The 230,213-nt window shown below is 72.6% G+C and carries 191 protein-coding genes, 3 pseudogenes and 1 riboswitch (1 of these 195 running past the window's edge); of the genes and pseudogenes, 85 read left to right on the top strand and 109 right to left on the bottom strand.

Features of this window, described 5'->3' with window-relative positions:
- Positions 1-833, top strand: partial view of a hypothetical protein gene (locus AB4K12_RS00970; RefSeq protein ID WP_368432290.1) — the 3' portion only. 67 nt of this gene lie to the left of the window's left edge; only the last 833 of its 900 coding nucleotides appear in the window; its start codon lies off the left edge, out of view; its stop codon occupies positions 831-833.
- 39 nt (positions 834-872) lie between these two features.
- Here the strand turns inward: AB4K12_RS00970 and AB4K12_RS00965 are convergent, their stop codons facing one another.
- The 4 genes from AB4K12_RS00965 to AB4K12_RS00950 form a co-directional block, all read right to left on the bottom strand.
- Positions 873-1,310, bottom strand: a complete 438-nt coding sequence (locus AB4K12_RS00965) for a hypothetical protein (RefSeq protein ID WP_368432289.1) — start codon at positions 1,308-1,310, stop codon at positions 873-875.
- 145 nt (positions 1,311-1,455) lie between these two features.
- Entirely contained in the window at positions 1,456-1,653 is a 198-nt protein-coding gene (locus AB4K12_RS00960; RefSeq protein ID WP_086571128.1) for a DUF5302 domain-containing protein, read from the bottom strand.
- Between the two features lie 335 nt (positions 1,654-1,988).
- Entirely contained in the window at positions 1,989-2,558 is a 570-nt protein-coding gene (locus tag AB4K12_RS00955) for a hypothetical protein (protein WP_368432288.1), read from the bottom strand.
- Positions 2,559-2,615: 57 nt separating this feature from the next.
- Positions 2,616-4,043 carry a HEAT repeat domain-containing protein gene (locus tag AB4K12_RS00950; protein ID WP_368432287.1) on the bottom strand — a complete coding sequence of 476 codons (1,428 nt, stop codon included), beginning with the start codon at positions 4,041-4,043 and terminating at the stop codon, positions 2,616-2,618.
- A 334-nt stretch (positions 4,044-4,377) separates the two neighbouring features.
- Here AB4K12_RS00950 and AB4K12_RS00945 point away from each other — a divergent pair, with 334 nt between their 5' ends.
- Positions 4,378-5,877 carry a PP2C family protein-serine/threonine phosphatase gene (locus AB4K12_RS00945; protein WP_368432286.1) on the top strand — a complete coding sequence of 500 codons (1,500 nt, stop codon included), beginning with the start codon at positions 4,378-4,380 and terminating at the stop codon, positions 5,875-5,877.
- 54 nt (positions 5,878-5,931) lie between these two features.
- Here the strand turns inward: AB4K12_RS00945 and AB4K12_RS00940 are convergent, their stop codons facing one another.
- The gene (locus AB4K12_RS00940; RefSeq protein WP_362253578.1) at positions 5,932-7,431 is read right to left on the bottom strand and encodes a hypothetical protein; all 1,500 of its coding nucleotides are present in this window, start codon (positions 7,429-7,431) and stop codon (positions 5,932-5,934) included.
- Between the two features lie 235 nt (positions 7,432-7,666).
- Here AB4K12_RS00940 and AB4K12_RS00935 point away from each other — a divergent pair, with 235 nt between their 5' ends.
- Both AB4K12_RS00935 and AB4K12_RS00930 read left to right on the top strand, forming a co-directional pair.
- Entirely contained in the window at positions 7,667-8,773 is a 1,107-nt protein-coding gene (locus AB4K12_RS00935) for an aminoglycoside phosphotransferase family protein (protein WP_207247357.1), read from the top strand.
- A gap of 355 nt (positions 8,774-9,128) precedes the next feature.
- Positions 9,129-11,060 carry an N-acetylmuramoyl-L-alanine amidase gene (locus tag AB4K12_RS00930; RefSeq protein ID WP_368433116.1) on the top strand — a complete coding sequence of 644 codons (1,932 nt, stop codon included), beginning with the start codon at positions 9,129-9,131 and terminating at the stop codon, positions 11,058-11,060.
- 73 nt (positions 11,061-11,133) lie between these two features.
- Here AB4K12_RS00930 and AB4K12_RS00925 read toward each other — a convergent pair whose 3' ends face one another.
- The 6 genes from AB4K12_RS00925 to AB4K12_RS00900 all read right to left on the bottom strand — a co-directional run bounded on the left by AB4K12_RS00925 (position 11,134) and on the right by AB4K12_RS00900 (position 15,961).
- A complete protein-coding gene (locus AB4K12_RS00925; RefSeq protein WP_368432285.1) occupies positions 11,134-11,634 on the bottom strand; it encodes a hypothetical protein in 501 nt (166 codons plus the stop codon).
- Positions 11,635-11,749: 115 nt separating this feature from the next.
- Positions 11,750-11,989: a DUF397 domain-containing protein gene (locus AB4K12_RS00920; protein ID WP_362253568.1), complete on the bottom strand. Its 240-nt coding sequence runs from the start codon at positions 11,987-11,989 to the stop codon at positions 11,750-11,752.
- A 77-nt stretch (positions 11,990-12,066) separates the two neighbouring features.
- Entirely contained in the window at positions 12,067-13,233 is a 1,167-nt protein-coding gene (locus AB4K12_RS00915) for a thiolase domain-containing protein (protein ID WP_368432284.1), read from the bottom strand.
- The gene (locus tag AB4K12_RS00910) at positions 13,230-14,186 is read right to left on the bottom strand and encodes a lipid-transfer protein (RefSeq protein ID WP_368432283.1); all 957 of its coding nucleotides are present in this window, start codon (positions 14,184-14,186) and stop codon (positions 13,230-13,232) included. The genes AB4K12_RS00915 and AB4K12_RS00910 overlap by 4 nt, the downstream gene beginning before the upstream one ends.
- Positions 14,183-15,127 carry a Zn-ribbon domain-containing OB-fold protein gene (locus tag AB4K12_RS00905; RefSeq protein WP_368432282.1) on the bottom strand — a complete coding sequence of 315 codons (945 nt, stop codon included), beginning with the start codon at positions 15,125-15,127 and terminating at the stop codon, positions 14,183-14,185. Before AB4K12_RS00905 ends, AB4K12_RS00910 begins: the two co-directional genes overlap by 4 nt.
- 15 nt (positions 15,128-15,142) lie before the next feature.
- Positions 15,143-15,961 carry a crotonase/enoyl-CoA hydratase family protein gene (locus tag AB4K12_RS00900; protein ID WP_086567681.1) on the bottom strand — a complete coding sequence of 273 codons (819 nt, stop codon included), beginning with the start codon at positions 15,959-15,961 and terminating at the stop codon, positions 15,143-15,145.
- 135 nt (positions 15,962-16,096) lie between these two features.
- On the opposite strand from AB4K12_RS00900, the gene AB4K12_RS00895 reads away from it, so the two are divergent.
- From AB4K12_RS00895 to AB4K12_RS00880, 4 genes are all read left to right on the top strand, one after another.
- A complete protein-coding gene (locus AB4K12_RS00895; RefSeq protein WP_368432281.1) occupies positions 16,097-17,749 on the top strand; it encodes an acyl-CoA synthetase in 1,653 nt (550 codons plus the stop codon).
- A 148-nt stretch (positions 17,750-17,897) separates the two neighbouring features.
- Positions 17,898-20,183, top strand: coding sequence for a tetratricopeptide repeat protein (locus AB4K12_RS00890; protein WP_368432280.1), 2,286 nt, complete (start codon positions 17,898-17,900; stop codon positions 20,181-20,183).
- A gap of 65 nt (positions 20,184-20,248) precedes the next feature.
- Positions 20,249-21,373: an NAD(P)H-dependent flavin oxidoreductase gene (locus AB4K12_RS00885; protein WP_368432279.1), complete on the top strand. Its 1,125-nt coding sequence runs from the start codon at positions 20,249-20,251 to the stop codon at positions 21,371-21,373.
- 10 nt (positions 21,374-21,383) lie between these two features.
- The gene (locus AB4K12_RS00880) at positions 21,384-22,934 is read left to right on the top strand and encodes an acyl-CoA synthetase (RefSeq protein ID WP_368432278.1); all 1,551 of its coding nucleotides are present in this window, start codon (positions 21,384-21,386) and stop codon (positions 22,932-22,934) included.
- A 79-nt stretch (positions 22,935-23,013) separates the two neighbouring features.
- Here AB4K12_RS00880 and AB4K12_RS00875 read toward each other — a convergent pair whose 3' ends face one another.
- The 5 genes from AB4K12_RS00875 to AB4K12_RS00855 all read right to left on the bottom strand — a co-directional run bounded on the left by AB4K12_RS00875 (position 23,014) and on the right by AB4K12_RS00855 (position 30,397).
- The gene (locus AB4K12_RS00875; protein ID WP_368432277.1) at positions 23,014-25,449 is read right to left on the bottom strand and encodes a penicillin acylase family protein; all 2,436 of its coding nucleotides are present in this window, start codon (positions 25,447-25,449) and stop codon (positions 23,014-23,016) included.
- Between the two features lie 67 nt (positions 25,450-25,516).
- Positions 25,517-26,773, bottom strand: a complete 1,257-nt coding sequence (gene paaK, locus AB4K12_RS00870) for a phenylacetate--CoA ligase PaaK (protein ID WP_368432276.1) — start codon at positions 26,771-26,773, stop codon at positions 25,517-25,519.
- A gap of 60 nt (positions 26,774-26,833) precedes the next feature.
- Positions 26,834-28,024: an acyl-CoA dehydrogenase family protein gene (locus AB4K12_RS00865; RefSeq protein ID WP_368432275.1), complete on the bottom strand. Its 1,191-nt coding sequence runs from the start codon at positions 28,022-28,024 to the stop codon at positions 26,834-26,836.
- A gap of 190 nt (positions 28,025-28,214) precedes the next feature.
- Positions 28,215-28,994, bottom strand: coding sequence for a phosphatase PAP2 family protein (locus AB4K12_RS00860; protein ID WP_368432274.1), 780 nt, complete (start codon positions 28,992-28,994; stop codon positions 28,215-28,217).
- A gap of 416 nt (positions 28,995-29,410) precedes the next feature.
- Positions 29,411-30,397: a CapA family protein gene (locus AB4K12_RS00855; protein WP_368432273.1), complete on the bottom strand. Its 987-nt coding sequence runs from the start codon at positions 30,395-30,397 to the stop codon at positions 29,411-29,413.
- 187 nt (positions 30,398-30,584) lie between these two features.
- Here AB4K12_RS00855 and AB4K12_RS00850 point away from each other — a divergent pair, with 187 nt between their 5' ends.
- From AB4K12_RS00850 to AB4K12_RS00810, 9 genes and pseudogenes are all read left to right on the top strand, one after another.
- On the top strand, positions 30,585-31,571 hold the full coding sequence (locus AB4K12_RS00850; RefSeq protein ID WP_368432272.1) for a cyclase family protein: 987 nt from the start codon (positions 30,585-30,587) through the stop codon (positions 31,569-31,571).
- A 202-nt stretch (positions 31,572-31,773) separates the two neighbouring features.
- Positions 31,774-34,698, top strand: coding sequence for a SpoIIE family protein phosphatase (locus tag AB4K12_RS00845; RefSeq protein WP_368433115.1), 2,925 nt, complete (start codon positions 31,774-31,776; stop codon positions 34,696-34,698).
- Positions 34,699-34,779: 81 nt separating this feature from the next.
- Positions 34,780-36,315, top strand: a complete 1,536-nt coding sequence (locus AB4K12_RS00840) for a sugar ABC transporter ATP-binding protein (protein WP_368432271.1) — start codon at positions 34,780-34,782, stop codon at positions 36,313-36,315.
- Positions 36,316-36,347: 32 nt separating this feature from the next.
- Positions 36,348-37,316, top strand: a pseudogene (locus AB4K12_RS00835) (ABC transporter permease); the annotation flags it as partial.
- A gap of 38 nt (positions 37,317-37,354) precedes the next feature.
- Complete coding sequence (locus AB4K12_RS00830; protein WP_368432270.1) at positions 37,355-38,512, top strand: substrate-binding domain-containing protein; 1,158 nt, start codon at positions 37,355-37,357, stop codon at positions 38,510-38,512.
- Positions 38,513-38,693: 181 nt separating this feature from the next.
- Positions 38,694-39,227: a (2Fe-2S)-binding protein gene (locus AB4K12_RS00825; RefSeq protein ID WP_368432269.1), complete on the top strand. Its 534-nt coding sequence runs from the start codon at positions 38,694-38,696 to the stop codon at positions 39,225-39,227.
- Positions 39,220-40,203 carry a xanthine dehydrogenase family protein subunit M gene (locus AB4K12_RS00820; protein ID WP_368432268.1) on the top strand — a complete coding sequence of 328 codons (984 nt, stop codon included), beginning with the start codon at positions 39,220-39,222 and terminating at the stop codon, positions 40,201-40,203. The genes AB4K12_RS00825 and AB4K12_RS00820 overlap by 8 nt, the downstream gene beginning before the upstream one ends.
- A gap of 5 nt (positions 40,204-40,208) precedes the next feature.
- Positions 40,209-42,395, top strand: a complete 2,187-nt coding sequence (locus AB4K12_RS00815; RefSeq protein ID WP_368432267.1) for a xanthine dehydrogenase family protein molybdopterin-binding subunit — start codon at positions 40,209-40,211, stop codon at positions 42,393-42,395.
- Between the two features lie 37 nt (positions 42,396-42,432).
- Positions 42,433-43,578, top strand: coding sequence for an XdhC family protein (locus AB4K12_RS00810; protein ID WP_368432266.1), 1,146 nt, complete (start codon positions 42,433-42,435; stop codon positions 43,576-43,578).
- Positions 43,579-43,620: 42 nt separating this feature from the next.
- Here the strand turns inward: AB4K12_RS00810 and AB4K12_RS00805 are convergent, their stop codons facing one another.
- A complete protein-coding gene (locus AB4K12_RS00805) occupies positions 43,621-45,363 on the bottom strand; it encodes a pyruvate dehydrogenase (RefSeq protein ID WP_368432265.1) in 1,743 nt (580 codons plus the stop codon).
- Between the two features lie 195 nt (positions 45,364-45,558).
- On the opposite strand from AB4K12_RS00805, the gene AB4K12_RS00800 reads away from it, so the two are divergent.
- Entirely contained in the window at positions 45,559-45,819 is a 261-nt protein-coding gene (locus AB4K12_RS00800; RefSeq protein WP_368432264.1) for a UBP-type zinc finger domain-containing protein, read from the top strand.
- Positions 45,820-45,888: 69 nt separating this feature from the next.
- Here AB4K12_RS00800 and AB4K12_RS00795 read toward each other — a convergent pair whose 3' ends face one another.
- The 5 genes from AB4K12_RS00795 to AB4K12_RS00775 form a co-directional block, all read right to left on the bottom strand.
- Positions 45,889-46,746: a geranyl diphosphate 2-C-methyltransferase gene (locus tag AB4K12_RS00795; RefSeq protein ID WP_368432263.1), complete on the bottom strand. Its 858-nt coding sequence runs from the start codon at positions 46,744-46,746 to the stop codon at positions 45,889-45,891.
- 64 nt (positions 46,747-46,810) lie between these two features.
- Positions 46,811-48,046, bottom strand: a complete 1,236-nt coding sequence (locus tag AB4K12_RS00790) for a family 2 encapsulin nanocompartment cargo protein terpene cyclase (protein ID WP_368432262.1) — start codon at positions 48,044-48,046, stop codon at positions 46,811-46,813.
- 34 nt (positions 48,047-48,080) lie between these two features.
- Entirely contained in the window at positions 48,081-49,508 is a 1,428-nt protein-coding gene (locus AB4K12_RS00785; protein ID WP_368432261.1) for a family 2B encapsulin nanocompartment shell protein, read from the bottom strand.
- Positions 49,509-49,893: 385 nt separating this feature from the next.
- Positions 49,894-50,835 (bottom strand): AraC family transcriptional regulator, encoded by a 942-nt coding sequence (locus tag AB4K12_RS00780; protein WP_368432260.1) that lies wholly within the window; start codon positions 50,833-50,835, stop codon positions 49,894-49,896.
- Positions 50,836-50,869: 34 nt separating this feature from the next.
- The gene (locus AB4K12_RS00775; RefSeq protein WP_368432259.1) at positions 50,870-51,796 is read right to left on the bottom strand and encodes an NADP-dependent oxidoreductase; all 927 of its coding nucleotides are present in this window, start codon (positions 51,794-51,796) and stop codon (positions 50,870-50,872) included.
- Positions 51,797-52,008: 212 nt separating this feature from the next.
- Between AB4K12_RS00775 and AB4K12_RS00770 the strand changes: the two genes are divergently transcribed.
- The gene (locus AB4K12_RS00770) at positions 52,009-52,398 is read left to right on the top strand and encodes a DUF488 domain-containing protein (RefSeq protein WP_368432258.1); all 390 of its coding nucleotides are present in this window, start codon (positions 52,009-52,011) and stop codon (positions 52,396-52,398) included.
- A gap of 105 nt (positions 52,399-52,503) precedes the next feature.
- A complete protein-coding gene (locus AB4K12_RS00765; protein ID WP_368432257.1) occupies positions 52,504-53,949 on the top strand; it encodes a glyceraldehyde-3-phosphate dehydrogenase in 1,446 nt (481 codons plus the stop codon).
- Between the two features lie 104 nt (positions 53,950-54,053).
- Here the strand turns inward: AB4K12_RS00765 and AB4K12_RS00760 are convergent, their stop codons facing one another.
- From AB4K12_RS00760 to AB4K12_RS00745, 4 genes are read right to left on the bottom strand one after another with little or no spacing between them, the layout of a single operon-like run.
- The gene (locus tag AB4K12_RS00760) at positions 54,054-55,100 is read right to left on the bottom strand and encodes an ROK family protein (RefSeq protein ID WP_368432256.1); all 1,047 of its coding nucleotides are present in this window, start codon (positions 55,098-55,100) and stop codon (positions 54,054-54,056) included.
- 11 nt (positions 55,101-55,111) lie between these two features.
- Positions 55,112-56,158 (bottom strand): ROK family protein, encoded by a 1,047-nt coding sequence (locus AB4K12_RS00755; protein ID WP_368432255.1) that lies wholly within the window; start codon positions 56,156-56,158, stop codon positions 55,112-55,114.
- A gap of 44 nt (positions 56,159-56,202) precedes the next feature.
- Positions 56,203-56,937, bottom strand: coding sequence for a hypothetical protein (locus tag AB4K12_RS00750; RefSeq protein WP_368432254.1), 735 nt, complete (start codon positions 56,935-56,937; stop codon positions 56,203-56,205).
- On the bottom strand, positions 56,921-57,463 hold the full coding sequence (locus AB4K12_RS00745; RefSeq protein ID WP_368432253.1) for an RNA polymerase sigma factor: 543 nt from the start codon (positions 57,461-57,463) through the stop codon (positions 56,921-56,923). The genes AB4K12_RS00750 and AB4K12_RS00745 overlap by 17 nt, the downstream gene beginning before the upstream one ends.
- Positions 57,464-57,620: 157 nt before the next feature.
- Here AB4K12_RS00745 and AB4K12_RS00740 point away from each other — a divergent pair, with 157 nt between their 5' ends.
- The gene (locus AB4K12_RS00740; RefSeq protein WP_368432252.1) at positions 57,621-57,875 is read left to right on the top strand and encodes a hypothetical protein; all 255 of its coding nucleotides are present in this window, start codon (positions 57,621-57,623) and stop codon (positions 57,873-57,875) included.
- On the opposite strand, the gene AB4K12_RS00735 is transcribed toward AB4K12_RS00740, so the two are convergent.
- Positions 57,777-58,964: a phosphotransferase family protein gene (locus AB4K12_RS00735; protein WP_368432251.1), complete on the bottom strand. Its 1,188-nt coding sequence runs from the start codon at positions 58,962-58,964 to the stop codon at positions 57,777-57,779. The genes AB4K12_RS00740 and AB4K12_RS00735 overlap by 99 nt on opposite strands.
- Before the next feature lie 170 nt (positions 58,965-59,134).
- On the opposite strand from AB4K12_RS00735, the gene AB4K12_RS00730 reads away from it, so the two are divergent.
- The gene (locus tag AB4K12_RS00730) at positions 59,135-60,016 is read left to right on the top strand and encodes a YwqG family protein (RefSeq protein WP_368432250.1); all 882 of its coding nucleotides are present in this window, start codon (positions 59,135-59,137) and stop codon (positions 60,014-60,016) included.
- Between the two features lie 64 nt (positions 60,017-60,080).
- Here AB4K12_RS00730 and AB4K12_RS00725 read toward each other — a convergent pair whose 3' ends face one another.
- The 7 genes from AB4K12_RS00725 to AB4K12_RS00695 form a co-directional block, all read right to left on the bottom strand.
- Positions 60,081-61,346 (bottom strand): serine hydrolase domain-containing protein, encoded by a 1,266-nt coding sequence (locus tag AB4K12_RS00725; RefSeq protein ID WP_368432249.1) that lies wholly within the window; start codon positions 61,344-61,346, stop codon positions 60,081-60,083.
- A gap of 143 nt (positions 61,347-61,489) precedes the next feature.
- On the bottom strand, positions 61,490-62,080 hold the full coding sequence (locus AB4K12_RS00720) for an ATP/GTP-binding protein (protein ID WP_368432248.1): 591 nt from the start codon (positions 62,078-62,080) through the stop codon (positions 61,490-61,492).
- Positions 62,067-62,435 (bottom strand): DUF742 domain-containing protein, encoded by a 369-nt coding sequence (locus tag AB4K12_RS00715; RefSeq protein ID WP_368432247.1) that lies wholly within the window; start codon positions 62,433-62,435, stop codon positions 62,067-62,069. Before AB4K12_RS00715 ends, AB4K12_RS00720 begins: the two co-directional genes overlap by 14 nt.
- Complete coding sequence (locus tag AB4K12_RS00710) at positions 62,435-62,839, bottom strand: roadblock/LC7 domain-containing protein (protein ID WP_086572254.1); 405 nt, start codon at positions 62,837-62,839, stop codon at positions 62,435-62,437. Before AB4K12_RS00710 ends, AB4K12_RS00715 begins: the two co-directional genes overlap by 1 nt.
- Complete coding sequence (locus tag AB4K12_RS00705; protein WP_368432246.1) at positions 62,836-65,172, bottom strand: nitrate- and nitrite sensing domain-containing protein; 2,337 nt, start codon at positions 65,170-65,172, stop codon at positions 62,836-62,838. Before AB4K12_RS00705 ends, AB4K12_RS00710 begins: the two co-directional genes overlap by 4 nt.
- Positions 65,173-65,450: 278 nt before the next feature.
- Positions 65,451-65,960 (bottom strand): O-acetyl-ADP-ribose deacetylase, encoded by a 510-nt coding sequence (locus tag AB4K12_RS00700; protein ID WP_368432245.1) that lies wholly within the window; start codon positions 65,958-65,960, stop codon positions 65,451-65,453.
- Between the two features lie 68 nt (positions 65,961-66,028).
- Positions 66,029-67,042, bottom strand: a complete 1,014-nt coding sequence (locus AB4K12_RS00695) for a GlxA family transcriptional regulator (RefSeq protein WP_368432244.1) — start codon at positions 67,040-67,042, stop codon at positions 66,029-66,031.
- Between the two features lie 95 nt (positions 67,043-67,137).
- Between AB4K12_RS00695 and AB4K12_RS00690 the strand changes: the two genes are divergently transcribed.
- Together AB4K12_RS00690 and AB4K12_RS00685 are read left to right on the top strand one after the other, a co-directional pair.
- Positions 67,138-67,734: a cysteine hydrolase family protein gene (locus tag AB4K12_RS00690; protein WP_368432243.1), complete on the top strand. Its 597-nt coding sequence runs from the start codon at positions 67,138-67,140 to the stop codon at positions 67,732-67,734.
- A gap of 213 nt (positions 67,735-67,947) precedes the next feature.
- Complete coding sequence (locus AB4K12_RS00685) at positions 67,948-75,303, top strand: LamG-like jellyroll fold domain-containing protein (protein ID WP_368432242.1); 7,356 nt, start codon at positions 67,948-67,950, stop codon at positions 75,301-75,303.
- A 19-nt stretch (positions 75,304-75,322) separates the two neighbouring features.
- Here AB4K12_RS00685 and AB4K12_RS00680 read toward each other — a convergent pair whose 3' ends face one another.
- From AB4K12_RS00680 to AB4K12_RS00640, 9 genes are all read right to left on the bottom strand, one after another.
- Positions 75,323-78,166, bottom strand: a complete 2,844-nt coding sequence (locus AB4K12_RS00680; RefSeq protein ID WP_368432241.1) for an NHLP bacteriocin export ABC transporter permease/ATPase subunit — start codon at positions 78,164-78,166, stop codon at positions 75,323-75,325.
- A gap of 1 nt (position 78,167) precedes the next feature.
- A complete protein-coding gene (locus tag AB4K12_RS00675; protein WP_368432240.1) occupies positions 78,168-80,393 on the bottom strand; it encodes an NHLP family bacteriocin export ABC transporter peptidase/permease/ATPase subunit in 2,226 nt (741 codons plus the stop codon).
- Entirely contained in the window at positions 80,390-81,196 is an 807-nt protein-coding gene (locus AB4K12_RS00670; protein ID WP_368432239.1) for an HlyD family efflux transporter periplasmic adaptor subunit, read from the bottom strand. The genes AB4K12_RS00675 and AB4K12_RS00670 overlap by 4 nt, the downstream gene beginning before the upstream one ends.
- Before the next feature lie 130 nt (positions 81,197-81,326).
- A complete protein-coding gene (locus AB4K12_RS00665; RefSeq protein WP_362258898.1) occupies positions 81,327-81,545 on the bottom strand; it encodes a hypothetical protein in 219 nt (72 codons plus the stop codon).
- Positions 81,546-81,994: 449 nt separating this feature from the next.
- The gene (locus AB4K12_RS00660; protein WP_368432238.1) at positions 81,995-82,453 is read right to left on the bottom strand and encodes a hypothetical protein; all 459 of its coding nucleotides are present in this window, start codon (positions 82,451-82,453) and stop codon (positions 81,995-81,997) included.
- 183 nt (positions 82,454-82,636) lie between these two features.
- On the bottom strand, positions 82,637-83,491 hold the full coding sequence (locus AB4K12_RS00655) for a hypothetical protein (protein ID WP_368432237.1): 855 nt from the start codon (positions 83,489-83,491) through the stop codon (positions 82,637-82,639).
- Between the two features lie 16 nt (positions 83,492-83,507).
- Positions 83,508-84,362 (bottom strand): papain-like cysteine protease family protein, encoded by an 855-nt coding sequence (locus tag AB4K12_RS00650; protein WP_368432236.1) that lies wholly within the window; start codon positions 84,360-84,362, stop codon positions 83,508-83,510.
- Positions 84,363-84,384: 22 nt separating this feature from the next.
- Positions 84,385-84,975 carry a hypothetical protein gene (locus AB4K12_RS00645; RefSeq protein ID WP_368432235.1) on the bottom strand — a complete coding sequence of 197 codons (591 nt, stop codon included), beginning with the start codon at positions 84,973-84,975 and terminating at the stop codon, positions 84,385-84,387.
- Between the two features lie 74 nt (positions 84,976-85,049).
- On the bottom strand, positions 85,050-87,050 hold the full coding sequence (locus AB4K12_RS00640) for an RICIN domain-containing protein (RefSeq protein WP_368432234.1): 2,001 nt from the start codon (positions 87,048-87,050) through the stop codon (positions 85,050-85,052).
- Positions 87,051-87,800: 750 nt separating this feature from the next.
- Between AB4K12_RS00640 and AB4K12_RS00635 the strand changes: the two genes are divergently transcribed.
- From AB4K12_RS00635 to AB4K12_RS00625, 3 genes are all read left to right on the top strand, one after another.
- The gene (locus tag AB4K12_RS00635; protein WP_368432233.1) at positions 87,801-88,898 is read left to right on the top strand and encodes a mechanosensitive ion channel family protein; all 1,098 of its coding nucleotides are present in this window, start codon (positions 87,801-87,803) and stop codon (positions 88,896-88,898) included.
- 242 nt (positions 88,899-89,140) lie between these two features.
- Positions 89,141-89,374, top strand: coding sequence for a DUF397 domain-containing protein (locus AB4K12_RS00630; RefSeq protein WP_368432232.1), 234 nt, complete (start codon positions 89,141-89,143; stop codon positions 89,372-89,374).
- A 92-nt stretch (positions 89,375-89,466) separates the two neighbouring features.
- Positions 89,467-90,384 (top strand): helix-turn-helix domain-containing protein, encoded by a 918-nt coding sequence (locus AB4K12_RS00625; RefSeq protein ID WP_368432231.1) that lies wholly within the window; start codon positions 89,467-89,469, stop codon positions 90,382-90,384.
- A gap of 27 nt (positions 90,385-90,411) precedes the next feature.
- Here the strand turns inward: AB4K12_RS00625 and AB4K12_RS00620 are convergent, their stop codons facing one another.
- From AB4K12_RS00620 to AB4K12_RS00610, 3 genes are all read right to left on the bottom strand, one after another.
- Positions 90,412-91,245, bottom strand: coding sequence for an SAM-dependent methyltransferase (locus AB4K12_RS00620; protein ID WP_368432230.1), 834 nt, complete (start codon positions 91,243-91,245; stop codon positions 90,412-90,414).
- A 319-nt stretch (positions 91,246-91,564) separates the two neighbouring features.
- Positions 91,565-92,506, bottom strand: coding sequence for a helix-turn-helix domain-containing protein (locus tag AB4K12_RS00615; RefSeq protein ID WP_368432229.1), 942 nt, complete (start codon positions 92,504-92,506; stop codon positions 91,565-91,567).
- Positions 92,507-92,692: 186 nt separating this feature from the next.
- The gene (locus AB4K12_RS00610; protein WP_368432228.1) at positions 92,693-92,896 is read right to left on the bottom strand and encodes a hypothetical protein; all 204 of its coding nucleotides are present in this window, start codon (positions 92,894-92,896) and stop codon (positions 92,693-92,695) included.
- A 741-nt stretch (positions 92,897-93,637) separates the two neighbouring features.
- Here AB4K12_RS00610 and AB4K12_RS00605 point away from each other — a divergent pair.
- Entirely contained in the window at positions 93,638-94,198 is a 561-nt protein-coding gene (locus AB4K12_RS00605; protein WP_368432227.1) for a GNAT family N-acetyltransferase, read from the top strand.
- A 30-nt stretch (positions 94,199-94,228) separates the two neighbouring features.
- Here AB4K12_RS00605 and AB4K12_RS00600 read toward each other — a convergent pair whose 3' ends face one another.
- Positions 94,229-94,651 (bottom strand): carboxymuconolactone decarboxylase family protein, encoded by a 423-nt coding sequence (locus AB4K12_RS00600; RefSeq protein WP_179198963.1) that lies wholly within the window; start codon positions 94,649-94,651, stop codon positions 94,229-94,231.
- A gap of 236 nt (positions 94,652-94,887) precedes the next feature.
- Positions 94,888-95,058, bottom strand: a complete 171-nt coding sequence (locus AB4K12_RS00595) for a hydrophobic protein (RefSeq protein ID WP_368432226.1) — start codon at positions 95,056-95,058, stop codon at positions 94,888-94,890.
- A gap of 156 nt (positions 95,059-95,214) precedes the next feature.
- Here AB4K12_RS00595 and AB4K12_RS00590 point away from each other — a divergent pair, with 156 nt between their 5' ends.
- Positions 95,215-95,388: a CsbD family protein gene (locus AB4K12_RS00590; RefSeq protein WP_368433114.1), complete on the top strand. Its 174-nt coding sequence runs from the start codon at positions 95,215-95,217 to the stop codon at positions 95,386-95,388.
- Between the two features lie 289 nt (positions 95,389-95,677).
- Positions 95,678-96,025, top strand: a complete 348-nt coding sequence (locus tag AB4K12_RS00585) for a thioredoxin family protein (protein ID WP_368432225.1) — start codon at positions 95,678-95,680, stop codon at positions 96,023-96,025.
- 6 nt (positions 96,026-96,031) lie between these two features.
- On the opposite strand, the gene AB4K12_RS00580 is transcribed toward AB4K12_RS00585, so the two are convergent.
- The gene (locus AB4K12_RS00580; RefSeq protein ID WP_368432224.1) at positions 96,032-96,559 is read right to left on the bottom strand and encodes an AAA family ATPase; all 528 of its coding nucleotides are present in this window, start codon (positions 96,557-96,559) and stop codon (positions 96,032-96,034) included.
- Between the two features lie 241 nt (positions 96,560-96,800).
- On the opposite strand from AB4K12_RS00580, the gene AB4K12_RS00575 reads away from it, so the two are divergent.
- The 6 genes from AB4K12_RS00575 (at position 96,801) to dhaK (ending at position 102,696) form a co-directional block, all read left to right on the top strand.
- Positions 96,801-96,908 (top strand): keywimysin-related RiPP, encoded by a 108-nt coding sequence (locus tag AB4K12_RS00575; protein WP_150508705.1) that lies wholly within the window; start codon positions 96,801-96,803, stop codon positions 96,906-96,908.
- 141 nt (positions 96,909-97,049) lie between these two features.
- Positions 97,050-98,915: a lasso peptide isopeptide bond-forming cyclase gene (locus tag AB4K12_RS00570; RefSeq protein WP_368432223.1), complete on the top strand. Its 1,866-nt coding sequence runs from the start codon at positions 97,050-97,052 to the stop codon at positions 98,913-98,915.
- Positions 98,916-98,919: 4 nt separating this feature from the next.
- Positions 98,920-99,177 (top strand): lasso peptide biosynthesis PqqD family chaperone, encoded by a 258-nt coding sequence (locus tag AB4K12_RS00565; RefSeq protein WP_368432222.1) that lies wholly within the window; start codon positions 98,920-98,922, stop codon positions 99,175-99,177.
- Between the two features lie 63 nt (positions 99,178-99,240).
- The gene (locus AB4K12_RS00560; protein WP_368432221.1) at positions 99,241-99,657 is read left to right on the top strand and encodes a lasso peptide biosynthesis B2 protein; all 417 of its coding nucleotides are present in this window, start codon (positions 99,241-99,243) and stop codon (positions 99,655-99,657) included.
- Positions 99,658-99,687: 30 nt separating this feature from the next.
- Positions 99,688-101,562, top strand: coding sequence for an ABC transporter ATP-binding protein (locus AB4K12_RS00555; protein WP_368432220.1), 1,875 nt, complete (start codon positions 99,688-99,690; stop codon positions 101,560-101,562).
- A gap of 141 nt (positions 101,563-101,703) precedes the next feature.
- Positions 101,704-102,696 carry a dihydroxyacetone kinase subunit DhaK gene (gene dhaK, locus AB4K12_RS00550; RefSeq protein WP_368432219.1) on the top strand — a complete coding sequence of 331 codons (993 nt, stop codon included), beginning with the start codon at positions 101,704-101,706 and terminating at the stop codon, positions 102,694-102,696.
- A gap of 25 nt (positions 102,697-102,721) precedes the next feature.
- On the opposite strand, the gene AB4K12_RS00545 is transcribed toward dhaK, so the two are convergent.
- From AB4K12_RS00545 to AB4K12_RS00525, 5 genes are all read right to left on the bottom strand, one after another.
- Complete coding sequence (locus AB4K12_RS00545) at positions 102,722-104,131, bottom strand: NADP-dependent succinic semialdehyde dehydrogenase (RefSeq protein ID WP_368432218.1); 1,410 nt, start codon at positions 104,129-104,131, stop codon at positions 102,722-102,724.
- A 151-nt stretch (positions 104,132-104,282) separates the two neighbouring features.
- On the bottom strand, positions 104,283-105,788 hold the full coding sequence (locus AB4K12_RS00540; RefSeq protein WP_368432217.1) for an MFS transporter: 1,506 nt from the start codon (positions 105,786-105,788) through the stop codon (positions 104,283-104,285).
- A gap of 577 nt (positions 105,789-106,365) precedes the next feature.
- Positions 106,366-106,848: an NUDIX domain-containing protein gene (locus tag AB4K12_RS00535; protein ID WP_368432216.1), complete on the bottom strand. Its 483-nt coding sequence runs from the start codon at positions 106,846-106,848 to the stop codon at positions 106,366-106,368.
- Between the two features lie 117 nt (positions 106,849-106,965).
- Complete coding sequence (locus AB4K12_RS00530; RefSeq protein WP_368432215.1) at positions 106,966-107,559, bottom strand: hypothetical protein; 594 nt, start codon at positions 107,557-107,559, stop codon at positions 106,966-106,968.
- A gap of 67 nt (positions 107,560-107,626) precedes the next feature.
- A complete protein-coding gene (locus tag AB4K12_RS00525) occupies positions 107,627-108,415 on the bottom strand; it encodes a glutamate racemase (RefSeq protein WP_368432214.1) in 789 nt (262 codons plus the stop codon).
- Positions 108,416-108,482: 67 nt separating this feature from the next.
- On the opposite strand from AB4K12_RS00525, the gene AB4K12_RS00520 reads away from it, so the two are divergent.
- Positions 108,483-109,652: a glycosyltransferase gene (locus AB4K12_RS00520; protein WP_368433113.1), complete on the top strand. Its 1,170-nt coding sequence runs from the start codon at positions 108,483-108,485 to the stop codon at positions 109,650-109,652.
- 55 nt (positions 109,653-109,707) lie between these two features.
- Here AB4K12_RS00520 and AB4K12_RS00515 read toward each other — a convergent pair whose 3' ends face one another.
- Positions 109,708-110,973 carry a TerD family protein gene (locus AB4K12_RS00515; protein ID WP_368432213.1) on the bottom strand — a complete coding sequence of 422 codons (1,266 nt, stop codon included), beginning with the start codon at positions 110,971-110,973 and terminating at the stop codon, positions 109,708-109,710.
- A gap of 163 nt (positions 110,974-111,136) precedes the next feature.
- Here AB4K12_RS00515 and AB4K12_RS00510 point away from each other — a divergent pair, with 163 nt between their 5' ends.
- The 5 genes from AB4K12_RS00510 (at position 111,137) to AB4K12_RS00490 (ending at position 116,838) form a co-directional block, all read left to right on the top strand.
- Positions 111,137-111,634: a DUF6643 family protein gene (locus AB4K12_RS00510; protein ID WP_368432212.1), complete on the top strand. Its 498-nt coding sequence runs from the start codon at positions 111,137-111,139 to the stop codon at positions 111,632-111,634.
- A gap of 85 nt (positions 111,635-111,719) precedes the next feature.
- Entirely contained in the window at positions 111,720-112,559 is an 840-nt protein-coding gene (locus tag AB4K12_RS00505; RefSeq protein ID WP_368432211.1) for an MOSC domain-containing protein, read from the top strand.
- Between the two features lie 149 nt (positions 112,560-112,708).
- The gene (locus AB4K12_RS00500) at positions 112,709-113,317 is read left to right on the top strand and encodes a hypothetical protein (RefSeq protein WP_368432210.1); all 609 of its coding nucleotides are present in this window, start codon (positions 112,709-112,711) and stop codon (positions 113,315-113,317) included.
- A gap of 108 nt (positions 113,318-113,425) precedes the next feature.
- Positions 113,426-115,828, top strand: a complete 2,403-nt coding sequence (locus tag AB4K12_RS00495) for a right-handed parallel beta-helix repeat-containing protein (protein WP_368432209.1) — start codon at positions 113,426-113,428, stop codon at positions 115,826-115,828.
- Positions 115,829-115,965: 137 nt separating this feature from the next.
- On the top strand, positions 115,966-116,838 hold the full coding sequence (locus AB4K12_RS00490; protein ID WP_368432208.1) for a DeoR/GlpR family DNA-binding transcription regulator: 873 nt from the start codon (positions 115,966-115,968) through the stop codon (positions 116,836-116,838).
- 91 nt (positions 116,839-116,929) lie between these two features.
- Here the strand turns inward: AB4K12_RS00490 and AB4K12_RS00485 are convergent, their stop codons facing one another.
- Positions 116,930-118,066, bottom strand: coding sequence for a PLP-dependent cysteine synthase family protein (locus AB4K12_RS00485; RefSeq protein ID WP_368432207.1), 1,137 nt, complete (start codon positions 118,064-118,066; stop codon positions 116,930-116,932).
- Positions 118,067-118,206: 140 nt separating this feature from the next.
- Between AB4K12_RS00485 and AB4K12_RS00480 the strand changes: the two genes are divergently transcribed.
- Positions 118,207-118,554 (top strand): hypothetical protein, encoded by a 348-nt coding sequence (locus AB4K12_RS00480; RefSeq protein WP_086570296.1) that lies wholly within the window; start codon positions 118,207-118,209, stop codon positions 118,552-118,554.
- A 207-nt stretch (positions 118,555-118,761) separates the two neighbouring features.
- Entirely contained in the window at positions 118,762-119,322 is a 561-nt protein-coding gene (locus AB4K12_RS00475) for an ATP-binding protein (protein WP_368432206.1), read from the top strand.
- Between the two features lie 106 nt (positions 119,323-119,428).
- Here the strand turns inward: AB4K12_RS00475 and AB4K12_RS00470 are convergent, their stop codons facing one another.
- Positions 119,429-120,652, bottom strand: a complete 1,224-nt coding sequence (locus AB4K12_RS00470; protein WP_368432205.1) for an ROK family protein — start codon at positions 120,650-120,652, stop codon at positions 119,429-119,431.
- Between the two features lie 41 nt (positions 120,653-120,693).
- Between AB4K12_RS00470 and AB4K12_RS00465 the strand changes: the two genes are divergently transcribed.
- Entirely contained in the window at positions 120,694-121,908 is a 1,215-nt protein-coding gene (locus AB4K12_RS00465) for an MFS transporter (protein ID WP_368432204.1), read from the top strand.
- Positions 121,909-121,921: 13 nt separating this feature from the next.
- Positions 121,922-122,851 (top strand): DUF2797 domain-containing protein, encoded by a 930-nt coding sequence (locus AB4K12_RS00460; RefSeq protein ID WP_368432203.1) that lies wholly within the window; start codon positions 121,922-121,924, stop codon positions 122,849-122,851.
- 219 nt (positions 122,852-123,070) lie between these two features.
- Here the strand turns inward: AB4K12_RS00460 and AB4K12_RS00455 are convergent, their stop codons facing one another.
- Positions 123,071-124,300, bottom strand: a complete 1,230-nt coding sequence (locus tag AB4K12_RS00455) for a geranylgeranyl reductase family protein (protein WP_368432202.1) — start codon at positions 124,298-124,300, stop codon at positions 123,071-123,073.
- Between the two features lie 193 nt (positions 124,301-124,493).
- On the opposite strand from AB4K12_RS00455, the gene AB4K12_RS00450 reads away from it, so the two are divergent.
- Positions 124,494-125,882, top strand: a complete 1,389-nt coding sequence (locus AB4K12_RS00450; RefSeq protein WP_368432201.1) for a dipeptidase — start codon at positions 124,494-124,496, stop codon at positions 125,880-125,882.
- 190 nt (positions 125,883-126,072) lie between these two features.
- On the opposite strand, the gene AB4K12_RS00445 is transcribed toward AB4K12_RS00450, so the two are convergent.
- A complete protein-coding gene (locus AB4K12_RS00445) occupies positions 126,073-127,113 on the bottom strand; it encodes an NUDIX domain-containing protein (RefSeq protein WP_368432200.1) in 1,041 nt (346 codons plus the stop codon).
- A gap of 204 nt (positions 127,114-127,317) precedes the next feature.
- Positions 127,318-128,283, bottom strand: a complete 966-nt coding sequence (locus tag AB4K12_RS00440) for an ROK family protein (protein WP_368432199.1) — start codon at positions 128,281-128,283, stop codon at positions 127,318-127,320.
- A gap of 293 nt (positions 128,284-128,576) precedes the next feature.
- Between AB4K12_RS00440 and AB4K12_RS00435 the strand changes: the two genes are divergently transcribed.
- Entirely contained in the window at positions 128,577-129,566 is a 990-nt protein-coding gene (locus AB4K12_RS00435; RefSeq protein ID WP_368433112.1) for a LacI family DNA-binding transcriptional regulator, read from the top strand.
- Here the strand turns inward: AB4K12_RS00435 and AB4K12_RS00430 are convergent.
- Positions 129,546-130,847 (bottom strand): aldolase, encoded by a 1,302-nt coding sequence (locus tag AB4K12_RS00430; protein WP_368432198.1) that lies wholly within the window; start codon positions 130,845-130,847, stop codon positions 129,546-129,548. The two genes, AB4K12_RS00435 and AB4K12_RS00430, sit on opposite strands and share 21 nt — an antisense overlap.
- 109 nt (positions 130,848-130,956) lie before the next feature.
- The gene (locus tag AB4K12_RS00425; protein WP_368432197.1) at positions 130,957-131,673 is read right to left on the bottom strand and encodes a TetR/AcrR family transcriptional regulator; all 717 of its coding nucleotides are present in this window, start codon (positions 131,671-131,673) and stop codon (positions 130,957-130,959) included.
- Positions 131,674-131,767: 94 nt separating this feature from the next.
- Here AB4K12_RS00425 and AB4K12_RS00420 point away from each other — a divergent pair, with 94 nt between their 5' ends.
- The 4 genes from AB4K12_RS00420 to AB4K12_RS00405 all read left to right on the top strand — a co-directional run bounded on the left by AB4K12_RS00420 (position 131,768) and on the right by AB4K12_RS00405 (position 144,856).
- Positions 131,768-132,454 (top strand): NAD(P)-dependent oxidoreductase, encoded by a 687-nt coding sequence (locus tag AB4K12_RS00420; RefSeq protein WP_368432196.1) that lies wholly within the window; start codon positions 131,768-131,770, stop codon positions 132,452-132,454.
- Positions 132,455-132,593: 139 nt separating this feature from the next.
- On the top strand, positions 132,594-133,103 hold the full coding sequence (locus AB4K12_RS00415) for a BMP family ABC transporter substrate-binding protein (RefSeq protein ID WP_368432195.1): 510 nt from the start codon (positions 132,594-132,596) through the stop codon (positions 133,101-133,103).
- A 257-nt stretch (positions 133,104-133,360) separates the two neighbouring features.
- Complete coding sequence (locus AB4K12_RS00410; RefSeq protein ID WP_368432194.1) at positions 133,361-144,280, top strand: LamG-like jellyroll fold domain-containing protein; 10,920 nt, start codon at positions 133,361-133,363, stop codon at positions 144,278-144,280.
- 18 nt (positions 144,281-144,298) lie between these two features.
- A complete protein-coding gene (locus AB4K12_RS00405) occupies positions 144,299-144,856 on the top strand; it encodes an Imm1 family immunity protein (RefSeq protein ID WP_368432193.1) in 558 nt (185 codons plus the stop codon).
- 170 nt (positions 144,857-145,026) lie between these two features.
- On the opposite strand, the pseudogene AB4K12_RS00400 reads toward AB4K12_RS00405, so the two are convergent.
- A pseudogene (locus tag AB4K12_RS00400) lies at positions 145,027-145,593 on the bottom strand (site-specific integrase); the annotation flags it as partial.
- A 70-nt stretch (positions 145,594-145,663) separates the two neighbouring features.
- Between AB4K12_RS00400 and AB4K12_RS00395 the strand changes: the two are divergent.
- The 3 genes from AB4K12_RS00395 to AB4K12_RS00385 all read left to right on the top strand — a co-directional run bounded on the left by AB4K12_RS00395 (position 145,664) and on the right by AB4K12_RS00385 (position 148,357).
- Positions 145,664-146,071: a hypothetical protein gene (locus tag AB4K12_RS00395; protein WP_368433159.1), complete on the top strand. Its 408-nt coding sequence runs from the start codon at positions 145,664-145,666 to the stop codon at positions 146,069-146,071.
- A gap of 896 nt (positions 146,072-146,967) precedes the next feature.
- The gene (locus tag AB4K12_RS00390) at positions 146,968-147,693 is read left to right on the top strand and encodes a hypothetical protein (protein ID WP_368432192.1); all 726 of its coding nucleotides are present in this window, start codon (positions 146,968-146,970) and stop codon (positions 147,691-147,693) included.
- Between the two features lie 268 nt (positions 147,694-147,961).
- Complete coding sequence (locus AB4K12_RS00385; RefSeq protein WP_368432191.1) at positions 147,962-148,357, top strand: hypothetical protein; 396 nt, start codon at positions 147,962-147,964, stop codon at positions 148,355-148,357.
- Between the two features lie 813 nt (positions 148,358-149,170).
- Here AB4K12_RS00385 and AB4K12_RS00380 read toward each other — a convergent pair.
- From AB4K12_RS00380 to AB4K12_RS00370, 3 genes are all read right to left on the bottom strand, one after another.
- Positions 149,171-150,133, bottom strand: a complete 963-nt coding sequence (locus AB4K12_RS00380; protein WP_368432190.1) for an electron transfer flavoprotein subunit alpha/FixB family protein — start codon at positions 150,131-150,133, stop codon at positions 149,171-149,173.
- Positions 150,134-150,189: 56 nt separating this feature from the next.
- A complete protein-coding gene (locus AB4K12_RS00375; protein WP_086570012.1) occupies positions 150,190-150,975 on the bottom strand; it encodes an electron transfer flavoprotein subunit beta/FixA family protein in 786 nt (261 codons plus the stop codon).
- 189 nt (positions 150,976-151,164) lie between these two features.
- On the bottom strand, positions 151,165-151,560 hold the full coding sequence (locus AB4K12_RS00370; protein WP_368432189.1) for a TlpA family protein disulfide reductase: 396 nt from the start codon (positions 151,558-151,560) through the stop codon (positions 151,165-151,167).
- A gap of 301 nt (positions 151,561-151,861) precedes the next feature.
- Between AB4K12_RS00370 and AB4K12_RS00365 the strand changes: the two genes are divergently transcribed.
- Positions 151,862-152,590, top strand: coding sequence for a lysophospholipid acyltransferase family protein (locus tag AB4K12_RS00365; RefSeq protein WP_368432188.1), 729 nt, complete (start codon positions 151,862-151,864; stop codon positions 152,588-152,590).
- Between the two features lie 79 nt (positions 152,591-152,669).
- Here AB4K12_RS00365 and AB4K12_RS00360 read toward each other — a convergent pair whose 3' ends face one another.
- The 3 genes from AB4K12_RS00360 to AB4K12_RS00350 are packed head-to-tail and all read right to left on the bottom strand — an operon-like array spanning position 152,670 to position 155,934.
- Entirely contained in the window at positions 152,670-153,752 is a 1,083-nt protein-coding gene (locus AB4K12_RS00360) for a low specificity L-threonine aldolase (RefSeq protein ID WP_368432187.1), read from the bottom strand.
- Entirely contained in the window at positions 153,749-154,510 is a 762-nt protein-coding gene (locus AB4K12_RS00355) for an SDR family NAD(P)-dependent oxidoreductase (protein WP_086570089.1), read from the bottom strand. Before AB4K12_RS00355 ends, AB4K12_RS00360 begins: the two co-directional genes overlap by 4 nt.
- A 26-nt stretch (positions 154,511-154,536) precedes the next feature.
- Positions 154,537-155,934: a DUF6421 family protein gene (locus AB4K12_RS00350; protein ID WP_368432186.1), complete on the bottom strand. Its 1,398-nt coding sequence runs from the start codon at positions 155,932-155,934 to the stop codon at positions 154,537-154,539.
- Positions 155,935-156,286: 352 nt separating this feature from the next.
- On the opposite strand from AB4K12_RS00350, the gene AB4K12_RS00345 reads away from it, so the two are divergent.
- The 3 genes from AB4K12_RS00345 to AB4K12_RS00335 are packed head-to-tail and all read left to right on the top strand — an operon-like array spanning position 156,287 to position 158,849.
- A complete protein-coding gene (locus tag AB4K12_RS00345; RefSeq protein ID WP_368432185.1) occupies positions 156,287-157,171 on the top strand; it encodes an ABC transporter substrate-binding protein in 885 nt (294 codons plus the stop codon).
- Between the two features lie 14 nt (positions 157,172-157,185).
- Entirely contained in the window at positions 157,186-158,079 is an 894-nt protein-coding gene (locus AB4K12_RS00340) for an amino acid ABC transporter permease (RefSeq protein ID WP_368433111.1), read from the top strand.
- Positions 158,076-158,849 carry an amino acid ABC transporter ATP-binding protein gene (locus AB4K12_RS00335; RefSeq protein ID WP_242645900.1) on the top strand — a complete coding sequence of 258 codons (774 nt, stop codon included), beginning with the start codon at positions 158,076-158,078 and terminating at the stop codon, positions 158,847-158,849. The genes AB4K12_RS00340 and AB4K12_RS00335 overlap by 4 nt, the downstream gene beginning before the upstream one ends.
- A gap of 114 nt (positions 158,850-158,963) precedes the next feature.
- Here the strand turns inward: AB4K12_RS00335 and AB4K12_RS00330 are convergent, their stop codons facing one another.
- Positions 158,964-159,515, bottom strand: a complete 552-nt coding sequence (locus AB4K12_RS00330; RefSeq protein ID WP_368432184.1) for a GNAT family N-acetyltransferase — start codon at positions 159,513-159,515, stop codon at positions 158,964-158,966.
- A 78-nt stretch (positions 159,516-159,593) separates the two neighbouring features.
- Here AB4K12_RS00330 and AB4K12_RS00325 point away from each other — a divergent pair, with 78 nt between their 5' ends.
- The 6 genes from AB4K12_RS00325 to AB4K12_RS00300 all read left to right on the top strand — a co-directional run bounded on the left by AB4K12_RS00325 (position 159,594) and on the right by AB4K12_RS00300 (position 163,976).
- Positions 159,594-159,986 carry a VOC family protein gene (locus AB4K12_RS00325; RefSeq protein ID WP_207247317.1) on the top strand — a complete coding sequence of 131 codons (393 nt, stop codon included), beginning with the start codon at positions 159,594-159,596 and terminating at the stop codon, positions 159,984-159,986.
- A 264-nt stretch (positions 159,987-160,250) separates the two neighbouring features.
- Positions 160,251-160,847, top strand: coding sequence for a DUF5134 domain-containing protein (locus tag AB4K12_RS00320; RefSeq protein WP_368432183.1), 597 nt, complete (start codon positions 160,251-160,253; stop codon positions 160,845-160,847).
- 82 nt (positions 160,848-160,929) lie between these two features.
- Positions 160,930-161,874, top strand: coding sequence for a M56 family metallopeptidase (locus AB4K12_RS00315; protein WP_368432182.1), 945 nt, complete (start codon positions 160,930-160,932; stop codon positions 161,872-161,874).
- 106 nt (positions 161,875-161,980) lie between these two features.
- Entirely contained in the window at positions 161,981-162,280 is a 300-nt protein-coding gene (locus AB4K12_RS00310; protein WP_368432181.1) for a hypothetical protein, read from the top strand.
- Between the two features lie 35 nt (positions 162,281-162,315).
- Entirely contained in the window at positions 162,316-163,281 is a 966-nt protein-coding gene (locus AB4K12_RS00305) for a pirin family protein (RefSeq protein WP_368432180.1), read from the top strand.
- Positions 163,278-163,976: an HAD family hydrolase gene (locus tag AB4K12_RS00300; RefSeq protein WP_368432179.1), complete on the top strand. Its 699-nt coding sequence runs from the start codon at positions 163,278-163,280 to the stop codon at positions 163,974-163,976. The genes AB4K12_RS00305 and AB4K12_RS00300 overlap by 4 nt, the downstream gene beginning before the upstream one ends.
- Before the next feature lie 23 nt (positions 163,977-163,999).
- Here the strand turns inward: AB4K12_RS00300 and AB4K12_RS00295 are convergent, their stop codons facing one another.
- The 7 genes from AB4K12_RS00295 to AB4K12_RS00265 form a co-directional block, all read right to left on the bottom strand.
- The gene (locus tag AB4K12_RS00295) at positions 164,000-164,563 is read right to left on the bottom strand and encodes a glycoside hydrolase family 25 protein (protein WP_368432178.1); all 564 of its coding nucleotides are present in this window, start codon (positions 164,561-164,563) and stop codon (positions 164,000-164,002) included.
- Between the two features lie 134 nt (positions 164,564-164,697).
- Positions 164,698-165,531 (bottom strand): RimK family alpha-L-glutamate ligase, encoded by an 834-nt coding sequence (locus AB4K12_RS00290; protein WP_368432177.1) that lies wholly within the window; start codon positions 165,529-165,531, stop codon positions 164,698-164,700.
- Positions 165,528-166,403: a RimK family alpha-L-glutamate ligase gene (locus AB4K12_RS00285; RefSeq protein WP_368432176.1), complete on the bottom strand. Its 876-nt coding sequence runs from the start codon at positions 166,401-166,403 to the stop codon at positions 165,528-165,530. The genes AB4K12_RS00290 and AB4K12_RS00285 overlap by 4 nt, the downstream gene beginning before the upstream one ends.
- A gap of 111 nt (positions 166,404-166,514) precedes the next feature.
- Positions 166,515-167,504 (bottom strand): methylmalonyl Co-A mutase-associated GTPase MeaB, encoded by a 990-nt coding sequence (gene meaB, locus AB4K12_RS00280; protein WP_368432175.1) that lies wholly within the window; start codon positions 167,502-167,504, stop codon positions 166,515-166,517.
- A 13-nt stretch (positions 167,505-167,517) separates the two neighbouring features.
- Entirely contained in the window at positions 167,518-169,716 is a 2,199-nt protein-coding gene (scpA, locus tag AB4K12_RS00275) for a methylmalonyl-CoA mutase (RefSeq protein WP_368432174.1), read from the bottom strand.
- Positions 169,716-171,596, bottom strand: coding sequence for a methylmalonyl-CoA mutase small subunit (mutA, locus tag AB4K12_RS00270; protein ID WP_368432173.1), 1,881 nt, complete (start codon positions 171,594-171,596; stop codon positions 169,716-169,718). Before mutA ends, scpA begins: the two co-directional genes overlap by 1 nt.
- A 77-nt stretch (positions 171,597-171,673) precedes the next feature.
- On the bottom strand, positions 171,674-173,761 hold the full coding sequence (locus AB4K12_RS00265; RefSeq protein WP_368432172.1) for a SpoIIE family protein phosphatase: 2,088 nt from the start codon (positions 173,759-173,761) through the stop codon (positions 171,674-171,676).
- A 78-nt stretch (positions 173,762-173,839) separates the two neighbouring features.
- Here AB4K12_RS00265 and AB4K12_RS00260 point away from each other — a divergent pair, with 78 nt between their 5' ends.
- Positions 173,840-175,270: a lipase maturation factor family protein gene (locus AB4K12_RS00260; RefSeq protein ID WP_368432171.1), complete on the top strand. Its 1,431-nt coding sequence runs from the start codon at positions 173,840-173,842 to the stop codon at positions 175,268-175,270.
- Between the two features lie 73 nt (positions 175,271-175,343).
- Here AB4K12_RS00260 and AB4K12_RS00255 read toward each other — a convergent pair whose 3' ends face one another.
- Complete coding sequence (locus AB4K12_RS00255) at positions 175,344-176,789, bottom strand: FAD-dependent monooxygenase (RefSeq protein WP_368432170.1); 1,446 nt, start codon at positions 176,787-176,789, stop codon at positions 175,344-175,346.
- Positions 176,790-176,915: 126 nt separating this feature from the next.
- On the opposite strand from AB4K12_RS00255, the gene AB4K12_RS00250 reads away from it, so the two are divergent.
- Positions 176,916-177,920 (top strand): PHP domain-containing protein, encoded by a 1,005-nt coding sequence (locus AB4K12_RS00250; protein ID WP_368433110.1) that lies wholly within the window; start codon positions 176,916-176,918, stop codon positions 177,918-177,920.
- 32 nt (positions 177,921-177,952) lie between these two features.
- The gene (gene ligD, locus AB4K12_RS00245) at positions 177,953-178,876 is read left to right on the top strand and encodes a non-homologous end-joining DNA ligase (RefSeq protein ID WP_368432169.1); all 924 of its coding nucleotides are present in this window, start codon (positions 177,953-177,955) and stop codon (positions 178,874-178,876) included.
- A 37-nt stretch (positions 178,877-178,913) separates the two neighbouring features.
- Here the strand turns inward: ligD (AB4K12_RS00245) and ligD (AB4K12_RS00240) are convergent, their stop codons facing one another.
- Positions 178,914-179,834, bottom strand: coding sequence for a non-homologous end-joining DNA ligase (ligD, locus tag AB4K12_RS00240; protein WP_368432168.1), 921 nt, complete (start codon positions 179,832-179,834; stop codon positions 178,914-178,916).
- Positions 179,835-179,866: 32 nt separating this feature from the next.
- Here ligD (AB4K12_RS00240) and AB4K12_RS00235 point away from each other — a divergent pair, with 32 nt between their 5' ends.
- Positions 179,867-180,835 (top strand): Ku protein, encoded by a 969-nt coding sequence (locus AB4K12_RS00235; protein ID WP_368432167.1) that lies wholly within the window; start codon positions 179,867-179,869, stop codon positions 180,833-180,835.
- A gap of 37 nt (positions 180,836-180,872) precedes the next feature.
- Here the strand turns inward: AB4K12_RS00235 and AB4K12_RS00230 are convergent, their stop codons facing one another.
- Positions 180,873-183,578, bottom strand: coding sequence for an AAA family ATPase (locus AB4K12_RS00230; RefSeq protein WP_368432166.1), 2,706 nt, complete (start codon positions 183,576-183,578; stop codon positions 180,873-180,875).
- A 406-nt stretch (positions 183,579-183,984) separates the two neighbouring features.
- On the opposite strand from AB4K12_RS00230, the gene AB4K12_RS00225 reads away from it, so the two are divergent.
- The 5 genes from AB4K12_RS00225 to AB4K12_RS00205 are packed head-to-tail and all read left to right on the top strand — an operon-like array spanning position 183,985 to position 188,292.
- On the top strand, positions 183,985-185,472 hold the full coding sequence (locus AB4K12_RS00225) for a sensor histidine kinase (protein WP_368432165.1): 1,488 nt from the start codon (positions 183,985-183,987) through the stop codon (positions 185,470-185,472).
- A gap of 4 nt (positions 185,473-185,476) precedes the next feature.
- Positions 185,477-185,884 carry a roadblock/LC7 domain-containing protein gene (locus AB4K12_RS00220; protein ID WP_224323434.1) on the top strand — a complete coding sequence of 136 codons (408 nt, stop codon included), beginning with the start codon at positions 185,477-185,479 and terminating at the stop codon, positions 185,882-185,884.
- Positions 185,881-186,240 carry a DUF742 domain-containing protein gene (locus tag AB4K12_RS00215; RefSeq protein WP_086571088.1) on the top strand — a complete coding sequence of 120 codons (360 nt, stop codon included), beginning with the start codon at positions 185,881-185,883 and terminating at the stop codon, positions 186,238-186,240. The genes AB4K12_RS00220 and AB4K12_RS00215 overlap by 4 nt, the downstream gene beginning before the upstream one ends.
- Positions 186,221-186,844 (top strand): ATP/GTP-binding protein, encoded by a 624-nt coding sequence (locus tag AB4K12_RS00210; RefSeq protein WP_362258693.1) that lies wholly within the window; start codon positions 186,221-186,223, stop codon positions 186,842-186,844. The genes AB4K12_RS00215 and AB4K12_RS00210 overlap by 20 nt, the downstream gene beginning before the upstream one ends.
- Positions 186,841-188,292: a cytochrome P450 gene (locus AB4K12_RS00205; protein WP_368432164.1), complete on the top strand. Its 1,452-nt coding sequence runs from the start codon at positions 186,841-186,843 to the stop codon at positions 188,290-188,292. The genes AB4K12_RS00210 and AB4K12_RS00205 overlap by 4 nt, the downstream gene beginning before the upstream one ends.
- 281 nt (positions 188,293-188,573) lie before the next feature.
- On the opposite strand, the pseudogene AB4K12_RS00200 reads toward AB4K12_RS00205, so the two are convergent.
- A pseudogene (locus tag AB4K12_RS00200) lies at positions 188,574-189,395 on the bottom strand (terpene synthase family protein); the annotation flags it as partial.
- A gap of 1 nt (position 189,396) precedes the next feature.
- Positions 189,397-190,305, bottom strand: a complete 909-nt coding sequence (locus AB4K12_RS00195; RefSeq protein WP_368432163.1) for a cyclopropane-fatty-acyl-phospholipid synthase family protein — start codon at positions 190,303-190,305, stop codon at positions 189,397-189,399.
- Between the two features lie 530 nt (positions 190,306-190,835).
- On the opposite strand from AB4K12_RS00195, the gene lnt reads away from it, so the two are divergent.
- On the top strand, positions 190,836-192,389 hold the full coding sequence (lnt, locus tag AB4K12_RS00190; RefSeq protein WP_368432162.1) for an apolipoprotein N-acyltransferase: 1,554 nt from the start codon (positions 190,836-190,838) through the stop codon (positions 192,387-192,389).
- Here lnt and AB4K12_RS00185 read toward each other — a convergent pair.
- Positions 192,361-193,266, bottom strand: coding sequence for a Gfo/Idh/MocA family protein (locus AB4K12_RS00185; protein ID WP_368432161.1), 906 nt, complete (start codon positions 193,264-193,266; stop codon positions 192,361-192,363). The genes lnt and AB4K12_RS00185 overlap by 29 nt on opposite strands.
- Positions 193,263-194,483: an FAD-dependent monooxygenase gene (locus AB4K12_RS00180; protein WP_368432160.1), complete on the bottom strand. Its 1,221-nt coding sequence runs from the start codon at positions 194,481-194,483 to the stop codon at positions 193,263-193,265. The genes AB4K12_RS00185 and AB4K12_RS00180 overlap by 4 nt, the downstream gene beginning before the upstream one ends.
- Before the next feature lie 99 nt (positions 194,484-194,582).
- Between AB4K12_RS00180 and AB4K12_RS00175 the strand changes: the two genes are divergently transcribed.
- Both AB4K12_RS00175 and AB4K12_RS00170 read left to right on the top strand, forming a co-directional pair.
- The gene (locus AB4K12_RS00175; RefSeq protein ID WP_368432159.1) at positions 194,583-195,206 is read left to right on the top strand and encodes a TetR/AcrR family transcriptional regulator; all 624 of its coding nucleotides are present in this window, start codon (positions 194,583-194,585) and stop codon (positions 195,204-195,206) included.
- A gap of 103 nt (positions 195,207-195,309) precedes the next feature.
- On the top strand, positions 195,310-195,993 hold the full coding sequence (locus AB4K12_RS00170; RefSeq protein ID WP_368433109.1) for a hypothetical protein: 684 nt from the start codon (positions 195,310-195,312) through the stop codon (positions 195,991-195,993).
- A gap of 55 nt (positions 195,994-196,048) precedes the next feature.
- Here AB4K12_RS00170 and AB4K12_RS00165 read toward each other — a convergent pair whose 3' ends face one another.
- The 5 genes from AB4K12_RS00165 to AB4K12_RS00145 all read right to left on the bottom strand — a co-directional run bounded on the left by AB4K12_RS00165 (position 196,049) and on the right by AB4K12_RS00145 (position 199,733).
- The gene (locus tag AB4K12_RS00165) at positions 196,049-196,735 is read right to left on the bottom strand and encodes a uracil-DNA glycosylase (RefSeq protein WP_368432158.1); all 687 of its coding nucleotides are present in this window, start codon (positions 196,733-196,735) and stop codon (positions 196,049-196,051) included.
- A 108-nt stretch (positions 196,736-196,843) separates the two neighbouring features.
- The gene (locus AB4K12_RS00160; protein WP_368432157.1) at positions 196,844-197,605 is read right to left on the bottom strand and encodes an SDR family oxidoreductase; all 762 of its coding nucleotides are present in this window, start codon (positions 197,603-197,605) and stop codon (positions 196,844-196,846) included.
- Positions 197,606-197,622: 17 nt separating this feature from the next.
- Complete coding sequence (gene fabG / locus AB4K12_RS00155) at positions 197,623-198,384, bottom strand: 3-oxoacyl-ACP reductase FabG (RefSeq protein ID WP_368432156.1); 762 nt, start codon at positions 198,382-198,384, stop codon at positions 197,623-197,625.
- A gap of 135 nt (positions 198,385-198,519) precedes the next feature.
- Positions 198,520-198,912, bottom strand: a complete 393-nt coding sequence (locus AB4K12_RS00150; RefSeq protein WP_086574892.1) for a DUF3037 domain-containing protein — start codon at positions 198,910-198,912, stop codon at positions 198,520-198,522.
- Positions 198,909-199,733: a HipA family kinase gene (locus AB4K12_RS00145; RefSeq protein WP_368432155.1), complete on the bottom strand. Its 825-nt coding sequence runs from the start codon at positions 199,731-199,733 to the stop codon at positions 198,909-198,911. The genes AB4K12_RS00150 and AB4K12_RS00145 overlap by 4 nt, the downstream gene beginning before the upstream one ends.
- A gap of 96 nt (positions 199,734-199,829) precedes the next feature.
- On the opposite strand from AB4K12_RS00145, the gene AB4K12_RS00140 reads away from it, so the two are divergent.
- Positions 199,830-200,309, top strand: coding sequence for a Rieske (2Fe-2S) protein (locus AB4K12_RS00140; protein WP_368432154.1), 480 nt, complete (start codon positions 199,830-199,832; stop codon positions 200,307-200,309).
- 38 nt (positions 200,310-200,347) lie between these two features.
- Here AB4K12_RS00140 and AB4K12_RS00135 read toward each other — a convergent pair whose 3' ends face one another.
- On the bottom strand, positions 200,348-200,995 hold the full coding sequence (locus tag AB4K12_RS00135) for a cysteine hydrolase (RefSeq protein WP_368432153.1): 648 nt from the start codon (positions 200,993-200,995) through the stop codon (positions 200,348-200,350).
- Between the two features lie 105 nt (positions 200,996-201,100).
- Here AB4K12_RS00135 and AB4K12_RS00130 point away from each other — a divergent pair, with 105 nt between their 5' ends.
- Positions 201,101-201,568, top strand: a complete 468-nt coding sequence (locus AB4K12_RS00130) for a pyridoxamine 5'-phosphate oxidase family protein (protein ID WP_368432152.1) — start codon at positions 201,101-201,103, stop codon at positions 201,566-201,568.
- On the opposite strand, the gene AB4K12_RS00125 is transcribed toward AB4K12_RS00130, so the two are convergent.
- Complete coding sequence (locus AB4K12_RS00125; protein WP_368432151.1) at positions 201,565-202,485, bottom strand: LysR family transcriptional regulator; 921 nt, start codon at positions 202,483-202,485, stop codon at positions 201,565-201,567. The genes AB4K12_RS00130 and AB4K12_RS00125 overlap by 4 nt on opposite strands.
- A gap of 74 nt (positions 202,486-202,559) precedes the next feature.
- On the opposite strand from AB4K12_RS00125, the gene AB4K12_RS00120 reads away from it, so the two are divergent.
- Positions 202,560-203,594 carry a DMT family transporter gene (locus AB4K12_RS00120; protein ID WP_368432150.1) on the top strand — a complete coding sequence of 345 codons (1,035 nt, stop codon included), beginning with the start codon at positions 202,560-202,562 and terminating at the stop codon, positions 203,592-203,594.
- Between the two features lie 20 nt (positions 203,595-203,614).
- Here AB4K12_RS00120 and AB4K12_RS00115 read toward each other — a convergent pair whose 3' ends face one another.
- Positions 203,615-204,946: an aminotransferase class I/II-fold pyridoxal phosphate-dependent enzyme gene (locus tag AB4K12_RS00115; protein WP_368432149.1), complete on the bottom strand. Its 1,332-nt coding sequence runs from the start codon at positions 204,944-204,946 to the stop codon at positions 203,615-203,617.
- 35 nt (positions 204,947-204,981) lie between these two features.
- Here AB4K12_RS00115 and AB4K12_RS00110 point away from each other — a divergent pair, with 35 nt between their 5' ends.
- Entirely contained in the window at positions 204,982-205,665 is a 684-nt protein-coding gene (locus AB4K12_RS00110) for a pyridoxamine 5'-phosphate oxidase family protein (protein ID WP_368432148.1), read from the top strand.
- Here AB4K12_RS00110 and AB4K12_RS00105 read toward each other — a convergent pair.
- From AB4K12_RS00105 to AB4K12_RS00090, 4 genes are all read right to left on the bottom strand, one after another.
- Positions 205,638-206,636 (bottom strand): DMT family transporter, encoded by a 999-nt coding sequence (locus AB4K12_RS00105; protein WP_368433108.1) that lies wholly within the window; start codon positions 206,634-206,636, stop codon positions 205,638-205,640. The two genes, AB4K12_RS00110 and AB4K12_RS00105, sit on opposite strands and share 28 nt — an antisense overlap.
- A 271-nt stretch (positions 206,637-206,907) precedes the next feature.
- On the bottom strand, positions 206,908-207,930 hold the full coding sequence (locus tag AB4K12_RS00100; protein ID WP_368432147.1) for a DMT family transporter: 1,023 nt from the start codon (positions 207,928-207,930) through the stop codon (positions 206,908-206,910).
- Positions 207,931-207,985: 55 nt separating this feature from the next.
- Positions 207,986-208,516, bottom strand: coding sequence for a Clp protease N-terminal domain-containing protein (locus AB4K12_RS00095; RefSeq protein WP_368432146.1), 531 nt, complete (start codon positions 208,514-208,516; stop codon positions 207,986-207,988).
- A gap of 152 nt (positions 208,517-208,668) precedes the next feature.
- Complete coding sequence (locus tag AB4K12_RS00090; protein WP_368432145.1) at positions 208,669-210,948, bottom strand: glycoside hydrolase family 3 N-terminal domain-containing protein; 2,280 nt, start codon at positions 210,946-210,948, stop codon at positions 208,669-208,671.
- Between the two features lie 166 nt (positions 210,949-211,114).
- Here AB4K12_RS00090 and AB4K12_RS00085 point away from each other — a divergent pair, with 166 nt between their 5' ends.
- The gene (locus tag AB4K12_RS00085; protein ID WP_368432144.1) at positions 211,115-211,930 is read left to right on the top strand and encodes a PhzF family phenazine biosynthesis protein; all 816 of its coding nucleotides are present in this window, start codon (positions 211,115-211,117) and stop codon (positions 211,928-211,930) included.
- Positions 211,931-211,978: 48 nt separating this feature from the next.
- On the opposite strand, the gene AB4K12_RS00080 is transcribed toward AB4K12_RS00085, so the two are convergent.
- Both AB4K12_RS00080 and AB4K12_RS00075 read right to left on the bottom strand, forming a co-directional pair.
- The gene (locus tag AB4K12_RS00080; protein ID WP_368433107.1) at positions 211,979-212,854 is read right to left on the bottom strand and encodes a CPBP family intramembrane glutamic endopeptidase; all 876 of its coding nucleotides are present in this window, start codon (positions 212,852-212,854) and stop codon (positions 211,979-211,981) included.
- Between the two features lie 66 nt (positions 212,855-212,920).
- On the bottom strand, positions 212,921-214,420 hold the full coding sequence (locus tag AB4K12_RS00075; protein WP_086571116.1) for a glutamate-cysteine ligase family protein: 1,500 nt from the start codon (positions 214,418-214,420) through the stop codon (positions 212,921-212,923).
- Positions 214,421-214,908: 488 nt separating this feature from the next.
- On the opposite strand from AB4K12_RS00075, the gene AB4K12_RS00070 reads away from it, so the two are divergent.
- Both AB4K12_RS00070 and AB4K12_RS00065 read left to right on the top strand, forming a co-directional pair.
- The gene (locus AB4K12_RS00070) at positions 214,909-215,496 is read left to right on the top strand and encodes a hypothetical protein (protein ID WP_368432143.1); all 588 of its coding nucleotides are present in this window, start codon (positions 214,909-214,911) and stop codon (positions 215,494-215,496) included.
- Between the two features lie 311 nt (positions 215,497-215,807).
- Positions 215,808-216,014 carry a DUF5999 family protein gene (locus AB4K12_RS00065; RefSeq protein WP_179199082.1) on the top strand — a complete coding sequence of 69 codons (207 nt, stop codon included), beginning with the start codon at positions 215,808-215,810 and terminating at the stop codon, positions 216,012-216,014.
- Positions 216,015-216,175: 161 nt separating this feature from the next.
- Here AB4K12_RS00065 and gcvP read toward each other — a convergent pair whose 3' ends face one another.
- On the bottom strand, positions 216,176-219,061 hold the full coding sequence (gcvP, locus tag AB4K12_RS00060) for an aminomethyl-transferring glycine dehydrogenase (RefSeq protein ID WP_368432142.1): 2,886 nt from the start codon (positions 219,059-219,061) through the stop codon (positions 216,176-216,178).
- Positions 219,062-219,250: 189 nt separating this feature from the next.
- Positions 219,251-219,359: riboswitch (glycine riboswitch) on the bottom strand.
- 91 nt (positions 219,360-219,450) lie between these two features.
- Between gcvP and AB4K12_RS00055 the strand changes: the two genes are divergently transcribed.
- Entirely contained in the window at positions 219,451-219,867 is a 417-nt protein-coding gene (locus AB4K12_RS00055; RefSeq protein ID WP_368432141.1) for a PRC-barrel domain-containing protein, read from the top strand.
- Here the strand turns inward: AB4K12_RS00055 and AB4K12_RS00050 are convergent.
- The 10 genes from AB4K12_RS00050 to AB4K12_RS00005 all read right to left on the bottom strand — a co-directional run bounded on the left by AB4K12_RS00050 (position 219,777) and on the right by AB4K12_RS00005 (position 230,147).
- Positions 219,777-221,270, bottom strand: coding sequence for a DNA polymerase IV (locus AB4K12_RS00050; protein ID WP_368432140.1), 1,494 nt, complete (start codon positions 221,268-221,270; stop codon positions 219,777-219,779). The two genes, AB4K12_RS00055 and AB4K12_RS00050, sit on opposite strands and share 91 nt — an antisense overlap.
- A gap of 124 nt (positions 221,271-221,394) precedes the next feature.
- Positions 221,395-222,036 carry a MerR family transcriptional regulator gene (locus tag AB4K12_RS00045; RefSeq protein ID WP_086574148.1) on the bottom strand — a complete coding sequence of 214 codons (642 nt, stop codon included), beginning with the start codon at positions 222,034-222,036 and terminating at the stop codon, positions 221,395-221,397.
- 203 nt (positions 222,037-222,239) lie between these two features.
- Positions 222,240-222,713 carry a bifunctional nuclease family protein gene (locus AB4K12_RS00040; RefSeq protein WP_086574146.1) on the bottom strand — a complete coding sequence of 158 codons (474 nt, stop codon included), beginning with the start codon at positions 222,711-222,713 and terminating at the stop codon, positions 222,240-222,242.
- Between the two features lie 52 nt (positions 222,714-222,765).
- Complete coding sequence (locus AB4K12_RS00035) at positions 222,766-223,545, bottom strand: MerR family transcriptional regulator (protein ID WP_368432139.1); 780 nt, start codon at positions 223,543-223,545, stop codon at positions 222,766-222,768.
- Positions 223,546-223,588: 43 nt separating this feature from the next.
- Positions 223,589-224,419, bottom strand: coding sequence for an FHA domain-containing protein (locus AB4K12_RS00030; RefSeq protein WP_362258965.1), 831 nt, complete (start codon positions 224,417-224,419; stop codon positions 223,589-223,591).
- A gap of 148 nt (positions 224,420-224,567) precedes the next feature.
- Positions 224,568-225,557 carry a DUF881 domain-containing protein gene (locus AB4K12_RS00025; RefSeq protein WP_368433106.1) on the bottom strand — a complete coding sequence of 330 codons (990 nt, stop codon included), beginning with the start codon at positions 225,555-225,557 and terminating at the stop codon, positions 224,568-224,570.
- A gap of 84 nt (positions 225,558-225,641) precedes the next feature.
- Positions 225,642-225,974 (bottom strand): small basic family protein, encoded by a 333-nt coding sequence (locus AB4K12_RS00020; protein WP_071964751.1) that lies wholly within the window; start codon positions 225,972-225,974, stop codon positions 225,642-225,644.
- Positions 225,971-226,861, bottom strand: coding sequence for a DUF881 domain-containing protein (locus AB4K12_RS00015; protein ID WP_368432138.1), 891 nt, complete (start codon positions 226,859-226,861; stop codon positions 225,971-225,973). Before AB4K12_RS00015 ends, AB4K12_RS00020 begins: the two co-directional genes overlap by 4 nt.
- Positions 226,862-226,967: 106 nt before the next feature.
- Positions 226,968-229,463, bottom strand: coding sequence for a mannose-1-phosphate guanyltransferase (locus AB4K12_RS00010; protein WP_362258617.1), 2,496 nt, complete (start codon positions 229,461-229,463; stop codon positions 226,968-226,970).
- 93 nt (positions 229,464-229,556) lie between these two features.
- Positions 229,557-230,147 (bottom strand): CDP-alcohol phosphatidyltransferase family protein, encoded by a 591-nt coding sequence (locus tag AB4K12_RS00005; RefSeq protein ID WP_179199015.1) that lies wholly within the window; start codon positions 230,145-230,147, stop codon positions 229,557-229,559.
- Between the last annotated feature and the right edge of the window lie 66 nt (positions 230,148-230,213).

Below are 230,213 nucleotides of genomic sequence, written 5' to 3'. Positions count from 1 at the left end.
TCCCGTTCCGGGAACTGCCGCCCAAGCGCCACCAACTGGAGCTGCTCGGCGCGACCGCGGGGTGCGCGCTGTGCTGGCTCCTCGTCTCCCTGCTGGTGCGGGCCCGCCGCCGGGCGGCCCTGCGCAGGAAGGCCTGGCGCAGGAGGCACGAGCCGTGGCCCGAGCCGAGGCCCTCGCGCGCGCTGTGCTGGGTGCTGGGATTCGGCGTGGCGCTCACCAGCGCCGCCGCGCTCTGCCAGGGCGTGGGGCCGGACGGCGCGGACGGCAAGTGGCTCGCCAGAGCCGAACGGGCCGGCGCCACCACGCACGAGGTGCTGATCAAGCGGATCGTCGGCACTCCGCGGGCCACCGGCAGGGAGATCGACGGCACCGGCGAATTCGCCTCGGAGATCACCTTCACCATCCCCTTCGCCTCCGGCGACCAGCGGGTCACCATCGCGGGGGTGCACACCAGAGGCCGCCCCGAGGAAGGCCGTACCGTCCAGCTGCTCTACGCACCGGACCGCCCCGACCTGGGGGTGCGTCAGGCTCCGGACAACGACATCGGCTCCTTCGCCGGCCGCATCCTCGCGCTCCCGGCCATCTGGATCACCGGGTTCGCGGCCGGGCTCGCCACCGCCATCGCGCTGCACCGCCGGGAAGCGGGCGTGCGCTACGCGCGTCGATTCGAGCCCTGGGTCCATCTGCCCGCCGCGCTGATGCTCGCGTGCGGGGCCGGGCTCGTCGTCCCCCTGCTCATCGGGTTCCCCGAGACCGGTACGGGCTGGGCCCTGGCGGTCGCGGCCGCCGCCACGCCGTGGCTCGCCCTGACCTGGGTGGCGAAGACGAGCTGAGGCGGGCGGGGGCGGCCACGACGGCGGAGCCGGAGGGGATCAGGTCCGACGACGCTTGAAGGCCCGCCGGACCAGGAAGATCGCCAGGACGATCAGGGCGACCACCAGCAGGGTGCCCAGGATCATCGCGACGAGCGCGGCGACGCCCAGCTTCTTCAGGAAGCCCTTCTTCTTCTTGGACTTCTTCTTCTTGTCCTTGTCCTTGGCCAGCGTCCGGTGGTCGGTGCTCCGGTGCTTCGACGAGGCCAGGACCGTCGACTCCGAGCCGTCGGCGGCCGCGTCCGCGGTGCCCACCGTGCGCGCTCCCGCGGCGTCGGCCGCCGCGGCGTGGGTCACGGTCCGGGCCGACGGGGGCGCACTCACGGCCGATGCCGGCGTGGCCAGCAGGGCGGCACCCAGGGCCAGGGAGATGACGGCCGAGACCCTACGGGCCAGGCGTCCTCGGTGTCGTCCGGTGTGGTGCTGCTCGCGCTTCATCCGCGCCCCCTGTTGTCTGGTGCTGTGGTTGTCCGGGGTGCTCCGCGGGCCGCGAAGCGCCTCCATTATCGGCACACCCACGGAGGCGGTCGGCAGGGCGCGTACCCGGTGCCGGGAATGCACCGGGTACGTGTCGGACCGGCGTTCAGCCGCTCTTGCGGCGGAACGACCGCTGTCCGCCCGCTTTGCCGTGGGTGCCATGGATCTTGGATCCGTCGCGGTTCTGTCCGTTGGCGGCGGAGTCTCCCGATTTGCCGCGCTTGCGGTCCAGGGCCTCACGGAACTTACGCTTCACGTCGTCCTCGCCGCTGTCGGACGACTGCCCCGCCGTGTCCTCTGCCATGAAAAACCTCCTGGTCATAGGGGTGTTCGGGACAGCTTCGCACAGTTCGGGCACGACCGGCCGCGCGGAACGGGCCGACAGGTCGCCCGCGCCCGCGCACAGCGTCCCCCCTCTCCCCTGCCGCCACCCGCCGGGCCGGGAAGCGGCCGCCACTGACGCGACGTCAACCCGGCGTAGATCGCCGTCGCGACGGTGCGCACCAGCCGGAAGTCGGCGGCCGACAGCGCCGATCCGGTGAGCGGACCGAGCAACATCCCGGCCCGGTAGGAGAGGTTGCCGATGGTGCGCTGATCGCCCATCAGCGGATCGGCGGACGGCGGGAAGGAACGGTTGGGTCAGCTGACCGTCTGGTCACCGTCGGGGAGGTCCTGAACGGTCACCTTCACCCGCGCGGGCAGTCCCAGGCCGGCGGCCACGGCACGCGCCAGCCCGTCGGGGTCGGGGTGCGTGGGGTACGGCACGGCCTCGCCCTCCCCGTAGGCCTCGATGGCCTTCGTGAAGTAGCCCGGGTGCCAGGCGCCGACGGCTCCCCTGACCTCGACGGCGGTGATCCGGCGGGAGCCGGCCACGCGCCGGGCGGCCGCCAGGATCCGGTCCGACCGCAGCTCGCCGGGCACCTGGAAGAGGCTGGCGTGCGCGCCGACCTTGGCACCGCCGCACAGGCGGAGGGTGATCGTCAGGCAGCTGGTCACGCTGGGGTAGAGGATCGGGCGGCCCGGAGCGGCCTCGGCGACCTGCCCCTCGGTGACGCGGACCGCGGCGGGCGGGGCGGCAGGGGCCGCGGCGGCGGCCGCGGGCCGCAGGGCCAGCGCGACGGCGGCCGCGAGCAGCGCCCTGCGGGAGGCGGGGGCGGACACGGCGGAGATGGCGGATATGGCGGGTGCGGACGGGCGGCGGCCGGGCACGGCACTCCTAGGACGTCGGGGCGGGGCCCCGACATCCTAAAGATCATCCGCCGTGGCTCACACCGCCGGCGCGTCCGGTTCGAAGCGGCTGCGGACGGCCGTCTGCACCTCGGCCTCCTCGGCCGGGTCGGCGGCGAGCCGGCGCAGCTGCTCCACGACGCGCGCGTCGGCGGTCGTCGCGTGGTGGGCGGCGAGCTCCCGGGTGGACTCCTCGCAGTCCCACAGGCACTCGACGGCGAATCCCGTGGCGAACGAGGGGTCCGTGGCGGCGAGGGCCCGGGCGGCACGGCCGCGCAGGTGGGAGGAGGAGGTCTCGCGGTAGACGTGGCGCAGCACCGGGGCGGCGCAGGTGATCGCCATCCGCCCGGCGCCGTCGACGAGGTCCCACAGGACGGGCGCGTCGCAGCCCGAGACCCGCACGGCCTCGCGCAGGGCGGACAGCACGAGCGGGGAGTCGTACTCCCCGCCGCGGCAGGCCAGCATGGCGGCGGCCGCGGCGCCCAGGGCGTCGGTGCGCGTCAGCCAGGCCCGGGCGCGCTCGAGGGCGGCCGTGCTGCGCATGCGCTCGAAGGCGGTGACGGCGGCGTCCGCGACGAGCTCGGCGGGGTCGGCGGCGGCCGTCTCTATCAGGTCGAGGGCCTGCGGGTCGTGGTGCTCGGCGAGGTAGCGCAGCGCGGTGGCGCGCGCCGCCTCCTGGCCGAAGGCGGCGGCCTCGATGATCTCCCCGCGGTCCTCGGGGCCGGCCACGGCGGTCAGGCAGCGGGTGGCGGGGACGTGACGGTGCTGGGTGGGGTGCTGGTCGAGGCCCTGCTGGGCCCACTCGAGGACCTCGCGCACGCTCCAGCCGGGCCGGGGGCCGGAGGGGCGCAGCTGGCGCTGCCAGCGGTCGAATGAGCCCTGCTCCCGTGCGGCGCGCACGCGGGCGCCGAGGGCGGGGGCGTGCGGGTCGTCCTCCCACAGCCTCCAGGGCCGGGGCTCGAAGGCGTCGCGCACCGCGGCGGCGAGCGCGGACTCGCCCTCGGGGGTGTGCGGGAACCGGGCGAGGACCGCCTCGCCGAGGGCGAGGAGACCGGCGTCGTCGTCGCGCAGGGCGAGCTCGTCCAGGGCCCAGGACCAGTTGCCGCCGCGCGCGGCGTAGCGGCGCAGCAGCGCGAGGGCGTCCTCGCGCCCGTAGGAGGCGAGGTGGCCGAGGACGGCGAGGGCCAGGCCGGTGCGCTCCTCGCCGGTCTCGAGCAGGTCGTCCGGGTGGAAGAGGTGCTGTTCGATCTCCCCGAGCCCGCCGTCGAGGTCCACGTACAGGCGCGCGTAGTAGAGCGAGCGGTTCTCGAGCTGCCAGTCGCGCCGGGGGTCGCGGAGCACGCAGTGGTTCAGCGCCGCGAGCGCCTCGGCGCGCGGCGCCGCGAGGGCATGCAGGGTCCCGTCGCCGCGGCCTCGCTGCAGGAGGCCGAGCAGGGTGCCGCTGGGCGCTATGTCTGGATCGAACATGGGGTCAGCATCCGGTGCGGGGAGTCGGCTGGCAACGGGATTTCCGTCGTCCGCCATTCTTGCCGGTGTCCACCGGCGCTACGCCTGGTGAACTGTGGGAACCCGGGTGGGCCCGAGCGCCCGCAGCCTACCTGGAACAACGCATTCCGCGGAGCGGTGTCGGATATGTCGCACAGAAGCCACGGGCATATGCCGCCAGCACCACCGTATCGGGTATTGCCAAAGCGCTGACGGGCCATCGCCGACTGTGCAAGAGTCGTCACAGCACTCACCCAGCCCGGCCGGGTCCGTGGACCGCGAGCCGGGCCGCGCCCCGCTTGTATCGGAGTACGTGATGCCGTCACCGCAGTCAGCGGACCGACCCGCCGCCGAGGCAGCCGAGCCCGGTGCGGTCGACGCCCTCATCACGCAGACGCGGCGGCTCAGAGGCGGCCTCGACGCGGTCCGCCGCGAGACGGCGGCGGACGCCGAGCGCTCCGGGGACCCCCGGCTGCGCTGGCAGCGCGCCCTGGTCGAGCTGGCCGCCCAGCACGCCGACACCCTCGGCGAGCACCTGGGCCAGCTCCGCGCGGGACTGCCCGCCGACGACGCCGCGGCCCTGGCGCAGGGCGCCGCCCCGGCCGCCGCCCCGGCCGCCACCCTGACCGCCGAGCGGCCCGGCGCGGCGGAGCCCGCCGCCCGCGCCGGAGCTCCCGGCGCCGCCCGGGCCGGCAGCGCCGAGTGGAACTTCCTCACCGACGAGGTCTCCTGGTCCGAGGAGCTCTTCGAGCTCTTCGGCCGCCGCCCCGAGGACGGCGCGCTCACCCTCGACGAGCTCCCCTCCTGGCTGCCGGAGGAGGACACCCCCGTACTGACCGCGATGGTCACCGACTGCCTGGTGGACGGAAAGCCCGTCGACGGCGAGTTCCGCATCGTGCGCGGCGACGGAGAGCTGCGCACCGTGCACATGATGGGCGAGCCCGTGCTCGACGCCGACGGCTGCACGGCCTCCATGTGGGCCGTGCTGCGGGACGTCAGCGAGCTGCGGCGGTGCCGGCGGGAGGTGCTGGAGACCCGTGAGTCCGCCGGCCTCCAGCAGCACCTCGCGCGGACCGAGCACCGGCTCGCGGTCGAGCTGCAGGAGGCCGTGCTGCCGCCGTGGCGCGGCTCGCTGCGCTTCCCGCAGCACGCCGCGGGCACGTCCGGCGCCCCGCACGACGGCGCCGCCCTCGACCTCGCCGCCCACTACCTCCCCTCGGCGACGAGCACCCTGATCGGCGGCGACTGGTTCGACGCCATGGAGCTGCCCGGCGGCCAGACCTTGCTGACCGTCGGCGGCCTCACCGGCCACGGCGTGACCGCGACCTCCACCATGGCCATGCTGCTCGGCGCCGTCCGCGGCATGGCCGTCTCCGGCTCCGAGCCCGGACCCCTGATGGGCTGGCTCAACCACCTGCTCGACGCCTCGGCCCAGCCGACGCTCGGCAGCGCGGTGTGCTGCCGCTACGACCCCGGCACCCGCACCCTGCTGTGGGCCCAGGCCGGCCACCCCGCCCCGCTGCTCTTCCGCGACGGCACGGGGCAGGCCCTCCGGCCGCCCCGGGGCGTGCTCCTCGGAGCGGTCTCCGACGCCGCCTACGAGCAGGACGCACAGACCCTGCTCCCCGGTGACGTGCTCGTCCTGCACACCGAGGGGCTGGCGGCCCTGCCGTCCGACGCCCGCCTGCTCGGGCTCGCGCCGCGCTTCGCGGCGGCGGGCAGCGCCCAGGAGTGCCTACGGGCCGTGCTGGAGGAGTTCGGCGGCACGGGGCGCGAGGACGACGCGTGCGTGCTGATCGCGCGCATCGGCTCCTAGGGCTTCCCGCCTCTTGAGGGCCTCCCACCTCTGCCCGCCGGGACCGGCGGCCGCTCACACGGCCTTGACGCCGGACCTGGCGCCGGGCTTGGGAGGCCCCTTGGGCAGCGCCCGCTGGATGTCCTCCCGCAGATGCTCGATCTTGGCGTAGTCCGCGTACTTCCCCGTGAGCCGGTACATCTCGCGCAGCCGGTCCCAGGTGCGGTGCGAGGACATCTCGCCGATCGAGTTGAGCGCCATGCGGGCGAAGGTGTCCGCCTGCTCGGGGTCGTTGCCGATGAAGCACGCGGACGCCATGGAGATGTAGTCGAAGAGCATGGACCGCTTGTGCTGGTCCCCCCGCAGCTCCATCGCCCGCTTGGCGTGCCGCTGCGCGATGGGCGCCGCGGCCGGGTCGTGGTCCGCGAGCGTGCGGTAGGCCAGCGCCTGCATGCCGTGCAGGTCCGCCTCGTCGAACATCTGCATCCAGCTCGGCGGGGGCACGTCGCTCCGGTCCGAGACGAACAGCTCCTCCGCCTCGCCCAGCGTGCGCCGCATGGCCTGGCCCCGTCCCATGGACGCCTGTGCCCAGGCCTCGATGGTGCAGAGCATGGCCCGGGTGCGCGGCAGGGTGTCGTCGCCGCCGCCGGACTTGGCGAGCTTCATCAGGTCCAGGGCGTCGTCGGGGCGGCCGAGGTGGACCATCTGGCGGGCGGCGCGCGAGAGCGCCTCCCCCGCCCGGGGCCGGTCGCCGCCCTCGCGGGCCGCGTGCGCGGCGATGACGAAGTACTTCTGCGCGGTGGGTTCCAGTCCCACGTCGTGGGACATCCAGCCCGCGAGCACCGCCAGGTTGGCGGCGACCCCCCACAGCCTGCGTTGGAGGTGCTCGGGGTGGCGGTACGAAAGCATCCCGCCCACCTCGTTGAGCTGGCCCACGACCGCCTTGCGCTGCAGGCCGCCGCCGCGGGAGGCGTCCCAGAGGCGGAAGACCTCGACCGAGTGCTCCAGCGCGTCGATCTCCAGGGAGCCGACGGGGGCCGCCTCGTAGCGGTCGTAGCCGGCGGGGTCGGCGTGCGTCGCCCTGGCGCGCAGCGGGTCGTCGAAGTGAGGGGCGTCGGAGGCGAGGACCGGATCGGAGTGCAGCCAGTCGTGCATCGCGCCGCTGATTGCTGAGCCTGCGGCGAGCGCGGCGCCCGCGCCCACCAAGCCGCGTCGGTTGAGCATGAGGTCCATTCCCGTGAATTCGGTGAGGACCGCGGCGGTCCGCTCGGGCGGCCACGGCAGCCCGTCCGGGGACTGCCCCTTGCCTGCCCGCCCGCGCCGACCGAACCCGAGGTCCTCGATGGTCACGACACGGCCGAGTCGCTCGGTGAAGAGGGCGGCCAGCACCCGGGGCACGGGATCGCGCGGGGACTCCCCCATGTCGATCCAGCGCCTCACCCGCGAGGTGTCGGTCGCCAGCTGCGGATGGCCCATGACCGCCGCCTGCCGGTTCACAAGTCTCGCGAGCTCCCCCTTGGACCAGCCGGCCAGGCCGAACAGGTCCGCAAGGCGGGTGTTGGGTTCCCTCGTCACGTCAAGCCCCCAGGTTCCTCGGCTGACTTGAAGGTACTCGGGCCGTCATGGGCCAAGCGAGTATTCGCCAGGGTTCGCCAGGGTGCGCCAGATGGTGTGCCACCCGCGGCCGGGTGTGATGTAGGAACGCGCAACCCCGACCATCCGGAGCCCGATCGCATTCCCCAGGGTGCGGGAGGTTCCGGGGGTCGGGGGAGCGCGGCAATCAGCCGACACGAAGGGATCTGTTCAGCCCATGTATGCAGCATCGACCTCCGTGTCCGCTCCGCACCGGCCGCTCCGTAGCCAGCAGAGCGGCGGCGGGCCGTACCTGGACCCCTCCCATGCCGTGGGGGCCGCGTTCGGGGGCGGACGGGCACGGAGGGCTCCGGGAGCCGGTGCCCAACCGCTGAGCGGGAGAATCGACTTGTCCGGCCCCCAGGGCGCCCAGCTGCGCACGGTGATCTCGTCGGTCCACCGGATCTGCCCGGAGTTCAACCCCGTCCAGGTGCTCCGGCGGGGAGGGCGCTCCGTCCTCCTGGTCGGCACGACAGGGCGCAGCACCGCGGTGGCCAAGTGTTTACTGGACCACTCACCGGCCTGGGCCGAACGGTTCCGTCATGAAATAGCCACATATCGGGCGTTTGTCCGGCATCGCCCCCCGGTGCGGGTGCCCCGGCTGATCGCCGCCGACCCCGACAACTGCACGCTCGTCCTCGAGCGCATGCCCGGCCGTCCCGCCGCCCTCCAGCGGCATCCGGTCGACACGCTCCCCCGCGCGGACGTCCGGGCGGCGCTCGGCGCGATCTGCCGGGTCAACCTCTGGCGACCGCCCGCCGGGATGTTCGACATGCCGCTGGACTACGGCAAGCGCATCGCCCGCTATCACGAGCTCGGCCTGCTCACCGACCGCGATCTGGGCGACCTGCAGAAGCTGTTGCACGGGCTGGCCCATGTACAAGGGCAGTTCTGCCACGGCGACGCGCTGCTGTCGAACATCCTGCTCTCGCCCGCCGGGCCGGTGCTGGTCGACTGGGACCACGCCGGCTGGTACCTCCCGGGGTACGACCTGGCGACGCTGTGGGCGGTCCTCGGGGACGCCCCGGTGGCCCGCCGTCAGATCAGCCAGCACGCCCAGGCCGCGGGGCCCACGTCCCGGGACGCCTTCCTGGTCAATCTGATGCTGGTCCTCACCCAGGAGATCAGGACGTACGAGACGGCCGTGCAGCGCGCCATGCACGAACCCGCCGCACCCGGTGCGGCCGGGGAGTCCGGAGAGGAGCAGCGACTGCTGCTGCGCCGCCTGCACGACGACTGCGCGATGGCCCGTCGCGCGGTCCGGGCCGCCGTCGGCACCCGCTGAGCCGTACCACCGACACGCCGTGCCGCCGACTTACGGCGTGTCGCTCCTCGCCCATCCGGAGGAGTGATCCGCGGGTGCGCCTCGACGCCCGCGCCGGGAATTCCCCAGCGCGGGCGTCGACGTGCGTAGCGGCGCCGCCCGGTCCGACAACCGCCACCACCGGCCTTATTGACGGATCGTCTGCTTGGACGGGGCCTCTTGGTAGGTTCGGTCACCAGCTTGACCGCGCACCACCACGACGCACGGCACTGCCCGTCCCGAGGAGGCCGCATTGCGAGGATCCGCCCCAGCGCCATCACGGAACGCACCGCCGGAAGAAGCACACGAGGGGAGAGACGCCCGCAGAAGACGCCGCCTGTCGCGCGCCGCGGTCCCGGCCGCCGCGGCCGTCCTGCTGCTGCCGCTGATCACGGCCGGGCCGGCCGCCACGGCCGAGCGAGCCGCATCCGGCGCCCTGCAGCGGGAGTTCGCCGCCGCCGCGGCCGCGTACCACGTACCGGAGAACGTACTGCTCGCCGTGTCCTATCTGGAGTCCCGCTGGGACGCCCACGCCGACACCCCGAGCGTCACGGGCGGCTACGGCCCGATGCACCTGACCGACGCCGCCACGGCCCTGGCCGCCGCCGGGCATCACAGCGAGCCCGGCGAGGACGCCCGCGGCGACCTCGCCCGCCCCCGCGTCGCCGCCCGCCCGGCCGCCCCCGCACCCTCCGCGCTGCCGCCCCGGCTACGCACCCTGGCCCGCGCCGCCGAGCTCACGGGCCTGCCCGCCGCCTCGCTGCGCCGCGACGCCGCCGCCAACGTGCGGGGCGGCGCCGCCCTGCTGGCCGCCGAGCAGAAGCGGCTGGGCCTGCCCCTGAGCAAGGACCCCGCCGACTGGTACGGAGCCGTCGCCGCCTACTCGGGCGCCACCGACACCGCGACGGCGGCCGTCTTCGCGGGCGACGTCTACGACGTGCTGCGGCGCGGTGAGCGGCGCACGACCGACGGCGGTCAGCAGGTCACCCTGCCCGCCGCCCCGGGCCTCGCCCCCCGCACGGGCCAGACGGGACGGCTGGGGCTGCCCACCCTCGCGACCACGGGCGTCGAGTGCCCGCCCACGGTGGCCTGCGAGTCGATCCCGGCGCCGTACGAGAAGCTCGAGGGCAAGGACTACGGCAACCACGACATCGCCGACCGGCCCGCCTCCCAGAAGGTCGACTTCATCGTCGTCCATGACACCGAAGGAACCTGGGAGACGACCCTCAAGCTGATCAAGGATCCGGCGTACGTCTCCTGGAACTACACCATCCGCTCCGCGGACGGGCACATCGCCCAGCATGTGCCGACCAAGGACGTGGCCTGGCACGCGGGCAACTGGTACGTGAACGCCAAGTCGGTCGGCATCGAGCACGAGGGCTTCCTGGCCCAGCCCGACGCCTGGTACACCGAGGCGATGTACCGCGCGTCCGCCCGGCTGGTGCGGCACCTGGCGTGGAAACTGAACATCCCGCTCGACCGGCAGCACATCATCGGCCACGACAACGTCCCGGGCACCACCACGGGGACGATCCCGGGGATGCACACCGACCCCGGCCCGTACTGGGACTGGGCGCACTACTTCGAGCTGATGGGCGCGCCCTTCACCATCACGGGGAGCCCGTTCAGCGGGATGGTCACCATCGCCCCCGTCTACGCCGGCCGCAAGCCGGTCTACACCGGCTGCGCCAAGCCCGGCGGGCCGTGCACCCCGCACGGCTCGGGGGCGGTGCGGCTGTACACCGCCCCCCGCGACGACGCTCCGCTGGTCCAGGACATCGGCCTGCGCCCGGACGGCAGCCCCTCGACGACGGGGGTCAACGACACGGGTGCCCGCGCCTCCACCGGACAGCAGTTCGCGGTGGCCGACCGGATCGCCGGGTGGACGGCGGTCTGGTACCTCGGCCAGAAGGCGTGGTTCCGCGACCCCTGGTGGGATCCGACGGCGCTCGGCGCGCACGGCCGGGTGATCACGCCGAGGGAGGGCCTGAAGGAGATCCCGGTGTACGGCCGCGCCTTCCCGGAGAAGGAGGCCTATCCGGAGGGCGTCCCGGTCCAGGCGGTGACCCCGCTGCCGTACCGGCTGGCCGCCGGGCAGGCGTACGTCCTGGGGGCGACGTCCCCGAGCGAGTATCTGTGGGCGACCACGTACGAGCCCGCCGGGCACAGGATCATCCGGGGCAAGGACGTCTACTACGAGATCCAGTTCGGGCACCGGGTGGCCTTCGTGAAGGCCTCCGACGTCCGGATCCGGCGCTCGAGCTGGTAGGTCGCCGAGCATGAAGGAGCCCGGCACGCCGACGGCGTGCCGGGCTCCCTCGCGGTCCGGGCGGAAAGCGGGCCTAGCCGGCCTGGAACATCTCCGCGGGCAGCGGCTTGAGCAGCTGGTAGAGGTCGTCGGTGATCGGACGGTCCCAGCTGGCGATGGTGACGAGCACGCCGTCGCTGCGGTCGAACTGGGTGCAGGAGATCCGGCTCTCCGAGCACTTCAGCCGGCGCACGATGAGGAGGTTGTCCTCGTGCATGACCGGCACGTCCTCGCTCTCCAGCACCTCGACCGGCTCGTCGTTGCCGAGCGCCAGGAGCAGCTGCGCCACCTCGAAGGGCACCTGGCCCTCGCCCTGCTCCCGCGCCGGGGAGCCCTCGGGCAGGTTGCCGATGATCATCGCGGGGCCGCGGCCGCCGAACAGGTCGTAGCGGAGGAAGACCCCCTGGCAACTTCCGTCGGGCGCGGGCAGCAGCCCGGCCCCGAGGTCACCGGGCCAGTCCCCGGGATCCATGGCGAGGACGTCGAAGTCCGGCCCGGCGGGGTTGGCGGCGCTGCGGCGGCGGAGGAAGGACATGCCCACATCGTACGTGCCCGCCCACGCGCCGTGCCGCCGGGGAAGCCGGGGCGTGCCGTGGTCCCGGGTGGGAGTGCTGTGGTCCCCGGGCGGGCGTCCCGGCCCGGCCGGGGGGCTACGTAAGGTCGAATTCCCCGTCCCGGGCGCTGAGCATGAACGCCCGCCACTCGGCCGGCGAGAAGATCACGGCCGGGACGTCCGGGTCGCGCCGGTCCCGCAGGGCGATGTAGCCCTCGACGAAGGCGATCTGGACGTTGCCGCGCCGGCTGCCGCCGCTCGACTGCCAGGTGGCACCGGCGAGGTCGAGATCCGGCTTCACGTCGCCCGCCAGTTGTTCAGTCGTGCTGTCCGCCACGTCCGCACTCCTCCCGGCTCGTCGTCGCCGCCCACACTAGCGAGCGACGGCGGCGCCGGACAGGCCCCGTACGCGCCTCAGGTGACGGGCGGCGAGGCGGCAACGAGCCACATCGAGAAGAACTGCGCGCCGCCGCCGTAGGCGTGGCCGAGCGCCCGGCGGGCGTCCGGGACCTGGTGCTCGCCTGCCCGGCCCCGCACCTGCAGCGCCGCCTCGGCGAAGCGCAGCATGCCGGAGGCGCCGATGGGGTTGGTGGACAGCACGCCGCCGGAGGGGTTGACGGGCAGCGCGCCGTCGAGCTCGGTGGCGCCGGCCTCGGTGAGCTTCCAGCCCTCCCCCTCGGCGGCGAAGCCGAGGTTCTCCAGCCACATCGGCTCGTACCAGCTGAAGGGCACGTACAGCTCCGCCACGTCGATCTCGCGGCGCGGGTCGGTGACGCCCGCCTGGCGGTAGACGTCGGCGGCGCAGTCGCGGCCGGCCCGGGGCGAGACGAAGTCCTTGCCGGCGAAGAGCGTCGGCTCGCTGCGCATGGCGCCGCCGTGCAGCCAGGCGGGCGGGGCGGGGGCGCGGGCGGCGCCCGCGCGGTCGGTGAGGACCATGGCGCAGGCACCGTCGGAGGAGGGGCACGTCTCGGAGTAGCGGACGGGATCCCACAGCATGGGCGACGAGCGCACCGATTCCAGGGTGATGTCGTGCTCGTGCAGGTGGGCGTAGGGGTTCTTCAGGGCGTTGCGGCGGTCCTTGTACGCCACGAGGGTGCCGGTGGTGCCGGGTGCGCCGGTGCGGCGGATGTAGGCCCGTACGTGCGGGGCGAAGAAGCCGCCGGCGCCGGCCAGCAGGGGCTGCTGGAAGGGGACGGGCAGGGACAGGCCCCACATGGCGTTGGACTCGGACTGTTTCTCGAAGGCCACCGCCAGGACGGTCCGGTGGACGCGGGCCGCGACGAGGTCGGCGGCGACGAGGGCCGTGGAGCCGCCGACCGAGCCGGCGGTGTGCACCCGCGTCAGGGGCTTGCCGGCGGCGCCGAGGGCGTCGGCGAGGTAGAGCTCGGGCGTCATGACGCCCTCGAAGAAGTCGGGGGCCTTGCCGATGACGACGGCCTCGACGTCCGCCCAGGTCAGCTCGGCGTCCTCGAGCGCCCGCAGGGCGGCCTCGCGGACGAGTCCGGCGAGGGAGACGTCGCGGCGGGCGGCGGCGTGGTGGGTCTGGCCGATGCCGGTGACGGCGACGGGTTCCCGGCTCATGCGTCTCCTTCCAGCACGGCGACGAGGTTGTGCTGCAGGCAGGGACCGGACGTGGCGTGGGCCAGGGCCCGGTCGGAGGCCCCACGGTGGATGCGGGCGGCCGCCTCTCCGAGGCGGATGAGGCCGGCGACCATGAGGGGGCCGGCGGCGGCGCCGGAGGGGTTGACCGTGACGGTGTCGTCCAGGCGCAGGGCGCGGCGCAGGACGACGTCCTGGGCGGCGAAGGGGACGTGGAGTTCGGCGGTGTCGACGGGGGCGCGGAAGGCTCCGGCGTGTTCGGCGGCCAGGCGGGTGGAGGGCGAGTCGGTGAGGTCGCGCAGGCCGAGGGCATGCGGTTCGACGCGGTGGTCGGCGCCGCGGATCCAGGCGGGCCGGCCGCACATGCGGCGGGCGGCGTCGCCGGCGGCGAGGACGACGGCCGCGGCGCCGTCGGCGACGGCCGGCGGGCCGGCGAGGGGGTCGGCCACGGGGTCGGGGCCGGTGGTGTGGCCGGCGTCGGCGAGCGCCCGGGCCTGGAGGGCGGCCAGGGAGGCCGGCTCGGGCCACAGGGGGGCGAGGTAGTACGGGTCGAGCGTGCGGGTGAGGACGTCCCTCGGGTCGCCGGCGGAGGGTTTTCCGTGGGCGTAGACGAGGGCGGTGTCGGCCCGGCCGGTGAGGATCTTCACCCAGGCCTCGTGGAGCGCCCAGGCCCCGTCCATCTCGACGTGGGACTCCGCGATGGGCGGCCAGGCGCCGACGGCGTCGAGGGTGAGGGTGAAGGAGAAGGGCCGTCCGGCGAGGTAGTCGCTCGAGCCGGAGCAGGTGAAGTCCGCCTCCCCTGGGGCCAGCCCGGCCCGGTCGAGGACCTCGTGCAGGACGGGCAGCAGCGTCTCGGCCTCGGACAGTCCCTCGGCGGGGCCCTGGTGGTCGCTTCGCGCGTAGGCGACGACGGCGACGTCGCGGGGCGGCGTCACAGCAGCCTCCGGTAGGTGTCGTAGTCGGCGTCCGGCTCGCCGGTGGGGCGGTAGTGGTCGGGGTGGCGGCCGTCGCCGGTCCAGACGGGTTCGACCCTCATGCCCATGCGCACCCGGTCGTAGGGGATGCCGCCGATGCGCGCGTGGAGGGCGAGGTCGGCGCCGTCGAGGGCGATGTGTGCGTAGACGTAGGGCACGTCGATGTCGAGGCCCTTGGCCTTGATGTTGACGACGCAGAAGGTGGTGACGGTGCCGCGGGGCCCGGGGACGGCGGGCTCGGTGGTGGCGACGCCGCAGGTGGGGCAGGCGCCGCGGGGCGGTACGTACACCTTGCGGCAGGAGGGGCAGCGCTCGCCGAGGACCTCGCGGCGGGCGAGCCCGTCGAAGTAGCGGGTCTGGGCGCGGCCGGGGGTGTAGGTGTACTCGAGACGGGCGGGGGCGGCCAGGGACGTGACGGGGTCGGGGAAGGAGCCGTCGTGCGGGACGGCCTCGTGGGTGGCCGGGCCGTCGTACGGCTCGAAGCAGGCGATGTCGGTGATCGCCCCCTCGCGGCGGTCGGCCCAGCGGACGCGCACCCGCATGCCGGTGCGCACGGCGCCGGCGTGGGGTGCGTCGAGCGCGTGCAGCAGGGCGGTGTCGGCGCCGTCGAGCCGGACCAGCACCCAGGCGAAGGGGCGGGTCAGGGGCTGGTGCGGGCGGGGTGCGGGGTTCCAGGCCCAGGTGGTGACCGTTCCGGTGGCGGCGACCTCGACGAGGTCGCGGATCTCGTCGGCGGTGACGGGGTCGTACTCGGCGGGCGGCACGAGCACCCGCCCGTCCCGGGCGCGTACGCCCAGGACGACGCGCTCGCGCAGCCCGGTGAGGAAGGCGCTCTGCACGGGGCCGAGGGAGCGGGTGAAGGGGAACTCGACGACGAGCGGGGCGGTGAGGTTCTCCGGCACGGTCTGTCTCCTCCCTCAGGCGCGCCGGTAGACGGGCGGGCGTTTCTCGGCGAAGGCGAGGGCGCCCTCCTTGGCGTCGGCGGTGCCGAGGACGGCGTGGCCGCGCTCGAGTTCGAGGGCGAGGGCCTCGGTCTCGGGCAGTCCTTCGGTGTCGAGGACGCAGGCCTTGACGGCCTCGACGGCCAGCGGGGCGTTGGCGTTGACCAGTTCCGCGGTCTCCAGGGCCCGCTCGAGCGCCGTGCCGTCCGGGACGACGTGCCCGACGAGCCCGATGCGGTGGGCCTCGGCGGCGGTGTAGGGGCGGCCGGTGAGCAGCATCTCCAGGGCGTGGGTGCGGGGGATCTGGCGGGGCAGGCGGACCGTGGAGCCGCCGAGGGGGAACAGGCCGCGGCGCACCTCGTAGAGGCCGAAGGTGGCGCCGCTTCCGGCGATGCGGATGTCGGTGCCCTGGAGGATCTCGGTGCCGCCCGCCACGCACGGGCCCTCGACGGCGGCGATGACGGGCTTGCGCGGCCGGTGGTGGCGGAGCATGGCCTTCCAGTGCAGGTCGGGGTCGGCCCGGAAGCGCTCGCGGACGGGGTCGTCCGGGCCGGTGGCCGGCCGGCCCGCGAGGGCCTTGAGGTCCATTCCGGAGCAGAAGGCTCCGCCGGCGCCGGTGAGCACCACCGAGCGGATGCCGTCGTCGGCGTCGGCCAGCAGCCAGCCGTCGTGGAGCGCGGCCAGCATCGGCAGGGAGAGCGCGTTGCGCGCCTCGGGCCGGTTCAGGGTGAGGACGAGCGTCGCGCCGACGCGCTCGAGCGTGAGGTGTTCGGTGCCGTCCGGGATTCCGCCCATGGAAGCCCTCCCGTCGTGAAGACCGCCACCAGCGTGCAGGAGGCGGGGAGCGGGTTCAAGAGTTTTCTGACAGATCGTCAGATTCATTGGTCCGGGCCCTTCCCCCTCCCCCGCCGCGGCGCTCTAATGACGGCCGTGGACTACAACCTCGCCGATCTCTTCGAGTCGATCGCCGACGCGGTACCCGGCCGGGAGGCGCTCGTCCACCTCGACCACCCGGGCGACGGCGCCGAACGCCGCCTGACGTACGCCGGGCTCGACACCGCCGCCTGCCGGCTCGCCCACCACCTGCTGGACAGCGGGATCCGGCCCGGCGAACACGTCGGACTCCACCTCCTCAACGGCGTGGAATACCTCCAGACCCTCCTGGCCTGCCTGAAGATCCGGGCGGTGCCGGTCAACGTCAACTACCGCTACGTCGCCGACGAGCTGGCCTACCTCTACCGCGACGCCGACCTGGCGGCCCTCGTCTTCGACGGCGCCTTCACCGAACGCGTGGCGGCCGCCCTGCCTCGGACGCGGCGCCTGCGCCACCTGATACGCGTGGGCCCCGCCCCCGCCCCCGACGGCGCGGCGGCACCGCGCGTCACTCCGGTCCCGTTCGCCCCCGTCCCGTTCACCGAGGCGGAGGGCGCGGGCTCACCCGTACGCGACTTCGCCCCCCGCTCCGGCGACGACCGCTTCGTCATCTACACCGGCGGCACCACCGGCATGCCCAAGGGCGTGGTGTGGCGGCAGGAGGACCTCTTCTTCTCCGGCCTCGGCGGCGGCGCGCCCACCGGCGAACCGGTCACCCGGCCCGGGGAGCTCGCGGAGCGCGCGGCGGCGGGCCGCGAGGGCCTCGTCCTCTTCCCCGCCGCGCCCCTGATGCACGGCACGGCCACCCTCACCGCCCTCATCGCCCTCCAGCAGGGCCAGAAGGTCGTCCTGCACACCAAGTTCGCGCCCGAGGAGACGCTGCGCACCCTCGCCCGCGAGCGGGTCACCGGCCTGTCGCTGGTCGGCGACGCCATGCTGCGCCCCTTGGTCGACCTGCTGGCCGGGCCGCTACGGGGCACCGACTGCTCGTCGCTGCGCAGCGTCAGCAGCTCGGGGGCCGTCCTGTCGGAGACGGTGCGCGCCCAGTTCGCCGCCCTGCTGCCGGGAGTACGGCTGATCAACAACTTCGGCTCCTCCGAGTCCGGCTTCAACGGCACGGCCCTCGAGGAGAAGGGCCGGGGTGGGCCCGGGCTGCGGATGCGCGTCAACGCCCGTACGGCCGTGGTCGACCCGGTCACCCACCGGCCCACCGCCCCCGGCGAGGTGGGCCGCGTCGCCCAGCACGGCCATGTACCCCTCGGCTACCACAACGACCCCGAACGGACCGCCGCCACCTTCTTCACCACGCGCGGCGAACGCTGGGTACTGCTCGGCGACCTGGCCACGGTCGACGCCGACGGCGTGGTCACCGTCCTCGGCCGCGGCTCGCAGTGCATCAACACCGGCGGCGAGAAGGTCTTCCCCGAGGAGGTCGAGCAGACCCTCAAGGCCCACCCGGCGGTGTACGACGCCGTGGTCACCGGCGTCCCCGACCCCCGCTGGGGCCACCGCGTGGCAGCCGTCGTCCAACCCCGCGAGGGAGCGGAACCACCGACCCTGCCCGCCCTGCAGGCACACTGCCGGGAGCGGCTGGCGGGCTACAAAGTGCCGCGCAGCGTCGTCCTGACGCGGCACATCGAACGCTCGCCAAGCGGCAAGGCGGACTACCGGTGGGCACGGGCCGTGGCGGACGGGACCTCTCCGCCGTAGGCGGGGCGGCTCGGGCGCCGGTGCCAGGGCCGACGCCCCTGCCGGAAGCCCCCGCACCGCCTCCGTCGGCCTACTGGCGGCTTCGACGGGCCGCCATACTTGAGGGGCCGGGGGAGGCACAGCGAATCGACGGGGGCGGCGGCACAGCATGGCGGACACCAGGCTGATCCAGGGCCGGTACCAGCTGCTCGACCTGATCGGGCGGGGCGGGATGGGCGAGGTGTGGCGTGCCCGCGACGAATCGCTGGGCCGGCACGTGGCCGTCAAGTGCCTCAAGCCCATGGGACGTCAGCACGAGCAGTCGTATCTGCGGGTGCTGCGCGAGCGGTTCCGGCGCGAGGCGCGGGTCGCGGCCTCGCTGCAGCACCGCGGCATCACCGTTGTGCACGACTTCGGCGAGTCGGAGGGCGTGCTGTATCTGGTCATGGAGCTGCTCGAGGGGCGCAACCTCAGCCAGCTGCTGGAGGACAACAGGCAGCATCCGCTGCCCGTCGCCGAGGTCATCGAGATCGCCGAGCAGGTCGCGGCCGCCCTGGCCTACACCCACCGGCAGGGCATCGTGCACCGCGACCTCAAGCCCGCCAACATCGTGCGTGTCGCCGACGGCACGGTGAAGATATGCGACTTCGGCATCGCGCGCCTCGCCCATGACATCGGCTTCTCCGCCCGGCTCACCGGCACGGGAATCGCCATGGGCACCCCGCACTACATGTCGCCCGAGCAGATCGGCGCCCAGAACGTCGACCACCGCAGCGACCTGTACTCGCTGGGCTGTGTGCTGTACGAGATCGCCACCGGCGCGCCGCCGTTCGACATGGACGACGCCTGGGCCGTGCTCGTCGGCCACCGTGACACCCCGCCCCGGCCGCTGCGGCCGGTGCGCCCGGAGCTCCCCGAGCCCTTCGAGCGGGTGGTGCTGGACCTGCTCGCCAAGGATCCCGAGGACCGGCCGGAGGACGCGGCCGAGCTCGTACGGCGCATCGCCGCGCTGCCACCGCTGCGGGCGGACGAGCCGCCGCGCCGGACCCCGCCCGAGGGGCGTCTGCCGCCTATGGGCGCCTCCGCGCGGCTGTCCGGGCCGCCCCGGCTGCCCGGCTGGGCCCGCGACATGACCACCGGTTCCAAGGCGGCCGGCACCGGCCCCCTCCAGCCGCCGCCGGACCCCGCCGCCGCGCTCACCGGCTCGTGGACCGAGCCCTGGGCCGTGGGTCCGGGCGGGGCGGGTCCCCGCCGTACCGTGCCGCGCACCGCCGGGGCCGAACGCCCTCCCCCGCCGGAGCTGGTCGCCGAACTGGCCGGCCGGCACAGCGAGGGGCTGCGCCTGGCCCGCCTCGACCGATGGGCCGAGGCCGGCGAGGTGCAGCGGGCCGTGGTCGCCGAGCGCGAGCGGATCCTCGGCCCCGACCACCCCGACACCCTGGCCAGCCGCTACGAGGTCGCCGTCGCCCTCGCCCGCCTGGGGCGGCCCGGGGACGCGCTGCGCGAGTTCGCGCGGACCGCGGCCGGCCGGGAGCGGGTGCTGGGCCCCGAGCACCCCGACACGCTCGCCGCGCGCCAGGAGACGGCGTACGTCCTCGGGCGGCTCGGCCGCCACTTCGAGGCCCACCAGGTGTACACGGCCGTGCTCGCGGTCCGGGAGCGGGTGATGGGCCCCGACCACCCCGAGACCCTGCGCTGCCGCAACAACCTGGCGTTCAACCTCGGCAGGCTCGGCCGGCCGGAGGAGTCGTACGACATGGCCCGCGACGTCGCCGCGGCCCGTACCCGCCTCCTGGGCCCCGAGCATCCCGACACGCTCGTGACCCGCTACGAGGTCGGCTACGCGCTGGGCCAGCTCGGCCGCTGGACCGAGGCGCTGCGCACGTACCAGGCGGTGGCCGCCGCCCGGGCCCGGGTGCTCGGCCCGGACCAGCCCGACACCTTCGCCGCCCGCTACGAGGCCGGGATCTGCCTCGGCCGGCTGGGCCGCAGCGCGGAGGCGCTCGAGCTCTACCGCGAACTCGTCGAGGACCGCACCCGTGTGCAGGGGGCCGCCCATTCCGACACCCTGCGCGCCCGGCACGGTCTGGGCGTCAACCTCGGCCGGCTGGGCCGCTGGGAGGAGGCGCTGGCCGAGGCGCGCGACGTCTGCGCCATCCGCGCCCGGGTGCTGGGCGCCGACCATCCCGACACCCTCGTCAGCCGCCGCGAGGTGGCCGTGGGACTCGGCTGGCTCGGCCGCTGGACCGACGCCCTGGCCGTCTACCGCGACGTCGCCCAGGCCCGCCAGCGGGTGCTGGGCGCCGACCACCCCGACGCGCTGGCCAGCCGCCACGACGAGGCCCACTGCCTGGAACAGCTGGGCCGTTCCGCCGAGGCCGTCGAGCTCTACCGGCAGGTCGCGGCCGTACGCCGGACCCGGGGCACGCGGGGCCACCGGATCCCGCCGAACTGACGCGTCGTCAGAAATATGGTGCGGCCGGGTTCCCTCGCCGGCCGCCCTGCGGCATCCTGCCGCCCATGCGGACCGAGCTGAGCCGCCGGCTGGGCATCGAACACGCCCTCTTCGGCTTCACACCGTTCCCCGCGGTCGCCGCGGCCATCAGCCGGGCCGGCGGCCTCGGCGTCCTGGGCGCGGTGCGCTACGCCGCCCCCGGCGACCTCGCCCGCGACCTGGACTGGATGCAGGAGCACACCGACGGCAGACCGTACGGGCTCGACGTCGTGATGCCCGCCCGGCGCGTCGAGGGGGTGACCGAGGCCGACGTCGAGGCCATGATCCCGGCCGGCCACCGGGACTTCGTCCGGACGACCCTCGCCGAACACGGCGTGCCGGCCCTCCCCGACGGCGAGCCCTCCGGCTGGCGCGTCACCGGCTGGCTCGACGACGTGGCCCGCACCCAGCTCGACGTCGCCTTCGACTACCCCATCACCCTCCTCGCCAACGCCCTCGGCCCACCGCCCCCGGACATCGTCCGCCGCGCCCACGCGCGCGGCGTCCTCGTCGCCGCCCTCGCCGGCAGCGCCCGGCACGCCGTCCGGCACGCGGAGGCGGGCGTCGACATCGTCGTCGCCCAGGGCTACGAGGCCGGCGGCCACACCGGCGAGATCGCCACCATGGTGCTCACCCCCGAGGTCGTGCGCGCCGTCGACCCGCTGCCCGTGCTGGCCGCCGGGGGCATCGGCAGCGGCGAACAGGCCGCCGCCGCACTCGCCCTCGGCGCCCAGGGCGTCTGGCTGGGCTCCCTCTGGCTCACCACGGAGGAGGCCGGCCTGACCTCCGGCGCCCTCACCGCCAAGCTCCTGGCCGCCGGCTCCGGCGACACCGTGCGCTCCCGCGCCCTGACGGGCAAGCCCGCCCGCCAGCTGCGCACCGCCTGGACCGACGCCTGGGACGACCCGGCCGGCCCCGGCACCCTGCCCATGCCCCTGCAGGGCCTGCTGGTCGCCGAGGCCCTCACCCGCATCCAGCGCTACGAGGTCGGGCCCCTGCTGGGCACCCCCGTGGGCCAGATCGTCGGCCGGATGGACACCGTCAGGAGCGTACGGGCCGTGGTCGACGACCTGACGCGGGGCTTCGAACGAGCGGTGGAGCGCCTGAACCGCATCGCGGGCGGCGCCCGGGAGGAGGACGTCACGTCATGAAGGTCACGTCATGAAGCGCGAAAGCAAGGGCTTCTGGGCCCAGGCCACGGAGAACCCCGGCCGCACCGCCCTCATCACCCCCGACGGCGAGGCCTGGACCGCCGGCCGGCTGCACGCCGACGCCAACCGCCTCGTCCACGGCCTGCGCGCCGCCGGACTCCGCGCGGGCGACGCCTTCGCGACCGTGCTGCCCAACGGCCCCGAGTTCCTCACCGCCCATCTCGCCGCCACCCAGGCCGGCTTCTACCTCGTGCCCGTCAACCACCATCTCCTCGCACCGGAGATCGCCTGGATCCTCTCCGACTCCGGCGCCAGGGCGCTCGTCGCCCACGAGCGCTGGGCCGCCGCCGCGACCGCCGCGGCCGACGAGGCCGGCCTGCCCGCCGACCATCGCCACGCCGTCGGCACCATCGCCGGCTTCCGCCCGTACGCCGACCTCCTCGACGGCCGGCCCGGCGACCCGCCCGCGAACCGCACCCTCGGGTGGGTCATGAACTACACCTCCGGCACCACCGGCCGGCCGCGCGGCGTCCGCCGCCCCCTGCCCGGCAGAGAGCCGGAGCAGAGCCATCTCGGCGGGTTCCTGGGCTTCTTCGGCATCGAGCCGTTCGGCGACAACGTCCACCTCGTCTGCTCGCCGCTCTACCACACCGCCGTCCTGCAGTTCGCGGCCGCGTCCCTGCACATCGGCCACGAACTGGTGCTGATGGACACCTGGACGCCGGAGGAGACGCTGCGACTGATCGACGCCCACCGCTGCACGCACACCCACATGGTGCCCACGCAGTTCCATCGCCTGCTGGCACTGCCACCGGAGGTACGGGCCTCCTACGACGTCTCCTCCATGCGGCACGCCGTCCACGGCGCCGCCCCCTGCCCGGACCACGTCAAACGGGCCATGATCGACTGGTGGGGGGAGTGCGTCGAGGAGTACTACGCGGCCAGCGAGGGCGGCGGCGCGTTCGCCACGGCGGCGGAATGGCTGCGCAGGCCCGGCACGGTCGGCAAGGCCTGGCCCATCAGCGAGATCGCCGTCCTCGACGACGACGGCAAGCCGCTGCCCGCCGGCGAGACGGGCACCGTCTACCTGCGGATGACCACCGGCGGCTTCGCGTACCACAAGGACGCGGACAAGACCCGCGAGAACCGCGTGGGCGACTTCTTCACCGTCGGCGACCTCGGCCACCTCGACGAGGACGGCTACCTCTTCCTGCACGACCGCAAGATCGACCTGATCATCTCGGGCGGCGTCAACGTCTACCCCGCCGAGGTCGAGTCCGTGCTGCTGCGCCACCCCGCCGTCGCCGACGCCGCCGTCTTCGGCATCCCGCACGACGACCGGGGCGAGGAGGTCAAGGCCGTCGTCGAGGCCGCCGAGGGCCACCGGCCGGACGACGCGCTCGCCGCCGAACTCCTCGACCACTGCGCCCGCGCCCTGGCCGGATACAAGCGGCCCCGGTCCCTCGACTTCATCGCCGCCATGCCGCGCGACCCCAACGGCAAGCTCTACAAGCGCCACCTGCGCGAACCGTACTGGCGCGGCCGCGAGCGGACGGTGTGACACAGGCCGTACGGACCGGCGTCCGGCCCCCCGTGCGCGGGGGCCGGACGCCGGTCCTCAGCCGTCGGCCGGCGGGCGGTCAGCGTTCGCCGACCCGCACCACCTTCAGCTTCGGCGAGGAGAGGATGTCCTTCTCGCAGAACCGTCCCCGCACCATCCGGCCGGCCGAGAACAGCTCGGTCTGGTCGCTGTAGTGGGGGGAGGTGGGGTCGGAGGACTGTCCGTACGTCAGGAGCGTACGGGCCACCGGGCAGCCGCCACCGTCGAAGCCGACTGCCTGGATGTAGCTGGAGCCGTGGGCCACGTCGGTGTAGCCGCCGGCGGAGGCGTCCCAGCGGGCCTCGATCATGTTCCAGATGCCCAGGGCGTGCGCGCCGCCGGACAGCGGGATCCGCTTGCCGTTCCGCACGACGAACTGGTGCTCGCCCAGCGGCGCGTCGAGCGCGATGCCCGCCGCCCGCAGCTCCGCGACCGTGTCGGCCAGTGCGCGGGGGAAGCCGTCGGCCGAGGTGTCGAGCGTGTTCGGGGTCGTCACGGGCGAGGCGGCGGAGAAGGGCACCCGCCACAGCTTGTCCTCGGGGACCGTCCGCACCAGCCTGCGCCAGAAGCGGTCGAAGAGCAGCGCGCCCTTGCTGTCCTTGGCGACGGTCCGGTCCCACCGGGACAGGACGCCGCACGCCGCCGAGACGTCCACGCTCGTGCCGTCGCTGCCCGTGGCCCGGCCGCCGGGCAGCGCCGCACAGGCCTTCGCCGCGTCGGCGGCGGCCAGGGCGCCGGCCGGCGCCCGGTCGGCGAACTGCTGTCGCTCCAGGTCGGCCACGGTCAGCCGGCCGCGCTTCGCCATGGCGGCGACGTCCTGGAGCCCGCCGCGCGTGCGCAGCGAACGGGACGTCGCGGTGTCGCCGAAGATGCGCGGGTAGCCGGTCAGCGGCCGGTCCGCGTTGGCCAGCCAGGCGCTGTCGTTGGAGTTCTCGGCGTACGGGGCGTCGAGGAGCGTGGGCATCGCGGACGGGCCGAAGATGCCGTCCTGCACGGCGTCGGCGTCCCGGCCCGGTGCGCAGTCGCCGCGCGAGCCGTCCAGCACGGCCAGGCCCGCGGCCGGGAACGTCTGCCGCCCGAACGCGGTGGAGCAGCGCCCGGCGAGGTCGTCGGTGACGCGGGGCAGCACCTGAGACTGGGTGTGGAGGCTGTGCCCGGCGGAGTCGGCGGCGATGGTGTTCACCCAGGGCAGGCCCTGCGTACGCCGCAGCCCCTCCTGGATGTCGCGCACGCTGCGGGACCTGCTCAGCGCGAGCGAGGAGTCGATGAACCGCAGGCTCTGGGCGTTGGGGTCGTTGAGCGCGTAGGCCGTGCCGTCCGCCGTGGGCAGCGGCATGTCGTCGAGGGAGGTCACCACGGGTCCGAAGCGGGTCCACCACTGGGTGCGGACGACGTCGGAGGTACGCCCGTCCGCGCCCCGTACGGAAACGGTGACGGTGCGTTTCGTGATCCGTTCGGGTGTGCCGTCGACGAGGTAGCTGTGGGGGGCGCCGGGGGCGGTCCTGAGCTCGTGGAGGTTCAGCGGCACGCCTGTGGCGACCGTGTGGCTCCAGGCGATGTGCTCGTTGTGGCCGATCTCGACGATGGGCATGCCCAGCAGGGAGCCGCCCGATACGTTCAGCTCGCCGGGGATGGTCTGCTGCGACTGCCAGAAGCGGCGGCCGCCCTGCCAGGGATAGTGGGGGTTGCCCAGCAGCAGCCCGCGGCCGTTCGCGGTGGCGGAGCCGGAGAAGGCGACGGCGTTGGAGCCCATGTCGGCGTTCTGCCGGCCGAAGACCTTGCGTGCCGCCGCGGCCGGGTCCGTGGGCCCGGCGGGGGCGGCGGACTTCTTCGGCTGCTGCCCGGTGCCCGAGAGGCCGTCCGGGGCCAGGCCCTGGCCGCCCAGCACGGTGATGGCGTAGCCGCGCCGGGCCACGTCCACGGCGGTGACGGGAGTGACCCAGGAGGCGCCGCGGCAGGCCGGGTCGGAGATCTTGTTCTGCTTGAGCCAGGCGTTGTAACCGGCGGCCCAGCCGCGCATCAGCTCCTTGGCCTGGCTGCTGGGCCCGGCCGGGGCCGGTCTCTCCAGGAGCTTCTCCACGGTCCTCGCGTCCCGCACCCCGCGGAAGAACAGGTCGCTGGAGAGGTTGGTGGTGGCGGACGACAGCGACCCGTCGGGCCGGCCGTCGGGGCCGAAGGCGCGCGAGCGCTCGCCGCGCAGGGTGACGAAGCCGTCGGCCAGGACGCACACCTGATCCTTGGCCTGCGCCCAGCCCGAACCGAAGCCCAGGCTCGCGTAGTCCTTGCCGACGATGTGCGGAATTCCGTACTCGGTATAGCGGATGACGGCGGACAGGCCGTCCCCGGACGGCTTGAGCGCGCCGTCCCGGGAGGCCGCCGGGGCCTGGGGCGCCGCCGCGGCGGGCAGGGCGCTCACGCCGGTCGCCAGGGCGAGAGCGGCGACCGTCAGCGCGCGTAAGCGGTGACGAACGGGCAAAGTGACCTCCTGCGATAAGGGCGGGAAGAATCGTTGACAGGGGGGACGCGGCCGGAGGCCCCGGGGTTCAGCCGCGCTCGTCGACGACGCGCCGCAGCTTGCCGGCGGACCGCTGGAGGGTCCGCGGATCCACGAGCTCGACCGCCACGGACACCCCGACGCCCTCCTTGACCCGCCGCGCGAGATCGGCGGCAGCGGCCGCACGCCCCTCGGGCGTCGCCTCCGGGCGCGCCTCCGCCCGTACGGTCAGCCGGTCCAGCCGCCCCTCGCGGGTCAGCACCAGCTGGAAGTGGGGCGCGACGCCTGGTGTGCGCAGCACGATCTCCTCGACCTGGGACGGGAAGAGGTTCACCCCGCGCAGGATGATCAGATCGTCGGAGCGGCCGGTGATCCGTTCCATCCGGCGGAAGGGAGCGCCCGCCGTGCCGGGCAGCAGCCGGGTCAGGTCGCGGGTGCGGTAGCGGACGACGGGCATGGCCTCCTTGGTGAGCGAGGTGAACACCAGCTCGCCGTGGGCGCCGTCGGGCAGGACCTCGCCGGTGACCGGGTCGACGATCTCGGGATAGAAGTGGTCCTCCCAGATGTGCGGCCCGTCCTTCGTCCGCGCCCACTCCTGGGCGACGCCGGGGCCCATGACCTCGGAGAGCCCGTATATGTCGACCGCGTCGAGGGCGAAGCGCTCCTCGATCTCCCGGCGCATCTCCTCCGTCCACGGCTCCGCGCCGAAGACGCCCACCCGCAGCGAGGTGGCGCGCGGATCGATGCCCTGGCGCTCGAACTCGTCGAGCAGCGTCAGCATGTACGAGGGGGTGGCCATGATGACCCGCGGCCGCAGGTCGTGGATGAGCCGCACCTGGCGCTCGGTCATGCCGCCCGACGCCGGAATCACCGTGCAGCCCAGCCGCTCGGCCCCGTAGTGCGCCCCCAGTCCGCCGGTGAACAACCCGTACCCGTACGCCACATGCACCATGTCACCGGCCCGCGCCCCCGCCGCCCGCAGCGAACGCGCCACCAGGTCCGCCCAGACGTCGAGGTCGGCCTCGGTGTAGCCGACGACGGTGGGAGTGCCGGTGGTCCCGCTGGACGCGTGCAGACGGCGGAGGCGGGACCGGTCGACGGCGAACATGCCCCAGGGGTACCCCGCGCGCAGATCGGCCTTCGTGGTGAACGGGAAACGGGCGAGATCGCCGAGGGCACGGCAGTCCTCGGGCCGCAGCCCGGCCGCGTCGAAGGCGTCGCGGTAGAAGGCCACGTTGTCGTAGACGTGCCGCAGGGTCGCGCGCAGACGGGTCAGCTGGAGGGCGGTGAGCTCTTCGGGAGTCATGGTGGATCTTTCCCCCGATCGGGGGCTCTCCCTAACCGGGGGTAAGCGGATCACAGGGGCTCAGCGGCGCACCCTGGGCATGCCCAGGCCTATCCAGGAGATGATCTCGCGCTGGATCTCGTTGTTGCCGCCGCCGAAGGTGAAGATGACCGCGCTGCGGTAGCCGCGTTCCAGTTCGCCGTGGAGGGCGCAGCCCGCCGAGCCCTCCTTGAGGGGGCCGGCCGCGGCGAGCACCTCCATCAGCCAGGCGTACGCGTCGCGGCGGGCCTCGGAGCCGTAGACCTTGACGGCGGAGGCGTCCTGGGGGGTGAGCGTGCCGCGCTGGAGGGCGTCGACCATGCGCCAGTTGAGCAGCTTCATGGCCTCGAGCCGGATGTGCGTACGGGCGAGGCGGCCGCGGACCCAGCCCAGGTCGGCGACGCGGCGGCCGTCGGTCAGGTGGGTGGTGGCGGCCCATCGCCGGACGTCGTGCAGGGCGCGTACGGCGGTGGTGCCGTGGGCGGCGAGGGTGACGCGCTCGTGGTTGAGCTGGGTGGTGATGAGCCGCCAGCCCTCGTTCTCCCGGCCGACGCGGCGGGTGGCGGGGACGCGGACGCCGTCGTAGTAGCTGGCTGTGGTGTCGTGGGAAGCCAGGGTGTTGATGAGGGTGCAGGAGTAGCCGGGGTCGCTGGTGGGCACGAGGAGGATGCTGATGCCCTTGTGGCGGGGTGCGTCGGGGTCGGTACGGACGGCGAGCCAGACCCAGTCGGCGGTGTCGCCGTTGGTGGTCCAGATCTTCTGCCCGTTGACGGTGTAGTGGCCGGTGTCCACGTCGCCCTCGCGGACGGCGCGGGTGGTGAGGGCGGCGAGGTCCGTCCCGGCGCCCGGCTCGCTGTAGCCGATCGCGAAGTCCAGTTCGCCGGAGAGGATGCCCGGCAGGAAGTACGCCTTCTGCTCCTCGGTGCCGAACCGCATCAGCGTCGGGCCGACGGTGTTGAGCGCCATCAGCGGGAGCGGGACGCCCGCCTGGGCGGCCTCGTCGAAGAAGACGAACTGTTCCATCGGGGTCATGCCGCTGCCGCCGTACTCGCGGGGCCAGCCGACCCCCAGGCGGCCGTCCGCGCCCAGACGGCGGATGGTCCGGCGGTAGAAGCGCTTGCGCTCGGCGGGGTCGGCGTGCCGCTCGTAGGCGTCGTCGGGCACGAGGTCCGCGAAGTACTCGCGCAGCTCGGCCCGTAACCGCTGCTGCTGCGGGGTGTACTGGAGATCCACGGCCCCTCCATGTGGTCGCCGGCCGGTGCGTCCGGTCGTTTCCGGTCGCTTTTCGGATGCGGCGGACACGGTAGAGCGGGTCGCGGGCATTCGGAAGGCGGACGCCGGGGCCGAAAACGGATCATGGCGGACTCCGCAGGGAGTCCGCCATGATCATCGCGATGGGGTGCGCGGGAGGGTGGTGCGGGGCTCAGCGCCCCGCGTGCCGGCGGTGGCGTCCGCCGCCGCCCGGGCCGGGCACGGCCGCCGGGTGGTCGTAGCCGCCCCGGTCCGCCTCGAGTTCGGCGCGCTCCTCCTCCAGGCCGAAGCGCGCGAACAGGGCCCCGATCAGCGGCAGGCGGTCGAGGTTGGGCAGCAGCCAGGCGTGCCACACACCGGTCACGAAGAAGATCGCGGAGCCGGCGATCAGCACCGAGCCGAAGGTGTCGGTCGGGTAGTGGGCGCCGACGTACATCCGGGAGAAGGCCACCAGCAGGACGGCGAGGACGCCGAGGAACACGACGGTGCGGCGGTGCTGGGACTCACGCAGCAGGAAGTACACGCCGACCATGGCCGCGACGGTGAAGGCGGTGTGGCCGCTGGGGAAGCTGTTGGAGCCGATCTCGGGGTCCAGCATGAACTCCCGGGGCGGCCGGGGCCGGGCGACGATGGCCTTCGCGAGCTGGGTGCTGTTCCAGCCGATCGCGACCACCAGGAACGTGGCGCTCGCGGCGATGGGCCGGCGCCGCACGAACAGCAGGTATCCGCACCAGACCGCGAGGATCAGCACACCGGCGACCGGCGAGGCGCAGTAGCTGACGGCCTCCATCGTGTGGTTCAGCCAGCCGGTGCGGGTGTTGGTCTGGATCGTCCGGTCCAGGTCCAGGTCGTGCGGCTGGATGATCTTGGTGTGCGCGGCGGTCATCCCGAGGACGATCGCGCTCGCGAACAGCAGGATGGAGTAGCGCAGCCAGTGGCGCACGTAGGGCATGGGTGGGGCGTCCTTCGTATCGGTACGGCGGTACCAGGGCGGCAGCGCGGTATGCGTACGGTCTGGTGACGAGTACATGCCGCAAGGTCTCAGCGCGGCTGTACGTCAAAAAGTACACGCGCGCGGGCCCGCACTCGGCGGGCGCCCACGGTCGCACGGGAGCACCGGGCGGATGAGAACCCCCAGGCCGGGGCGGAGCGGGGGTCCGGGGCGTGACGGGGCTCACGTTCCGCGATCACGCGGGGACGGACGGGAGCCGGTGGGGCGCGTGGCGGCCGGTGGGGCGTGCGGGAGGGCGGACCGCGACCGCCAGGAGCCCCGCACCGGTCATACGTCCGTGATCATCAGGTCACCCGATCGTGATCACCACGTGAGGCTCCCGGGCGGGGCGCGGACAGCCGCGGAGCGGGAAGCGGTCAGGCCCATTCGATCACCAGCCGCTCCCCCTCCACGGCCACCGTGGTGCCGAAGGCGGCGCAGGCGCGGGTGAAACGGTCGCGGATCCACTCCCACCGGGCGCCGTGCGCCGCCGTCGTGCGGCAGTAGTCCAGGAACAGCGGAACCGCCTCCAGCCGCACCGGCCGCACGCGCGAGGGTGCGGCGCCGTCCAGGATCACCAGGAAGAGCAGGCCCAGGTCGTTGCGGAGCACGTCGTCGATCGCGTAGTCGTCGACGAAGTCGCCCATGTCGTGGACGACCCGGCCGCCGACGCCGTGGAAGACATGGGCGGAGTGCCCGGCGACCAGCGTCGCTCCGGCCTCCAGCAGGACGGGCGCGGCGTCCCGTACGTAGTGCGGCGGCCCGGGGGTCATGTTGGGCCCCCAGTGCGGGGTGACCAGCACGGCGTCGGCCTCGGCGGCCGCGCGGGCGATCAGGGCGGTGAGCCAGCCGGGAACGCCGTGGCGGAGGTCGGCGAGCGCCACGCCGGGCCGGTCGGCGGTCGCGGCGAAGTCCTCCGGGTGGTCGGTGACGCCGATGACCGCCAGCCGGCTCCCGCCCGCCTCCAGCACGGCGAACTCGCGGGCCGCCGTCACGTCGGGCCCCGCGCCCACCGCGCGCACCCCGGCGCGTTCCAGCAGAGCCAGGGTGTCGGTCAGGGCGTCGAACCCGAAGTCGAGGGCGTGGTTGTTGGCGACGGTCACGCAGTCCACGCCGAGCTCCGCGAGGACGTCGGCCGCGGCCGGCGGAGCGCGGAAGAAGAAGGGTTTCCCGGGGGCGGGCCAGTGCTCGCCCCGGTCCGACACGCAGCACTCGAGGTTGAGGACGACCAGGTCGGCCCCCGCGAGCACCGCCCGGAGCTCGTCGGACAGCAGCGTCGCCGCCTCGGGCGCCTCGCTCAGCCGCTCGGCCACTCCGCGCCCCAGCATGGTGTCGCCCGCCAGCGCCACGGTGATCGGTGCCATCCGGCCCCACCTCCGTCCTCCCCTTCCAGGGTGGCACCGGATTCCGGGGGGGGCACCGTGCGACCGCGCCGCCGGCCCGGGCCGCAGCGTCACCGACGGCCGGCTCGACGCGCGGAAAAGCTCCGTCACCGGAATGCCCGCCCGGCAAGGCCCCGCTCGCGGCGGCCGGCGGCGCATCATCACCACCATGAGCAGCGATTCCGCCGACGCGTCCGCTCCCCCGCCGGACGACGCCGGCCCCGACAACGGGCCGGCCGTCTCGCGGCGGGAGTTCGACGCGCTCTTCGAGGCGGTCCGCACCTGGGGCCGCTGGGACGACGCCGGGCGCGGGGCGTGGAACCGGGTGACCGGGGAGCACGTGCGGCAGGCCGTCGGGCTGGTACGGACGGGAGCCGTGGTGCCGATGGCGCGGCCGTGGGACACGGTGGCGGGGCCGGACAACGGCAGGCCCGCCCTGCGCTACATGTCCCACCTCGGCGACGTCGAGGCGGGCGCCGAGGCGCCCGAGCCGTCCACGCACAAGGACTTCCTCGGCGCCGACTACCACGGCAAGAGCGTCAGCCACGTGGACGCGCTCGCCCACGTCGCCTACCGAGGGCGGCTGTACGGCGGCGGAAGCGCGCGGGAGCTCGTGGGCTCGGGCGGCGCCCGCTTCGGCGCCGTCGCGGCGCTGGGGCCGCTGGTGACCAGGGGGGTGCTCCTCGACCTGCCCGCCGTGCTGGGGACCGCCTGGCTGGAGCCCGGGCGCGCGGTGCGCGCCGCGGACGTCGCCGCGGCGCAGGCCGCGCTCGGCGTGGAGATCGGCGAGGGCGACGCGGTGCTGCTGCGGGTCGGCCGCTTCCGCCGCCGGCGGGAACTGGGTGCCTGGGACGCCGACGCATCCTGCGCGGGGCTCCACGTGGACGCCGTGCCACCGCTGGCCGAGCGCGGCATCGCCCTGCTCGGCAGCGACGGCGACAACGACGTACGGCCCTCGCCGGTCGAGGGCGTGCACTCCCCGGTCCACGCGCTGGCCGTCGCCGCGATGGGAGTGCCGCTGCTGGACAACCTCGACCTCGAGGCGCTCTCCGAGGCCTGCGCCGGGGCGGGCCGGTACGCCTTCCTCCTCGTCGTGGCCCCCCTGAACGTCCCGGGCGGTACGGGTTCGCCCGTCACGCCGGTCGCGGTGCTGTGACACCCCGTACGACCTGTGGTGATCACGTACGGTTCCGGGACGTGACCTGTCCGCTCCCCCCGTCGCCATGCCTCCGCTCCACCCGTCGTTATGTCCGTGAAGTTCTAAAATGGAACAACAGTGCAGCCGCTTCGACGTACAGGTGGCCATGGCCGTACGCACCGATGAGGACCGACGAGGACCGACGAGGGAAGTGATCCGGATGGGGCTCGTGGCGGACGACATCGGCCCCGTGCTCGCGCGTGACCGATTCCTTCGCGGCGGGCCGGTCGAGGGCTCCGTGCGCGACCTGATCCTGAGCTCGTGGGAGCGGAGCCGGTCGCTGGGGCTCTCCCCGGACGGCTGCGAGCTCCCCTATGCCGAGGACCTCGACCTGGATGGCCGCCTCGTCCGGGCGGCCGGTCCCGTACTGGACCGGCTGCAGGCCATGTTCGCGGGCCGGAAGGTGAACGTGAGCCTGGCCGACGGGCGCGGGGCGGTGCTGCAACGCCGTTTCGGCGACCCGTCCATGGCCGAACGGCTGCCCGCGATCCAGAGCACCCCGGGCTTCGTGTTCGCCGAGAAGTTCGGCGGGACCAACGGCATCGGGCTGGCCCTCACGGAGCGGCGGCTGGTCAGCATCTACGGCGCCGAGCACTTCGCCGAACGCGCCCAGTCCAACGCGTGCTCGGCGATACCCGTCCGGGACCTGCTCAGCGGTCTCATCGAGGGCGTCCTGTGCCTCGGCTATCCGCCCGCCGAGGCGGACGCCGCCATCGGCACCGTGATCCGCAGGGCGGCCGGCGCCATCGAACAGCGGCTGCTGGAGCAGAGCTCGGCGCGGGAGCGCGGCCTGCTGCAGGCGTACCTCGACGCCAGGAGCCGGATGCCGGCCGGCGACGGGCAGCTCGGCGAGCTCGGCGCGAGCGGGCTGGACTGGCGCGACCAGATGATCCTCAAGGAGAAGGCCACCGAGCTGATCTCCTCCGCCCAGCGGGCCGCCGTCGAGGTGCACCTGCCCGGCGGCCGGCACGTCACCCTGGTCAGCCGCCCGGTGACGAGCGCCTCCGGAGTCGAGGGCGTCGTCATCGAGGCGCTCCTGCCCTCCCGGCACCAGCGCCTGGCCGTCTCCACCGAAGCCGCCCCGCCCCCCGGCCTCCCGGCGCACGAGGGCCTCGTCCACGTCGTCCCGGCGTCCGGGCTGCTGAGCGGCGGCGCCGTGCCCGGCCCGGCCTCCGCGACGGCACGGCCTCCCGGCCCGCCCCCCGCGGCCGCCCCGCCCCTCGCACCGCACGAACCCGATGCCTTCTCCGTGGCGGGCCACCTCACCGCCGACGGCCACGCCCCCGACGGCACGGCCGGCGGGCTGGTACTGGTGGGCGAGCCGGGCGTGGGCCAGTACGCCGTGGCGGCCCGGCGCCGGCTGGAGCTGCTGTCCGAGGCCAGCACCCGCATCGGCACCACGCTGGACGTGAGCCGCACCACCCGGGAGCTCGCCGAGATGGCCGTGCCGCGCCTGGCCGACTACGTCACCATCGACGTCCCCGAGGCGGTGCTGCGCGGCGACGAGCCGACCGACCCCTGCAAGGACCTCCACCGCACGGTGGTCCACGGCATTCGCGACGACTGCCCCTTCTACCCCGCCGGCGAGCGGGTCGAACTGAAGCCGGTCACGCCCCAGCTGCGCTGCCTGACCAGCGGGCAGACGGTACTGGAGCCCGAGCTGCGGGCCGCCCCCGGCTGGATCGCCCAGAATCCCGTGCGCGCCCGGCGCCTCCTCGCCCACGGCGTCCACTCCCTGATCACCGTCCCGCTCCTGGCACGTGGCATCGTGCTGGGCATAGCGAGCTTCTACCGCTCGCGGGATCCCGCCCCCTTCGGGGACGACGACCGCTCGCTGGCCCAGGAGCTGGCCACGCGCGCCGCCATCTGCATCGACAACGCCCGCCGGTACACCCGCGAACACACCATGGTCCTCGCCCTGCAGCGCAGCCTGCTGCCGCAGGGCTTCCCCGAGCAGAACGCCGTCGAGGTCGCGCACCGCTACATGCCCGCCGAGTCGGGGGTCGGCGGGGACTGGTTCGACGTCATCCCCCTCTCCAGCAGCCGCGTCGCCCTCGTGGTCGGGGACGTCGTCGGCCACGGGCTGCACGCCGCCGCCACCATGGGCCGGCTGCGCACCGCCGCGCGCAACTTCGCCGAGCTGGACCTCCCGCCGGACGAGGTCCTCACCCACCTCGACAACCTCGTGGGGCGCCTGGACCGCGAGGAGGGCGGCGACGACCCCTCCGGCGACAGCACCGGCATCATCGGCGCCACCTGCCTGTACGCCATCTACGACCCCACCTCGCAGCAGTGCGTCATGGCGCGGGCCGGTCATCCGCCGCCGGCGCTGGTGCACCCCGACGGGAGCGTCGAGTTCCCCGACCTGCCCGCCGGACCGCCGCTGGGGCTGGGCGGCCTGCCGTTCGAGACCGCCGAGTTCCACCTCCCCGAGGGCAGCCAGCTGGTCCTCTACACCGACGGGCTCGTCGAGGACCGCCGGCGCGACTTCGACACGGCCCTGGAGCAGCTGCGCGGCGCCCTGGCGCACCCCGACCGCCCGCCCGAGGACACCTGCCGGGAGGTCCTGGCGACCGTGGTGCCCGAGCACCCCGCCGACGACATCGCCCTGCTGGTCGCCCGTACGCACACCCTGGACCCGCACCGGATCGCCACCTGGGACCTGCCCGCCGACCCCTCGCTCGTCTCGTCCATCCGTTCCGCCGTCACCCGCCGGCTGTCGGAATGGGGTCTGGACGAGCTCGGCTTCTCCATCGAGCTGCTGCTCAGCGAGCTGGTCACCAACGCCATCCGCTACGGCACCGGCCCCATTTCGGTGCGCCTGCTCTACGACCGCACGCTGACCTGCGAGGTCGCCGACACCAGCAGCACGTCGCCACATCTGCGCCAGGCGGCCACCACGGACGAGGGCGGGCGCGGCCTGTTCCTCGTGGCGCAGCTCTCCCAGTCGTGGGGCACCCGTTACGTCCCCGGCGGCAAGGTGATCTGGGCGGAGTGCGCTCTGGAGATGCCGGGAGGGAAGTCCGGGGCCGACGGGGAGCACATGGCGTTCGACATCGATCTCGACGACATCCCGGCGATCTGACGGGCCGTCCGGCGCCGGGGCCGACCGGACCGTAGAGTATCGGAATCGACCGGGTTGTCCTGAAAGGTCCTGGAGGAGGCCGTGCACGACGCTCCCGACATCCGCTCCTCCCCGGGCGGCGACCCGCGGCCCCTCGTCCGGATACGCGGTCTCACCAAGTACTTCGGCGGCACGCTCGCGCTGGACGCGGTCGACCTCGACGTCCACCCCGGCAGCGTCCTGGCCCTGCTCGGGGCCAACGGCGCCGGGAAGTCCACGCTCATCAAGGTGCTCGCCGGCGTCCACCACGCGGACGAGGGCGAGGTGACCGTCGCCGGGTACCCGCTCGGCACCGAGGCGGCCTCCCGTGCCATGTCCTTCATCCACCAGGACCTGGGGCTGGTCGGCTGGATGACGGTCGCCGAGAACATCGCCCTGGGCACCGGCTACCCGCGCCGCGCCGGACTGGTCTCCTGGCGCCGCACCCGCCGGCAGTGCGCCGAGGCCCTCTCCATCGTCGCCGCGCACCTCGACGCGGACACCGTCGTCGCCGACCTCTCCCGCGCCGAACGCTCCCTGGTGGCGATCGCGCGCGCCCTGTGCACGCGCGCCTCGCTCATCGTCCTGGACGAGCCGACCGCCAGCCTCCCGGCCGCCGACTGCGAGCGGCTCTTCGACGTGCTGCACGCCCTGCGCGACCGCGGTCACGCCATCGTCTTCGTCACCCACCGGATCGACGAGGTGTACAAGGTCGCCGACTCCTTCGCCGTCCTGCGCGACGGGCGCGTCGTCGGCCACGGCCCGCTCGCCGGCCGCTCCCCCGCCCGCCTGGTGCACGACATCGTGGGCTACGAGCCGGACGCCCACCGCCTCGGCACCCCCGCCGCGGGCCCCGCCGTCCTGAGCCTGGAGGGCGTACGGACGGAGCACACGGGCCCGGTGGGCCTGCGGCTGCGCGCCGGCGAGATCCTCGGCATGGTGGGCCTCACCGGCGCCGGGCACATGGAACTGGGCCGCGCCCTCGCCGGCGCCCGGCCGATCCTCGCCGGCCGCGTCCTGCTGCACGGCCGGCCGTACCGCCCCGGCTCCGTCGCGGAGGCCGTCGCCGCCGGCGTCGGCTTCGTCAGCGGCGACCGTCAGGAGGAGGGCTGCGCCGCCGACCTGACCGTACGGGAGAACTTCCTCGCCAACCCCCGGGCGGGCGGGGCGCCGGGCCCGCACTGGATCAGCCCCGCGCGCGAGCGCCCCCGGGCCGCCGCCCTGATCGAGCGGTTCACGGTGCGCCCCCGGGACAGCGAGGCGCCGATCGCCACCCTGTCCGGGGGGAACCAGCAGAAGGTCATGATCGGCCGCTGGATCGGGCCGGTCCGCGGCCTGCTGATCCTGGAGGAGCCGACCGCCGGCGTGGACGTCGGCGCCAAGGCGGCCATCCACCGCCTCCTGCAGGACGCGCTCGCCGAGGGGCTCGCCGTCCTGCTGCTGTCCACCGACTTCGAGGAGGTCGCCACCGTGTGCCACCGGGCCGTGGTGTTCGTCCGGGGGTCGGTGACGCGGGAGCTGAGCGGCGAGGACCTCACCGTCACCGCGCTCGCCCACGCCGCCTCGGCCATGGCCCCCCTCACCGGGACGCCGGGGTGAGCGCCCCCCGCCCCACGCCGGTCCACCGCCTGGGACACCTCGTCGGCGCCTACGGCCTCCTGGCCCTGACCGCCCTGCTGTTCCTCGCCTTCTCGCTCGCCCTGCCGGACACCTTCCCCACCCTCGACAACATCTCCGCCGTCCTGTCCGGCCAGTCGATCCCGGCCCTCCTGGCGCTCGGCGCGACGATCCCCATCGCCACCGGCAGGTTCGACCTGTCCATCGGCTACGGCCTCGGCCTCGCGCACGTCATGACGATGCATCTCATCGTCGCCGACGGCTGGTCCTGGCCGCTCGCCTGCCTCGTGGTGATCCTCGGCGGGGCGGCCGTCGGCGCCGTCAACGGCGTCGTCGTGGAATTCGCCAGGATCGACTCCTTCATCGCCACCCTCGGCACCGGCAGCATCATGTACGCCTTCACCGGATGGATCACCGACGGAGCCCGGATCGTCCCCGGCCCGCAGGGCCTGCCGGCCGGCTTCACCGACCTCTACGACTCCCGGTTCCTGGGCCTGCCGGTGTCCGCCTTCTACGTCCTCGCCCTCACCGCCGTCCTGTGGCTGCTGCTGGAGCGCCTGCCGCTGGGCCGCTACCTGTACGTCATCGGGTCCAACCCCCGCGCCGCCGAACTGGTGGGCATCCCCTCCCGGCGCTACATCGTCCTCGCCTTCACCGGGTCGGGCTTCGTCGTCGGCGTGGCCGGGGTCCTGCTCGCCGCGCAGCAGCGGACCGGCAACCCCAGCGTCGGCATGGACTACCTGCTGCCCGCCTTCGTCGGCGCGCTGCTCGGCTCCACCGCCATCCGGCCCGGCCGCGCCAACGCCCTGGGCACCCTCGTCGCCGTGACCGTCCTCGCCATCGGCCTCGCGGGCATCGGCCAGCTCGGCGCCCGGTTCTGGGTCACCCCGCTGTTCAACGGCACCACCCTGCTCATCGCCGTCGGCCTGGCCGGCTGGGCCGCCCGCCGGCAGCTGCGCCACCGCCTGCGCCGACAGCGCTGAACGCCGCCTGCCCCGCCGTCCCCGAGCAAGGAGCGCCCGTGCACGCGAACCGCAGCAGCGCCCAGGGGGTCGCGGTCGCCCTGGTGGCGGCCGCCCTGCTCACCGGCTGCGAGCGCGGCACGTCCACCGGCGGCACGCCCTCCCCCACACGCACGGCGACGGCGGGCTGCCCCGCCGCCCTCGCCCGGGCCGAGGCGGCCGTCCGGCAGGCCGAGCGGACCGACCCCGGCAGGGGCGTACCCTCCTCCGGCCCCCGGGCCGTCCCCGGCAAGTCCCTCGTCTACGCCGCGCAGACCATGACCAATCCCGGCGTCGCGGGAGTCGCCCAGGGCCTGCGGGAGGCCGCGAAGGCCATCGGCTGGAACGTCCGGGTGATCGACGGCCAGGGCACCCCCGCCGGCATCCAGGCGGCGTTCAGCGAGGCGATCGCCCTGCGGCCCTCGGGCATCGTCATCGCCGGCTTCGACCCCCTTCTGACGTCCCCCCAGGTCGCGCGGGCCACGGCGGAACACATCCCGCTCGTCGGCTGGCACGCCGTCGCCGCCCCCGGCCCGAGCGAGGACCCCAAGCTTTTCACCAACGTCACCACCAGGGTGGAGGACGTCGCACGGATCAGCGCCGACTGGGTCATCGCGCACGCCCACGGCGACGCCGGCGTGGTGGTCTTCACCGACGCCTCGATCCCCTTCGCCAGGAACAAGTCCGACCTGATCAAGAAGGAGCTGGCGACCTGCGCCGGGGCGAGGATCCTGGCGGAGGAGAACATCCCGCTCTCGGACACCAGCAGCCGCACGCCCCGGGAGGTCTCCTCGCTGCTCTCCCGCTTCCCCGAGGAGTGGACCCACTCCGTCGCCATCAACGACGTCTACTTCGCCGACGCCGCCCCGGCCCTGCGCGCGGCCCGCAGGAAGGGGGCCGCCGCCCCCTTCAACATCGGCGCGGGCGACGGCGACCCCTCGGCCTTCCAGCGCATCAACAGCGGGCAGTTCCAGGCGGCCACGGTCCCCGAGGCGCTCTCCGAACAGGGCTGGCAGATCGTCGACGAGTTCAACCGCGCCTTCTCCGGCGAACCGCCCAGCGGCTACGTCGCCCCCGTGCACATCGCCACGGCCGCCAACAGCGGCGGGCTCACCACCTGGGACCCACCCGGCTACCGCGAGACGTACCGGAAGGTCTGGGCGGGTGAGGCGCGGTGACGGCGTGACGTCCCGGCCGGCCGGGCGGACCGCGCGCACCGGGCCGACGTGTCGTCACCGCCCGTGCGCCGGCCGGACGTAGGATCACGCCGACCCATCAGCCGAATTTCGGCTTGTGCGAGCTTTCAGGCAATTCGTCGAGGAGCCTGCCCCGGCAGGCCCACGGAGGCCGGCGGTGACCATGGACGAATCGGCAGCGGCACAGGCCCGCACGGCGCCCGGACAGCGGGACGCGGGGGTCGCCCGGGTGCCGGTGTCCCTGCGGGTGAACGGCACCGAGCGGCGGCTCGAGGTGGACACCCGCACCACGCTCCTGGACGCCCTGCGGGACGGGCTGAAGCTCACCGGCACCAAGAAGGGCTGCGACCAGGGGCAGTGCGGGGCGTGCACGGTGCACGTCGACGGCCGGCGGATGCTGTCCTGCCTGATCCTCGCCGCGAGCGCCGACGGACGCGAGGTGCGCACGATCGAGGGGCTCGAGCGGGACGGCACCCCGCATCCGATGCAGGAGGCGTTCGTCCGGCACGACGGCCTGCAGTGCGGCTACTGCACCTCCGGCCAGATCATGTCGGCCGTGGCCCTCCTCGAGGAGGGCCGGGCGGGCTCCGACGAGGAGATCAGGGAGTTCATGAGCGGCAACCTGTGCCGCTGCGGCACCTATCCCCACATCGTGGCGGCGATCCGCGAGGTCGCGGCCCGGGGTGACCATGCGTAGCTTCACCTACGTCCGGGCCACCGGCGTCGACGAGGCGATCGCCGAGGTCTCGGCGGACCCGGAAGCCGCCTTTCTCGCCGGGGGCACCACGCAGGTGGACCTGATGAAGGACGAGGTGTTCCGGCCCCTGCGGCTGGTGGACATCACCCGGCTGCCCCTGCGCGAGGTGAGCGGCGACGACGACACGCTGATCGTCGGGGCGCTGACCACGATGGAGGAGCTCGCCGCGCACGACGTCGTGGCGCGGCGGCTGCCGCTGGTGCGCCAGGCGCTGCTCCTGGGGGCCTCGCCGCAGTTGCGGCACATGGCCACCATGGGCGGCAATCTCCTGCAGCGCACGCGCTGCCGCTACTTCCGCGACCCGAGCACGGTCTGCAACAAGCGCGATCCGGGCGCCGGATGCGCCGCCCTCGACGGCTTCCACCGGATGCACGCGGTCCTGGGCACCAGTTCGCGGTGCGTGGCCACCCACGCCTCGGACGTGGCGGTGCCCCTGACCGCCCTGGGGGCCTCGGTGCGGATCCGGGGGCAGGGCGCGGAGCGCATGGTGCCGCTGACGGAGTTCTACCGCGTTCCGGGCGAGACCCCGCAGGTGGAGAACGTCCTCGAGCACGGGGAGATGATCACGCATCTGGAGATTCCGCTGCTGCCCCGCGGAACGCGCTCGGGGTATCTGAAGGTCCGCGACCGCGCCAGCTACGAGTTCGCGCTGGTGTCCGTGGCGGCCGCCCTGCTGATCGACGGCGGGACGATCCGCGCGGCGCACCTCGCGCTGGGCGGTGTGGGCACCGTCCCCTGGCGGGTGCCCCGTGCCGAGGAGCTGCTGCGGGGCGCGGCGCCGGGCCGGGAGGTCTTCGCGGCGGCCGCCGAGGCGGCCCTGAGCGGGGCGGTGGGCCTGCCCGGCAACGGTTTCAAGATCGAGCTCGGCAGGAGAGCCGTCGTACGGATGCTGAGCACCCTGGCGGAGGAGAGCTGAGCGCCATGGACCGTGCCGTCGTCGGTGAGGGGGTCGACCGCGTCGACGCCCGGGTCAAGGTGAGCGGCCGCGCCGCCTACCCCACGGACCACGATCCCCCGGACGTCGCGCACGCCGTCCTGGTGCAGAGCACCATCGCGGCCGGGCGCGTCGCCGCCCTCGACGCATCGGCGGCCGAGGCCGCCCCGGGCGTGCTCGCGGTGATCACCCACGAGAACGCCCCCGAGCTGTGCGCGGCACAGGGCGAAGGGGGGCCGGTGCCGCCGCCCCCGCTGCAGAGCGACCGGATCGTCCACCACGGCCAGACCATCGCGGTGGTGGTGGCCGAGACCTTCGAGCAGGCGACCGAAGCCGCCCGGCTGGTCACGGTGCTGTACGCGCGGGCCGAGCGCGTCGTGGACATCGAGGATCCGCGCGCCGAGCACGTCCCCGACCCGTTCGGGACCGACGACGCGACCGGCGACGTCGACAAGGCCCTGGCCGAGGCGCCCGTACGCGTCGAGCGGACGTACCGTACGGCGGCGAACACCAACAACCCGATGGGCCCGTTCGCCACCGTCGCCTCCTGGGACGGCGACGAGCTCACCGTCCACGACTGCACCCAGGGCCCCTCCCGCACCCGAAGCGACCTCGCGAGCGTCCTCAAGGTGCCACGGGACTCCGTCCGGGTCCTGGCGCCCTACCTCGGCGGCGGCTTCGGCGCGGGGCTGCGCACCTGGCAGCACACGGTCCTCGCCGCGGTCGCCGCACGCCAGGTGGGGCGGCCGGTGAAGCTGGTGCTGACCCGCAAGCAGATGTTCACCTCGGTCGGACACCGCCCCGACACCCGGCAGACCCTCAGGATCGGCGCCACCCGCGACGGGCGGATCACCGCGATCGACCACGAGGCGTGGCAGACCCTCTCGATCGACGACGCCAACTACGAGCACGTCTCCCGGTGCTCGCTGTCGGGCTACGCCAGCCCCAACGTCTCCGCCCGCGACGTCCAGGTCCGGGTGCACGTGCCCTCGCCCGGCTCGATGCGTGCCCCCGGCGACGCCCAGGGCAACTTCGCGCTGGAGAGCGCCCTGGACGAACTCGCCCACGAGCTGGGCATGGACCCCCTCGAGCTGCGGCTGCGCAACCACGCCGACGAGCACCCGGTGACGGGGCAGCGGTGGTCGAGCAACGAGCTGCGCGCCTGCTACCGCACCGGCGCCGAGAAGTTCGGCTGGTCGCGCCGCGACCCCGAGCCCCGCTCCATGCGCCGGGGCCGGACCCTGGTGGGCTACGGCATGGCCGGCACGTCGTTCTTCTTCTACCAGTCCTCGTGCGCGGCACGGATCACGGTCACCCGGGACGGCCAGGCGGTGGTGGGCAGCGCGGGCATGGACCTGGGCACCGGCACGTACACCGTGATGACCCAGCTGGCCGCGGAGCTGCTGGGCCTGCCCCTGGGGCGGGTGCGCGTCGTCCTGGGCGACAGCTCCCTGCCGCGGGCCCCCTCGGCCGGCGGCTCCGGGCTCACCGGCAGCATGGGCGCGGCCCTCCATGACGCCCGGCGGAACCTGATCCGCTCCTTCCTGGACCTGGTCCGCGACGACGCGCACTCCCCCCTGCGGGGAGCGGACGTGGACGACGTACGGGTCGAGGACGGCCGCATCGTGCGCGAGGACGACGGCCGCGGTGAGAGCTATACGGAGATCCTCACCCGGCACCGGCAGGACGAGCTGAGCGCCGAAGGGTCGGCCGAGGCACCGAAGGAGGACCTGCCCGTGGTCCCCACCGGCCCCTACGCCGCCAAGTTCGCGGAGGTGCACGTGGACGAGGACCTGGGGACGATCCGGGTGGCGCGGCTGGTGACCGCCGCGCACTGCGGGCGCGTCCTCAACGAGAAGACCGCGCGCGGCCAGATCGTCGGCGGGACCGTCGGTGGCATCGGCATGGCCCTCTTCGAGCACACCGTGACCGAGACCCGCACCGGACGCATCGCCAACGGCACCTTCGGCGACTACCTCGTCGCCGTCAACGCCGACATCCCCGACCTGGAGGTGCACTTCGTCGGCGGCCCGGACCCCACCTCCCCCAACGGCACCAAGGGGTGCGGCGAACTCGGCGTCCCCGGCACCCCGGCCGCCATCGCGAACGCCGTGTTCCACGCCACCGGCATCCGCGTCCGCCGGCTGCCCATCACCCTCGAGCAGCTGCTCTAGACCCGGCCCGCGGACGTCGACACCAGGAGCGTCAACCGTGCTGGACATCGCCCCCGAGCTGAGCCGGTGGTGCGCGCGAGGGCGTGACTTCGCCGTCGCCACCGTGGTGGCCGCCGACGGCAGCACCCCCCGGCGGCCCGGCGCCACCCTCGCCGTCGACGCCGACGGCACGGCGGCCGGATCCGTCTCCGGCGGATGCGTGGAGGCGGCGGTGTACGACCTGTGCCGCCAGGCGCTGGCCACCGGCGAGAGCGTGCTCGAGCGCTTCGGGTACGACGAGGACGACCCCTTCGCGGTCGGCCTGTCCTGCGGCGGTGCGATCGACGTCCTCGTCACCCCGGTCCGCGCGGGCGCGCCCGGCGCCGGAACGCTCGCCGCCGCGCTGACGGCCGCCGCCGGGGGCGAGGCGGTGGCGCTCGTCCGGGCCCTCGACGGCCCCGCCGACCGCGCCGGTCATGCCCTGCTGGTCAGGCCCGACGGCCCGCCGACGGGCTCGCTCGGCGGCGACGGGCGGCTGGAGGGCGCGGCCGCCGTCCGGGCGCGCGCGATGCTCGCCTCCGGCGGCACGTCGACGGTCCGTGTCGGCGACGACGGCTCGCGGTACGGGCCGGCGAGGACGCTGCTGATCGAGACCGCCGTTCCACCGCCCCGCATGATCGTCTTCGGTGCGGTCGACTTCGCCGCCGCGCTCGCGGGCGTCGGCGCGTTCCTCGGCCACCGGGTGACGGTGTGCGACGCCCGCGCCGTCTTCGCCACGAAGGAACGTTTCCCGCAGGCCGACGAGGTCGTCGTCGACTGGCCCCACCGCTACCTCGACTCCCAGCGCCTCGACGAGCGCGCCGTCCTGTGCGTGCTCACCCACGACGCCAGGTTCGACGTGCCGCTGCTGGAACGGGCGTTGCGGCTGCCCGTCGCCTACGTGGGCGCGATGGGCTCGCACCGCACCCACCACGAACGCCTGCGGCGCCTGCGCGCGGCGGGCCTGACCGAGGCGGAACTGGCGCGTCTGCGGTCGCCCATCGGCCTCGACCTGGGCGCCCGTACCCCCGAGGAGACCGCCCTGTCCATCGCAAGCGAGATCGTCGCCGCACGCCACGGCGGCACCGGACGCCCCCTCACCGGCACCGGCGCCCCCATCCACCGCGAGGGCGCGGCCCTGTGCCACGGCCGACGCCCCACGTGACCGGGCTCCCGTGCCACAACCCCGGGGGAGGTTCACCAGAGCTCAGGGGCGGGGGATGTTGCGCAGGTTGGAGCGCGCCATCTGGGCCATCCGTCCCACGCCGCCCTCCAGGACCATCCTTCCCGCCGAAAGGGCGAAGCCGCTCACCATGTCCGCGGTGATCTTCGGGGGGATCGACAGGGCGTTGGGGTCGGTCACGATGTCCACCAGCGCCGGTCCCCGGTGCCGGAAGGCGTCCCGCAGGGCGCCCCGCACCTGCTTCGGCTTCTCCACCCGCACCCCGTACGCGCCGGCCGCGGTGGCGATGGCCGCGAAGTCGGGGTTGTGGTTGGACGTGCCGTACGACGGCAGGCCGCCCACCATCATCTCCAGCTCCACCATGCCCAGCGACGAGTTGTTGAACAGCACGACCTTCACCGGCAGGCCGTACTGGACCAGCGTCAGGAAGTCGCCCATCAGCATGGTGAACCCGCCGTCACCGGACATGGAGACGACCTGCCGGCCCGGGTCGAGGAACTGCGCCCCGATCGCCTGGGGAAGGGCGTTCGCCATCGAGCCGTGGGTGAAGGAGCCGATGACGCGGCGGCGGCCGTTGGGGGTGAGGTAGCGGGCGGCCCATACGTTGTTCATGCCGGTGTCCACGGTGAAGACCGCGTCGTCGGCGGCCTCCTCGTCCAGGACGGAGGCCACGTACTCCGGGTGGATCGGCGTGCGCTTCTCCACCTTCCGCGTGTACGCCTTGACGACCCCCTCGAGGGCGTCGGCGTGCTTGGCGAGCATCTTGTCGAGGAACTTCCGGCTGCTCTTGACCCGTACCCGGGGCGTCAGGCAGCGCAGCGTCTCGCGGACGTCGCCCCACACCGCGAGGTCGAGCGCGGACCGCCGGCCCAGGTGCTCGGGCCGCACGTCCACCTGGACGATCTTCACGTCGTCCGGCAGGAAGGCGTTGTACGGGAAGTCGGTGCCCAGCAGGATCAGCAGGTCGCAGGCGTGGGTGGCCTCGTAGGCGGCCCCGTAGCCGAGCAGGCCGCTCATGCCCACGTCGTAGGGGTTGTCGTACTGGATCCACTCCTTGCCGCGCAGCGCGTGCCCGACCGGGGCCTTCACCCGCTCCGCGAACCGCATGACCTCCTCGTGGGCGCCCGCCGTGCCGCTGCCGCAGAACAGCGTCACCTTTCCCGCCTCGTCGACCATCCGGGCGAGCGCGTCGATCTCCGCGTCGCCGGGCCGTACCGAGGGGCGGGCGGTGACCAGCGCGTGCTCGCTCGCGGGCGTCGTGGCCTGCTCGCCCGCGACGTCGCCGGGCAGCACGATGACGCTGACGCCGCCGCGGCCGATGGCGTTCTGGATGCCGGTCCGCAGCACCCGTGGCATCTGCCGGGGGCTGGAGACGAGCTCGCAGTAGTGGCTGCACTCGCGGAAGAGCTGGTCGGGGTGGGTCTCCTGGAAGAAGCCGGTGCCGATCTCGCCGCTGGGGATGTGCGAGGCCAGGGCGAGCACGGGGGCCATGGAGCGGTGGGCGTCGTAGAGTCCGTTGATGAGGTGCAGGTTGCCCGGCCCGCAGGAGCCCGCGCAGGCGGCCAGCTTGCCGGTCAGCTGGGCCTCCGCCCCCGCCGCGAAGGCGGCGGCCTCCTCGTGGCGGACCTGGACCCAGTCGATGGCGGCGTCGCGGCGTACGGCGTCCACGACCGGGTTGAGGCTGTCCCCGACGACCCCGTAGAGCCTGCGCACCCCGGCGCGCGCCAGGATGCCGACGAACTGCTCGGCCACCGTCTCCTTCGGCATGGGAACCCTTCCTCCCGGATCGCGGTCGTACGCGACCGGCACCGGCCGGTCTCCCCGCCCCTGCCCCCATCCATCCACAGAACACCTGGCGGTGCACCCGCACACGGCTCACGGCCCACGGCCCCTCGGACCGGCCTCGGATTGCCGCGGGGACCTCGCGCTGTCAGGCTGGAGATCCTCGGAGAAGGAACCGCCATGACGCGACCCGACCCGCACCTCGAGCTCGTGCGCCCCGTGACCCCCCGCACCCCCCAGGGCTGCGAGGAGTGCCTGCGCATCGGCTCACCCTGGGTGCATCTGCGACTGTGTCTGACCTGCGGACACGTGGGGTGCTGCGACTCCTCCCCGAACAAGCACGCCGGCCTCCACGCCGCCGAAGCCGGCCACCCCATCGCCCAGTCCTTCGAACCGGGCGAGGACTGGCGCTGGTGCTACGTCCACCAGGCCATGGTCTGACGGATCCGCGGCGAGCACCGGACGCCGCGGATCCGCGTGGGGCATGGGCCGTGGGCCGTGGGCCCTGGGTCAGACGCGGTCGGCGGCGATGAGCAGGTAGTGGAAGCTGCCCTCGCGGTAGGCGGTCAGGAAGGGGTCCTCGACGCCGGTGGCGAGGGAGGACTGGGCGCGCAGCTCCCAGTAGGGGATCGTGGCCGCCGTGAGGTCGACGACGTTGATGGGCACGAGGCCGTTGGCGGCCATGGCCTTGAAGTAGGCGCTGCGCGGGTGGATGTTGCAGGTGTAGTGCTCGTCGATGCGGCTGACGGCCTTGGAGCGGCCGCCCGTCACGTCGTTGTAGCAGCCGGTGATGGTGACGTAGCGGCCGCCGTAGGCGAGCTGGCGGGCGTGCTCGGAGAAGAGCTCGTGCAGGTCCACGTACATGGTGGACTCGTTGTTCCAGATGCCCTGGAAGGCGCCGGTGGGGAAGCCGGTGTCCAGCATGTTGGCGAAGTGGTAGCGGACCTTGTCGTCCACGCCCCGCTTGGCGGCCTGGCCGTTGGCGAAGTCGACCTGGGACTGGGAGATGGAGACGCCGTCGACCTGGCAGCCGAAGCGGGCGTTGGCCATGATGCTGGTGCCGCCCCGGCCGCAGCCGGCGTCCAGCAGGCGCTGGTCCGGGGCGACGGGGCCCAGGTGGTCGAGGAGGACGTCGGCCTGGGCCGACTCCAGCCGGTGCAGCTCCTCGATGATGCGCGCGTCGCGGGTCTCCTCGGGGCCCTCCAGGACGGAGGGGTCGTAGTCGCCGATCCCGTAGTGGTGGTGGTAGAGGCCGTCGACGTCGCCCAGACGCAGGTTGACCGGGTCCTTCTCGTTGTTCCAGTACTCCGCGACCGACTTCTGGTAGGCGGTGCGCAGGACGCCGGCGGGGGCGGGCGTGGTCGTCATGGAATGCTCCTTACTGCATGCGTGGGGAGGGGTGCGGTGACGAAGAAGAGGGCGAGGGGCGGTGTTACGCGCCGTTGTAGCGGGGGCTGCCGGCGTGCCATTCGCGGTTGCCGCCGAGCCAGGCCCACACTCCCGCGAGGAACCGGCGGAGTGGGAGCGAGCCGGTGAGGACGAGGGCCGCCGCCTCCGCCTCGAAGGCGCGCACCAGCTCGTCGTGGATCTCCGCACTGCGCTCGATCGCCTCGCGCGGCGAGCAACGCTCCGCCTCGGCGATCACGATGGGAAGGTTGAACTCCACGCCCGAGGAGTCGTGTTCCTTGGTCATCGAGTACAGGTCGTTGACGAGCGTGGCGGCGGTGGCGGCCATCGTGACGGCACGGCGCACGCGCGGGTCGGCGTACTCGGTGGCGGTCAGCGCGTAACCGCCCACCACGTCGGTCAGGGCGACGCAGGGCAGGAAGCTGTTCATCTGACGGTGGGACAGGTACTCGTGGACGCCGGGCATGTGGCCACGGGAACGCCAGGAGCCCTCCTGGCCGTAGCCGACGAAGAGGACGGCGATCTCGTGCCGCAGCCGGGCCACCTGGGACGGCTCCGCGTACCGGGACAGGTGCTCGAGGCCCGAGCGCAGGGCGACCCTGACCGGGTCGGCGCTCACCTCCCGCTCCCAGGCGGCGACGTAACGGGCCGGCAGGTGCGCGGGGTCGACGACCGGGTAGGCGAGCCCGAGGTGCGAGCCGAGGAGCTCGGGCCGGGAGCCCATGGTCTCGTCGTCGCAGTAGTAGTCGTCCGTGGCCCATTCCGCCAGTGCGCACTTGGCCGCCGCCAGCAGCCGGTCCGGATCGTCGGTGTCGGGGTGGGCCAGCATCATCAGGCGACCGAAGTCGGCCGCCCGGACGCGGTCGAGGCGGCCGGCGTAGAGACCGACCTCGTCGGCCCATGCCACCAGCCGGTCGTTGACCTCCCGGCCGAGCGCCGGGTCGTCCCGGAGCGCGGGCGGGCAGTACAGCTCGGGGACGCCGGAGGTGCCGCTTTCGGCCGGGTCACCGGAGGCGCCGCCCGCGGCCGGTACAGCGGAGACGCTGCCTCCGGCCGGTTTCCGGGCCGGGATGCGGGCGGCGGCGGTGCCCAGCCCCGTCGGCCCGGTGGGCAGGCGGGCGCCCACCGGGTCAAGGCGGGTTCCGGGCAGGTCCTTCGGCGCGGAACGGTGAACACCGGGATGGTGGGTGAGCAACGTCGCCACGAGCCGCGCCACGTCGTGACCGGCCGTGGGCGCGGTGATCCGGGACAGCAATGACACAGGTGACTTCTCTCCGTTCCGGGGGTGGTGCCCGTCAGGACGGGGTGTGGAAGACCTCGGCGTTCTCCAGGACACCGAGCGCGTCCGGGACGAGAACGGCTGCCGAATAGTACGTGCTCACCAGGTAGGAGATCAGGGCTTGATCGTTGATGCCCATGAACCGTACGTTCAGGCCCGGTTCGTACTCGTCGGGGATGCCGGTCTGCCGCAGGCCGACCACTCCCTGCGCATCTTCGCCCAGACGCATCGCGAGGATGGAGGACGTGCCCTCGTCGGAGACGGGGATCTTGCCGCAGGGGAGGATCGGCACGCCGCGCCAGGCGGGGACCGGGTGGCCGCCCATGTCGGCGCTGTCGAAGGACAGCCCCCGCTTGTTGCACTCGCGGGCGAGGGCGGAGATGGCCCGGGGGTGGGCGAAGAAGGCCTTGGTCCCCCGCCGCATGCTCAGCAGCTCGTCCATGTCGTCGGGGGTGGGCGGCCCGGAGTGGGTGGAGATGCGCTGGCTGTGGTCGGCGTTGTGCAGCAGGCCGAACTCGCGGTTGTTGACCAGCTCGGACTCCTGGCGCTCGCGCAGCGCCTCGATGGTCAGCCGCAGCTGCTGCTCGACCTGGTCCATCGGGTCGTTGTAGAGGTCGGCGACCCGGGTGTGCACCCTCAGGACGGTCTGAGCGACGCTCAGTTCGTACTCGCGGGGGGCGAGTTCGTAGTCGACGAAGGTGGCGGGCAGCACCGGCTCGCCGGTGTGGCCGGCGGCGAGGTCGATGTTCGCCTCACCCTTCCTGTTCCGCGGCCGCGCCTGCTCGGCCTGGCGCTGCCGGACGTGGGCGCGCAGCCGCTGGTGGCGGCCCGCGACCTCCTCGTACGCGGCCCGGGGCAGGGCCAGGACGGTGCACGCCGTCATGGCGCGCGCCGTGAACTCCCACGCGCCCGGCTCGTCGGCCACCGCCTCGGCGCCGAAGAATCCGCCGTCGGCCAGCACGCCGCGCCGGATCTCCCCGCCGTACTTTCCGGTGCCGGCCTTCTCCACCTTGCCGCGCGCGATCAGGTAGACGCGGTCGACGGGCCGGCCCCGCTCGGCGATGACCTCGCCGGGCGCGTACTCGTGCTGCCCGCAGCGTTCGGCCAGCGCCCGCAGCGCCTCGCCGTCGTGGAACCCGCGCAGCAGCGGCAGTTCGCCCAGCTCCGCCGGGACGACCCTGACCGCGGCCCCGTCCTGGACGAAGGTGACGCGGCCGTCGCCGACCTCGTACGCCAGGCGCCGGTTGACCCGGTACGTGCCGCCCTTCACCTCCACCCAGGGCAGCATGCGCAGCAGCCACCGCGAGCTGAGGCCCTGCATCTGCGGGACGCTCTTGGTGGTGGTCGCGAGGTTCCGCGCGGCGTCGATCCCCAGGCTGAGCTGGGCTCGTGCCGCCTGCTGTTCGGGCTGCTCCGGCTGCTGCCGGTGCGCTGCGGTCGCCATCGGCGGTGGTCCCTTCCCTCTGGGCGCATGCGTCAAGAGGGAGCCCCTCACAGTCGCCCGATCGGGCGACAAGGAGCTCCCGCCGCGCAAGTGAAGCAGCGCTTAATGATGTTGGTCGACATTGCCAGGGCGGCAACAACGTGTTCACGCCATCGAGCGGACGGGGGCGCGCACCCCCCGCCCCGGATTCGGCGACGCCCCGCCGGACCGGGGGCGGAGACAAGGGCCGTTTTGGCGTGAATTCCTCTCTTTCGGCCGCGCCGAATCAGGGATTTTCGCGCCGCCCCTGACGCCGTACGGCCGGTGATCGAGGCGGCTGATAACGATCCGTCAGGTTCGACAGGAACCTGCCCCGTGGGCTAAATGCCGCACGCGCGCGGCAAGCTCAGGCGGCGGCGGTGCCGGACGTGCGGCGGTAGCCGCCGGGGGCCTGGCCGTACTCCCGCTTGAAGGCCTTGGCGAAGGCGTACTCGGAGCCGTAGCCGGTCCGGGCCGCGACGGTCGTGAGCGGGGCGTCGGACTCGCGCAGCAGCTTGGCGGCGGTCGTCATGCGCCAGCGGGTCAGATAGGCCATGGGCGGCTCGCCGACGAGGGCGGTGAACCGACGGGAGAAGGCCGCGCGGGACAGCCCCGCGCGTTCGGCCAGCGACTCGACGGTCCACGGGGCGGCCGGGTCCTCGTGGACGGCGGCCAGGGCCGGGGCGACCGCCGGGTCGCCGAGTGCGTCGGCCCAGCCCTTGGCCGCCGTCGGCGGCCGGTCCTCGAGCCAGGCGCGCAGGATGTAGAGGAGCAGCGCGTCGATCAGCGCGGGGACGATGCCGTGCGAGCCGCTGCGGGGGTTCTCCAGTTCCGCGCCGAGGAGTTGGACGGCGGCGCTCAGTTCGGGGTGGCGGCCGTTGCCGGCGGCCAGGTGGACGATCTCGGGAAGCTGGCGCACCAGGGGGTGGGGGCGCCCCTGGTCCAGGTGGTAGTTGCCGCACAGGAGGCTGGTGCGGGGGCCGTCGCCGCCGATCGTGACCGTGCCGATGGGCGATCCCGGCCGGAACTGCTCGGGCCGTTCCACTTCGGCCGGCGTGGAGGGGTGGTCGGCGAGGATGTGCCCGCGGCCGTCGCGCAGGAAGACCACGTCACCCGGGCCGAGGGCGATCGGCTTCAGATGGGGCGCGTCGCCGAGGGGCACGATCCAGCAGGTGCCAGAGAGCACCACGTGGAAGCCGGCGCCGGCCACCGGGGGAAGGCGCAGGCCCCAGGGCGCGCGGCCGTGGGTGCGTACGGACGTGGGTCGCCCGGTCCGCATCGAGCTCAGCGCCTCGGTCAGGATGTCCAACGCCGTTCCCCCTCTTTCCTCTTCATGTCCGGTGTCAGCCGACGGTCAGGACGATCTTGCCCTGGGTCCGGCCCGACTCGACCGCCTCGTGCGCCTTGGCGGCCTCGGCCAGCGGGAACGTCGCGGCGACGTGGGGCCGGACGCGACCGGCGTCCACGAGGGCGGCGATGGCCTCCAGCGAGGCGTAGTCGGGTTCGACGCTGACGCCGGCGAAGCGGCGGCCGGCGGCCTCGACCCGGGCGGCGAGCTCCTGGTTCCAGTGCTCCATGATGCTCACGAGCGTGCCGCCGGGGCGCAGGACGGCGAGGGAACGCACGCCCTCGGACGAGGAGTCGAAGACGACGTCGACGTCCTTGACCGCCTCGGTGAAGTCGGTGGTGCGGTAGTCGATGACCTCGTCGGCGCCCAGGCTCCGCACGAAGTCGTGCTTGGGGGCGCTCGCCATGGCGATCACGTGGGCGCCGCGGGCCTTGGCGATCTGCACGGCGAAGTGACCGACGCCGCCGGCCGCGCGGTGGATCAGCACCCGCTGTCCTTCGGCGAGTCCGGCCGCGTCCACCAGGCCCTGCCAGGCGGTGAGCGCGGCGAGGGGGACGGCCGCGGCGTGCACGTGGTCGAGGGCGGCGGGCTTGCGGGCCACCTGGCGGGACGGGACGGCGACGTACTCCGCGTAGCCCGTGGCGGCGCGCGGGAAGAACGGCATGCCGAAGACCTCGTCGCCCGGCTTGAAGCGGGCACCGGGCCCGGCCTCCTCGACGACGCCGGAGATGTCCCAGCCGACGCCGAAGGGCGGCTCGCCGAGCAGCGGGTAGGCGCCGGACCTGACGGCCACGTCCACGGGGTTCACGCCGCTGGCGTGGACCCGGACGAGGACCTCGCCGCCGAGCGGGGTGGGCCGGTCGGTCTCGACGACCTCCAGGACCTCGGGGCCTCCGAAGGACTTCTGGATGACAGCGCGCATGGTGGTCTCTCCCCTGCTGGTGGTCCGGGGTGGCGTCCCCGGTGGTTGATGTCCCCAACACTAGGAAGATCCAACGAGCCGATGAATATCTCCGAGTCTTCGAAAGATGTCCCATCGTCTTGATGGCCGGGACGCTCGGCCATCCCGCTCCGAAGGCGTCCCTGAGTGCGCCCCGGGGTGCATCCCGCCTGCCCGGGACCGACGATGGGTCCGTGGAACGATCACGGCGGGTGCGGGTGCGCAGGGTCTACGACCCGCCCGAGAAGGCGGACGGCGGCCGGGTGCTGGTCGACCGCATCTGGCCGCGCGGCGTGAGCAAGGAAGCGGCCGCGCTCGACGAGTGGTGCAAGGACGTCGCGCCCTCCACCGAGCTGCGCACCTGGTACGGGCACGACCCCGCCCGCTTCGACGAATTCTCCCGCCGCTATCGCGCGGAACTGCGCGACGCGGACCACACGGCGGCCCTGCGGCACCTCGGCGAGCTGGCCCGGCACAGGACTCTCACCCTCCTGACGGCGACCAAGGACAGCGACATCAGCGCCGCGGCCGTGCTCCAGGGGGTGCTGACCCGGAATACTGCAGGGACAGACAGGGACAAATAACTGGATACCGCCCGAGTGTGGCATCCCTCTCAGAGCTGACCGCTTGAATGGTCAAAAGAGTGTGGGGTTAGCATATGAGCGCCGCCTAGCTCGAAAGATGGACCTGTGACTGTCAACGAAGACTCGTTCACAAACTGGAAGAACCGCGAGGAGATCGCGGAGTCGATGATCCCGATCATCGGGAAGCTGCACCGGGAGCAGGACGTCACCGTCCTGGTCCACAGCCGCTCCCTGGTGAACAAGTCGGTGGTCAGCATCCTCAAGACCCATCGATTCGCCCGCCAGATAGCCGGTGAGGAGCTGTCGGTCACCGAGACCCTGCCGTTCCTGCAGGCGCTCACCACGCTCGACCTGGGCCCGTCCCAGATCGACATCGGCATGCTCGCCGCGACCTACAAGGCCGACGGCCGCGGTCTGTCGGTGGCGGACTTCACCGCCGAGGCCGTCGCCGGCGCCACCGGCGAGAACAAGATCGAGTGCCGCGAGCCGCGCGACGTCGTCCTCTACGGCTTCGGCCGCATCGGCCGCCTCCTCGCCCGCCTGCTCATCGAGAAGGCCGGCTCCGGCAACGGCCTGCGACTGCGCGCCATCGTCGTCCGCAAGGGTGCGGGCCAGGACATCGTCAAGCGCGCCTCGCTGCTGCGCCGTGACTCCATCCACGGGCAGTTCCAGGGCACGATCACCGTCGACGAGGCGAACAACAAGATCATCGCCAATGGTCACGAGATCACGGTGATCTACTCCGACGACCCGACGAAGGTCGACTACACGGCGTACGGCATCAAGAACGCCATCCTGATCGACAACACCGGCAAGTGGCGCGACCGCGAGGGCCTGTCCAAGCACCTGCGCCCCGGCATCGACAAGGTCGTCCTGACCGCCCCCGGCAAGGGTGACGTGCCCAACATCGTGCACGGCGTCAACCACGACATGATCAAGCCGGACGAGCAGATCATCTCCTGCGCCTCCTGCACCACCAACGCGATCGTCCCGCCGCTGAAGGCGATGGCGGACGAGTACGGCGTCCTGCGCGGCCACGTGGAGACCGTCCACTCGTTCACCAACGACCAGAACCTGCTGGACAACTACCACAGCTCCGACCGTCGCGGCCGCTCGGCGCCGCTCAACATGGTCATCACCGAGACCGGTGCCGCCTCCGCCGTCGCCAAGGCGCTGCCCGACCTCGACGCGCCGATCACCGGCAGCTCGATCCGCGTCCCGGTGCCGGACGTCTCGATCGCGATCCTCAGCCTGCGGCTCGGACGCGAGACCAACCGCGAGGAGGTCCTCGACTACCTCCGCAACGTCTCGCTGACCTCGCCGCTCAAGCGCCAGATCGACTTCATCAGCGCCCCCGACGCGGTCTCCAGCGACTTCATCGGCTCGCGCCACGCCTCGATCGTCGACGCCGGCGCCACCAAGGTCGACGGCGACAACGCGATCCTCTACCTGTGGTACGACAACGAGTTCGGCTACTCCTGCCAGGTCATCCGGGTCGTCCAGCACGTCTCCGGGGTGGAGTACCCCACCTTCCCGGCCCCGCTGGTCTGATCAGCGGCCGACCGACCGCCGCGGGTGCCCTGAAAAGCGCCCGGTAACCGCCGGACGGCCGTCACCTCGTGCGAGGTGACGGCCGTCCGGCGGTTCGTCGTTCCTCACGCCCCGCCGGCCGGGTCCTCCTCGTCGTGGGCGAGGTCGTGGGCGAGGTCGAGATCGAGGTCACGGTCGAGGTCGTCGGCGAGGTCGTGGTCGAGGGCCAGCAGGGCCGCCCCCATCCACCCGGCCTCCGGCCCGAAGCGGGCGGGCCTGATGTCCGGGAGCTCACGGTGGGCGGCGGCGGTGACGAAACGGGCGAAGCTCGAGCGGAGGGGATCCAGCAGCAGGTCGCCGGCCTCCGCGACGCCGCCGCCGACGACCACCAGCTCGATGTCGAAAAGGTTCACGAGCGTCGCGACGCCGATGCCGAGCCAGTGGCCGAGGCGCTCGAGCTGCGCACACGCGGCCGGGTCTCCGGCGCGCGCGGCCGCGGAGACCATCTCCCCGGTCACCCGGTCGGGCCCGCCGGCGAGCGTGGCCAGCGTCCCGCCCGGATCGGCCGCGGCCGCCACGCCGCCGTAGCGCCCGAGCGCCCGCCCGGAGGCCAGGGGCTCGAGGCAGCCCACGGTGCCACAGCCGCAGCGTTCGGTGCCGTACGGGTCGACGATCATGTGCCCGACCTCCATGGCGATCCCGGTGCGGCCCCGGAAGAGGCGATCGTCCAGGACGAGGCCGCCGCCGACACCGGTGCCCACGGTGATGAACGCCATGTACGAGGCACTGTGCCCCGCGCGGTACTCCGCCCAGCAGGCGGCGTTGGCGTCGTTGTCGACGACGGCCGGCAGGCCGGTGGACTCCTGGAGCAGACGCCGGAGCGGCAGATCGCGGTAGGCGTTGTTGGGAGCGGTCCGGATGCGGCCCTCGGGCCAGCGGACCAGGCCCGCCGCTCCCACGCCGACGGCCACGATCCCGGGATGGCGGGAGCGCAGGCCTTCGACCAGTACGGAAACGGTCTTCAGGATGCCCGCCTGGTCGGTGGGGCTCGGCACGGCGGGAACCCGTTCGACGACGTGGCCCTCCGCGTCGACCACTCCTGCCGCGATCTTCGTGCCACCGATGTCGAGTCCGACCGAGAGCCGGCCGTCACCGTGGGGTCGTGGGCGCATGGGGAACACTCCTACCGGGGTTGGAGCCGGACGTCGAAGCAACTCTGCAGAGCGATCAGCGCGGCGCCGTGCGCGCCACGGACGGCGTCCAGCGGTTTGGTGACGATCTGACAGTCCCTGCTGATGTGAAACGTGTGCGCGGGAAACTTCCTCATGGCCTGGAGGAAGGAGTTCGCCGCCCGGTGCCCGGGGCCGCCGACGAGGAGGTCCTTCGCCGCGTAGACCACCATGTGCGTCGGCCCGAACGTGGTGAGGAGCGTGGCGATGCCGCGGGCGATCGAGGTACCGGCCTTGCGGAAGGCCGCCGCCGCCTCGCCCGCCTGCGAGTCGTTGCCGTCGGCGAGGGCGACCGCCGCCTCCAGCCCGTCCAGTTCCCGGCCGGTCCGTTCCTTGACCACGGCGGTCAACGCCCGGTTCCCGACCTGGCTTTCGATGCACCCCCGCATCCCGCAGTCGCAGATCCGGCCCCTCTGCCACACCTGGAGGTGCCCGAACTCCATCGGGGCGAAGATCCGTTCGCCCCGTACGACCATTCCGGCGCCCACGCCGTCGCGGACGAGGACGACCCCGAACGTCGCGCTGGTACGGCCCACCCCCAGGCTCTGCTCGTACGCCGCGAAGGCGTGCGCGTCGTTCTCCACCGCCGTCGCGCAGCCCATCATGGAGGCGAGTTCCGCGCCGAGCGGGTAGCGCACCCACTCGTACGGAGGCGGCTTCTCGTGCCGGTGGTCGTCGGGGCCGTTGACGAGGTGGAGCACCGTGCCCGTGTCCGGATCGACGGGGCCGCCCACCTGGACTCCCACGCACACCCTGCTTCTGGGAAACGCACAGCCCAGTCTGTCGTCGACCAGATTGCCCGCCAGCTCCGCCACGCGCTTGACCACCTCCTTCGACTCCATGACCGTGAGATGCCGACGGGCGCGTGCCATCACCACTCCGTCGGACCCGACGACGACCCCCGTGAGTTTGTACGGCTGGAGTTCGACGCCTACCGCGTAGCGCTCGTGGTCGAGTTCGTACGAACGTCGCAGTACCTGCCGCACTTTCACGTCGTTCACGTTCATGTGCCACCTTGCGTCCGGTGGTGCGCTCAGGAGAGAGGTCAGGCTATCGATCCGGGGGCCACCGCCTCCGGGTACCGCTGGACCGCGGCACGGACGGCGATGGGCGTCAGCGTGACGAGCTCGTCGGCGTCGCCCTCCCCGTCCTCGTCCCGGGCCACGCGACGCAGCTCCTCCGCGTGCTCGGTGGTCGCGCAGTCCCACAACACGCCGACGAGATCGGCTTCGTCCGTGTCCTCGAACTCGTCGAAGGAGCCCCGCTCGGCTGTGAGGTGACGGCTCCGGTTGACGTAGGGGAGGTGCCGTACGCACTCGGTGAGGAACGCCGCCTTCAGCTCCGGGACGGCCGCCTGCGGTTCGGGTACCGGCTGCTGCCGTGCCTGGTCACGGAAGCTGTTCAGTGCTCGCGCCACCGTCTCCACCGCGAGCTCGTCGATGTCGTCACGTCGGAGGCGCACACCGGGGCGGCCCGTCGTCGCGACGGCCGACAGCCAGAGCCGGAGGACGCGGTAGCCGTAGGCGGCCCAGCCGGCCTGGGACTCGAAGCCGGGCGCGTCGGCCGTCCGGGCGCGGTTCTCGGACGTCTCCGCCGTCCCGGACCCGACGAGGCGTCGCAGCCGGTCCTCCACCTCGCCCGGGGTGAGCCGGCTCTCGACGTCGGCCTCGACGGCCAGAAGAAAACGTTCGAACGCCGGGTGTACGTACGCCGTGGTATCTCTGGCGGCCTTCGGCTGGGTCCCGCGCGTTGCGAGACCCCGCTCATCCCATGCTGACATGCGACCCTCCCTCTTTATTCTCGTAGTTCTCCAGTGAGCCGCGCAGCGTGGCGAGGGCGTGCCGCAGATTGCTGCGGACGGTGCTCGCCTTCACGCTGATGAGCTCGGCTATTTCCTGTGCGGTGTAACCGTCCAGATGCAGGGCCAGGACCTGTCCCTGCCGAGGGGGGAGACCCCGCAGGATCTCCACCACCTTTTCGTGCTCGCCCGGTTCGGAACGGCCGGCCGGCGTCTCTCGCGCGAGCCGGGCGTTCCGCGATTCCAGTGCCAGTCGTTTGCGGTTGCGTTCGGCTTTCCTGCAGTACGCGTGCCAGGCGACCGTGCGGACCCAGCCCGCGGGATTCTTGCAGTCCGGCCATGAGCGCAGGAGTTCGTGCATGGCGTCCTGCGTGGCGTCCTCGGCTTCCTCATAGGTCGCCCCGGCTCTCATCAGGCTATGGACGACTCGTGGATACTCCGCCGTAAAGAAGACGGCGAATCCCGGCAACTCGGCGGGTAAGGCCCCGTGATCTCCTTGGGGGCTCACGCGGCCACCTCCTCTGCGTCGGTCACACCCTTATGGGCCGCGAGGGGCCGGCATTGTGCAAAGGCCGGCGACGGCACCGGTCCCTCGGACGGAAGTTGCACGAGAACGGTGCCTTCCGCCCCTTCTTCCTTAAAGCCCCGAGGAAGGTGAGGCCTTCATGAGGCGCGATACCGGCACCTGGCACACCGACGACACCGACCCCACCGGCCCCGCAGGCCCGGTCGTCGGCCCGAATCGCCGGCCGAGCCCCACGGAGGTCGTGGCGCTCGTCGACGGCATGACGGTGAGCGTCTGCGGCGCGTACCTGATGACGTCATCGGTCCTGGTCACCGTGGTGGCCGGGGTGCTGGCGGCGGTCGTGGCGACCCTGCACCTCGTCCTCGGCGTCCTCGACACCCGGGCCGACGGGTGAGGAGGTCCCGTCGCCGACCTCGTCCAGCACCCTGGCGAGCAGGACCGCACACCGCAGGTAGGGCGTACGCCCACCCGACCAGTGGATGCCCGTGCTCGTCATCAGGCGCGTGACCCGGGACGTGAGCAGGCTGAACCGGAAGGCGGCGAAGACCTCGTAGAAGGCGAGGTCGCGCAGTGGACGGCCGAGGAGGGAGGCATACGTCGCGACGGTCTCCCGCCGTCCCGGCAGGCCGGGGAGCCGTGACAGGCCCAGGCCCTCGCTCAGGTAGCGGTCGGTGAAGAGGTACCAGGCCAGGTCGCTCTCCGGTGCGCCGAGCGTGGCCATCTCCCAGTCCAGGAGGGCGGCCGGCGTCTGTCCCGCGTAGATGATGTTGCCGATGCGGGCGTCGCCCCACAGCAGCCGCGGCGGGTCGGGCTCCTCCGGGAGGTTCTCCCGCAGCCAGTCGGCGGCCCGCGCGACGACGGGATCGTCCTGGACACCGTAGAACCCGAGATGCGCCAGGCATTCGCCGAACTGGCGGCGAATGCCGACGGGACCGTAGGCCCCGCCGTGGGCGGGGTCGTCCAGGAAGGACAGGTCCAGGGTGCCGGGTTCCAGGCGGTGGAGCCTCGCCATCAGCCGCAGACCGCCGTTCCAGACCTGCGCGCGGTCGGGCGGGCGGAGTTCCGCCAGCCAGCCGGACCGGTGGTAGGAGGGGATGTCCCCCGGCACCCGCCCGTCGATCCGTTCCATGACGACGAAGGGGGCGCCCAGGAGTTCGCCGGAGGGTTCGCTGCCGTGAACCCTGGCCACCGGTACGTCGGTTCCGGCCAGCAGTTCCTGAAGCCTGACCTGACGGCCCCACGGGGACTCCGGCAGCAGGCTGTGGGTGACGGGAGCCACCCTGATGGCGAGGGGCCGGACCGTGCTCCGGCCCTGCCGGTCCCATCTCGCGTCGCACAGCAGCGTCTGCCCGCTGAACCCCGTCTCGACGGGGGTGCTCAGGGAGCCGATCGTGGGGGTTCCCTCCCCGGGGAACCGGTCGGCCAGCCATCGCGTGATCGCCTCGCGGGTGCGGCAGGGATCACGCTGCAGCGGTACGGGCATGCCTGCTCCATGTCTGTGGTCCGGGGCCTGGCGGCCGGGGGCCCGGTGGCCGATCCGGTCGCCCCCGCCGCGCGGATTAACGTGACGGCCGGTTCCCGCGTTACGTACGAGCCGGCGGATACGCCCACGCGGGCGGCCCGTTGTCAGTGGCCCCGTGCATCATGGTCGCCATGACACAGGACACCACCGACGCGCTCCACACGCTCGCCCACGAGCACCTGCCCGCCGGGATCGCCGCGCGGTGGATCAGCCTGCTGCGGCCGGGCCTGGCCCTGGCCAACGCCACGGACATGGAGGCAGCCACGGAAGCGGACGCGCAGCCGGGTCCGAGGTCCGTCGTCGGCCGGCTCGGCGGCCTGCCGGAGCTGCCGGAGGACGAGGAGTGGCCGGTGTGGGAGGGACATGGTCCGCTCTCCTTCATCGCCTCGGTCGACTGTGCCCTGCTCCCTTCCGACTCCCTCGACATCGCCCTGCCGGCCGACGGCACGCTGGCCTTCTTCTATTTCGACGGGCAGCTGGACGACGGCCGCGCGATGGTCCATCCCCGTGACCCCGACAGCTGGGCGGGAGCGCGCGTCCTGTACGTACCGGCGGGCGCCCCCGTCACCGAGCGGACGGCGCCGGAGGGACTCCGGCCCTACCGCCACGTGCCGCTGACGACATGGGTGGAGACGACGGCGCCGTATCCCTGGCATCCGGTGGTCTACGGGGAGTTCGAGCCGATGCCCGACGACCATCCGCTGTGGGACGAGGACTTCCGGGAGGCCATGGAGGACCACCCCGGATACCTGCACCGGATCGGCGGCCACGCGAGCCCCGACCAGGACGAGGTGGAGACCGAGGTCGCCCATGGCGTGCTGGGCGGCCCGCCGTGGAACGACCCGCGGATCCCGGAGGAGGCCCTGCGCTGGGTGCTGCTCGCCCAGTTCGGCTCGGACGACGACGCCGGGATGATGTGGGGCGATCTCGGTTCCCTCTACTGGCTCATACGCCCCCAGGACCTCGCCGAACGCCGCTTCGACCGCGCGATGTTCACCTGGCAGTGCGGCTGACGGGCGGGCCGCGCCCCACCGGTCAGAGCCTTGCGCACGCGACCATCAGTGCAGCGTCATGACGTCACCTCGCCGCGGGCTGCGCGGGCAGGTCGAAGACGTTCCCCGGCGTGACGATCTTCGTGATGGCCTCGCCGAAGAGCGTGCTGGGTTCCGCACCGTCATGGTCGATGTCGGTGTTCAGCACCACGACGAGGGTGGCCCGCGCCGCCGGCAGATAGATGGTCAGCGACTCGTAGCCCGGCAGCGAACCGTTGTGCCCGATCCAGCCCTGGACGTCGAAGATGCCGAGGCCGTACCCGGCGCCCGGGATCGTGGTGGATTCCATGGTGAGCCGCTGCTTCTGCGTGGCGGGGCTGATCAACCTCCGGCCGTCGGGGAGGACACCCGTGGCGACCGTGGGCGCCCATACCCGCAGATCCTGCAGATCGGAGATCATCGCGCCGGCCGCCCAGCCCCAGGAGGGGTTCCAGTCGGCGGCGTCCTCGACCTGTCCGCTCGCGGTCTGGTCGGTGTACCCCTGCGCGTGCGGGTTCGGGAACTCCGCGCCGACCGGGAAGAGCGTGTCGTGCAGACCGGCCGGGGCGAGAACGTTCTTCCGGATGAACTCCCCGAGCGGAGCGCCACCGGCCTTCTCGATGACCAGGCCGAGCAGGATGAGATTGGTGTTGCAGTAGGAGAACTTCTCGCCCGGCGAGAACAGCACGGGGTGCTTGAAGGAGTAGTCGAGCAGCTGCCGGGGCGTGAACGGACGCCGTGGATCGGACGTCAGCGCCTTGTAGAAGTCCTCGTCCTCGGAGTAGTTGAAGAGCCCGCTGCGCATCCCCGCCAGCTGGCGCAGTGTGATTCCGTCCCCGTTGGGTACGCCCTCGACGTACTTGCCGATCGGGTCGTCCAGGCCCACCACCCCCTGGTCGACGAGCTTCAGGAGCGCGGTCACGGTGAACGTCTTGGTCTCGCTGCCGATCCGCGTGTACAGGTCCGGCGTCATCCTCCGGCCACTGCTCTTGTCGGCGACCCCGAACGACCGCACGTAGCGCCCCTTGTCGGGCGTCCACAACCCCACGCTCACCCCGGGTACGCCGGCTTCCCGCATGACCCGCTGCACAGCCTCGTCGAGCTGCCGCACCACGGCGGGGGTGAGCTCCCGGAAATCGCCCCCGGGCGCCGGGGCGGAAGGGGGCGGCGCGGGTGGTGCGGCGGTGCTGACGGCGACGGGAACAGACGCCGGCACCGCGGCCGCTGCCCCTCCCGCGACCGGCACCGCGAGCATCCCCACCGCCACGGTGGTCACGGCCCCCCTGCGCAACCGTATGCACGAATGCGTCATGGGCTGACTCCAACCGTTGAGGAAGAAATCGGAGGAAATCCAAAGAAACCCACACGAATCCTAAGCCGGTTCCCCCACGCGGGCCATTCGCCGGTCGGCTGCTCGTACGACCGGGCCCGCCGTCCGCGGTCAGACGGGCGCGGTCAGACGGGCGCGGTGACGCGCGCCTGGGCCAGGAGCCGGTCCAGCAGCGCGAGCAGGCAGCCGCGGACGTCCTCCCGGGAGCGGACGTCGAGCAGGAGGACGGGGGTTTCCGGATCCCTCAGGTGCAGGGCCGCCTTGATCTCCTCGGTGCTGTACGACTGCTCGCCGTTGAAGCAGTTCGCGCCGACGATGAACGGCAGGCCGCGGCTCTCGAAGAAGTCGACGGCGGCGAAGCTGCGGTCCAGCCTCCGGGTGTCGACCAGGACGATCGCCCCGAGCGCCCCGTGCAGCAGGTCGTCCCACATGAACCAGAAGCGTTCCTGGCCCGGTGTGCCGAAGAGGTACAGGACCACTCCGGCGTCGGTGAGGGTGATGCGGCCGAAGTCCAGCGCGACCGTGGTCGCCGTCTTGCTCTCGATGCCGTCGAGGTCGTCGACCCCGACGCCCGCGGACGTCAGCCGCTCCTCGGTGCGCAGCGGATCGATCTCGGAGATCGCTTCGACCAGAGTCGTCTTGCCGACTCCGAAGCCCCCGGCTATGAGGATCTTGACGGGGGACGCTTCCGATGCGGCGGTGTCAAAGGCGGGCAAGGTTGTCCCTGATTTTCATGAGCAGGTGGACATTGGAGGTCTCGGAGGCGTCCAGCGGCGGCCGGTGGCGGATCAGACCGCGCTCCAGCAGCTCGCCGAGCAGGACCACCATGGGAGTCAGACGCATCCGCATCCGGGCGGCGATCTCGGCGACCGCCCGGCCGTTCGGCGCCGGGCACATGGTGAGGATCTCCCGCCACTCCGTGGGCAGGCTGCCGTGACCGTGACCGGCGTCATCGGTCGCCGTGATCAGGGTGTCCATCGTCAGACCATGCCGGGATGCGGCCGTGCGCCCATCGGTGAGGGCGTACAGCCGCGTCCGGCGGCGCCGTCCGGGCTGGGGGGCGGCCGCCATTACGACGTGGGCGCCTGTGAGCGTTCGGGGGTGTCCAGCCACTCTCCGAGCGCCTGCGCGGCGCGGACCGTCTCGCCGCCCAGCTCTCCGAGCCGTGCCTTGCGGGAGGCCACCACGATCAGCGTGCTGCCCGATCCGCACCCGACGATGCACAGGTACCGGTCGTCCATCTCGACGAGCTGGCGGATCACTCCGCCGCCGTCGATCTCCCGCGAGATGGCCTTCATGGTGGACGCGATACCGGAGGCCGCCGCGGCCACCCGTTCGGCCTGGTCCCGCTCCAGCATGTAGGCGCTGAGCTTGATCCCGTCATTGGAGAGCAGGACGGCTCCCTGCATCCCCGCGATCCTGCTCAGGTTGTTGTCCAGGATGCTGTAGATCGCATCGTTCTGTGTCGTTGTCATGACTGGTCCTGTCGGAGCTCGAGTTCCGCTTGCCTGGTGCTGTCTTCGTAGTCCGCCCAGGCGTCGGCCACCTCTTCGGGTGTGGCGGCGTCCTGGCCGACGGGTTCGGCCGCACGCGGCTCGCGGAGCCGCTGGGTCATGTGGGTCTGGGGGACGCGCTCGGGGAGAGCCGGCCGGCCGGGGGCGTCCCCGGAGCCGGACGGGGGCGGTGTCTCCGGCGCCGTGTTCCCGGTCTGCCGCACCTGCTCCTTCCGCGGGCGGCGGGGCAGTCCCGACGTGCCGGGATCGGGGTCGCCGGCCGGATCACCGGCCGGCTGCCGCGCGACGAGCTTCGGCCGCCGCTCCTCAGCGGGCCGCGCCACGGGCGAGGGTTCCTTCGCCCGCCCGCGCACCGCGGTGTTCTCCTCGGCCGGCACCGCGGTGTTCTCCTGGGCCGGCATCGCGGTGTTCTCCTGGGCCGGCACGAGGTGCTCGCCCGGGACGATCACTACGGCGGACGTTCCGCCGAACGCCGACCGGCGCAGCGTGACCGTCGCCCCGAGCTGGTCGGCGAGGTTGCCGACCACGAAGAGGCCGAGCCGTTGCGCGTCGCGGGCCAGTACGGAGTACGGCGGGGCCGAGTGCAGTCGGCCGTTCATCTCCTCGTACTTCTCGGCGGTCACCCGCGGGCCACGGTCCTCGATCTCGATGCAGAGACCGTCGCCGACCAGTTCGGACCGGATGGCGACCCTCGCCGTCGGCGGGGAGAAGCGCGTGGCGTTGTCCAGCAGCTCCGCCAGGAGGTGGCTGAGCTGGCTGATCACGCCGGCCTCCACGCTGGTCTCGTCCATGGCGTGCCGGTCGATGCGCCGGAAGTCCTCGACCTCGGCGGCCGCCTCGCGCAGCAGGTCGGCGATGCGCATGGGCTCCATGTGGGGGTCGGAGATCTCGCCACCCGCCAGGATGAGCAGGTTCTCGATCTGCCGCCGCATGCCCACCGTGAGCTGATCGGAGCTCATGAGCTCGGCGAGGAGTGCCTCGTCCTGACCGTAGGTGTCCTGGATGTGCTCGGTGAGGACGAGCTGCCGGCTGACCAGGTTGCCGGTCCGTGCGGCGATACCGGAGGCGAACACGCTGAAGCCCTGTCGCTCGTCGGCGAGCTTCCGGTGTCCCTCGACGGATACGGCGACGACGCGGGCGAAGGCGTCGCTGACCCGTCCGACCTCGTCCTGCTCGCCCCGCGGCTGCGGCAGTGCGTCGGTGCCGACGGCCTCTCCGCGCTGGAGGCGGTCCACGACGTCCGGGAGGGTCTCCTCGGCGATCGCCACCGTGCGGTCGTGGAGAGAGCGCAGGCGGCGCAGGACCGACCGCGTGGTGAAGACCACGACGGCGACGACCAGCAGGAGGGCGGCACCACTTGCGGCCACCAGCAGGGCGACCTCGTTCTCCAGCTCCGCCGCCCGGTCGTCGGAGTGGGCGAGCAGCTCCTGCAGCTCGCTCTCGTCGAGGGTGTTCAGCTGGGCGGAAAAGGTGCTGTAGGCCGCCCGCCAGTCGCTGACGTCCGGTGGCAGCACGACGCCGGACGAGACGTCCCGGTGCTCGGAGACGATCGCGTTCTCGATGCGGGACTTGGTCTGCCAGGCGTTCGAGGTGAGAATCCGCTGGAGGGCGTCCTGGTCGTCGAGAGGGAGATCGAGGGCGACCGTGTCGTACAAGTAGTCGCTCGCGCCCACGGCTTCGACGAATTCACCGAACCTGGTGGACGTCAGCTTTCCGGAGGGGCCCGCCAGCGCGAGGATGGCGTTCTCGCGAGCCACCACCTCCGCCGCCGAGAACAGGGTGACGAGGGAGGTCCCCTCCTGCGTGAGCCCGCCGTCGTCGACGTGGTTGAAGTCTCCATAGCAACGGATCGTTCCGCTGATCACGTCGGTGTAGTAGTCGACGGCGTCGTCCGGGCTGCCGTGGCGTGCGTCGGCGCGTTCGCGCTGGGCGCCCAGGTCGGCCAGTCGCCGCGCGACATCGCGGAGGCGGTCCTGCGCCCGGTCGGAATGGAGCTGATCGGGGTCCGACGACTTCAGGAACACGGCCACGGCCCGGTCGGTGTCGGCCCGACGCTCACGCAGATCGGCGCCGGACACGGGCATGCCCGACCACCACGCGGCGGTGATCCCGCGCTCGGACTGCAGTGCGGTCATGAGCCGGTACAGGGGCACGCCGGTCTGCCGGCCGGCCACCACGTCCTTGCGCAGGTGCCGGGCCTCCTGCACCGAACGATCGGAGCTGATGAGAACCTGGACGCCCATCGCCACGGTGGGCACCACCGCGAGCCAGACGAGCAAGGTACGCAGGCGCACGGGCTGTCGTCGGCTTCTTCGTACCGGCTCGCCCGGGCCTTCGGATCCTGTGGGAGTCATCAGTCCTCGTAAAACACAGCCGGCCATCTCGCACTGGATGCCGATCATAACCAGCCAATTCCAGGAACAGCGGTTGAGGTTGACGTGCAGGATTGATACAGGCACTCAAGGGGGATTCATCGCCGGTTGCGGCGATTGTCGACTGCGCCCGTAGATCGAGCGGATTGCACGCCGAGGTCGGCGGGACGCGGCGGAGAGGTGCGCAGCGGAGACGTGCGTCAGCTCGCCTGCGAGGCGAAGGCCTCGTACGCCCGCTCGTCGAAGAGGACGAAGCGGACCTCCTCCACCGCCGTCTCCGCCTGCCGCACCGTCTCCACGGCGATGCGCGCCGCGTCGTCCATCGGCCAGCGGTAGATGCCGGTGGAGATGGCCGGGAACGCCACGGTCCTCGCCCCCAGTTCGTCCGCCACGCGCAGCGACTCGCGGTAGCAGGAGGCGAGCAGCTCGGAGCGGTCCTCGTCCGCGCTGTACACCGGGCCCACGGTGTGGACGACCCAGCGGGCGGCGAGGCGGCCGGCGGGGGTGGCGACGGCGTGGCCGGTCGGCAGGCCCTTGCCGTAGTGGGAGGCGCGCAGGTCGCGGCAGGCGTCGAGGATCGCGGGGCCGCCGGCGCGGTGGATGGCGCCGTCGACGCCACCGCCGCCCAGGAGCGAGGAGTTCGCCGCGTTGACGATGGCGTCGGCCTGCTGCCGCGTGATGTCGCCCTGGACGAAGGTGATGTGGACCATGGGGGCATTGTCGGGCCACCGGGCGTCCGGCCGGGCCCATGACGGTCGACGGGCGCGTCCTGGACCGACTACGAGCCGGAGTACGACGGGGAGAACGCGGCGCGGTAGTCGCGCGGGCTGGTGGACAGCCGGGCGGCGAAGTGCTGGCGCATGGTCACCTCGCTGCCGAAGCCCGCGCGCCGGGCGATCTCGGGCATGGCGAGGTCGGTGCGTTCCAGGAGCCGCTGGGCGGCGGCCAGGCGCTGGTCGAGGAGCCAGCGGGCGGGGGTGACGCCGGTGGTCGCGGTGAAGTGGCGGGCGAAGGAGCGGGCGGACATGCCGGCCCGGGTCGCCAGCGCGCCGACGGTCAGCGGCTCGTGGAGGTGGCGCAGCGCGTACTCGCGCACGCCGGCCAGGGCGTCGGCGTCGCGGTCGCGGGCGACGGCGGGGCGCTCGATGAACTGCGCCTGGGTGCCGGTGCGGAAGGGCGCGGTGACCATCGAGCGGGCGATGGTGGCGGCGGTCTCGGCGCCGTGGTGGGTGCGCACGAGGTGCAGGCAGAGGTCGATGCCGGCGGCGGTGCCGGCCGACGTCCAAAGGGGCGCTCCAGGCGTGGCGTCCGCGTCCGCGTCCGCCGAGGCGTCGATGAAGAGGGCGTCGGGCACGACGCTCACCGCGGGGTGCTGCCGCCGCAGCAGGTCCGTGAGGGTCCAGTGGGTGATCGCGCGGTGGCCGTCGAGGAGCCCGGCCTGGGCGAGGGCGAACGCGCCGGCGCACAGGGCGGCGACCGGCACACCGCGCGCGTGGGCGCGCCGCAGGGCGTCGAGCACCGGAGGCGGGACGGGCAGCAGCGGGTCCACCAGGCCGGGGACGATCACGAGGTCCGCGCGGTCGAGCCAGGCGAGCGTGCGGTCGGGGGCGAGGCTGAGGCCGCCGGGCATGGGGACCGGTGCGCGGTCGGCGGCGCAGCGGCGCAGCTCGAAGGGCGGCACGCCGCGGTCGGTGCGGTCCGTGCCCCACACCTCCGTGATGACCGAGACGTCGAAGGCCCGGATGTTGGGGAAGGCGAGCAGGGCTACGCGGTAGGGCGGCATCGACGGCATGCATGGAGTATGCCCCGGCCGGGTGGCAGAAAGCCATCGAACCCCGGCAGTCCTGCCACTGTCGGGGCGCTCTCGCCGACGGCAGGATCGTGGTCATGAACAAGCGAGAGATTCACGGCAACGCGGCACTGATCGTCATCGACGTACAGAAGGGCTTCGACGAGGCGGAGCACTGGGGCCCGAGGGACAACCCCGAGGCGGAGGCGAACATCGCGGCGCTGATCGACGCCTGGCAGGCGACCGGCCGGCCGGTGGTGTTCGTACGCCACGACTCCCCCAAGCCCGGCTCGCCGCTGCGCCCCGGCCAGGAGGGCAACGACCTCAAGGACTTCGTCGAGGAGCGCCGGGGCCGGGGCGAGGGCGCGGAGCTGTTCGTGACGAAGACGGTCAACTCGGCCTTCTACGGCACGCCGGACCTGCGCGAGTGGTTCGAGGCGCAGGGCGTGCGGCAGTTCGTCGTCACCGGCATCCAGACCAACATGTGCGCGGAGACCACGGCCCGCATGGGCGGCAACCTCGGCTACGAGGTGCTGTTCGCGCTGGACGCCACCCACACCTTCGATCTGCGTGGCCCGGAGGGGTACCGGCTCACCGCCCGGGAGCTGGCCTACGCCACCGCCGTCAACCTCCAGGGCGGCGGGTTCGCCGAGATCGTCCCGACGGCGGAGCTCGTCGAGGCGGCCAAGGGCTGAGCGGCACATGACGGGCCGGGAGGAGCGGCGCTCCTCCCGGCCCGCCGCGGTCCCGATCAGGACGGAGCCCCCTTTCCGGCCCGGTGGCGAAAACCGCTTCTTGACGCGGAATTCGCACCGGTAAATCGTGTGATCGCCGCACTCGCCGGGCGAGAGCGGCGCAGGTCAGAGGGGTTTCCCTCGGCTCCCGCACGTCGTTCCAGAGGAGAGGTTTTGTCCAGCGAGCAGCACTTACTGAAGGTGTACAGCGACCGCCCCTACGTCCACACCACCACCGTGCGGCACCAGGGCACCACGGTCGCCCTGGCCATGGACGAGCAGCGGCGGCTCGTCTACACCGTCCTCGATCTGGCGCGGCACGACGAGAGCAAGGGCGAACTGGACGCCGCCTACTGGTCGGAGAACCCCCTCCCGCTCCGCTTCCCCGCCGAGATCACCGACGTGGGCTTCGCGGCCGTCGGCGCCACCGCGCTGCCGACCGTCAAGCGCGGCGGCAGGGTGGAGGCCGCGTCCGGCGAGCGGCTGGACGAGGACGAGGTGGACGCCTTCCTGTCCACGACGGCCAGGCTCACCGCCCTCGCCCCCTTCCACGCGCTGTCCGACGGCACCCACATCGTGGTGCTGCGCCAGTCCGTGGGCGCCGGTCACCCCGACGCGGTCCACAAGCTGGCCGGTGGCGCCTCCTCGGGTGACACCGACCGTACGGACTACGCGAAGGACGCCTCGGGCGCGAAGATCCCGCTGGTCGCCGACACCCTGCTCGCCGACCGCTTCCTGCTCGTCGGCGGCGAACTGAAGCCGGTCCTCGAGGCCCGCTACCGCCGCAGCCGGCACAAGAACCGCCCCGACTCGGCCAAGGACAGCCTGGGCACCACGGACATGGAAGGCCGCCCCTTCCACGAGCCGACCCAGGAACTGTCGTTCGTACGGAACCTCTCCGGCGGGCGCTTCGCCGCGCTGCTCGTCCCCACCGCCGTGCACGGCCGGCAGCGCTGGCAGGTCTTCGCGCACAACGACGCCACGGGCCGCATCGACTCCTTCAACGTCGAGCAGGGCCGCGACGGGCTGTTCAACCTCCAGGGCACCCAGGCCTGGACCAGCCCCGACCCCGCGTACCGCGACGCGGTGTACGAGAGCGGGCCCGGCACCTGCCCGTTCACCGGGCAACCGCTCGTGCCGGTGGTGAGCACGGAGGGACACGCGGAGACCGCACTGGCATTCGGCGAGGGCGACGCCCACGTGCGCGTCGCCGAGGGGCCGGAGCTCGCGGGGCGCGACTTCACCGTCGAGTTCTGGGCGCGGCGCACCGCGACGGGCCGCCAGGAGTTCCTCGTCGGCCACGGCGACGAGTCCGGCAGCCCCCACAAGTCCCTGCACATCGGCTTCCGCGAGGACGACCGCTTCACCTTCGCCTTCTACGCCGACGACCTCAACGCCGACGGCCCGGTCACGGACACCGCCTGGCACCACTGGGCCTGTGTCTACGACCGCAAGGCCCGTCGGCAGACCGTCTACCGCGACGGCGAGGAGGCCGGCAGCCGCACCACCGGCGCCGACTACACCGGCACCGGCCCCCTCCTGCTGGGCCGCGCCCTCGCCCAGGGCGCCCGCGCCGAGCTCGACGAGGTACGCGTCTGGGACCGCGCCCGCACCTCCGACGAGCTCAAGCGCGACAAGGGCGTCCGCCTCATCGGCGACGACCCCGGCCTCGTCGCGTACTACCGCTTCGACGAGGGCTCCGGCACGCGCCTCTTCGACCAGACCGACCACGCCCGCCACGGCGAGCTCACCGGCGGCCCGAAGTGGGTCACCTCCGAGGCTCCCATCGGCGACCACCCGGGCGTACGCCGCGACAGCTTCGCCGTCGCCGGCCGCGCGGCCGTCTCCGGCCTGTCCGCCGTGCTGTACCACCAGCAGGAGGACACCGCCGTCGGCTACGGGCAGGAGCCCAAGCCGGCCAAGCGCCAGGCGCGCGTCCTGCTGTCGTACGCGACCTCGGGGCCGGACCCGAAGACCGGGGCGGCGACCGAGGAGGCGTACGTCGCCACCGTCGACTTCGGCGTCGGCCGGGACGGGCGGCTCGCGCAGGTGCCGGACGAGCTGGTGCTGCCGGTGCTGGCCGCGCCGGAGGCGAGCGGGGACGTCGAGACGATCAGCGAGCTGGACCGGCGCGTCCAGGAGATCACCCGGGACGTCGCCGCGAAGGAGACCGAGGCGGCCCGGCTGGCCCAGGGCAAGGACGAGATTGCCGCGCTGGAGCAGCGCGTGGCCGAGCGCAAGGCCGAGCTGGACGGCACGCTCAGCGCCTGGTGCTTCCGCGTCCGCTTCAAGCAGCAGCGCGACGGGAAGGACCAGTACCTCGCGCTCAAGGACAACGGGACCGGTGATTGGCCGCCCGCCATCCGCACCTCCGACAAGGACGCCGCGACCGCGCTCTGGTACCTCGACGCGACGGTCGGCACGTACGAGGGCCGGCCCTGCTGGTACGTGCGCAACGCCCACGTCGCCAAGGACCTCAACGTCTCCGGTGACAGCAAGGACCGCGACGCCCCGCTCATCGGCTACAAGCACCTCGAAGGCCACCACAACACCTACTTCACTCCCGTGGAACGGGGCGACGGCTTCTCCGTCCTGGTCAACCTCTGGAGCCGGCTCGCCGTCTGCGCCACCGACCGCAAGGGCGACGCCGTCGTCCAGCAGGACATCGAGACGGTGGCGGGGAACGGCGAGGGACTGGTGACCTTCGAGAAGGTCCGTCCCGCACCCCAGGCCCACGTGCAGGACTTCGTCAAGCTGATCGCCGCGGACGAGGCCCGCCTCGAGGAGCTGCGCCCCCAACGCGACCGCCTCGCCCACCTGCAGCGCGTGATCGAGGCGCTCCAGGCCGAGCAGACCGCCAAGCGCGAGGAGCTCGCCCGCCTCACCGGGGGCCTGAAGGGCGCCGACGACATCGCCCTGCCCATGCCGCAGCTCTCCGTCGACCGCACCGGCCTCAGCACCTCCGGCGCCCTGCTGGAGTTCGCCCGCGGCGCCGACCGCCCGTATCTGCTGGACAGCGCCACCGGCAGCGTCGTGCTGTACTTCCGCGGCACCAACGGGCAGTTCTTCGCCACCTACTACGACACGCTCGTGTCCCGCTCCTCCCGGCAGCTCGCCGGTCCCGACGGCACGGCGTTCACCTTCGCCGCCCGCGACGCGGGCACCGACCTGGGCGGCGTCGGCATCCGGATCATGGACGTCGGCGACGCGGGCCTGTGCGAGCTGACGATCGAGCGCGGCGAGGAGAGCGAGATCTGGCGGAAGCTGCCGCGCCGTGCGGCCGACTTCGCCGCCATCGTCAACGGCGCGCCCGGCCAGGCGTACGACTACGCACGGCTGGCGGAGAGCACCCGCCCGGGGGTACCCCTGTCGGCCGGCTCCCGGCTCCTCGTCGTCGACCCCGGGCAGGTGCGGGAGGTGCCGCTGGGCACCGTCCCCGACCACGTGCCCGGCCACGGCGGGCGCTGGCGCGCCGACAAGCCCGGCCGCGCCTACGCCTTCGACGGGCGGAAGAACGTCCTGGTCACCCAGGACGGTCTGGACCGCGCCGCCGTCAGCGGCGATCTGACCGTCGAGGCCTGGATCAACCCCCAGCGGGTGCCGGGCACGTCCCGCGTCGTCCACGCGAACACCGGTGACAACCCGTTCACCCTCGGCCTGCTCGCCCCTCCTGCCCCGCCCACGACGCCCGCCCTGTTCTTCGACGGCAAGAGCGGCGTCGCCATCACCGACGCACAGGTCCCGCTGAGCGGCACCGACTTCACGGTCGAGTTCTGGGCCCGGCGGCCCTCGGCCCCCGACGGCCGTGCGCAGATCGTGGTCGGGCACGGTACCTCCCACGCCGCCGACAATTCCTCCCTGCACATCGGCTTCCGCGCGGACGGCACCTTCACTTTCGCGTTCTACAGCGACGATCTCGACACCAAGGAGAAGTTCACCGACACCGCCTGGCACCACTGGGCCTGCGTCTACACCACGGCCACCCGTGAGCAGGTGATCTACCGGGACGGCACGGAGATCGCCCGCCGCACGGCGACGCGCGGCTACTTCGGGGCCGGTCCCTTCAGCTTCGGCAGCTCGCACGCGGGCTGGATACCCGACTACGCGCGCATCGAGATGGACGAGGTCCGGCTCTGGGGCACCGCTCGCACCGCCCTCGAGATCCGTGACCGGATGACGAATCGGCTCAAGGGCGACGAGACGGGTCTCCAGGGCTACTGGCCCTGTGCCGGCTCGGCCACCGGGACCGACGGCAAGCCCGTCGTCACCGACCGCTCGCCGCAGCACCGCACCGTCACCCTGCGGGGCACGGTCACCACCGCCACCGCCCCCGAGGCGCTCACGCAGGGCGAGGACGCCGGCTACCGCATCGTCGCCGGCGTCGGCAACCGCCTCACCGCCACTCGCGCCGCGTTCCCCCTGCGCGAGTGGTCCCACCTCGCGGCCGCCTACGAGCAGTCGTGGGCGGTCGAGCTGACCGGCGGCGCGTATCTGGAGGTGCCCGACAACGACGCGCTCGACGTCGGCGGCGACCTCACCGTCGAGGTGTTCTGCCGCGTCGACGCCCTCGGCACCACCCAGGGCCTGCTCTCCAAGGGCCGCACCGCCGACGGAGCCGGCGGCAGCGTTCCGTACCGGCTGATCGTGCTGCCCGACGGGCGGCTGGAGTTCGGCTTCGAGGAGCCGGACGGCAAGCTCGTACGGTTCGCCTCCACCGAGGCCCTGAGCGCCGGAACGTTCCACCGGATCGCCGTCGTCCGCAAGGGCGGCCGCTCGATGCAGGAGCGCAAGGGCTCCAAGGAGATCACGGCGGCGGGCGCCGACGGCAAGCCCGTCAAGCAGACCGTGGAGCTCGTGGAATCCGTCGACGTCCAGGAGTGGCAGGACATCCGCTTCTTCGTCGACGGCCGCGAGGCAGGCACCGCCCGCTACGAGGGCCCCGGCGCCAGGGGCAACACCGGCACGCTCGACATCGGCCGCGTCCGGGACGGCCTGGAGACGCACTCCTTCGCCGGCGTCGTCTCCGAGGCGCGGCTGTGGGGCCTGGCCCGGGACGCGGCACAGCTCGGCACGCCCGTAACGGCACGCGACCGGGGCCTGACCGCGCACTGGCGCTTCGAGGAGAACGCCGGCAACACCGCCGCCGACACCACGGGATCGCATGCCGCCCGGCTGCGCGGCGCCCGCTGGACCCGTAACCCCGACCCGCGCGGCAGCCTTTTCCGTATCTACCGCAACGGCGTCTCCGTGGCCTGCGACCCGCTGGAGAGCGAGGACTTCACGGACTACGGGGACAAGGCGCTCGCTCTCGGCGCGCGCCCCAAGGACGGCGAGGCCGGCCAGCCCTTCCACGGCGTCCTGGAGGAGGTGCGGATCTGGCGCACCGCCCGCACCCAGGAGCAGGTGCTCGACAACCTCTTCACCCGGCTCAAGGGTGAGAAGGAGGACCTGATCGCCTACTGGTCCTTCGACCGGGCCTCCACCGACGAGTCGGCGGGCGTCGTCCGTGACGAGGGTCTGCGCGGCAACGACCTGACGCTGCACGACGCGCCCCGCCGCCCCTCCCCCGTCCTGTCCACGGCGCCCGTCTCCAGCGACACCGCGCAGGTCCGCTCGGCCCTGGCCGCGATGCGCACCCCGTTCCACGAGACGGTCTCCGGCGCACCGGCCGTCGCCGAGTACGCGGACATGCAGTACACCGCCAAGGGCGAGGCGTTCGGCGTCCTGAAGCGGGCGTACGGCTATCTGCGGGACGGCCGCTGGCATCTGGTCACCGGCTACAAGGTCGGTGATCTGGTGAGCGAGTGGGTCAGCCAGGTGCAGTTCGACCCGCAGTTGGTCGGCTACGTCGAGGGCGCGCCGCCGGTGCCGTCGGAGAATCTCACGCCGAACACGATCGACCCCGACAGTGCCACCTACGACGGCGTCGCCTCCGTGGAGTTCAAGGAGGCCGAGGAGATCGTCCACTCCCTGTCGTCGGCCAAGGAGCGCAGCGTCGACGCGGCGTTCGACTTCGCCCTCTCCAACGAGGTCGACGTCGACATGTGGATGATCGCCGCACCGCTGGGCTTCGGCGTCGCCAAGTCGGTGGCGAAGGCCAAGGTATCGGTGGGCGTGCGCGGAAGCCTGGAGTTCTCCAACAGCTGGGCCGACGAGACCGCCGTCTCGCAGGGCGAGAACACCGCCCGGGCCATGAAGGTCGACCTGTCGGGCAGCTGGGAGGACCCGCTCAAGCCGCTCAACCCCTCCGTCGGCCGCCGCTACGTCCCCGTCAACACGGGCTTCGCGGTCGTCCAGTCCCAGACCGCCGACGTCTTCGCGCTGCGCCTGGCGCACAGCGGCACCCTGGTCGCCTACCGCATCCAGCCCAACCCGGACATCCCCAAGGACTGGAACGTCGTCCCCTTCCCGCTCAACCCCCGCTACACCAAGCAGGGCACGCTCGACGGCACGGTCGGCTTCGACGAGCGCGGCAGGGTCCTCGACCCCGACTACGCGGGCGCCCGCGAGCAGGGCGAGTACAGCTACTACAAGCCGCGCGAGGCGTACGCGATCAAGCGGCGCATCCAGCGTGACCAGCAGCGGCTGCGCAGCTACTACGAGACCGTCTCGACCGGGACGGACACGCCCGATCCCACCGCCGAGCGGGCCGGGCGCGTCCTCGGCGGCGCGATCGGCGGGGACACCTCGCCCGGCAAGGGCCGCGACACGGCGGGCAACACGACCGGCGACGGCTTCTCCCGCCGCGACCTGGTCAACACCTATGTGTGGACGGCGGACGGCGGGTTCTTCGCCGAGACGACGGAGACGACCGACGTCGTCAGTGAGACGACCTCCGGTTCGTACTCCATGTCGGGCTCGGTGGGCGCCTCCGTCGGCACCTCCTTCGACGTCATGGGCGTGGGCGTCAACGCCCAGCTCGACGCCTCGGTCGGCGGCGGCATGACCACCACGCGGGCGCGCGGCAAGGAGGCGACGCGCTCCTTCGGGCTGAACGTCACCTGCTCGCCGTCCGGCAACGTCCAGCAGTACGACGCCCACCGCAAGCCGGTCTTCGACGCCGACGGCAAGCCCGTCAACGCGCCGGGCAAGGTGGACGCGTACCGGTTCCTCAGCTTCTACCTGGGCGAGGACACCGAGCACTTCGACACCTTCTTCCACAAGGTCGTCGACCCGGCCTGGCTGGACGGCACCGACCCCAACGCCGCCGCCCTGCGCCAGGCCCGCCAGGCGGACCGCAAGCCGCCGTGCTGGCGGGTGATGCACCGCGTCACCTTCGTCAGCCGGCTCCTGCCGCCCGTCGCCACGGCCGGCGCCGCGCCCCTGGAGCGGGCGATGCGGCAGCTGGACGTGGAGAGCAACTACGAGCTCGTCCGCCGCCTCGACCCCTACGTCAAGGGCGCGGCCACCTCGGCCGCCGAGCTCTCCGCCGCCGTGCGCGCCGCGCTCGCCGCGCACCTGCCGGAACTGGTTCCGCATGCGGACCAGGTGACCGGCTTCCTCGCGCAGTACTACGGCGTCGAGGGGTGATGCGGGCGCACCGTCCGGTTCAGCCGAGCTGACGCCGGACCAGCTCGTGGAAGAGGCCGCCCGGCTCGGCGAGCAGCCGGCCGGGCGGCCCCTGCTGGACCACCCGTCCGTCCGCCATGACGATCACCCGGTCGGCGTCCATGATCGTGGACAGCCGGTGGGCGATCACGACGCGGGTGGAGCGCAGGGCGCGGGTGGACTCGATGACCACGCGCTGGGCCTCGTTGTCCAGCGCGCTGGTGGCCTCGTCGAAGAAGAGGACGCGCGGCTTGCGGACGAGGGCCTGGGCGATCATCAGCCGCTGGCGCTGGCCGCCCGAGACGGTGCCGCCGCCGTCGGAGAGCACGGTGTGCATGCCCATGGGCATGGCCTTGACGTCCTCGGCCAGGCCCGCCATCGAGGCCGCCTCCCACGCCTCCTCCAGCGAGTAGGTCCCGGCGCCGCGGATGCAGTCGAGGATCGAGCCGGAGAAGGGCTGGGCGTTCTGCAGGACGACGCCGCACTGGCGGCGCACGGCCGCCCGGTCGAGCGCCGCCAGGTCCTGGCCGTCGTAGAGGACGCTGCCGGAGGCCGGCTTGTCGAAGCCGATGAGCAGCCGCAGCAGGGTCGACTTGCCGCAGCCGCTGGCGCCGACGATCGCCACGAACTCCCCCGGCCGTATCGCGAACGACACGTCGTCGAGCACGAGGGGGCCGTCGTCGGTGTAGCGGTAGGACAGGCCCTTGGCCTCGAGGGCGCCGCTCAGTTCTCCGGGCTGGACGCTGGAGCCGGGGACCTCGGTGGGCTCCCGCAGGACCGGCTTGATCTGTTCGAACATCGGTTGCACGGCGGCCGCCGAGAGGAGGGCGCCGGTCAGCTGGGTGACCGAGGACAGCATCATCGTCACGGCGGTGCTGAAGGTGAGGAACGCGTCGGCGGACATGCTGCCCCGGGCGGGGCCGGCCAGCAGCATGAACATCACCAGCGTGCACAGTGGCAGATAGACGGCGTTGAGGACGGTGACGGCGTTCTTGACCCGGCCGATGCGCTGCTGCAGCTCACGGGTGCGGGCGAACTCCCGGGCCCAGGCCGCGTAGGCGAAGCTCTCGGCCGCGGCCACGCGCAGCTTGGGCAGCCCGCGCAGGGTCTGGAATGCCTGGTTGTCGAGCTTGTTGCCGAGCGTGATCAACTGCCGCTGCCAGCGCAGCTGCCACAGGCCGAGCCCGAGGAAGACGACGGCGACGACGAGCAGCATGGCGAGGGCCGTCATCGCCAGCGGCACGCTGTACACGAGCAGCAGGACGAGGTTGACCGTGCCGACCGCGCCCGCCTGGAGGACCACCGGGCCGATGCCGGACAGCATGTGGCGGATGGAGCTGACGCCCATGGCCGCGGCCGCCAGCTCGCCGGTGGAGCGGCCGGCGAAGAACGACGTCGGCAGCCGCAGCAGCCGGTCCCACACGGCGGGCTGCACGGTGGCCTCGATCCGGCCCTCGACGCGCAGGACGGAGATGTTCTGCAGCAGCGTGAAGACGGCCGAGACGACGCCGGTGGCGATGAGCGCCATCGTGGTCTGCACGATGAGCCCGTTCTCGGCGCGGGGTACGTACGTGCCGAGCACCCGGCCGGTGGCGATGGGCACGAGCGCGCCCAGGGCGACGGCGACGAGTCCGCCCACGACGATGCCGCGCAGGTCCCCTCCGGTGCCGCGCGCGCTGAAGCGCAGCAGCCGCGGCAGGCTCACGTTCCCGGGGGGCAGCGGGCGGTAGAGCATGACGGCGTGCGGCGCGAAGGCGGCCTCGTTGGTTGTGCCGACGCGCTCGCGGGTACCGGTGGCGGGGTCGACGGCCTCGTACCGGCCGCGCCGCCACAGCAGGGCGACCGGCGCCTCGTCCGCCTCGCGCCGGCCCACCAGGGGCCCGAGGTCCTCGCGCCACCAGCGGCCGCCGAGGGCGACGGTACGGGTGCGGATCCGGGAGGCGAGCGCGATGCGCTCGAGGGGGTCCGTCCGCGCGGAGGCCGCACCGGCGTCGGCCGGTTCGGTCACGGCGATGCCGGCCGCGTCGGCGACCAGGCGGAAGGCGGCGAACGTCGCGTCGTCGCCCGCGCCCCGGCGCGGTCCGCCGCCGGAGCGGCCGATGGAGGCCAGCAGCGTCCGGTCCGCCCGGTCCCGGGCGGCCTCGCCGGCCTCGATGCCGGCCGCCGTGCGGTCCTCGTGGGCGCGTTCCAGCTGTTCGATCCAGCCGTCCAGGGCGTACAGCAGCCGGTACTGCTGGTCGACCATGCCCTGCCACATCGCCGCGTCGATCAGCAGGGTGCCGGCGGTGTGGTCGCCGTATCCCTCGTAGAGGGCGCCGTACTGCACGCTGCCCGGCGTGATCTGCATCCACAGGACGTCGTCGTCGGCCCCGCCCGGCCCGGTGGTGGCACGGCCGTCCAGCGGCGCCTGGTAGAGCACGCGCAGGCCCCGGCCGACGCCGAGCGCGAAGGCGTCCTCCAGCGGGCTGAGCGTCGCGCCGGCGGGCCCGTACTGGCCCTGCTCGGCGTACCACTGGCCGTCGTGCTCCGGGCGGTACAGCTCGCGCAGCTCGACGCGGCGCAGCAGGCAGCCCTGCAGGGGCCGTCCGACGAGCGTGTGCGCGGGGCCGTCGGCCGGGCCGAGCAGCAGGGTGCCCGCCTGGAGCCGGCCCAGGAAGTGCCAGTGGCCCTCCTGCGCGGCGTCGACGGCGAACAGGTCCAGCTCGCCCTCCACGACGAGCCACAGGACGAGCGGGCCCTCCAGTGACAGGCTGCGCAGGCCCGTGCAGTCGACCGCCGAGCCGAGCGAGCCCAGGGCGGCGACGACCGGGTCGGGGGCGACGTAGGTCTGGTGGGAGGTCGTCACGTCAGTGCTCCTTGACCAGGTCGGCGTACGGGCCCCGCGCGGCGATCAGGTCCTCGTGCCGTCCGCGTTCGACGACCGTGCCCCGGTCGAGCACGACGATCTCGTCGCTGTCGCGGACCGTGCTCAGCCGGTGGGCGATGACCACGCAGGCGCAGCCGCGGCGCCGCAGGTTGTCCATGACGATCTGTTCGGTGGCCGCGTCCAGGGCGCTGGTCACCTCGTCCAGGACCAGCACGCTGGGGCGGCGGACCAGCGCCCGGGCGATCTCCAGGCGCTGGCGCTGGCCTCCGGAGAAGTTGCGGCCGTCCTGTTCGACGCGGCTGTGGATGCCGCCGGGGCGGCGGGAGACGACGTCGTACACGGCGGCGTCCTCGAGGGCGGCGACGACGGCCTCGTCCGGGATGGAGGGGTCCCACAGGGCGACGTTGTCGCGGACGGTTCCCTCGAAGAGGAAGACGTCCTGGTCGACGAAGGAGATGGAGGCGGCCAGCGCGCCGCGCGGGATGTCCTCCAGCCGCATGCCGTCGATGCGGATGGTGCCCTCCCAGGGGGCGTAGAGGCCGGATATCAGCCGGGAGACGGTGGACTTGCCGCTGCCGGAGCCGCCGACGAGCGCGACCTGCCGGCCGGGGCCGACCGAGAGCGAGAAATCCTTCAGCAGTGGGGCGTCCAGGGGGCTGTAGCCGAAGGTGACGGCGTCCAGCTCCACATGGCCCTTGAGGCGGCGGGTGCCGGCGGAGGGTTCGCGGCGCGTGGAGAGGGGGTCGACGGGGAAGTTCTCGACGTCCCTGAGGCGGGCGACGTCGGCCGCGAAGTCCTGGATCCGCCCGGCCACGCCGTTGAGGCGGGTGATGGGGGCGGTGAAGCCGGTCACCAGGGCCTGGAAGGCGACGAGCAGTCCGACCGAGAGGTGCCCCTCGACCGCCCGCAGGCCGCCGGTCATCAGGATCAGCGCGCTGTTGAGCGCCGCGAGGGTGGGCGCGACGACCGCCAGCCACGCGCTGGGGACGCCGAGCCGCTGCTGGACGTCGAGGGTGACGGCGTGCTGACCGGCCCAGCGGCGGAAGAAGCCGTTCTCGCCTCCGGTGGCCTTCATCGTCTCGATGAGCGTCAGGCCGCTGTAGGAGGTGTTGACGAGCCGGGCGTTCTCGGCGCGCAGCTTCTGGGTGCCGGTGGCCCGCACATGGATCACGATCCGCATGGCGACCACGTTGAGCAGCGCGATGCCGATGCCGAGGACGGTCAGCTGGGGGTCGTACGTCCACAGCAGCACGGCGTAGAGGATCACGACCACCGCGTCCACGCCGGCGGCGGCGAGGTCCCTGGCCAGCGTCTCGGCGACCGCGTCGTTGGACCGCAGGCGCTGGACCAGGTCGGCGGGGTTGCGCTGGGCGAAGAAGGTGACCGGGAGCCTGAGCAGGTGGCGCAGGAAGCGGGCGCTGCCGAGGGTGGAGGAGATGACGCGTCCGCGCAGCAGGTTGGCCTGCTGCAGCGCGGTCAGCGTCGCGGTGAGCACCAGGGTCGCCGCCATCGACGCGAACAGCACGCCCAGCGAGGACGTCTGCCGCCCGATCAGGAACATGTCGATGTAGGTACGGCTCAGCGCGGGTACCACCGCGCCGACGACCACCAGCAGGAGGCTGGCGAGCACGGCGGCGAGCAGGGTGCCGGAGGTGCCGCGCAGGCGGGCGGGCAGGGCGCCCATGACGCCGGGCCTGCGGCCGGTGCGGCGGAAGCCGTCGCCGGGCTCGAAGGTGAGCACGACGCCGGTGAAGCCGGTGTCGAACTCCTCCATGGGGACGAACCGCCGGCCCTTGGCCGGGTCGTTGATGTGGACGCCCCGGCGGCCGAGGCGGCGGCCCATGCCCTCGTGGACGACGTAGTGGTTGAACTCCCAGAAGAGGACGGCCGGCGGGCGCACTCCGGCGAGGGCGGCCAGGTCCATCTGCATGCCCTTGGCCGTCAGCCCGTAGGCGCGCGCGGCCTTGAGGAGGTTGCTCGCGCGGGAGCCGTCGCGGGAGACGCCGCAGGCGATGCGCAGCTCCTCCAGGGGGACGAAGCGGCCGAAGTGGCCGAGCACCATGGCCAGCGCGGCGGCGCCGCACTCCACCGCCTCCATCTGCAGGACGGTGGGGGTGCGCACGGTCTTCTGCCGGCCGAGCTCGGGTGCGGGTGCGCGGCGGCGCGCCCCTGCCCCGGTCTCCGGGCGGCGGCGACGGGCGCTCATGGCAGCAGCCAGTCGACGGGGTGGCGGTCGGAGAGGTGGACGGCGCCGGTGACCGGCGTCGTGGAGTCGACGGCGTACGGCGGCCCGTCCGCGGAGGACCACCGGTAGCCGGACCTGGTGGCGGAGGAACGCTCGAGGCGCACGAGCACCGCGACGGGCTTGCCCCGCCGGGTGAACTCCTCGGCGAGCCGGGTGTCGCCGAGGAACCCGGCGACCCGGGCCTGGGTCTGGGGGGCGCGGCCGACCGCCTGGACGCGGCCGCGCAGCACGCCGAACCGCTGCTGGGGGACGGACTGGACGCTCAGGTCGACCGCGGCGCCCACGGATATCGCCCCGCCCTCGTCGCCGGGCACGTACAGCATGGCCACCAGCGGCTCGTCCGGAGCGCTCACGCGTTCCACGGTCGCCACGTCCGCGCCGGTCGTGACCACCGAGCCCGTCTTGGCGAGCAGGGTCGTCAGCCGCCCGCCGGCCACCGCGCGCACGATGCGGACGCCCCGGTCCGTGCTGACCTCGGCCAGGGGCGCGCCCGGGGACAGCAGCCGGCCCTCCTCGGCGAGGACCCGGGTGACCTGTCCCGCGTACGGGCTCTGCAGCAGGTAGCTGCCCTGGGCATGGGTGAGGAGGCCGGGTGCGCTCAGCTTGGAGGAGACGGAGCCGGTGAACGCCCAGAAGCTCGCGGCGGCCATGACGACGACCGTGACGGCGAGGGCGAGCCGGCCCTGCGGCCGCGCGAAGCGTACGGGCACATCGAGTTCTTCGGGCGATTGCAGCTTGGAAAGCGCCTTTTGGCGGAACTGCACGAACTATTCCTTCGACTGCATTCGTGGCACGGGTACTGAATTCACTGGCATTTCAACCGGACGCAGTGGTTCCGGGCAGCCATGAACCCCGGAACGGGGGGAGTTCCGGGGTTCATGGACAAAACGTCGATCAGAGGCCGGCGACGCCGACGTTAACGCCGACGATGCCCTCGACCGCGCCGACCGTCGGGCGCACGGCCTGGACGGTCTGCAGGTTGGTCACGGTGCCCAGGACAGTGTGAACGTCGCCGGTCACGCCGCCGAGCAGACCGCCGGACACGCTGACACCGCCGGAAACGGCGTCCAGCTCGGCGTCGGCGATCTCACGGGTCTCGATGTCGTTACGCATTATGGGCGCACCTTTCATTTGTCCGACTGTTTATCGACGAGCCGCGGCGTATCCCGGTCGAAATCGACCGCCGTTCAATGGAACCGCTGCGGTGCGCAGATATAAGCACGGGAACGGGTGGCACGGCCAACCGTGTTGACGCTCCGCGGCACTCCGGACGGCGGATCAGGCCTCTCGTTTTCCGACTCCTATACCGAGCCGTCACAACTTCTTCACAAGATCGAGTAACAGATTCGAGGGGACCTGCACGCTCACGGAACATAAACGGACACACGCTCATCAAGCGCGTCGGGCATACCCGGCATAACGAGGGGCGAAGAGGAGCCGGCGAGCCCGCGGCGCGCATCGTGTGAAGATTCATTGAAACGACGCTGGGTGACGGACCCGCCACGCTGCGCCCCGAGTTGCGGCGGGAGAGCCCTGTGACCAGGGCTCATGCCATCCGGACGTCAGCGGCGCAGGTCGCGCGAGAGGTCGATGAGGTCCTTCGCCAGGGTGGTGACGACCCGTTCGCGGAACTCGTCGGGGCTGAGCTTCACCGGTGCGTCGGGGCCGACATGCCCGACGATGACGCCCGACGGCGCCTCGACCTTCGCGGTCTGCTCCTCGGATATGCCGTCGAGGGAGTGCGCCACGGCCCCCGTCACCGCGCTCTGCATCGACTTGGCCACGCTCAGGTCGTCGACGCAGAACCCGACATAGGCCGCGACCACCTTGCCGGAGCCGTCCACCACGCGGATCCCCTTGGCGATGGCGTTCCCCCCGCTCACGGTCAGCGTCGGGAGGCCGTCCGGCGACCGCGTCAGCGCCAGCGTGCCCCGCTCGACCACGGGATTGGCCAGGGCGTCATGCGAACCGCCGGAGCCGCCGGAACCGTCGGACCTCTTCGCTGCCTCGTGATCAGCCACGGTGCCTCCCCTTCGCCGGAGCGTTCGGACATGCTCCCGGCGCCTACCCCGTGGCTCCGTGCCGATACGCGACGGCGGGCGGACACCGGCGTCCGCCGGGCCCGGACAGCACGCGGCCCGGCGGCCCGCTCCCCGTCGAGGGGAGCGGACCGCCGGGCGGGACCGGGCCGGGCGAGGAGGGAATCAGGCCTCGCGGCGCCGGCGGCGCAGGCCCACGACCACCGCGCCCGACGCCGCCAGAGCGGCCGCGCCGGAGGCGGCGGGCAGCCAGGGGCGGGAGGGGGCGGTGGCGGGCCGGTCCTCGGCGAGGGCGTAGCCGCCGGCCATGCCCTTGCGGTCGTACGCCGAGCCGGGCAGCTTGTCGCCGTAGCGCTTGGAGACGAGCCCCTGGTACGCGGCGAGGGTGACGCGCGGCTTGCCCTGGAGGGCCACGCCGGCCTCCTTGTTGAGCGGCTCGACCGAGCCGTCGCCGGTCAGCCGGTACCAGGCGTGGATCTGCGGCTCCATGAAGGTCCGGGCCTGGTCCGTGCCGCGTTCGGCGGCGCTGATGTCCGCGTCGCCGTCGCGGATGCCGGCCAGCTGCCAGGCCTGGTCGCCGCCGCCCTTGCCGGGGGCGAGCAGCACGGCGGCCTGGTGACCGCCCGTCGCCGAGACGCGGGAGGCCAGGTAGGACACGCGCAGGGCACCCGCGGCGGTGGGCTTGGCCTTGCCGGTGACGAACTCGGGCGCGAGCTCGTAGAAGGGGACGGGCTTCTTGAGGTCGAAGCCCGGCGCTGCGGGCGACTTCGCGAGGCCGCGCGGCGCGGCGGCGGTACCGCCGTCCGCTCCGGTGGCCGGGGTGCGCTGTTCGGTGGCCGTCAGGAAGCGGGAGACGGTGTCGTGGACCTGGCCGGATCTCAGCACCTGCTGGGCGGCGGCGTAGTCGGTCGGGCCGGGAGTGGCGGGTGCGTCGGCGGCCTGTGCGGGAGCGGTCGCGCAGAGGACGGTGACGGCGGCGGCCGCGAGCAGGGCGGCGGCGCGTCCGGTCGTACGGTGCATGGTGGGTCGTCTCCTTCTAGCTGTGGATGCCGATGCGCGAGTGGGTCCACCGGAAGGAGTTGTTTCCGGCGTAGGTGGAGTAGTTCCACCAGGTGTACGTCTGCGTGCTGGGCCAGGGGTCGCCGACCGCGACCATGTTGCTGGTGCTGTCGTAGCCGTAGATGACGTTCATGTGGCCGCCGCCGGAGGTCCAGCCGATGCGGACGGCGAAGGGGCGTCCGTTCGCGATCTCGCTCTGGGTCTCGGCGAAGGAGGCGTTGCGCCACAGGTCGGTGCCGCTGTTACGGAAACCCATGTTCCGCAGGCCGTTGGCCATGTCGCCGAGGGTGGCGGGCTGGTTGTTGCAGTCGAGTCCGCTGTTGCCCTGGGCGGCCAGGCGGCAGAAGTCGTACTGGTTGTAGTTGGTGTAGCCCCAGTAGTTGGCGATGGTCAGGCCGGAGGCGTCCCAGCACCACTGGTCCCGGACCTGCTTCTGCATGCCGATGTTGAGGAGCTTCTGTCCGGCGGGCTGGGTGGAGCCGCAGACCGGCAGTCCGCCGGTGTCCTCCCGGATGAAGGCGTCGGCGATGTAGAAGGTGCCGGACCAGATCCAGCGGGAGTTGTTCTCGACGACCTCGCCGGTGGTGCGGCAGGACATCGAGACGCGGTCGCCGACCCGTGAGGTTCCGGTGATGCCGGCGGACAGGGACGGCTGGGAGCGCTGGTTGACGGTGCTGAAGTTGCCCTGCCCGCCGACGACCGTGCCGGTGACGGCGGCCTGGGCCTGGGGGGCGACGCCCATCAGGAGCCCGCCGGACAGGACGGCGGCCATGGTGGTCAGGAGGGTCTTCCTGCGGCCCGGTATACGGGACGGCAGATGGAATCTGCGCATATGGGGGGTTCCTTCTGTTCGTTCAGGCGTTCCGGCGGCCGCGGCGGCGCAGCCGGAACGCGAGGGATGTGCCGAGGGCGGCGAGGGCCAGGGCGGCGACGCCGAACGCCACCGCGCCGAACCCCGGTCCGTCCTCGGAGCCGGATGCGGAAGCGGCTCCGCCGTCCGCCGGCGGCGCGCTCGAGGGCGCCCGCGACGGTGCGGGCGGTCCGGCCGACGCGCCGGTGGCGGCGGTCAGGGATGCCGCGGTCACCTCGGTCTCCGCCTCGCCATGTCCGAGGGCCGGGAAGGCGGTCTGCGCCGTGACGGTCCAGCGGCCGGCGGGCAGCGCCTCGGCGGTGGTGAAGGTGCCGGGCTTGTCCGGCACCTGCACGAACCGCCAGGGGCCGAGCGTGGTGCCGTCGGCCGAGGTGGCGGTGAGCGTCCCGGCGACCTTCTCCCGCACGGGGTGGCCGTCGTCCTCCCACGTCGCCGTGGTGACGGGGTGGCCGGCGGTGACGCCCGTGACGGTCAGCCGGATGGTGTCGCCGTGGGCGTGGGCCGTGGTGGCGGGCCCCAGGACGAGCAGGCCGGTGAGCACGGCGGTCGCTGCCGTGAAGCGGCGATCGGGCATGAGGGGGTGGCTCCGGGTGGGGTGAGGGGTGGCAGGGGCCCTCCGCACGGGCCCCTGCCACCGGTGGGGGGTGGTCAGGAGGTCTTGCGGACGGTCCAGGCCTGGTAGCCGGAGCTGTCCGGGCTCTGGAGCTCGAGCAGCCAGGCCCCGTAGTACGGCCGCTTGCCGACGGCGAGGACGAAGGAGCTGTCCCGCGCGGTCAGGCGCAGGGCGTCCCCGGCCTTGGCCAGCCGCCACTGCTGGGCGGCGTCGCCGGAGCAGGCCCGCTGCGCGACCCACTGGCCCGGTGCCGGATCCCCGCCCGGCTGCAGGCACTTGCCGGACGCGGCCGAGCGCAGCCGCACGCTGCCGCCGCCCGCGTCGTCGAAGTACCACTGCTGAGCGGCGAAGCCGTTGGGCTGGGAGCCGACCAGGACGGTGCCGTCGGCGCTCTTGCCGCCCCAGATCTCGGCGGCGAGCCCGGTGTGGCCGTTGGTCAGCGTGTACCGCGCGCCCGGTGTGGCGGTGGTGCTGCCGACGGGCGGGGTGTGGAACGACACCGTATGCCCGGGCCGGGAGTCGCGTCCGGACCGGTCGCGGACCGCGACGGCGACCGTGTAGTCGGTGTCGGGCCGCAGGTTGTTGATCCGCGCCGAGTTCGGCTGGACCCAGGCCAGGTGACGGCCGCCCAGCAGCAGTTGGTACCAGGCGGCGGAGGGTGCCGCGGGCCAGCTCACCACGGCCGAGTCCGACGTCAGCTGGCCGACGACCGGGACGGGGCCCGTCGACGGTCCGGTGCTGCCGGTCGGGTTCGGGGTCGGCGTGGGAGTGGGGTCGGGGTCGGGCCGGGTGCCGCCGCCCGTCATCAGGAACTGGTTGTTGGCGACGTTCCAGTGGGTGGCGAGGTAGCTGCCCTGTCGCGGATTGGTGTGGTAGTAGTCGTCGTGGTTGCAGTCCAGCCGCTCGTCGTGGCCGCGTTCGGGGCAGACCGTGCGCATCGCCGGGTAGTAGGGGGCGTCCGAGTAGCACATGACGTCCCACTCGTCGGTGCAGTGCGCGGCGCGGCTGGTGTTGGGCGCGCTGTTGTTCACCGCCCCGAGGTTGTGGCCGAGCTCGTGCGCGGCGGTGGAGCCGGTCCAGCATCCGGCGTCGGTACGGCCGTAGGACGGGCCGAAGTTGCTGAGGTTGTCGGCGCCGGGGCGCTCGTCGCCGTTGAAGGTGCCGATGCCGCAGTAGACCTTGGCGTCCGCGAAGATCATGTACTTGCGGTCGCGGCGGTCGAAGCCCTTCGCCGCGAGCGCGGAGTTCGTCGCGCCGAACTCGGACAGCGCCGACTGGGGCACCTCGACGTTGAGCACGGACGGCGCGCAGTCGGCACCGGTGACGAACCGGATGTGGCGTACGCCGCCGGTCTCCTGCGCGCTGGCGAAATAGATGGTGTCGGCGTCGGCGGCCCACTTGCGGAACGAGGCCAGGTACTCGGCGTACCGGTCCTCGCCCGGGCCGTGCACGTACACGACCTGGACGCGGTTGCCGGTGGTGCCGTCGCCGTCGCACTGCACGGTCTGGCCGGCGGCCGCCGTCCGTCCGCTCGGGGCGTCGGGCTTCGGCGCCGCGGGCGGCGGCGTCTTGGCGGCGGCGGTGCCCGCCTGGCGGGCGTCGACGGAGGCCGTGGTCCCGGCGGACGGTGCCCGGTCCTGGGCCGGCTTCCCGTCGCCCGGGTCGCCGCCCGGGGTCTCGGCCGCGTCGTGGGTCTTCGCGGCGGGCGGGGTGTCCTTGGTGATGTCCACGCCCTTGGGCGGCTTGTCGGGGCCGTGGGTGCACCGGCCGTCGGCGGTCCGCAGGACTCCGACGCAGTGATCGCCCTTGGGCGCGGGCTCCAGGCCCTTGTAGACCAGGCCCCGCGTGCGGTCCTCGCCGGGTATTCGGGTCACCGGTTCCGGCGTCTTGTCGTGCGCGGGGGCCGGAGCCGGACCGTCGGCCGTCGCCTGGGCGGTGTACGAATCCGGCCGGGACCGCTCGTGGTCGAAGACGCCACCGAGCGCCGCCGTGCCGACGAGCGCTCCGGCCGTCACGGCGACCGCGGCGATGAGCATGCCTGGTTTTCGACGTCGCTGCCGCGCCTGTCTTCTGCGACCGGGCAAAGCCACACCTCATTTCCTGTGGGGGAGTTGTGGGTGGCGGGAAGTGTGCCAGAACAGACGACTCGTCAGACAGGGGTTGTTTATCGCGGCGTAATGAGGTGCATGTTCCGGGAGAAGACGTGAACACGAGGCGTCGATTTCACAACCCGCCCTGACATCAAGGAACTTGAGAACGTCGCCGCTAAAGGTCTATTCCAATGACCGGCGATCCCAAGGGCGTTGCTTAACAAGATCGTTACCACGGAACAAAACACTCCACTTGTGCGCAATGGCACAGCGTGGCGGCGCTATCACCCTTGATCACTTTCCTTGTGAATCTTTTGAGGCGACACCAAGAAAGACTTATGGGCCGCGAGGACGCGCGACTCCGGACATTCCGGCCGGGTGCGAGCGCCGGCGCCCTCCACCCCACCCGACGGCCGATCAGCCGCCGGACCTCCCAGGGGGACCCGGGCGCGCAAGGACAAAACAGGCGTGGTGCAGGATGACTTCTCGCGCCGGATCCCCTCCTCGACCGGCGCGATGACGATCCGTCGGGACAGGCAGGTACAAGGTGACGCTTCATTACTCCGGTCATCGCCCCGGGCACGGCCCCGGGCGGCACGCCGGGCACGGCCCCGGTCGTGGCTCCGGTCACGGCTCCGGACTTCCGGCCGCGTGCGACGCCCTCGCGCCGCTCTCCGCCACGGACGGAGGGCGCCGATGAACCGGGACCTGACGGCACACGACATCATCGTCGCCGGCATCGCGCTGGCCGCCGGCCTGGCCCTGGCCCTGGTGCTGCGGGTGATCCTGCGCTGGCTCGGCGAGCGGGCCGCCCGCACCGCGTGGGAAGGCGACGACATCATCGTCGACCTGCTGCGCACGATCCTCCCCTGGGCCGCCGTGGCGGGCGGAGTGGCGTCCGCGGCCGCGGCCCTGCCCCTGACGAGCCAGGTCGGGCACACGGTGAGTCAGACGCTGACCGCCTTCGTCATGGTGACCGCGTCGTTCACCGTCGCCCGCGTCGTCAGCGGACTGGTGCGGTCCGTGGCCCAGTCCCGCTCCGGCGTGGCCGCGTCGGCCACGATCTTCGTCAACATCACCCGCGTCACCATCCTGGCGATGGGCTTCCTCGTCATCCTGCAGACCCTCGGCATATCCATCGCACCGCTGCTCACCGCCCTCGGCGTGGGCGGTCTGGCGATCGCCCTGGCCCTGAAGGACACGCTGGCCAACCTCTTCGCCGGCGTGCACATCCTCGTCTCGAAGACGGTCCAGCCCGGCGACTACATACGACTCAGCAGTGGCGAGGAGGGCTACGTCCGCGACATCAACTGGCGCATCACGGTGGTGGAGCAGCTCAACAACAACCTCGTCATCATCCCGAACGCCAAGCTCGCCGGCACGAACATGACCAACTTCAGCCGGCCCGAGCAGAAGCTGTCGGTCACGGTGCAGGTGGGCGTCAGCTACGACAGCGACCTGGACCACGTCGAGCGGGTCACCAACGAGGTCGTCCAGAGCGTGATGAAGGACGTCAGCGGCGCCGTCCCCGACCATGAGCCCGCCGTCCGGTTCCACACCTTCGGCGACTCCCGGATCGGCTTCACGGTGATCCTCGGGGTCGGCGAGTACAGCGACAAGTACCGCATCAAGCACGAGTTCATCAAGCGCCTGCACGAGCGCTACCGCAGGGAGGGCATCCGGATCCCCGCCCCGGAGCGGACCGTCTCCCTGCTGCCGGGCGACGAGGCCGTGATCCCGCACCCCCGCACGCCCCTGGAGTCCCGGCCCGGCCACCCCGTGTCGGGGGGATGACTCCGGATCACGCCGGACGGAACCGGATCACAGCGGGATGGCGCCCCACCGGAAACCGCCGCACGTCCTTTAATCACACACTTTCGGGGGACACCACTGCCGACGGCCCCTGCCCTAGCATTCTCACCAACCGCCGCTCATGCGATCGCATATGAGAATCGGCGATCTTGCATGGCGACCGTCCCTCATCTGGATCACGTCGCCCGACGTGGGCCCCGAGAGCGAAGGAACGAGGTCACTTCATGGTGTTCGACAACAGCGTCCCCGCCGGAAGTATCGAGGGTGTGCAGTGGGTCAAGAGCAGTGCGAGCGTGGGGCAGGGCAACTGCGTGGAGCTGGCGAAGCTGCCCGGCGGCGAGGTGGCGATGCGCAACTCGCGCTACCCCGACGGCGTGGCCCTGGTCTACACCCGCGAGGAGATCGCGGCCTTCCTGAAGGGCGCCAAGGGGTCGGAGTTCGATCACTTGACGGTGTGATGCCCTGAGGCTTAGGCCAAAGGTTGGTGGGGCGGGCATCCAGCCTCCAGACTGGGACTGTCGTTCGTGTCAGTCTCTCAGCGGGAGTCTGGATGTCCGCCGTTCCCAAGTCCGGGGTCAGCGCCGCCGGTTCGGTGATCGCCTTGAAGCGCGATCCGAAACAGGCCGGTGCGGCACGCCTATTGGGCGACCAGCTCCGGCGACTGCGACAGGAGCGCGGCCTGGGCCTGAAGGACGTGGCCCCCGTCATCCGGGGCTCGGTGTCCAAGGTGAGCCGGCTGGAGCGCGGAGAGAGCCCGCCCAAGGACCGCGACATCCACGACCTCCTGCAGTACTACGGCGTATCGCCCGAGCTGGCGCGGGAGATCGAAGGCCTGGTGCAGCAGACGCGCAACGAGGAGTGGTGGCAGCAGTACCTCGACGTCACGCCGGGCTTCCTGAAGCGGCTCATCAGCCTCGAGGGCACGGCGGCGCGGATCCGCACCTACGAGACGCACGTGGTGCCGGGCCTGCTGCAGACGCAGGCCTACGCCCGCGTCCTGGTGGCCGCCGCCATGCCGGATGCCACGGAGGAAGAGATCAAGAAGCGGGTCGGCCTGCGCGTCGGCCGGCAGCGCATCCTCGACGAATCCCGCCCCTCGATCGTCGCCCTGCTCGACGAGGCGGTCCTCCACCGCCGCGTCGGCGGCCCCGAGGTGATGGAGCAGCAGCTCGCACACCTCCAGGAGCTCGCCGCGCGCGACCGCGTCAACATCCGTGTCGTGCCCTTCGACAGCGGCGTGGACGTGACTCCGGCGTATCCCATCACGCATCTCCACTTCGACGACGGCGGCCCGGCGGAGCTGGTGTACGTGGAGCACATCGACAGCGCCCAGTACCTGACGCGCCCCAAGGAGATCGACCAGTACCGCTACGTGCTCGACCGGCTGATGGGAGCCGCCGCCCACAGGGACGCGAGCAACGAACTCCTCTCCTCGGCGATCGAGCGATGCCGGGGCCGCCGGTCCTGACCCGGCTCCCACCGGGCTCCGCGCGGTTCAGACCCGGGCGAGGCCGCCCCACTCCACCCAGTCCGGAGGGCGGAGTCCAGGCGGTGGAGGCGCGGAGTCCGGGCGCCAGTCGATGACGTCGACGAGCCCCGGATCGAGTACCTGGAGCCCCTGGAAGTACGCCTCGACCTCGCCGCGTTCGCGTACGCGCCCCCAGGCGTCCCCCGTCTTCTCCGCCATCAGCCGCGTCACGTTCTCGCGTACGGCCGGGTCGTCGCTGACGAGCTGACAGATGACCATGAGGTTCCCCGGCCCCAGGGCCCTGAGCCGGTCCGCCACCCGGCGGACGAGAGCAGCGGGGTCGCGGTCGTCGTCGGTGTCCGGGATGCAGTGCAGGACCGAGACGAACAGTGCCGCGGTGCGACGACCGGGCCGGACGAGCCGTCGCGTCTCCGCATGGCCGAAGATGCGCTCGGTGTCCCGCATGTCGGCCTGGATCACCGCGGTGTTGGAATTCTCCTCCAGCGCCGTGCGGCCGTGCGCGAGGACCATCGGGTCGTTGTCGACGTACACCACGCGACAGTTCTCATTGATGCGCTGGGCGACCTGGTGCACATTGTCCTGGGTCGGCAGCCCCGACCCGTGATCGATGAACTGCTCGACACCGTATTGCTCGACCAGCACCCTGACGATACGACGCAAAAAGGCCCGGTTGTGCCGGGCCAGTGATTGTGAGCTGGGCGCGAACTCCAGAAGCTGGGCACACGCCTGCCGGTCGGATAGATAGTTGTCGACTCCCCCCAATAACCAGTCGTACATACGCGCGACGCTGGGTGTGTGCACATCCACAACGGGAGCTTCGTATTTCTCTCTGCGGACCATCCCCGTCCCCCTTCGACCGTGATCGGTCCCGCTTCGATCGAAGTGCTCATGCTAGAGAGGGCCCATTGCCTGGGGTAGTCCCCCGTTAGAGGGCTTCACGGCCCACCGGGTGGATTTCGGACCACACGCGGAGAAATACCGGACGGGGGTGGCGGCCGACGGGGCCGCATATGAATCCGCAGGTCAGCGATGTGGGGTGGGGCGCCAGGCGATCGGCCGGGTCGTACCGACCGCCGGCTCGGGGCATGGGGCGGGCACGGCACTGTTCATGGCGGTCCCGACCGGCGTCGACCGGGCGTATGACGTGGCTTGTTCCCGCCTAGAGGAGACCGGCGGTGGCATCCGCCGTTCCGGCGGACCGGGCGGCGGCGATGCGGGCGTAATCCAGATCCTCCCACAGGCCCCGGACGAGCTCGGGCCCGCCGCCCAGGCCCACCGCCAAGGCGGCTGTCGTGGGCCAGTCGGGCAGGTCCCGGCCGGTGAGGACACCGGCGGCGGTCGCGGCGGACAACCCCGTCGAGCGAGCGATCTCCGGGAACGGGGGGCAGCCCGCCGCCAGGTGCAGGCCCCGCAGCGCGTGGCGGAGATTCCGGCCGGCGTCCGCGGGTGACAGCCTCGAGGCCCGCCGCATGCCCTGCGCGGCTTCCCAGAGGATGCGCGCCTCCTGGGGCCGGCCCCCGAAGATGGTGGTCAGCGTGTGCGCGATCGGCCATACGGGCACGTGGTCCCCGCTGAGGATCCGGCGGACCTCGGCCGGAGCGAGATCGGCCTGCCGTGCGGCCTCCCGTACCCCGACCCCCGAGCGCTCCCGCAGGACGGACAACGCCTGCCCGAGAGCACGCGGGCGCACCGCGTACTCCCCTTCTTCCTCTTCTTGTTCCTGTTCGCGGAGGACCGCCGCCTCACTGGCAGTCCCCTTCTCGACCCCGGCCGCGAGGCGGAGGAGTCGGATCTCGCTCCAACGGGCCCGTGCGGACGCCTCGCTGACGCCGCCGGCCGCGCCGATCGCCCGCCACGACGTGCCCTCGAGTCGTGCCTCGTGCACCGCGGCACCCGCGTAGGAGCGTGCGAGCTCCACGATCTGTTCCGCCAGGGTCAGGCGAGTGCTCAGAGAGGCGAAGGAGTCCTCCGCCGCCTCCAGACGCCACGCAAGGGCGCGCAGTTCGCGGGCTGTCGAGGCCCCGGAGGGCAGCATGTCCACGGCCGGGGTCCGGCGCCGGCCGCGAGCCCGGTCGCGCTCGGCACGTCGCCTGCACGTCACGTCGCAGTAGTCCCTCGGCCTGCCGGCACCGGCCCGGCGACCGACCTCCTTGCCGCACGCCCCGCACGTCCGCCGCTCCGGCCCCTGCCCCTGTCCCTGCGACGCCCCCATCCGCACCTCCCCCACCAGTCCTCGCTCATGGTGGGTGGGCGGACGCCTGACGGCCGACCGCCCACCCGGGTCATGTCAGCCGCGGCGGATGCTCACCAGCGGTACGGGAGAACCGGACGCCCCTGTGTGCGCCCCGCCCAGCACCTGCGGTAACCATTCCGGCAGGGGTCCGCCGGTGACCGCCCAGAGGCCGAGAACCACCAGCATCAGGGCGAAGTCCGCGGGCAGGTTGAACTCCCAGGCCCACGGGGACGTTTTCGCGCTACCGGGGCGAGGCATGCTTGACTCAGATAGGACCGGGGACGCGGTAGGACGTCCGCGGTCATTTCGCATGGCCATTGCTGTCCTTTCGGGGAAACGGCCATCGAGAAACGACCCTGGGTGGCAGCCCAGGGTCGTTTCATGTGACGACAGGTTTCATGACGGCCGTAATCCCGACGATACAACCTGCGCCCTCACGTTCACGACCTTTACAGAAGGACGAGAAGATCGTTCTCACCATGCAAACGGTGGCGGCCATGCAAGCCAATGAGCACGCATCAGGGCCCGGGTCAAGGGAGTTGACGCCATCGCATCAAAAGATTCCGTCATCCCGCCCCAGAGGCCACCGTCAACGCCCCACAGTCGAAACCAGATTGCCCGACCTCGATCAAATATGATCATTCACGGAAGCCGTCGAGTGCACCTCGACTGCATCAACCATCAACTACACCGCGAGGGGTCCGCAAAAGTACACTCGTGTGAGTGAAGAGCCCCTGTGGCGAAATATCAGTTCCGCTTGCGCGCGCACGGGCAGATGCAAAAAATAGCAAATCGCACTCGCGTAGATAAGCGACTGGAGCAAACCTCCGGCGCCCGCATCACCTGCGCAGAGGCGCCCCCAAGCGGTGCGCGTCACTCTTCGCCGACGCGCGACAGACCGTATACCCCCCGCGTGCCCCGACTCCCGCAGTGCCTTGACGCCTCCGTGAGAAGATCGTTTCGCGCTGTGCGCGCTGGTCCCGACCGTGGAAGGTGACGATGTACGCAATACCGCTGGGCGACGACGGATCCGAGCTGCGCCCGCTCGAGCCGTGGCAGGCGGAGGAGTTCCTGGCCCATGTGGACCGGGGACGGGAGTTCATCGGTCAGTACAACGCCCTCCCCGACATCGTCACGGACCTGGAGTCGAGCCGGGCGTTCCTCCAGGCGTACGCGGAGAAGACCGCCACCGACACCGGGCGGCTCTACGGCATCCGGGTGGACGGCGAACTCGTCGGCGCGGTCGTCTTCCGGAGGATGGACGTCGCGCAGGGCACCGCCGAGGCGGGCTGCTGGCTGGAACCGGCCGCGGTGGGCAAGGGGTTGGTGACCCGGGCCGTACGCCTGATCATCGACTGGGCCGTCCGGGAACGGGGCATCCACCGCGTGGAGTGGTGGGTCGCGTCGGGCAACGAGCCCAGCATCGCCGTGGCCCGACGGCTCGGGATGACGAAGGACGGCGTGCTGCGGGAGAGTTATCTGTACCGGGGGAAGCGGCACGACGAGGAGATCTGGTCGGTGCTCGCGGCGGATTGGCGTACGGGCGAGCAGGCGTCGTGAGTCCCCGGCCGGTCGGGGGGACGGTCGGCGTTACCGCGAGGTGACGGGGAGGAGGCCGCGCTCGCCGAAGACCTTCTTGGCGACGAAGGTCGCGTTGAGGGCGCGGGGCATGCCGCAGTAGACGGCGGAGTGCAGGAGAGCCTCGGTGATCTCCTCCGGGGTGAGACCGACGTTGAGGGCGGCGTTGATGTGGACGTCCAGCTGCGGTTCGCAGCCGCCCAGGGCGGTGAGCATGCCGAGGGTGACCAGCTGACGGTCGCGGGGGGCCAGGCCGGGACGGTCGTAGATGTCGCCGAAGGCCCAGGCGACGACCTGGTGCCCGAGCTCCGGGGAGATGTCGGCCAGGGAGTCGATGACCTTCTGCCCGCTCTCCCCGTCGATGCGGGTCAGTACGTCCATGCCGTGGTCGAAGCGCGCCTGGCGGATCTCGGCGGTGGTGGCGTTCGCGGTCATGTCTGCTCCGTTCCTCGCTGCCCTGGCAGCAGTTGTTCGATCAGGTCGGCCCCGCTCGTAGCTCCCTGTGCGGGAGGGCGTTTCCGCCGGCCATGAGAAGACCGTAGGACTTGGAGCGTGCTCCAGGTCAAGCTCGGCGCCGGGCGGTGCCCCAGGGTACGAAGGCGCCCCAGGTACGAAGGCGGGCCCGGCGCCACCACGTCGCCGGGCCCTCGATGTCACGCAGTGCGGTCAGGTCACCATCGGTACCAGCGTCCCCGGCCGCCTCCGGGGCCGGCGGACCGCATGACGAAGCCGAGGAGCCAGATCACCAGGACGGCGACGGCGACCCACCACAGGACCTCGAGCGCGAATCCCGCACCGAAGAGGAGCAGGGCGAGGAGCAGGACGAGAAGCAGTGGAACCATGGATATCAACCTCCGAAACGACGTGTTCCCCGCATTCCCGCACGCACACCCGCGCTTTTTGTCGTGACTGTTGTTCGCGAATGCTCTCGTTTACATGGCGATGGCCGGGGCAGCTGATGCGACATCCGCACCATGACCGAGGAGAAAGGTTGCCCGATGAGCGCGAGCGAGAAGGCCAAGGCCGCAGCCGAGCAGGTCAAGGGCAAGGTCAAGAAGGAAGCGGGCCGCACGGTCGGCAATGAGAGCAAAACCGCCGAGGGGCAGGTCGAGAAGTCGAAGGGCGATCTTCGCGGAGCCAAGGAGAAGATCAAGGACTCGTTCAAGGACTGACCGGAGCAATTGCCCCGGACGGACGAGCGAAAGCTCTGAACTCTCCTTTCCACGCGGCGGACGAACGGCTGCTCGTCCGCCGCGCGGACCCCTTCCGCACGTCTGTCGCCGCCGTGGCACGGCGTACCGGAAGCACTCGAACGGGTGACCGCATGGCGAGGCGTGCCCTCTGTGGACATGCGTGGCGAGGGGACTCGTGGAACGGTGGTGGCCGTGCGTCCGCGGTCAGCCGGCGGCGCGAATCCGCGATCCGCGGAAGTCTGGTCGTTCGCCGAGGGATCGGAGATCCATGGCCGTCATGCCACTGACGAACCTGACGGAGTACGAGGAAGCCATCGCCAGGGACACACCGGTGGTGGTGAACTTCTGTGCGACCTGGGCACCTCGGTGCCGGGCCGTCACTCCGGTCTTCGAGCGGCTCTCGGAGCTGCCCGAGTTCGCCGAAACGGTGGGCTTCTTCAAGGTGGACCTCGATGAAGCGGCCGACGTCGCCCAGAAGGCGGGCGTCGGCCCCGTTCCCGTCTTCATGGTGTTCCACAACGGCACCAGGCTCTCCGAAGTGGTCGCTCCCTCCCCGGACGCGTTGCGCGAGCTGGTCGGCCGGGCGAGCACCGTCGGATCCGGGCACGGGCCATGACCCGCGTCACGCCCCCGGCCCACGGGGGGTCGCGCCGGTAGCCGTGCGCTCCTCCGCGGGGGCCACCAGGAACCCTCCGTGACCATCGAACCGGACCTCGTACACCGCGTCGAAGCCGTCCGCCCGCCGGGGTCTGCGGAGCCGCTTCAGCGTCGCGTACACGCCGACGTCCGGCACGCGTTCCGGGCCCTGCCGGGCGGCGTTGCGGGCCAGCGCGTCCTTGACGTCGGGCGGGAACCAGTAGGCGACGACGCGGGCGTCGTACGCGCGGCCGGCCGCGACGAGGGGTGCCCATTCGTGCGGTGAGGGGTTGGTGTTGTCGACCACCACCGGCACGCCTTCCGTCAGGGCCTCCTCGACCAGGCGCATCTGACGGCGCTGTCTGTGCCGGGCCCGGCGGAAGAGATCCTTGCTGACCAGCGCGTGGGTGCCGGCGAATCGTCGGGCGTAGAACGTCGACTTCCCCGACGCCTGAAGGCCCACCAGCACGACCAGCTCCGGTCGCGCGTCGCCCTCATCGGGCCCCACCGTCATCGTGACCTCCTCCCGCGCTACCCGCGCGATCTCTCTCTGTCAACCGGTGGAACTAGCCAAACACGCGCCCTGTCCGCGCCCCCTCAAGCCCCTCCACTCGGCGTTGTGATGATGCGCTTGTCCTACATACCTTGGGTGCCGCGCGGATCCCCCTCGCGAACAGCCTCAGGAGTTCGCTCAGGATCCGCGATGCAGGCGCCTGTCGTATCTCATCGTCCCCAAAAGCCGAAGGAGAACGATCATGACGTACGAGCGTCCCACCCTCGCCAAGGCCGGCAGCTTCCGCAAGGTCACCGGCATCAAGAACACCGGACCCAAGGACGTTCTCGGCGGCAAGCAGCTTCTCTGACGCGGGGTGCCCGCACCCGCTGAGCGGGTGCGGGCCACGCGCGACCGGGCCGGCCGTCCGCGGCCCGGCCCGACGGGTGGCGGCGTCCAGCCGCCACCCGTTCCTCTGCCCGAGCACCGCCGACCAAAGGCCGAGGCCCCCATGGACCACTCCCTGTCGCTCCGGGCCGTGCGCACCTGGTTCGTAGCCCTCCCCGACACCGAGGCGGCAGCCCCGCTCGCCCGCAAGGCCGTCTCCCATGCGACGCGGACTCTGCGCCATGCCTCGGGAAGGCCCTGGCTCGTGGGCCGTTGGGCGCCGGAGGACATGGTCGTGGGGGAACACGAGGACACCCGGGTCGCGGTGACCGGCGAGCACGCCGTCACTCCGCGGGCCGCCGAGCGCGCCGCGGCCGTCGTGGCCCGCGCCCGTTCCCTGACGGCACTGGACCGCGCCGCCGACTGGGCGGGCAGCTTCCACCTGATCGCCAGCAGTGGCGGCCAGGTCCTGGTGCGGGGCTGTGCCGTCGGCCTGCGGCGGGTCTTCCACACGGAGACGGCCCCCGGCTCCGCCATGGTGGGGGTGGCCTCCGACCGGGCCGACGTCCTCGCCGAACTCGTCGGCGCCGGACTCGACGAGCGCCGCATCGCCCTCGAGATGCTCACCCCGGCGGCACCGTACCCCTGCGCGGGCGACCCCCTGTGGCGGGGGCTGCACGCGCTGCCGGGCGGTTGCCACCTGACTCTGCCGCCCCACGGACGCTCCCGTACCACGCGATGGTGGTCGCCGCCCGACCCCGTCGTCCCTCTCACCGAGGGCGCCGGGCGTCTGAGGGACGCGCTCGTCGAAGCCGTGGGGGTCCGTACCCGCGGTCGGGACCTGGTGACGTCCGACCTGGGCGGCCTGGACTCCACTGCCGTGTACTGCGCCGCGGTGCGCGGCGACGCCAAGGTCGTCGCCTACACCGCCGCTCTGCACGACGAGGCCGGCGACGACGTGTACTGGGCCGGCCGTACCGTCCAGGCCCTGGACGGCGTGGAACACCACGTCGTACCGGCCGGTGACGTGGCCATGACGTTCGATGGGATCGACGCCCTCGACGACATCCTCGACACCCCCAGTGTGCTCACCGTCGACCGCAACCGCCGGATGGGCATCGTGGAGATGGCCGCCGCCCGTGGCTCCGGTCTGCACCTCACCGGCCTGGGCGGTGACGAACTGCTGGCCGGCACCCCCGCCCGGCTGCACGCGCTGATGCTCACCCACCCCCTCGTCGCGCTGCGCTCGGTCCGGGGATACGCCGCCAAGTACCAGTGGAGCCGACGCGGCGTGCTGCGCCAGCTCCTGGACCGGCGCTCCTACCGCGCCTGGCTCGAGCGGGTGGCCCGCGATGCGACGGAGCCCCCGGTCGCCGTGGACGAGCCGCTGCTCGACTGGGCGGTGCCGCCCAGGATGCCGCCCTGGGCCACGGCGGACGCGGTCGCGGCGGCTCGCGAGCTGCTACGAGCCGACCGGTCCGTCGATCCCCGGGGCAGGGGGCACGGCGAACACCGCGAACTGGTCGCGATGGACGGCATCTCGCAGTGGGCCCGGCACATCGGGCAGATGGCCGCACCCCTCGGCATCACCGTCTCCGCCCCCTACTACGACGCCCGCGTCATCGAGGCGGCCCTCGCCGTCCGGCCGCGGGAGCGGATCACCCCCTGGCGGTACAAGCCCCTCATCGTCGAGGCGATGCGAGGAATCGTGCCCGAGGCCAGCCGCGTCCGCAGTACCAAGGCGAACGCCACGCTCGAGGAGGAGGCGGGGCTGCGCCGGCATCGGCCGGCCCTGCTGGCGCTGTGCGAGGACTCCCGGCTGGCCCGGCTCGGCCTGGCCGACGAGCGCGTCCTGCGCGACTGGTGCCGCCGTGCCCTTTCGGCGGAGACGGAAAGCTACCTGCTGCACCCCACCGTCGCCTGCGAAGTGTGGCTGCGTTCACGGGAGATGACGCCCCGGCCGGCCGACGGAGAACACGGAGAGAGGTGAACCGGTGCTCACACTGAAACCCGGCGTCCTGCTGACCGAGACCGAGTACGGCCTGGCACTCCTCGACCAGGAGAGTGCCGAGTACTGGACCCTCAACCCGACGGCCGCCGTCGTCCTGCGGACCCTGCTGGACGGAGACGGCCCCGAGCGGGCCGTGGAGATCCTGACCACGCGGTACGAGGACGTCGACGCGGAGCTGGCGGCCGAGGACGTCGGGCGCATCGTCGGCGAGTTGCGCGACGCGGGCCTCATCACCTCCTAGGAGCCCAGCCCGCTCTGCCCCCGCCTGCCCGCCTGCCCGCCTGCCCGGAAACGAGAGGCACGTATGACGACGCCGGAAGCCCTCCCCTACCGCCCACGGTCCGTGCCGTTCGGCCGCCGTCTCGTGGCGCGGGCGGCGGTGGCCTGTGCGCATGTGCTGGCGACCCAGCCGCCCCACCGCATCCGCTCCGTCCTGCGCCGGCTGCGCGGCGGGGCCCGGCCCGCCACCCTGGCCGAGGCGGCCTCGGCGAGGGAGACGGTGCTCGCCGTGAGCCTCGCCGCCGGAGGGCACAAGGGGTGCCTGCCCCGGTCCCTGGCCACCGTGCTGCTGTGCCGCTGGTACGGGCAATGGCCCACCTGGTGCGTGGGCGTGCGCAGCCGCCCGCCGTTCGCCGCGCACGCCTGGGTGGAGGCCGAAGGCGTCCTCGTCGGCGAGGGCGCACAGGCCGACTACTTCCAACGCTTCTTCGCCGTGGAGTGAGCCGATGCCTTGTCAGCGCGGAGCGAGGCGATGAGCAAGGCACCCGCCGCCGAGGTCACCGGCCATGAGCCCGCCGCCCCCAAGGAGCGTCCCGTGGGCGGGAGCACCGGCCCCGCCCGGTCGGGCCACCGGGCGCTGCTGGGGCATCTGCGCCCGTACCGCGCGCGCATCGCCGCCGGTCTCGTCGTCGCACTCGTGGGCAGCGTCATGGGCCTGGCCCAGCCGCTGGCGGCCAAGCGGGTGATGGACGACATGGGCCAGGGGCGGCCGGCGGCCGGGCCCGTGCTGGTGCTCAGCTCGCTGGTGGTCGCCGGGGCCGTCCTCGCGGGAGTGGGCCACTATCTGCTGCAGTGCTCGGCGGAGTCCGCCGTCTGCGCTGCCCGCTGCCGGCTGGCCGACCGGATCCTGCGGCTCCGCGTGCCGGTGGTGGAGGACACCGAACCCGGCGATCTGATCGCCCGGGTGACGTCCGACACGACGCTGCTGCGCCAGACCGCACCGCAGGCGGTGTCCGCGGCGGTCACCGGAACCCTGGTCACGGTGGCGACGGTCGTCCTGATGGGACTGCTGGACGCCGTCCTGCTGTGTGTCACCCTGGCGGTCGTCGCCTTCGTCGGTGTCATCGTCGCGCTCGTGGCCCCCCGGATCGGCCGGGCCACCCGCCAGACGCAGGAGGCGGTGGGCCGCATCGGGGTGGCGCTGGAGCGGGTCCTGGGCGCTTTCCGTACCGTCAAGGCCTCCGGGGCCGAGCACCGGGAGGCGGGAGCGCTGCACCGGGCGGCCGAGGACGCCCGCCGCACCGGGGTACGCGCCGCCGCGTGGGAAGCGGTGTCGGCGACGGCGTCGGCGGTCGTCGTCCAGGTCAGCTTTCTCGTGGTGCTCGGAGCGGGGGGCGCGCGCGTCGCCTCCGGTGCCATCGGCGTCTCCACGCTCGTCGCCTTCCTGCTCTACCTCTTCGCCCTCGCCCCGCGGATCGGGCAACTGGTCGAGGGCGTCGGTCAGCTGCAGGTCGGATCGGCGGCGGCGGTCCGTATCGATCAGGTGGAGCGGCTCGATGTCGAACACGTGGAGAGTGCGGCGGGCGCGGTGGGCACGGCGGGCGCGGCGGGCACGGCGGGCGCGGTGGGCACCACGGACTCCGGGCGGGCCGGGGCGGCGGACGGGGCCTCCGCCCTGGGGGTGGCGTTCCACCGGGTGTGTTTCACCTACCGGCCCGGAGCGCCCCGGGTTCACCACGAGGTCTCCTTCTCCGTTCCGGCGCGCGGCCTGACGGCGTTCGTCGGTCCGTCGGGCGCGGGCAAGACCACGGTCTTCTCGCTGATAGAGCGCTTCTACGAGCCGGACTCCGGTCGTGTCCTGCTCGGCGGGAAGGACGTGCGGCAGTGGCCGTTGAGCCGGCTGCGCTCCTGCATCGGCTACGTCGAGCAGGACGTCCCCGTCCTCGCGGGGACTCTGCGCGACAACCTGGCCCTCGGTGGCGAGGCTCCCCCCGCCGAGGAGCTCACGCGCGTTCTGCGGCTGACCCGGCTGGACGAGGTGGCCGGCCGCCTGCCCCACGGGCTGGACACCGACGTCGGCCACCGCGGCGGCCGGCTCTCGGGGGGTGAGCGGCAGCGCGTGGCGATCGCCCGGGCCCTGCTCCGCCGCCCCATGCTGCTGCTGCTGGACGAGGCCACCTCCCAGCTCGACGCGGCCAACGAGGCGGCGTTGCGCGACACGGTCACCGACACCGCCCGCGACACGACCGTCCTGGTGGTCGCCCATCGTCTGTCCACCGTGACGACGGCGGACCGGATCGTGGTCATGGAGGCGGGACGGGTACGGGCCGTGGGCACCCACACCGAGCTCATGGCGCGGGACGCGCTCTACAATGAGCTGGCCTGCACGCAATTGCTCAACGGCTGAGCGGACCGGGACGTCCAGCGGCCTTCGGTGCCGCGCGGGATGCCGTGGTGACGGTGGCATCTGACGCCCGGTCACGCGATACCGGCCGCACGCGGAACCCGCCCGATCCGCACACGAGCCCAGCACCCAGGGAGCCCCCGCATGAAGATGCTCATCAACGTCCCCGAGACCGTCGTGCCCGACGCGCTGCGTGGCATGGCCGCCGCGCATCCCGAGCTGACCGTGGATGTGGAGCGGCGCGTCATCGTGCGGCGGGACGCGCCCGTCGCGGGGAAGGTGGGGCTGGTGTCGGGCGGCGGCTCCGGGCATGAGCCGTTGCACGGGGGGTTCGTGGGGCCGGGGATGCTCGATGCGGCGTGCCCCGGGGAGATTTTCACCTCGCCGGTGCCCGATCAGATGGTGCGGGCGGCGGCCGCCGTGGACAGCGGTGCGGGCGTGCTGTTCATCGTGAAGAACTACACCGGTGACGTGCTCAACTTCAACATGGCCGCCGAACTCGCCGAGGACGAGGGCATCCAGGTCGCCAGCGTGCTCGTCAACGACGACGTGGCGGTCACGGACAGCCTCTTCACGGCGGGGCGGCGCGGGACCGGGGCGACGCTGTTCGTGGAGAAGATCGCGGGGGCGGCGGCCGAGCAGGGCGCGCCGCTCGAGCGGGTCGAGGCGATCGCGCGGCGGGTGAACGAGGCCTCGCGCAGCTTCGGGGTCGCCCTCGCCTCCTGTACGACCCCGGCCAAGGGCAGCCCCACCTTCGATCTCCCCGCGGGCGAGCTGGAACTGGGCGTGGGCATCCACGGCGAGCCGGGCCGGGAGCGGCGCGCGATGATGACGTCGGGCGAGATCGCCGACTTCGCGGTGCAGGCCGTGCTGGAGGACCTGCGGCCGGGCGGGCCGGTCCTGGTGCTGGTCAACGGCTCGGGCGGAACGCCGCTGCTGGAGCTCTACGGGTTCAACGCGGAGGTGCACCGGGCGCTGCGCGAGCGCGGCGTGCCGGTCGCCCGGACGCTCGTGGGCAACTACGTCACGTCGCTGGACATGGCCGGCGCCTCGGTGACGCTGTGCCGGGTGGACGACGAGATGCTGCGGCTGTACGACGCGCCGGTGCAGACCCCGGGGCTGCGCTGGGGCCGCTGACGCGTGGTGGCCGGCGGGGCGGTCCTCACGCCCCGCCGCCGGGCTCCGCTCCGTACCAGACGGTGGTGGCGTTGCAGAACTCGCGGATGCCGTGGCCGGACAGCTCGCGTCCGTAGCCGGAGCGCTTCACTCCGCCGAAGGGCAGGGCGGGGTGGGAGGCGGTCATGCCGTTGAAGAAGACGCCGCCCGCCTCCATGTCGCGTACGAAGCGGTGCTGTTCGTCCTCGTCGCGGGTCCAGACGTTGGAACTGAGGCCGAACGGCGTGTCGTTGGCGATGTCGACGGCGTCGTCGAGGCTGTCGGCCCGGTAGAGGGTGGCGACGGGGCCGAAGGCCTCCTCGCGGTGGATGCGCATGTCGGAGGTGACGTCGGCGAGCACGGTGGGTTCGTAGAACCAGCCCCTCGGTCGTTCCTCCGGGCGCCGGCCGCCGCACAGGACCGTGGCGCCCTGGCGCACGGCGTCGTCGACGAGCTCCTCCAGGTCGGCGCGGCCGCGTTCGGTGGCCAGCGGGCCGACGTCCGTGGTCTCGTCCATCGGGTCGCCGACGGTCAGTCCCGCCATGAGGGCGGTGAAGCGTTCGGCGAAGGTGTCGTAGACGTCGGCGTGGACGATGAAGCGCTTGGCCGCGATGCAGGACTGGCCGTTGTTCTGCACGCGGGCGGTGACGGCGGTGCGGATGGCGCGGGCGATGTCGGCGGACGGCATCACGATGTACGGGTCGCTGCCGCCGAGCTCCAGGACGGTCTTCTTCACCTCGTCGCCGGCGACGGCGGCGACGGCCCGGCCGGCCGGTTCGCTGCCGGTGAGCGTCGCGGCGGCGACCCGGCCGTCGCGCAGGACGGCCTCGACCGCACCGGACCCCACGAGCAGGGTCTGGAAGCACCCTTGCGGGTAGTCGGCGCGACGGAAGAGGTCCTCGAGGTAGAGCGCCGTCTGCGGGACGTTCGAGGCGTGCTTGAGCAACCCGACGTTGCCCGCCATCAGCGCGGGGGCGGCGAAGCGCATGACCTGCCAGAGCGGGAAGTTCCACGGCATGACGGCCAGGATCACGCCCAGGGGGCGGTAGTGCACACGGGCGCGTACGGCCCCGGCGTCGCGCACATCGGTCTCGGGGGGCAGCTCGTCGGCCAGCAGTTCCTCGGCGTGCGCGGCGTACCAGCGCATGGCCTTGGCGCATTTGGCCGCCTCCGCCCGGGCGGCGGCCAGCGGCTTGCCCATCTCGGTGGTCATGGTGCGGGCGATGTCTTCGCGGTCCTCGTCGAGGAGGCCGGCGGCACGCTCGAGGAGCCGTGCCCGCTCGGCGAAGCCGGTGGTGCGGTACTGGCGGAAGGCCGCGTCGGCGGCGGCCAGGCGCCGCTCGGTCTCCTCCGGTCCCAGTGCGTCGAACCTCTTGATCGTCTCGCCGTTCGCGGGATTCACCGTTGCGATGGGCATGCCTCGACTCTGCGGTGCCCCGCCGCGCCGCGCAAGACGTGTACCCGCCGGGGCGCCCCCGGTCACCCGAACGCGCGCTCCGCGCGCCTCCGGGACAGGTGGGGGAGGCGGGTCCGAGGACCGCCTCCCCCACCACGGACGGCCGCCTCCGTCACAGCGGCGGCTGGTCCGCCGCGTCGTCGGTGGCCCGGGCCGGGCCGGGCAGCCGGGCCGCGTCCTGTTGCCGGAGGCCGTCGCCGGCGGAGCCCGTCGGGTCCAGGGCCGCCGTGGGGCCCTGGGGGGACTGGCCGGACGTGGGGCCGGTGGGGGCCATGGGAACCACCGGGCCCGCCGCCCGCTTGACGATCGCCGCGCCCGACCCGCCGGCCGCCGGCTGGGCCACCACCGGGCCCTCGGCCACGGGCGCTCCGGACGGAGCGGGCAGCACGGGGAGCATCCCGGACCGGAAGAGCAGGGCCACCGAGCCCGCCGAGGACAGACCGAAGGCCAGGCAGCAGACCCAGGGCAGCCAGTACATGCCGAACTGTTCGCCGAGGTCCATGGTCCGCCCGACCACCGCGTTGCCGGCCGTGGCCGCGATCCCGGAGAAGACGTAGAAGAGCCCGAAGTAGGTGCCGGTCAGGCTCTCCCGTCCGAAGCCGGGGATCATCTCCATCGCCGTCGGGTGGGCGACCATGATGCCGAAGAAGAGCATGACCGAGCTGGCCACCATGACGGCCATCCGCGCCACCGCCTCACGGGTGCTCCCCGGCGGCTCGGTGCCGCAGACGAGCAGCGGGGGCAGGAAGCTGACCCCCATGACGACGAGCCCGGAGCTCACCCACCGGGTGCCGCCTCCGTTGCGTCCCAGCGCTCTGGTGATCCGCAGCTGGAACAGCATGTTGGCGATCGCTCCGGCGGCCAGCAGCACGCCCGCCGCGCCCTTCCAGCCGGAGGCCCGCAACGCTCCCTCGGGCAGCAGGAGGTAGAGCTGGTTCTCCATGGTGAACATGCCGGTGGTGGCGAGGCAGAACAGTAGGAACCGGCGATTGCAGAAGGCCTCCCGCCAGTCCCCCAGCACCGAGGCCGAGGGGCCCGCGGGCGCGGCTCCGCTGGTCGGCAGGACCATCGCCTGGGCGACCGTCAGGACGCCGAACACTCCTGCCACCACCACCGCGCACAGGCGGAAGTCCGCCAGGAACAGCACGCTGCCCAGAAGCAGGCCGAGGAGTGAGCCGATGGTGGCGTAGACGTTGAGGAGCGCGAACGCCTCGGCCTTGCGGTCGCCCGACTCCAGTGCGACGTAGGTGCGTACGGCGGGATAGAACAGCGCCGCCGCGAGCCCCGTGAGGACGGAGGCTGCGAGCAGCAGCCACAGCGAGTTGCCGAAGGCGAAGAGGCCGAAGCCCACGGTCCGCAGCGCGCACCCGGTGATGATCACCGTTCGTGGGCCCAGTCTGTCGGCGGCGGAACCACCGAGGATGAACAGGCCCTGTTGGCCGAGATTCCGCGCACCGAGCACGAACCCGACGAGCGCGGCCGACATGCCGAGGCCCTGTTCCAAATATGCCGCGAGAAACGGCAGCAGGAGGTAGAACCCGATGTCGATGCCAAACTGATTGAACAATAGCAATCGCAATGCGAGGGGGAACTCGCGGGTCGCCCGAATGTTTCTCATGCGCGTTCCTGATTCCAGCCCGGGCAGGCGAGAACACCCTGAACCAAGGGCGCGCCATACGGCCGGGGGGGTTGCCGGTGCGCCGAGCGGCAGGGACGACGGACGGAGCGACCTGATCTTTCTACCTGGTCAGAGGCCTGACCAGAGGTCAGAACGCCCCGGCATCCGGCTCGTCGGCTCGCGTTTCCGTTCGCAGGAACGGCGCACTCGCTGACTTTTGCGTGGGCGGTCGATCATATGCTTTTGCGGTGCATCCTCACTGACCCCCGACTGCTCTCGGAAGATGAGCAGAGGACACATTAGCAAAGCAACGTCTTTCCCAACAGTGCGCGAGCGCGCCCGGTATCACCATCGGAGCCAAAGGATCGGCATCGAATTGCTTCCGGTTTTTTCTTCGAGCGCTGGAACGACCGCCCTACGAACTGGCCTACGGGCGATCCTGACGCGGAGAAGTGCGGACCGGCGTCGTGGGACGCATGGATCGCAATTCAGAATTGACGATACGTCAGGCTCTTCGGAAATGAGGCGAAAGTAAATTGACGCGCACTCAATTTCCTTGCGTGCGCCCGCCGGAGGGTCAGCGCTCTCCCGTGATGCCGTCGAACCACGTGGGACCGCCCGCCGCCGCCTGCTTGATCCGCGTCAGCGCGAACCTCTGCATCGGCGGCAGGGCGTCCAGCTCGAACCAGCCCACCTCGAGCGACTCGTCGTCGTTGACCCGCGCCTCACCGCCCACCGCGCGGGCGAGGAAGCAGATGTCCATGTACTGGCAGACGTCGCCGTTGGGGTACGTGAACGGCTCCAGCGCCTCGACCAGCAGGACGCGCTCCGGCACACAGCGGACGGCCGTCTCCTCGTACACCTCGCGCACCACCGCGGCGGCCGGCTGCTCGCCCGGGTCGGGGATGCCGCCGATGATCGACCACTGGCCCGTGTCCGAGCGGCGGCCCAGCAGCACCCGGCCGTCGTCGTCGAGGACGATGGCACTGACGCCGGGCAGCCAGAGCAGCTGGTGGCCCGCGGTGGTGCGGAGGGCGCGAAGGAAGTCGGGAATCGGCATGGGCCGAGCCTAACGGCCCGACGCCACTCCCCCGGCACCGCCCGGGGCGGAAAGCACGAGGCCAGGGCATACGGGAGGGAACCGAGGACCGGGCGTACGCGAACGAGCCGTACGCCCTCAGGCGGAGGCCGTGCGGCCGCCGAGCGGGCGCAGGCGGTCACGGATCACTCGTACCGCCGCCTCCGCGTCGTCGACGGTGACCGTGATCGTCCGGCCGTCGCCGAGCCGGACCACGAACCCCTCGCCGCGCCGCACCACGACCCCCATGCCCTTCTCCGGGCGCCATCGGTAACCCCAGCCGCCCCACTGACGCGGGGTGACGCGCGGGTCGAAGTCGGCGCCGACCACGAGACTGAGCGGGATGCGGGTACAGGGGACGCCGATGTGGCCGCAGCGGATCTCCAGGGTGTCCTTGTCGACCCGTACGGCGACATGGACGAAGGCGAGGGTTCCGTAGAGGATCAGCAGCCCCGCCGCGACGCAGCCGACGACGGCCATCACCAGCGGGGCGAGGCCCGAGGTCCACGCGCTGTCGACGGCGAGCTCGATGCCGAGCGCCAGACAGGCGGCGCCGACGGCGGCCATCAGCCACTGGGCCCGGTTGGTCGCCCGGCCCGTCCAGACGGCGGGTGTCTCCGGCCCTTGCCGGTCGTCGTTCCCGGCACCGTGCGAACCCTCGTGCCCCTGCGGGTCCTGGGAGTGGTCCCTCATATTGGGCAGCCTACCCACGTTCCGCCACGGCGGCAGGGGTGCGCGCGGGGAACCCGGAGGGGTCGCGTCAGGGGCGCGAGGCGCCGACGGGCAGCAGCGAGCGGCCCTCGGGATAGGTCAGCGAGGGCGCGTCCAGCTCCCCCTCCCGGCCGCTGAGCAGCACGGTGAGGCTGCCGGACGGCTCGGCGTCGGGGGCGGGCGGCACCCCCACGCGGCGCAGTGCCTGGGCCGCGACGGCGTCGGCGGAGCCGTACAGCTCGAGGGGCGGGGCCGCGGGGTCCTGCAGGGCGGCGCGGATGCGCTCGGCGACGAGCTCGTAGTGGGTGCAGCCCAGGACGACGGCGCGCACCCCGCGGGGGGTGGCGGCGGCAGCGGCCTTCACGGCGATCTCGACGGCGTCGGCGTCGGCGCGCTGCACGGCGTCGGCCAGGCCCGGGCAGGGCACCTCGGTCACCTCGACGCCGGAGGCGAAGTCGCGGATCAGCCCGCGCTGGTAGGGGCTGCCGGTGGTGGCCGGGGTGGCCCAGACGGCGATGGGGCCGCCGCCGGAGGCCGCGGGCTTGATCGCCGGGACGGTCCCGATGACGGGCAGGCCGGGCTCCAGCTCCGCGCGTATCGCCTCCAGGGCGTGGACGGAGGCGGTGTTGCAGGCGACGATCAGCGCCTGGGGCCGGTGTGCGGCGGCGGCGCGGGCGCAGGCCAGGGCGCGCTCGACGATGCCCTCGGTGGTCCTGGGGCCCCAGGGCATGCCGTCGGGGTCCGAGGAGAGGACGAGATCGGCGTCGGGCCGCAGCCGGTGCACGGCGGCCGCCGCCGCCAGAAGGCCGTTGCCGGAGTCCATGAGCGCGATCTTCACCCCGACACTTTAATCGATACGGCCGCCGGCCCCGCCGTCCTGCGGCAGACTGCGGCCGGTGAGCGTGCTGACGTGGATCACCGCGGGCTCCCTGGCCGCGTGGGCGTGGCTGCTGGCGGGGCAGGGATTCTTCTGGCGTACGGACGTCCGGCTGCCGGACCGCGCTCCCCCGGCCCGGTGGCCGGACGTGGCGGTCGTGGTGCCCGCGCGGGACGAGGCCGAGGTGCTGCCGTCGAGCCTGCCGTCGCTGCTGGCCCAGGACTACCCGGGGCGGGCGGAGATCTTCCTCGTCGACGACGGGAGCACGGACGGCACCGGCGAGCTGGCCCGGGCGCTGGGCCGGGAGCACGGCGGGCTGCCGCTGACCGTGGACTCGCCCGGCGAGCCGGGGCCGGGCTGGACCGGCAAGCTGTGGGCGGTGCGGCACGGCGTCGCCCTCGCCCGTGCCCGTACCGACGCCGAGTACCTGCTGCTGACGGACGCGGACATCGCGCACGATCCGGACAGCCTGCGGGAACTGGTGGCGGCCGCCCGGGCCTCGGGGCTGGACCTGGTGTCGCAGATGGCGCGGCTGCGGGTGGCGACCGGCTGGGAGCGGCTGATCGTGCCGGCCTTCGTCTACTTCTTCGCCCAGCTCTACCCCTTCCGGTGGATCAACCGGCCGGGCGGGCGGACGGCGGCCGCGGCCGGCGGGTGTGTGCTGCTGCGCCGGGAGGCGGCCGAGCGGGCGGGGATCCCGGACGTCATCCGGCAGGCCGTGATCGACGACGTGGCGCTGGCCCGGGCGGTCAAGCGCTCCGGCGGCCGGATCTGGCTGGGGCTCGCCGAGCGGGTCGACAGCGTGCGGCCCTATCCGGGCCTGCGGCCGCTGTGGCGGATGGTCTCCCGCAGCGCGTACGCACAGCTGCTGCACAGCCCGACGCTGCTGGCCGGGACCGTCATGGGGCTGGCGGTGGTCTATCTGGTGCCGCCGCTGGCGGTGGCCGCCGGGGCGCTGGGCGGTGCCGTCGTGCCGCTCGCGCTGGGGGCCGCCGCCTGGGCGGTGATGGCGGGGACGTACCTGCCGATGCTGCGTTACTACCGGCAGCCGCCGTGGCTCGCGCCGCTGCTGCCGTTCACGGCCCTGCTCTACCTGCTGATGACCGTGGACTCGGCGGTGCAGCACTACCGGGGGCGGGGCGCGGCCTGGAAGGGGCGCACGTACGCCCGTCCCGAGCGGCCGGAGGCCGCGCCCTGAAGCGGCCTCCGGCCCGTGATCCGGCCGGCCGCTCCCCCGTGCCGCGGGGCCGGGGTCACTTGCGGCCGGGTGTCCAGTTCATGCCCCAGCCGTAGGCCCGGTCGAGGGTGCGCTGGGGGCTGACGCCGCGGTCGGGGACCAGGTAGCGGGCCTCGCGCTGGACGACGAGGTCCTTGCCGGTGTTGGTGATCAGGGCCAGGGCGCAGACGTTGGAGAGCACGGTGCACTCGTCCAGGGAGAAGTCGATGGGCGCGCCGTGCTGGGGGTGGAGGGTGACGGTGGCGTGCAGGCCGGCGAAGCTGCGGGCGCCTTCGTAGATGGTGACGAAGACCAGGATGCGGCGGAACGCACCGATGTGGTCGAGGTTGACGGTGAGGTTCTCGCCGGTCTCCACGGCGCCGGTGCGGTCGTCGCCGTCGAGGTGGATGTAGGGCGGCTGGTGGAGCGCTCCGAAGGAGTTGCCCAGCGCCTGCACCACGCCCTTGCTGCCGTCGCTGAGCTCGAAGAGGGCTCCCAGGTCGAGGTCCAGGTCGCTGTGCACGGCCATGGCCTTGCCGAGCCTGCGGCCCCAGCCCTTGAACTGCTTGTTGACCTGCCAGTTGAGGTTGACGCGCATCGTGCCGGAGGTGCCGCCCTGCTTGGCCAGGGAGACGGCCGGGGTCTCCTTGGTGAGCGTGACCTTGGTGAGCCGTACGGGCGCGGGCGAGGCGGCGGGCGCGGGAGTGCGCGTGGGCGCCGGAGCGGGTGGGGCCACGGGAGCGGCCGCGGGGGCGGGAGCGGCCGCGGGCGCGGGGCCCGGGTCGTCGATGGTGATGCCGAAGTCGGTGGCGAGGCCCGCGAGGCCGCTGCTGTAGCCCTGGCCCACGGCGCGGAACTTCCACTCGCCCTGGCGCCGGTAGAGCTCCCCCAGGACGAGGGCCGTCTCGACGGTGGCGTCCTGGCTGTCGAACCGGGCCAGCTCCGCCCCGCCCGCCGCGTCCAGGACGCGGATGTGGAGCCCGGGCACCCGGGCGAAGCTGCCGCCGTCGGCGGAGGCCGCGAGGACCACCCGCTCCACCTCGGGCTCGACCGCGCCGAGGTCGACGGTGAGGGTGTCGGCCACGGCGTCGCCGGCGGGGCGCCTGCCCTCGTGCCGCACGGCGCCGGAGGCGTGGCGGGGCTGGTTGTAGAAGACGAAGTCGGCGTCGGAGCGGACCCTGCCTCCCGTCAGCAGCAGCGCCGAAGCGTCGACATCGGGCACTCCCGGGCCGGTGCCCCGGCCCAATTCGATCCGTACCACCTGCGCAGGAATCCTGACATTGGCGCCTTTGAGCATCCCCATGCTGCACCCCTCCCGAGGCCGGTCTTTACATGATCCCAACGTACCTTGGCGACCGATTTTCCCGGGTTCGATCGCTTTGGCGATCCGCAGCCCCTCCGAGCACCGCAATCAACCCCCATACCGCCCTCCCCAACCGGCACACCATGGGCTTAACTTATGGGCTATGACCTCCCCCCGCAGCACCTACGGCGGCGGCTACTACGCCTCCTCGTCTTTTCCGGACACCCCCATCTACGACAGCCTCGTCGCCGAGCGCGGTACGCCGCAGATCGCGCCGATCCAGGTGTCCTCCCCGTACGACTTCCGGAGCGGCAGCAACCTGCCCGCGCTGCCGGCCCTGCCCTCCGGCCCGTCCTCCCACCCGGGCCCGCAGGCCCCGCAGGGCGGCTACGCCCCGCAGGCGCCGCAGTACGGCGGCGGCAACCCCGCCCCGGCGCAGCCCGGGGGACTGCAGCAGGCGCCCGCGCCGTACATCCCGCAGCAGGCCGGGGCGCAGCGCGGCTACACCGGCCCGCAGCAGTACCAGCAGCAGCAGCGCCCCGCGGCGTCCCCGAACCCGGGGGGCTTCGACGCCATGCGGCCGGTCGCGCCCCGCCCGGCCGGAGCGCAGTACGAGGAGCCGCACAACGGTCGCGCCTGGCCGGACCAGGGCGGTTACTGACCGTCGCCCGCCGGGAGCCCGCCGTCGCGGCGGGTCCGGCGGCTCCGGCCGCCCAACTGTCATATCCGGCTGGCAAAATGACCGCATGTCCGAGCCTGAGCCTGTACTGACAGCGATCCGCTTCTATCCGGTCAAGTCGATGGCGGGGTGCGCGCCCGGCGAGGCGGCCGTGGAGCCGTGGGGGCTCGCCGGGGACCGGCGATGGACGGTCGTCGGACCGGACGGCCGGATCATCACCCAACGGCAGGAGCCGAGGCTGGCATTGGCCTCGGCCGAGCTCCTGCCGGGCGGCGGGGTCCGGATGAGCGCCCCGGGGGCCGGCCCGATCGAGGTGGCCGTGCCCGGCTCGGCGGACCGGGTGGGCACGATCGTCGCGGAGGTCTTCAAGAACAAGGTGGAGGCGGTGCCCGCCGGCGCCGCCGCCGACGCGTGGCTGAGCGCCTTCCTGGGGGTCGAGGCCCGCCTCGCGTACATGGACGACCCGGCCCGGCGACGCCCGGTCGATCCCGATTACTCCCGCCCTGGCGACACGGTCACGTTCGCCGACGGCTTTCCTCTGCTGGTGACCACGACCGCCTCGCTCGAGGCGCTCAATTCCCTGATAGCCGCGGGCGACCACGCCGCCGAGGGCCCACTGTCCATGGACCGCTTCCGGCCCAACCTGGTCGTCGGGAACACCGCGCCCCGGGCCGAGGACGGCTGGCGGCGGGTGCGCGTCGGGGAGGTGGTCTTCCGGGCCGTCAAGCCCTGCGGCCGCTGCGTGGTCACCACGGTCGACCAGCGCACCGCCGAGCGGGGCAAGGAGCCGCTGCGCACCCTCGCACGGCACCACCGCGTCGACGGCAGCCTGGTGTTCGGCAGGAACCTCATCCCGGAGCACACCGGAGTGGTGCACGTCGGGGATTCCGTGGAAGTACTGGAATGATTCCGCCCTTGTCCCGACCTGTCCCTTCTTGTCGCGGCTGTCGTCAACGTGCCGCCACTGCCGGCCTCCGCGGGGGGTGATTTTGGTCTCCGCTCCCCCTTCCTCCGCATGCGCCGCGCCCCGTGAGGTATCTACGGACGGGTAAGGGGGTGAGCACTGTGCGTGCGAAGGCGTTCGTCTGGCGCTGGCGGCGCAACCCGCTGCGCCGTCGCAGCGATGTCCTGGAGGCGTGGGCAGGGGTGGCCGCCGTGGTGCTGGTCCTCATGATGGGCCCGGTCGCCGGCTGGGTGACGGGTACGGCCGCCCATCAGGCGCTGCGCGCGACCGTCCGCGAGCAGCACCTGCACCGGCATCTGGTGACCGCGACGGCCGTGCGGGCCGTACCGGCGGCGGACGACGCCGGCCTGGAGGCCCGCGCCGGGCGCGAGGGGTACCACCACGTCGTGGCCCGCTGGCCGGGTCCGGACGGCCGGGAGCGCACGGGCACGGTGGGCGCCCGTCAGACCGCCGTTCCCGGCAAGAGGTTCCCGCTGTGGACCGACGACCTCGGCCGCGTCGCGGCGCGCCCCCTGGACGACGCGACGGCCACCGTCCACGCCGTGCTCGCCGGCGCCGGCGCGGCCGCCGCGACAGCCGCCCTGGTGGAGGGACTGCGCCGGCTGGTCCTCTGGCGCCTCGCCCGGCGGCGGTTCGCCCAGTGGGACCGGGCGTGGGAGCGGGCCGGCCACACCTGGGGCCGTGCGGACGCGGGAAGTTGACAACGGTCCGAGCGGCCGACCCCCGTGCCCCGCGCGCGCTACGGTGGTGCCGCCGGTACGCGTCCTTCCCGGACGCACACACACTCGAGGCGGGGGCACAGCAGCGCCATGGCACAGGGCTCGGTGGTCCAGGTGACGCACGCCGGCACGGCGCGCTGGCGGCGGCGCACGGGAGAGTACGACTCCCTCGCCTCGGCGCTCGAAGCGGCGGGCGACGGGGACGTGCTGTCCGTGGCGCCGGGCACCTACCGCGAGAACGTGATCGTCGCCCGGGCCGTCATCCTGCGGGGCAGCGAGGGGTCGCGCGGCGCGGTGCGCATCGCCCCCACCGAGGGCGTCGCCGTGACCGTACGGGCCTCCGCGACGCTCGGGGACCTGCTGATCGAGGGCCATGACGCGGCCGAGCCCGCCCTTCTGGTGGAGGGCGGGGCGCCGGAGCTGACGGACGTGCGGGTGGTGACGCGGTCGGCGGTCGGCATCGAGGTGCGCGGCGGGGCGCGGCCGACCGTACGCCGCTGCCTGGTCGACAACCCCTCGGGCGTCGGCATCAGCGTGCTGGACGGCTCCGGCGGCGTCTTCGAGGACTGCGAGGTGGTGGCCGCGGGACAGTCCGGCGTCGCCGTGAGCGGCGGGGCCGAGCCGCGCCTGGAGCGCTGCCGGGTCCACCACTCCCGGGGGGCGGGGCTGTCGCTGACGGGCGAGGGCAGCGCCCTGGAGGCGGTGGGCTGCGAGGTCTACGAGATCAAGGGCACCGGTGTGCAGGTCGCGGCGCGCGCCGCGGGGCGCCTGACGGACTGCCGGGTGCACCGCACCTCCGCCGACGGCGTGACGCTGGACACCGGCGCGGTGCTGGCCCTGGCCGACTGCGACATCCACGACGTTCCGGAGAACGCCGTGGACCTGCGCTCGCGTTCGGTGCTGACGATGACCCGCTCGACCGTGCGCCGCTTCGGCCGCAACGGCCTGTCGGTGTGGGATCCGGGCACGCGGGTCGAGGCGGAGCAGTGCGAGATCCACGACAGCACCGGCGACTATCCGGCGGTGTGGGTCAGCGACGGGGCCGAGGCCCGCCTCGCCTCCTGCCGGGTGCACGACGTGCCGGACGCACTGTTCGTGCTGGACCGCGGCTCCGGCGCGGACGTCACCGACAGCGACCTGACGCGGGTGCGGGGCACCGCCGTGTCGGTGAGTGGCGGCGCGACCGCCCACCTGACGGACTCCCGGATCCGGGAGGCGACCACGGGCGCCTGGTTCCGCGGCCACGGCAGCGGCGGCACGCTGGCCGGCTGCACCATCGACGCGACGTCCACCGGCGTCATCGTCACCAAGGGCGCCGACCCCCGCGTCGAGCGCTGCACGGTGACCTCGCCGGCCGAGGCGGGCTTCTACGTCTCGGCGGAGGGCCGGGGCACGTTCGACGACTGCCGGGTGACGGGCAGCGGCGGCTACGGCTTCCACGTCATCGACGGCTGCCGCGCGACGCTGACCGCCTGTCACACCGAGCGGTGCGCGCGCGGGGGCTACGAATTCGCGGAGGACGGGCCCGTCAGCGAGCGCTGTACGAGCGACGACGGAGCGGGCCGGGGCGCCGGCGCCGGCCGGGCGACCGCTGTCGCGACGGCCGTCCGGCCGGCGCCTGCCCCGCCCGCACCGCGCTCCCCCGCCCCTGCGGCATCGGCGGACGGGCAGCCCGCCGGGGAGCGTTCGCCGGCGGCGGCGCTGGGAGCGCTGGACGCCCTGGTGGGCCTGGACAGCGTCAAACGCGAGGTCCGCGCCCTGACCGACATGATCGAGGTGGGGCGGCGGCGGCGACAGGCGGGCCTCAAGGCCGCGTCCGTCCGCCGTCACCTGGTCTTCACCGGCTCCCCCGGCACGGGCAAGACCACCGTCGCCCGTCTCTACGGCGAGATCCTGGCCAACCTCGGGGTGCTGGAGCGCGGGCACCTGGTGGAGGTGTCGCGGGTGGACCTGGTGGGCGAGCACATCGGTTCCACCGCCATCCGTACGCAGGAGGCCTTCGACCGGGCCCGCGGCGGCGTGCTCTTCATCGACGAGGCGTACGCCCTGGCACCGGAGGACTCCGGGCGGGACTTCGGGCGGGAGGCCATCGACACGCTGGTGAAGCTGATGGAGGACCACCGCGACGAGGTGGTGGTCATCGTCGCCGGATACACCGCCGAGATGGACCGCTTCCTGACCGTCAACCCCGGGGTGGCGTCGCGCTTCTCGCGCACCATCACCTTCGGCGACTACGCCCCGCAGGAGCTGCTGCGCATCGTGCGGCAGCAGGCGGACGAGCACGAGTACCGGATCGGCGAGGGTGCGGCCGAGGCGCTGCTGCGGTATTTCACCGCCCTTCCCAAGGGCCCGGCGTTCGGCAACGGCCGTACCGCCCGGCAGACGTTCGAGGCGATGGTCGAGCGGCACGCGGGCCGGGTGGCGCAACTGGCCGCGCCCAGCACGGAGGACCTCACCCTGCTGTATCCCGAGGACCTGCCCGACCTCCCCTGACGACGCGTCGGCCGACGGGTGGAGGTGGCTGTCGAGGAGGCCGCCCGAACACCGGGAAAGCGAGCGGGTGTTGTCGTACACGCGTGGGAGGATGTGCGCGCACGACGGGCGGCGGTCGACCGGGAAGGACGGTTCGGGTGGGTGACAACCAGAATCTCCTGGCGGAGCAGCGTCGTGCCCTGATCCTCGACGAGGTCAGGCGGCGCGGCGGGGTGCGGGTCAACGAACTGACCCGGCGGCTGAACGTCTCGGACATGACGGTCCGGCGCGACCTGGACGCGCTGGCCCGGCAGGGCGTCGTGGAGAAGGTGCACGGCGGTGCGGTGCCGGTGGCGGAGGCGGAGGCGACGACGCACGAGCCCGGTTTCGAGGCCAAGTCGGCGCTGGAGCTCAGCGCCAAGGAGGACATCGCCCGGGCCGCCGCCGAGATGGCCGTGCGGGGCAGCGCCGTAGCGCTGGCGGGCGGGACGACGGCGTACGCACTGGCCCAGCGGCTGGTGGATGTCCCCGATCTGACGATCGTCACCAACTCGGTACGGGTGGCGGAGGTGTTCCACACCGCCCAGCGGGCGGCTCCCGGCACGCCGGCCCGTCCGGGCGCCGCCACCGTGGTGCTGACGGGCGGTGTGCGCACGCCCTCGGACACGCTGGTCGGTCCGGTCGCGGACGCGGCGATCCGCTCGCTCCACTTCGACGTGCTGTTCATCGGGGTGCACGGCATATCCGCCGAGGCCGGCCTGTCCACGCCCAACCTCGCCGAGGCCGAGACGAACCGGCACTTCGTGCGCTCCGCCCGGCGGGTGGTGGCCCTCGCGGACCACACCAAGTGGGGCACGGTCGGGCTGAGCTCGTTCGCCACGCTGGACGAGGTCGACGCGCTGGTGACGGACGCGGGCCTGCCCGCCACGGCCCGCGCGGAGATCGCCGAACGACTGCCGGAGCTGGTGGTGGCCGGCGCGAACCCGGGGAGCCCGGGGCGGGGCGCGGACGGGTTCCGGCCGGTCGGCTGAGCGCGGGGGCCGGGGCCTCGAGGACTCGGGGACTGTGAGCTCGGACGGGCTACGAGCTCGGACGGGCTACGGCGTCGGGTGGACCGGCGCGTCAGTCGGGCCAGCGGCCGGTCGCCAGGAAGCCGGTGATCGCCAGGGCGTAGGGCTGGATGTCCAGGCCCTGTTCGGCCAGCCAGGCGTCGGAGTAGTAGGTGTCGAGGTAGCGCTCGCCGGGGTCGCAGATGAGGGTGACGACGCTGCCCGTGCGCCCCTCGCCGACCATCTCCGCGACGATCTTCAGCGAACTCCACAGGCCGGTGCCGGTGGAGCCGCCCGCCTTGCGGCCGATGGCCTCCTCGAGCGCGCGGACGGCCGCGACGCTCGCGGCGTCGGGGACCTTCATCATCCGGTCGATCGCCCAGGGCACGAAGCTCGGTTCCATGCGCGGGCGGCCGATGCCCTCGATGCGCGAGCTCCGGTCGCTGGTCGCGGTGGGGTCGTTCTCGCGCCAGCCGTCGAAGAAGCAGGAGTTCTCCGGGTCGGCGACGCAGACGCGGGTGTCGTACTGCATGTAGCGGGTGTAGCGGGCGATGGTCGCAGAGGTGCCACCGGTGCCCGCGGTCGCGACGATCCACGCGGGCTCGGGGTGCCGCTCCCGGCGCAGCTGGCTGTACACGGACTCGGCGATGTTGTTGTTGCCGCGCCAGTCGGTGGCCCGTTCTGCGTAGGTGAACTGGTCGATGTAATGGCCTCCGGACCGCTCGGCGAGGGCGGCCGCCTCCGCGTACATCGTCCGGGGGTCGTCCACGAAGTGGCACCGTCCGCCGTGGAACTCGATCAGGCGGCACTTCTCGCGGCTGGTCGTGCGCGGCATGACGGCGACGAAGGGCACGCCGATCAGCTGGGCGAAGTAGGCCTCGGAGACGGCGGTGGAGCCGCTGGAGGCCTCGATGACGCAGGCCTCGGGGCGGATCCAGCCGTTGCACAGGCCGTAGAGGAACAGGGAGCGGGCGAGGCGGTGCTTGAGGCTGCCGGTCGGGTGGGTGGACTCGTCCTTGAGGTACAGGTCGATGCCCCATTCGGGGGGCAGCGGGAAGCGCAGCAGGTGGGTGTCGGCCGAACGGTTGGCGTCGGCCTGGACCTTGCGGATGGCCTCTTTGAGCCAGGCCCGGTAGACCGGGTCGCTGTGGTCGACGTCGACGGTCGGCACGGCCGGACCGGCCGCTCCCGTGTGCCCTGTGCTGTTCACGCGCCGCTCCTAGGGGTGTTCCGTACGGGCTCAGGCGGACCACTCGGGCGTTCCGATCATAAAGGGGCACTGGTGTCCGGGCCCGCGCACGGGCAGACTGCCCAACGGACAGCGACATCCGGCAGGAGGGGCGGTGCGCCGTGGCGGAACCGGAGTTCAGCGCGACAGGGGTACGGATCGAGCGTTCCCATCGCTCCCTGACGCGGGCCGGCCAGGTGCGGATCCGTGACGGCCGGCTGGAGCTGCTGACCAGCTACGGGCGGGAGATCGACAGCGCTCCGGTGGACTCGGTCCAGGCGGGCAAGCCGTGGTTCGCCGGCCCGGACCAGGCGCGGGCCACCGTCAACGGCCACCGCTACCGGCTCACCTTGGGCCGGCCCGAGGACCACCCGCCCGGGGGCGCGACCCGCGAGGATGAGGGCGAAGCGGTGGTCAACCGCTTTCTGGAGGTCGTGCGGTCGGCGCACGGAAGCACGGCGAAGCACTGAAGGATGCAGGAGTTGCGAAGGTGGCCGCGAGAGTCGACCCTTGACTCGTACCGGTATCACTGAGGGTTTTCGGCGGTCACGCTCGGGATCAGTTACCGCCGATCGGTCCGGTGGCCCGCGCCGCAGGACCGGAACAGGCGCGTACCGCACGACTTTCGCAACGCCATCTGCATCAGGCTAGCCCTACTTCTTCAGGGAGTCGCAGCCGTGATCAGCCGAGTGAACAAGCACTGCACCGTGGAGCTCCAGGCTCTGCCCCAACGGATCGGCCAGGTCCGCAGAATCGTATCTGCGCAGTTGCGTTACTGGCATCTCGATCCCCTCATCGACCCCGCCGCGCTCGGTGTCACCGAATTGCTCACCAACGTCCACCAGCACGCCGAACCCGACAAACGCTGCACCGTCGAGATCGAGCTCGTGATGAACCGCCTCACCGTCTCGGTGAGCGACCACGATCCCCGGCTGCCGCGCATCGCGGACGTGGACGCCGGCAGCACCCACGGCCGGGGGCTGGCGTTGGTGGCGGCGGTCAGTTCGAGCTGGGGCGTGCGCGAGCGCCACGACGGCGGGAAGGTCGTCTGGTTCACGCTGACCGTTCCCTCCCCCGGGCCCGCCGCGCCCCGCACGGCACGCGGCGACCGCAAGGCCTTCGCCTTCGACCGGCCCGCTCCCCTGTCGGCCCTGGAGGAGCCCGCGTTCGTGGGCACCCCGGCCGGCCTGCGCCGGCCCGCGCCGCGGCGGCGCCCCCGGTCCGTCGTCCCCGGCTGACCGGGGACCGGCTCCCGGCCGGCCGTCGGCGACGGGCACGCGTGCGCATGCGCGCGTACCGCTCGCGAGGGGCCCGGGCAAGTGAGCCGCGAGGTCCCGCGCGGCGTCAGGCGAGCGCCGCCAGGGGATCGTCCAGGACCGGCTGCCAGGCCGCTTCGGCGGCGCCGATGAGGCTGTTGAAGTCCAGGGTGCAGGCGAGGATCGGCACGCTCCCGCTGCGGCCCCACAGGCTGCGGTCGGCGACGACCGCGCGCAGCCGTTCGGGATCCGCCTCCAGGAGCTCGCGGTGGAGCCCTCCCAGCAGGATGCGGTCGGGGTTGAGGATGTTGACGAGCCCGGCGAGCCCGAGGCCCAGCCGGTCGACGATCAGCTCGGCGGCGGCCCGCACGGACGGGTCCGCGTACTCCGTGCGCAGCAGGTCGCGGGACTGCTGCAGCAGTGACACCTCGGGGCCGGGCGTGCGGCCGGCGGCGGTGAGGAAGGCCAGGGTGTCGGTCTCGACGTCGAGGCAGCCGCGGCTGCCGCAGTGACAGGGCAGTCCCGCGGGATTGACGGTCAGGTGACCGACCTCCAGCGCCAGGCCCGAACTGCCGCTGTGCACACGGCCGTCGAGGACGAGCGCCCCGCCCACGCCCCGGTGACCCGTGGCCACGCACAGCAGGTGCCGGGCGCCCCGGCCCGCGCCGTGGCGGTGTTCGGCGAGGGCGGCGAGGTTGACGTCGTTGCCCGCGACGCCGGGCACGGGGACGCCCGCGGGGTCGTCGATCCCGGACTTGGCCAGCGCCTCGGTGAAGAGCTCGTGGACGGGGGCGCCGGCGGGCCAGGACAGGTGCAGCGGGTTGAGGGCCGTACCGTCCGGCTCCGCGACCGCCGAGGGCACGGCGAGCCCGGCGCCCAGGCAGCGCCGGCCGCTCGAGCGCAGCAGCCCGGCACCCGCCTCGACGACGGCGTCGATGATGCGCGAGGGGTCGGCGGGCACCGTCATGCAGCCCGGCGCGGTCGCCACCACCGTGCCGCCGAGGCCGACGAGGGCCGCGCGGTAGCCGTCGGCGTGGATCTGCGCGGCGAGGACGACGGGGCCATCGGGTGCGACGGACAGCCGGTGCGAGGGCCGGCCCTGGGAACCGGCGGGGGCCGTCGGGCGCGCGTCCACCCGGATCAGTCCGAGCGCCTCCAGCTCCGCGGCCACGGCCCCGGCGGTGGCGCGGGTCACGCCGAGTTCGGCCGTCAGGACGGCGCGCGTGGGGGCGCGGCCGGTGTGCACGAGCTCCAAGGCCGGGCCGAGCGCGCCGCGGCCACGCTCCAAACGTGTTGTCCGAGTCTGGGTCACACCCCTATTCTGACTTTGTGCCGACGCTAAACAAAATACGGATGGCCCTTCTGGGGGAACGGCGACCGGCTCCCGAGGAGACCGTACTCCCCCGCCTGAGAACCGCACTGACCCTTTTCTTCGCCCTCGACGGCTTCCTCTTCGCCGGCTGGGTGGTCCGCATCCCCGCCATCAAGGAGCACACGGGCGCCTCCGCCGGCGACCTCGGGCTGGCCCTGCTCGGCGTGTCGGCGGGCGCCGTCGCCACCATGACGGTGACCGGCCGGCTGTGCCGGCGCTTCGGCAGCCACCCCATGACGGTGCTGGCCGCCGTCCTGATGTCCCTGGGCATCGCCCTGCCCGCGCTGGCCGGCTCCGCCCTCTCCCTCGGACTGGTCCTGCTCGTCTTCGGGGCCGCCTACGGCGGCATCAACGTCGCCATGAACAGCGCCGCCGTCGACCTCGTCGCCGCGCTGCGCAGGCCCGTGATGCCCAGCTTCCACGCCGCCTTCAGCGTCGGCGGGATGCTCGGCGCCGGGATCGGCGCCCTGATCGCCGGGCATCTGCCGGCCGACCGCCACCTGTTCCTGCTGGCCGCGACCGGACTCCTCGTCTCCGTCGTGGCGGGACGGGCGCTCCTCGCCCACCCAGCGCCCCGCCCCGCCCCGCGCGCCACGACCCCGGCGTCCACCGCCGCCCCGCAGGCCGGCGGGCGCGAGCGCCGGCTGGTCGCCGTCCTCGGCCTGATCGCCCTGTGCACCGCCTACGGCGAGGGGGCGCTCGCCGACTGGGGCGCGCTCCACCTCCAGCAGGACCTCTCGGCCCGGCCCGGAGTGGCGGCGATCGGCTACTCCGTCTTCGCGCTCGCCATGACGCTCGGGCGGCTGACCGGCAGCGCGCTCCTGGAACGGCTGGGCCAGACCCGGCTGCTGGTCGTCGGCGGCGCGACCGCCGCGGCGGGCATGCTGCTCGGCGCGCTGGCGCCCAGCCTCTGGGCGGCCCTCGCCGGCTTCGCCGTCACGGGCCTCGGCCTGGCCAACATCTTCCCCGTCGCGATCGGCCGGGCCGGCGAGCTGGCGGGCCCGGGCGGCGTCGCCGCCGCCTCCACGTTCGGCTACGGCGGCATGCTGCTGGGACCGCCGGCCATCGGCTTCCTCACGGACTGGTTCTCCCTGCCCGTGGCGCTGACCACGGTCGCCGCGCTCGCGGCCGTGTCGGCGCTGATCGCCCGTACGACGCGGGAGCCGGCCCGCGGGCCCGTTGTCAGTGGCCGCTGACACCATGGGGGGCATGGCGGACACGGAAGGCGGGAGCCGCGCCGGGTGGCGCTGCGCCGGGCTGCGCTGGAGCACGGCCGGCGCGGCCCCGGAGCCGGCGCTGGTGTGGCGGCATCCCGCGCGCGGGGAGCGCCTCTCGCCGCTGCCGCCCGGGCGGCCGCTCGCGTTCACCACGGGCGACGGGCGGCGCTGCGTCGGGGTGCGCAAGGGCGGGCGGCACACGCCCTGCCCGGACGCGGCCGCGGTGCCGGAGACCGCGGTCTCGGCGCAGTGCCCGCAGTGCGCCCGGCTCGACCGGTCCCATTCGGTGGCGGCCGACACCATCGCCGACGACCCCCGCCCGTACGACGCCTATCTCGCCTGGTTCGCGCCCGGTCTGACCAAGGTCGGCATCACCGCCGCCGAGCGGAACGGCGCGCGCCTGCTCGAGCAGGCCGCGCTCTCCTACGCCCTGCTCGGCCGCGGCCCCCTGATGGCGGCCCGCCGGGCCGAGGCGGTGCTGGGCGCCGCGCTCGCGGTGCCGGACCGCTTCCCCTACGCGGCCAAGCGCGCCGCCCGCCATCCGGCGGCCCCGCCGGCGGACCGCGCGGCCGAGCTGGCGGAGCTGCACGAGCGGGCGCTGGGGCTCGCGGGGCTCCCCGAGTCCCTGGCGGTACGGGACTTCGCGCCGGTCCATCACGACGCGGCGTTCCACCTCGACCGCGTCCGCTCGGTTTTCGGCGTCGTCGGGTTGGCCCCGGGCCGCACGGTGGCGGGCCGGGTGGCGGCTGTGGCCGGGCCCGATGTGTACGTGGACACGCCGGAGGGTCAGCTGCTGCTGGACGCCCGTCGGCTGGCGGGGTGGGTTCTCACGGCGGCGGCGCCGGACGCGACGACGACGGCGCCTGTACGGGCGGCCGTGCGGGCGGCCGTGCGGCCGGCCGAGCCGGACGCGCTCTTCTGACGTCCGGTGGTCTTCGGGGGTTGGTGCGTCGTGGGGCGGGGGCGGGGAGGGAAGGGCCCTTCTGGGGCTGGATTATTTACGGCGACTCCTGCCAACCGAGGGGGTTGGCCCGAAATTCGCCGCAAATAACCCTTACGCCCCTGCCAGGGCCCTTCCCTCCCCGCCCCCTCCCGTCCGTCCGGCGACCGCCCGACCCGTCCGGATGGGGGCGAGGGTGGCTCAGCCCCGGTCCATCGCCGACAGGGTCCGCCGTGCCAGCGGGTGGGTCCGGACGATCTCGGCGAGCGTGGTCGTGCCGCGCACGACGCGTGCGAACGCGTTCCATGCCGGGCGGAAGCCGGTGAGGGCGGCGTGGATGAGGCCCGGACGGCGCTCGAAGAGGGTGAGCATGCGGCGGCCGACGCCCATCTCCACGCCCAGGCCGGCCTTGATGGCGAAGGCGTAGTTCAGCGCCTGGCGGCGGGCGTCGACGGCGTCCTGCGCCTCGGCGATGCGCACGGCCCACTCCCCCGCGAGCCGGCCCGAGCGCAGGGCGAAGGAGATGCCCTCGCGCGTCCACGGCTCCAGCAGCCCGGCCGCGTCGCCGCACACGATGACCCGGCCGCGCGAGAGCGGCGAGTCGTCGGTCCGGCAGCGGGTCAGGTGGCCCGAGGAGATGCTGGGCTCGAAGCCCGCCAGCCCCAGCCGGGCGACGAAGTCCTCCAGATAGCGCTTGGTGCCCGCGCCCTCGCCGCGCGCCGAGATCACGCCGACGGTCAGGGTGTCGCCCTTGGGGAAGACCCATCCGTAACTGCCCGGAATCGGGCCCCAGTCGATGTGCACCCGGCCGGCCCAGTCCTCGGCGACCGTCGCCGGCACCGGAATCTCGACCTCCAGGCCGAGGTCCACCTGCTCGAGCTTCACCCCGACGTGTGCCCCTATGCGCCCGGCGCTGCCGTCCGCGCCCACGACCGCGCGGGCGTGGAGGGTCTCGCCGTCGGAGAGGACGACGGCCACGGTGCGCCGGTCGGGCACGGCCGGGCCGTGCTGCTCGACCTTGGAGACGGCCACGCCCGTGCGCACCTCGGCGCCCGCCTCCTTGGCGGACTCGACGAGGGCGGCGTCGAACTCCGGCCGGTTGATGAGCCCGAAGAGCATCCCCTTCGAGCGGCGGGTGCGCGTCAGCTTGCCGTCGAGCGAGAAGGTGACGGCGTGCACGCGGTCCCGCAGCGGCAGTTGGAAACCGGGCGGCAGCGCGTCCCGCGAGGGGCCGATGATGCCGCCGCCGCAGGTCTTGTAGCGCGGGAGCTCGGCCTTCTCCAGGAGCAGCACCCGGCGGCCCGCGGCCGCCGCGGCACGGGCGGCCGACGCCCCCGCGGGCCCGGCGCCCACCACCACGACGTCCCACACCGGCTCGCTCGCCGCCGTGCCGTCCGAGCCCGCTTCCCGGGCTGCGTTGTCGCTGCTCACCTGTGCTTCTACTCCCGTTTGATCACCGGCTACGACTACCGTGCGCATCCTACGGCCCACCGTCCGGCGGCCCGTTCGGGGGAAGGCCCCCGGGGACGCGCGCACCGGCCATGGGAGGATCGGTGCGCAATCGCCCGTATGTGCGGACACCACGTCTGTACGGACACAACGTCGCGCCCCCAAGGAGCGTTCCATGGACACGTCCTCGAGCCGCCTGCCCGATCCGGCCGCGCTCGCGACGACTGTCGCCTCCCTGCAGTCCCGCGCCCGGACCGAGCTGGCCGAACTGGTCGCCTTCAAGTCCGTCGCCGACGAGGCGCAGTTCCCCAAGAGCGAGTGCGAGGGGGCCGCGAAGTGGGTGGCCGACGCGCTGCGCGCGGAGGGCTTCGAGGACGTCGCCCTGCTCGACACCCCGGACGGCACGCAGTCGGTCTACGGCTTCCTGCCCGGCCCGGCGGACGCCCCGACCGTGCTGCTGTACGCCCACTACGACGTGCAGCCCACGCTCGACGAGGCCGCGTGGATCTCCCCGCCCTTCGAGCTGACCGAGCGCGACGGGCGCTGGTACGGCCGCGGCGCCGCCGACTGCAAGGGCGGCGTGATCATGCACCTGAACGCGCTGCGCGCGCTGAAGGCCCACGGCGGCGTCCCGGTCGGCGTCAAGGTCATCGTCGAGGGCTCCGAGGAGCAGGGCACCGGCGGCCTCCAGCGGTACGCCGAGGCCCACCCGGAGCTGCTGACCGCCGACGCCATCGTCATCGGCGACGCGGGCAACTTCCGCGTCGGCCTGCCCACGGTCACCGCGACGCTGCGCGGCATGACCCTCGTCCGCGTCCAGGTGGACACGCTCGAGGGCAACCTGCACTCGGGCCAGTTCGGCGGCGCGGCCCCCGACGCCCTCGCGGCCCTGATCCGCGCGCTGGACTCGCTGCGCGCCGAGGACGGCTCGACGACGGTGGACGGGCTGGCGGCGGACGAGAGCTGGAGCGGTCTGCAGTACCCCGAGGAGCACTTCCGCGAGGACGCCAAGGTCCTCGACGGCGTGGAGCTGATCGGCTCGGGCACCGTGGCCGACCGCCTCTGGGCGCGCCCGGCGGTCACCGTCCTGGGCATCGACTGCCCGCCGGTGGTCGGCGCCACCCCGTCCGTCCACGCGAGCGCGCGGGCGCTGATCAGCCTGCGCGTACCGCCGGGCCAGGACGTGCCGCAGGCCACGCGGCTGCTCGTGGCGCACCTGGAGAAGCACGTGCCGTGGGGCGCGCGGATCGCGCTGGAGCAGGTGGGCCAGGGCCAGGCCTTCCAGGCGGACACCGCCAGCCCGGCGTACGCGTCGATGGCGGAGGCCATGCGCGTCGCGTACCCCGGCGAGGAGATGCAGACGGCGGGCATGGGCGGCTCGATCCCGCTGTGCAACACCCTCTCCACGCTCTACCCGGACACGGAGATCCTCCTGATCGGCCTGAGCGAGCCGGAGGCGAAGATCCACGCGGTCAACGAGAGCGTGAGCCCGCAGGAGCTGGAGCGCCTCACGCTCGCCGAGGCCCTGTTCCTGACGAACTACGCCGAGAGCAAGCGCGGCTAGACGGGCGCGCCGCACCCGGGAACGAACGGGAGGGGGCGGGTGCGGGCCGGGAAGGGAACCTGGCAGGGGCGTAAAGCGGTTTCGCGGGCACGTACGGGGTACTCACGGGCAACGCCGGCGAGGCCCGCGAAATCGCAGCCCCAGAAGGGCCCTTCCCGGCCCGCACCCGCCCCCGCCCCACCCGGCCAGGTCACCCCACCGGCACACCCGCCTCAAGGTTCAACGCCCGCCCCTGCTCCCGCGCCCGCAACGCCCACCGCAGCCGGTTCAGCCGCACCGGCGGCAACATGCCCGCCGCCTCCTCCTCGGTGACGAACCGCCACCCCCGCAGCTCGGCCCCGGGCAGCAGCAGCCGCCGCGCGTCGGCCTCGGCCAGCCGCCCCCCGTCGAAGAGCAGGCGCAGGCCCCCGTACCCGGGCGGCTTGGGCGGCTCCCAGTCGACGACCAGCAGCCGCGGCACGGACGAGAGCTCGATGCCGATCTCCTCGGCGACCTCGCGCATGCCCGCGCGGGCGGGCGCCTCGCCGGGCTCCACCACTCCGCCCGGGAACTCCCAGCCGGCCTTGTACGTGGGGTCCACGAGCAGCACCCGGTCGTACTCGTCGAAGAGCAGCACCCCGGCGGCGAGCGTCTCGGCCCGCGGCTCGGGCGTCTGGACGATCGGGCAGAACGCGGCGCTGCCGTCGCGCACGGCCTCGGCGACGCGCTCGGCCACCTGGCGCGGGGTCAGGCCGGCGGTGTCGACGGCGAGGGCGTCGCCCCCGAGCCAGGACGCCAGCGCCCGGCGGTACGGCACGACGTGATCCCGCGACCACCGCCGGACGGACTCGCTCCGCTCCGCGTCGCCGGGGAACTCCACGCGGTTCTCGATGCGCTCCCGCAGGATCGTTTCATCGACGGTGAGCACCACATGCCGTACCGGTATCCGGCGGGACGCCAGCGCCCCGAAGATCTCGTCCCGGTACTCCTGGCGCAACAGCGTCATCGGCACGACGAGCGCCCCGCCCAGCTCCGCCAGCAGCGCCGCCGCCGTGTCCACGACCATCCGGCGCCAGATGGGCAGGTCCTGATAGTCCCCCACCTCGCCGAGTCTCCTGGGCGGCAGCAGATGGCGCAGCGCCCCGCCCGTCACCTCGGGGTCGTAGAGGGTGCTGCCCGGAAGGAGCTCGGTCAACAGCTTCGCCGTGCTGGTCTTGCCCCCACTGAACGCACCGTTCAGCCAGACGATCACGGTTCCCCCTTCTCCGTAGCCCCCTGTGGCCTGCGGAACACCTGGCGCGGAACACAGCCCCCGGATCGCGGCGCGCGCGGCGGGGGAATACGTGCCGGAACACGTGCCCGCAACACCTTGCCACGGAAACGTGTACGAGCGGCATGGGGCACGGACTGGCCACTCGGCAGGTGACGGAGGCCACAGCGCCCTGTCACCTGCCCGTCACCTACCCGCGCCCGGCCCCCACAGTCCCAGCCGCTCGGCCGCCGCGGCCGCCGCCCCGACCAGCCCCGCGTCGGAGCCCAGCCGCGCGGGCAGCACCTCGACGGCCGAGGTGAAGGACAACGCCGCGTAGTCGCGCAGGCGTTCGCGCAGCGGGGCGAAGAGCACCTCTCCGGCCTGTGCCACGCCGCCGCCTATCACCGCGACCTCGATCTCCACGAGCGCCGCCGTCGCGGCGATGCCCGCGGCCAGCGCCTGCGCGGCGCGCGCGAAGGAGGCGAGCGCGATGGCGTCGCCCGTCCGGGCGGCGGCGGCCACGGCCGCCGCGCTCGCCTCCTCGCCGGGTCCCGGCCGCCAGCCGTCGGCGAGCGCGCGGCGTGTGATGTTCGGTCCGCTGGCGAGGCGTTCCACGCAGCCCCGGCCGCCACAGGGGCAGGGGTCGCCGTCCAGGGCGACGCTGATGTGGCCGATGTGGCCGGCGTTGCCCGTGGGCCCGGGATTCAGCCGGCCGCCGAGGACGAGCCCTCCGCCGACCCCCGTGGAGACCACCATGCACAGGGCGTTGGCCCGCCCCCGGGCCGCGCCCCGCCAGTGCTCGGCCGCGGTCATCGCCACCCCGTCGCCGACCAGCGTCACCGGCAGCCCGCCCACCGCCCGGGCCACCTCGGCGACCAGCGGAAACCCTCTCCAGCCGGGCACGTTGACGGGGCTGACGGTGCCGCGCGAGGCGTCGACGGGGCCCGCGCTGCCGATGCCCACGGCCCGTACCCGCGACCAGTGCGCGCTCCGGCCCAGCTCGGCGAGCACGCCGGCCACCGCGTCCATGACCGTCGCCGCGTCCTCCGTCGCCGGGGTGGGCCGCCGGGCGCGGGCGAGCAGGTGCCCGCCGGCGTCCACGAGCGCCCCGGCGATCTTGGTGCCGCCGAAGTCGAGAGCGGCGACGAGGTCGCCCTGGTCGTTGCGCACGGTGCGATTGTCTCCTGGTCCACGGGCGGTGGGGGTCGGTCCGGGAGGTCAGTCTGGCCCTGCTTGACAACGTTGTCCAGGCTCTATGCTCGAGGTCACCTCCGAGGTGCCCGACGTCGTCCCCGTACGTGCGACGTCACCCGCCGGCACCAGACGGCTCTCTGCGCGAAGGACGGGCGACCATGGCCATCTCCGCCGATTCTCCCCGGGCCGCCGGTTCTCCCGCGCCGGCCGCCGCCGGTGGCACGCACGCCCGCGGCGGGCCGCCGCCCCGCTACGGCACCCGTCCCACCATGAAGGACGTCGCCGCCCGCGCGGGCGTGGGCCTCAAGACCGTCTCCCGCGTGGTCAACGGCGAACCGGGCGTCACCCCCGACACCGAGCGGCGCGTCCAGGAGGCCATCACCGCCCTCGGCTTCCGCCGCAACGACAGCGCCCGCATCCTGCGCAAGGGCCGCACCGCCTCCGTCGGCCTCGTCCTCGAGGACCTCGCCGACCCCTTCTACGCCCCGCTCAACCGTGCCGTCGAGGAGGTGGCCCGCAGCCATGGCGCCTTGCTCATCAACGGCTCCAGCGCCGAGGACCCCGAACGGGAACGGGAGCTGGCCCTCGCCTTCTGCGCCCGCCGCGTCGACGGCCTGATCGTCATCCCGGCGGGCGGCGACCACCGCTACCTGGAGCCCGAGATCGCGGCGGGCGTCGCCACCGTCTTCGTCGACCGCCCCGCCGGGCTCATAGACGCCGACGCGGTGCTCTCGGACAGCTACGGCGGCGCCCGCGAGGGCGTCGCCCACCTCATCGCCCACGGCCACCGCCGCATCGGCTTCATCGGCGACCAGCCGCGCATCCACACCGCCGCCGAGCGACTGCGCGGCTACCGCGCCGCGATGGCGGACGCCGCGCTGCCCGTGGACGAGAGCTGGGTGTCGCTGGGCCCCACCGCCCCCGAGCACGTACGGGCGGAGGTCGAACGCATGCTCGCCGGGCCGCGCCCGGTCACCGCGCTGTTCACGGGCAACAACCGGGTGACCGTCACCGCCCTGCGCGTCATAGCCCGCCTGCCCCGTTCCGTGGCGCTGGTCGGCTTCGACGACCTGGAGCTGGCCGACCTGCTCTCGCCCGGTGTCACCGTGGTCGCCCAGGACGCGGCCCGGCTGGGCCGTACGGCCGCCGAGCTGCTGTTCCGCCGGCTGGAGGGCGCCGGGGAGGCGCCGCGCCGGGTGGAGCTGCCGACCCGCCTCATCGTCCGCGGCTCCGGCGAACTACCGCCCGCCGGCGACTGACCCGGGCCCCCGGCGCCCCGCCAGCGCATCGAGCTCCCCACGCCCCAGCCCCGTCAGCGCGGCGACCTCGTCCGCGTCCACCGCGCCGCAGTCCAGCCCGCGCAGCAGGCTTCCGCTCAGCGCCCGGGCCGTGGCGGGCTCGTCCAGCACCGCGCCGCCCGCGATCCCCTCGGTGTACGCGGCGAGACGGGCCGCGTTCCGCTCGAGGCCCTCGCGGTGGAAGGCGTAGACGGCGGCGTAGCGGGTCGGCAGATGGCCGGGGTGCATGTCCCAGCCCTGGTGGTAACCCCGCGTCAGCGCCCGCCGTACGAGCCGGTGGTGCAGCCGCCACGCCGCGTGGACCTGTGCGGTGTCCCCGACGGGCAGCACATTGGTCGAGCCGTCGGAGAGGCGGACGCCGGTGCCGGCGGCGGCGACCTGCATGACGGCCTTGGCGTGGTCGGCCACCGGGTGGTCCGGCGACTGGTGCGCGGCGCCGATGCCGCAGGAGGCGCTGTAGTCGAAGGTGCCGTAGTGCAGGGAGGTGGCCCTGCCCCCGGCGGCGTCGATCAGCCGGGCGACCGTCGCCCGCCCGTCGGCGCCGAGGATCGCCTGGGTGGTCTCGATCTGGATCTCGAAGCCGATCCGCCCGGCGTCCAGCCCGCGCGCCTTCTCGAACTCCCCCGCCAGATGGGCCATCGCGGCGACCTGCTCGGGGTAGGTCACCTTGGGCAGCGTGAGGACGAGCCCTTCCGGGAGACCGCCCGCGGCCATCAGCCCGGTGAGGAAGATGTCGAGGGTCCGTATCCCCCGCTCGCGCACGGCCGCCTCCATGCACTTCAGGCGGATGCCCATGCAGGGCGCTGCCGTCCCGTCCTCGAACGCCGCCGCGACGAGCTTCGCCGCCCGCGCCGCCGCCGCGTCCTCCTCGGCGTCCGGACGCGGCCCGTACCCGTCCTCGAAGTCGATCCGCAGATCCTCGACCGGCTCGCGCCCGAGCTTGGCCCGTACGCGCTCGTGGACCTGATCCGCGAGCTCGCCGGGCAGTCCGAGAACGCGGGCCAACTCCCCCGCGCCCGGCGCGTGCTCGTCGAGCGCGGCGAGCGCCCGGTCGCCCCAGGACCGTACGGTCGTGGCGTCGAAGACGTCGGCCGGGACGTAGACCGTGTGCACGGGCTGGCGGCTGCCGGGATCGCCCGGGTAGCGGCGCGCGAGCTCGGCGTCCACCCGCGCCAGGGACGCCGCGACGCGCTCGCCGACCGCGCTGGTGAACGTCGTGGCGATGCCCTGTTCCCGCCCCATGCGACACCCCTCCGCACTTCCGCTGCACGGAATCAACTGTCCGTCCGGCGAAGCTATCCGGGCCCGGGCGAAGGGTCAACGGTGCGTACGGCCCGCTCCCGACGGATGGTCAGGCGACCGGTGGCTCGAGCCCCAGGGAGCCGACCAGGTCCAGCATCTCGTCGCGGTAGAGCGCGCCGGGGTCGGTGGCGATGGGCGAGAGATGCCCGTAGAGCTCGAGCGCCAGCAGCCCGTGCATGCGCCCCCAGGCGCGCAGCGCCACCGCGACCGCCGCGGGCGGCAGGCCGGGGTGCTCGGCCCGGATGCGGGCGCCCAGTTCCTCGCCGAAGTCGGGCCACCCGTAGGAGGCCTGGCGGCGGGCGGGGCGGGCGTGCGGCCACGCGTCGGCGATCAGACCGACCAGCCCGGCGCAGGCACGTCCGCGCGCCGTGGCGGCGGGACCGCCTTCCGGCGGCCGGTAGCCGGGGACCGCGTCGCCGTAGACGAGGCGGAAGCCCTGGGGGTTGGCGAGCGCCCAGGTCCGCAGCGCCTCGGCCCACGCCAGCAGGCGGCCTGCCGCGTCGTCGTCCGGCCGGGCGTCGCGGGCCGCCTCCACGGCGTCGACGAGGCCGGTGTACACCTCGCCGATGAGCGTGGTGATGAGGTCGTCGCGGGTGGCGTAGTAGCCGTAGATGGCCCCCGCCGTCATGCCCATCTCCCGCGCGATCGCCCGCAGGGTGATGGCGTCCGGGCCGCCCTCGCCCATCAGCTTCAGCGCGATCGTCCTGATCTCCCGGGCCGTCTCGGCCCGCAGTCGTTCCCGGCGATTCAGCGTCTCGTTCACCACCGTTGACACTTTACGGCACGGAGTTACTATCTGGCGTAGAAAAACTGAACGGCGTGTAGTGAATGCACGCCGTGTACTCGGGAGGGGATTTTCCATGGACATCGGGGTTCTCGGCGCCACCGGGCTCATCGGCCGGGCGGTCGTGGCGGAGGGGCTGCGTCGCGGCCACCGGGTCACCGCCCTCACGCGGGATCCGGCGCGCGTTCCGGCACAGGGGGGCGGCGCGACATGGCGGGTCGCGGACGCGGGCGACGTCGAGGGGGCGGCACGGGCCGTCGCCGGGCTGGACGTCATGGTCGACGCCATCGCCCCGGGGGGCGACATCCCCGACCAGATCGCGCACGCCCACGTCCTGCCGGACACCGCCCGCGCGCTGCTGAAGGCGCTGGAGCTCCATCCCGCCACCCGGTTGTTCGTGATCGGCGGCGGTGGCAGCCTGGAGTCGGCGCCGGGCGTACGCGTCCTGGACGACGAGGAGGGCTTCGCCCGCATCCTGACGGATGTTCTGCACGTTCCCGCCGCCTACCGCGCGGTCGCGCTCGCCCACGCCGAGGTGCTGGACCTGTGCCGGCTGTCGGACCGGAACTGGACGTACCTGAGCCCGTCGGCCGGCCGCATCGAGCCCGGCGAACGCACGGGCCGCTACCGCGTGGGCGGCGACCAGGTACTGCCGCCCGTGGAGGGAGCGGGCGACATCTCCACCCAGGACCTCGCCGTGGCCGTGCTCGACGAGATCGAGACCCCCCGGCACGTCCAACGCCGCTTCACCGCAGGCTACTGACCTGCCGTCAGGCGCGCACTCCGGGACCCCCGTACGCGACCGCGTACGGGGGACGTGGCGGGAATGGCCCCCTTTGTGCCTATGCTCGCGCGGTTCGACGACCGGGCAGCGGGCCCGGTCCCACGGAGAGGAACGCGCGATGCGTCGCAAGTCATGGCTGGCCGCCGGGGCCGGAACAGTGGTGCTGGTGGGCGGGGTGATCGCGGCCGTCGTGCTGAGCGGGGACGACGACGGGGATCCCGCGCCCAGGGCCCGTCAGTACAGCGCCCACAGCGCCTGCCTGCTGACCGACGCACAGGGGGTGACGGGGCGTGAGGCGGCCCCGGTCTGGGCCGGGATGGAGGACGCCTCCCTCGCCACCAAGGCGAAGGTGATGAACCTCCCGGTGTTCGGTCCGGACAACGCGGCGAACGCCGTGCCCTATGTGAACACCCTCGTCCAGCGGCGGTGCGACGTCGTGATCGCGGTGGGTGGAACCCCGGTGGCGGCGACGCGCGACGTCGCCGGACGGACACCGAAGACGCGGTTCGCGGTCGTCGGGGACGGCAGGACCGAGGGCAATGTGACGGTGATTCCGCGGACGGAAGGCACCCGGGCCGCCGCCGCGCGGGTGGTGAAGGAGGCGGTTCAGGGCGAACCGAAGGGGTGACCGATCGACTCGGACCCTGTCTCGAACCCTGTCTCGGACCCTGTGCGGTCGCACGTTTTCGCAGGTCACCTCGGGTATCGTGAAGTAAAGAAATCTTAAGATCATGATCATGACTCTGGTGCGAAACCACCCTTATGAGTGAAAGTCAGCTGTTTTGCAGTTGATCTTCACTGGAGTCGTTTTTCATGCGTCCCCGAGTTCTCCACCGGCCAGGCCGGTGGAGACACAGACATCCGGGTCTGTTCCGTACCGTGGCGATGGCCGTTCTCACGGCCCTCGCCACGATTCTGATTTCCGAACAGGCCGTAGCCATGGGAGCGCGGCTCGAGCCGCTGTCCCGGTCCGGTCTCTCCGGCGTGACCTCCTGGCTCACCGGCCGCAAGGCCCCGCACTGGGGCCGTACGCCGCAGCAGGCGTCCGGCAGTGCCGCCGACCGTGGCCACAACGCCTCGGCGGCCTCGACCCGCGCCGGCCGCGGCGCCGGCACCAAGCCGCAGCACGGCAAGGGCGAGCTGCCGGCCCACGAGCCCTACGCGCGCAAGGTGGCCAAGGGCCCGAGCAAGGGCGGGCTGGGCTTCAACGCCAGGACCAGCAAGCGCGTCGCCTCGAAGTCCACGGCCACTTCCGACTACTACCAGAACGAGGACGGGTCCTACACCCGTAACCTCACGCCGGCACCGGTCAACTACCGGGACGACCGGGGCGACTGGCAGCGCATCGACACCACGGTGCGCAAGGGTTCCGACGGCCGTCTGCACCAGGGCGCGAACTCCATCGCGGTCGACTTCGCCCCCCGCGCCACGGACTCCGCGCTGGCCCGCGTCGCGTCCGACGGCAAGCACGCGCTGGCCTACGGTCTGCAGGGTGCGGCGGCGGTCGAGCCGGAGGTCTCCGGATCCACGGCCCACTACCGCAACGTCCTGCCGGACACCGACCTCGACCTCCACTCGGGCCCCATCGGCCTGAAGGAGGCGCTGGTCCTGCGCTCGGCCAAGGCCGGCAACGAGTGGACGTTCCCCCTTCAGGCCGATGGCCTGCGGCCCGTCCTCACCGAGAACGGCTCCGTCCAGCTGCTGGACGCCAAGGGCAAGGCCTCGGTGGTCATCCCGCCCGCCTACGCCTACGACTCCCACGTGGACCGCGCCTCCGGCGACCACGCCACCACCCACGCGGTCACCTACCGCCTGGTGCAGTCCGGCGGCAAGACGGCGCTGCGCATGACGCTGGACGCCTCCTGGCTGCACGACAAGAAGCGCGTCTTCCCCGTCGTGGTCGACCCGTCGGTCAACAACGAGAGCCCCATCACCACCTTCGCGGAGTCCGGCGAGCCCGGTGACCACTCGATGGAACTGACCATGAAGGTCGGTTCCTACGACTCGGGTCCGCACTCCGCGGTGTCGTACCTCCAGTTCCCCAACCTGGGCCTGGACAACTCCCGGGTCACGGTCTCTTCGGCCCAGCTGAGCCTGTTCGCCATCTGGTCCTCCACCTGCACTCCGCAGCGCTTCGACGTCGCGCCGGTCACCAAGGCATGGACGCCGCAGCAGGTCACCAGCTGGCCCGGTCCGTCCTACGGTTCCTCGATCGGCAACCTGACGCCGAACGTCCCCAACAGCTGCGGCAACACCAAGGGGGACCTGGCCAAGGGCGACCGGCTGACGGTGCCGCTGTCGACGGGCGTCTTCAACAACTGGGCCTCGGCCTCCGGGGCCACGAACGACTACGGCCTGGCCGTCTACGCGTCCACCTCGGACAACCTGCACTGGAAGCAGTTCGGGTCGATGAACAACATCGACGGCTTCCCCATGCTGCAGATCACCTACACCGGGGCCACCCTGCCCCAGATCCACCGGACGACGCCGGCGAACAACGCCCCGGTGAACACCCTGACCCCGCGGCTGACGGCGGTCGGCTCCACCGACCCCAACCTCGGCAGTGCGCCGAAGTTCAACTTCCAGGTCTACGACACCGACGGCAACAAGCTCGCCGACTCGGGCCTGACCACCTCCAGCTCCTACACCGTGCCGGCCGGCAAGCTGAAGTGGGGCAAGCCCTACTACTGGGAAGTGCAGTCCTTCGACGGCACCAACTACTCTGCGGGCCCCAACTGGCAGCAGATGACCACGCAGGTGCCACAGCCGCCGGTGACCGCGAGCCTGTCCCAGAACACGGACGGCAACGGCTACAGCCCGGCCATCGGCAACTACACCACCTCGGCCACCGACGCCAACGTCTCGACCCCCGGTCCGTCCCTGACGGTCACCCGCGACTACAACTCCCGTGACCCCCGGGTCACCGGCGCCTTCGGCGCGGGCTGGTCGAGCATCTTCGACTCCAGGGCAGCCGAGCAGTACGACTCCTCCGGCGCGGTGACCAGCGTCCAGGTGACCTATCCCGACGGATCAGCCGTCGGCTACGGCAAGAACCCGGACGGCTCGTTCTCCCCACCGCAGGGGCGTTTCGCCACCTTCGCGCCCGTCTCCGGCGGCGGCTACACCCTCACCGACAAGAGCGCCACGGTCTACGCCTTCACCCAGTCGCTCGGCTCGGGCGCGTACGGTCTGACGTCCGTCACCGACGCCAACGGCCGTGCCCAGAAGTTCGTCTGGTCCTCCGGCCGCATCACGACCATGTCCTCGGCCGTCTCCGGCCGGTCCCTGAACCTGACCTGGTCCACGCCACCGGGCGCGACCGCCGCGCACGTCGCGACCGTGGTCACCGACCCGGCCACCGCCGGCAAGCCGGAGACCGCGGCCACCTGGACGTACTCCTACACCGGCGACCAGCTGACCCAGGTCTGCTCACCGGTCGACACCACCGGCTGCGCCCGCTACGGCTACAACCCGGGTTCCCAGTACCACAACCAGGTCCTCGACCAGGGCCCCACGTCGTACTGGCCGCTCGCCGAGACCTCCGGTACCACGGCCGCCAGCGCCGTCCTCTCCCAGGCCGGCGGTGACAACGCCACCTACAGCAACGTCACCCTCGGAGCGCCCGGACCGCTGGCCGGGAGCGGCATGACCGCGGCCGAGTTCAACGGCACGTCCTCGTCCGTCAAGCTGCCGAACCTGGGGCTGTACGCCTCGTCGTCCCAGTCCGTCTCGCTGTGGTTCAAGACCACGTCGAACACGGCCGGAGTGCTCTTCTCCTCCTCCGACAAGCCGGTGAAGGACACCCTTACGGTGGGGAACTTCATGCCGATGCTCTACGTCGGCGGCTCCGGCAAGCTCAACGGTCTGTTCTGGTACGACACGCAGACCAAGCCCATCACCACCTCGGCGTCGGTCACCGACGGCAAGTGGCACCACGTCGTCCTCGCCGGTTCCTGGACCGCGCAGACCATGTGGCTGGACGGCAACAAGGTCGGCACGGCACCCGGCTACCAGTCCATCGGCGACAGCGGCAACGCCCAGCCCTGGCTGTCCCGCAACGTCTACCTGGGCACCGGCTACCTCGGCTGGACCTGGCCCGACCAGCCGCACCCCAACTCGACGACGTTCTACGGCAGCTACTTCAAGGGCTCCCTGTCCAACGTCTCCTTCTACGGGAAGCCGCTGGGCCAGCCCGAGGTCACCGACCTGTACCGCGCCGCCACCAAGCAGGCCGGACTGCTGAGCTCGGTCGTGCGTCCCTCGGGCAAGACCTTCGCCTCGGTCTCCTACGACCCCGTCACCGCGGACGTCACACGGCTGACCGATTCCAACGGCGGCACCTGGGCCATGGGCGCGCCCACGGTGCAGGGCTCCAGCGAGGTCTACCGCTCCTCCGTCCTCGGTTCCGCCCCGGCCGCCTACTACCGGCTCGGCGACTCGGCCGGTGCCGGACAGGCGACCAATGAGGTGAACTCCGGCACCGCGACCTACGCGAATGTCACGCTCGGCTCCGAGGGCCCCTTCACCGACTCCACCGGCGCGGCCTTCAACGGGTCGTCCTCGTTCGTCCGGCTGCCCGAGAGCCAGCAGGTGCAGGCCGGACCGAACTCGGTGGAGTTGTGGTTCAGGTCCCCGCAGGGCAACACCGCGGGCGGCGTCCTGTTCAGCCAGTCGAGCGCTGCCGTCAACGGCCCGAACCCGACCGCCGGCGACTGGACGCCGGCGCTCTACGTCGGTACCGACGGCAAGCTGCACGGCAAGTTCTGGGACACCAACGGCGTCTCCGGTGGCATGACCTCGTCCGCGCAGGTCAACGACGGCAAGTGGCACCACACCCTGCTGACCGGATCCGGCAAGGGGCAGCACCTGTACCTCGACGGCGTCCAGGTCGGCTCCACCACGGCCGCGCTCAAGGGCTCGGCCGCCGGGTACAACTACATCGGTGCCGGTGAGTCCAACGGCTGGCCCGCCCGTCCCACCAACGCCCTCGGCTACTTCCCCGGCTCGATCGCGGAAGCCGCCTTCTACCGGACCGAGCTCAGCGGCGGCGACGCCGCCGCCCACTGGTCCGCCGGGCGCAACGCGAGCGGGCTGTCCCCGCTGAAGGTCGTCAAGGTCACCGACCCCGGGACGAAGACGGTCACGTATCAGTACGACCTGTGGAACGGCAACCGCACCGTCGCACAGATCGACGGCCGTGGCTCCAAGACCACCTACGGCTACGACACCGCCGGCTTCCAGCACACGGTCACCGACCCCAACGGCAACGTCGTCACCACAGGCCATGACGTGCGCGGCAACGAGGTCGCCCGGACCACGTGCCAGAACCAGGCGGCGCAGGCCTGTTCGACGACGTACATGACGTACCTGCCGGACGACACCAGCGCTCAGCTGACGCCGAACCCGCAGAACGACCTGCCGGCCACCGTGCGCGACGGCCGCTCGTCCTCCGCGACGGACGACACGTATCTGACGTCGTTCTCCTATGACGCGGCGGGCAACAAGACCGGTGTGACGACCCCGGCCGTGCCGGGCTCGCCCAAGGGCCGGAGCACCACCGTCGCCTACACCGACGGCACGTCGATCGCGGCGGCCGACGGCGGCTACGCGCCCAAGGGCCTGCCGTACAGGACGGTCTCGCCGGGCGGTGCCACCACGACGATCAGCTATTTCAAGAACGGCGACGTCGCCTCCACGACCGACCCCAACGGGATGGTCACCAGCTTCGGCTACGACAACCTCGGCCGGCCGGTCACCAAGAAGGTCGTCTCCGACACCTTCCCCGACGGCCTGGTCACGCAGTACAAGTACGACGCCGAGTCGCAGGTCGTGGAGCAGACCGATCCGTCGGTGACCAACCGCGTCACCGGTGCCGTCCACCAGGCGAGGACCAGCACGGTCTACGACGCGGACGGACTGGTCACCTCGCAGACCGTCGCCGACCTCTCCGGCGGCGACGCGCCGCGCACCGTCTCCTCCACGTACAACCAGTACAACCAGCTGGAGACGAACACCGACGCGACGAAGGCGACCACGTCCTTCACCTACGACGCGTACGGCAACAAGGCCACCGAGCGCGACGCGCTGGGCACCACCCTCGCCTACGCCTACGACGCGAACGGGCACCTGCTCACCCAGACCCTCAAGGGCTACACGGGTGACCCGGCCAACCCCTCGCCGGCGAAGGACCTCGTCCAGTCCTCCCGCGCCTACGACCCGGCAGGGCGGCTGCAGTCCATCACCGACGCGATGGGCAACACCACCGCGTACACCTACACCGACAACGACCTCACCGCGACGATCGCCAAGTCCGACGCGGCGGGGAAGAACACCTTCGTCCAGCAGGCCAACACCTACGACGCGGCCGGCAACCTGATCCAGCAGGCGACCAACAACAACGCCACGGTGACCAAATCCACCGTCGACGCCGCCGACCGCGTGACCGCCACCACGGTCGACCCGACCGGTGTCAACCGCACGACCACGGTGTCGTACACGCCCGACGACCGGGTCGCCACCAGCACCCTCAGCGACGGCGGCGACACCGTCCACACCACCAATTCCACCTACGACGCGATGGGCAACCTGACCGGTCGCTCCATACGGCAGGACGGCGTCGGCCGCCCGACCGGATGGTGGCAGCTGAACCAGACGTCCGGCTCCACCGTCACCGACGCCTCCGGCACCGGCAACACCGCCGTCGCCACGAACGTCACCTGGAACGACGGAGCGGCCTCGCTCAACGGCACCACCAGCGTGATCGGCACCAACGGTCCCGCGCTCAACACCGCGTCGTCGTACTCCATATCCGCCTGGGTCAAGCTGAACAGCCAGACCTCCAACGACCAGACCTTCGTCGGTCAGGGCGGCGCCAACCACCAGTCCCTCTACCTCGGCTACAGCGCCGCCACCAAGGCCTGGGCCTTCGCGACCAGCACCAACGACGGCCCCACCGCCGCCTACCCGGCCGCGTTCGCGCCGGCGGGCAGCGCCACCGCCGGAGCCTGGACGCACCTCGCCGCGACGTTCGACTCGGACACCGGCGCGATGAAGCTCTACGTCAACGGCCGGCAGGCCGGCACGGCGACCAACTCCAGCCCCTGGAACGCCCCCGGCCAGACGACCTTCGGCGCCCTCCACACCATCGGCGGCAGCCTGTACAACCAGGTCAACGGCGCGATCGACAACGTCCAGGCCTACCCCCGCGCCCTGTCCGGCGACGATGTCACCCGTCTGTACGGCGCCGACCGATCCGGCGGCACCACGGCGTCCAGCGACCAGGCGACGACGAGCTGGAAGCTGGACAAACGGGGTCTGCCGGTGAGCATGACCGACCCCGACGGCAACGTCACCAGCTACGCCCATGACGAGGCCGGTCACCAGACCGTCACCGTCGCTCCGGCGGTCAACGCGGAGATCAACGGCGGGGCGCCGGCCCTGGTGCACCCGACCACCACGGCCGGCTACGACACCTTCGGCGACCAGACGGAGACGCAGGACCCCAACGGCAACACCGTCACCACGTCGTACGACGCCGAGGGCCGCAAGTCCGCCCAGACGCTGCCCGGCTACACGCCGCCCGGCGCCGTGACACCCATCACCGGTGCCACGACCAACTGGACGTACGACGCGCTCGGCAACGTCACGCTGATCACGGACCCGCTGAAGCACACCACCGGCTACGTCTACGACCAGCTCGGCGACGTCACACAGGTCACCGACGCCAACAAGGGCGTCACCCGTACCGTGTACGACGCCAATGGCGAGGCGCTGTCGGTGACGTCACCGTCGGGCGCGCAGACGCAGGCGACGTACGACTTCATGGGCCGCAAGCTCACCACGACGGCCCTGGAGCGCTTCCCCAGCACGACCACGTCGACCACGACCCACTCCTACGCGGCTTCCGCGAGCAACCCGGGCGGCGCCTTCCTGGCCTCCACCACCTCGCCGAACGGTGTGAGCACCAGCTACGGCTACAACCGTGTCGGTGAGATCACGCAGGTCACCGACGCCGCGGGCAACACCACCCAGAACACCTACGACCTGAAGGGCCAGAAGACGGCCGTCGGCCTGCCCGACGGCACGTGGAACACCGTCACCTACGACCAGCTGGGCAACCCGGTCCGGACGCAGTCGCTGGACACCGACAAGAAGACGGTGCTCTCGACGCGGTCGGCGACCTACAGCGCCGCCGGTGAGCTGCTGTCCTCCACGGACGCCAACCAGCACACCAGCACCTTCACGCGCGACGCGCTCGGCCAGGTCACCGGCCAGGTCCAGCCGGTCGACGCGACGCACTCCATCACGACCGGCTTCGGCTACGACCCGGCCGGCCACCGCACCCGTTTCACCAACGGCCGCGGCAACGCCCGCTACTACACGTTCAACTCCTGGAACCTGCCCGAGTCGGTCGTCGAGCCGTCGGTGTCGACGTCCACCTACAGCTACACCAGCGCCGCCGACTCGACGTTCACCACGTCCTACGACGCGGCCGGCCGGCCGGTGACGCAGACCGCGCCCGGCGGGGTGAAGGTCACCTCCGAGTACGACGCCCTGGGCAACCTGACGACGCAGTCCGGCAGCGGTGCCGAGATCGGCACGGCCACCCGTAGCTTCGGCTACGACGCCGAGGGCCGTATGACCTCCGCCGCGACCAGCGCCATCACCGGGAGCGCCGCCGTCCCGGCGACGTCCAACACCTTCACGTACAACGACCGGGACCAGCTGCTGACCACTGCCGGAACGTCCGGCTCCAGCTCCTTCGCCTACGACGGCGACGGCCTGGTCACGGCCCGCACCGACGCCGCCGGCACCACCGGATACGGCTACGACAACGCCGGCCGCCTGTCCACCCTGACCGACCCGGTCACCGGAAGCCGGCTCACCTACACCTACGACGCCCTCTCCAAGCCGTCCCGCGTCCAGTACGCGCAGGGCGACAAGGACGGCAACGTCCGCAGGTTCGGCTACGACAAGCTGCACCGGCTGACCGACGACACCCTCAAGACCGCCGCGGGCAACACCGTCGCCTCCATCGGCTACGGCTACGACACCAACGGCAACATCACCAGCAAGACCGCCAACGGCCTGGCCGGCCCGTCCAACAACACCTACACCTACGACTGGGCCGACCGCCTCACCTCCTGGAACAACGGCACCACCACGACCGCGTACGGCTACGACGACGCGGGCAACCGCGTCCGGGTCGGCTCCAACGTGTACACGTACGATGCCCGCGACCAGCTGACCGGCGACGGAGTCAACACCTACCGGTACAGCGCCCGGGGCACCATGACCCAGCAGGCGACGGCCACCGGCACGCCGACCGCCTTCGCCTCCGACGCCTTCGACCAGCAGCTCACCCAGGGCACCCAGACGTACGTCACCGACGCCCTCGGCCGGGTCGTCACCGCCACCGGCGCGAACGCGGCCAAGGTCTCCTTCGCCTACACCGGTACCGGCAACACCGTGGCCTCGGACGGCGGCAACACCTACACCTGGACCCCCGACGGCGGCCTGATCGGCATCGGCACGCCCGGTGCGTCCGCCGCCGGCGTCCTCGCCCTGACCGACCAGCACGACGACGTGATCGGCAACTTCACGGCGACGGGCACGGAACTGAGCGGCTCGGTCGGCTACGACCCGCTGGGCAACCCCACGGGCACCACCGGCGCCCCGCTGGGCCGGCTCGGCTACCAGTCGGGCTGGACGGACAACGCCTCGGGCAAGGTCAACATGGCCGCCCGCTGGTACAACCCGTCCACCGGCCAGTTCATGAACCGCGACACGATGGCCTTCGACCCGGTCCCGAACTCGGTCACCGCCAACCCGTTCGCGTACGTCGACGACAACCCCCTCAAGGGCACCGACCCGTCGGGCCACGGCTGGTGGGGCAACCTCAAGAAGAAGGCGTCCAGCGCCTGGCACAGCACGACGTCCGCCGTCTCGAGCGGCTGGAACAGCTTCTCGTCCTGGACGAGCAGCGTCACCAACACCGTGTCCTCCTGGGCGACCAGCGCCTACGAGCACGCCTCCAGCTGGGTCTCCAGCACGTACCACCGTGCCTCGTCATACGTGAAGCACACCTACCACGCGGCGTCGCGCTACGTGCACCGACAGGTGTCCCGGGTGAGCCGGGCGGTCCACGACGGCTACCGCTACGTCAGACGCACCGCCAGTCACGCCTATCACGTGACCAAACATGTGGTGAGCCACGCGTATCACCACACCGTCCAAGCGGTGAAGACCGCCTACCACGCGACCGCCAAGGCAGTTAATACCGCCGCGGTCTTCGTCAAGAACCACGCCGCGGCCATCGCCTCGTTCGCCGCTTCGGCTGTCGTCTTCGCCGGCTGCGAGGCAGCGCTTGCCCCCACGGGCATCGGCCCCATCGTGGGCGCGGCGGGTTGCGGCGCACTGGCCGGCGCGGTCGGCGGAGCCATCAGCCAGGGCGCGAAGTGCATGTCCGGCCAGGCCGGTGGCTGCTCGGTGAGCGCCTTCGCGGGCGCGGTCGGCATGGGCGCCGCGGGCGGCGCGATCGGCGGCGCGCTGGGCGGCGCGCTCGGCGGCAAGCTCGCGGAGTCGGCACTCGGCAGCATCCTGCCGAAGGTCGTCACCAGCACGCTCGAAGGCGCCGTCGTAGGCGGCGCGTCGGGCGGAGCCGTCGGTGCCACGGAATACGGCATCAGCTGCTCCCACAGCGGGGCGGGCTGCTCCTGGTCCGGTGCGGGCAGGGCGGCGGCCAGCGGCGCGGCGGAAGGTGCGGTGGGCGGTGCGATAGGCGGTGCCTTGGCAGCCGGAGTGAAGCGCCGGTCCACCAGTTGCGGCACTGCCCACAGCTTCACGGGCGAGACCCGTGTGGCCATGGCCGACGGCTCGTCCAAGCGGATCGACGAGATCAAGGCAGGCGACCAGGTCAAGAACGCGGTACCGGGCAAGCCGGGGACCACGGAGACCCACAAGGTCGACAAGGTCATCGTCACGCGCACCGACCGCGACTTCGTGGACGTCACGGTCGCCCCGACCACCAAGACCGCTGGCCTGGGTGCCCGAGTCCTGAAGAAGGCCGCGACCGCCGCCGCCACGGTGGCCACTGCGGCAGCGGCCCTGACCCCGACCGCGGCCACAGCGTCGACGGCTTCCCCGTCGACCATCACCACCACCTACCACCACCCCTTCTACGACCAGACCCAGTCCTCCTTCGTCGAGGCCAAGGACCTCCACGAGGGCGACCTGCTGGAGACCGAAGACGGCAACGTCGAGGTCAAGGCGGTCCGGCTGTACCACGCGGACGCGGTCACGTACGACCTCACGGTCGACGGCCTGCACACGTACTATGTGCTGGCCGGGGCTACGCCAGTACTAGTTCACAACTGCAATGTCGGTGGTATCGCTGACGGGCTTCCGGCGCGCGCGAGCGGTGACCCCACGGTCGGGCAGGTTGTGAATATCGGCGGCTCGGGCGCATCCAAAGTTGGAGCTCCGTTCAAGAGTGGCCACTCTTCCTCCTCGGACGACATCAACCAGTTCCTCATGGATTCACCGGACATAGCGAATCCGGCGAGTGGACCCCACGCGTCAATCACGCACGTGGAGACGAAGCTTGCTTGGCGTATGCGGCAGGCTGGCGTAACGTCACTAGATGTCGTGATCAACCATTCTGGCGGACCGTGCGCAGGAAAATTCTCGTGCTCATCAGCAGTCCCGGCGATCCTTCCCCAAGGTTCGAACATGACAGTCTGGTTCAGAGACGCAGAAGGTAGCATGCAGGGCGCTATGCTCCATGGCCGGGCGCGGGTTGGATGATCAGGAAAGTGAGGGGACATGTTTCTGAGCGTATTTTTCAAGGGTGAGTGGCGCTACGCCGAGAGCCCGGACGGGACTTCACGGCTTGTCGCCGAGGTGATGAACGGCTTGCAGGGAGAGGGGGAGGTTGGGGGCTCCTACTATCCAGGCGAAGATGCGTGGTTCTGCATCGCTGGCCGACAGCATGCTGAAAACGATCCGGTAGCGGGAAGTAACCTGCGCGTGGCGGTCAATCGACGCCACGGGTATGGGGCTCTAGTGTGGTTCGTTGATGAGAAATTCCATAAAGAGGGAGGGGTTTATGATTCCGTTTGGATTTCCGATAACCCGGAACCTCTTGATTTCGATCCGCGCGTCGTTTCAGACCCTGGGTATCCACTCTTCCATGACCCGGCCAGCGCTCTGCCGCTTTCCCGAATTCAGGCTGCGGTGGAGGAATTCTGCCGTCTACGTTCGGGGGATCGACCTGAAATCGTCAACTGGGTTTCCGGTCACATGAACGGGCAGCGCCTCGACCGGCCGTCCATGGTCGACGTCGTCGAGGATCCGGAAATCGACTGGGGCAGCCTTCGATAGCTGCGTCCCGCCGTGCCCGGTAGTGCGGCTGTGAGCTTGGTGCAGGCCTAGCCTTGCTCAGACGCCATGGGCGACAGCACCAAGGTATGTTTCTCCAGCACCAGAAGCCCCTGTCAGGCTCCACCTGACAGGGGCTTCTGGTGCTGTGACGGCAGTAGTTGACGGCAACGTCAGCGAACGAGGGCGGCGCAAGGTGGCGGGTCGTCGCCGTTGCCGTTGGCCGTCTCGGTGGCCATGCTGCCGAGCGTCGCGCTGAGGGTCTCGGTGGCGCCTCGTTGGAGGCGGAGCCTGACGGCGTAGACGATGGCGGTGACGCCGATGCGTGCGTGGCCGAGGAGTTCCTTGATCACGACGAGTTCGACGCCCTGTTCCAGGAGGAGGGTCACCGCCGAGTGGCGGAGATCGTGGAACCGGATGCGGCGGAGTCCTGCCCGGTGGAGCAACGTGGTGAAGTGCCGGGTGAGGATGGCCCCTTCGATCGGGGTACCGTTGGGCCGGGTGAACACATAGTCACTGTTCTGGCCAGCTTGCGCCTGCGCTTCGCGTTCCTGGAGCTGCCGGGTGCGGTGCTGTTCGAGAGAGCGCAGGCACGGCGTCGGCAGGGCGATGCGCCGCTCGGAGCTCTGGGTCTTGGTCGGGAGGGCGGTCAGACCGCCGGAGTTGGCGCATTGGAGAGTGCGGCGGATGCCGACGGTTCCGCCAGCCAGGTCGAGGTCCTCTCAGCGCAGGCCGAAGAGAATACTGTGCCCGGGCTGCGGAAGCCGAGGGAAGCAGTGAACTACCTTCAGACAGGTTGGGGTCCATGAAATGGGCGAGCAAGACGTTCCCTCGATGAGTGACGATCCTTCCAATGCTCGGGTCAATGTCAGCGAACTTCGTTTGGCGATGATCGACCTGCTGACCCATGAGCCGTACAACGGAGCCGCACGCGACGATCTTGCAGCCCGATTGATCGCCGGAGATCTGAGATTCAACTGGTGGTACGGGCAGGTCGTCAAGAAAGGATTGACCAGAGGCCTTCTCTGGTGCGATCCGGCAGACTTGGCCCTCGACTACATCGACTTGGTCGACAGCCTGCTGGAGGCCTGGAGTCTCTGGAAGTCCGGAAAGCAATCGGGGGATGAGTTCTTCGTAACCCTGAAGTCGACGGTCGAACAGATCGAGGACTGGGTCGGACGTGCACCGAACGTCCCTTGGGATTCAGCCCGTCCGTGATGGGCGACCATACAGAGGCCATGTCAGGACCTCCTGGCACGGCCTCGTCATGAACCTGCCGAGTGAGAGGAGCCCTGTCGGGAGATGGCCCCTGCAGGGCTCCTCTGCACATGCTCAAGCACCTTCGACTGGCCGGGGAGAGAAGAGGACCTGAGGCACTTTCTCGAGCCGGAGACCGTAGACGAGGGAACGGAACTCGACCCGGTCGATTAACGCGTTTCCTTGAGAGGCCAGAAGCCCTGCCGAGATTCACTCGGCGGGGTTTCCTGAGTTTCGAAGTGGCGGCGGCATACTCGCCTCGTCGCTGGTCGGCGTCCCCGTCATGGCCGTCAAGAACCGTCGGCTGCGGGGCGAAAAGACGTCCGACGCCGTTCTCGGCGCGCGCAGAGCTCTGGACCCGGCCAAGTACGGCATGGTGCCGGCCGGGGAGCTCGACGCTCGGCGCCCGGGGCCCGATCCGGAGGCGGACGCGATCAGGGCGGCCGCTTTCGCCGGCGATTGGCGGACCCGCCGCCGACTGGTTCGGCGCAACCGGGCAGGACGACTGGAACCTGCGGTGGTACCGGCTGGGAATCCTCGCGTACGCGGCCGCCGAGGACGACCGCTGGCTGAGGGACTGGTACACCTAACGCCCGGGCGACCCGGCCGCAACCCTGGTGCACGCCGATATGCTCGTCACGCTCGCAGGGGAGGCCCGCAGCGACCGGCGAGCCCGGCACACCAGCACCCTGCCTTCTTCCTTGCTCAAGGTCAGCAAGGAAGAAGGATTCGGGCCTATGTGAGCCAGTTCCCTGCTCCTTGTCGGCCCGGCGTCAGCTCACAGCATCGAGCGTCCCGCCGAATGGCCTTCGGGGCCAAATTTCAGCCGCTAAGCCAGAGGCAGGGGAAGTCTGAAGATGGATATTGTCACCAAACTATCTGCACTTCCCAACGCGGGGCCGCTCTCAGGCGTTTCGGACGCCTGGCAGTGGTCCCCCGCTCCCGGATTCGTCCTGTTGGCGGCATTGAGTTCAGACCGCCGGCATGTGTTCAGACTGAACACCAAGGATTCGTATGATGCAAAACTGTGCCGCGCCGTCCTTCAGTTCGTACGTGAACGGGAGGACGAGGTGGTTGGGCGGCCGGAGTCGTTGATCGCTCTGCCAGGATTCTCCTGGCCTGGACGTGATTTCGATGTCATCGGCCGGATCAGGCCGGAGGCCCATCGACTCTTCCCTGGAGATCCGGATCTCAACAGCGTTGTATTCGGGGTTTTTCCGGGCTACTCATCCGAGATCTCGGGTACTGAATCGGCGGATCAAGCTGCCGAGCGATTCAGTCGTATGCTCAAGACCTCGGATTTGAACCGCAAGCCCAGTCCGTTTGTGCTGGTGCGCTTCAACAACCCGCAAACCGGGGCAGGAACGATCGGTGAGCTGCCGGCCTTCGTCTCGCCGGACTACCTGTTGCACGAGCTGCGGCTCCTTGAGGGTGCCCAGGATGCCTGTCTTGAGCTGTGGAACCACCGGAACGAGAAGTGGATGGTGCGATGGGACGGGCAGTGGTGCGTTGTCGGTAACGGCCGGGAACTGAGTATGTCGGCCGACGAGGTCACCGTTTGGGCGGCGGCGGTGATTCGATGAGTCGAGTGGCGATGAAGCTGTGCGCCGTGCCGCCGAGTTCCGAGAGGCGCCATCCCGAGCGGCAGGAACCACGTTCATGTGAACGACCAGTCTTGAGCTCAGCGTGCACTCCGAGGAGAGCGAGGTCATAATCCAAAGGGTTATGAAGGAGAACCCCGTCCGACCTGTCCGGGATGCATGCCGATGACCTCGGGTTCGACCAGGTCGTAGGTTCAGTGGGGCGATGCCATGGGCATCTCCCCACTGGCTTGCTACAAGGAGAAAATCCATGGGAAGCACGATAAGCGTTCCAAGCGAGGACATCAGGAAAATCCTTGGAGAGAGGCGTTGCGCTTCTCTGAAGCTGATTCCTCATCAATCCTTGGACGCGATCACAGGAATCCTTTCCGGTTCTGTGAACGTTGGAATTGCCTCGCGCGATGTACTCAGAGGAACCTACCGGGACCGATACGACAGCATCAAGTCTTTCCGCGAGGAGAGATTCGGCTGGACCGAGTTCTTCGGAGTCCTGGAATTCGACTCGCCTCCGGTTGGTCTCTTCTCGATCCAGGCGGCCGATTGGAGCCTGATCGCGCTTACCGATGAGGACATCAAGTCAGTGATCGCATGTCTGGTCGGGCCACCCAACTCGTTTGAATGGCTTCCGGGTTCAACGCAAACCTGATCATTGTTAGCTGCGCGGAGCCCGAGAAGTCGTGAATACTGCTCCAGGGGCGGATGCTGACGATGGAGCAGAGGCCCTGTCGGAATTCCCTGATAGGGCCTCACTGTGAGACCTGCGGTGCTCCTCTGTGTTGGCGCGGCCAGCCGAACAGCCTGTCCGTCAGGGAACCGCGAGGGGGATGCCACGTGCGGCTTGGCCGGGCACGCATCCAAGCGATCTGGATCACCGACTACTGATGGAGGGGCATTGGGCAGCATGCGAAAGATACCAAGTGCGAGCATTAGGTCTGTACTGACGAGGCCTCAGTGCTCGTCACTGAAACTGGTCCCCGCGCAAGCCATGGAAGGGCTCTTGGACGGCCTCTGCGACTTCGTCGATGTGTGCATCGCGTCTTCCGAGACACTTTCCGAAAATTATTGGTACAGGTACACGAGCATCGATGCCGTCCGAGAAGGGAGATTCGGGTGGAACGAGTTCTTCGAAGTGCTGGATTCGGCCCCCCGGGTCGGCATGTTCTGGGTCCGGGCGGTCGATTGGAACTTGATTGTTCTCACGGATGAGGACATCAAGTCGGCCGTCGCGTGTTTGGTCCGGCCACCGGACTTGTTCACATGGCCCCCAGGAGCGAAGCAAGCGTGACTCTGTGCCGGCCGGGGCGGGCTCGCGGCTCGTTGACCTGAGCTCAGGCCGGCCCCTCGACCAGTGGGCGCGAGCGCACGGCCCGGCGGACGGCATGATGCTGGAGTCGCAACACAAGGGAAGCCCCGCCGAGATCACTCGGCGGGGCTTCTTGGCTACAGCGATGGGGAGGGGTCAGCCCTTGCGGGCCTTGACCTCGTCCGTCAGCTGGGGGACGACCTCGAAGAGGTCGCCGACGACGCCGTAGTCGACGAGCTCGAAGATCGGGGCCTCGGCGTCCTTGTTGATGGCGACGATCGTCTTGGACGTCTGCATGCCGGCGCGGTGCTGGATGGCACCGGAGATGCCCGCCGCGATGTACAGCTGCGGGGAGACCGACTTGCCGGTCTGGCCGACCTGGTTGGTGTGCGGGTACCAGCCGGCGTCGACGGCGGCGCGGGAGGCGCCGACGGCCGCGCCGAGGGAGTCGGCGAGGGCCTCGACGATGGCGAAGTTCTCGGCGCCGTTGACGCCGCGACCGCCGGAGACCACGATCGCGGCCTCGGTCAGGTCGGGGCGGCCGGTGGACTCGCGCGGGGTGCGGGAGACGACCTTGGTACCGGTGGACTTCTCGCCGAAGGAGACGGCCAGCTGCTCGACCGTGCCGGCGGCCGGGGCGGTCTCCGGGGCGGCGGAGTTGGGCTTGACGGTGATGACCGGGGTGCCCTTGGTGACGCGGGACTTGGTGGAGTACGAGGCCGCGAAGACGGACTGCGTGGCCACCGGGCCCTCGTCACCGGCCTCGAGGTCGACGGCGTCGGTGATGATGCCGGAGCCGATGCGGACCGCGAGGCGGGCCGCGATCTCCTTGCCCTCCGCGGAGGAGGGGAGGAGCACGGCGGCCGGGGAGACGGCGTTGTACGCGGCCTCCAGCGCGTCCACCTTCGGTACGACGAGGTAGTCGGCGAACTCGGCGGCGTCGGCGGCGAGCACCTTCACCGCGCCGTACTCGGCCAGCGTCGCGGCGGCGGTGTCCGCGCCGGCACCCAGGTGCACGGCGACGGGCTCGCCGATGCGGCGGGCGAGGGTCAGCAGCTCGAGGGTGGGCTTGCGGACGGCGCCGTCCACGTGGTCGACGTAGACGAGGACTTCAGCCATGGATCTGCTCTCCTGCGGGAATTGCGAGGGCGGTTGAGGGGTCGGGTGTCAGGAGCTCAGATGAACTTCTGGCCCGCTAGGAACTCGGCGAGCTTCTTGCCGCCCTCGCCCTCGTCGTTGACGACCGTGCCGGCGGTACGGGCCGGGCGCTCGGCGGCCTCGTCGACCGTGGTCCAGGAGCCCTCGAGACCGACCTCTTCCGCCTCGATGCCGAGGTCGGACAGGTCCAGGGACTGCACCGGCTTCTTCTTCGCGGCCATGATGCCCTTGAAGGAGGGGTAACGGGCCTCGCCGGACTGGTCCGTGACGGACACGACGGCCGGCAGGGCCGCCTCGAGCTGCTCGCTGGCGGAGTCGCCGTCGCGGCGGCCGGTGACCTTGCCGTCCTCGACCTTGACCTCGGAGAGCAGGGTCACCTGCGGCACGCCCAGGCGCTCGGCGAGCATCGCCGGGACGACGCCCATGCCGCCGTCGGTGGAGGCCATGCCGGAGATCACCAGGTCGTAGCCGACGTGCTCGAGGGCCTTGGCCAGCACCAGGGAGGTGCCCAGCGCGTCGGTGCCGTGCAGGTCGTCGTCCTCGACGTGGACGGCCTTGTCGGCGCCCATGGACAGCGCCTTGCGCAGGGCGTCCTTGGCGTCCTCGGGGCCGACGGTCAGCACGGTGATCTCCGCGTCGTCCGCCTCCTCGGCGATCTGCAGCGCCTGCTCGACCGCGTACTCGTCGAGCTCCGAGAGCAGACCGTCCACGTCGTCACGGTCGACGGTCAGGTCCTCGGCGAAGTGCCGGTCGCCGGTGGCGTCGGGCACGTACTTCACAGTGACAACGATCCTCAAGCTCACGCCGGCTCTCCTACTGCATCGTCTCTATCAAAGCTGCCTTGGCAGGCAGCATAGGCGCCTTGTGGGGGCGGACTCCGGTGGGTGCGGACTGAGCCCCCGACCGGAATGTTACTCGTCAGTACATCGAGGGTGTGCGGCGAACGCAAGGCCGGTCGACTGTGATCTGCCCAACGCGGCGAAAAGGGATGCTCAGGCCCCGTGAACCGTTGAGGCCCCGGGCGCCACGGCGTGTCGGACGGCGGCGCCGAGGGCCGCGATGACGTCGGCCCTGCGCGGCTGGCCCGCGGCGCGGCGCACCACCCGGCCGTCGGCGTCGAGGACCAGGGTGGTGGGGGTGGCGCGCACCTCGAGGGCGCGGACGAGTTCCAGCCGGGCCTCGGCGTCGATCTCCACGTGCGCGACGCCGTCGACCATCGCGGCGACCTCCCCCAGGACGCGCCGCGTCGCCCGGCAGGGCTGGCAGAACGCGCTGGAGAACTGTACGAGCGTGGCCCGCGCGCCCAGCTCCGCGCCGATGTCGGCGGCGCTCAGCCGCACGGACTCCCCGTCCTGACGCCGCACGGACTTCCCGTCCTGATGCCGCACGGACTCCCCATCCTGACGCCGCACGGTCTCCCCGTCCTGATCCGGCACGCTCGTCCCTCTCCGCGGCTCGCCCCGCACTTGTCCGGTTTCCAGGGTGCAGCACCCGGGGAAGCGGGGAAATTTCCCGACGTGATGAGGATCTCCCGGCCGCCGGGGTGTCCCGGCTGGCCCCCGGCGCGGGCATTCAGGCACGATCTGGCGAAAGCCGGAATCCTACGCTCGCGTAACCTACGCGTCGCGGCTTCGTGAACACTTCAGCCGGGAGCACCCTCCCCCGCCCCGCCCGGAAGGATCTTCCCGCATGGCAGAGCTCGTCTACCCGCCGGTGATCGGTTTCGCCCACACCCTGTTCAAGGCGCTGGACCTGCGCTTCGACGTCGAGGGCACCGAGCACATACCGCAGCGTGGCGGGGCGGTGCTGGTGAGCAACCACATCGGCTACCTCGACTTCGTCTTCTGCGGCCTGGCGGCCCGGCCCGCCAAGCGGCTGGTGCGTTTCATGGCCAAGGAGTCGGTCTTCCGGCACAAGGTGTCCGGGCCGCTGATGCGCGCCATGAAGCACATCCCCGTCGACCGCGCGGCCGGCATGGACGCGTACAAGCACGCGCTGACTGCGCTGCGCTCGGGAGAGGTCGTCGGCGTCTTCCCGGAGGCGACGATCTCCACCTCCTTCACGCTCAAGAACTTCAAGTCCGGCGCGGCGCGGCTGGCCCAGGAGGCCGGGGTGCCACTGGTGCCGATGGCGCTGTGGGGCACGCAGCGGCTGTGGACCAAGGGTCAGAAGCGCAATCTGAGCCGCCAGCACATTCCCGTGTCGATCCGGGTGGGCGAGCCCGTCACGGCCGGCCGGGACGAGAGCGCGGACAGCGTCACCGAGCGGGTGCGCGGCCGCGTCCAGGACCTGCTCGAGTCCGCGCAGCGCTCCTACCCCGTGCGCTCCGAGGGCCCGGCCGACAGCTGGTGGATCCCCGCGCACCTCGGCGGCACGGCGCCCGCCCCGGCCCAGGCGAAGGGCCTGGACCGCCGCTAGCACCGGAGGCGACGTGAGAGAGCCCCCCTGCCACAGCACGTGGCAGGGGGGCTCTCTCGCGTCGGTGTCGCCGAGCCGGCTAGGGCTTGGCCATCTCCTCCGCCAGGGCCTCCGCGAACGCGTCCACGTCGGCCTCGGTGGTGTCGAAGGCGCACATCCAGCGGACGTCGCCGGCGGTCTCGTCCCAGAAGTAGAAGCGGTAGCGCTTCTGCAGGCGCTCGCTCACGTCGTGCGGGAGCCGGGCGAAGACGGCGTTGGACTGCACGGGGTGCAGCACCTCGACGCCCTCCACGGTCCGTACGCGCTCGGCCAGCCGCGCCGCCATGGCGTTGGCGTGGGAGGCGCTGCGCAGCCACAGGTCGCCCGAGAGCAGCGCCTCGAACTGCACCGAGACGAAGCGCATCTTGGAGGCGAGCTGCATCGACATCTTGCGCAGGTGCTTCATCGCCCTGACCGCGTCCGGGTTCAGGACGACGACGCACTCGCCGAAGACCATGCCGTTCTTGGTGCCGCCGAAGGAGAGCAGGTCCACCCCGGCGTCGGTGGTGAAGGCCCGCAGCGGCACGCCCAGCGTGGCCGCGGCGTTGGCGATGCGCGAGCCGTCCAGGTGGACCTTCATGCCCCGCTCGTGGGCGTGGTCGCAGATCTCGCGGATCTCCTCGGGCGTGTAGCAGGTGCCCAGCTCGGTGGTCTGCGTGATCGAGACGACCTGCGGCTGGGCGCGGTGCTCGTCCTCCCAGCCGAACGCCTCGCGGTCGATGAGCTCGGGGGTGAGCTTGCCGTGCTCGGTGGGCATGTGCAGCAGCTTCAGCCCGCCGACGCGCTCGGGCGCGCCGCACTCGTCGACGTTGATGTGCGCGGAGGAGGCGCAGATGACCGCGCCCCACCGCTCGGTCGCGGCCTGCAGGGCGACGACGTTGGCGCCCGTGCCGTTGAAGACCGGGAACGCCTCGGCGGTCGGCCCGAAGTGGGCGCGCATCACGTCCTGGAGATGGGCGGTGTAGTCGTCCTCGCCGTACGCGACCTGGTGACCGCCGTTGGCGACGGCGAGCGCGGCCAGGATCTCGGGGTGCGCGCCGGCGTAGTTGTCGCTGGCGAAGCCGCGCACCGCCGTGTCATGGCGGCGTATGGCGTCGGTCCGGTCCGAGGGGGTCTCGGTCACGGTTGCGGGGTGAGCCACTGACGGGTTCCGTTCACTTCCTGGGCGGGCATCTCCCAGACGCCGGCGATGGCCTCGGCGAGGTCCTTGGCGTCGGTGAAGCCCGCGAACTTCGCGTTGGGTCGTTCTGCGCGCATCGCGTCGTGCACCAGCGCCTTGATCACCAGGACGGTGGCGGCGGCCGGCGGGGCGTCGTCGCCCCCCGCCTTGCGGAAGGAGTCGGCGAGCGCGAGGGTCCACGCCTCGGCGGCGGCCTTGGAGGCGGCGTAGGCGGCGTTGCCCGCGGTGGGCTTGCTGGCGCCGGCCGCGCTGATCAGGACGTAGCGGCCGTTGCCGCTGCGGGCCAGGGGGCCCTCGAAGGCCAGCGAGGTGTGCTGGACGGTCCGGATGAGCAGCTTCTCCAGCAGCTCCCAGTCCGCGGGGTCGGTCTCGGCGAAGGTCGCCGAGCCGCGCCAGCCGCCGACCAGGTGGACCAGGCCGTCGACGCGACCGAACTCCTTCTCGGTGCGGTCGGCCCAGGCGCGGGTGGCGTCGAGGTCCAGCAGGTCCACCGTGTCGCCGGTGACGGTCGCACCGCCGTGGGCGTAGCGGGCGGCGTCCACGGCCTCGGCGAGGCGGGCCGCGTCCGCGTCGGCGGCGACGACGGTCGCCCCGGCCTCCGCCAGCCGCAGCAGCGCCGCACGGCCCGCCGGGCCGGCCGCTCCCGCCACCGCCACGACAGCGCCCTCCAGCGGGCCATTGCCGTTGCCGGGAGTGCTCATGGTCGTCGCCTCCTTCTGCTCCTCGCTCACGCGGCCACCCGCTCCATGTCCGCAGCGGTGATCCCCTTGGTGGAGACGATCACGTCGCGCAGCTTCTTGGCAAGGGCCTCGTAGAACATGCTGAGCGGGAACTCGTCCGCGAGCACGTCATCCACCAGCTTGCGCGGCGGCAGCGAGAGGTCGAGGGCCTCGGGGCCCTTGGCCCAGGTGGAGCCGGGGTGGGGGGAGAGATAGGACGAGACGAGGTCGTAGGCGGCGAACCAGTGGACGAGCTTGGGGCGGTCGATGCCGTCGCGGTAGAGCTTCTCGATCTCGCCGCACAGCTGGTTGGTGACCTGCGGGGCGCGCTCCCAGTCGATGTGCAGGGTGTTGTCCGTCCAGCGTACGACGTCGTGCTTGTGGAGGTACGCGAAGAGCAGCTGGCCGCCGAGGCCGTCGTAGTTGCGGACCCGGTCGCCGGTGATCGGGAAGCGGAACATCCGGTCGAAGAGGACGGCGAACTGCACGTCGCGGGCCTGGGCGTAGCCGTCGGCCTCGAGCTTGACGGCCTCCTTGAAGGCCGTGAGGTCACAGCGCAGCTCCTCCAGGCCGTACATCCAGAACGGCTGGCGCTGCTTGATCATGAACGGGTCGAACGGCAGGTCGCCGTGGCTGTGGGTGCGGTCGTGGACCATGTCCCACAGGACGAACGCCTGCTGGCAGCGCTCCTGGTCGTCGATCATGTCGGCGACGTCGCCGGGCAGCTCCAGGCGCAGGGTCTCGACGGCGGCCTCGGTGATGCGGCGGAAGCGGGCCGCCTCGCGGTCGCAGAAGATGCCGCCCCAGGTGAAGCGCTCGGGGGCCTCGCGCACGGCGATGGTCTCGGGGAAGAGCACGGCGGAGTTGGTGTCGTAGCCGGCCGTGAAGTCCTCGAAGGTGATCCCGAGGAAGAGGGGGTTGTCGTAGCGGGTGCGCTCCAGCTCGGCGAGCCACTCCGGCCACACCATGCGCAGCACGACGGCCTCGAGGTTGCGGTCGGGGTTGCCGTTCTGGGTGTACATCGGGAAGACGACCAGGTGCTGCAGGCCGTCGGCGCGCTGGGCGGCGGGCTGGAAGGCCAGCAGGGAGTCGAGGAAGTCCGGCACGCCGAAGCCCGTGTCGGCCCAGCGGCGCAGGTCGGCCACGAGCGCGGAGTGGTAGGCGGCGTCGTGCGGCAGGAGCGGCGAGAGCTGCTCGATCGCGGCTATGACGGTGTCGAACTCGGCGCGCACGGCCTGGCCCGGCGGTGCGCCCTCCGCGGCGAGGTCGATGGAGCCGTCGGCGGACTGCCAGGGCCGGATCGTCTCCACCGCGGCCTTGAGCGTGGCCCAGGCCGGGTGCTCCACTACGCGATCCACAGACAAAATGTCGGATTCTGCTGCGGCCGACGCAATAATTTCCGTCACGACTAACCCTCCTCGAGAGAACCTGGCGTTAAGACACCGTATCTGTGTCAGCTTCTCCACCTCAAGGGGTTGAGCCATAAATTATCCTGCCGACCCCCGGGTCGCACCGCTGTTTTTCCTGCCGCCTTCCCCCGTCCGGGGGAACGGAAGTGGCCGTCCGTCGCTCCCGGCACTCCTGTCACGGGCGGCGTCCTAGTCGATTTCCAGCCATGTCCGGCCGCCCGGGGCCCGGCCGGGGCGAGCCCCTTCCCGGCCCGGCCGCATTTCACGAAGCCGCAACAACCTTCCGCCATTCGGACGATCCCCCGCCCTGACCTGGACAGATCGCGGCGGCCGCTGCCAGTCTCGCGCCATGCCCGCCGCCAACCAGCCCAGACGCCTGGCCGCCGCCCTCGCCGTGCTGCTCGCCGCGGCCGCCGGCTGCGCCCCGCAGGACGACACCGACGCCGCGAAGTCCACCGGCGGCCCCGCCGCCTCGGCGCACGCCTGCGCCAAGGGACGGCTCGCCACCCGCGCCCCGGGAAAGCTGACCGTGGGCACCGACAAGCCCGCCTACGCGCCCTGGTTCCAGGACGACGACCCGGCCGGCGGCAAGGGCTTCGAGTCGGCCGTGGCCTACGCCGTCGCCGACCGGCTCGGCTACGACCGCTCCGACGTCCTCTGGCAGACCGTGCCGTTCAACAGCGCCGTCGCCCCCGGGGCGAAGAAGTTCGACTTCGACATCAACCAGGTCTCCATCAGCGACGAGCGCCGCCGCGCCGTGGACTTCTCCTCCGGCTACTACGACGTGCGCCAGGCCGTCGTCGCGCTCAAGGACTCCCCGGCCGCCGGGGCGACGGACGTGGCGGGCCTCAGGCACGCCCGCCTCGGCGCCCAGGTGGGCACCACCAGCCTCGACGTCGTGAACGACGTCATCAAGCCGGACCGCCCGGCCGCCGTGTTCCAGAAGAACGACTTCGCCAAGACGGCGCTCAAGAACGGACAGGTCGACGCGATCGTCGTCGACCTGCCCACCGCCTTCTACATCACCTCGGCCGAGGTGCCGGAGGCGAAGATCGTCGGACAGTTCGAGGCGAAGGGCGACGCCGCCGAACGCTTCGGACTGGTCCTCGACAAGGGCAGCCGCATCACCGGCTGCGTGAGCGACGCCGTCGACTCCCTGCGCCGGGACGGCACCCTCGCACTGCTGGAGAAGAAGTGGCTGTCCGAAGCCGCCGACGCACCGGTGATCAAGTGACGCCGAAGGACACGGTGCCGGCGGCACGCACCCCCGAGGACCGGGCCGAAGAGCCGCACGACGCGTACGTGCCGTCCGCGCGCCGCCTCGAACGCGAGCGGTTCAAGCGGGCCCGGGCCCGCCGGGCGGCGGCCGTCGCGGCCGTCAGCACGCTCGTCACCGGCACCGTTCTCTTCCTCGTCGTCGTCGAATCCCCCGGCTGGCCGCGCACCCGAGAGACCTTCTTCAACGCCCACTACGCCCGCGAGGCCCTCCCGCACATCCTCGAGGGCCTGTGGCTCAACGTCCGGCTGCTGGCCGTCTGCGGCGCCGCGGTGCTCGCCCTCGGCATGCTGCTCGCCGTCGCCCGCACCCTGCGCGGCCCGGTCTTCTTCCCGCTACGGGCCCTGGCCACCGCCTACACCGACTTCTTCCGCGGCCTCCCGCTGATCATCTGCCTGCTGATGGTCGTCTTCGGCGTCCCCGCGCTGCGCCTGCGGGGCGTGACGACCGACCCGGTGCTGCTGGGCGGGACGGCGCTGGTCCTGACGTACTCCGCCTACGTCGGCGAGGTCTTCCGGGCCGGCATCGAGTCGGTCCACCCCAGCCAGCGCGCCGCCGCCCGCTCGCTCGGGCTCAGCGGCGGACAGACACTGCGCCACGTCGTCCTCCCGCAGGCCGTGCGGCGCGTGGTGCCGCCGCTCCTGAACGACCTGGTCTCCCTGCAGAAGGACACCGGGCTGGTCTCCGTCGCGGGCGCGGTCGACGCCGTCTACGCCGCCCAGATCAGCGCGAGCAAGAGCTTCAACTACACCCCGTACGTGGTCGCCGGGCTGATCTTCGTGGCCCTCACCATCCCGATGACCCGGTTCACCGACGCGGTGACCGCCCGGATGGACCGCCGCCGGGCCCAGGGAGGGATCGTATGAGCGAGCGGCCCGCGCCACCGGACGGACAGCCGGTGCTGCGCCTGGAAGCGGTGCGCAAGACCTTCGGGAGCACGGTCGTCCTGCGCGACGTGGACCTGGACGTCGCCCCGCACACCGTCACCGCGCTGATCGGCGCGTCGGGTTCGGGCAAGTCGACGCTGCTGCGGTGCGCGAACCTGCTCGAGGAGATCGACGACGGCGCCATCCTCCTCGACGGCGAGGACATCACCGACCCGCGCGTGAACCCCGACACCGTGCGCCGCCGCATCGGCGTGGTCTTCCAGGCGTACAACCTCTTCCCGCACATGACGGTGCTGGAGAACATCACCCTCGCCCCGCGCCGCGTCCACCGCGTGCCGCGCGCGCAGGCCGAGGAGCGGGCCCGCGAGCTGCTGGAACGGCTGGGCCTGGGCGGCAGGGCCGGCGAGTACCCGGACCGGCTCAGCGGCGGCCAGCAGCAACGCGTCGCGATCGCCCGGGCGTTGGCGGTCCGCCCCCGGCTGCTGCTGCTCGACGAGATCACGGCGGCGCTGGACCCCGAGCTGGTCGGCGAGGTGCTGGGCGTGGTGCGCGACCTCAAGGACGAGGGGATGACCATGGTCCTGGCCACGCACGAGATGGGCTTCGCCCGGGACGTGGCCGACCAGGTCTGCTTCCTCGACGGCGGAGTCGTGCTCGAGCGCGGCACGCCGGACGAGGTCTTCGGCGCGCCGCGCGAGGAACGCACCAGGCGCTTCCTGCGGCGCCTGACGGAGGCGGGGCGGCTGTAGGGCGTGTCCCGACGGGGCAGGGCGTGCCCGACGCAGGGCGTGTCCGGCGGGTGCGGGGCGTGTCCGACGTAGGGCGTGTCCGGCGGGTCGGCCACGCCCCAGGGGGCCGGGTCCCTACGCGGCCAGGTCCTTGACCAGCAGCTCGAACTCCAGGTCGGCGCGCTGCGGGATGCCGAACCGCTCGTCGCCGTACGGGAACGGGCTCATCCGCCCCGTGCGCCGGTAGCCGCGGCGCTCGTACCAGGCGATCAGTTCGTCGCGCTGCCGGATCACGGTCATGTGCATCTCCGAGGCGCCCCACTCGGTGCGCGCGAGGCGCTCGGCCTCCGCCATGACGAGCTTGCCCAGGCCGCCGCCCTGCGCGGTCGGGCGGACCGCGAACATGCCGAAGTACGCGTGCGTGCCGCGGTGTTCGACGTGGCAGCAGGCGACGGTCTCGCCGTCGAGGTCCGCGACCAGCAGCCGGCTGTTCTCGTCCGTGACCACGGCCATGACGCCCTCGGGGTCGGTGCGCTGCCCCTCGAGCAGATCGGCCTCGGTGGTCCAGCCGGCGCGGCTCGCGTCCCCGCGGTAGGCCGACTCGACGAGCGCGACGAGCGCGGGCACGTCGACGGCGGTCGCGGCCCGGAAGATCGGCGCTGCGGTACGGCTCCTTGCGGTCTCCATGGTGTCCCGTGGTCCTCTCCGTGCGGTTTCGGGCGCATGTACGACCCTAACGGAGGAGGTGTGCGTACAGTCGCGGGCATGGTGCACGTACTGAGCAGCAGGGTATTGCTGAGGCCGACCGATCCCGAGCGGTCGAGGGAGTTCTACGGCGGGGCTCTGGGGCTCGCGGTCTACCGCGAGTTCGGCACGGGCCCCGAACGCGGGGTCGTCTACTTCCTGGGCGGCGGCTTCCTGGAGGTGTCGGGGCGGTCGCAGACGCCGCCCGGGCCGGGGCTGGAGCTGTGGATGCAGGTCGCGGACGCGGCGGCGGCGCACAAGGAGTTCCTGCTGCGCGGGGTGGAGGTGATCGAGCCCCCCGAGCGCAAGCCGTGGGGGCTGATCGAGATGTGGATCGCGGACCCCGACGGCGTGCGCATCGCGGTGGTGGAGGTGCCGGAGGACCATCCGATGCGGTTCCGGCCGGGCATCTGACGCGGGGCGTCCGAGGGCTGGGTGTCCGACGGGCCGGGCATCGGACGGGTCGGGCATCCGACGGGTCGGGCATCCGACAGGCCGGGCATCCGACGGACCGGCCCGGCAGCGTCCGGCCCCCGGCCCCCGGCCCCGGGAGCCGAGCGGGCGCGCGGCGGGAGGGCGCTGCGCGCCCCCTGTGCGCCCGTGCGCTCCCATGCGCGGGGGTCGCCGTGGGCATTCTCCGGAAGTGGGTCGCGTCCGGGGGACCCGGGGAGGTGCGCCGTGCACGGACCGCCGCTGGTGGGGTGGTTGCTGGTCGCACTGTGCGCCGCCATCGGCGCGTACTGCCTCTTCAGGATGCGGGCCGGCGCGGCGGGGGAGCGCCGGGCCGCGGGGGGCGACGCGCTGATGGGGCTGGGCATGGCCGCCATGGCGGTCCCGGCGGCGGCCCTGGACACCCGGACGTGGGGGCACGTGGCCTTCGCCCTGGTCTTCGGGGCGGTGGGGCTGCGTGCCCTCGCGCTGGCCCGCGGCGGACGCGCGGGCATGCATCACCTGCACCACGCGGTGGGCGCCTTCGCCATGGTCTACATGGCGCTCGCGATGGCTGGCTCCCCCGGCGCCGGCCACGCCGGGCACACCGCGGGCGACGGCATCCGCGAACCCGCGGGGAACCCCCTGGTCACCGGGCTGCTGCTGGTCTACTTCGCGGTCTATGTCGTGCGCACCGCGGCGGGAATGGTCCCGGTGACGGCCATCGCCACGCAGGACGCCCCCTGGCCGGGCCCCCGGCCCGGGCGGGTGGGCGGCCCCGAGCTGACCGACGCCTGCCGGCTGTCCATGGGCATCGGCATGCTGGCGATGCTGCTCACCATGTGAGCGCGCCACGGCCCGCGTGGTCTGCGTCACTTAACGTGCCGACGCGTATCCGGGCCCCGCCGCCTCCTCATAGGCTGACCGCATGATGGTCCCGCTCGCGCTGCTGGTCCTCGGCGGCCTGGCCGCGTCGATGGCACCGCGCGTGCTGACCCGCGCCGACTGGCCCGACCGCGAACCCGTCCTGGCCCTGTGGGTCTGGCAATGCGTGGTGGCCGGCGTGCTGTTGTGCTGTGCGCTCGCCATGGCGCTGAGCGCCGCCGCGGCCTGGGAGGCCGTACGCGGCAACGTCTTCGCGCCCGCCCCGCACGGCGTGATGGAGGCCTACGCCCTCACCGCCTACGGCCCCTGGGCCGCCCCGCTGGCCGTCGCCCTCGCCTCCGGCGCCGTGTGGACGGCCGCGATGCTGACCCGCGAGATCCGCGACGCCCGCGCCCGCCGGCGCCGCCGCCGCGCCGAGTTGCTCGTACGGTCCCCCCGACTGCCCGGCGAGGACCGCGGCGCCGAGCGGCTCGTGGTCCTCGAGGGCGACCACCCCGAGGCCTGGCTGCTGCGGGCCGGCACCGCGCCCCAGCTCGTGATCACCACGGCCGCGCTGCGCCGCCTGAACGACTCCCAGCTGGACGCGGTCCTGGCCCACGAACAGGGCCACGCCCGCGCCCGCCACGACTGGCTGCTGCACTGCTCGGCGGCCCTGGCCAACGGCTTCCCGCAGGTACCGGTCTTCGCCGCGTTCCGCGACCAGGTCCACCACCTCGTCGAACTGGCCGCCGACGACAGCGCCTCCCGTCGCTCCGGCCGCCTCGCCACGGCCCTGGCCCTGGTCGAACTCAACGAGTACCGGGGCGTGTTCGGCCCCTGCCCCACCCCTCTCTCCCACGTCCCCGACCGCGTCCTGCGCCTGCTGGCCCCGGCCCCCCGCCTCACGGCGGCCCGACGCCTACGCCTGACGGCGGTCGCGGCCCTGGTGCCGTTCGTACCGGTGCTGGTGACCTTCGTCCCGGGCCTGAGCGCGCTGGGAGCGCGCTGAGGCCCCGATCTCCGAGCTCGTCGACCACGTCCCCGCCGACTCCGGCCGACGGGGGCGTTCGCGTACCGTACGGCGCATGGCATCGGAGCCCGCACCCTCTCGGTGGATGACGAAGGCGTCGTCGGTCGCGTCCGCCCTCGTCTGCCTCGTCGTTCTCGCCGCGTGCGCGGGAGGCGGCGGAGCGGCGGACGATGAGGAGGAGCCGGGCGGGGGGACGGCCCGGTCGGCGTTCGTGGAGGGGTTCGCGGCCGGCCAGGAGGTGCTCGAGGAGCACGGCAAGGGTGCGGCCGTCCGGGAGACGGTGGGGGGCGGGTGCGAGAAGCGGGCCGAGGCGGCCGGGACCGGGTATCCGGACGAATGGATACGCGGATGCCGGAAGGGTGTTCAGTCCTTCCCCGGAAGTTGACCTCCCTCGCGAGCCCCGGGTGGCAGAGTTGCCCCATGAGCAATCTTGATCTTCACCCGGCGCCCACCGAGTGCGGTGGGCGTGGCGGGGTGGGCGCGGGGCCCGTGCGGGAGTTGTCGGCGGGCAAGGAAGTGCGGCTCGGGGAGAGCACGATGGTGCGGCGGTTGCTGCCCACGCTCGGGCGGCGCATGGTCGGGGCGTGGTGTTTCGTCGATCATTACGGGCCGGACGATGTGGCGCGGGCGCCCGGGATGCAGGTGCCGCCGCATCCTCACATGGGGCTGCAGACGGTCAGCTGGCTGCAGGACGGCGAGGTGCTGCACCGGGACAGCCTCGGCAGTGAGCAGACGTTGCGGCCGGGACAGCTGGGTCTGATGACGTCGGGGCGGGCCATCAGCCACTCCGAGGAGTCGCCGCGGGAGCACGCGGCCGTGCTGCACGGCGCGCAGCTGTGGGTGGCGCTGCCGGACGCGCACCGGCACACGGCGCCGGCGTGGGAGCATCACGCCGCGCTGCCGGAGGTGACCGGCGGGGGGCTGACCGCCACGGTCATCATGGGCGAGCTGGACGGGGCCGCCTCCCCCGCCACCGCGTTCACGCCCATCGTCGGCGCGGACGTCGTCCTGGCCGCGGGCGCGTCGGCGCGTCTGCCGCTGCGGCCGGACTTCGAGTACGCCGCGCTCACCATGTCCGGAGAGGCCGAGGTGGACGGGGTGCGGCTCGCGCCCGGCTCGATGCTGTATCTGGGGTGCGGGCGGTCGGAGCTGCCGCTGCGGGCGGACGTGGACAGTTCGTTCCTGCTGCTGGGCGGGGAGCCGTTCGAGGAGCGGATCGTCATGTGGTGGAACTTCGTCGCCCGGACGAACGACGAGATCGCACGGGCGCGCGAGGACTGGATGACGGGATCGCGTTTCGGCGACGTCCACGGCTACGACGGCGACCGGCTCGGCGCCCCCGCCCTGCCGCCGGTGCCGCTCAAACCCCGGGGGCGGGTGCGGTGACGGGGGCCAGGGGGGTTCTCTTCGACTTCTCCGGCACGCTCTTCCGCGTCGAACCCGCCGCCTCGTGGCTGCGCGCCGCCCTCGCCGGGGCCGGCGTCGCGGCCGCCGACGACGAGGTCGCACGTCTGGCGGCCCTGCTGGAGGAGGCCGGCGCGCAGCCCGGCGGCACCGGCCCGAGCCGCGTGCCGGCGCACCTCGCGGACGTGTGGGCCGAGCGCGACCTCGGCCCCGAGCGGCACCGGGCCGCGTACACGGGCCTCGCCCGCGAGGTCCCGCTGCCGGACGAGAGGCTCTACGAGGCGCTCTACGCCCGGCACATGGAACCCGCCGCCTGGCGGCCGTACGCCGACGCCGCCGAGGTCCTCGGCGAGCTGCGCCGGCGAAACATACCCACGGCCGTGGTGAGCAACATCGGCTGGGACCTGCGGCCGGTCTTCCGCGCGCACGGCCTGGGCGAGCTGGTGGACGCCTACGTCCTGTCGTACGAGCACGGGGCGCAGAAGCCGGACCCGCGGCTGTTCCGTGTGGCGTGCGAGGCGCTCGGGCTGCCGCCGGGCGACGTCCTCATGGTCGGCGACAACCGGCGCGCGGACGGGGGCGCCGGGAGCATCGGGTGCGCGGTGCGCCTCGTGGAGCATCTGCCGGTGGAAGAGCGGCCGGAGGGTCTGCGGCCGGTGCTCGGCCTCGCGGGCTGACGTCCGGCCGCCCGGCCGTGCCGCTACTCCGCCTCGTGCGCGGCGCCCGCCCATGCCCGGAGCGCCGCGCGGTCGGCGAAGCGGCCGACGTTGCGGTCCAGGCCCCCGGCCCAGCTGTACTGGTGGAAGGTCCACGGGTGCTGGACGGCCGGGTGGCCGGCGGCGTGTCCGGGGTCGGCGATCCACAGCCCGTCGCCGGCGTCGCTGGTGGTGTCCCGGTTGAACCAGTAGTCGCGGTTGCAGTACAGGACCACTTTGTGACCGCTCGCCTCCTGGCGTACGTAGTCCAGCCAGCGGTCCTTGTCGCGGCCCCAGACGTCGGCGTGTTCCCAGTCGAGGGCGAGGACGTCGCCCTCGCGTAAGGCTATTTTGTCGAGGAAGTAGTCGCCCTGCGCGGACATCGAGCCGGGGGTGACGTAGTGGTAGTAGCCGACGACCAGGCCCGCCCGCCGGGCCCGGTCGCGCTGCTTGACCCATTTCGGGTTGGTGTACGACGTTCCTTCCGTCACCTTGACGAAGACGAAGTCGTAGCCCTCGACGGGATAGTTCTCGCTGTTGTGGCTGCTGACATCGATGCCGTGGAGCATGCCGGTCACCTCCGGTACCGCGGACGAACGACGGGGCGTCCGCAGTATCGGTCCCAACCGGCGCGCCAGCGAGAGCTTTGGCCCTACGTTTTTCCCACAGTCGTACGAACGTACGGTCGTGCGACCCCGCAGTCCTACGGGCCCACCGGCACCCGCGGCCGCCGGCTGCCCGCCGCCGTGTGCAGGGCCAGGGCGGCCAGCGCCTCGGGGGCGCCGTGCTGGCCCCGGATGCCGGGGAAGGCGTTGATGTCGACGATCACGGGCGCGCCGCCGCCCGCGTCGAGCAGGTCGACGCCGTAGACGTCCAGGGCGAAGACCTCGCCCACGCGCCGGACCACCTCGAGCCACTCGTCCGGCAGGTCGCCGAGGCCGAGCGTGCGGGTGCGTTTGTCCGCGCCGCCCTCGGCCAGTTCGGAGCGGCGGAGCCCGGCGAAGATCTCGTCGCCGACCACCCACATCTTGTGGTCCCAGCCACTGTTGGGTGTGAAGGGCTGGATCACCACCGGCTCGTCCGGCCAGCGCGCGGCCAGTTCCCGCAGCCGCTCGGCGTCGTCGACGCGGGCGACGAGGTCGTGGCGGCGGCTGTGGCGGCTCTTGACCACCACGGGCCAGGCGGGCTCCGCCGCCGGCCCCGGCAGCCGCAGCGAGGGCTCGGTGCGCGTGGCGACGAACGGCAGGCCGGCGCGCAGGGCGACGTCCGCCATGGCGGTGCGGTCCTGGCAGAGCTCGGTGGCGGCGGCGGAGTTCAGCACGGGTGCGCCGTGCTCCTCGAGGTGGCGCGCGTAGGCCAGGGCACGCGGTGTGCGTGTCTTGAGCAGATAGACGTCGGCGAGCGTCGCCGGGTCGGGCAGGGCGGCGTCCGCGGTGCCCGGGTCCAGCCATTCCACGGTGTGCCGGGACGTCAGCAGGTCCGTGGTGCGGGCCAGGAGCGGGTGGTCGGGGGCGGGCGTCAGCAGGCAGATTCTCATGCGCCGCCGCCCAGGCCTCCGGCGGCCACGGGCGCGGCCGGCGGCGGGACCGCGGCCGTCCGGTCCGCGCCGGCCAGCCGCAGGATCGCGCGGGCCACCTTGGCCACCGCGTCGGGCACCTGCCGGAAGCTGGGGAAGTCGTTGACGTCGACGACCACCGGGCCGTCGGGGCCGAAGACGATGTCCACCCCGTACAGGTCGAGGCCGAAGACCGCGCCGACCTCGGCGGCGATGGCCGCCACCTCGCCGGTCAGCGGCACCTGGCGCTCGCGCGCGGGGTGGTCGGGGTGCAGGGGGCTGCGGCGCTCGGTGGCGTACAGCTCGCCGTCGACGCAGTACACCTTCAGGTCGACGCCCGTGTTGGGCACGTACGGCTGGGCTATCAGCATGCCGTCCGCCGCGGCCCCGGCGTCCGGCGCGGGCAGGCGCTCGGGGTCCGGTACGAGCCGCACCGCGCGCCCGGAGCTGCCGTCGGCGGGCTTGACCACCAGGGGGTAGACGCTCGCGGGCAGCTCGGCGAAGTCCTCGGCCCGCATCGCCGCGTACGTGGCGGGCACGGGAAGGCCGCGGGATTCGGCGATCACCGCGGCCAGCGCCTTGTCCCGCACGCCGCGTACGGCGCGGGCGTCGTTGACCGTGGTCAGGCCCACGGCAGCCGCGCCCTCCAGCAGCGTCATTCCCGGACCGCCCGACACCGTCTTGAGCACCCAGGCGTCGTGCCGCCCGGCGCGTACGGCCTCGGAGAGCCTCAGCAGTGAACCGCCCGGCCGCAGCACGTCCACCCGGTGGCCCCAGGCGGTCAGTTGGCGGATCACGTCCACCGGCATGCCGTCGTACCGGTACTGCTCCTCCACCAGGAAGCAGAGTCTCATGTGCTGCATCATCCTCGATATCCCGGACAACCGCCGATCCGCCCCGGCGGAACTTGACGGCTCAGGATGTCATGGGCGCCAGGGTGGAACGTACAGCACCGCCACGACCGGTCACGGGGGCGAGCGGAACGCCTCCAGCAGCCGCTCGGCGGCCAGGCTCGCCGTCAGGGTGCCCTCCCGCACGCTTTGTTCCAGGTCCGGGCCCAGGCGGCGCACCTCGGGGTGGGCGCGCAGCTCGGTCAGGAGCTGTTCGCGGACCATGGTCCAGGTCCAGTCCACCTGCTGCTCGCGGCGGCGGGAGGCGAGTTCGCCGGTGGCCTCCAGAACGCGCCGGTGCTGCTCGATCCGTTCCCAGAGCGTGTCCAGTCCGGTGCTCTCGCGGGCGCTGCAGGTCAGGACGGGCGGGTTCCAGGCCGCGTCCGGCGACTGCATCAGGCGCAGGGCGCCGGCGAGCTCGCGGGCGGCGGCTTTGGCGTCGCGTTCGTGCGGTCCGTCCGCTTTGTTCACGGCGACGAGGTCGGCCAGTTCCAGTACGCCCTTCTTGATGCCCTGGAGCTGGTCGCCGGTGCGGGCGAGGGTGAGCAGCAGGAAGGTGTCGACCATGTTGGCGACGGCGGTCTCGGACTGGCCGACGCCGACGGTCTCCACCAGCACCACGTCGTAGCCGGCGGCCTCCATCACCACGATGGTCTCGCGGGTGGCCTTGGCGACCCCGCCGAGCGTGCCCGCGGTGGGCGAGGGGCGGACGAAGGCGGCCGGGTCGACGGCGAGGCGTTCCATGCGGGTCTTGTCGCCGAGGATGCTGCCGCCGGTGCGGCTGGAGGACGGGTCGACGGCGAGGACGGCGACGCGGTGCCCGAGTCCGGTGAGCATCGTGCCGAGGGCGTCGATGAAGGTGGACTTGCCGACGCCGGGCACGCCGGTGATGCCGATCCGCCGGGCCGCGCCCGCGTGCGGGAGCAGTGCGGTCAGCATGCGCTGGGCGAGGGCGCGGTGGTCGGGGCGGGTGGACTCGACGAGGGTGATGGCGCGGGCGATGGCCGCCCGCTTCCCGTCGAGCACATCCTTCACATAAGCGTCGATGTCGATCGCGCGGGCCATCAGGGATGCGGCCTCACAGCTCGTGGCCGAGGACCCCGGACAGGGTCTTCAGCAGGTCGTGGGCGGCGTCCGGGATGACCGTGCCGGGCGGGAAGACCGCGGCGGCGCCCATCTCGAGCAGCGTGGGGACGTCCTGCGGCGGGATGACCCCGCCGACGACGATCATGATGTCCTCGCGGCCCTGCTCCTCGAGCTGTTCGCGCAGCGCGGGGACGAGCGTGAGGTGACCGGCCGCCAGCGAGGAGACGCCGACGATGTGCACGTCCGCCTCGACCGCCTGCCGGGCGACCTCGGCCGGGGTCTGGAACAGCGGGCCGACGTCCACGTCGAAGCCGAGGTCGGCGAAGGCCGTGGCGATCACCTTCTGGCCGCGGTCATGGCCGTCCTGGCCCATCTTGGCGACCAGGATGCGCGGCCGGCGGCCGTCCTCCCGCTCGAACGCCTCGACCAGCGCGCGGGTGCGCTCCACGCCGGACGACATGCCGGCCTCCTCCCGGTACACACCGGAGATCGTACGGATCTGGCCGGCGTGCCGCCCGTACACCTTCTCCAGGGCGTCGGAGATCTCGCCCACGGTGGCCTTGGCGCGGGCCGCGTCCACCGCCAGCGCCAGCAGGTTGCCCTCGAGCCCGGGGCCGGGGTTCGCCGCGGCGGCTCGGGTGAGCGCCTCCAGCGACGCACGGCAGGCGCTCTCGTCGCGTTCGGCGCGCAGCCGGCGCAGCTTGTCGATCTGCTGGGCGCGCACCGAGGAGTTGTCGACCTTGAGGACCTCGATCTGCTCGTCGCTGTCGACCCGGTACTTGTTGACGCCGATCACCGGCTGGCGGCCGGAGTCGATGCGGGCCTGGGTGCGGGCCGCGGCCTCCTCCACACGCAGCTTGGGGATGCCGGCGTCGATGGCCTGGGCCATGCCGCCGGCCGCCTCGACCTCCTCGATGTGCTGCCAGGCGCGGCGGGCGAGGTCGTGGGTGAGCTTCTCGACGTAGGCGCTGCCGCCCCAGGGGTCGATGACCCGGCAGGTCCCGGACTCCTGCTGGAGCAGCAGCTGGGTGTTGCGGGCGATACGGGCGGAGAAGTCGGTGGGCAGCGCCAGGGCCTCGTCGAGGGCGTTGGTGTGCAGCGACTGGGTGTGGCCCTGGGTGGCGGCCATGGCCTCGACGCACGTACGGGCGACGTTGTTGAAGACGTCCTGCGCGGTCAGGGACCAGCCGGAGGTCTGCGAATGGGTGCGCAGGGACAGCGACTTGGTGTTCTTGGGGTCGAAGCGCTTGACCAGGCGGGCCCACAGCAGCCGGGCCGCCCGCAGCTTGGCGATCTCCATGAAGAAGTTCATGCCGATGGCCCAGAAGAAGGACAGGCGGGGCGCGAAGGCGTCCACGTCGAGGCCCGCGCCGAGGCCGGCGCGCAGGTACTCCACGCCGTCGGCGAGGGTGTAGGCCAGCTCCAGGTCGGCGGTGGCCCCGGCCTCCTGGATGTGGTAGCCGGAGATGGAGATGGAGTTGTAGCGCGGCATCTTCTGCGAGGTGTACGCGAAGATGTCGGAGATGATCCGCATCGAGGGCCGGGGCGGATAGATGTAGGTGTTGCGGACCATGAACTCCTTGAGGATGTCGTTCTGGATGGTCCCGGCCAGCTTCTCGGGCGGTACGCCCTGCTCCTCGGCGGCGACGATGTACAGCGCCAGCACGGGCAGCACCGCGCCGTTCATCGTCATGGAGACGCTCATGCGGTCGAGCGGGATGCCGTCGAAGAGCTGCCGCATGTCGTAGATCGAGTCGATGGCGACGCCGGCCATGCCGACGTCACCGGTGACGCGCGGGTGGTCGCTGTCGTAGCCGCGGTGGGTGGGCAGGTCGAAGGCGACGGACAGCCCCTTCTGACCGGCCGCCAGATTGCGGCGGTAGAAGGCGTTGGACTCCTCGGCCGTGGAGAATCCGGCGTACTGGCGGATGGTCCAGGGCTGGTTGACGTACATGGTGGGGTACGGGCCGCGCAGGTAGGGCGCGATGCCCGGGTAGGTGCCCAGGAAGTCCAGGCCGTCGAGGTCCTCGGAGGTGTAGAGCGGCTTGACGCCGATGCCCTCCGGGGTCTGCCAGAGCAGGTCCTCGACGCTCCTGCCGGTGCTCTCCTTCAGCGCCGCCCGCCAGGCGCCGGGGTCGGCGGTGGCGGCGGCCGGGCCCAGGTCGATGCCGGAGAAGTCGGGGATCGGCATCACGCCACTCCCATCTGGTCGAGGACGGAGGAGAGGACGGCGACGGCGTCGCCGCCGGCGAAGACGAACTCGTCGACTCCGGCCCGCAGACAGTCTTCCCGCAGCTCGCCCTTGGGCTTTCCGGCGAGGAGGACGGTGGTGGCGCCGGCGGCCTTGAGCGCCGAGGCCACGGCCTCGGCCTGGTCGGCGTAGAGCGCGTCGCCGGAACACAGGCAGGCGATCGTGGCGCCTTCGGCCGTGAGGGCGCCGGCGGCGTCCTCGGCGGTGACCTGACGGGTCACGGGCTCGATGCCGCCCGCCTGGAAGAGGTTGGCGGCGAAGGTGACCCGGCCGGTGTGGGCGGCGGCGGGGCCGAGGGCCGCGAGGAGGACGCGGGGCCGGGTGCCGGTGGCGGCGAGGTGGGCGTCCGAGCGGGCGCGCAGGGCCTCGTACGCCTCGTCGCGGCGGACCCTCGGCAGTCCGCCGGAGGGTGCGGCGGGGGCGGGCTCGCGGTGGACGGGCTGCTCTCCGAGGTGGGGGAACTCGCTGACGCCGGTGATGGGTTCGCGCCGCTCGGCGATCCTGTCGCCGCGCGCCCGCCAGCTGTCGGCCAGGTCCTGGGCCAGGCGTCCCGAGCGCAGGGCCGCCGCGTGGCCGCCCAGGCGCTCGATCCCCTGGAAGACCTCCCAGCCCGCGTGGGCGAGTTCGTCCGTCAGCCGCTCCACGTACCAGGAGCCGCCGGCCGGGTCGATCACCCGGGCCAGGTGCGACTCCTCGAGAAGGATCGTGGAGGTGTTGCGGGCGATGCGCCGGGCGAAGGCGTCGGGGAGGCCGAGAGCTTGATCGAAGGGCAGCACGGTCACGGAGTCCGCGCCGCCGACCCCGGCGCCGAGGCAGGCGATGGTGGTGCGCAGCATGTTCACCCAGGGGTCGCGCCGGGTCATCATCACCGAGGAGGTGACGGCGTGTTGGCGCTGGGCGCGGGCCGCGGGCGCGGCACCGCTGACCTCGGCGACCCGGGCCCACAGCCGGCGCGCGGCGCGCAGTGTGGCGATGGTCAGGAACTGGTCGGCGGTGGCGGAGTAGCGGAACTCCAGCTGGGAGCAGGCCTCGTCGACGGTGAGCCCGGCGGCGGTGAGGGTACGCAGGTAGGCGACGCCGGTGGCCAGCGAGGCGCCCAGTTCCTGGGCGGGCGTGCCGCCGGCCTCGTGGTAGGGCAGCGCGTCGACGGTCAGGGCGCGCAGGCGCGGGTGGTCGCGGACGCACAGGGCGGCGAGGCCGGCGGCGGCGTCCAGGGCCGCGGCGGGGTCGGCGTCGGTGCCGGTGCGGGCCAGGGTGCCCAGCGGGTCGGCGCCGAGGTTGCCGGCGGCCGCGCCGGGCGGCAGGTCGCGCTCGGCGTAAAGGCTCAGCAGCCGTCGCGCGGCGGGCTCGAACTCCGCGCCGGCGTCGAGGACGACCGGGGCCAGGTCGAGGTAGACGCCGTCCAGGACGGCGGGGAGGTCCTCGACGGGCAGTCCGGCGCCGCCGACGGTGAGCCACAGGGAGGTGACGCCGTTCTCGAGGTCGGCGAGGACCGCTTCGTTGGCCTTCCGGGGGTCGGCGCCGCCGTGGTGCTGGCGTACGTCCCAGCCGGTGAGCGCGGTGCCCTCCGGTCGTCCGCCGCGGACGAACGGGGGGAAGCCGGGCAGGCCGGGCAGGGTGCCGGCGTCGTCGGCGGTGTACAGCGGGCGGGTGGCGAGCCCGTCCTCGAGCGCCGTGGTCAGCGCGTCCTCGGCCGCCGGTCCCTCGGCCGCGGTGCCCGCTCTGCTCAGCACGCCCTCGACGAGGCGCTGCCATTGCTCGCGGGTCGCGTCCGGGAACTCGGCGGCCAGGTGGAAGCCGTCGTCGGGCAGGACCGTCATGGGGGGAAGGCTAGGGGAGCGGGCGCGCCCCGCAGCAGGGGCAACCGCTGTGACCTTGGCCTCTTCCGATCAGCCGGTCAGCCGGCTTCGTCGGCGGCGTGCCGCCCGTCGGTCACGACGAATTCGCACCAGACCGACTTGCCGGTGCCGCGCGATTCCACGCCCCAGACGTCGGTCAGCTCCTCGACCAGCAGCAGCCCCCGGCCCGAGACCCCGGCCTCGCCCGGCTCGCGGCGGCGCGGGAGGACGCTGGACTTGTCCTCGACCTCTACCCGCACCCGCCGTTCGGGGCCGGGCATCATACGGATCGTCACCACGGCCGCCCCGTCGGTGTGCAGCAGGGCGTTGGTGACCAACTCGTCGGCGACCAGCTCGATCTCGTCGGAGCGTTCCCGGGCTCCCCAGGCCCGTACCGCCGCGCGGATCATGTGCCGGCCGGCCGAGAGGGCCTCGGGGTCGGCGGGGGCGATGTGCTGCTGCAGCCGTCCTCCGCCGCGTACCGCGGGGCCGTGGCGGCGCAGCAGCAGGACGGCCATGTCGTCCTCGCCGTTCCGCTCACCCATCGCGTCGCACAGCAGGTCGGCCATCTTGTGGAGGTCGTAGGGGCCCTCGCGGACGGCGGCGGTGAGCGTGCGGATGCCCTCGTCGAGGTCGGAGCCGGGCTCCTCGACCAGACCGTCGGTGAACATCATCAGGGTCTCCCCCGGGTCCAGTTCCACGGTGGTCACGGGGTAGTCGAGGCGGCCGAACTCGGCGGACAGGCCCAGTGGCAGGCCGCCGGAGACGGGCAGGCGCCTCACGGTGCCGTCGGTGTGGCGCAGCAGCGGGTCTATGTGGCCGGCGCGCACCAGCTGGACGACGCCGGTGGCGAGGTCGGCTTCGGCGTAGGTGCAGGTCGCGAAGCGGTCGGTCTCGAGTTCGTAGAGGAAGGAGGAGGCGCGGGCCATGACGGTGGCGGGCGCGTGGCCCTCGGTGGCGTAGGCCCGCAGGACGATGCGCAGCTGGCCCATGACGGCCGCGGCGTGGGTGTCGTGGCCCTGGACGTCGCCGATGACGGCCCCGACCCGGCCGCCGGGCAGGGGGATGGCGTCGTACCAGTCGCCGCCGATGTCCCGGCCCATGCGGGCGGAGCGGTAGCGGACGGCGATCTGGGCGCCGGGGATGTCGGGGATGCGGCGCGGGAGCATGGCCTGTTGCAGGCCCTCGGCGAGGTCGTGTTCCTGGTCGAAGAGCATGGCGCGGGCGATGCTCTGGGCGAGGCTGCTGCTCAGCGCGATGAAGAGGTTGCGCTCGTGCTGGGTGAAGCCGCGCGCCTCGCGGTAGAGGAGGCCGAGGGCGCCGATGGGGCGGGCCTGGGCGATCAGCGGGAGGTAGGCGGCGGAGGCGATGCCGATGCCCTTGATGCGGTCCCACAGCCAGGGGTAGCAGGTGGAGAACTCCTCGCGGGACTCGATGAAGCGCGGGGCGAGGGTGCGGATGACGTCGCTCATGGGGAAGTTGTCGTCCACCCGGGTGTAGCGGGTGCCCGGGATGAAGTGCTCGGAGGGGCCCTCGGCGACGAGGTGGATCCGGCCGGACTCGACGAGGCCGAGGACGAGCAGGTCGGAGCCGAGGTGCTCGACGGCCTGGGCGTCCTTGAAGAAGTCGATGACGTCCTGGACGGTCCTGGCGTGGGCGAGGGCGGCGGTGATGGTCTCCACCACGGTGGTCTGGTGGCGGCGCTCGAGCTCCTGCTCGCGCGGTCCGGCCTGGCCGAGCTCCTCGCCGGCGTCCCGGACGATGCCCATGATGCGGCAGGGGCGTCCCTGCTCGTCGCGCCGGATGAGGCCCTGGGTGTACGTCCAGCGCAGGCTGCCGGTCTCGCCGCGTACGCGGTAGTAGGCGCCGTAGCTCTCGCGGCCCTCCTTCAGGGCGCGGGCGACCTGGGCGTCGAGCCTGGTGGCGTCGGAGCGGGGCAGCCGGCCGGAGAGGTCGGAGATGTTGCCGTGGAAGGCCTCCGCGGGCATCTCCAGGACCTCGAGGGCCACGGCGTCGAGGTGCAACCGTCCGCTGACGAGGTCCCAGTCGAAGCTTCCCGTGCGGTGGAGGGCGTGGATCAGCTCCGGGCGGGCGGGCCAGTCGTCCGGCGGCGCTGCGGCGGCGGCCGTCGCTCCCCGATCAACCATAGAGCCACTCTGCCACCTTTTGTCGGTTTCTTCGATGTGGCTGCGCGCTCCCGCGGCAGCGGTGGTACGGATACCGGCATGGAGTGGTTCACCGCCTCCGGCTACTGGCTGAGCCGGCTCGTCCTGCAGCGCGCGCTCGCCGTCGTCTACCTGGTGGCCTTCCTCTCGGCCGCCCTGCAGTTCCGCGCGCTCATCGGCGCGCGGGGCATGCTGCCGGTCCCCCGTTTCGTAGCGTACGTCCCCCTGCGCAGGTCGCCCAGCGTCTTCCACCTCCACTACTCCGACCGTTTCTTCGCCGCCTGGGCCTGGGGCGGCGCGCTGCTGTCGGCCGCGGTGGTGTTGGGGGCGGCGGACGCGGTACCGCTGTGGGCGTCGATGCTGATGTGGCTGGCGCTGTGGGCGCTGTATCTGTCCATCGTGAACGTCGGCCAGACCTGGTACGGCTTCGGCTGGGAGTCGTTGCTGCTGGAGGCCGGGTTCCTGGCGGTCTTCCTGGGCAACGCGCGGACGGACCCACCCGTGCTGGTGCTGTGGCTCATGCGGTGGCTGCTCTTCCGCGTGGAGTTCGGCGCCGGGCTGATCAAGCTGCGCGGGGATCCCTGCTGGCGGAACCTGACCTGCCTGTACTTCCACCACGAGACCCAGCCCATGCCGGGGCCGCTGAGCTGGTTCTTCCACCGGCTGCCCCGGCCGCTGCACCGCGTGGAGACGGCGGCCAACCACGTCGCCCAGCTGGTGGTGCCGCTCGGGCTCTTCGCGCCGCAGCCGGTGGCGAGCGTCGCGGCCGGCGTGATCATCTGTACCCAGCTCTGGCTGGTCGCCTCCGGCAACTTCTCCTGGCTGAACTGGCTGACCATCGTCCTGGCCCTCGCCGCCGTCGACGGGCAGGCGCTGGCGGACGTCTTCTCCGTGGCGCACCACGCGCCGCTGGGCCCGGCGCCCCTCTGGTACGAGGCCGTGGTCCTCGCCGTGACGGTGCTGGTCCTGGTGCTCAGCTGGTGGCCCGCGCGCAATCTGCTCTCCCCGCACCAGCGGATGAACGTCTCCTTCAATGCGTTTCACCTGGTCAACACCTATGGCGCCTTCGGCAGCGTCAACCGCAGCCGGCACGAGGTGATCGTCGAGGGCACCGACGAGGAGACCCTCACCGAGGAGACGGTCTGGAAGGAGTACGGCTTCAAGGGCAAGCCGGGCGACCCGCGCCGGCTGTCCCGCCAGTACGCCCCGTACCACCTGCGGCTGGACTGGCTGATGTGGTTCGCCGGGATCTCGCCGGCCTACGCGCGGGAGTGGTTCGGCCCCTTCGTCGAGCGGCTGCTGACGGGCGACCCCGCGACCCTGCGCCTGCTGCGGCACAACCCCTTCCCCGCCGCCCCGCCCACCCACGTCCGCGCCCGGCTCTACCTCTACCGCTTCACCACCTGGCGGGAACTGCGGGAGACCGGCGCCTGGTGGCACCGCACCTTCGAGCGCGAGTACCTGCCGCCGACCCGGCTGGCGCGGCGCTGACCGGTGCGGCCGGTGCCCGGCCGCACCGGCCGCGACCCGAGGGGCTCGCGCCCGCCACCGACGGTCGGCCCGGTCAGCGGGCGGCGAGGCCCACGCTGGCCAGCTCGGCGGCGGTGACCGGCGGCTCGTGCGGCGGCCGGCGGCCCGGTCCGCGCGCCACGCGCAGCGCCACGGCGGGCGTGAACAGCCGCGACACCGGCGCCGACAACGTCATCACATCGATCAGCACCCGGGTCACGGCGTGGTCCACCGTTCCCGTGCGCATCATGCGCTGCAGATAGCCCCGCAGCAGCCGCGCGGCGGCCGGCGGCCGCTCGCCCACGGCACCCGGGTAGTGGATGTCCTCGCCGGCCGCCATGGCCCAGGCCGGGTCCGCCGTACGGGTGATGGCGCGCTGGGCGCGGCGGGCCACCCGGGGGTCGGCGAGCACCTCCCCGGCCAGGACCCCGCGCAGCGCGACGGCGGCGAGGGCGGCCACCGACATGCCGTGCCCGTAGACGGGGTTGTAGGCGGCGACGGCGTCCCCGGTGACGACGAAGCCCGCGGGCCAGGGGTCCAGGCGCTCGAAGCAGCGGCGCCGGTTGACGGTGGAGCGGTTGAGGTGGACGTCGGTCAGCGGCTCGGCGCGGGCGATGAGGTCGGCCGCGAGGGGGTGGCGCAGGCGGCGCGCGAACGGCTCGAACGCGGCGGCGTCCCGGGAGGGTTCGCCGCCGCGCGTGCCGGAGACGGTCACCAGCCACCGCCCGCCCTCGACGGGGTGCAGGGTCATCCCCTGGCCCGGCAGGTCCCGGCCCGGCGCGGGGGAGACGCTCACCACGGGGAAGTCCTCCGCGCCCGGCGGCGCCCGGAAGAGCCGGCTGGCATAGACCAGGCCGGAGTCGACGGTCTCCTCCCGGACGGCGGGCAGGCCGAGGCCGGTCAGCCAGTGCGGGGCCCGCGAGCCCCGGCCGGTGGCGTCGACGACGAAGTCGGACGGCAGCGTCCACGGCTCGCCGCGCCCCGCGCCGGCCACGCGCACGCCGGTGACCCGACGGGCGTCGCCGGTCAGGCCGAGGACCTCGACGCCCTCCCGCACGGTGACCCGCGGCAGGGCCGTGACCCGCTGCCGGACCACCAGGTCGAGCAGGTCGCGGCTGCAGGAGATGAGGAACTGCCGCCCGGCCGCGCGCGGGATCCAGCCCTGCGCCGACAGCGTCACCACAGCGGTGGGCAGCGCCATCCGCCGCGCCCCCGCGGCCACCCAGGCGTCGGTGATCCCGGGCAGCAGCGACTCCACGGCCCGCGCCCCGCCGGAGAGCATCAGATGGGCGTGCCGGGCCTGGGGCAGGCCCTTGCGCGGCAGGGCCGTCGCCGGGAGCCGGTCGCGCTCGAGCACCACCACCTCGTCGGCGTGGCCGGCCAGTACGGAGGCGGCCAGCATGCCGGCCAGGCCCCCGCCGAGGACCACCGCCCGGCGGGGTACGGCGGCCGGCGGACCGGGCCGCGGGTCGCTCGTCTCGGTTCTCTCCTCGACGGTCACCGTCGTCTCCTCGAGGGTCGCTGAACGGGAAGGGCGCTCCGGTGGGATCTGCCCACGCCAGGCCCGGGCCGAACGCGTGCGAACGTGCGAGGGGTAGCGCACGGTGGTGGTGTGGAGGCAGAGGCCATGGAGCCGGTGGAGGCGCTCGAGCGCATCGCGTTCCTGCTCGAGCGCGCCCAGGCGCCCACCTATCGGGTGAAGGCGTTCCGTACGGCCGCCGCCGTGGTCGGGGAGCTGCCGGACGAGGAGGTGCGCCGCCGCGTCGCCGACGGATCCCTGACGGAGCTGAAGGGGATCGGCCCCAAGACCGCGGCGGCGGTGGCCGAGGCCGTACGCGGGGAGGTGCCCGGCTATCTGGCCCGCCTGGAGGAGGAGGCCGGACCGCTCGCCGAGGGCGGGCTGGAGCTGCGGGCGGCGCTGCGCGGCGACTGCCATCTGCACTCGGACTGGTCGGACGGCGGCAGCCCGATCGGGGAGATGGCCCGCGCCGCCCGGGCGCTGGGCCACGAGTGGGCCGTGCTCACCGACCACTCCCCCCGGCTGACGATCGCCCGCGGCCTGTCGCCGGAGCGGCTGCGCGAGCAGCTCGCGGTGGTCGCCGAGGTCGACGACCTGCTCGGGGACGGCTTCCGGCTGCTGACGGGCATCGAGTGCGACATCCTGGCCGACGGCTCACTGGACCAGGAACCGGAACTGCTCGAGCGGCTGGACGTAGTGGTCGCCTCGGTGCACTCCAAGCTGCGGATGGACGCCGAGTCCATGACGCGCCGCATGGTGGCCGCCGTCGCCAACCCCCTCGTCGACGTGCTCGGGCACTGCACGGGGCGGATCCTGGGGCACCGGCCGGAGTCGGAGTTCGACGCGGCGATGGTCTTCGCCGCGTGCGCCCGCTTCGGCACCGCCGTGGAGATCAACTGCCGGCCCGAGCGGCTCGACCCCCCGCGCAGGCTGCTGCGCCAGGCGCTGGACGCGGGCGTGCTGTTCTCCATCGACAGCGACGCCCACGCCCCCGGCCAGCTCGACTGGCAGATCCACGGCTGCGCGCGGGCCGAGGAGTGCGGCGTGCCCGCCGACCGCGTCGTCACCACCTGGACGGCGGACGAGCTGCTGGACTGGGCCGGGGCGACGTGACGTCGGAGCGCGACCTCCCTTGGATCGGGCCCATGCTGGCCACGCCGGCCCCGCTGCCCGCCGAGGACGACGAGGCGTCCTGGGGATTCGAGGTCAAGTGGGACGGCGTGCGCTGCGTGGCCGGCGCACCGGGCGACGGCTCCCTGCGGCTGGTCACCCGGGCGGGCAACGACGTCACCCGGACCTACCCCGAGCTGCAGGGGCTCGGCGAGCGGCTGGCGGGCCGGCCGGTGGTGCTCGACGGGGAGATCGTGGTGGTGGACGAGAAGGGGCGGCCCGACTTCGGGCTGCTGCAGCGGAGGATGGGGGTCACCAACCCGCGCCGCGCGGCGCATCTGGCGATGGAGTGTCCCGTTCATCTGATGCTCTTCGACGTCATGTACCTCGACGGCGCGCTGCTGACCGATCTTCCCTATCGGGAGCGCCGCGCCCTGCTGTACGGGCTGGGTCTCGGGGGGCCCAACTGGTCGGTGCCCGCGCACCTCGAGGGGCACGGCCGGCAGGCGTGGGACGCCACGCTGGCGAGCGGCTTCGAGGGGGTGCTGGCCAAGCGGCTGACGTCGCGCTACCTGCCGGGCGTCCGGTCACCCGACTGGCGCAAGACCAAACACGTGATCACCCTCGACGTGGTCATCGGCGGCTGGGCGGAGGGCCGGGGACACCTCTCCGGGCTCCCCGGCGCCCTGCTGACCGGTCTGCCCGAGCCCTCCGGCCTGCGCTACACGGGTTCCGTCGGGTCCGGGCTCTCCGAGTACGAACGCGGGGAGCTGGCCCGCTACCTGGGGGTGATCCCGCGCGCCGGATCCCCCTTCACCGGCCCGGTCGACGTGCCGGGCGCGCACTGGGTCGAGCCGCGTCTGGTCGCGGAGGTCGTCTTCTCCGGCTGGACGGCCTCCGGGCGGCTGCGGCACCCCACCTGGCACCGGCTGCGCCCGGACCTGACCCGGCTGGGGTGAGGCGCCGCAGGGCTTGTGCCGGCCCATCGGACACCCCCTAGGGCAGCGGCGCCCGGGTGTCGTTCCCGGCGAGGGCGGCCAGCGGGTCGCCGTGGGCGTCGAGGCGGTCGAGGACCTCCTCGGGGGTGAAGGCGAGATCGCCGGGGTCGGCGCAGGCCGCGACCTCGTCCCAGGTGACGGGGGCGGCCACGCCCGGGCGGTCGGGCAGCAGGCGCACGGTGTAGGGGGCGGCGGTGGTCTTCGCGCTCGCGTTCTGCGACCAGTCGATGAGCACCTTGCCCCGGCGTTCGGCCTTGGTCATGGAGACGACCACCAGGCCGGGGTGTTCGTTCATCATCACGGTGGCCAGGCGCTTGGCGTAGTGCCCGGTCGCCCGGCCGGAGGCGGCCTCGACGGGCGCGTACAGGTGCAGCCCCTTGGCGCCGGAGACCACCGCATGGGCCGTGAGCCCGTCGTCGGCGAGCAGCTGGCGCAGCCGCTGTGCGACGCGGCAGCAGACGACGAGATCGGCGCCCGGGCCGGGGTCGAGGTCGAGGACCAGGCGGTCGTGGCCGTCGGGGCCGGCCTCCGCGGTCCACTGCGGGACGTGCACCTCGTACGCGCCGAGGTTCACCATGGCGATCAGGGCCGCCATGGAGTCGATCATCACCTGTTCGGCCACCCCGTCCTTGTGCCGGACGGGCACCCGGGGCACCCATCGGGGTGATCCGTTGGGCGGGGTCTTGGCGACCCAGCTCTCCCCGCCGGTGCCCTCGGGGGCGCGGACGAAGGAGGCGGCCCGGCCCCGGGCGTGCGGCAGCATCGCGGGGGCGACGGCGGCGTAGTAGCGCAGGATCTGGGCCTTGGTGTGCCCGGAGGCCGCGAAGAGGACCCGGTCCAGGTGGGAGAGGGACAGTCTGCGGCCCTCGACCTCCACCACCTGCCGTTCCGGGGACTGCCGCTCCGAAGAAGTGGACATATGGTGATAGTTGCCACGGAGGGATGCGAGCTATGCGGACGATGTGGAAGGGCGCGATCGGGTTCGGGCTGGTCTCCGTCCCCGTACGGCTGTACGCCGCCACCGAGGAGCACGGCACCAGGCTGCACCAGGTCCACGACGCGGACGGCGGCCGGATCCACCTCAAGCGCGTCTGCGACGCGTGCGGCAAGGAGATCGACTACGAGCACGTCGCCAGGGGCTTCGAGGACGACGAGGGCAACACGGCCGTCCTCACCAAGGACGACCTGGCCGGCCTGCCCCTGCCGAGCAAGAAGCTCATCGACGTGCTGGCCTTCGTCGACGGCGACCGCATCGACCCCCTGCGGCTCTCCGGCGCCTACTACCTCGCGCCGGACAACGCCGCCGCCGACAAGCCGTACGTCCTGCTGCGCGAGACCCTCCGGCAGACCGAACGGGTGGCCGTCACCAAGATCGCACTGCGTACCCGGGAGTCCCTGGCGCTGCTGCGCGTCCACGGCGACCTGCTGACCCTGCACACGATGTACTGGCCCGACGAGATCCGCGAGCCCGCCGGCCTGGCCCCGCCCGCCTCGGTCACCGTGCGCCCGCAGGAGCTCAAGATGGCCACGAGCCTGATGGACACCCTCTCCGAGGACTTCGACCTGGAGTCGCTGGAGGACGAGTACGAGGTCGCCCTCGGCGAGCTCATCAACGCCCACCTCGAACACCGTCCCGTGCCCCAGAAGGCCACCGCGGCCGCGCCCGACAATGTCATCGACCTGATGGCCGCCCTGCAGGCGTCCATCGACACGGCGGGGAAGAAGGGCGCCGAGACCGGGAAGGCCTCGGCGAGGACGGCTCCGGCCGCCCCGAAGAAGACCGCGGAGACGAAGAAGCGCACGACCGCGAAGAAGACCGCCGCCTCCTCGACGGCGAAGAAGACCACCGCCGCCAAGACCACGAAGGCGGCCGGGACGGCGAAGAGCGCGACAAAGAAAACGGGCCGCCGCGCGGGCTGAACAAGCCCCGCGCACGGCCCCCCGGACAGCCGGATCCCTACCGGACCGGCTGCCCCTCCTCCCCGGCGAGCGACGCGGACTCCTCCCGGGCCGTCGCCGCGAGACCCTCCGCCCCGCACTCCTCCGCGAGGACCAGCCCCTCGCGCAGCTGCGCCTCCGCCTCCCCGGACCGCCCGGCCCGGCGCAGCGCGACGCCATGGTCCACCAGTGCGGCCGCGTACTCGGAACGGCACGGTGACCTGCGCAGATGCTCGAGCGCCTGCCCCAGCCGGGGCAGCACCTCGTCCTCCTCGACCACCCGGGCGGAGCGCCGCAGCGCCTCGCCCATGGCGGTGTCCGTGCCGAAGCGGGCCGCGTTGCGCACCGCCTGCTCGGCCAGCGCCCGGGCCCGCTCGGGCTCCTCGGGCGCGACGGCAGCGGCGAGGTCCAGGGCCCAGGGCGCCCAGAGGGTGTTGTTGCGGCCGCGCTCCTCGAGCCGGCGCCCGGCGGCCTCCAGCTCCGCGACGGCCTCCTTGCGCCTGCCGAGCGCGAGCAGCAGACGGCCGACCACGCTGGGGGCGTCGGGCATGACCATCGCCGGAGGGTAGGGCGGCCCGAAGGAGTACGTCTCGGCGACGACCCGGGCGTCGTCCACCCGGCCGCGGGCGAGCAGCGTGTCGATGAGCAGGCAGGTCCCGTCCCACTGGATGGGCAGCCCCGGCCCCAGCCGGTCGGCCAGGCGCAGGCCCTCGCGCAGGAAGCCCTCGGCGAGGTCGAGCCTGCCGCGCCGCAGGTGGACCATGCCGAGGAACTCATGGGCGAACGCCAGGTGGGCACCGCGCCATCCGGAGATCTCGAACGACCGCACGGCCTCGTTGAAGAGCTCCTCGGCCTGGTCGAGCCGGTCGGTGTAGGCGTAGGTGATGCCGACGACGCTGGGGATCTCGAAGCCCCACTCGCTGTTGGTCCAGGACATCTCGGCGGGGAGCCGGCCGTCCTGCAGCACCCGGTCGTTGAGCTCGGTCACCCGCACGGCGTCCTCGCCGCGGATCATCGCGTCGAAGGCGCGCAGGGCGAGCATGGCCCGCTCGGCGTTGTCCCGGCCCTGCAGGGGGTCGGCGAGGTGGGCGAGCCGCCGCGAACGCTCGTGCGCGCCCTCCTCCTCCAGCTGGATGCCCTTCCACAGGTAGTGCGCGGCCTGCAGGCGCATGCGCCCCGGCCCGTCCGGGGTGTTCTCCTCCTGCTCCGCGACCACCCGGGCCGCCTCTTCCAGCTGGCTGTTGTGGGCGTAGGCCTGCGAGAGCCGGTAGGTGGCGTCGACGCGCAGCTCCTTGGGGAGGCCGGGCAGCTCCAGGGCCGAGCGCAGGTGGTTGATGGTGGTGGGCGGGGACGTCAGCAGCGCGGAGCAGCCGAGTTCGTAGAGGACGGCGGCCCGCTCGTCGGGCGGTGGCGGCTCGGCCAGCGCGCGCTCCAGGCACCGGTTGGCCGCCTCGGGCGCGCCGACGGCGAGGTGTTCGCGGGCGGCCTCGCGCAGGGACTCCACGAGCTCCGCGTCGCCGTCGGGGTGGACCTCCAGCAGGTGCCGGGAGGCGGCGGCGGCGCCGAGCCCCGCGTTGGTGAGCGCCCAGGCCGCGAGGCCGTGCATCGCGGTGCGGGTGGCGGGCGGGACGGCCTGGTAGACGGCGGTGGCGATCAGCGGATGGACGAATTCCAGCGTCTCGACGCCGGTCAGGATGCGCGCCTCGCGCAGCCGGTCCGCGCAGTCGTCGGCCTCCGCCGGGCTCATCCCGGCGAGCATGGCGGCCCGGCGCGGCGAGACCTCGCTGGCGAGCACGGAGGCCGCCCAGGCGAAGCGGGTGGCGGACGTGCCCAGCCGCTCCAGCCGGGTCACCAGGCCGCTGCCCCGGGCGGCGGCGCCGAGCTCGCGCAGCAGGACCGCGGACTCCTCGGCCGGCTTCAGGCCCCGGTCGCACGCCTTGGCGATCAGCTCCGTGGTCTCGTAGGGGTTGCCGCCGGTGACGGCCCACACCTCGCGGCAGAAGGGGTCGTCGGCCTCCTCGCCGAGGGCGGCGCGGACCAGCTCGGCCACCGCGCGCGGCGTGAGGGAGTGCAGCACGACCGGACGGTGGCCGCGGGCGCCGACCAGCTCCTGGAAGGCGGGGGTGTGGGCGGGAAGTTCGTCGGGCCGGTAGGCGACGACCATCAGCAGTGGCAGGTCGCCCAGCCGCACCGCGAACGAGGCGAGCCAGGCGAGGGACTCCGCGTCGCCCCAGTGCGCGTCGTCGATGACCAGGATCAACGGCGCGCGGGTCAGGGCCATTTGTGTGACCAGCCAGTCGATGCCGTCGCGCACGCCCTGCGGGTCGGCGGGCGGGCCGACGGGCGGCGCGATGCCGAGGGCCGGCCCCGCGATGTCGAACCAGCCGCCGAGCAGCTCCTCGCGCTGCGCCGACGTCATGGCGGCGAGGGCGGGCTGCAGGAGCTGCCGGACGATGTGGAAGGGGACGGTCTCCGCCGTCGCGCTGCAGCGGGCGTGGAGGACGGTGCAGCCCTCGTACCCGGCGGCCATCCGCCGCAGCTCGCCCAGCAGCGCCGTCTTTCCCGCTCCCGCTTCCCCGCTGTACAGCAGCAGGCCGCCCTGCGCCGGGCGGCCCTCGGCGACGCGGGTGCACAGGCCCTCGACGGCCTGCCGCGTAGTGGCGATCTCCTGCTCGCGCTCGAACAGGGCGTTGTGCGGGCGTCGTTCACGCTGTTGCCCCGTCATAAGAGTGTCTCCCGTATGAGTGTGGTGCAGCGAGCCTAGACCCGTCGGCCGGGCTTGGGGACAGGGTTCCGCCAGCCGAACCACCCGGGAGCGTGACCCCGACACCGAATCGAACATCCATCCCTTAATTCAAAGCTTTATTCGACTGCCGTGGTGCGGGGTCATTGTGAACCCTTTCGAATTCGCTTGTCAGCCCATTCTGCGAATATGACAACTTCACGTCGTCACACCGCACGACAGGCTACGCTCCATGTCGCACAGCGGGTTGCGGCAACCGCCGCACGCTGCTGTCCACTGCTGCGCCGCGCAGCCGGAGAAGCCGCCGCGCATTTCGCGGCAGGGCGGCGCTCCCCCTTTTTTCCCATGCCGCACGCACATCATTTCCCAAGAGCTCCCGAGGACGTCGATGGCTGGTACTGGATCGTCACAGCAAGGCAGGCGGCCCGCCTCCTCCCTCATATGGCTGGTACCACCTGTCGTGCTCGCGGTCTGCACGGCCGCCGCGACCCTCCTCGCGCCCGACGGGGCGCACGTTTTCGCCGCGTGGTGCGGCATCGCGGCGACCCTCACGGCGACCGTCACCTCCTCCGAGGTCGCGCGCCGCGGACGGGCGATCGCCGCGCTGCGCCGCCGGTGCGCCGAGCAGGAGGCCGACCTGCGCCACCAGCTCGTCCAACAGGAGGCCGAGACCCAGCGGTTGGCCCGCGAGCTGCTCCCCGCCGCCGTCCGCATGCTGCAGCAGGGCGCCTCCACCGACGAGGTCCTGCGCGAGGTGGCACCGCGCACGCCGCTCGACCCGTCGTTCCTGACCGCCCACCGCGCCGTGCTCCGTTCGGTGCTGGAGGCGGTCCAGGCCGAGGAGGGGCTGCGCGAGTCCGCGCACCGCGCGTTCGTCAACATCGCCCGCCGGGTCCAGGCGATCGTGCACCAACAGGCCACCGACCTGCGCGAGATGGAGGACCGGCACGGCAACAACCCCGAGGTCTTCGGCGACCTGCTGCACCTGGACCACGAGACCGCGCTGATCGGCCGCCTGGCCGACAGCATCGCGGTGCTCGGCGGCTCCCGGCCGGGCCGTCAGTGGAAGAACCCGGTGCCCCTCTACAACGTCCTGCGCGGCGCGATGTCCCGGATCATGGACTACCGCCGGGTCGACCTCCACTCGGTGGCGGACGTCGCCGTGGTGGGCCCCGGGGTGGAACCGCTGATCCACGCGCTGGCCGAGCTGCTCGACAACGCCACCCGGTACTCCCCGCCGCAGACCCGCGTCCACCTCACCGCCGTGGAGGTCCAGTCGGGCGTCGCGGTCGAGATCGAGGACGCCGGCGTGGGCCTGACCGACGAGGCCCGGCGGCGCGCCGAAGCCGTGCTGGAGGTCGCCGACCGCGGGCTCGACCTCAACGACCTCGGCGAAACCCCCCGGCTCGGCCTGGCCGTCGTCAGCCGGCTCGCCAAGACCTACGCCTTCCGGGTCTCCCTGCGCCCCTCGGCCTACGGCGGGGTGCGGGCGGTCCTGATCGTGCCGGAGGGCCTCACCACCCCGAGCGCGACGCCCGGCGGCGAGATCGCCCGGGCGGCCACCCTGCCGCCCCCCAAGATCAGGAAGAAGCCCGGCCGGCCGCTTCCGGACCTCCCCTTCGACGCACAGGCCGTCCCCTCGCACAGCTCGGGCGGGCTGCCGCAGCGTCGCAGGCGGGCCCCGGGGATGGCCGCGCGCGGCGTCCGGGCCGCCGCGGCGGCCCCGGCGTCCGGGCCCCGCCACCAGCCTCCGGCCGATCCTCCCCCTCAGCCGGGCATGTGGCTGGCCGCCTTCACGAGCGCCGTCAACGGCGAGGCTCTGCCGGCGGTTTCCGGGGGACCGACCAGTGATGAATCGTCAGACGAGAAAGAGTAGCCAAGTGACGCAGCCGCGGTTCAACATGGACTGGATGCTCAAGGACCTGGCATCCAGCGTCCCTCAGACGCGCCACGTGATCGTGCTGTCCTCGGACGGCCTGCGCATGGCTCAGCACGGCTCGGACACGGATGCCGCGGACCGCCTGGCAGCCGCCTGTGCCGGACTGCAGAGCCTCTCCACCGCCGTGGCCGCCGAGTTCCCCAACGGCGACGGCCGGATGCGCCTGGTCGTCATCGAGGTCGACGGCGGCTTCTTCTATCTGATGGCGGCCGGCGCGGGGGCGTATCTGGCGGTGCTGGCGGACGACGACGTGGACGCCGGGCTGATGGGACAGCGGATGCGCGACCTGGTGGCCCGCATCGGCGAGCATCTCACCAGTCCGCCGCGCGTCAGCGGGCCGGTGGCATGAGCAAAGCCGGAAAAGCGTGGGACCCCGGCAATCCGGACCGGCTCTACATCATCACCAGCGGCCGCAGCCGTACGGGCAAGCAGACCAGGCTCGACCTGGTGACGCTGGTCGTCTCCCGGGCCGACCCCGACCCCGGGCTCCAGCCCGAACACTCCGCCATCGTCCAGATGTGCGACTACCCGCTCTCCATCGCCGAGATATCCGCGTACCTCACGTTACCCGTCAGCACCGTGACCGTCCTGGTCACCGATCTGCTCAAGGAAGACCAGGTGGAGGCCAGGCCCCCCGTACCGGTCGCCGCCCTGCCCAATGTCCAGCTCCTGGAGGCGGTGATGCATGGACTACAAAACCTCTGACTCGTACGCCGGCCCCAGGAAGGAGGACATCCTTCCCTCCTCGACGGCGGCCGCCGTCAAGGTCGTGATCGTCGGCGGGTTCGGAGTCGGCAAGACGACCCTCGTGGGCACGGTCAGCGAGATCAGGCCGCTGACCACCGAGGAGACGATGACCCAGGCCGGCGTGGGGGTGGACGACCTCGCCGGCATCGAGCACAAGATCGAAACCACCGTGGCCATGGACTTCGGCCGGATCAGCATCAACGAGCAGCTGGTGCTGTATCTGTTCGGCACTCCGGGCCAGGAGCGCTTCTGGTTCCTGTGGGACGGCCTCTTCGAGGGCGCCCTGGGCGCGGTGGTCCTGCTCGACACCCGTCGCCTGGAGGTCAGTTACGACGTGATCGGGCTCCTGGAGGAACGCGGCGTCCCGTTCGTGGTCGCCGTCAACACCTTCCCCGGATCCCCCGTCCACCCCATGACGGAACTGCGCTCCGCCATGGACCTGCCCGAGTCGGTCCCCATGTTCACCTGTGACGCACGGGACCGCGCGTCCTGCCGGGACACGCTGATGGCGCTCATGCGCTACCTCTACCACCTCACGAACGAGATCTCGGAGCCACAGTGACCCCACCCGACGAGAACTCCCCGGCGGACACCACCCTCGCCGCTCCCCCGCCGCAGTGCCCGGCCCACGCCTACGGCCCGGGAGGCCTCGCCCGCCTGTACGGCCCGACCGCGGAGGCCGACCCGATGGGGCTGTACGAGCAGCTGCGCGACCGGCACGGCGCCGTGGCCCCGGTGCTGCTCCACGGTGATCTGCCCGCCTGGCTGATCCTGGGGTACCGCGAGAACCTCGACGTCACCCGCACCCCCTCGCGCTTCTCGCGCGACTCCCGCGTCTGGCGGGACATGCGCGAGGGCAAGCTGACCCCCGATCACCCCCTGGCGCCGATCTCGACCTGGCAGCCCATCTGCGCGTTCGCCGACGGCCAGGTCCACGAGCGGTGGCGCGGCGCCATCAACGACTCCCTCGGCCGCTTCGACCGGCGTGGGGTCCGGCGCCACATCACCCGCTTCGCCGACCAGCTGGTCGACACCTTCTGTCTCAAGAGCAGCACCGACCTCGTGCACGAGTTCGCCGAACCGCTGCCCATGCTGGTGATGACCCAGCTGCTGGGCATGCCCGAGGAGTACGGCCCCCGGCTGGTCAAGGCCGCCCGCGACATGATCAAGGGCACCGAGACCGCCGTCGCCAGCAACGAGTACGTGCAGGAGGCCCTGCGCAAACTGGTCGCCCGCAAGCGCACGGACCCCGGCCCCGACTTCACCAGCTGGCTGCTGGAGCACTCCAGCGAGCTCACCGACGACGAGGTGCAGCAGCATCTGCGGCTGGTGCTCATCGCCGCGTTCGAGACCACCGCCAACCTGATCGCGAACACGCTGCGGATGCTGCTGACCGACCCCCGCTGCCGGGCCAACCTGGCCGGCGGGCACATGACGCTGCCCGACGCCGTCGAGCAGATCCTCTGGGACGAGCCTCCCTTCACCACCATCCTCGGCCGCTGGGCGACGCAGGACACGGAACTCGCCGGACAGAAGATCAAGGCCGGCGACGCCCTCGTGCTGGGCCTCGCCGCGGCCAACGTCGACACCGCGATCCGCCCCGACCCGACCACGCCCGTCCACGGCAACCGCTCCCACCTCGCCTTCAGCGGCGGGGCGCACGAGTGCCCCGGCCAGGACATCGGCCGGGCCATCGCGGACACCGGCATCGAGGCGCTGCTGAACCGGCTGCCCGACATCCAGCTGGCCGTCCCGGAGGACGAACTGCGCTGGCTCTCCTCGCTGATGTCACGTCACCTGGTGGACCTGCCCGTGAAGTTCACCGCGCAGCAGCCGCTCCCCGCCGAACGGACCGAGCCGGCGCTCACGGCCGCGCCCGCCACGCCTCACGAGCTCGAGCGGAACTCCGCCCCTGAGCAGCCCACGGCGATCCCGGCGCCGCCGGCTCGTGCCTCCGGCACCCGTACCTCCTGGTGGACGTCGCTGACGCGGTGGTTCCGGCGCCGCTGAGACGTGGCGTCGAGCTGATCCCACCACCAGGCCGCCGACGCTATGGGCAGCGGTCCGGTGCCGGGGTCGCTGGGGGTGTCGCGCCACGTCACGCCGTAGGTCGCGCCGGGGACCGGCAGGTCGTAGCGGTTCCGCGGGCTGGCGTAGCGCGGCGCGGCGTTCATCCACCGGATGCAGCCGGCGATGTAGTGCCCCAGCGCCTCGAGATAGCGCAGCAGCTCCGGGTCGGCTTCGCGGGCGACCTGCTCGCGAAGCCGCAGGAAGAGCGTCATGGCGCGGTCCCTTATGGCCAGGGCGTCGCGCAGCGCCCGCTCCGGGGAGCTGCCGTCGTGGTGGACGAGGACGTTGACGATGTTCTGGTCCGTGGTCTCCTGATTGTCCTCCTTGGCGTAGGAGAACAGGTCGTTGTCGCAGCTGACGATGAAGCCGGCGGCCTCGGTGAGGGCCTGCACCGGGGCGGAGTACAGATCGCTGTCCGGCACCTCGATGCCGCCGGCGATCTCGCTCCACGACAGTGAGAAGCGGGTTCCGTTGATCGACGGCCGCAGGGCGACGTAGTCGGAGAGCGTCGGCATGACGCGGCGCTCGATGTTGCTGACCTGCCAGGCGGCGCCGAACAGCCAGTCCCGCATGCCCTCGGCCACGCGCCGGAGCTGCACCGGGGTGGCCATGGCGCGGGTGCGGGCCGCGAGGTCCTCCAGGGCGGCGTCGAAGGGGCCGCTGCCGAGCATGGCGGATCCCGGCGCCTCCAGACAGCGGGAGATGCGCGCGTTGAGGTCCACGATGGCGGCCGTGCGGATGTCGGCGCTGCCGGTGTCGTGCCAGACGTCGTCGAGGGCGAACGCCCAGTGGTTCCACTCGATGAACAGCAGCAGCGGCTCGTCCCGGCCGTAGGGGATGATGCGGCAGCTGAAGTCGGTGCTGTGGGTGGCGATGCTCCAGGCCCGTTCGGTCTCGTCGTGGAAGATGCCGGTCGAGTCCAGCCAGGCGATGGCCCGTCGTTCCAGCTCGTCCACGCGCGGGTGGACGGGCGATTCGATCGGGCAGTAGAAGGGCGGTAGCCGCCAGCCGATCGCCGAAGCGCGTACTGCGCCGTCGCTCATGTCACCTTCCTTCGAGCCGGAAGAGCAGTTGGCGGGTCTCGACGGCGTGGTCGCGCCACACGCGGAAGAGCTTGCTGTGGGCGAGGGCCGACTCCAGCAGCCGGTCCGCCGAGATGGGGGACGCCGCGCCCGAGTGTTCCACGCGGTCGAGCTCGGCCGTGGTCCAGGCCATGGACTGCACCCAGAACTCGGCCACGCGGTCGGTCAGGTCCTCGTCCTGCTCCAGGGTGAAGCCGGCGGAGTGGGCGGCCGAGATGTACTCGGGGAGCGTGCCGAGGCGGGTCTTGTAGTAGCCGTCGATGAAGGTCGTCCACTCGGGGCGGCACAGGAAGTGCTCCTGGATGCCGAACCAGCCGCCCGGCTTGAGTGCCTTGGCGACCACCGAGAAGAGCCGCTCGCGGTCCATGTATCCCGAGCTCTCGATGGCGACGGCCGCGTCGTACGTCTGTTCCTCGCGCAGGTCGTGGATGTCGCCGAGGACCGGGGTGACCTTGTCCTCGACGCCTGCCTGGCGGACCAGTTCGGCCATCACGGGGACGTGCTTGGCGGTGACGGTGATGGCGGTGACGGAGCAACCGTACTCCTGGGCCCAGTAGATGGACCCGCCGCCGAGGCCGCAGCCGATGTCGAAGAGCTGGGCGGGCGGGTTCTCGGCCACGTTCCAGGCCCGGGCCGCGTGCGCGAGCGCGGTCTCCTGGGAGTCGAACAGGCGGCGCCTGAGCATGCTCTGGGACACCGTGGTGTTGGGGGCGGAACCGGTATCGAAGAGGCCGACGTGGAAGTGCACCCGCGGGCCGGGCCCGTATTTGTGCAGGATGTCGGTGGTCTTGCGCGAGTAGTACGAGGGCACCAGGGTCTCATCACGTACCACGTCGGCAGCAGCGGTCACTTCAGCAACAAGGTTGTCCATGGAGCCCTCCGGGACATCGAGTGTCGGTGGATGGACGTACGGAACGGTCGGCTGCGAAAGGGGGACGGTCCCCTCCGGCGGGATACCCATTCGATCACGCGTGCGTGTCACGCCGCCCCCCAGCGACCAACGACCAGCGTTCCTGTCCAGTTTTGCCCGGTACCTGCCCACGCCGAGTCGGCGATAACCCACGGTACGTACGGGCGCGGGCCGTTCTGACGTGCACACCCACGATCACTTCGCTTCACCTTAGATCAAATCAAGTCATTTTTGCCTTACTTGAAGACCAGAAAGACTGAAAATTGCGCACCGTTGTCGGGGTTTTGGCCTCACGGTAGGCCAGATTCCGGCCGCCCGGCACATGGCCGGAACCCGTTCAAGAGCCGGGTGTGCGGACGACCGGAGGGGCGCTGGGCATGTGCCATTCGCGCCCCCCGCAACGGCACCGCAGCGTGTCGCACAGGGCGCCCCCTGTGTCCGGCCGCCTCACTGGCGCACACTGGTGACCTGCCGGAACGAGGGAGACACGCATGGCGGTGACTGCGGGGCGGCGCGAGCGGCTCCTCGCCTCGTCGTGGTGGCGGGCGGCCGCCGCGATCGGCGCGGGCGCCCTGCCCGCCCTGACCTTTCCGGCACCGTCGTTGTGGTGGCTGGGGTACGTGGCACTCGTGCCCTGGCTGCTTCTGCTGCGTTCGGCCACGACCGCCCGCCGCGCCGCGCTCCTGGGCTGGCTGGGCGGCGCCGGCTTCCTGCTGGCGGTGCACCACTGGCTGCTGCCGAGTCTGCATGTCTTCATTCTCGTCCTCGCGGGCCTGCTGGGCCTGTTGTGGGTGCCGTGGGGGCTGCTGGCGTACCGGCTGCTGGGCGGTTCACCCGGGCCCGGGCGGGTGGCGGCGGCCCTGCTGGTCCTTCCGTCCGGGTGGCTGCTGGCCGAACTGGTGCGCTCCTGGGAGTACTTGGGCGGTCCGTGGGGCCTGCTCGGCGCGGGTCAGTGGGAGGTCGCCCCGGCACTGCGGCTGGCCTCGGTGGGCGGCGTCTGGCTGGTCGGCTTCCTTCTGGTGGCGGTCAACGTGGCGCTCGCGGCGCTGATTTCGGCGCCCCGGGCCCGCCGGACGGCGCTGGGCGGCGTACTGGCCTGTGGAGCGGTGGTGGGCTGGGTGTGGGCGTGGGCGCCCGTCCCGGAGCCGGCCGGCACGATGCGCGTCGCGATCGTCCAGCCGGGCGTGATCGACGGCCCGGGCAGCGTGGGGCGCCGCTTCGACCGCGAGGAGGAGCTCACACGGACGCTGGCGGGGCGGCGGGTGGACCTGGTGGTGTGGGGCGAGAGCAGCGTCGGCCAGGACCTGGGCAGCCGGCCGGATCTGCGGGAGCGGCTGGCCGCGCTGTCCCGTACGGTCGGCGCGGACCTCCTGGTGAACGTCGACGCCCGCCGCTCGGACCGGCCGGGCATCTTCAAGAGCTCGGTGCTGATCGGCCCCGACGGCCCGACCGGCGAGCGTTACGACAAGATGCGGCTGGTGCCCTTCGGCGAGTACATCCCGGCCCGCTCGCTCCTGGGCTGGGCCACGTCGGTGGGGAAGGCGGCCACCGAGGACCGCAGGCGCGGGGACGGACCGGTGGTGATGCGCCTGCCGGACGCGAACGGCGGACAGCGGATCGGGCCGCTGGTGTGCTTCGAGTCGGCGTTCCCCGACATGAGCCGGCGGCTGGCGCGCGACGGCTCCCAGCTTCTCGTCGCCCAGTCGGCGACCTCGACGTTCCAGCACAGCTGGGCCCCGTACCAGCACGCCTCGCTGGCCGCGCTGCGGGCGGCCGAGACCTGGCGGCCGATGGTGCACGCGACCCTGACCGGCGTGAGCACGGTCGCGGACCCCCACGGCCACCTGATCGGCGAGCGGCTGGGCCCGGACCGCTCGACGGCCGCCGTCTACGACGTACCGCTGGCGCGCGGCACGAGCCCGTACGTACGGACCGGCGACTGGGTCCTGTACGGCTCGCTCGCCGTCCTGGCCGTCACCTGCGCGGTCGAGGGGCTCCGATTTCTCCGGCGGAGGGTCAGGAAGCCTGCTGCCGAACGAGGGTGACGACGCGTTCGCACAGCTCGTGGGTGCGCAGCGCGTCCTCGGCGTCGAGGGTCGCGCCCGCCCGGACCGCGTCGAGGAAGGCGTGCACGACCTGTTCGATGCCCCGCTGGCGGGCGACGGGCACCCAGTCGCCGCGGCGGCGCACGGTCGGCTGTCCCTTGTGGTCGATCACCTCGGCGAGGTTGAGGACCTGCCGCTTGGAGTCCTGGCCCGAGACCTCCAGGATCTCCTCGGTGGAGCCGCTCATGCGGTTCATGGTGCCGATGGCGGTGAAGCCGTCGCCGGAGAGCTGGAGGACCACGTGGTGGAGGAGGCCGTCGCGCGTCCTGGACCGCACGTCGACGTGGTCGACGGGGCCCGGCGCGAGGAAGCGCAGGGTGTCGACGACGTGTATGAAGTCGTCGAACACCAGGCTGCGCGCCGCCTCGGGGAGGCCGACCCGGTTCTTCTGCATGAGGATCAGGTCGCGCGGGTGCTCAAGGCACTGGGCGTACCCGGGCGCGTATCGGCGGTTGAAGCCGACCGTCAGCGAGACCTTCCGCTCCCGGGCCAGGCGGACCAGCCGCTCGCTCTCCGCGTAGGAGTAGGCCAGGGGCTTGTCGACGTAGACGGGGACGTCCGCTTCGAGGAGGCGGGTGACGATCTCGGGGTGGGCCTCGGTGGGGGCGTGCACGAACGCGGCGTCGATGCCGGCCGCGAGCAGGGAGTCGAGGTCGGTGTGGCGGTGGGCGTCGGGCACCCGGTGGGTGTCCGCGACCCGGTGGAGGGTGGCGGGCGTGCGGGTCTGCAGGTGCGGCTCGAGGCCCGGGTGTGCGGCGAGCACGGGCAGGTACGCCTTCTGCGCGATGTCGCCCAGACCGATGCAGCCGACCTTCACTGTGCCTCCCGTGGCATGTGATTCGTCCGTTCCGTCTGTGCAGCATACGTGCGAACGGGTGGCCGCCAGTCGGCGATGCCGTCGAATCCGCGCAGCAGCGCCGAGGGGGCGAGGCGGCTGACGGCGGTGATCCCGAGGTCGCGCGCGGCGACCGCGGGGGCGTCGGTGAGCATGGCCAGCCGGGCCGTCCTGGCCGAGCGGCGCACGATGCCGGTGGTGCGGGGCAGCCGGTCGCGGGTGTAGGCGGCCAGCGCGGACGACGGGTCCGGCCCGCCCGGAGCCAGGTGGTGGGCGAGGACGACGGCGTCCTCGACGGCCTGGTTGCCGCCCTGGCCGAGGGTGGGGGCCATGGCGTGGGCGGCGTCGCCGAGGAGGGCGGTGCGCCCGCGGTGGTAGGCGGGCAGCGGGACGGTCATGTGATGGACGTCGTGACGCAGGACGCCCTCGGGGGTGATCGCGGCGAGGATGCCGGGGACCGGGGCGTGCCAGTCGCCGAAGCGGCGCCGGAGTTCGGCCTTCTCGTCGTCGGGCGCCCGGCTCCCGGCGGGGGCGAGGGCCGCGGCGTAGGCGTAGATCCGTCCGTCCTTCAGTGGCTGGGTGCCCCAGAGCCGGCCCCGGCCCCAGGTCTCGTGGGGCTCGAAGGGCCGCTCGAGGGCGGGGATGACGACCCGCCAGGTGGTGAACCCGGTGTAGGCGGGGCCGGGGTGGCCGGGGAAGAGGGTGCGGCGGACGGCGGAGTGGATGCCGTCGGCGCCGACGACGAGGTCCGCCTCGATCTCGCCGTCGGAGGTGGTGACGAGGGCGGGGCGGTCGGCGGCGCCGGGGTCCGTCAGCGAGGCGGTACGTCCCGTTCGGACGGCCCCGTCGGGCAGGTGTGCGGAGAGCAGGCCGGCGAGGGTGGCGCGGTGCAGGAGGACCAGGGGGCCGCCGAAGCGCCGGGCCGCGGCCTGGCTGTCGGTGCGGGAGAGCCAGCGGCCGCCGGGTGCCCGCAGCCCGCCGTCGCCTTGCCAGGCGGCCAGGGCGCGGACCTCGTCGCCCAGGCCGATGACGTCGAGGGCGCGCTGGGCGTTGGGGGCGAGGGAGATGGCGGCGCCCACGGGTTCGAGGGAGGCGGCGCGTTCGAGGACGGTGACCCGCCAGCCGGCGCGGTGCAGGGCGACCGCCGCGGTGAGACCGCCGATTCCGGCGCCGACGATCACGGCATGGGGGTGTTGCATGGCTCCTCCTCGTCACGAGGCACGGGTGCTCACGGCCCCCGCCACTACAGGTGTAGTTTCAGGCTACTACGCCCGTAGTGGAGCGGCTAGGTTGGACCTATGACCACGGAACGCCCCACCCCTCCCCCGGGCACCTCCCGCACCGAACTCATCGCCGACACCGCCCTCGCCCTGCTCGCCGGACGCGGCATGCGTGGCCTGACCCACCGCGCCGTGGACGAGGCGGCGGGCCTTCCGCCGGGCTCCACGTCCAACCGGGCCCGCACCCGCGCGGCGCTGTTGGAGGCCGCGGTGCGGCGCCTGGCCGTGCGCGAGGCGGCGGTGCTGGGCGCCGCGGAGCTGCCGGACCCGGCGGGCGGCCCGGACGCGCTGGCCGAGGCGCTCGCCCGCGCCCTGCACCGCTCGCTGACCGGGCAGCGGGAGCTGCTGCTGGCCCGCTACGAGCTGGCGCTGGAGGCCGCCCGGCGGCCCGGACTGCGGGAGGTCTACGACGCGACGGGCCGGGGCTTCTTCCGGGAGCCGCTGGTGGCGCTGATGGCGGCGGCGGGATCGGCCGAGCCGGAGCGGCACGCGCTGTCCCTCATCGCCTGGTGCGAGGGGCTGATGTTCTCGTGCGCCGCGGGCTCCTATCACGCCGAGGTGCCCGGCGAGGCCCAGCTGCGCGCGGGGATGGCGGAGTTGCTGCACGGCATGCTCGGGCGCGGGCGGCGGGACGGGGGGTGAGGGAGTGAGGGGCAGCGCGCGAGAGGGGCCGTGATCCCGCACCACTCCCGCGGGGTGTTCACAACCGCCCTCGGCCGCCTGCAGGGTTGGGCGGGTGCAGCGAATGCCCGCGGCGGCGGTCCTGGTGGCGGTGGCGATGTCGGCCGCCGTCGGCTGTGTCTCCGTCTCGCCGCCCGCCGAACGTACCGGTCCGCACCGCCTCGCGCGCGGCCCCGCACCGGAGGTGGGGCCGGGCCCCGCCCGTGAGTCCCTCGTCACCGTCGGGGGCGGCCCGGGACATGACCGGTCCACGGACCGGGGGGCGCCGTCACCGGCGCTGACCCCGGGAGCGCCATGGGATCCGGGGCGGATCCGGCCGTGGGATCCGCCATGGCTGCCGGGGCGGGATCCGGCCCGGAGCGCGGACACCGAGCCGCGCGGTCCGGCCGGTCCGGCCGCCGGTGAACCCGCGCGGGGTGCGGAGCGGCCGGCCGACTCCCCCCACTCCCCCGCTCGTCCGCCCGCCGTCGGCACCGCCCCCGCCCCCGCCTCCCGGGAGGCTTCCGACGCCGCCGCCCCACGGCACCAGGCGCCGCCGCCCGAGTCCCGGCGCGAGGAGCCCCGGTCCCGGCCCGGCGAGCAGCGTGAGGCGCCGCGCCAGGAGGCCCCGCGCCAGGAGATGCCCGCCCCCGCCCCGGACCGGCGGGGTCCCAAGGGCCGTAACGTCTGCGCCCTGGGCGACACCTACGGCAAGTGGCAGCAGGGCGGGGACGCGTCGCGGATCTGCCACCAGGTGTACGGCAACTGACCGGCCGCGCGCGGCTCCGCACCTCCTGCGGCGCGGAGCCGCGCGGCCGGCGCGATCAGACCGCGAGGTCCGGGATGCGCCAGTCGATCGGCTCGTGGCCCTGGCCCGCGACCGCCTCGTTGATCTGCGTGAAGGGGCGGCTGCCGAAGAACTTCTTCGCCGACAGCGGCGAGGGGTGGGCGCCCTTGACCACGATGTGGCGCTCCTCGTCGATCAGGGGCAGCTTCTTCTGCGCGTAGTTGCCCCAGAGCACGAAGACGGCCGGGTCGGGGCGGGCGGCCACCGCGCGGATCACCGCGTCGGTGAACTTCTCCCAGCCCTTGCCCTTGTGGGAGTTGGGCTCCCCGCCGCGCACCGTGAGCACGGCGTTGAGCAGCAGGACGCCCTGCTCGGCCCACGGCATCAGATAGCCGTTGTCGGGGACGTCGTAGCCGAGCTCCTCGCGCATCTCCTTGTAGATGTTGCGCAGGGAGGGCGGGGTCTTGACGCCCGGGCGCACCGAGAAGCACAGGCCGTGCCCCTGGCCCGCGCCGTGGTACGGGTCCTGGCCGAGGATGAGGACCTTCACCCGGTCGTACGGGGTGGCCTCCAGGGCGGAGAAGACCTCGCCGCGCGGCGGGTACACCGGCGCCTTCGTCCGCTCGTCCTCGACGAAGTCGGTGAGCTCCTTGAAGTAGGGCTTCTCCAGCTCCTCGCCGAGGACGCCGCGCCAGGACTCGGGCAGCATGTCGGTGACGGTCACGGGGCAACCTCCGGGTTCGCTTTCGTTCTCGGAGGAGAACTTACCGGCGACCACTGACAACGCCCGCCCCGGAGGTCCGCCGCCCGCTCGGACCCCGGCGTCGAGCGCTCAGACCCCGGCGTTGAGGAAGAGCCCGCCGTCCACGACGAGCGTCTGTCCGGTGATCCACCCGGCGGTGTCGGACAGCAGGAAGGCCGCCGCGCCGCCGATGTCCTCCGGTACGCCCAGCCGTCCGAGCGGGTAGGAGGCCGAGGCCTCCTCCTCGCGCCCCTCGTAGAGGGCGGCCGCGAACCTGGTCTTCACCACGGCCGGGGCGATGGCGTTGACCCGCACGCCCGGCGCGAACTCGTGCGCGAGCTGCGCGGTGAGGTTGATCATGGCGGCCTTGCTCACTCCGTACGCGCCGATGAACGGCGAGGCGGAGATCCCGGCGATGGAGGCGATGTTGACGATCGCCCCGCCGTTGTCCTTCTGCCAGGCGTGCCAGGTCCGCTGGGCGAAGCCGAGCGCCGAGACGACGTTGGTCTCGAAGACCTTGCGGGCCACGGCCAGGTCGAGGTCGGCGATGGGGCCGAACACGGGGTTGGTTCCGGCGTTGTTGACCAGGTAGTCGACGCGGCCGAAGGCCTCCATGGCCCGCTCGACGGCCGCCGCCTGGTGGCTCTCGTCGTGCGCCTTGCCGGGTACGCCGACCGCCCGCCCGTCGCCGAGCCGCTCGACGGCCTCCTTGAGGGCCTCCTCGCCGCGGCCGGTGATCACGACCTTGGCGCCACGGGCCACCAGGGCCTCGGCGACGCCGAAGCCGATGCCGCGGCTGGCCCCGGTGACGAGGGCGACTCTTCCTTCGAGCTCGCGCTCCGATGCGTTCATGTGTCCTGCCCCTTCCGTCAGTTGAGCGGGCCGCCGGCCACGTACATGACCTGGCCGGAGACATAGCCGGCCTGCTCGCCAGTGAAGAAGGCGATGGCGTGGGCGACGTCCTCGGGCTCGCCGACGCGCTGCACCGGGATCTGGGTGGCCGCCGCGGCGCTGAAGTCCTCGAAGCTCATGCCGACCCGCGCGGCGGTGGCGGCGGTCATCTCGGTGGCGATGAAGCCGGGGGCGACGGAGTTGGCGGTGATGCCGAACTTTCCGAGCTCCTTGGCGAGGGTCTTGGTCAGACCCTGCATCCCGGCCTTGGCGGCGGCGTAGTTGGCCTGGCCGCGGTTGCCGAGGGCCGAGCTGCTGGAGAGGTTGACGATCCGGCCGAAGCGCGCGTCCACCATGTGCTTCTGGCAGGCGCGCGACATCAGGAACGCGCCCCGCAGGTGCACGTTCATGACGGTGTCCCAGTCGCTGTCGCTCATCTTGAACAGGAGGTTGTCGCGCAGGACGCCCGCGTTGTTCACGAGGATGACGGGCGCGCCCAGGGCGTCGGCGACGCGGGCGACGGCGGCGTCCACCTGGGCGGAGTCGGAGACGTCGCAGCCGACGGCCAGGGCCCGGCCGCCCGTCGCGGTGATCTTCCCCACGGTGTCCGCGCAGGCCGCCTCGTCGAGGTCGAGGACGGCGACCGCGCGACCCTCGGCGGCCAGGCGCACGGCGGTCGCCGCGCCGATGCCGCGGGCCGCGCCCGTGACGACGGCCACGCGCTGCTCGGTGGTGGACATGCGGGTTCTCCTCACCTGAAGGCGGCTCCCCGGCCGCCCGGGGCAGCAGGTGAGCAACCGCTTAGTAACGTCCGACGATCAGACGCTAGAAGCCCCGCCACCCACTGTCAACGCCTGCGGCGCGCCCGCCCGGCGTCAGCGCACCAGCAGGTCGAGGAGGCGTTCGGACTCGCTCTCGGGGTCGGCGGTCAGGCCGGTGTGCACCGGGCCGGGCTGGACGACGGTGCTGCGGGGCGCGATCAGCCAGCGAAAGCGCCGCCCCGCGTCGTCGCAGGCCGCCTGTCCGGCCCGTTCCCCACCGGCGCAGACGCCCTCCACGGCGTGCAGCGCGGCCCGTACGCCCGCGACGTCCGCCGCCGGGTCGAGGGCCAGCAGGCGGGCCTCGTCCAGGTGGACGCGGGCGGCGACGTAGGACTTCGCCTGGCAGTAGACGACGATCCCGGCGTTGATCTGCTCGCCGCGCTCGACGCGGGGGACGACGCGCAGCAGCGCGTACTCGAAGACGTCGCGTCCGTTGTGCCGGGTCACTGCGGGGCCTTTCCGTTCAGCCTCACGCGTACCCACTCGGGTGCCTGCGAGGGTTTGTCGGCGGAGCGCTCGCCGACGGTGATGCGGTCGCCGATGACGGCGGCGCGTTCGAGCAGCACCTCGACGTAGGCGCGGCGCAGGGCGTCCGGGCTGTCGAAGCCCGGCTCGTCGGCCAGCCACGCGTCGGGCACATCGGCGGCGGCCTCCGCCAGCAGTTCCTCGGTGACCCGGGGGGCCAGCTCGGCCGCGGCGCCGGCGACGTCCGGGGCGAAGGTGGCGAGGACGTGGTCGGAGGCGTCGTACGCCTTGCAGGCCGCGGCGGCCGCGCCCGGCCAGTTGTGGTGCCAGATCATGGTGGCGCCGTGGTCGATGAGCCACATCCGGCCGTGCCAGACCAGCAGGTTGGGGTTGCGCCAGGAGCGGTCGACGTTGTTGATCAGGGCGTCGAACCACACCACGCGCCCGGCCTCGGCGGAGTCGGTCTCGAAGGCGAGCGGGTCGAAGCCGAGGGCGCCGGGCAGGAAGTCCATGCCGAGGTTGGGGCCGCCGCTGGCCTTGAGCAACGCCTGCACCTCGGGGTCGGGCTCGCCGCGGCCGATGACCGGGTCCAGCTCGAGGACGGCCAGCTCGGGGACGCGCAGGCCCAGCCGGCGGGCCAGCTGTCCGCAGATGACCTCGGCGACCAGCGTCTTGCGGCCCTGACCGGCGCCGGTGAACTTCATGACGTACGTCCCGAGGTCGTCGGCCTCGACGATGCCGGGGAGCGAGCCACCCTCGCGCAGGGGCGCGACATAGCGGGTGGCCGTGACATGGGGGAGCATCGTCCCAGGTTACTCGGCGTCTGAACGCCGGGGGCCGCCGATCCGTATGAGTCCTCAAGACCCAGCTGCCCCACCGGATACAGCAAAGGATCGATCATGACGCATTCCGCATCCGCCCAGGCCGGCCCCGCACGTCGCACCGTCGTCGCCACGGCCGGGGTCTGTGGCCTGGCCGCCCTGCTCGCCGCCTGCGGCGGCTCGGACGGCAAGGAGGAGAACGCCAAGGAGGGCAAGGAGGGGAACGCCAAGGAGAGCGAGAGCGGCGGCGGGGCCGAGCGGCCGGGGGCCGGGGCGGCCCTGGGCAAGGCGGCGGACATCCCCGAGGGCGGCGGGAAGGTCTTCCCGGACCGCAAGGTGGTGGTCACCCAGCCGTCGAAGGGCGAGTTCAAGGCGTTCTCGGCGGTGTGCACCCACCAGGGCTGCCTGGTGAAGGAGGTCGCGAACGGGACGATCAACTGCCCCTGCCACGAGAGCAGGTTCTCGGTGACGGACGGCAGCGTACGCGGCGGGCCTGCGCGGCAGCCGCTGGCGGCGCGCCGGGTGTCGGTCGACGGGGACTCCCTCACCCTGGGCTGAGCCGGCCGGTCCGCCGCGCCCTCGCCGGCCCGCTTCCTTCAGCCGGGCGGCCGTCGCCGCTGCCGCCAGGCGCGCAGCAGGGCGTCGGTGGTGGTGAGGGCGGCCACGTGCGCGAGGGTGTGGCGGACCATCGCCCCGGTGTAGTCGGCGGGCACTCCGGCGATGGCGTCGGAGGGGACGACGGCCGCGTAGCCGAGGTTGACGGCGTCGAAGACGGCGTTGGGCACGGCGACGTTGGCCGAGACGCCGGTGACGACGAGGGTGCGGCAGCCGAGGTTGCGCAGCAGGGGGTCCAGCCCGGTGCCGGCCAGCGGCGAGAGGCCGTGCAGCCGCCGCAGGACCAGGTCGCCGTCCCCCACGGGGATCGGCTCGGCGACCCGGACGGCCAGGGTGCCGGTCAGCTGCTGTACGGGCAGCCGTTCGACGGCGCGCAGGAGCGGGGCGTTGCGCCCGGCGCCGCGGCCGTCGGGGCGGCGCTCGGCGAGGGCGTGCACGACCTGTATGCCGGCCTCGTGCGCCCCGGCGACGAGGCGGGCGACGTTGAGCAGGGCGCCCGAGGCCCGGGCGACGGCGGCCAGCTCGGGCATGGCGCTGTCGGGGCCGACGACGCCGCGCTGGCACTCGACGGTCAGCAGCACGGTGGTCGCCGGGTCGCTCTCGTCGGCGGGCGGTTCCTTCGGCGCCATGGTGCGCGTGAGGCTAGCGGGCATTGCGCGGCGGGGGAAGAGGGCCCATGCTGTGCACCCATGCTTTCTGACGCTCAGTCAGCTATGCGGAGGGTGGGGTGCGCGATGCCCGGCACACAGCGACGCGGCCGCCGGATCATGATGACCCCGGCGGAGCTGGACGCCTTCCTCGCCGGGCAGCGCGTCTGCCGGGTGGCGACGGCCGGCCCGGGCGGCCGTCCGCACGCCAGCGCCCTCTGGTACGCGTGGGACGGCCGGGCCCTGTGGCTGTACTCCCTCACCCGCAGCCGGCGCTGGGCCGACCTGCGACGCGACCCGCGGGTGGCCGTGCTCGTCGACGACGGCCACGCCTACGGCGAGCTGCGCGGGGCCGAGCTGTCGGGCTCGGTCGCACCGGTCGGCGAGGCACCGCGCTCGGGAGAGGCCTGCCCGGAGCTCGAGGAGGCGGAGCGGCTCTTCGCCGGCAAGTACTTCGGCATGGCCGCCATGCCGCACGACGGCCGGCACGCCTGGCTGCGGCTGGTGCCGCGGACGGTCGCCTCGTGGGACTTCCGCAAGCTCGCGGGCGGCTAGCCGGCGTGCTCGCGGCCGGCGACGGCCGCGCCGGACGCGCACAGCGCGTCGACGGCGGCCCGGACCGAGGGCCTGCGGCCCGCGTCCGCCCGCCAGATCGCGTACACATGGCGGCACATCGTGTGCCGCACGGGCACCACCCGCACCCCCTCCGGCACCGGGCCCCGGCCCAGCCGCGGCGCGACCGCGACGCCCAGGCCGGCGGCGACGAGGGCGAGCTGGGTGTGGTGCTCCTCGGCCATGTGTGAGATCCGGGGCTCGACGCCCTTGCCGCGCAGGGTGAGCATCAGCCAGTCGTGACAGAACTCGCCCTTGGGCCAGGAGATCCACTCGTCGTCCGCGAAGTCCTCCAGCGCGACATGCTCCCGGCCGGCGAGCGGGTGGCCGACGGGGACGGCGACGTCGACGGGGTCGTCGAGGAGCCACTGCTTGGCCAGCTCGGCCGGGACGGGCAGGGGCTTGTTGTACCAGTCGAGGACCACCGCGAGGTCGATGTCGCCGCGCACCACCCGGGGCACGGCGTCGTCCTGCTCCATCTCCTCCAGCCGCAGCCGCAGCTGGGGGTGGTCGCGGCGGAGCCCGGCGAGGGTGGTGGGGAACATGCCGCGGGCCGCGGTGGGGAAGGCGCCCAGCAGGAGCTCCCCGACGGCCCGGCCCTGCTGCGCCTCCAGGTCGGCCTGGGCGAGCTCCACCTGGGAGAGGATGCGCGAGGCGTGCTCGGCGAGCAGCCGCCCGGCGTCGGTGAGGCGCACGCCCCGGCCGTTCTTGGCGAGCAGCCGCTGGCCTGTCTCGCGCTCCAGCTTGGACAGCTGCTGGGAGACGGCCGAGGTCGTCACGTGCAGTCCGTCGGCCGCGGCGCTGACGGAGCCGTGGCGGGCGAGGGCATGGAGGGTGCGAAGGCGCTCCAGGTTCAACATGTAAGCGATGCTACGCGGTTTTGCATACAAATATTTGCTTGTTCTAATCGTTATAAGCCTGCATCGTAGTCATCATGAGCACCGCCGCCCCGCCTCGATCCCCCGCCGACCCCTCCGCCCGCCCCACCGTGGACTGGCGCATCCGGTTCGGCGTCCTGTCCGTCATATGGGGCTTCAGCTTTCTGTTCATCAAGCTGGGCACCGACGGCTTCGCCCCGATGTACGTCTCCTTCGGCCGGATGTTCTTCGGGGCCGTGGTGCTCCTGGTGACGCTGCTGGCCACCCGCCAGCGGCTGCCGCGCCGGGGCCGGACGTGGGCGCACCTGGCCGTCGCGGCGTTCCTGTGCAACGCCCTGCCGTTCACGCTCTTCGCCTACGCGGAACTGACCATCTCCACCACCCTGGCGGGCATCTGCAACGCCACCACCCCGCTGTGGGGCATGCTCCTCTCCCTCGTGGCCCTCTCCGAGGACCGGCCGACCCGGCGCCGCTTCGCCGGGCTGGGCCTGGGCTTCATCGGCGTGCTCGTGGTGCTCGGCGCCTGGCAGGGCTTCTCGGGCCAGGACGCCGAGGGCACCCTGCTGGCCCTGATCGCGTCGCTGAGCTACGCGGTCGGCTGGATCTACGTCCGGCGCACCCTGTCGGACACCGGCGACTCCCACCTGGCGAAGTCCGGCAGCCAGCTGCTGCTCGGCGCCGCCCAGCTCGCCGTCGTCGCCCCGCTGGTCAGCCCGCTGCCGTCCTCCTTCCCCGTCGTGCCGCTGCTGGCCGTCTTCGCGCTGGGCGCGCTGGGCACCGGCCTCGCCTTCCTCCTGCAGTACGCGCTGGTGGCCGAGGTCGGGCCGACGACGGCCACCATGACCACCTACTTCATCCCCGTCGTCGCGACGACCGCGGGCGTCAGCCTCCTCGGCGAGGACCTGACCTGGAACACGCCCGTCGGAGCGCTGATCGTCCTGGCCGGGGCGGCGCTCACCCAGAGCCGGCGCGGCGGCGCGGGCGCCTCCCGCACGGCGGCCCGCTCGGAGGACGACCAGGCCGCCGCCCCGGAGCCGGCCGTCGCCCCGGCGGCCGTCGCCGCCCCGGAGGCCGAGGCCGCCAGGCCGTAGCGCGCCGACGAGCGCACCCCTCAGTCGTATCGCCCCGCGGGCACCGGGACGGTCGCGGACGCCAGCGCGTCCGCGACCGTCCCTATCTCGTCCGGGGACAGCGAGGAGACGGTGATCCGCACCCCGGGCGGGGAGTCCAGGCGGAAGCGCGCCCCGGGCGCCACCGCCCAGCCCGCCTGCAGCAGCCTCGCCACCGCGCCCGTCTCGTCCGGCACCGGCAGCCATACGTTCACCCCGCTGCGCCCGTGCGCCACGATCCCCCGCTCCCGCAGCGCCGCCAGGAGGGCGTCGCGGCGCCGCCCGTACGAGGCCGCCACCGCGCGCGGGTCCACGGCCCCGACGCGCCACAGGTGGAGCACGGCGTCCTGCAGCAGATGACTCACCCAGCCGTGCCCCAGCCGCTGCCGCCCCAGCACCCGGTCCACCGTCACCGCGTCGCCGGTGAGCACCGCGAGCCGCAGGTCGGGCCCGTAGGCCTTGGCGACCGACCGTATATGCGCCCAGTGCGTGGTGGCGCCGGCCAGGGGGTGCAGCGGCAGGTCGACGAAGCCGTGGCCGTGGTCGTCCTCGATGAGCAGCACCTGGGGATGGCCCGAGAGCACGGCGCGCAGCTCGCGGGCGCGGGCCGCACCGATCGCCGCGCCCGTGGGGTTCTGCGCCCGGTCGGTGACGACCAGCGCCCGGGCGCCCGCGCGCAGCGCCCGCTCGGTCTCCCCGGGAAGGGGGCCGTCGTCGTCGACGGCCACGGGCACGGGCCGCAGGCCGAGCGCGGGCACGAGGTCCAGGAGGCCGCCCCAGCCCGGGTCCTCGACGGCGACGGCGTCCCCGGGGCGCAGATGGGCGCTCAGCACCCGCTCGATGCCGTCCAGCGCTCCCGAGGTGACCGCGACCGGCCCCTCGGGGACGCCGTCCGCGGTGAAGGCCTCGCGGGCCATCCGCTCCAGCTCGCTGTCCACGGCCGGGGTGCCGTAGAGCGCGGGAGCCGTGCGGGAGCGGGCGGCCGCGGCGGCCAGCGCCTCGCCGAGCGGGGGCAGCAGGGCCGGGTCGGGATTGCCGCTCGAGACGTCCCGGACCCCCTCCGGCGCCTCCACCCGCAGCATCTCGCGTGGCGTGCTGGCGGGGCGCGGCCGCACCCGGCTCCCCCGGCGGCCCGCCGTCTCGATCACCCCGCGGTCGCGCAGCGCGCGATACGCGGCCGCGACGGTGTTGGGATTGACGCCCAGCTCGACCGCCAACTCCCGCAGCGGAGGCAGCAGTTCACCCGGGGCCAGTCTGCCTTCGCCGACCGCCCGCTCCACGCTCGCGGAAATGTCCGCTGCGCGACGCCCTTCGATCCGATACTCTCCTAGCACAAACAACACTATGCACTAGTTCAATGGAGAGCGCAATGCCTTCTTCCACGGTTCCCGGGCAGTACGAGCAGACCGAGCGCACCACCCCCACCCGTGCCCGCGAACGCGCCTCCTACGACCGTGCGCGCGTCCACGCGATACTCGACGCCGGCTACGTCTGCCACCTCGGCTTCGTCCGCGACGGCGCTCCCGTCGTCCTGCCCACGCTCTACGGCCGGATCGGCGAGCGCCTCTATGTCCACGGCTCGACCGGGTCGCGGCCGCTGCGCGCCGCGGGCGGCGCCGGGGAGGAGGGGATGCCGGTGTGCGTCACGGTCACGCACGTCGACGGCCTGGTCCTGGCCCGCTCGGCCTTCCACCACTCCCTGAACTACCGCTCCGTGGTGGTGCACGGCCGGGCCCGGCGGGTCACCGACCCGGCCGAGCTGACCGCCGCCCTCGACGCGCTGGTGGACCAGGTCGTGCCGGGCCGGGCGGCCGACTCCCGTCCGGCGTCGCCCAAGGAGCTGGCCGCCACGGCCGTGCTGTGCCTGGACCTCGAGGAGGTCTCGGCCAAGGTCCGCGAGGGCGGCCCCAACGACGACCCCGAGGACCTCGCCCTGCCGCACTGGAGCGGTGTCGTCCCCGTGGCCCGGTCCTACGGAGCCCCGGTCCCGGCGGACGACCTCGCCCCCGGCATCCCCGTGCCGGCCTACCTCACCGGCTTCACCGGCGGCTGAGCGTCCTCCTCACGCCCCACCGGCCCGGGCACGGGGGCCGGCTCACGCGGCACGGAAGCCGACGCTCCGCGCGTCTCCGCGACGGCCAGCGCGACCACCGCCCCCATCAGCACGGCCGTGCCGAGCAGGGTCGGCGCGGTCAGCCGCTCGCCGAGCAGACCGACCGCGACGGCCGCCGCCGTCACCGGCTCCAGCAGGGTGATCACGGTGACCGTGGTCGCCCGTACGGCCGCCAGCCCCGCGAAGAACAGCCCGTACGACAGCGCCGTCGGGACCGTCACCAGATAGGCCATCAGCCCCAGCGTGCGACCCAGCCCCTCCGTCCGGGGCCACAGGCCCTCGGCGGCGGCCAGGGGCAGCAGGGACACGGTCCCCACGGCGAAGGACGTCAGCGTCGTGGTGAACGCGTCGGCGCCCCGGCCGCGCCGGCCCAGGGACCGGCCGTAGAGGGTGACGACCGCGTAGGCGGCGGCCGACAGCAGCCCCATCGCGGCCCCCAGCGGACGCACCGCGTCCGTCCCGGCGCCGCCCAGCATCAGCACCGCCAGCCCGGCCAGCGCCCCGGCGACGGCCACGCCGCCGCCCACGCCCAGCCGTTCCCCCATCAGCAGCCTGCCGCCCAGCGCCACCAGCACGGGCGCGGCACCCTGCGTGATGACCGTGCCGACGGCCGTCCCCGTCCCGGCGACGGCGCCGAAATAGGCGGCCTGAAAGACGGTCAGGGCGAGGCCGGTGATCAGGACGCGGGCCGCGCGGCTCCGCGCCGGCTCCCGCCGCCGTGCCGTGCCGGTGCGGCGGGGCAGCAGGCTGCGGACGGCCAGCAGCAGGACGAGGCCGCCGGCCATCCTCCAGAAGGTGAGCGCTATGGGGCCCAGACCGCTCGAGTCGAAGACCAGCGCGGCGGTCGCGCCCGCCGTGCCCCAGCCGGCCGCCGCGACGGTGACGCAGGCCAGGCCGCGGCCGACGGACATCCGGGCCGGGCCGCCGGGCAGCGCGCCGCCGGGGCGGTCGTCGCCGGACGGGCCCGGGCCGGTGAGGTGGCCGCCGCGTTCAGGGCAGGCCGAAAGAGCGGAGTCGTGCATGAGTGTTCTCCCGCGGAAGACGTGGATGATCGTGTGATCCCGTCTGCGGGCAGCGACGATCGGCCGGGGAGGTCGTCCTCCCCGGCTCCGGTCCTCCGGAAGCAGCCGCCCGCGCTAGGCGGCGGGAGGCGGCAGAACAGTCATCGGCATGATCGTCAGACTAGGCCGGGCGGGTGTCGCCGGACAACTCCCGCCGACCGGGCACCCCCGCGACCGCCCCGTCCCCGTCGATCACGGCCGGCCCGTCTCCCCCGGCCACCGGCTCCGCCGACGCCGCCTTGGGCGTGGAGCTCTGGGCGATGAGGGCGCCCATCAGCACCAGTCCACCGCCCACGAGCTGCGGCCCGGACAGGTGCTCGCCCAGCAGCACCCAGGCCAGCACGGTGGCGACGACGGCCTCCAGGCAGGCGACGACTCCGGCGACCTGCGGGGAGAGGCGACGCACCGCCAGCACGCCGGTGAGGTAGGCGACCACCGTCGCGACGAGCACCACCCAGCCCAGCAGCAGCGCGGCCGGCACCTCGGTGCCGTTCATCTCGGCGGCTCCGCCCAGCACCGCCCAGTCCATCTCCCAGGGGCGCGCGACGGCGGTCAGCAACAGGGCGCCGATGAGCAGGCCGTAGGCGATGACGCCGAAGGGGTCGGCGGGGGTCTCGCCGCCGGCGCCGTGGTCGGCCAGCACGAAGTAGCCGACCTGGCAGCAGGCCGCGCCCAGGGCCAGCACCAGGCCCAGGGCGTCGAAGCCGAGCCCCGACCACACCTCGACGACGCAGGCGAGGCCGGCCACCGCGAGGATCACGCCCACCGCCGCGGCCCGGCTCACCGGGCGTCGCTGGACGAACCGCACCCAGCCGAGCAGCAACGCCGGCCCGAGGTACTCCAGGAGCAGGGCGACGCCCACCGGAATCCGGGATATCGCGGCGAAGTAGCAGGCCTGCACGCCGGCGACGGCCAGCAGCCCGAAGCCCGCGAGCAGCGCGGGCCGGCGTATGAGGAGGGCGCGATGGCGCCAGGCGACCGGCAGCAGCACCAGGGCGGCGCCGGCCACCCGCAGCCACACCACATGGAGCGGGTCCAGCCCCGCCTCGATCAGCGGCTTGGCCGCCACACCCGATCCACCGAACGCCAGCGCGGACGTCAGGGCGAGGCCCAGACCCGTGCTTCTCCCAGGAGTTGCTTGCATCGGTGCATCATGGCAGCAATGGACATGACCGTCACTAGCGATGGTCCTGTCGTGATCAGCGGCACTCGGGGCAGGCGTGCCACGCCGGTCCGGCGGCCAGCGCGGCGGTGTCGACGCCGGCCCGGCGCAGCACGTCGACCGCCCGGCAGCGGGGGTCGCGCAGCAGCGCGGCGAGCAGGTCGAGCCCCTCGACCCGGCCGGCGCCGCGCGAGCGGGCCCGGTCGCGGGCGTACCGCATGGCGCCGGCGGCGGCCGGCGACCAGCCGGGCACCCCGGCGCCGGCCGGCCCGGGCGGGGTCACGGAGTCCTCGACGGAGTCGCTCCAGCGCAGGCCGTAGCCGATGGTGCGCTGGACCAGGTAGCCGAGCAGCCGGGCGACCTGGGCGGGCCCGTCGTGGAAGGCGCCGCGCGTCTCGGGGTCGGCCTCCAGAAGGGTGTGCAGCAGGTGGGCGGTGTCGGCCTGGCGGTCGCCGTCGCGCGCGGCGCGCCTGCGGGCACCGGAGACCGCCGCGGCCAGCTCCGCGCTCAGCGGAAGCTCGCTCGCGGCCCCGGCCCGTGCGGTGTCGGCTGGTGTACGGCTTTGCACCTTCCCACCCCATCAGTCCCGTGTGATGGGAGCATCCCCGGAGGGTTGCATTCGGGCATCCGACGCCGGTTGGGGGTGCCGGTCGGCTCGTCATCCTTCAGAAGGAGGGATGCCCCGCCCGTCTCAGGGGCGCGCGGGCCGTCCAGTGCGCCCTAAGTGATCGTCAGCGTGGTCGTGCGCGCCCCCACGACGATGGTGTACGTGCCGGGTTCGACGCGCGGCGTCCCCGCTCCGTCGAGGTCGCCCGGGGTCACCTCCAGGGCCCGGGCGGGGACGGTGAGACGCAGCGTGCGCGACTCCCCCGCCCTCAGGCGCGTCCTGGTGAAGGCCACCAGCCGACGCCGGGGCGCCAGGACCCGGCTCACCGGCCGGGAGACGTACACCGGTACGACCAGATCGCCGTCGCGCCCGCCGGTGTTGGCGACCCGCACCGTCACGCGCGCGTCCCGTCCGGCGGGGACGGTGGCCTCCTCCAGCCCGAGGTCCTCGAAGCGGTAGGTGGTGTAGGAGAGGCCGTCGCCGAAGTCGTACGCCACGTCGTGCGTGGACTCCGCGCCCGCGTTGGTGCCCGGCAGCTGCTGGTAGTACAGCGGTTCGTTGCCGGTCCGGCGGGGCCAGGACACCGGCAGCCGCCCGCCGGGGTTCACGCCGCCGAACAGCACGCCGGCGACGGCGTGCCCGCCCTCGGTGCCCGGCAGCCAGGACATCAGCAGCCCGTCGGTGCCGGCCGCCTCGCCCAGCGCCAGGGGGCGCCCGGCGATCACGACCACGACGACCGGCCGGCCGGTCTCCTTCAGGGCTCTCACCAGCGCCTGCTGGTCCGGCGAGAGTTCCGGCCGGGGGCTGTCGGCCTCGCCCTCGGCAGCCGGCCGCTCGCCGACGACCACCACGGTCGCGTCCGCGGTACGGGCCTGCCGCACCGCGTCGGCGGCGTCGCGGGCCCGCACCACGCGGGTTCCGGCGGGGGCGGCCGCCTCGATGCCCGCGAGCACGGTCGTACCGGGCACCGTCACGCCCTCGGGCACCCGCTGCCAGCCGACGGTCCAGCCGCCCGTCTGGGCGGCGATGTCGTCCGCGTACGATCCGGCGACGACGATCCTCCTGGCCGACGGCCCGAGCGGCAGGACGTTCCTCTCGTTGCGCAGCAGCACCAGCGAGCTCGCCGCGGCCCGGCGGGCCGTGTCCTGGGCCGCGCCCAGGACCTCCCCGTCCGCCCGCTCGGCGTCGGTGAACGGCCGCTCGAAGAGCCCGAGCGTGAACTTCAGCCGCAGGACGCGTCCGGCCGCCTCGTCGATCCGCCGCCGGGAGACCAGTCCGCCCTGGACGGCGGCGCGCAGCCCCTCGGTGAACTCGCCGGCCTCGTAGGGCTCCATCGCCACGTCCACCCCCGCGTTGACCGCGAGGGCGATCGCGTGCGGATAGTCCGCCGCCACCTTGTACGTCGTCCACAGCGCGCGGACGTCCTGCCAGTCGCTGACGGTGACCCCGGTGAACCCCCACCGCTGCCGCAGGATCGTGGTCAGCAGGTGGCGGGAGGCGGTCGCGGGCACGCCGTTGACGGCACCGGAGTTGACCATCACGCTCTTCGCCCCGGCCTCGACGGCCGTGCGGTAGGGGGCGAGGAGGGTGTCCTGGAGGTAGCGCGGGGAGACGTCGGCGGGCACCCGGTCGTGGCCGTTGGCGGGTTCGGAGTAGCCGCCGACGTGCTTGACGGTGGACGCGACGTCCTTGGCGCCGTGCGCGTCCTCGGTCCCGCGCACGGCCGCCGCGGCCAGGGCGCCCGCGAGCAGCGGGTCCTCGCCGAACGTCTCGTAGTAGCGCCCCCAGCGCCGGTCGCGGGCCAGGTCGGCCACGGGGGCGAAGTTCCAGTCGACGCCGGTCGCGGCGACGGCCCGGGCGGTGGCCCCGGCGCAGTCGCGCACGAGCTCCGGATCCCAGGCCGCGGCGAGGCCGAGCTGGTGGGGCAGGACGGTCGCGCCGAGGACGCTGTGGTGGCCGTGGACGGCGTCGACGCCGTAGAGCACGGGAACGCGCAGCCGGCTGTGGTCCAGGGCGTACTTCTGTACGGCGTTGACCATGCGGGCCCAGGCTCGCGGCGTGTTCACCGGCGGGCCCATGCCGCCGCCGGAGAGCACCGAGCCGACCGCGTGGTCGCGGAGCACGGTCCTCAGGCAGGCCTCGGTGAGCTCGCCGCCGCTCTCGCGGCAGTCGCCCTGCAGCCGGACGACGGCGATCTGGGCCATCTGCCCGATCTTCTCCTCGAGCGTCATCCGGCCCAGCAGGTCGCGGACGCGGTCGTCCACTCCGGCCCGCGCGTCGCGGTAGAGGGGCTCGCCGCCCGCCCCGGCCGGGAAGCCGGTGAGCGGGGCGGCGCAGACGGCGACGGCCGCGAGTGCGGCGGCGGGGCGTCCGAGGCGGGGGCGCGGGGCCATGGCCGGGCTCCGTTTCTGTCGGCCCCCTCCGGAGTCTGGCAGGTCCTGACGGACGGTCAAGGAACCCCGGCGGAGCGGCGGGGATCCGTCCGGCAGGCCACACATCAGTCCAGTTTCCAATAATTGGCCATGGCTAGTGGCTCCTTCGGGCCTCTACGCTCCAGCCATGAAGATCCGCATCGTCGACGCCTTCACCGACCGTCCCTTCGCGGGCAATCCCGCCGGGGTCCTGCTCTTCGACACCGGCGCCTTCCCCGCCGACGACCGGCTCCAGCAGATCGCCGCGGAGGTCAACCTCTCCGAGACCGCCTTCGCCCACCGCCTCCCCGAGGGCACGCCGCACGCCGACTGGGCGCTGCGCTGGTTCACCCCCACGACCGAGGTCGACATGTGCGGCCACGCCACGCTCGCCACGGCACACGTCCTGCACGCCACCGGCCTCGCCACCGGAACCGTCCGCTTCACCGCCCGCTGCGGCGTGCTGACCGCGACCGCCCACGAGGACGGCCGGATCACCCTGGACTTCCCCACCTCACGGCTCACCCCCATCACCGTCCCCGGGCTGGCCGAGGCGCTGGGCACGACGCCGCTGCGGGTCCTCGACACCAGCGAGCACATCGGCGACCTGCTGGTGGAGCTGGCCGACGAGAAGACCGTCCGCGCCCTCGCCCCGGACCTCCCGGCGCTGGCCCGCACCTCCCGCCGGGGCGTCATCGCCACCGCCCCCGCCGAGGACCCTGCGCGCGGCTACGACTACGTCTCGCGCTGTTTCTTCCCGAACGTGGGCATCGACGAGGACCCCGTCACCGGCAGCGCCCACACCGCGCTGGCCCCCTTCTGGTCCGCCCGGCTGGGCCGCGACGATCTCGCGGGCCTGCAGGCCTCCGCCCGCACCGGCCTCGTCCGCACCGCGCTGCGCGGCGACCGTACGCTGCTGACCGGTTCGGCCGTCACCGTCATCGAGGGCGAGCTGCTCGCCTAGCGGGACCGGGCCACGGCGGACCAGGCCGGGGGGCCGACCGGGGGCGGGTCAGGCGGTGGGCAGCCAGGCCACCTTGCCCGCGAGCAGCGCGTAGCCGACGAACGCCACGATGTCGATGAGCGCGTGCGCGGCGACCAGCGGTCCCACCCGCCCCCACCGGCGGTAGCACAGGACGAACACCACGCCCATCACCATGTTGCCGACCAGGCCGCCGATGCCCTGGTAGAGGTGGTACGAGCCGCGCAGCACCGCGCTCGCGGCCAGGGCCGCGGCCGGCGTCCAGCCCAGCTGCCCGAGCCTGCGCAGCAGATAGCCGACGACCACGACCTCCTCGAGCACGGCGTTCTGCAGGGCCGAGGCGATCAGCACGGGCAGCTTCCACCACACGTCGGGCAGGTTCTCCGGCACCACGGTCAGGTTGAAGCCCGCGGCGAGTACGGCGAGGTAGAACAGCAGCCCGCTGCCGCCGACGGCCGCGGCGAGGCCCGCGCCGCGGGCCAGGTCCAGGCCCGGCCGGCCGCGGTCGAGGCCGATGGCCCGCAGGGCGCCGCCCTCGGGCATCTCGCGCGCCAGGAGGTGGACGACGAGCAGGACGGGCACCAGCGCGGTCGTGATGCCGAAGACCTGCCAGGCGAGGTCGAGCCAGGGCCGGCCAGGGGCGTGCGAGGCGTTGAGGGTGGCGGCCTGGTCCTTGAGCCCGCCGGGCCGGGTGGCCGCGCCGACAAAGCTGATCAGCGACGACAACGCGCTGGCGCCGAGCGAGAGCGCGAGGACGATCAGTATCTCCGCGCGCAGGGTCCGCCGGGACAGCCCGGTGCCGCCCGACGGCCCGCCACCGGACGGCCCTTCGCCGGGCGCCGTCGTCCCGGCGCCCGCTTCACCGTCTGGAGCGTTGTGCCGCACCCTCGTCTCCCGCCTGCCCATGGTCACGGTCGTCACAGCTTGCCCGACGACCTGGGCCGGTACGAACAGGGGGTGCGGCGGGCCGCGTCAGGCGATGCCCGTCGGCCAGGTGTGCACCGGCTCCCCGGTGCGCATCAGCTCGCAGTAGCGGCGTGTGGTGGCGGCCAGGGCGGACCGGCGGTCCAGTCCGCGCTCCAGCGCCCGGTGGTAGGTGTCCGCCTGCCAGGACGCGCCGTTGACCCCGCGCCGGCAGCGCTCCTCGATGACTCCCAGGTAGTGGTCGCGGTCGGCGGGCTCGACGCCCCAGGCGTCGAGCCCGGCCGCGGCCAGCGGCAGCAGCTCGTCCCGTACGAGCCGCACGGCCGGAACCCGCGCCGGGGTGCCGCCGCGCCCGGGCCGGGGCCAGCGCAGCACGGCGTCGATGCCGTGGCGGCAGGCGAGGTCGAAGTTCTCGGCGGCGACCTCGAACGGCAGCCGGGTCCACACCGGCCGGGACTCCTCGGCCAGCGCCCTGACCAGGCCGTAGTAGAAGGCGGTGTTGGCGATGACGTCGGTGACGGTGGGCCCGGCGGGCAGCACCCTGTTCTCCACCCGCAGGTGGGGGACGCCGTCGGCGACGCCGTAGACCGGGCGGTTCCAGCGGTAGACGGTGCCGTTGTGCAGGGTGAGTTCGTGCAGCCAGGGCACCCCGCCCTCGTCCAGCACGCGCAGCGGGTCCTCGTCGGCGGAGATGGGCAGCAGCGGCGGGAAGTAGCGCAGGTTCTCCTCGAACAGCTCGTACGCCGAGGTGATCCAGCGCTCCCCGAACCAGGTGCGCGGCCGCACGCCCTGGACCTGGAGCTCGGGCGGCCGGGTGTCGGTGGACTGGACGAACAGCGGGGGCCTGGACTCGCGCCACACCTCCCGCCCGAAGAGGAACGGCGAGTTGGCGCCGACGGCTATCTGCGCGGCGGCGACGGCCTGCGCGGCGTTCCACACGGCGGCGAACCGGCCGGGGGTGACCTGAAGATGGAGCTGGACGGAGGTGCAGGCGGCCTCGGGGGTGATGGAGCGGGCGGTGCAGGTCAGGTGCTCGACCCCGGCGATGTCGATGGTGAATTCCTCGCCACGGGCGGCCACCACCTGGTCGTTCAGGAGGAAATAGCGGTCGGCCGCGGAGAGGTTGGCGGACACCAGGTCGGCGCCGGTCAGCGTCGGCAGAATCCCGATCATGACGATTCCGGAATCGACCTCCATGGCCCTGCGGTCGGCGTACGACAGGGCGGTGCGCATCTCCTCCGCGAGCTGGTCCAGAACCCGCCCCGACAGCCGGTGCGGGACGATGTTCACTTCCAGGTTGAACCGCCCGAGTTCGGTCTGGAAATCCCCGCTCGCGATACGCTCGAGCACCTCCGCATTCACCATGCTCGGCATGCCGTCGGAGCCCGCGAGATTCAGCTCGATCTCCAGCCCCATGAGATTCCGGGGGCGATCGAACCGCTTCTCCTCCAGCAGCCTCGCCAACCCTTCCAGGCACTGCCGGAGCTTGTCCCGGTACCGCCGGCGGTCGGCGAGGTCGAACCCCATGGCCGCGACCTTCTCACCCATTCAAGCGTCCCTCCCTCAACCGGGTCGCCTCTGGCGCCGCCCGCCTTGTCACGGTCGATGATGCCCAGACGGGACGATCCATAACGCCTCGCGGCGAGCGCATACCCGGTAGGCTTCCCCCGAGCGCACTCCGGCACATTCCGTCGGCATAACGGGGAGACCCGACTGCGGTGCAATGCGCTGGTGATAAACACCGATGAGATCCGGCCTACCGTATGCGACGGGGACGCCGAGGTCACGCTCGCAAATAGGCCGCAAAATCACCGAAATCACCCTCCGAACGCGCCCTGATTTCCCCTTGTCGGAAATGCTGCGGACAGCTAGGCGAAACACTGTGTGAACACGTGTCGTATAAACTCCGTAATGAGGCAGAGAGTAGGCGTCCCCGGAGTCGGTCCGGCCCCCCTCTGACCCCGTTCCGCTCGCCGACAGCGTCGTCGCACCTGCCCAGCTCCACCGTGTGTCTCCCAAGCGAGAGGCGACTCACCATGCCGCTGCATGTCCCCCCTGCGCCCGCTCCTGCCCTCAGCAGCGTCCTCACGGCCCTCGGTTCCCCCGCCGCCGTCCGCGAGGCCCGCACACCTTCCCTGCGGTCCGCCCGCACTCCGCTCACCGCCGAACTCCCGCTGCCCGTCCATGTGCTGGAGCGCGTCACCGCGCGCGGCGGGACGCCCCGCACCCGGCTCTCGGGCTGGCGCTTCCTCATCGCGGAGGACGGGCGGGCGGTGGCCGCCGGCGAGGCGCGGCCCACGCCCGACGGCTGGGCGTTCTCCCACTTCTTCGAGGGCCCCTACCTCGCCTCCACCCAACTGGCCCTGCGGCAGGCCGAGGCGCTGACGACGCCGTACCAGCCGCGGCTGCTGTCGGTGCCCGAGCTCTACATGCTCACCCTCTGGCTGCACGCCGACATCACGGCCGACGCCGCCTCGGAACTCTTCGCGCCGGGCGACCTCCTCGTGCCCCTCGCCCCCGCGCCGCCGGGCATCGCCGCGCACCGCCCCCACCGGGTCGGCGATCTGCTGCCCGTCCTCACCCTCCGGCTGGCCCCCGGACCCCAACTCAAGGCGACCGCCTGAGCCGACGCCGGCCACCCGCCCCGCGCCCCCGCAGTCCGAGGAGGCGCGGGGCGCATCTCTGTCCCCACCCTCACCCCACCGGACTAGCCCACCCCGGCCATGCCGAACCCCCCAAAGGGACTGCGGAGTTGGAAGCAACCGCCCGCATGGGTGACGCGTCATCCTCCTGTGAGGAGCGTCACGGTGAAATGCCTGCGGAACAACGCCCGTAGGGCAACACTGGGACCGACCGACGAATCACTACGGGGGGCGGCATGACCACCGCATCGAGCCGCAGGACAGCCACCACAACAGAGCGAAAGATCCCTTCCATGTGCCAGCACCAGCCCACGTGCCCGTCAGCCGACTCCGCCGACCGGGAGGCCGCCCATCTCGTGGCCGCCTACCCGGAGCAGGGATGGAGCCTGCTGTGCAACGGCGTCCTCTGCTTCGAGGACACCGGTGAGCTGCTGCCGGACGGGCAGATCATCGCCCCGCACCGGCCCCTGGGCACCGACCACGTGGTGACCGCCGCCTAGCGGCGCGCCACGCGGCACGTCACGGCATGACCCACGGCAGCACGAGCAGCACCACAGGCACAGAAAGCACATAAAGGGGCCGGCCCGGCGCGAACGCCGAACCGGCCCCGACCCGTGTCCGGGCCCATGACGTCAGCCGTGGCGGCCGACGTCGGTCGTCATCAGCCGTCGTACTCGTCCAGCGGCGGGCAGGAGCAGACCAGGTTGCGGTCGCCGTAGGCGCCGTCGACGCGCCGCACCGGCGGCCAGTACTTGTCGGCCGCCGACACCCCGGCCGGGAAGACGGCCTCCTCGCGGGTGTAGGGGTGCTCCCACGCGCCGGCCACCGAGGCGGCGGTGTGCGGGGCGTTGCGCAGCGGGTTGTCGTCCTTGTCCCACTCGCCCGAGCCGACCTTCTCGATCTCCGCGCGGACGGCGATCATCGCGTCGCAGAACCGGTCCAGCTCGGCGAGGTCCTCGCTCTCCGTCGGCTCGATCATCAGCGTGCCGGCGACGGGGAACGACATGGTCGGCGCGTGGAAGCCGTAGTCGATCAGGCGCTTGGCCACGTCGTCCACGCTCACGCCGGTCGCCTTGGTCAGCGGCCGCAGGTCCACGATGCACTCGTGCGCGACCAGCCCGTTCGGGCCGGTGTAGAGCACGGGGTAGTGCGGCTCGAGGCGCTTGGCGATGTAGTTGGCGCCCAGCACGGCGACCTGGGTGGCGCGCTTGAGGCCCTCGCCGCCCATGAGGCGGACGTACGCCCAGGAGATCGGCAGGATGCCCGCGGAGCCCCACGGCGCGGCCGAGATCGGCCCGACGCCCGTCTCCGGGCCCGCGGTGGGCTGCAGCGGGTGGTTGGGCAGGTACGGGGCGAGGTGCGCGCGGACGGCCACCGGGCCGACGCCCGGGCCGCCGCCGCCGTGCGGGATGCAGAAGGTCTTGTGCAGGTTCAGGTGCGAGACGTCGCCGCCGAACCGGCCCGGCTTGGCGAGGCCGACCAGCGCGTTGAGGTTGGCGCCGTCGACGTACACCTGGCCGCCCACGTCGTGCACGGCCGCGCAGATGTCGGCCACGTGCTCCTCGAAGACGCCGTGGGTGGACGGGTAGGTGATCATCAGCACGGACAGCTCGTCGCGGTGCTGCTCGATCTTGGCGCGCAGGTCCTCGACGTCGACCTCGCCGTCGTCGGCGGTCTTGACGACGACGACCTTCATGCCGGCCATCACGGCGCTGGCGGCGTTGGTGCCGTGCGCGGAGGACGGGATGAGGCAGACGGTGCGCTGGTCGTCGCCGTTGGCCCGGTGGTACGCCCGGACGGCCAGCAGGCCCGCGAGCTCGCCCTGGGAGCCGGCGTTGGGCTGGATGGAGACCTTGTCGTAGCCGGTGACCTCGGCGAGGCGCTCCTCGAGCTCGGTGATCAGGGTGAGGTAGCCCCCGGCCTGCTCGACGGGCGCGAAGGGATGCAGCGCACCGAACTCGGGCCAGGTCACCGGCTCCATCTCGGTGGTGGCGTTGAGCTTCATGGTGCACGAGCCGAGCGGGATCATGCCCCGGTCCAGCGCGTAGTCGCGGTCGGCCAGGCGACGCAGGTAGCGCAGCATCGCCGTCTCGGAACGGTGCTGGTGGAAGACCGGGTGGGTGAGGTACTCGTCGGTGCGCAGCAGACCCTCGGGCAGGGCCTCGGCGGTCGTCGCGTCGAGTGCCTCGACGTCGGCCTCCACGCCGAACGCGGCCCACACCGACGCCAGGCGGGCGCGGTCGGTGGTCTCGTCGCAGGCGATGCCGACGTGGTCGGCGTCGGTCAGCCGGAGGTTGACGCCGCGCTCGCGGGCGGCCTCGACGACCTCGGCGGCCCGGCCGGGCACGCGCGCGGTGAGGGTGTCGAAGTAGCCGCCGTGCACGACCTCGACGCCGCCGGCCCGCAGGCCCTCGGCGAGGAGCGTGGCGTAGCGGTGGGTGCGGCGGGCGATGCCCGCCAGGCCCTCGGGACCGTGGTAGACGGCGTACATGCCGGCCATGACGGCGAGGAGCACCTGGGCCGTGCAGATGTTGCTGGTGGCCTTCTCGCGGCGGATGTGCTGCTCGCGGGTCTGCAGGGCCAGGCGGTAGGCCTTGTCGCCGTCGGCGTCGACGGAGACGCCGACGAGGCGGCCGGGGAGGCTGCGGGCGAACTTCTCGCGGACGGCCATGAATCCGGCGTGCGGTCCGCCGAAGCCCATGGGCACGCCGAAGCGCTGGGTGGTGCCGACCGCGATGTCGGCGCCGAGCTCGCCGGGCGAGGTGAGCAGGGTCAGCGCCAGGAGGTCGGCGGCCACGGTGACGATCGCACCGAGCTCGTGGGCGCGGTCGATGACCGGGCGCAGGTCGCGCACGACGCCGGAGGCGCCGGGGTACTGCAGCAGGACGCCGAAGACGCCGCGCTCGGCGATCTCGTCGGGGATGCCCGCGGAGAGGTCGGCGACGACGACCTCGACGCCGGTGGGCTCGGCGCGGGTCTCGATCACGGCGATGGTCTGCGGCAGGGCGTCGGCGTCGATGAGGAAGACCCCGCCCTTGACCTTGCCGACCCGGCGGGCGAGCGACATGGCCTCGGCGGCGGCCGTGCCCTCGTCGAGCAGGGAGGCGCCGGAGGTGGGCAGGCCGGTGAGGTCGGCGACGACCGTCTGGAAGTTCAGCAGCGCCTCGAGGCGGCCCTGCGAGATCTCCGGCTGGTACGGCGTGTAGGCCGTGTACCAGGCGGGGTTCTCCATGACGTTGCGCAGGATCACCGGCGGGGTGAACGTGCCGTGGTAGCCGAGGCCGATCATGGGGGCGAGGACCTCGTTGCGGTCCGCGAGGGAGCGCAGCTCGGCGAGGACCTCGGCCTCGGTGCGGGCCTCGGGCAGGTCGAGCGCCTCGGCGTTCTTGATCACGTCCGGCACGGCGGCGGCGGTGAGTTCGTCGAGCGACCCGAAGCCGACCTGGGCGAGCATCTTGGCCTGGGCCTCGCCATCGGGCCCTATGTGGCGGGCCTCGAAGGGCGTGCCACGCTCAAGGTCGGAGAGAGCGATGCGGTGGGCGTTCATCTGCGGAGGCCTCCTGGTCAATACGACCTGCGAGGGGTACCACGGCGCGGGTACCCGGACGGCCTCCCCCTCTGTCATCTCAACCTGAGAGCTTCACCGGGCCATGGCGGACGACCCGACTTTCACCGTCGGTGAGGAGGGGCTTCGGTGAGGTGCCTGACCTGGGCCCGCCCTGCTTTCCAGAGTGACCTCGTCCGTGCGGTACCGGGTGCCTGAGAGATTCCGGGGAGGATTTGCTCCTTCGGCGCCTCGCCGGTGCCCTTGTGGGCCTCGAGGAGGACTCTCCCGCACGGGGTCTGCGGCCATTCGCCAGCCTACCAGCGCGTCTTTCCGAGCGGTTCTCCCGAGTGGCCGGTTCCGGTTTTGTGCACTTTCGTGGTGTCAGGGCGATGTCCGGGGGCGGAGGAGCCGAGGGAGGAATCGTGCGGAGCGACATCGATCCGCGGAGCCTGATCGGGCGCAAGGTCTTCGACCGGGAGGGCTCGAAGATCGGCACCGTGGACGAGGTGTACCTCGACGACGCGACCGGGGAGCCGGAGTGGGCGGCGGTGCGCACCGGTCTGTTCGGCCGGGACGCGTTCGTGCCGCTGGCGCCCAGCCGTGTCGAGGACGATGTGCTGCACGTGCCCTACGAACGGGCGCTGATCAAGGGGGCGCCGGGCTTCGGCGTCGGCCGCCACCTCTCCCCCGAGCAGGAGCTGCGGCTCTACCGGCACTACGGCCTCGAGCTGCCCGCACCGCAGGCCCCGGCGCCGGCGGACTCCGGCGAGCCCCCGGAGCCGGGGACGCCCTCCGGGCCGTCCTGATCCGCCGGTCCGCCGTGATCCACCGGGCCGCCGTGATGCACCGGGTCCGGCCCGTAGGTGTCCCGTACGAGCGGCAACGGCTCCGCCGGCTCCAGCGCCGGGTCGTCGACGGCGAGGGTCCGCACTCGGCCCGGCGTCGACCAGGGCGTCTCGAAGCGGACGGTGACCCGCCCCAGGCCGCTGCCCTGCACCCATCCCGGCCCGTACTCCGCGTGCCGGACGTCCAGGCCCGGGAGCCACCGCCGGGGCGGGGCGGGATCCGCCGGCCGCTGGGCGCCGGCGCTCTCGCCCGCCTCGTCCGCCGGCGCCTCCGGCGTCTCGTCGGGGGTGCTCGCCGCCTGGGCGAAGAGGTCCTCCTGGGTGTAGTCGGCGAGCCCGGAGACGCCGACGCCCAGCAACCGCACGCCCGCCGTGGTGTCCACGCCCTCGAGCAGCCGGGCGGCCGCCTCGCGGATGACCGCCGGGTCGTCGGTGGGGCCGCGCAGCGTCTCGGAGCGGGTCAGCGTCGAGAAGTCGTAGCTCCGCACCTTGATGACGACCGTGCGCCCGGACCGCCCGGCGCCGCGCAGCCGCCGTACGCACCGGTCGGCGAGGCGGGCGAGCTCCAGCTCGACCCGGGTCCGGTCGGTGAGGTCCTCGGCGAAGGTGTCCTCCACGGAGACGGACTTGGCGTCGCGCTCGGCGACGACGGGCCGGTCGTCACGGCCGGTGGCCAGGGCGTACAGGCCCCCGCCGTGCGCCCGGCCCAGCAGCCGCACCAGCTCGTCCTCGCCCGCCTCGGCGGTCTCGGTCACGGTGGTGATCCCCGCCCGCCGCAACGTTTCGGCAGTGGCGGGGCCGACGCCCGGGATGGCGCGCACGGACATCGGGCCCAGGATCTCCAGCTCCGTGCCGGGCTCGATGAGCAGCAGGCCGTCGGGCTTGGCCTCCTCGGAGGCGATCTTCGCGAGCATCTTGGAGCCGGCGAGCCCCACCGATCCCGTGAGTCCCGTGGCCCTGGCGATGTCGCGGCGCAGCCTCTCCCCCACCGCCCGCACGGCCGCGGGCGTGGGCTCCACGCCGCCCGCCTCGAGGTCCACGAACGCCTCGTCGAGGCTCAGCGGCTCCACCAGCGGCGACAGCTCCCGGAGGAGCTCCATGACGACCTGGCTGACGTGCTGGTAGAGACCGAACCGCGGGGTGAGGTAGGCGGCGTTCGGACAGAGCCGGCGGGCCTGGGCCGTGGCCATGGCCGACCGCACGCCGAAGACCCGCGCCTCGTACGACGCCGTGGCCACCACGCCCCTCGGGCCGATGCCGCCGACGACCACCGGTTTTCCGCGCAGGCTCGGCTTGGCCGCCTGCTCCGCCGAAGCGTAGAAAGCGTCCATGTCCAGATGCAGGATCGTCGGCACACCCCTCACACGACCGATGCTCCCGCACACCACTGACAATCGGGCTTTCCGCCGGTCCGGAGCACGTCGAAGCGCCCCGCGCCGGATGCCTCACGGCACCCGGCGGGGGCGCTTCGACGTCGCTCCGAGAGCCTTATCCCGCCCGGTTGCGGCGGCGGGCGAGCTCGTCGGCGGGGTTGTGGCCCACGAGTGTCTCGCCCGTGTCCACGCGCTCGCCGTGCAGCTGCGCGAGCGCGCTCTGGACATCGCGCCAGACCACGCCCACGGCGATCCCGAAGACCCCCTGCCCGCCCTGGAGGAGGTCGACGACCTCGTCGGGCGAGGTGCATTCGTACACCGTGGCGCCGTCGCTCATGAGCGTCATCTGCGCCAGGTCGTCCATGCCCCGGGCCCGTAGATGCTGCACCGCGGTGCGGATGTTCTGCAGCGAGACACCGGTGTCCAGCAGCCGCTTCACGATCTTCAGGACCACGACGTCCCGGAAGCTGTAGAGCCGCTGACTGCCCGAGCCGTACGCGGGCCGCACGCTGGGCTCCACGAGCCCCGTACGCGCCCAGTAGTCCAGCTGCCGGTAGGTGATGCCGGCCGCGGCGCACGCGGTCGGCCCCCGATAACCGATGCTGTCCGGACCACGCGAGGCGCTCTCGCCTTCGGAGTCCCGCCCCCGCGGAGTGGTGACCGCTGGCGTGGCGGAATAACGGGGCACTGGTTCGACCATTCCCCCATGCAGCGGATACGGACCGCCGACCGCCGTACCGTCGCCCGTGCTTCTCACGCCGACCTCCGTCCTTGACCTGCCTTCTCGACGGTAGGCAGTCGCTCGGGGTGCGTCAACGATCGCCACACTCGGCACGCCGAGTGATAATCACCCTGAGAGTGGTTTCACGTGTCCGCGTAGCGGGAAAAGCTACTCGAATGGGCTCGTATCGCCCGGCGACGCCCCGGTCGAGAGACGGTCCTCGAGGACCGTCCGGGGTCTCACTGATTGCCGCTGCCGAAGTCCTCCGGCGAGATCTGGTCGAGGAACTCGCGGAACTTCTCCACCTCGTCCTCCTGCTCGTCCGGGATGGCGATCCCCGCGTCGTCCAGCACCCCGTCGCTGCCGTAGATCGGCGTTCCGGTGCGCAGCGCCAGCGCTATGGCGTCGGAAGGCCTCGCGCTGACCTCCACACCGCTGGCGAAGACGAGCTCCGCGTAGAACACGCCTTCGCGCAGGTCCGTGATCCGGACCTCGGCGAGCTGCTGCCCGACCGCCTCCAGCACGTCCTTGAACAGGTCGTGGGTCAGCGGGCGGGCAGGCGCCATGCCCTGCTGGGCGAAGGCGATCGCCGTCGCCTCCCCCGGTCCGATCCAGATCGGGAGGTAACGGTCGCCTCCCACTTCCCGCAGGAGCACGATCGGCTGGTTGGAGGGCATTTCCACCCGGACGCCCACGACATCGAGCTCGTTCACACAGCAACCCTAGGCCGTGCCCGGCAGGTTTGGGTAGTCGGGCCGTCCGCGGTCACTGTCCCCGCAGGTGCAGGGCCCCGCGCACCAGGGCGGCGTGCAGTCGAACGGAGAGGGCGGCCAGCTCGCGGGCGGTGGCCTCGGCGTGCGCCCTGGTCTGCGGATTGCGGTGCCTGCGCAGCGGCGCGATCACCTGTTCGATCAGGCCGGCCTCGCGGTCGGCGGCCGCCTTGACGGCCCGCAGGTGCCGGGGCTCCAGGCCGAAACGACCCAGGTCCGCCACGAGCCGGGCGGTCGTCGTGGAATCGCTGTCGAACCCGCCGTCCGGATGAGGGACGACCAGGCCGTACGACTCCCACTCCGCCAGCTCCGCCTCGGTGGCGCCCACGGTGGCCAGCAGCTCCGCACGGCTGATGCGGGTGAGGGTGGGGCCCTCGGGGCCACTGTGGTCCCCGTCGGGCGCCGCGGCCCCCTCCAGGCCCTCCACGAGGTCCAGCGCGTCCCGCGGCTGGGCGGGAGCCGGCAGCTGCACGCGCTCACCACGGGCCAGGGCGTCCAGCTGCTCGCGGATGACCTTGAGCGGGAGGTAGTGGTCGCGCTGCACCCGCAGCACGTACCCCAGCCGCTCCACGTCCTCCGCGCTGAACTTGCGGTAGCCGGACGGGGTGCGCCGGGGCTCGACCAGGCCCTCCGACTCCAGGAACCGGATCTTGGAGATGGTGACCTCGGGGAACTCCTCGCGCAGCACATTGAGCACCGTGCCGATGCTCATCAGCCGGCCTTCCGCGCCGACGGCACCGGAGGACCCGGTGCCGCCCGACGGTGTTCGAAGCATGGCCCTTCCCTGGAGATCCCCCCGGACCCGGTCCGGGGGAGGGTCAGATGCCCCGCTGGCCACCGAAGAAGACCAGACGGTACTTACCGATCTGCACCTCGTCGCCGTTGGACAGCGCGACCGAGTCGATCTGCTCGCGGTTGACGTAGGTGCCGTTGAGACTGCCGACGTCGGTGACGGTGAACGAGCCGTCCTGCTCCCGGCGGAACTCCACGTGCCGGCGCGAGACGGTGACGTCGTCGAGGAAGATGTCGCTCTGCGGGTGACGACCCGCGGTGGTGACCTCGGCGTCCAGCAGGAAACGGCTGCCGGAGTTGGGACCCCGGCGCACCACCAGCAGGGCGGAGCCCAGCGGCAGCGCGTCGACGGCGGCCTGCGCCTCGGGCGAGAGCGCCGGGATCGCCGTCTGGCCGGTGGTCTCGGAGTCGTACGCCTCGAGACCGGAGATGGAGATGGTCGAGGTCGTCTCCGACGCGCGCTCGGCCACGGCACCCGGCCGCAGCGGCGCACCGCAGTTGGAACAGAACCGGCTGGCTTCGCCGTTCCGGTGGCCACACCTCGTACAGACCGGCAAGGCAAACCCTCCACCCGCACTCGAGGTCGCTGGTGCCCCGAAACCTATGCGCCCCGCCTGGGCAGGGTCAACAGAGGACGCGCCCTGAGCGCCCGGAATGTCGCCACCCGGTACGCCGTGCGCATCCACCTGGTCCCGGAACAGCGGACGCCCTTCCTGGGCCCCCTCGCCGCCGTCCACCGGGCCCGACGCCCGATGCCGTGCGCCGCCGCCGTCCTGGCGTGCGCTCTTGCCGAACAACTTCGCAAACAACTTCACGGGCGATTCCCCTTGACCGCTACAGACCCGCCCGTGGGGCAGGACAAACCCTTGCTGCACACACCGTCCGACCTGGACATCTCTACAACGTCCGAGGTCAACAGACAGTTTCCATGACGCGCCCCGAACTTGGTGCGCCGACCCCCCGCAACCTCCCGCCCTCCCCATGGGCCCCGCCTGGGCGCCCGTCTCACTGCGATGACGACCGAGCGTAGTCAGGCCGCTTCGCCGGGCGCAAGGCGTCCACGATGATCTTCTCAGACCGGGAGACGCTGACCCCGGCCTGCTCCTTCTCCAGAGTCTGCACCACACCACCGGGGATGTTCAGTGCGGGCTCCAGGTCTTGCGGCTTGCCGATGACCTTGAACTTATAGGGCTGCGACACCTTCTTGCCATCGATCTCCACCTTTCCGGCGGAGCCCGAGAAGTAGGTGTCGGCGACGACGCGGACGTCGTTGATCTGGATCGCCTCCGCGCCCGCGGCCCGCAGCTCCTGGATGGTGTCCAGCAGCTTGTCGGCCTCGACGGCCCCCTTGCCGTCGCTCACCGTGAGCTCGATGCCCGGCCCCTGCGCCGCCACCGTACCGGCGAGGATGCCGAGCTGGTCCTCCTTCTGCGCCGTCTGCTTACGGGCCTCGGCGGCCTGGTTGGAGCTGCTCTCCAGCTGTGTCTTCTGGTTCTCCAGCCGGCGCTTCTCGTCCTCGAGCCGCTTGGTGCGGTTGTCCAGCTCGTCCAGGATCCGTACGAGGTCCTCCTGCCGGGCACCGCGCAGCGCGCTGTTGTCGCTGGTCGACCGGACCTGGATGGCCAGGCCGAGGCCGAGCACGCACAGCAGCACCGCCACGGTCAGCTGGGCCCGCGTCAGCCTGGGCGGCCACAGCCCGTTCGCCAGCCGTTGACGTCCCGTCAACGGCTTCGCCGCCCCGGGCTCCCCCGCGGACGGCTCGACGGGCTGGGGGCCGGGGCCGGCCACCGGCTCCGGCTCCCCCTCGGGTTCCGGTCCGGGCTCCGCTTCGGATTCCGTTTCGGGCTCCGCCTCGGGCTCCGGCTTCGCTGCGGGCTCCGGACGCGGCCGCGGCCCGGGTTCCCCGGCGGTCCCGCCGGACTCACCGGCGGGCTCCTCCGGCCGGGACTCCTCGCGCCCCGCCGGCTTCTCCGGCTTCTTGCCGCCCTCGGACATCGGGGACTTCTCCGTCCCCTCCGGCCCCTCGGGCCGGTCCTGCGCTCCGGACTTGTCCGGGGTGTCGTCAGTGCTCATTCGGTCTCACGCCCGGAAGATGTGCCGCCGGATGGCGGCCGCGTTGGAGAAGATGCGGATGCCCAGGACGACCACCACACCGGTGGACAGCTGCGCGCCGACGCCGAGCTTGTCGCCCAGGAACACGATCAGGGCGGCCACCACCACATTGGACAGGAACGACACCACGAAGACCTTGTCGTCGAAGATCCCGTCCAGCATCGCCCGCAGGCCCCCGAACACCGCGTCCAGCGCCGCCACGACGGCGATGGGCAGGTAGGGCTCGACCGCCGTCGGCACCACGGGGCGGACGACCAGTCCGACCACGACTCCCACGATGAGGCCCAATACGGCGATCACGATGTGCCCTTCCCTGGTTTTGCGATGCGTACGATCAGACTCGGCGCGGCCGGCAGCCGGACCTCGTCCTGAGCGGAAATGCTGGCGCGGACCCCGTAGTTCTGCTGCAGCACATGCAGATACTGTCCGTCGGCGCTGTCCTGGAAAGCGGTGCTCAGCCGCTGCCCGTTCCCGACCGCCAGCACCGTGTACGGCGGCACCAGCGGTTTGTTGTCGACCAGTATGGCGTCCCCCGCGGCCCTGATCGCCGACAGCGACGTCAGGCGCTGCCCGTTGACCGCGATCGCCTCGGCGCCGGACTGCCACAGGCCGTTGACGATGCGCTGCATGTCACGGTCGCGCACCCGTCCGGTGTCGGAGAACCCGGTGCTCTCACGCGGGCCACCGCCGCTGGTTTTGGACTGTTTCGCGTCGTCGACGACCACTTTGACCCCCGGCCCGTGCACCGGAGTCGCACCGGCCAGCAGGGACACCAACTCGGCCTTGTCCCCACCATGTTTCCGCAGCGCGTCGCGCTGCTTGCCGCCCACCGTCGAACGCAGGGAGTCGACGTTCCGCTGGAGCGTATCCGCGGCCGACGTCTCCCTCTCGATCCGCTGGATCAGCTGTTCGCGTTCCTTGGCCAGCGTCGGTGCCGATATCTGCGCCTGCGCCGCACCCAGCGTCACCACCACGGCGGCCAGCAACAGAGCACCGGCCAGACCCAACTTCGCCCGCAGGGTGCCGGGAAGCCCCTTGCCTCCCTCGGCACGTCTGGCCGCCGCCTCCGCGTACCCCTCGTCGAGGCTGTGATGCATGGCATTCGTCAGCAGCGACATCGACGCGTCGGGACGCGGCGGCGGTGAGGAGGTGCTCCGAACGGGGGGCTGCTGCGACATGCCGCACATCGTCGCACGTCGGGGGCGTCGTCTCCCAATGGCCCCACCGGCGTGCCGGATCCGGGACAGATCCGGGACACTCCGCGACCCTCAGGAGACGACGCCCTTCCCGCCGTCAGCGCCCGGCGCCGTCCACGACCGCCGACCACTCGTCCAGCAGCGCCTGGGCGGAGGCGTCATCAGGCCCCTCCGCCCACAGGTGCGTCACGGCCTCGGAAGGATCGGGCAGCACCATCACCCAGCGTCCGTCGGCCTCCACCACGCGCACACCGTCCGTCGTATCCACCGAACGATCCCCGGCCGCCTCCACCACATGCCGCATGACGAGGCCCTTCACCGCCCAAGGGGTCGCCAGGTCACGGCGCAGGACATGAGCCCTGGGAATCCGCGCGTCTATCTGGCTGAGCGTGAGCTGCGTACGCGCCACCAGCCCGATGAGGCGTACGAACGCGGCCGTACCGTCGAAGACGCTGCTGGACTCCGGGATGATGTACCCGCCCCGGCCGTCCCCGCCGAAGATCGTCGAGTCCTGCCGGCCCACACGCGTCAGGTCGTCCGGCGACGTCGTCGTCCACTCCACCTGCGTGCCGTGGTACGCGGCCACCTGCTCGGCGATACGCGTCGTCGTCACCGGCAGCGCCACGCGCCCGCTGCGCCGCTCGGCCGCGACCAGGTCCAGCAGCACCAGCAGGGCCCGGTCGTCCTCCACGATGCGCCCGCGCTCGTCGACGAGCGAGATCCGCTCCCCCACCGGGTCGAACCGCACCCCGAACGCCGCCCGCGCCGACGCCACGATCTCCCCGAGCCGCACCAGCCCCGAACGGCGCGTGTCCGCGGTCTCGGTCGGACGTGCCTCGTCGAGCCCGGGATTGATGGTGAGCGCGTCCACCCCCAGCCGTCCGAGGAGGCTGGGCAGAACAAGCCCGGCGCTGCCGTTCGAGGCGTCCACGACGACCTTGAGCCCGGCCTCGGCGACTCCGGTGGTGTCCACGGACCGCAGCAACGAGCCCGTGTACGAGTCGTAGACGCTGGAGGGGAAGGACAGGTCGCCGATCTCCCCGGGGAAGGCCCGCCGGTACTCCTGGCGGGCGTACACCCGGTCGAGCTTGCGCTGCCCCGCCTGGGAGAGGTCGGCGCCTCGCTCGTCGAGGAACATGATGTCCACCGAGTCCGGCACGCCCGGCGAGGTGCGGATCATGATCCCGCCAGCGCTGCCCCGCGCCGTCTGCTGCCGGGCCACCGGCAGCGGTACGTTCTCCAGGTCCCGCACGTCGATCGCGCTCGCCTGCAACGCGGAGATCACCGCGCGCTTGAGCGCCCGCGCGCCACGGGAGTGATCACGCGCCGTGGTGACCGTCGCCCCCTTCTTCAGCGTGGTGGCGTACGCGCCGGCGAGCCGCACGGCGAGCTCGGGGGTGATCTCCACATTGAGGATGCCGGAGACGCCCCGGGTGCCGAAGAGATGCGCCTGCCCCCGGGACTCCCAGATGACGGACGTGTTGACGAAGGCGCCCGCCTCGATCGTCTTGAACGGGTAGACGCGGACGTTCCCCTGGATAATCGATTCCTCGCCGATCAGGCACTCGTCCCCGATGACGGCCCCGTCCTCGATCCGGGCGGCCCGCATGATGTCGGTGTTCTTGCCGACGACACAGCCGCGCAGATTGCTCTGCTGACCGACGTAGACGTTGTCGTGGACCACGGCCCTGTGCAGGAAGGCGCCGGACTTGACGACGACGTTGGACCCGACGACGGTGTGCTCACGGATCTCGGCGCCGGCCTCGACCTTGGCGTAGTCGCCGATGTAGAGCGGGCCGCGCAGGGTGGCGTCGGGATGCACCTCGGCACCCTCGGCGACCCAGACCCCCGGGGAGATCTCGAAGCCGTCGAGATCGACATCGACCTTGCCCTCGAGCACATCGGCCTGGGCCTTGACGTAGCTCTCGTGGGTGCCGACGTCCTCCCAGTAGCCCTCGGCGATATAGCCGAAGACGCGCTTGCCTTCCTTCATCAGCTGCGGGAAGACATCGCCCGACCAGTCGACGGGGACGTCGGGCCGGACGTAGTCGAAGACCTCCGGCTCCATGACGTAGATGCCCGTGTTCACGGTGTCGGAGAAGACCTGGCCCCAGGTGGGCTTCTCCAGGAACCGCTCGACCTTGCCCTCGTCGTCGACAATGGTGATGCCGAATTCCAGCGGATTGGGCACCCGGGTGAGGCAGACCGTGACGAGGGCGCCCTTTTCCTTGTGGAAACGGATCAGATCGGTCAGATCGAAATCGGTGAGGGCATCGCCGGAGATGACCAGGAAGGCGTCGTCCTTGAGCGCCTCTTCCGCGTTCTTGACGCTCCCCGCGGTGCCGAGTGGCTTTTCCTCGTTGGCATAGGAGAGCTCCATGCCGAGTTCCTCGCCGTCACCGAAGTAGTTCTTCACGAGGGAGGCGAGGAACTGCACGGTGACCACGGTCTCGGTGAGCCCGTGCCGCTTGAGCAGCCGTAGCACATGCTCCATGATCGGCCGGTTGGCCACCGGCAGGAGCGGCTTGGGCATGCTCGAGGTCATGGGGCGAAGTCGGGTTCCTTCGCCACCGGCCATCACGACGGCCTTCATGTCGGAAGCGTCCTCCTTGAGAGACGACGGTCTTTGCCGACTTTCACGCCTCGACTTCGGTCAGGCCCCGGAACGCTCGGGGCCACGGCGAGATCAGTCGGCCGTGGCGTCCGCCTTGACCAGCCGGCGGACCTGAACCACATAGAGGATCCCTGCCCACCAATAGAGGGTTGTACCCCATCCGGCGAACGCCCATCCGAAAATCGCGGCGAGCGACGACAACCAGCCCTCTCCGTCACTGAGAAGCAGCAACGGGAAGGCGTACATGAGGTTGAAGGTCGCGGCCTTCCCAAGGAAGTTCACCTGCGGCGGCGGATAGCCGTGGCGCCTCAGGATCCACACCATGACCAGCAGCATCGCCTCGCGGGCGAGCAGCGCGACCGTGATCCAGAGCGGAAGGATCTCACGCCACGTCAGGCCGAAGAGGGTGGAGAGGATGTACAGCCGGTCGGCGGCCGGGTCGAGCAGCCTGCCGAGGTTGCTGATCTGGTTCCAGCGCCGGGCCAGCATGCCGTCGAGGTAGTCGCTGACGCCGCTGAGGGCCAGGACGACCAGAGCCCATCCGTCGTGCTTCTGAAGAATCAGCCACAGGAAGAGGGGTACGCCGACCAGGCGCGCCATGCTGAGGATGTTCGGGATGGTGAGGACGCGGTCGGTTTGTACGCGCGTCTCCTGGACCTCCACCCGGGGGCCTCCTGTGGGGATATGTACCAACGATGTCCCATGACTTTACCCCCAGCCGAGTTGGGA

It is taken from the genome of Streptomyces sp. C36 (genome assembly GCF_040932295.1).
In the GTDB taxonomy this organism is placed as follows: domain Bacteria; phylum Actinomycetota; class Actinomycetes; order Streptomycetales; family Streptomycetaceae; genus Streptomyces; species Streptomyces triculaminicus.
This window is presented reverse-complemented; position numbering and strand designations above follow the sequence as displayed.

Excerpts from the sequence above, each read along its gene's own strand:
- AB4K12_RS00965 (WP_368432289.1), bottom strand. The coding sequence starts at position 1,310 with ATGAAGCGCGAGCAGCACCACACCGGACGACACCGAGGACGCCTGGCC.
- AB4K12_RS00960 (WP_086571128.1), bottom strand. The coding sequence starts at position 1,653 with ATGGCAGAGGACACGGCGGGGCAGTCGTCCGACAGCGGCGAGGACGAC.
- AB4K12_RS00950 (WP_368432287.1), bottom strand. The coding sequence starts at position 4,043 with ATGTTCGATCCAGACATAGCGCCCAGCGGCACCCTGCTCGGCCTCCTG.
- AB4K12_RS00945 (WP_368432286.1), top strand. The coding sequence starts at position 4,378 with ATGCCGTCACCGCAGTCAGCGGACCGACCCGCCGCCGAGGCAGCCGAG.
- AB4K12_RS00935 (WP_207247357.1), top strand. The coding sequence starts at position 7,667 with ATGTATGCAGCATCGACCTCCGTGTCCGCTCCGCACCGGCCGCTCCGT.
- AB4K12_RS00925 (WP_368432285.1), bottom strand. The coding sequence starts at position 11,634 with ATGTCCTTCCTCCGCCGCCGCAGCGCCGCCAACCCCGCCGGGCCGGAC.
- AB4K12_RS00915 (WP_368432284.1), bottom strand. The coding sequence starts at position 13,233 with ATGAGCCGGGAACCCGTCGCCGTCACCGGCATCGGCCAGACCCACCAC.
- AB4K12_RS00900 (WP_086567681.1), bottom strand. The coding sequence starts at position 15,961 with ATGGGCGGAATCCCGGACGGCACCGAACACCTCACGCTCGAGCGCGTC.
- AB4K12_RS00890 (WP_368432280.1), top strand. The coding sequence starts at position 17,898 with ATGGCGGACACCAGGCTGATCCAGGGCCGGTACCAGCTGCTCGACCTG.
- AB4K12_RS00885 (WP_368432279.1), top strand. The coding sequence starts at position 20,249 with ATGCGGACCGAGCTGAGCCGCCGGCTGGGCATCGAACACGCCCTCTTC.
- AB4K12_RS00880 (WP_368432278.1), top strand. The coding sequence starts at position 21,384 with ATGAAGCGCGAAAGCAAGGGCTTCTGGGCCCAGGCCACGGAGAACCCC.
- paaK (WP_368432276.1), bottom strand. The coding sequence starts at position 26,773 with ATGACTCCCGAAGAGCTCACCGCCCTCCAGCTGACCCGTCTGCGCGCG.
- AB4K12_RS00860 (WP_368432274.1), bottom strand. The coding sequence starts at position 28,994 with ATGCCCTACGTGCGCCACTGGCTGCGCTACTCCATCCTGCTGTTCGCG.
- AB4K12_RS00855 (WP_368432273.1), bottom strand. The coding sequence starts at position 30,397 with ATGGCACCGATCACCGTGGCGCTGGCGGGCGACACCATGCTGGGGCGC.
- AB4K12_RS00850 (WP_368432272.1), top strand. The coding sequence starts at position 30,585 with ATGAGCAGCGATTCCGCCGACGCGTCCGCTCCCCCGCCGGACGACGCC.
- AB4K12_RS00845 (WP_368433115.1), top strand. The coding sequence starts at position 31,774 with ATGGGGCTCGTGGCGGACGACATCGGCCCCGTGCTCGCGCGTGACCGA.
- AB4K12_RS00825 (WP_368432269.1), top strand. The coding sequence starts at position 38,694 with ATGGACGAATCGGCAGCGGCACAGGCCCGCACGGCGCCCGGACAGCGG.
- AB4K12_RS00820 (WP_368432268.1), top strand. The coding sequence starts at position 39,220 with ATGCGTAGCTTCACCTACGTCCGGGCCACCGGCGTCGACGAGGCGATC.
- AB4K12_RS00815 (WP_368432267.1), top strand. The coding sequence starts at position 40,209 with ATGGACCGTGCCGTCGTCGGTGAGGGGGTCGACCGCGTCGACGCCCGG.
- AB4K12_RS00805 (WP_368432265.1), bottom strand. The coding sequence starts at position 45,363 with ATGCCGAAGGAGACGGTGGCCGAGCAGTTCGTCGGCATCCTGGCGCGC.
- AB4K12_RS00800 (WP_368432264.1), top strand. The coding sequence starts at position 45,559 with ATGACGCGACCCGACCCGCACCTCGAGCTCGTGCGCCCCGTGACCCCC.
- AB4K12_RS00795 (WP_368432263.1), bottom strand. The coding sequence starts at position 46,746 with ATGACGACCACGCCCGCCCCCGCCGGCGTCCTGCGCACCGCCTACCAG.
- AB4K12_RS00785 (WP_368432261.1), bottom strand. The coding sequence starts at position 49,508 with ATGGCGACCGCAGCGCACCGGCAGCAGCCGGAGCAGCCCGAACAGCAG.
- AB4K12_RS00775 (WP_368432259.1), bottom strand. The coding sequence starts at position 51,796 with ATGCGCGCTGTCATCCAGAAGTCCTTCGGAGGCCCCGAGGTCCTGGAG.
- AB4K12_RS00760 (WP_368432256.1), bottom strand. The coding sequence starts at position 55,100 with ATGCGCCCACGACCCCACGGTGACGGCCGGCTCTCGGTCGGACTCGAC.
- AB4K12_RS00750 (WP_368432254.1), bottom strand. The coding sequence starts at position 56,937 with ATGTCAGCATGGGATGAGCGGGGTCTCGCAACGCGCGGGACCCAGCCG.
- AB4K12_RS00740 (WP_368432252.1), top strand. The coding sequence starts at position 57,621 with ATGAGGCGCGATACCGGCACCTGGCACACCGACGACACCGACCCCACC.
- AB4K12_RS00735 (WP_368432251.1), bottom strand. The coding sequence starts at position 58,964 with ATGCCCGTACCGCTGCAGCGTGATCCCTGCCGCACCCGCGAGGCGATC.
- AB4K12_RS00730 (WP_368432250.1), top strand. The coding sequence starts at position 59,135 with ATGACACAGGACACCACCGACGCGCTCCACACGCTCGCCCACGAGCAC.
- AB4K12_RS00725 (WP_368432249.1), bottom strand. The coding sequence starts at position 61,346 with ATGACGCATTCGTGCATACGGTTGCGCAGGGGGGCCGTGACCACCGTG.
- AB4K12_RS00715 (WP_368432247.1), bottom strand. The coding sequence starts at position 62,435 with ATGGCGGCCGCCCCCCAGCCCGGACGGCGCCGCCGGACGCGGCTGTAC.
- AB4K12_RS00710 (WP_086572254.1), bottom strand. The coding sequence starts at position 62,839 with ATGACAACGACACAGAACGATGCGATCTACAGCATCCTGGACAACAAC.
- AB4K12_RS00700 (WP_368432245.1), bottom strand. The coding sequence starts at position 65,960 with ATGGTCCACATCACCTTCGTCCAGGGCGACATCACGCGGCAGCAGGCC.
- AB4K12_RS00695 (WP_368432244.1), bottom strand. The coding sequence starts at position 67,042 with ATGCCGTCGATGCCGCCCTACCGCGTAGCCCTGCTCGCCTTCCCCAAC.
- AB4K12_RS00690 (WP_368432243.1), top strand. The coding sequence starts at position 67,138 with ATGAACAAGCGAGAGATTCACGGCAACGCGGCACTGATCGTCATCGAC.
- AB4K12_RS00675 (WP_368432240.1), bottom strand. The coding sequence starts at position 80,393 with ATGAGCGCCCGTCGCCGCCGCCCGGAGACCGGGGCAGGGGCGCGCCGC.
- AB4K12_RS00665 (WP_362258898.1), bottom strand. The coding sequence starts at position 81,545 with ATGCGTAACGACATCGAGACCCGTGAGATCGCCGACGCCGAGCTGGAC.
- AB4K12_RS00655 (WP_368432237.1), bottom strand. The coding sequence starts at position 83,491 with ATGCACCGTACGACCGGACGCGCCGCCGCCCTGCTCGCGGCCGCCGCC.
- AB4K12_RS00650 (WP_368432236.1), bottom strand. The coding sequence starts at position 84,362 with ATGCGCAGATTCCATCTGCCGTCCCGTATACCGGGCCGCAGGAAGACC.
- AB4K12_RS00645 (WP_368432235.1), bottom strand. The coding sequence starts at position 84,975 with ATGCCCGATCGCCGCTTCACGGCAGCGACCGCCGTGCTCACCGGCCTG.
- AB4K12_RS00640 (WP_368432234.1), bottom strand. The coding sequence starts at position 87,050 with ATGCTCATCGCCGCGGTCGCCGTGACGGCCGGAGCGCTCGTCGGCACG.
- AB4K12_RS00635 (WP_368432233.1), top strand. The coding sequence starts at position 87,801 with ATGAACCGGGACCTGACGGCACACGACATCATCGTCGCCGGCATCGCG.
- AB4K12_RS00630 (WP_368432232.1), top strand. The coding sequence starts at position 89,141 with ATGGTGTTCGACAACAGCGTCCCCGCCGGAAGTATCGAGGGTGTGCAG.
- AB4K12_RS00625 (WP_368432231.1), top strand. The coding sequence starts at position 89,467 with ATGTCCGCCGTTCCCAAGTCCGGGGTCAGCGCCGCCGGTTCGGTGATC.
- AB4K12_RS00620 (WP_368432230.1), bottom strand. The coding sequence starts at position 91,245 with ATGGTCCGCAGAGAGAAATACGAAGCTCCCGTTGTGGATGTGCACACA.
- AB4K12_RS00610 (WP_368432228.1), bottom strand. The coding sequence starts at position 92,896 with ATGCCTCGCCCCGGTAGCGCGAAAACGTCCCCGTGGGCCTGGGAGTTC.
- AB4K12_RS00605 (WP_368432227.1), top strand. The coding sequence starts at position 93,638 with ATGTACGCAATACCGCTGGGCGACGACGGATCCGAGCTGCGCCCGCTC.
- AB4K12_RS00600 (WP_179198963.1), bottom strand. The coding sequence starts at position 94,651 with ATGACCGCGAACGCCACCACCGCCGAGATCCGCCAGGCGCGCTTCGAC.
- AB4K12_RS00595 (WP_368432226.1), bottom strand. The coding sequence starts at position 95,058 with ATGGTTCCACTGCTTCTCGTCCTGCTCCTCGCCCTGCTCCTCTTCGGT.
- AB4K12_RS00590 (WP_368433114.1), top strand. The coding sequence starts at position 95,215 with ATGAGCGCGAGCGAGAAGGCCAAGGCCGCAGCCGAGCAGGTCAAGGGC.
- AB4K12_RS00585 (WP_368432225.1), top strand. The coding sequence starts at position 95,678 with ATGGCCGTCATGCCACTGACGAACCTGACGGAGTACGAGGAAGCCATC.
- AB4K12_RS00580 (WP_368432224.1), bottom strand. The coding sequence starts at position 96,559 with ATGACGGTGGGGCCCGATGAGGGCGACGCGCGACCGGAGCTGGTCGTG.
- AB4K12_RS00575 (WP_150508705.1), top strand. The coding sequence starts at position 96,801 with ATGACGTACGAGCGTCCCACCCTCGCCAAGGCCGGCAGCTTCCGCAAG.
- AB4K12_RS00570 (WP_368432223.1), top strand. The coding sequence starts at position 97,050 with ATGGACCACTCCCTGTCGCTCCGGGCCGTGCGCACCTGGTTCGTAGCC.
- AB4K12_RS00560 (WP_368432221.1), top strand. The coding sequence starts at position 99,241 with ATGACGACGCCGGAAGCCCTCCCCTACCGCCCACGGTCCGTGCCGTTC.
- AB4K12_RS00555 (WP_368432220.1), top strand. The coding sequence starts at position 99,688 with ATGAGCAAGGCACCCGCCGCCGAGGTCACCGGCCATGAGCCCGCCGCC.
- dhaK (WP_368432219.1), top strand. The coding sequence starts at position 101,704 with ATGAAGATGCTCATCAACGTCCCCGAGACCGTCGTGCCCGACGCGCTG.
- AB4K12_RS00545 (WP_368432218.1), bottom strand. The coding sequence starts at position 104,131 with ATGCCCATCGCAACGGTGAATCCCGCGAACGGCGAGACGATCAAGAGG.
- AB4K12_RS00540 (WP_368432217.1), bottom strand. The coding sequence starts at position 105,788 with ATGAGAAACATTCGGGCGACCCGCGAGTTCCCCCTCGCATTGCGATTG.
- AB4K12_RS00535 (WP_368432216.1), bottom strand. The coding sequence starts at position 106,848 with ATGCCGATTCCCGACTTCCTTCGCGCCCTCCGCACCACCGCGGGCCAC.
- AB4K12_RS00530 (WP_368432215.1), bottom strand. The coding sequence starts at position 107,559 with ATGAGGGACCACTCCCAGGACCCGCAGGGGCACGAGGGTTCGCACGGT.
- AB4K12_RS00515 (WP_368432213.1), bottom strand. The coding sequence starts at position 110,973 with ATGGGGATGCTCAAAGGCGCCAATGTCAGGATTCCTGCGCAGGTGGTA.
- AB4K12_RS00510 (WP_368432212.1), top strand. The coding sequence starts at position 111,137 with ATGACCTCCCCCCGCAGCACCTACGGCGGCGGCTACTACGCCTCCTCG.
- AB4K12_RS00505 (WP_368432211.1), top strand. The coding sequence starts at position 111,720 with ATGTCCGAGCCTGAGCCTGTACTGACAGCGATCCGCTTCTATCCGGTC.
- AB4K12_RS00495 (WP_368432209.1), top strand. The coding sequence starts at position 113,426 with ATGGCACAGGGCTCGGTGGTCCAGGTGACGCACGCCGGCACGGCGCGC.
- AB4K12_RS00465 (WP_368432204.1), top strand. The coding sequence starts at position 120,694 with ATGGCCCTTCTGGGGGAACGGCGACCGGCTCCCGAGGAGACCGTACTC.
- AB4K12_RS00460 (WP_368432203.1), top strand. The coding sequence starts at position 121,922 with ATGGCGGACACGGAAGGCGGGAGCCGCGCCGGGTGGCGCTGCGCCGGG.
- AB4K12_RS00450 (WP_368432201.1), top strand. The coding sequence starts at position 124,494 with ATGGACACGTCCTCGAGCCGCCTGCCCGATCCGGCCGCGCTCGCGACG.
- AB4K12_RS00435 (WP_368433112.1), top strand. The coding sequence starts at position 128,577 with ATGAAGGACGTCGCCGCCCGCGCGGGCGTGGGCCTCAAGACCGTCTCC.
- AB4K12_RS00430 (WP_368432198.1), bottom strand. The coding sequence starts at position 130,847 with ATGGGGCGGGAACAGGGCATCGCCACGACGTTCACCAGCGCGGTCGGC.
- AB4K12_RS00420 (WP_368432196.1), top strand. The coding sequence starts at position 131,768 with ATGGACATCGGGGTTCTCGGCGCCACCGGGCTCATCGGCCGGGCGGTC.
- AB4K12_RS00415 (WP_368432195.1), top strand. The coding sequence starts at position 132,594 with ATGCGTCGCAAGTCATGGCTGGCCGCCGGGGCCGGAACAGTGGTGCTG.
- AB4K12_RS00410 (WP_368432194.1), top strand. The coding sequence starts at position 133,361 with ATGGCCGTTCTCACGGCCCTCGCCACGATTCTGATTTCCGAACAGGCC.
- AB4K12_RS00405 (WP_368432193.1), top strand. The coding sequence starts at position 144,299 with ATGTTTCTGAGCGTATTTTTCAAGGGTGAGTGGCGCTACGCCGAGAGC.
- AB4K12_RS00395 (WP_368433159.1), top strand. The coding sequence starts at position 145,664 with ATGGGCGAGCAAGACGTTCCCTCGATGAGTGACGATCCTTCCAATGCT.
- AB4K12_RS00390 (WP_368432192.1), top strand. The coding sequence starts at position 146,968 with ATGGATATTGTCACCAAACTATCTGCACTTCCCAACGCGGGGCCGCTC.
- AB4K12_RS00385 (WP_368432191.1), top strand. The coding sequence starts at position 147,962 with ATGGGAAGCACGATAAGCGTTCCAAGCGAGGACATCAGGAAAATCCTT.
- AB4K12_RS00380 (WP_368432190.1), bottom strand. The coding sequence starts at position 150,133 with ATGGCTGAAGTCCTCGTCTACGTCGACCACGTGGACGGCGCCGTCCGC.
- AB4K12_RS00365 (WP_368432188.1), top strand. The coding sequence starts at position 151,862 with ATGGCAGAGCTCGTCTACCCGCCGGTGATCGGTTTCGCCCACACCCTG.
- AB4K12_RS00355 (WP_086570089.1), bottom strand. The coding sequence starts at position 154,510 with ATGAGCACTCCCGGCAACGGCAATGGCCCGCTGGAGGGCGCTGTCGTG.
- AB4K12_RS00345 (WP_368432185.1), top strand. The coding sequence starts at position 156,287 with ATGCCCGCCGCCAACCAGCCCAGACGCCTGGCCGCCGCCCTCGCCGTG.
- AB4K12_RS00335 (WP_242645900.1), top strand. The coding sequence starts at position 158,076 with ATGAGCGAGCGGCCCGCGCCACCGGACGGACAGCCGGTGCTGCGCCTG.
- AB4K12_RS00330 (WP_368432184.1), bottom strand. The coding sequence starts at position 159,515 with ATGGAGACCGCAAGGAGCCGTACCGCAGCGCCGATCTTCCGGGCCGCG.
- AB4K12_RS00325 (WP_207247317.1), top strand. The coding sequence starts at position 159,594 with ATGGTGCACGTACTGAGCAGCAGGGTATTGCTGAGGCCGACCGATCCC.
- AB4K12_RS00315 (WP_368432182.1), top strand. The coding sequence starts at position 160,930 with ATGATGGTCCCGCTCGCGCTGCTGGTCCTCGGCGGCCTGGCCGCGTCG.
- AB4K12_RS00310 (WP_368432181.1), top strand. The coding sequence starts at position 161,981 with ATGACGAAGGCGTCGTCGGTCGCGTCCGCCCTCGTCTGCCTCGTCGTT.
- AB4K12_RS00305 (WP_368432180.1), top strand. The coding sequence starts at position 162,316 with ATGAGCAATCTTGATCTTCACCCGGCGCCCACCGAGTGCGGTGGGCGT.
- AB4K12_RS00295 (WP_368432178.1), bottom strand. The coding sequence starts at position 164,563 with ATGCTCCACGGCATCGATGTCAGCAGCCACAACAGCGAGAACTATCCC.
- AB4K12_RS00290 (WP_368432177.1), bottom strand. The coding sequence starts at position 165,531 with ATGAGAATCTGCCTGCTGACGCCCGCCCCCGACCACCCGCTCCTGGCC.
- AB4K12_RS00285 (WP_368432176.1), bottom strand. The coding sequence starts at position 166,403 with ATGAGACTCTGCTTCCTGGTGGAGGAGCAGTACCGGTACGACGGCATG.
- meaB (WP_368432175.1), bottom strand. The coding sequence starts at position 167,504 with ATGGCCCGCGCGATCGACATCGACGCTTATGTGAAGGATGTGCTCGAC.
- scpA (WP_368432174.1), bottom strand. The coding sequence starts at position 169,716 with ATGCCGATCCCCGACTTCTCCGGCATCGACCTGGGCCCGGCCGCCGCC.
- mutA (WP_368432173.1), bottom strand. The coding sequence starts at position 171,596 with ATGACGGTCCTGCCCGACGACGGCTTCCACCTGGCCGCCGAGTTCCCG.
- AB4K12_RS00265 (WP_368432172.1), bottom strand. The coding sequence starts at position 173,761 with ATGGTTGATCGGGGAGCGACGGCCGCCGCCGCAGCGCCGCCGGACGAC.
- AB4K12_RS00260 (WP_368432171.1), top strand. The coding sequence starts at position 173,840 with ATGGAGTGGTTCACCGCCTCCGGCTACTGGCTGAGCCGGCTCGTCCTG.
- AB4K12_RS00250 (WP_368433110.1), top strand. The coding sequence starts at position 176,916 with ATGGAGCCGGTGGAGGCGCTCGAGCGCATCGCGTTCCTGCTCGAGCGC.
- ligD (WP_368432169.1), top strand. The coding sequence starts at position 177,953 with ATGCTGGCCACGCCGGCCCCGCTGCCCGCCGAGGACGACGAGGCGTCC.
- ligD (WP_368432168.1), bottom strand. The coding sequence starts at position 179,834 with ATGTCCACTTCTTCGGAGCGGCAGTCCCCGGAACGGCAGGTGGTGGAG.
- AB4K12_RS00235 (WP_368432167.1), top strand. The coding sequence starts at position 179,867 with ATGCGGACGATGTGGAAGGGCGCGATCGGGTTCGGGCTGGTCTCCGTC.
- AB4K12_RS00230 (WP_368432166.1), bottom strand. The coding sequence starts at position 183,578 with ATGACGGGGCAACAGCGTGAACGACGCCCGCACAACGCCCTGTTCGAG.
- AB4K12_RS00225 (WP_368432165.1), top strand. The coding sequence starts at position 183,985 with ATGGCTGGTACTGGATCGTCACAGCAAGGCAGGCGGCCCGCCTCCTCC.
- AB4K12_RS00215 (WP_086571088.1), top strand. The coding sequence starts at position 185,881 with ATGAGCAAAGCCGGAAAAGCGTGGGACCCCGGCAATCCGGACCGGCTC.
- AB4K12_RS00210 (WP_362258693.1), top strand. The coding sequence starts at position 186,221 with ATGGACTACAAAACCTCTGACTCGTACGCCGGCCCCAGGAAGGAGGAC.
- AB4K12_RS00195 (WP_368432163.1), bottom strand. The coding sequence starts at position 190,305 with ATGGACAACCTTGTTGCTGAAGTGACCGCTGCTGCCGACGTGGTACGT.
- lnt (WP_368432162.1), top strand. The coding sequence starts at position 190,836 with ATGGCGGTGACTGCGGGGCGGCGCGAGCGGCTCCTCGCCTCGTCGTGG.
- AB4K12_RS00180 (WP_368432160.1), bottom strand. The coding sequence starts at position 194,483 with ATGCAACACCCCCATGCCGTGATCGTCGGCGCCGGAATCGGCGGTCTC.
- AB4K12_RS00175 (WP_368432159.1), top strand. The coding sequence starts at position 194,583 with ATGACCACGGAACGCCCCACCCCTCCCCCGGGCACCTCCCGCACCGAA.
- AB4K12_RS00170 (WP_368433109.1), top strand. The coding sequence starts at position 195,310 with ATGCCCGCGGCGGCGGTCCTGGTGGCGGTGGCGATGTCGGCCGCCGTC.
- AB4K12_RS00160 (WP_368432157.1), bottom strand. The coding sequence starts at position 197,605 with ATGAACGCATCGGAGCGCGAGCTCGAAGGAAGAGTCGCCCTCGTCACC.
- fabG (WP_368432156.1), bottom strand. The coding sequence starts at position 198,384 with ATGTCCACCACCGAGCAGCGCGTGGCCGTCGTCACGGGCGCGGCCCGC.
- AB4K12_RS00145 (WP_368432155.1), bottom strand. The coding sequence starts at position 199,733 with ATGCTCCCCCATGTCACGGCCACCCGCTATGTCGCGCCCCTGCGCGAG.
- AB4K12_RS00140 (WP_368432154.1), top strand. The coding sequence starts at position 199,830 with ATGACGCATTCCGCATCCGCCCAGGCCGGCCCCGCACGTCGCACCGTC.
- AB4K12_RS00135 (WP_368432153.1), bottom strand. The coding sequence starts at position 200,995 with ATGGCGCCGAAGGAACCGCCCGCCGACGAGAGCGACCCGGCGACCACC.
- AB4K12_RS00130 (WP_368432152.1), top strand. The coding sequence starts at position 201,101 with ATGCCCGGCACACAGCGACGCGGCCGCCGGATCATGATGACCCCGGCG.
- AB4K12_RS00125 (WP_368432151.1), bottom strand. The coding sequence starts at position 202,485 with ATGTTGAACCTGGAGCGCCTTCGCACCCTCCATGCCCTCGCCCGCCAC.
- AB4K12_RS00120 (WP_368432150.1), top strand. The coding sequence starts at position 202,560 with ATGAGCACCGCCGCCCCGCCTCGATCCCCCGCCGACCCCTCCGCCCGC.
- AB4K12_RS00110 (WP_368432148.1), top strand. The coding sequence starts at position 204,982 with ATGCCTTCTTCCACGGTTCCCGGGCAGTACGAGCAGACCGAGCGCACC.
- AB4K12_RS00105 (WP_368433108.1), bottom strand. The coding sequence starts at position 206,636 with ATGTCCGTCGGCCGCGGCCTGGCCTGCGTCACCGTCGCGGCGGCCGGC.
- AB4K12_RS00100 (WP_368432147.1), bottom strand. The coding sequence starts at position 207,930 with ATGCAAGCAACTCCTGGGAGAAGCACGGGTCTGGGCCTCGCCCTGACG.
- AB4K12_RS00090 (WP_368432145.1), bottom strand. The coding sequence starts at position 210,948 with ATGGCCCCGCGCCCCCGCCTCGGACGCCCCGCCGCCGCACTCGCGGCC.
- AB4K12_RS00085 (WP_368432144.1), top strand. The coding sequence starts at position 211,115 with ATGAAGATCCGCATCGTCGACGCCTTCACCGACCGTCCCTTCGCGGGC.
- AB4K12_RS00080 (WP_368433107.1), bottom strand. The coding sequence starts at position 212,854 with ATGGGCAGGCGGGAGACGAGGGTGCGGCACAACGCTCCAGACGGTGAA.
- AB4K12_RS00075 (WP_086571116.1), bottom strand. The coding sequence starts at position 214,420 with ATGGGTGAGAAGGTCGCGGCCATGGGGTTCGACCTCGCCGACCGCCGG.
- AB4K12_RS00070 (WP_368432143.1), top strand. The coding sequence starts at position 214,909 with ATGCCGCTGCATGTCCCCCCTGCGCCCGCTCCTGCCCTCAGCAGCGTC.
- AB4K12_RS00065 (WP_179199082.1), top strand. The coding sequence starts at position 215,808 with ATGTGCCAGCACCAGCCCACGTGCCCGTCAGCCGACTCCGCCGACCGG.
- gcvP (WP_368432142.1), bottom strand. The coding sequence starts at position 219,061 with ATGAACGCCCACCGCATCGCTCTCTCCGACCTTGAGCGTGGCACGCCC.
- AB4K12_RS00055 (WP_368432141.1), top strand. The coding sequence starts at position 219,451 with ATGTCCGGGGGCGGAGGAGCCGAGGGAGGAATCGTGCGGAGCGACATC.
- AB4K12_RS00035 (WP_368432139.1), bottom strand. The coding sequence starts at position 223,545 with ATGCTTCGAACACCGTCGGGCGGCACCGGGTCCTCCGGTGCCGTCGGC.
- AB4K12_RS00025 (WP_368433106.1), bottom strand. The coding sequence starts at position 225,557 with ATGTCCGAGGGCGGCAAGAAGCCGGAGAAGCCGGCGGGGCGCGAGGAG.
- AB4K12_RS00015 (WP_368432138.1), bottom strand. The coding sequence starts at position 226,861 with ATGTGCGGCATGTCGCAGCAGCCCCCCGTTCGGAGCACCTCCTCACCG.
- AB4K12_RS00010 (WP_362258617.1), bottom strand. The coding sequence starts at position 229,463 with ATGAAGGCCGTCGTGATGGCCGGTGGCGAAGGAACCCGACTTCGCCCC.